Annotated in this window: 125 protein-coding genes, 3 tRNA genes, 1 pseudogene and 1 riboswitch (1 of these 130 cut by a window edge); of the genes and pseudogenes, 55 read left to right on the plus strand and 74 right to left on the minus strand. The window is 44.3% G+C overall.

From position 1 onward, the window contains the following. The 7 genes from IEY67_RS11640 to IEY67_RS25315 form a co-directional block, all read right to left on the minus strand. On the minus strand, positions 1-133 hold the start of the coding sequence (locus tag IEY67_RS11640) for a glycoside hydrolase family 95 protein (RefSeq protein ID WP_183671425.1). Its footprint begins 2,258 nt before the window's first position; the window shows 133 of its 2,391 coding nt (coding positions 1-133); the start codon lies at positions 131-133; its stop codon lies off the left edge, out of view. Between the two features lie 6 nt (positions 134-139). Further along, positions 140-2,419, minus strand: coding sequence for a glycosyl hydrolase family 95 catalytic domain-containing protein (locus IEY67_RS11645; protein ID WP_183671424.1), 2,280 nt, complete (start codon positions 2,417-2,419; stop codon positions 140-142). 20 nt (positions 2,420-2,439) lie between these two features. Further along, a complete protein-coding gene (locus IEY67_RS11650) occupies positions 2,440-5,823 on the minus strand; it encodes an endo-alpha-N-acetylgalactosaminidase family protein (protein ID WP_183671423.1) in 3,384 nt (1,127 codons plus the stop codon). A gap of 164 nt (positions 5,824-5,987) precedes the next feature. Beyond that, the gene (locus IEY67_RS11655; RefSeq protein ID WP_183671422.1) at positions 5,988-9,170 is read right to left on the minus strand and encodes a glycoside hydrolase family 2 protein; all 3,183 of its coding nucleotides are present in this window, start codon (positions 9,168-9,170) and stop codon (positions 5,988-5,990) included. Positions 9,171-9,207: 37 nt separating this feature from the next. Next, a complete protein-coding gene (locus IEY67_RS11660) occupies positions 9,208-11,349 on the minus strand; it encodes a TIM-barrel domain-containing protein (protein ID WP_183671421.1) in 2,142 nt (713 codons plus the stop codon). Between the two features lie 365 nt (positions 11,350-11,714). Next, the gene (locus IEY67_RS11665) at positions 11,715-15,134 is read right to left on the minus strand and encodes a glycoside hydrolase family 2 protein (protein WP_183671420.1); all 3,420 of its coding nucleotides are present in this window, start codon (positions 15,132-15,134) and stop codon (positions 11,715-11,717) included. A gap of 207 nt (positions 15,135-15,341) precedes the next feature. After that, entirely contained in the window at positions 15,342-15,473 is a 132-nt protein-coding gene (locus IEY67_RS25315; RefSeq protein ID WP_262893026.1) for a hypothetical protein, read from the minus strand. Positions 15,474-15,691: 218 nt separating this feature from the next. On the opposite strand from IEY67_RS25315, the gene IEY67_RS11670 reads away from it, so the two are divergent. Together IEY67_RS11670 and IEY67_RS11675 are read left to right on the plus strand one after the other, a co-directional pair. Further along, positions 15,692-16,768 (plus strand): helix-turn-helix domain-containing protein, encoded by a 1,077-nt coding sequence (locus tag IEY67_RS11670; RefSeq protein WP_229801040.1) that lies wholly within the window; start codon positions 15,692-15,694, stop codon positions 16,766-16,768. Between the two features lie 23 nt (positions 16,769-16,791). Continuing rightward, on the plus strand, positions 16,792-17,508 hold the full coding sequence (locus IEY67_RS11675) for a helix-turn-helix domain-containing protein (RefSeq protein WP_122374431.1): 717 nt from the start codon (positions 16,792-16,794) through the stop codon (positions 17,506-17,508). 3 nt (positions 17,509-17,511) lie between these two features. Here IEY67_RS11675 and IEY67_RS11680 read toward each other — a convergent pair whose 3' ends face one another. From IEY67_RS11680 to IEY67_RS11775, 20 genes are all read right to left on the minus strand, one after another. Next, positions 17,512-19,872, minus strand: coding sequence for an ABC transporter permease (locus IEY67_RS11680; RefSeq protein ID WP_122351543.1), 2,361 nt, complete (start codon positions 19,870-19,872; stop codon positions 17,512-17,514). A 176-nt stretch (positions 19,873-20,048) separates the two neighbouring features. Beyond that, the gene (locus IEY67_RS11685) at positions 20,049-22,406 is read right to left on the minus strand and encodes an ABC transporter permease (protein WP_183671418.1); all 2,358 of its coding nucleotides are present in this window, start codon (positions 22,404-22,406) and stop codon (positions 20,049-20,051) included. 156 nt (positions 22,407-22,562) lie between these two features. Continuing rightward, on the minus strand, positions 22,563-24,938 hold the full coding sequence (locus IEY67_RS11690; RefSeq protein ID WP_183671417.1) for an ABC transporter permease: 2,376 nt from the start codon (positions 24,936-24,938) through the stop codon (positions 22,563-22,565). A gap of 89 nt (positions 24,939-25,027) precedes the next feature. Then, positions 25,028-27,385: an ABC transporter permease gene (locus tag IEY67_RS11695; RefSeq protein WP_183671416.1), complete on the minus strand. Its 2,358-nt coding sequence runs from the start codon at positions 27,383-27,385 to the stop codon at positions 25,028-25,030. 209 nt (positions 27,386-27,594) lie between these two features. After that, positions 27,595-29,985: an ABC transporter permease gene (locus IEY67_RS11700; RefSeq protein ID WP_183671415.1), complete on the minus strand. Its 2,391-nt coding sequence runs from the start codon at positions 29,983-29,985 to the stop codon at positions 27,595-27,597. Between the two features lie 160 nt (positions 29,986-30,145). Beyond that, positions 30,146-32,533, minus strand: coding sequence for an ABC transporter permease (locus IEY67_RS11705; RefSeq protein WP_122351548.1), 2,388 nt, complete (start codon positions 32,531-32,533; stop codon positions 30,146-30,148). Positions 32,534-32,561: 28 nt separating this feature from the next. After that, positions 32,562-34,904: an ABC transporter permease gene (locus tag IEY67_RS11710; RefSeq protein WP_183671414.1), complete on the minus strand. Its 2,343-nt coding sequence runs from the start codon at positions 34,902-34,904 to the stop codon at positions 32,562-32,564. Between the two features lie 97 nt (positions 34,905-35,001). Next, entirely contained in the window at positions 35,002-37,350 is a 2,349-nt protein-coding gene (locus IEY67_RS11715; RefSeq protein WP_183671413.1) for an ABC transporter permease, read from the minus strand. A 19-nt stretch (positions 37,351-37,369) separates the two neighbouring features. Further along, positions 37,370-39,730 carry an ABC transporter permease gene (locus IEY67_RS11720; RefSeq protein ID WP_183671412.1) on the minus strand — a complete coding sequence of 787 codons (2,361 nt, stop codon included), beginning with the start codon at positions 39,728-39,730 and terminating at the stop codon, positions 37,370-37,372. 605 nt (positions 39,731-40,335) lie between these two features. Then, positions 40,336-42,678 carry an ABC transporter permease gene (locus IEY67_RS11725; RefSeq protein ID WP_183671411.1) on the minus strand — a complete coding sequence of 781 codons (2,343 nt, stop codon included), beginning with the start codon at positions 42,676-42,678 and terminating at the stop codon, positions 40,336-40,338. 39 nt (positions 42,679-42,717) lie between these two features. Next, the gene (locus IEY67_RS11730) at positions 42,718-45,045 is read right to left on the minus strand and encodes an ABC transporter permease (RefSeq protein ID WP_183671410.1); all 2,328 of its coding nucleotides are present in this window, start codon (positions 45,043-45,045) and stop codon (positions 42,718-42,720) included. Between the two features lie 119 nt (positions 45,046-45,164). Further along, a complete protein-coding gene (locus IEY67_RS11735; RefSeq protein ID WP_122351555.1) occupies positions 45,165-45,845 on the minus strand; it encodes an ABC transporter ATP-binding protein in 681 nt (226 codons plus the stop codon). 194 nt (positions 45,846-46,039) lie between these two features. After that, positions 46,040-48,370 (minus strand): ABC transporter permease, encoded by a 2,331-nt coding sequence (locus IEY67_RS11740; RefSeq protein ID WP_183671409.1) that lies wholly within the window; start codon positions 48,368-48,370, stop codon positions 46,040-46,042. A gap of 237 nt (positions 48,371-48,607) precedes the next feature. Next, on the minus strand, positions 48,608-49,117 hold the full coding sequence (locus tag IEY67_RS11745; RefSeq protein ID WP_183671408.1) for a DUF5024 domain-containing protein: 510 nt from the start codon (positions 49,115-49,117) through the stop codon (positions 48,608-48,610). 15 nt (positions 49,118-49,132) lie between these two features. After that, positions 49,133-49,720: a PG0215 family putative anti-sigma factor gene (locus tag IEY67_RS11750; RefSeq protein ID WP_183671407.1), complete on the minus strand. Its 588-nt coding sequence runs from the start codon at positions 49,718-49,720 to the stop codon at positions 49,133-49,135. Positions 49,721-49,724: 4 nt separating this feature from the next. Beyond that, complete coding sequence (locus IEY67_RS11755; RefSeq protein ID WP_183671406.1) at positions 49,725-50,219, minus strand: GFO_1088 family ECF-type sigma factor; 495 nt, start codon at positions 50,217-50,219, stop codon at positions 49,725-49,727. Between the two features lie 135 nt (positions 50,220-50,354). Then, positions 50,355-52,736: an ABC transporter permease gene (locus IEY67_RS11760; protein ID WP_183671405.1), complete on the minus strand. Its 2,382-nt coding sequence runs from the start codon at positions 52,734-52,736 to the stop codon at positions 50,355-50,357. Positions 52,737-52,747: 11 nt separating this feature from the next. Next, positions 52,748-55,123 carry an ABC transporter permease gene (locus IEY67_RS11765; RefSeq protein WP_183671404.1) on the minus strand — a complete coding sequence of 792 codons (2,376 nt, stop codon included), beginning with the start codon at positions 55,121-55,123 and terminating at the stop codon, positions 52,748-52,750. Positions 55,124-55,289: 166 nt separating this feature from the next. Next, entirely contained in the window at positions 55,290-56,540 is a 1,251-nt protein-coding gene (locus IEY67_RS11770) for an efflux RND transporter periplasmic adaptor subunit (RefSeq protein ID WP_122351560.1), read from the minus strand. 53 nt (positions 56,541-56,593) lie between these two features. Next, the gene (locus IEY67_RS11775; RefSeq protein ID WP_183671403.1) at positions 56,594-57,934 is read right to left on the minus strand and encodes a TolC family protein; all 1,341 of its coding nucleotides are present in this window, start codon (positions 57,932-57,934) and stop codon (positions 56,594-56,596) included. 249 nt (positions 57,935-58,183) lie between these two features. Between IEY67_RS11775 and IEY67_RS11780 the strand changes: the two genes are divergently transcribed. The 3 genes from IEY67_RS11780 (at position 58,184) to IEY67_RS11790 (ending at position 62,222) form a co-directional block, all read left to right on the plus strand. After that, positions 58,184-59,536, plus strand: coding sequence for a sigma-54-dependent transcriptional regulator (locus IEY67_RS11780; RefSeq protein ID WP_183671402.1), 1,353 nt, complete (start codon positions 58,184-58,186; stop codon positions 59,534-59,536). Positions 59,537-59,538: 2 nt separating this feature from the next. After that, on the plus strand, positions 59,539-60,855 hold the full coding sequence (locus IEY67_RS11785; RefSeq protein ID WP_122351563.1) for a sensor histidine kinase: 1,317 nt from the start codon (positions 59,539-59,541) through the stop codon (positions 60,853-60,855). A 113-nt stretch (positions 60,856-60,968) separates the two neighbouring features. Beyond that, complete coding sequence (locus IEY67_RS11790; RefSeq protein ID WP_122351564.1) at positions 60,969-62,222, plus strand: Nramp family divalent metal transporter; 1,254 nt, start codon at positions 60,969-60,971, stop codon at positions 62,220-62,222. Here IEY67_RS11790 and IEY67_RS11795 read toward each other — a convergent pair. Further along, complete coding sequence (locus tag IEY67_RS11795; RefSeq protein WP_183671401.1) at positions 62,209-62,862, minus strand: DedA family protein; 654 nt, start codon at positions 62,860-62,862, stop codon at positions 62,209-62,211. The two genes, IEY67_RS11790 and IEY67_RS11795, sit on opposite strands and share 14 nt — an antisense overlap. Before the next feature lie 130 nt (positions 62,863-62,992). Here IEY67_RS11795 and IEY67_RS11800 point away from each other — a divergent pair, with 130 nt between their 5' ends. Genes IEY67_RS11800 through IEY67_RS11810 form a run of 3 tightly spaced genes read left to right on the plus strand, consistent with a single transcriptional unit; the run spans position 62,993 to position 67,120 of the window. Further along, complete coding sequence (locus IEY67_RS11800) at positions 62,993-64,741, plus strand: glutamine--tRNA ligase/YqeY domain fusion protein (protein ID WP_122351566.1); 1,749 nt, start codon at positions 62,993-62,995, stop codon at positions 64,739-64,741. A 25-nt stretch (positions 64,742-64,766) separates the two neighbouring features. Then, complete coding sequence (locus tag IEY67_RS11805) at positions 64,767-66,209, plus strand: tetratricopeptide repeat protein (RefSeq protein WP_122351567.1); 1,443 nt, start codon at positions 64,767-64,769, stop codon at positions 66,207-66,209. Further along, a complete protein-coding gene (locus IEY67_RS11810; protein ID WP_183671400.1) occupies positions 66,209-67,120 on the plus strand; it encodes a DUF368 domain-containing protein in 912 nt (303 codons plus the stop codon). The genes IEY67_RS11805 and IEY67_RS11810 overlap by 1 nt, the downstream gene beginning before the upstream one ends. Positions 67,121-67,533: 413 nt before the next feature. On the opposite strand, the gene IEY67_RS11815 is transcribed toward IEY67_RS11810, so the two are convergent. The 5 genes from IEY67_RS11815 to IEY67_RS11835 form a co-directional block, all read right to left on the minus strand. Then, a complete protein-coding gene (locus tag IEY67_RS11815) occupies positions 67,534-68,928 on the minus strand; it encodes an ABC transporter permease (RefSeq protein ID WP_122351569.1) in 1,395 nt (464 codons plus the stop codon). A 15-nt stretch (positions 68,929-68,943) separates the two neighbouring features. Then, positions 68,944-70,479, minus strand: a complete 1,536-nt coding sequence (locus IEY67_RS11820) for a DUF2705 family protein (protein WP_183671399.1) — start codon at positions 70,477-70,479, stop codon at positions 68,944-68,946. Positions 70,480-70,509: 30 nt separating this feature from the next. Next, positions 70,510-71,229 (minus strand): ABC transporter ATP-binding protein, encoded by a 720-nt coding sequence (locus IEY67_RS11825; RefSeq protein WP_122351571.1) that lies wholly within the window; start codon positions 71,227-71,229, stop codon positions 70,510-70,512. A gap of 287 nt (positions 71,230-71,516) precedes the next feature. After that, the gene (locus tag IEY67_RS11830) at positions 71,517-72,932 is read right to left on the minus strand and encodes an NEW3 domain-containing protein (protein WP_229801042.1); all 1,416 of its coding nucleotides are present in this window, start codon (positions 72,930-72,932) and stop codon (positions 71,517-71,519) included. A 178-nt stretch (positions 72,933-73,110) separates the two neighbouring features. Then, positions 73,111-74,625, minus strand: a complete 1,515-nt coding sequence (locus IEY67_RS11835; RefSeq protein ID WP_122374454.1) for a TolC family protein — start codon at positions 74,623-74,625, stop codon at positions 73,111-73,113. A gap of 298 nt (positions 74,626-74,923) precedes the next feature. Here IEY67_RS11835 and IEY67_RS11840 point away from each other — a divergent pair, with 298 nt between their 5' ends. From IEY67_RS11840 to IEY67_RS11880, 9 genes are all read left to right on the plus strand, one after another. Then, positions 74,924-77,218, plus strand: coding sequence for a GH92 family glycosyl hydrolase (locus IEY67_RS11840; RefSeq protein WP_183671397.1), 2,295 nt, complete (start codon positions 74,924-74,926; stop codon positions 77,216-77,218). Positions 77,219-77,313: 95 nt separating this feature from the next. After that, a complete protein-coding gene (locus IEY67_RS11845; RefSeq protein ID WP_122351575.1) occupies positions 77,314-78,558 on the plus strand; it encodes a GAF domain-containing sensor histidine kinase in 1,245 nt (414 codons plus the stop codon). Further along, complete coding sequence (locus IEY67_RS11850; protein ID WP_183671396.1) at positions 78,555-79,928, plus strand: sigma-54-dependent transcriptional regulator; 1,374 nt, start codon at positions 78,555-78,557, stop codon at positions 79,926-79,928. The genes IEY67_RS11845 and IEY67_RS11850 overlap by 4 nt, the downstream gene beginning before the upstream one ends. 208 nt (positions 79,929-80,136) lie before the next feature. Next, the gene (locus tag IEY67_RS11855; RefSeq protein WP_007653280.1) at positions 80,137-80,364 is read left to right on the plus strand and encodes a 4Fe-4S dicluster domain-containing protein; all 228 of its coding nucleotides are present in this window, start codon (positions 80,137-80,139) and stop codon (positions 80,362-80,364) included. A gap of 7 nt (positions 80,365-80,371) precedes the next feature. Continuing rightward, positions 80,372-81,451, plus strand: a complete 1,080-nt coding sequence (locus IEY67_RS11860; RefSeq protein ID WP_122351577.1) for a 3-methyl-2-oxobutanoate dehydrogenase subunit VorB — start codon at positions 80,372-80,374, stop codon at positions 81,449-81,451. A 189-nt stretch (positions 81,452-81,640) separates the two neighbouring features. After that, a complete protein-coding gene (locus IEY67_RS11865) occupies positions 81,641-82,405 on the plus strand; it encodes a thiamine pyrophosphate-dependent enzyme (RefSeq protein WP_122351578.1) in 765 nt (254 codons plus the stop codon). Between the two features lie 17 nt (positions 82,406-82,422). Then, the gene (locus IEY67_RS11870; protein WP_122351579.1) at positions 82,423-82,965 is read left to right on the plus strand and encodes a 2-oxoacid:ferredoxin oxidoreductase subunit gamma family protein; all 543 of its coding nucleotides are present in this window, start codon (positions 82,423-82,425) and stop codon (positions 82,963-82,965) included. Positions 82,966-83,035: 70 nt separating this feature from the next. Further along, positions 83,036-85,171 carry a putative porin gene (locus IEY67_RS11875; protein WP_122351580.1) on the plus strand — a complete coding sequence of 712 codons (2,136 nt, stop codon included), beginning with the start codon at positions 83,036-83,038 and terminating at the stop codon, positions 85,169-85,171. 5 nt (positions 85,172-85,176) lie between these two features. After that, positions 85,177-86,001: a transporter substrate-binding domain-containing protein gene (locus tag IEY67_RS11880; RefSeq protein WP_183671395.1), complete on the plus strand. Its 825-nt coding sequence runs from the start codon at positions 85,177-85,179 to the stop codon at positions 85,999-86,001. A gap of 18 nt (positions 86,002-86,019) precedes the next feature. On the opposite strand, the gene IEY67_RS11885 is transcribed toward IEY67_RS11880, so the two are convergent. Beyond that, positions 86,020-87,162: a PAS domain-containing sensor histidine kinase gene (locus tag IEY67_RS11885; RefSeq protein ID WP_183671394.1), complete on the minus strand. Its 1,143-nt coding sequence runs from the start codon at positions 87,160-87,162 to the stop codon at positions 86,020-86,022. A gap of 182 nt (positions 87,163-87,344) precedes the next feature. Here IEY67_RS11885 and IEY67_RS11890 point away from each other — a divergent pair, with 182 nt between their 5' ends. Beyond that, positions 87,345-88,640 carry a DEAD/DEAH box helicase gene (locus tag IEY67_RS11890; RefSeq protein WP_122351582.1) on the plus strand — a complete coding sequence of 432 codons (1,296 nt, stop codon included), beginning with the start codon at positions 87,345-87,347 and terminating at the stop codon, positions 88,638-88,640. Positions 88,641-88,716: 76 nt separating this feature from the next. Here the strand turns inward: IEY67_RS11890 and rho are convergent, their stop codons facing one another. The 6 genes from rho to IEY67_RS11920 form a co-directional block, all read right to left on the minus strand. Next, complete coding sequence (gene rho, locus IEY67_RS11895) at positions 88,717-90,756, minus strand: transcription termination factor Rho (protein ID WP_183671393.1); 2,040 nt, start codon at positions 90,754-90,756, stop codon at positions 88,717-88,719. 187 nt (positions 90,757-90,943) lie between these two features. Then, positions 90,944-92,284, minus strand: a complete 1,341-nt coding sequence (tilS, locus tag IEY67_RS11900) for a tRNA lysidine(34) synthetase TilS (RefSeq protein ID WP_183671392.1) — start codon at positions 92,282-92,284, stop codon at positions 90,944-90,946. Between the two features lie 80 nt (positions 92,285-92,364). Next, positions 92,365-93,129 carry a zinc ribbon domain-containing protein gene (locus tag IEY67_RS11905; protein ID WP_122351584.1) on the minus strand — a complete coding sequence of 255 codons (765 nt, stop codon included), beginning with the start codon at positions 93,127-93,129 and terminating at the stop codon, positions 92,365-92,367. 1 nt (position 93,130) lies between these two features. Beyond that, complete coding sequence (locus tag IEY67_RS11910; protein WP_122351585.1) at positions 93,131-94,228, minus strand: Nif3-like dinuclear metal center hexameric protein; 1,098 nt, start codon at positions 94,226-94,228, stop codon at positions 93,131-93,133. Positions 94,229-94,238: 10 nt separating this feature from the next. Further along, positions 94,239-95,996: an aspartate--tRNA ligase gene (gene aspS / locus IEY67_RS11915; protein ID WP_122351586.1), complete on the minus strand. Its 1,758-nt coding sequence runs from the start codon at positions 95,994-95,996 to the stop codon at positions 94,239-94,241. A 710-nt stretch (positions 95,997-96,706) separates the two neighbouring features. Continuing rightward, positions 96,707-96,781, minus strand: a tRNA-Pro gene (locus IEY67_RS11920). A gap of 217 nt (positions 96,782-96,998) precedes the next feature. Here IEY67_RS11920 and IEY67_RS11925 point away from each other — a divergent pair. Continuing rightward, positions 96,999-97,637 (plus strand): recombinase family protein, encoded by a 639-nt coding sequence (locus tag IEY67_RS11925; RefSeq protein ID WP_122374460.1) that lies wholly within the window; start codon positions 96,999-97,001, stop codon positions 97,635-97,637. Positions 97,638-97,713: 76 nt separating this feature from the next. On the opposite strand, the gene IEY67_RS11930 is transcribed toward IEY67_RS11925, so the two are convergent. The 4 genes from IEY67_RS11930 to hypF form a co-directional block, all read right to left on the minus strand. Then, complete coding sequence (locus IEY67_RS11930; RefSeq protein ID WP_122351588.1) at positions 97,714-99,774, minus strand: acetate--CoA ligase family protein; 2,061 nt, start codon at positions 99,772-99,774, stop codon at positions 97,714-97,716. 79 nt (positions 99,775-99,853) lie between these two features. After that, positions 99,854-100,615 (minus strand): hydrogenase nickel incorporation protein HypB, encoded by a 762-nt coding sequence (gene hypB / locus IEY67_RS11935; protein WP_183671391.1) that lies wholly within the window; start codon positions 100,613-100,615, stop codon positions 99,854-99,856. Positions 100,616-100,631: 16 nt separating this feature from the next. Continuing rightward, positions 100,632-100,973 carry a hydrogenase maturation nickel metallochaperone HypA/HybF gene (locus tag IEY67_RS11940; protein WP_183671390.1) on the minus strand — a complete coding sequence of 114 codons (342 nt, stop codon included), beginning with the start codon at positions 100,971-100,973 and terminating at the stop codon, positions 100,632-100,634. Then, positions 100,966-103,242, minus strand: coding sequence for a carbamoyltransferase HypF (gene hypF, locus IEY67_RS11945; RefSeq protein ID WP_183671389.1), 2,277 nt, complete (start codon positions 103,240-103,242; stop codon positions 100,966-100,968). The genes IEY67_RS11940 and hypF overlap by 8 nt, the downstream gene beginning before the upstream one ends. Before the next feature lie 179 nt (positions 103,243-103,421). Between hypF and IEY67_RS11950 the strand changes: the two genes are divergently transcribed. From IEY67_RS11950 to IEY67_RS11980, 7 genes are all read left to right on the plus strand, one after another. Continuing rightward, positions 103,422-103,649 carry a HypC/HybG/HupF family hydrogenase formation chaperone gene (locus IEY67_RS11950; protein ID WP_183671388.1) on the plus strand — a complete coding sequence of 76 codons (228 nt, stop codon included), beginning with the start codon at positions 103,422-103,424 and terminating at the stop codon, positions 103,647-103,649. Beyond that, positions 103,646-104,725, plus strand: coding sequence for a hydrogenase formation protein HypD (gene hypD, locus IEY67_RS11955; RefSeq protein WP_183671387.1), 1,080 nt, complete (start codon positions 103,646-103,648; stop codon positions 104,723-104,725). Before IEY67_RS11950 ends, hypD begins: the two co-directional genes overlap by 4 nt. An 83-nt stretch (positions 104,726-104,808) precedes the next feature. Further along, entirely contained in the window at positions 104,809-105,855 is a 1,047-nt protein-coding gene (gene hypE / locus IEY67_RS11960; protein WP_183671386.1) for a hydrogenase expression/formation protein HypE, read from the plus strand. Positions 105,856-105,881: 26 nt separating this feature from the next. Next, entirely contained in the window at positions 105,882-106,979 is a 1,098-nt protein-coding gene (locus tag IEY67_RS11965) for a hydrogenase small subunit (RefSeq protein WP_122351594.1), read from the plus strand. 12 nt (positions 106,980-106,991) lie between these two features. Next, positions 106,992-108,713 carry a nickel-dependent hydrogenase large subunit gene (locus IEY67_RS11970; protein ID WP_183671385.1) on the plus strand — a complete coding sequence of 574 codons (1,722 nt, stop codon included), beginning with the start codon at positions 106,992-106,994 and terminating at the stop codon, positions 108,711-108,713. Positions 108,714-108,724: 11 nt separating this feature from the next. Continuing rightward, complete coding sequence (gene cybH / locus IEY67_RS11975; RefSeq protein WP_122351596.1) at positions 108,725-109,465, plus strand: Ni/Fe-hydrogenase, b-type cytochrome subunit; 741 nt, start codon at positions 108,725-108,727, stop codon at positions 109,463-109,465. An 89-nt stretch (positions 109,466-109,554) separates the two neighbouring features. Next, a complete protein-coding gene (locus IEY67_RS11980; protein WP_183671384.1) occupies positions 109,555-110,001 on the plus strand; it encodes a HyaD/HybD family hydrogenase maturation endopeptidase in 447 nt (148 codons plus the stop codon). A gap of 35 nt (positions 110,002-110,036) precedes the next feature. Here IEY67_RS11980 and IEY67_RS11985 read toward each other — a convergent pair whose 3' ends face one another. The 7 genes from IEY67_RS11985 to IEY67_RS12015 form a co-directional block, all read right to left on the minus strand. Beyond that, positions 110,037-110,936, minus strand: coding sequence for a substrate-binding domain-containing protein (locus IEY67_RS11985; RefSeq protein ID WP_229801043.1), 900 nt, complete (start codon positions 110,934-110,936; stop codon positions 110,037-110,039). A gap of 238 nt (positions 110,937-111,174) precedes the next feature. Then, positions 111,175-113,112 (minus strand): tetratricopeptide repeat protein, encoded by a 1,938-nt coding sequence (locus tag IEY67_RS11990; RefSeq protein ID WP_183671382.1) that lies wholly within the window; start codon positions 113,110-113,112, stop codon positions 111,175-111,177. A 97-nt stretch (positions 113,113-113,209) separates the two neighbouring features. Continuing rightward, the gene (locus IEY67_RS11995; RefSeq protein ID WP_122374469.1) at positions 113,210-113,947 is read right to left on the minus strand and encodes an MIP/aquaporin family protein; all 738 of its coding nucleotides are present in this window, start codon (positions 113,945-113,947) and stop codon (positions 113,210-113,212) included. 5 nt (positions 113,948-113,952) lie between these two features. Beyond that, positions 113,953-115,464 carry a glycerol kinase GlpK gene (gene glpK / locus IEY67_RS12000; RefSeq protein ID WP_183671381.1) on the minus strand — a complete coding sequence of 504 codons (1,512 nt, stop codon included), beginning with the start codon at positions 115,462-115,464 and terminating at the stop codon, positions 113,953-113,955. A 130-nt stretch (positions 115,465-115,594) separates the two neighbouring features. After that, on the minus strand, positions 115,595-117,943 hold the full coding sequence (locus tag IEY67_RS12005; protein WP_122351602.1) for a transglycosylase domain-containing protein: 2,349 nt from the start codon (positions 117,941-117,943) through the stop codon (positions 115,595-115,597). A 130-nt stretch (positions 117,944-118,073) separates the two neighbouring features. Next, positions 118,074-119,015, minus strand: a complete 942-nt coding sequence (locus IEY67_RS12010; RefSeq protein WP_122374472.1) for a YeiH family protein — start codon at positions 119,013-119,015, stop codon at positions 118,074-118,076. 127 nt (positions 119,016-119,142) lie between these two features. After that, entirely contained in the window at positions 119,143-120,429 is a 1,287-nt protein-coding gene (locus IEY67_RS12015; RefSeq protein WP_122374473.1) for an O-acetylhomoserine aminocarboxypropyltransferase/cysteine synthase family protein, read from the minus strand. 178 nt (positions 120,430-120,607) lie between these two features. Between IEY67_RS12015 and IEY67_RS12020 the strand changes: the two genes are divergently transcribed. Then, a complete protein-coding gene (locus IEY67_RS12020; RefSeq protein ID WP_122351605.1) occupies positions 120,608-121,069 on the plus strand; it encodes an Lrp/AsnC family transcriptional regulator in 462 nt (153 codons plus the stop codon). A 2-nt stretch (positions 121,070-121,071) separates the two neighbouring features. Here the strand turns inward: IEY67_RS12020 and IEY67_RS12025 are convergent, their stop codons facing one another. Continuing rightward, on the minus strand, positions 121,072-121,956 hold the full coding sequence (locus IEY67_RS12025) for a LysR family transcriptional regulator (protein ID WP_122351606.1): 885 nt from the start codon (positions 121,954-121,956) through the stop codon (positions 121,072-121,074). Positions 121,957-122,043: 87 nt separating this feature from the next. Here IEY67_RS12025 and IEY67_RS12030 point away from each other — a divergent pair, with 87 nt between their 5' ends. Continuing rightward, positions 122,044-125,343 carry an AsmA-like C-terminal region-containing protein gene (locus tag IEY67_RS12030; protein WP_183671380.1) on the plus strand — a complete coding sequence of 1,100 codons (3,300 nt, stop codon included), beginning with the start codon at positions 122,044-122,046 and terminating at the stop codon, positions 125,341-125,343. Here the strand turns inward: IEY67_RS12030 and rfbB are convergent. Continuing rightward, the gene (gene rfbB, locus IEY67_RS12035) at positions 125,338-126,483 is read right to left on the minus strand and encodes a dTDP-glucose 4,6-dehydratase (protein ID WP_183671379.1); all 1,146 of its coding nucleotides are present in this window, start codon (positions 126,481-126,483) and stop codon (positions 125,338-125,340) included. The genes IEY67_RS12030 and rfbB overlap by 6 nt on opposite strands. A gap of 8 nt (positions 126,484-126,491) precedes the next feature. Further along, entirely contained in the window at positions 126,492-127,052 is a 561-nt protein-coding gene (gene rfbC / locus IEY67_RS12040) for a dTDP-4-dehydrorhamnose 3,5-epimerase (RefSeq protein ID WP_183671378.1), read from the minus strand. A gap of 158 nt (positions 127,053-127,210) precedes the next feature. Between rfbC and IEY67_RS12045 the strand changes: the two genes are divergently transcribed. The 5 genes from IEY67_RS12045 (at position 127,211) to IEY67_RS12065 (ending at position 133,524) form a co-directional block, all read left to right on the plus strand. After that, a tRNA-Cys gene (locus IEY67_RS12045) sits at positions 127,211-127,282 on the plus strand. A 36-nt stretch (positions 127,283-127,318) separates the two neighbouring features. Further along, positions 127,319-127,390 (plus strand) — tRNA-Cys (locus IEY67_RS12050). A gap of 228 nt (positions 127,391-127,618) precedes the next feature. Further along, the gene (locus IEY67_RS12055; RefSeq protein WP_183671377.1) at positions 127,619-129,202 is read left to right on the plus strand and encodes an AGE family epimerase/isomerase; all 1,584 of its coding nucleotides are present in this window, start codon (positions 127,619-127,621) and stop codon (positions 129,200-129,202) included. Between the two features lie 454 nt (positions 129,203-129,656). Further along, a riboswitch (cobalamin riboswitch) is annotated at positions 129,657-129,874 on the plus strand. A 65-nt stretch (positions 129,875-129,939) separates the two neighbouring features. Then, entirely contained in the window at positions 129,940-132,459 is a 2,520-nt protein-coding gene (locus IEY67_RS12060; RefSeq protein WP_183671376.1) for a ribonucleoside-diphosphate reductase subunit alpha, read from the plus strand. 15 nt (positions 132,460-132,474) lie between these two features. After that, complete coding sequence (locus tag IEY67_RS12065; protein WP_183671375.1) at positions 132,475-133,524, plus strand: ribonucleotide-diphosphate reductase subunit beta; 1,050 nt, start codon at positions 132,475-132,477, stop codon at positions 133,522-133,524. Between the two features lie 76 nt (positions 133,525-133,600). Here the strand turns inward: IEY67_RS12065 and IEY67_RS12070 are convergent, their stop codons facing one another. Together IEY67_RS12070 and IEY67_RS12075 are read right to left on the minus strand one after the other, a co-directional pair. Beyond that, complete coding sequence (locus IEY67_RS12070; RefSeq protein WP_183671374.1) at positions 133,601-134,191, minus strand: N-acetylmuramoyl-L-alanine amidase; 591 nt, start codon at positions 134,189-134,191, stop codon at positions 133,601-133,603. Positions 134,192-134,406: 215 nt separating this feature from the next. Further along, positions 134,407-134,994 (minus strand): protease inhibitor I42 family protein, encoded by a 588-nt coding sequence (locus IEY67_RS12075; protein WP_183671373.1) that lies wholly within the window; start codon positions 134,992-134,994, stop codon positions 134,407-134,409. 258 nt (positions 134,995-135,252) lie between these two features. On the opposite strand from IEY67_RS12075, the gene IEY67_RS12080 reads away from it, so the two are divergent. Together IEY67_RS12080 and rimI are read left to right on the plus strand one after the other, a co-directional pair. Continuing rightward, complete coding sequence (locus tag IEY67_RS12080) at positions 135,253-136,725, plus strand: RimK family ATP-grasp domain-containing protein (RefSeq protein ID WP_183671372.1); 1,473 nt, start codon at positions 135,253-135,255, stop codon at positions 136,723-136,725. A 4-nt stretch (positions 136,726-136,729) separates the two neighbouring features. Next, complete coding sequence (gene rimI, locus IEY67_RS12085) at positions 136,730-137,188, plus strand: ribosomal protein S18-alanine N-acetyltransferase (RefSeq protein ID WP_122374481.1); 459 nt, start codon at positions 136,730-136,732, stop codon at positions 137,186-137,188. A gap of 14 nt (positions 137,189-137,202) precedes the next feature. Here the strand turns inward: rimI and IEY67_RS12090 are convergent, their stop codons facing one another. Together IEY67_RS12090 and IEY67_RS12095 are read right to left on the minus strand one after the other, a co-directional pair. Further along, complete coding sequence (locus tag IEY67_RS12090) at positions 137,203-139,803, minus strand: glycoside hydrolase family 2 protein (protein ID WP_229801044.1); 2,601 nt, start codon at positions 139,801-139,803, stop codon at positions 137,203-137,205. A 99-nt stretch (positions 139,804-139,902) separates the two neighbouring features. Then, complete coding sequence (locus tag IEY67_RS12095) at positions 139,903-141,894, minus strand: retaining alpha-galactosidase (RefSeq protein ID WP_122351630.1); 1,992 nt, start codon at positions 141,892-141,894, stop codon at positions 139,903-139,905. A 125-nt stretch (positions 141,895-142,019) separates the two neighbouring features. On the opposite strand from IEY67_RS12095, the gene IEY67_RS12100 reads away from it, so the two are divergent. Both IEY67_RS12100 and IEY67_RS12105 read left to right on the plus strand, forming a co-directional pair. After that, entirely contained in the window at positions 142,020-143,756 is a 1,737-nt protein-coding gene (locus tag IEY67_RS12100; protein WP_183671371.1) for an SGNH/GDSL hydrolase family protein, read from the plus strand. A 26-nt stretch (positions 143,757-143,782) separates the two neighbouring features. Further along, positions 143,783-144,640 carry a BRO-N domain-containing protein gene (locus tag IEY67_RS12105; RefSeq protein ID WP_122374485.1) on the plus strand — a complete coding sequence of 286 codons (858 nt, stop codon included), beginning with the start codon at positions 143,783-143,785 and terminating at the stop codon, positions 144,638-144,640. Between the two features lie 18 nt (positions 144,641-144,658). Here IEY67_RS12105 and IEY67_RS12110 read toward each other — a convergent pair whose 3' ends face one another. The 4 genes from IEY67_RS12110 to tsaD all read right to left on the minus strand — a co-directional run bounded on the left by IEY67_RS12110 (position 144,659) and on the right by tsaD (position 148,289). After that, positions 144,659-146,011: an MATE family efflux transporter gene (locus IEY67_RS12110; protein WP_183671370.1), complete on the minus strand. Its 1,353-nt coding sequence runs from the start codon at positions 146,009-146,011 to the stop codon at positions 144,659-144,661. Positions 146,012-146,098: 87 nt separating this feature from the next. Continuing rightward, the gene (locus IEY67_RS12115; RefSeq protein ID WP_075558094.1) at positions 146,099-146,653 is read right to left on the minus strand and encodes a Crp/Fnr family transcriptional regulator; all 555 of its coding nucleotides are present in this window, start codon (positions 146,651-146,653) and stop codon (positions 146,099-146,101) included. Continuing rightward, on the minus strand, positions 146,646-147,137 hold the full coding sequence (locus tag IEY67_RS12120) for a CinA family protein (RefSeq protein ID WP_183671369.1): 492 nt from the start codon (positions 147,135-147,137) through the stop codon (positions 146,646-146,648). The genes IEY67_RS12115 and IEY67_RS12120 overlap by 8 nt, the downstream gene beginning before the upstream one ends. Positions 147,138-147,269: 132 nt before the next feature. Then, complete coding sequence (gene tsaD / locus IEY67_RS12125; protein ID WP_122374487.1) at positions 147,270-148,289, minus strand: tRNA (adenosine(37)-N6)-threonylcarbamoyltransferase complex transferase subunit TsaD; 1,020 nt, start codon at positions 148,287-148,289, stop codon at positions 147,270-147,272. Positions 148,290-148,432: 143 nt separating this feature from the next. Between tsaD and IEY67_RS12130 the strand changes: the two genes are divergently transcribed. Further along, on the plus strand, positions 148,433-152,905 hold the full coding sequence (locus tag IEY67_RS12130; protein ID WP_183671543.1) for a translocation/assembly module TamB domain-containing protein: 4,473 nt from the start codon (positions 148,433-148,435) through the stop codon (positions 152,903-152,905). On the opposite strand, the gene IEY67_RS12135 is transcribed toward IEY67_RS12130, so the two are convergent. The 7 genes from IEY67_RS12135 to IEY67_RS12165 form a co-directional block, all read right to left on the minus strand. Next, the gene (locus IEY67_RS12135; protein ID WP_183671368.1) at positions 152,865-153,800 is read right to left on the minus strand and encodes a tRNA-dihydrouridine synthase family protein; all 936 of its coding nucleotides are present in this window, start codon (positions 153,798-153,800) and stop codon (positions 152,865-152,867) included. The two genes, IEY67_RS12130 and IEY67_RS12135, sit on opposite strands and share 41 nt — an antisense overlap. Continuing rightward, on the minus strand, positions 153,800-154,465 hold the full coding sequence (gene lipB / locus IEY67_RS12140) for a lipoyl(octanoyl) transferase LipB (protein ID WP_183671367.1): 666 nt from the start codon (positions 154,463-154,465) through the stop codon (positions 153,800-153,802). Before lipB ends, IEY67_RS12135 begins: the two co-directional genes overlap by 1 nt. Beyond that, on the minus strand, positions 154,411-155,205 hold the full coding sequence (mtgA, locus tag IEY67_RS12145) for a monofunctional biosynthetic peptidoglycan transglycosylase (protein ID WP_183671366.1): 795 nt from the start codon (positions 155,203-155,205) through the stop codon (positions 154,411-154,413). The genes lipB and mtgA overlap by 55 nt, the downstream gene beginning before the upstream one ends. Positions 155,206-155,334: 129 nt before the next feature. Then, on the minus strand, positions 155,335-156,882 hold the full coding sequence (xylE, locus tag IEY67_RS12150; RefSeq protein WP_122374491.1) for a D-xylose transporter XylE: 1,548 nt from the start codon (positions 156,880-156,882) through the stop codon (positions 155,335-155,337). A 141-nt stretch (positions 156,883-157,023) separates the two neighbouring features. Then, complete coding sequence (xylA, locus tag IEY67_RS12155; protein ID WP_122374492.1) at positions 157,024-158,352, minus strand: xylose isomerase; 1,329 nt, start codon at positions 158,350-158,352, stop codon at positions 157,024-157,026. A gap of 26 nt (positions 158,353-158,378) precedes the next feature. Next, positions 158,379-159,884, minus strand: coding sequence for a xylulokinase (locus IEY67_RS12160; RefSeq protein WP_183671365.1), 1,506 nt, complete (start codon positions 159,882-159,884; stop codon positions 158,379-158,381). 12 nt (positions 159,885-159,896) lie between these two features. After that, the gene (locus tag IEY67_RS12165; RefSeq protein WP_122374494.1) at positions 159,897-160,637 is read right to left on the minus strand and encodes an NUDIX hydrolase; all 741 of its coding nucleotides are present in this window, start codon (positions 160,635-160,637) and stop codon (positions 159,897-159,899) included. Between the two features lie 268 nt (positions 160,638-160,905). Between IEY67_RS12165 and IEY67_RS12170 the strand changes: the two genes are divergently transcribed. Then, positions 160,906-162,729 (plus strand): TrkH family potassium uptake protein, encoded by a 1,824-nt coding sequence (locus IEY67_RS12170; RefSeq protein WP_183671364.1) that lies wholly within the window; start codon positions 160,906-160,908, stop codon positions 162,727-162,729. 12 nt (positions 162,730-162,741) lie between these two features. Next, positions 162,742-163,428 carry a potassium channel family protein gene (locus tag IEY67_RS12175; RefSeq protein WP_122351643.1) on the plus strand — a complete coding sequence of 229 codons (687 nt, stop codon included), beginning with the start codon at positions 162,742-162,744 and terminating at the stop codon, positions 163,426-163,428. A 228-nt stretch (positions 163,429-163,656) separates the two neighbouring features. Here the strand turns inward: IEY67_RS12175 and IEY67_RS12180 are convergent, their stop codons facing one another. After that, entirely contained in the window at positions 163,657-164,925 is a 1,269-nt protein-coding gene (locus tag IEY67_RS12180; protein ID WP_122351644.1) for a hemolysin family protein, read from the minus strand. 96 nt (positions 164,926-165,021) lie between these two features. On the opposite strand from IEY67_RS12180, the gene IEY67_RS12185 reads away from it, so the two are divergent. Next, positions 165,022-166,143: a Card1-like endonuclease domain-containing protein gene (locus IEY67_RS12185; protein WP_122374496.1), complete on the plus strand. Its 1,122-nt coding sequence runs from the start codon at positions 165,022-165,024 to the stop codon at positions 166,141-166,143. Between the two features lie 402 nt (positions 166,144-166,545). Here the strand turns inward: IEY67_RS12185 and IEY67_RS12190 are convergent, their stop codons facing one another. Continuing rightward, entirely contained in the window at positions 166,546-167,481 is a 936-nt protein-coding gene (locus IEY67_RS12190; protein ID WP_122351646.1) for a TIM barrel protein, read from the minus strand. 99 nt (positions 167,482-167,580) lie between these two features. Here IEY67_RS12190 and IEY67_RS12195 point away from each other — a divergent pair, with 99 nt between their 5' ends. From IEY67_RS12195 to IEY67_RS12205, 3 genes are all read left to right on the plus strand, one after another. Further along, the gene (locus tag IEY67_RS12195) at positions 167,581-167,856 is read left to right on the plus strand and encodes a zinc ribbon domain-containing protein (RefSeq protein WP_122361681.1); all 276 of its coding nucleotides are present in this window, start codon (positions 167,581-167,583) and stop codon (positions 167,854-167,856) included. A 38-nt stretch (positions 167,857-167,894) separates the two neighbouring features. Beyond that, positions 167,895-168,701, plus strand: coding sequence for an AraC family transcriptional regulator (locus IEY67_RS12200; protein WP_183671363.1), 807 nt, complete (start codon positions 167,895-167,897; stop codon positions 168,699-168,701). Between the two features lie 77 nt (positions 168,702-168,778). After that, positions 168,779-169,186, plus strand: a complete 408-nt coding sequence (locus tag IEY67_RS12205; RefSeq protein WP_122374498.1) for a pyridoxamine 5'-phosphate oxidase family protein — start codon at positions 168,779-168,781, stop codon at positions 169,184-169,186. Positions 169,187-169,360: 174 nt separating this feature from the next. Here the strand turns inward: IEY67_RS12205 and IEY67_RS12210 are convergent, their stop codons facing one another. The 3 genes from IEY67_RS12210 to IEY67_RS12220 form a co-directional block, all read right to left on the minus strand. Then, complete coding sequence (locus tag IEY67_RS12210) at positions 169,361-169,915, minus strand: hypothetical protein (RefSeq protein WP_183671362.1); 555 nt, start codon at positions 169,913-169,915, stop codon at positions 169,361-169,363. Between the two features lie 49 nt (positions 169,916-169,964). After that, the gene (locus IEY67_RS12215; RefSeq protein ID WP_183671361.1) at positions 169,965-170,258 is read right to left on the minus strand and encodes a hypothetical protein; all 294 of its coding nucleotides are present in this window, start codon (positions 170,256-170,258) and stop codon (positions 169,965-169,967) included. A 499-nt stretch (positions 170,259-170,757) separates the two neighbouring features. Continuing rightward, positions 170,758-171,573 (minus strand): hypothetical protein, encoded by an 816-nt coding sequence (locus tag IEY67_RS12220; RefSeq protein WP_183671360.1) that lies wholly within the window; start codon positions 171,571-171,573, stop codon positions 170,758-170,760. Positions 171,574-172,474: 901 nt separating this feature from the next. On the opposite strand from IEY67_RS12220, the gene IEY67_RS12225 reads away from it, so the two are divergent. From IEY67_RS12225 to IEY67_RS12270, 11 genes and pseudogenes are all read left to right on the plus strand, one after another. After that, positions 172,475-172,933: a JAB domain-containing protein gene (locus IEY67_RS12225; RefSeq protein WP_183671359.1), complete on the plus strand. Its 459-nt coding sequence runs from the start codon at positions 172,475-172,477 to the stop codon at positions 172,931-172,933. Positions 172,934-173,200: 267 nt separating this feature from the next. Then, entirely contained in the window at positions 173,201-173,788 is a 588-nt protein-coding gene (locus tag IEY67_RS12230; protein ID WP_183671358.1) for a tyrosine-type recombinase/integrase, read from the plus strand. A 363-nt stretch (positions 173,789-174,151) separates the two neighbouring features. Continuing rightward, the gene (locus IEY67_RS12235; protein WP_183671357.1) at positions 174,152-174,637 is read left to right on the plus strand and encodes a hypothetical protein; all 486 of its coding nucleotides are present in this window, start codon (positions 174,152-174,154) and stop codon (positions 174,635-174,637) included. A 132-nt stretch (positions 174,638-174,769) separates the two neighbouring features. After that, positions 174,770-175,285 (plus strand): hypothetical protein, encoded by a 516-nt coding sequence (locus tag IEY67_RS12240; RefSeq protein ID WP_183671356.1) that lies wholly within the window; start codon positions 174,770-174,772, stop codon positions 175,283-175,285. Between the two features lie 10 nt (positions 175,286-175,295). Beyond that, positions 175,296-175,703 carry a hypothetical protein gene (locus tag IEY67_RS12245; protein ID WP_183671355.1) on the plus strand — a complete coding sequence of 136 codons (408 nt, stop codon included), beginning with the start codon at positions 175,296-175,298 and terminating at the stop codon, positions 175,701-175,703. Between the two features lie 27 nt (positions 175,704-175,730). After that, entirely contained in the window at positions 175,731-175,922 is a 192-nt protein-coding gene (locus IEY67_RS12250) for a hypothetical protein (RefSeq protein WP_183671354.1), read from the plus strand. Continuing rightward, a complete protein-coding gene (locus IEY67_RS12255; protein WP_183671353.1) occupies positions 175,915-176,847 on the plus strand; it encodes a penicillin-binding transpeptidase domain-containing protein in 933 nt (310 codons plus the stop codon). The genes IEY67_RS12250 and IEY67_RS12255 overlap by 8 nt, the downstream gene beginning before the upstream one ends. A gap of 5 nt (positions 176,848-176,852) precedes the next feature. Further along, positions 176,853-177,377: pseudogene (locus IEY67_RS25380) on the plus strand (opioid growth factor receptor-related protein); the annotation flags it as partial. A gap of 66 nt (positions 177,378-177,443) precedes the next feature. Beyond that, the gene (locus IEY67_RS25385; protein WP_308425755.1) at positions 177,444-178,247 is read left to right on the plus strand and encodes an ADP-ribosylglycohydrolase family protein; all 804 of its coding nucleotides are present in this window, start codon (positions 177,444-177,446) and stop codon (positions 178,245-178,247) included. Positions 178,248-178,504: 257 nt separating this feature from the next. Continuing rightward, positions 178,505-180,010 carry a hypothetical protein gene (locus IEY67_RS12265; protein ID WP_189086824.1) on the plus strand — a complete coding sequence of 502 codons (1,506 nt, stop codon included), beginning with the start codon at positions 178,505-178,507 and terminating at the stop codon, positions 180,008-180,010. Positions 180,011-180,021: 11 nt separating this feature from the next. Next, positions 180,022-180,960: a hypothetical protein gene (locus IEY67_RS12270; RefSeq protein WP_183671350.1), complete on the plus strand. Its 939-nt coding sequence runs from the start codon at positions 180,022-180,024 to the stop codon at positions 180,958-180,960. Positions 180,961-181,168 lie beyond the last annotated feature (208 nt).

Here is a 181,168-nt window from a genome sequence, read left to right on the forward strand (position 1 = left end):
ACCAGGATGCCGCCGGTTTATCCATATAAAGGATTGTCGAAGAAGTCTGCTTTGCCGGAGGAGGATCTCCGGCACAAGCCAATAGTGTTGTCGGCAGTAGCCACCAGACTATTTTTGCAAAAGTGTTTCTCATGAATAATTAATTATTTATCTCTATCCACTCTCCTTTGCGTGTATCAAAAGAAAGAATACCGTTCTCATTCGTAACTTCACCAGCATTTCCGGTGACAACCACTTCATCCGTCCCGAACGGTGAAGCGATCCGGATGATACCGCCCTGCTCCGGATAGATACGGAGTTTGGTAATCTTGCCGTTCTGCTTTTCTGCCGAGATAAGGAAAGCACCCATAGCACGTAAGTTATCGAACGAAACGTCCGACCAACCGGCAGGGATTGCCGGGAATATCCGGATAATACCTGTATGGCTCTGCAACAACATTTCCTGGATACCGGAAGCAAAAGCAAAATTTCCTTCCAACGTGAACGGGCGATAAGTGAATTTCGATTTGCCGGTCTTTGTCTGATCGCCGTTCGCATGGAATGTATTTCGGAGACAGAAACATTCGGCAAATGTACGCAGTTCCTGTGCGGCACCTTCGCCATCGAAAGCACGGGCTTTCATGTTACCACACCAACTGTATGAATAGCCAGTCCAGTAATCGGGACCATAATCCTCTAATTTCTTAATTGTAGCCCGGATGATCTTCTGCGATTTTTCTCCCTGGCTCCAATCCAGTAATCCCAGCGGATGAATAGCCATCGCATGAGAGAAATGACGGTGGGACTGATCGTATGAGAAACCTTTTGCAAAGGTCAGGGCACCCTCTTTATCCGTATCCAGTTCCGGTAATTGTTTATTCAGTTCCTGCCAGTGAACGGCCTCTTCCGGGATATTCAATTCACCTGCCAGCTCTGAAGCAGCGCTGAAAGCGAACTTCATTAAAGCCAGATCATAATTGGTCATATCTTTGAACCAGGCATTGATCGAATTATCGTATATCTCCGGACTGGAACTCATCGTCAGTTTACGGATACCCTGCGCATCCACTACAGATATCTGCTCCAAGAATGTAGCAACCTCTTTCAGGAAAGGATACGCACGATCTTTCAGAAATTCACGATCCATCGAATACTTCCAGTGAAGATAAAAATGTTGTGCCAGCCATGCTCCGGCAGTCTGCGACATAGAATACTGGATCCATCCTCCCATCGGCACGCCCTGCAAAGTACAGACACCGGGCACATTCATACCATCCGTTTCAAAATACTGGCGGGTATATTCTTTGTAGACATCCCTTTGATTCCATAACGTATTCAGATAACCCAGGCCTTCTTTCAGATGATTGCCCGTATAAGTCGGCCAGTAACTAAGCTGGGTATTCAGGTCATGGTGATAGTCTCCCTTCCAGGGTGGTAACTTACCATTATCCGCCGTCCATACCGCCTGCAAAGAGATCGGGTAAGAATCTTCACGGGTAGCAGAACCGTATTTATACATTTCATTGTCATATTGTTTCTGTAAAACAGGATCGGGAAGTGTTACGGAAGACTCTGCCCAGTAATTCTTCCAGAAATTCATATGAGACTGATAATCCTGATTTACACCGCGTGTCATCGCTTCCTGCGTTTTATCCGACGCCTTATCCTGTTCCAGCGAAGATGTCACGCTCCACACTCCGCAAAGAGTCTTTCCTTTTTGCTCCCAGCGTACATTTACATCATACGAAAAACCATTCCAGCCTTCCTGGTGATAGGAAATCTGGTTGGCTTCTTCATTTATCACTCCCTGGTTGTATCCGAGACGGCGTAAATCCTGTCCCTCTACAGAGTTACCCGCTTCCGATCCACCTGTACTATATTTAGGAGAGATCAATGTTGGAGTTATCGATGACGGTAAATTCTCAAAAACAAACCAGCCGACCGGCTCAGTAGCATGGACAAAGGTTTTCAATGTCGTTCCGTTCTCCCAGACCGCTTCACAAAGTGCATTATTCAGATACAAGCGAACATCGGACGGAGAACCCAATTCTTCCAGAGAGAACTCCAAAGCCGCCCCCGGTATCTTGGACGGAGCCGGTTGCTGGTCATAAGGCCAGTCATACTTCTTCTGTACCGGCAGGTAATCCCCTTTCATCACCTGCTCACGAACCCAGGCGAACCGGTTATTCGGTCCGGAAATGCTATCCATCGGACGAAGATCCCAAAGATCCGTCCTGTCCAGTGAAAAGCGTAACGCCGAATCCCGCTGCCACACCAGGGCACCGACTGTCGCATTTCCCAACGGCATTCCTTCATCCCAGGTCTTTGCCAGATCCAGGAACTGCAGATCGCTGTCCGATGGTACCACAGGCAGGTCTACAGAAACATTACAGGCTGTCAGCAGCCATACACTTCCTATCAGTAATAAGTTTTTCTTCATAATATAATACATCTAAAATTCTATTTTATCAACTCTCCTTTTATTCCGAAATCATCGATAACCAGCAATCCATTCCCCTCTTTTACTACGGCAATATAAAAATCCGTGCAGTCCGGAGTCGTGAAACGGACATTACATTTTCCGGGACGATTCAACTCATAGGAAAAGACCTCCTTACCGGTCGATAAGGATTTTCCGACCACCTTATAAACGTCCTTGGTATCTACCTTGTAATCAAATTCGACTTCATATTCCTGCCCCGGAGCAAAACGGATCATCGAAGGAGAAGTACGATATACCTCCCCGTTTCTTTCGCGCCAGGTAGCCAACGACCAATTCCCATGGATTGTATTATCCGTATAAACATCGTTTTTTTGGGACAGATGAGTGGTAAATGCACTGGGTTGACAAGCGATAAAAGGTCCCCATCCTTCATCGACATGTTCAAAATCTTCAAAATAAGCATAACCTGTTTTCTGTGCTTGGGGACATTCCACCAGACGAACGTCATCGAAACACACGGCAGCTGTATCCTCCGAAGCTATGCCTCCATTCAATGAAAGAACAATCTCTTTTTCGTCTGCCGGCATACGGAATGGTATCTTCAAGCGCTGCCAGGTTGTTCTGAAACGATCCGTATTATCCGTAAAATTCATTACACGGCTTTCCGAGATAGAGGTCTGTTCACTCAGCGTTTCCCCGCTTTGTATCGCCAGCACCGCCTCTTTCCGGCCGATGACATTTACCCAAACAGAAGCGACATATTCCTTACCCGGTATCAATCCGTTTACTACCTGGCTGACACCGGCTGCATCCATTCCTTTTATTTCCAGGTAATCCTGCCCGTAGGCTGTTTCCCTGACAGCCAAAGCATCCGTAGCTCCCTGTTTCTTCCAATAGTCGAATGACTGACTATCGAAGCCGGTATCTTTCACCGGACTACCCTCGCTCCAGATCATTTCCGGTAAAGGAGCCATCTCCTGCTTATAAACAACATATCCTTTGTCCGGAAGAGCATCTATCTCTATCTGACCGTTACGGACAGGAAGAGTCCCCGCCAACTTACGCCCCAGATCGCTCAACTCATACAAATAAACCGTTTCCTGTTGCTTCCAGGATGCCGGCAACTGCCAGGTCGTTTTCCCTCCCCGCACATTATAATGGTAGATCTTTTCTTCTGTTTCCGGATTCCAGGGAATGAATACACAGTCTCCCGTCATTAATATCTGTCCTTCCCTTTTAATTAGCGTACCGTTCTTCCCGTCACCAACTGCAAGCAAGCCCCCCTGTAATACTGCACGTGCCGTATCCAATTGTAACACCGGATAATGCATCAAATATCTGTAAGGTAACTGTTTGGTAAAAAAGTTACGAATCACACCTTTAAAATCACGTCCTTTCTGCCAACCCATAAAACCGATCTCCGCTCCCCGGTTATATCCTCCGAGTAAAGCCGGATGAACCGCGTACCCATCCCGATACTGATGGTGAACAAACCGGTGTATCAAACTTTTAGCCTCCGGATTATAATGAATCCACACAGCCTCTTTATCAAACACATCTGCATCTTCCGTCCATACAGCCCAGCCATTCCGGTTAAATAATCCGGCAGTCCGATGAGCCAGCCAACGGTATTCCCGGTACGTATCGAGATAAACAAAAGACAGGTCGGGCACATCTGTTTTCAGCCGGTTCAAACGCTCCTCAAAAGTTCCTGCCAACATATCCGCCTCTTTATTCAGGAAATAAGACTGGTCCAGCCAGCTCCATGCAGGCATATCCGTCACAATCCGGTCATTGAAAGCTCTCGCTTCCGGGTAAGATTCACTATGATTGATATGAACTCCGATATGAGCATTGTATTTCCGGGCTTCTTTTGCCAGGAACGCCAGATCGTCCTTTCCTCCGGCCCGTTCATTATAATTACCGGAGTAGTCCGGATGAGCACTGTCATGCCCTTCGCTCTGATATCCTTTCAATTCGAGCATCTGTCCGAAACCATCGGTCGCCAGGTAAAATTTCTTGATGTTATCCAGCTGGCGAAGAAACGGGTATTGAGCACAACTGGCAAAGTTCATGGTGATCGTAGCATACGAATTCTGTATCCTATCCACACCGAAAGGAGCCGGATAGACTCTCTGCAAGGCGATTGCCCCGTCCTGCCAGTCAACTTTATTATCCTGGTTACAATCATCGGAGAGGATTACTTTTATATAAGGCAGATCGACCGCTTCGCCGTCATGCCCCCGGTAAATCCACTCGTTTCCCCAGATACCGGTAACTACCGGACCGGGTGTCTGCACCGATTGGTATAAAAACTGACGGGTAGTGTACATGGAATTACTTTCAAGAGTCGCCACCAACTTATCCGAGTTCAGCAACAGGATGGAGCCGTATTGACAAGTGTTATCGACGGATTTCTCTTTTAACGGATAGAATCTGTCCTTATGCACATTATCGGCTATGGATAAACAACTTCCCGGAACAGTCTCCGGAACAGATACCAGATTATGATCCGGAAAAGCCAGCGTCTTTACTTTGAAATCATCTCTTTCTTCTATTCCGGTTACGGATAGCTGAAATACGTTATCGGTCACCTGACAGCAGACCTTTATCGTAATCCCTATTTCTTTCACTTTTAACGTATACAATACCCGGTCGGCCTCCGTTTTGCTTGTCACCTGAGGCAGATAATGATCACCATTGATCATGATAGCTTTTACATCAAAAGGTTGTCCGTCCAGCCGGGACTGATTTTCTTTCCAAAGATAAGACTGAACGGATGGAAAATCTTTATTCAACAGTACCTCCATCCGGGATGAAGATAAAATATAACTGCTTTTCTTCTTGGCAATCTCCTTCTTAGGCTCTTTCACCTCCCGGCAAACGACATTGGATATTTGTACATTTCCCTTATCATGCACACGGAACCCTGTCCGACCGGATGAGAGAGGAAGATTTGGTATGTATTTATGAGCAATCTGCTCCCCGTCTACATATACTGTCAGCGTGCGTCCGATACAATTCACTTTGATACGGCGCAAATGCCGGGCATACAATTTTGCGATATCACGGGCAATCTCTGTCTTACCGTCCGGCGTTTCCACATACCAGAAGGCAAATCCAAGATGATCCGTTGCCTTATCACATCCCACATATATCCAGTCGTTTTCATTTACATAACGGAGCAACACACCCACCTGTGCCGACGAGTTCTGCGGCAACAGGTCGAACTCGACCGTACTATTGACAGCCGAAAAGCCATCTACCCATGCCAGGCTATCCTGTCCGCTTTTCAAATACCAGGTATACGAAGAATCGTTTACTCCTTTCTCCGGTTGCAGAGAAGCATAAGAAGTGACTGAGATCAAACAAAAAGCCCCTATGGTTAGGATTTTATTCATCTATTTCAAAATTTATAGTGCTTACATGATACATTACCTGAATATACAAAGATAAAGAGTGAAAATATATAAGAGAAACATATTTCCACTCTCTTTTCCCAAATCTCGTATTTTGCAAAATATATCACCTATTTTGCAAACATCAGGTACGGATCACCCCTTTTTCATTCTTCCATAATAGCCACCTTCGAGATGACCAGATCCGGTCCGTTCTTGACTTTCGCCTTGAAACGGAGGATACCGTCGTTGGAGTCCTCGCGCATAATATGCAGTTTCACCCACGACTCTTCCCGATCTTGTTTGCCGGATTCATAATCACGACCTTCAAAAACCAGATGTCCCGTACGTCCTTTCTTATCCTTGTCGGCAAAACAGACATATAGGGAACCGATAATTCCCGGCGGACACTCGATGGTCAGTTCCATCTCCTTACCCTGCCAGTCCGGAGATACTTTCCAGGTCGTTTTCTTGTTGGCAAATGTCTTGTCCGGATCTGTGCAATCGATATACAACAAAGCATTACTGAACTCGCCCGTCACCGTACTTTTCAGCGGTTCGACAAAAGTAAACATCTTCTGCAGCGAAGGAATATCTTTCTCCTGTGAAGGGTTGAAATCCTCTGAATTCATATAATGCAATATGCTCTTCTTCAACTGCCGGGCTGCCGGGTTCTTTTCATCTTTCAGATCGAAGCCGCAAACAAGCAATTTACCCTTGCCCACTTTCAGTTCAAAGATAGCGGCCAGCTTGTTATTCCGATGAAAATCATCCACCGGCTGTGCGATCGGCTTATAATCTTCCGGATAATCATTTATATAAAACGCCCTCGCATCCTTATAGACAGACTGCCATTGCCAGTCGCTATGAGAGTCGGTAGGGAACTGCGCAAACAACGGATGTTTATCGCGGACCACCATCCCGATCGTATTCTTTCCCTGGCCGGGGAAGAAAGTCAACGACCAATATAAAGGATAGTAACTGATCTTATCGCATGTTTCCTCCGTACCCAATGCTGCCGCCTGCAAAAGCACTTTCTCTCCTTTTTCGAGACGTTTGATACATTCCGCATCCATCCGGTCCGTTATATAAACGGTTCCTGCCGGCTCTTTCCGGAGATCCGCAGACGAGTTTACCGACGGATATACCCAGATATTCCAGCGATTGGCTATCGCCCGTCCCTGCAAACCGACTTCGATCGTCAGCTTTTGAGCAGTAGTAACCTGTGACAAGTCACAACTGATTTTTCCTCCCAATTCCGAACTTCCGGTAGGCCAACGTTGTGGAGCCGTCTCCCCGGAAGCGATCAGGTTACTGTTCGCATCCTTTATTTTCCAGTAAAGGCCATCCTGCAAATCTTCCGTTCCGTAATGCGCCAGTTGCATCCCGGCAGTAAACGGTTCCTTGTTCTCCCAGACATATTTCGGCAGACGCAACAGGGCGACGGTCGTATCATGGTGTGCCCGGAATTGTTCGGGTGTGGTAATTCCTTTGCTATCATAAAAAACATCCAGCCATCCGATCAGCGCTTCCCCTTGCCCCTGATAATCCTGCATGCTGAGTAACTGGATTCCGGCACAGGAAGGGGTACGCAGGAAAGATTCTATCTCATATTTATACATGATCTGGTTGAGGGCACCCGAAGCTGCGACAAACTCTTCGTTCTGCTCTTCGATCCCGTTCTTACGTGCCTGCTCACGAAACTCTTCAAAATTTCTAGCTTTCAGGACACCGGTGTATTTCTTTATCTCCTCCCATTTTGGATAGACCGGCCATTGTCCGATCTCATGGGAAAGGATAGGTATATCCGATTTGGAATAAACATCTTCAAAGTCCCAGGCAGTGGAAGCTCCTCCGCGCAAACCGCGTGTACTACCCAAGCCATCGATATAATGGGTAGCCATATATTGGTCGACCGGCATGACTTTACGGGCGGTCGATACAGCATACAAACGGCGGGAGTCTTTTTCCCGTAAAGGCTTCATCCACGATTCCATTACTTCAAAATCGGAATTGCCTAACTCATTACCGATACATTGCATCACAAAAGAGGGATGATTTCCGTAGGCATCGATCATACGGACCAGTTCCTGTTGTACATAACGGTCTGCCGACGGATTTTTCCCCAATCCCTGCGGATGACCTTTCGTATCCATTTCTTTCCGTTCCTTTTGCTCGACAGACATCCACCAGTCTATCCAGATCGTTTCAGCCTGGATATAGATACCGATCCGGTCGGCAGCTATAAAAGCGGCTTCGGGCGGACACCAGGAATGGAAACGGACATGATTCAGTCCGTAGTCTTTATAGATACGGAAGATACGCTCCCAGTCCTCAACCTTACAGGAAGGATAACCGGTCAGCGGGAAATGGACACAATCGAGGTTTCCACGCAGGAATACAGGTTTTCCGTTGATCAGTATCTTCGATTTGGAAGAAGTTACTTCACGGAAACCGAATTCTATCTCACGGGTATCGTATATTTTCTTTTTATCCTGTACGGTAACTTTCAATTGATACAAATGCGGGGTAACATCACTCCATAGCTTGATGTCAGTTGGCATCGTAGCCTGGAAGTCCAGCACATTCGCACCTTTCTGTAAAAGCTGTTCGGTTGTCCGGGTGAAAACGACTGCTCCACTCTCCCGCTCCGACAGTTGCCAGGAGATACGGGCATCCACTTTTTTGGCAGATGTGTTCATGATGGTATCCGTTACCTGCAAAGTACAAGGAGAAACCTTTGTGAATAACTGCGGATTAGAGAAATGGACGGCTTCGACTGCTTTTAACTGCAAGCGACCCACCGCACCGTTCCAGATACTTTGTGTATATTCAGTATAGACATGGCCTTTATCGCCGATGTTATAAATCAGGTCATTATCGATACGGATCGTCAAACGGTGTTTCCCGGGAGACAAATAACCGAGGTCATGGTAATGGGGAGTAGAGAGCGCATCCTGCACGGATACTTCTTTCCCATCTACAAAAACACGCGACTCCCATAAGACACGTTCCAGTTCCATCCGGATATGTTTTCCGTTCCATTCGGATGGGATTTCAATTTCTTTCGAATACCAGGCAGGGCCATAATATTTATAGGCACGTGTCAGGATGCCGAAATCAGAACCGGAAGTTTTTTCGCCATACTGTGCTTCGTCGGTTGTACCCGGCAAAGTTATATGATCAGTGAAAGAGGTCCCCTGCCAGTTTTCTTTCAATCCTTTGTCTTCAGGATCGAGCCTGAACTGCCAGGTTCCGCTTAGAGATTGAGAGTTTTGTATCTGTGCAAAGACCGATACATACAAATTTGCTAATAAAAAAAAGATTACTTTAGAGAGTTTTTTGTTCATATATATCTTGTTATTGCTAAAGGTAAATGTTTTCATTTTATTCAGTCATAAACTTGAAATTATATTCGCTGAACGACCACACCTGCTTCCCTTTCAGGAGAATTGCTTTACCTTTCTTTCTGCCTTTTTTGTCGACAGTAACAGTCAGGTCGATGCGGGTGTATTCACCTTTTTCAAAATTATAGGATGAACCGTCATCATCGTAAAGAGAATACGTGGCCGGTTTATTGCCGTAATGACGTACTTCCAACGGATATTTACGGTCTTCAAACTTCGACATGGCAGGCCATAAAGGGATTATACCGCCATCCTTCACATATACAGGGATATGACGACCGGGAGCCACTGTGATCACCTCTCCTTCACCGGCAAACTTCCCGGTATAGAAATCGAACCATTTTCCCTGAGGCAAAACCACTTTACGTTCTTTCTCTCCGGCAAACAACGGAGCTACCAATATATTTTCACCCACCATAAACTGGTCTTTCACTTCCCGGCGGATAGCCATTGCATAGGGATTATCTGTTGCATCCAGCCGGCCTTCCACAGTCTGCGCTTCGGCAGCATACCCCTCTTCCAGATTCATCGCACGGACCGGAGGTGTCCCGTAGAAAGCATAATCGGCAAACGCGGTATATAAATAAGGAATCAATTGGATACGTAACAACGCTATCTCACGAATATCGTCCTCCACATCCGTAAATGTCCATGGCTTGGTCCCGTCCGCCCAGGCATTCAACTGCGCTATCGGCGAGAAACAAACTGTCTGCATCCGTCGAAGCCACTCTTCCGACGTTTTGGAAGAACGAACTTCAGGCGTCCATAACACACCGATGAAAGAACTGTTTATCAATGCTGTGATAAAACCACGATGATCATAATAATCGTTATACAGCACATACGGATAAGCATTCGTTCCGGCATTACCGGCACGTACCTGTCCGTAAGTACGTAAATTCTTTTCACGATACATCTTCACCGTCGCCTGCTGCATCAGCGAACCATACAGGTTACGGAGCTGTTCCGCCGGAATACCGGAAGGGAACGTCGCCACATCAGGCCAGAGCCAGGAATCGTATCCGTCGTTCTCATCCATCTTATAACCGCTCACTCCCAGATCGAGCTGGTGTTTACGGAAATGATCGGTCATGATCTTGCAGGCTTCCGGCATGGAATAATCAGGAACCTCTCCCAACCAGACCGTATGTGAACCCGTATACGGCTTTATCTTGTCATAAACCTCACTATGCTTAGATACATACGGATTCATCCACAGATTCAACCGGATATTCTCGTCGAGCATATCTTTTACAAAACCGGACGCATCCGGGAACCGGCTCTTGTCCCACTCGTAGGTACACGGATAAGCTTTACTATGCCATCCCGGTTCGAGGCCGATCACAGAAAGAGGGAATCCCCGTTTTTCAAACTCGTCGACTTCCGCTTTCACATCTTTGTCGGTAAACAAGGTCGGCGTACGATGCCAGAATCCCAATCCCCAGCGCGGAGGCAAAGCGCCTCCCCCATTGTACAGGTTGTAACGGCGTACAACGTCCAACATAGTCGGACCGGCAAAGAATACCATTTCCACACCTTCGGCTGGAACCAATACTTCTATATTATCTGAATAGGGTTGTGCAGGCCAGGTACGATCGGTGTTACGGTCTTGTTCCTCCGGGGCATCCGGACCTTTACGAACGGCTGTTCCGACCCAAAGATCTATGTAACGCGCCGAATTGATCAATACGCCGTAACCACGGGAAGAGATAAAGAAAGGAACCGGCGCATGAGTCCGCCCGTTATCGCTACCGGTATAATGGTCCATATGCAAACGCATGATTCTTCCGCGTTGTTCCACCGTCTTGAAATTAAGACCGAGACCGAAAATTTTCTCCTCTTTTTCCAGAGGGAAACTGATATAGGTTTTACCGTCCCTCAATTCAATCTTCACGTCGGCCGGAGATATCGGCAAAGCTCCATCCGGCATCTCCTGAAGGGCTTCTCTTTTCGGCGTAATGTCGAGTTCGCTTAACAAGTTGATTTTCTCCGGTTTTCCGACAGATAATTTCCAGACTCCGGCGTACTCACCAGTGCCCCAATCTTTCGAAGCAACATTCGATTGAGCAAAAGAAACAGCCACGTAACCGATAGCTGCAAACAATAAGGTAAGTTTTCTCATGGTATTGTATTCTACATATTTAGATGCAAAATAAAACTATTTAATCAGAATAACAAATGGATGGAAGATATTAAAAGATGGATAATATTGTGATCGGTTTAATCTTTATACGAAAGGCTTATTTCTTCCTTATCTTCTGCATTTTGTATCCTTTAATTTTGTACCTTGGTTCCTGTTTCTTTTAGCAGCTGATAATTGTCGGCCATACGGTTGATAATTGTCAGCCAATCGGTCGATGAATATCAGCCATACGGCCGACAGTTATCAACCGCTGATTAGTCGCTAGGGTAAATTGAATTAGTATGGGGTCTTTTTCTATTTAGCATGTATATAAATAGAAAAAGACTCCCTTTCTATAATTGAATTTATTCTACATACAACATCACTGTTCCGCCAATCGTATCTCCCTTCTTTAACGGCTTCCTGAACGGGGCATAATAACTACCCAGGAACATTTCATTTCCTGCCGTTACGAAATCTGCAACCAGGAAACGGATACGATCCTTCTCTAACCACGAACGCCAGTGTTGCTTTCCATCGGAAACAGCTGTCACCTTATTCCCTGCATGGTCTGTAAGACCCGCATACCAGATGTTCCGACGCGTAGAACGGAAATCGTTACTTCCCAGCTCATTATAATCCAAACTCCATGACCAGCTCGGTTCTACACGGGGATTCAGATGAGAAGGCAAACCGGAGTAGAACAGCTCCGCCTCACCTACCGGACGGCTGATATGATCGTCGGGATAAACGCTCCACAAACCGTCACGACGCCAAAACGTTTTATCGAACGTAGCCGGAGCCTCAAAAACCAGTCCCCACTGACGGGGATTCACGTCTGCCAGCGCATCGAAAGAATAGCTCACGGACAGTTTTCCTCCTGCATTGATAATCAGCTTATAACTTCCTTCAAACTCTTTATAGCTTCCTTTTACGCTAACGATCACATCGTCTCCGTCTTTGATTGCATCGATCTCCGCCGGTTTCCATTCGGTACAGATATCATTAAACAACGGTGTGTTCGCATTATGATTCGGATAACAGCCACCGCCGTTCAAAGGCAATGCCATCAGCCACGGACCGCCGTTCAGGACTTCCTGTTTTCCCTGCTTCAATGACAGGATCTGTCCGGTCGTACGGCTCACCTCACAGGAAAAGTGTTTACCTGTAATACGATAAACGTCATTTGTTTTCTTCAGCTGAGTAGCTACCGGTTGCAGTTCAGGTAATTCGTTCTGGACCTGTTTGCCGACCGGAATGATATATTCGTCGGCTACAAAACCGCGCGGATCGGTGAATGACAGATAAAGTTCGTTCGCCTTATCCGGATTTTCGATCGGGATACGTATCTGACCGTTCTCTCCCGGCCGGATCGAAGCAAAAGAGATACCCTGCTCCTCCCCGTATTTCCAATGGATCTGCAACTCACTGAAATCCGTATAAGTATATCTGTTTTCTAATGCTACAGTCAGTTCCTTTGCCGGAGACAACTGAGCAGTATGTACCCGGACAGGACTGTATATCTTCTTCATATCCCAATATTCCGGCTTCGGGCGACGCCATCCGTCGATCGGCCCCCAAGGACCATAACCGACCGCATCTCCGTTCGGCATCTGGAAAATATCGTCGATACCCGACCAGATAGAGCCACCCAGCACACCGTCCGTCTTATACATATTATCCCATGTAGGAGACAAAGCCAGCGCCCAGTCGCTGCGTACACCCGGATCCGTTACCAATTCACTCCGGTTATATACATTCAGGTGGCAATACTCGCCATACACCATCGGACGTTCGCTTTTGGCAGCAACTTTATATCCGTCCGGTCCCGGATAATGGATATTTGCGATCGGAGCCGTGCTTCCCTGGTTGTTGAAACCGCCGTATGCCTGATCATGGAACGTATGCGGACGTGTCGGATCGGCTTTTTTCACATAGACTTCCACCTGGGCAAATTCCTTGTTCCAGTAAGATTCATTCGCAATCGACCAGAAGATCACAGAAGGATGATTCCGGTAAAAATGGATTGTCTCCATATTTGCCTGTAAGACATACGGATAGTATTTGCTATCCTGATAATCGAGTGTTTTCCAGTTCTCGTTGGCATGATGGCCGATCCAGCAGACAGGCGCCTCCACCTCGACGAACATACCCAGTTCGTCACAGGCCTGAAGCAATTCTTCACAGGGAGGGTAATGCGATGTACGGATAAAGTTACAGTTTGCCGCCCGGTATAATTCGACATCTTTCCATTCCAGTTCGGGTGTCATGACACGGCCTATAAGCGGATGTGCTTCATGGCGGCAGACACCTCTCAGTTTCACCGGTTTTCCGTTTACCAGCAGACGGTTTCCCTCTATCTGTACTTCGCGGAAACCGAAGCGTTTCTCGATCTGTTCTGCCGTATGGTCGCCATTTTCCAATTCTATCTTCATCGTATATAAATAAGGATGTTCGTTATCCCATTTTTGCGGATCACGCACTGTTCCGGTCAGCCATCCGTTCCATGTCTCGCCGGGAGCCAATGAAGGAATCTGCCGGTCCAGCACAACCGGCAGTCCGGCAATAGAGAGACGGGCAGCGATATTCTTTTCTGTTTCTTTCCCGGAGTTCGTTACTGCCAGGTAGACTTTTAAGTCGGCATCTTTATATTTTTCGTCCAGGTCCGTCACAATGCGTATATCCGAGATATGCACATCGGGAACGGCAAAAAGCGTTACTTTACGGGTGATACCTCCGAGCTGGTGAGCGGCATACTGCGTCAGGCTACCCAGCATATCGGCCAGCGATTCGCTACGGACTTTCAGTGCTAATCTGTTCACGCCCGGTTGCAATGCCGGGGTAGCATCCAGTTCAAACGCAGTCATACCTCCCATATGGGCCCCAATCTCTTTTCCGTTCAGCCAAACGGTACATTCGCTGGATACACCGTCGAAACGTAATTTAACCTGTTTACCTTTCCAGTCAGCCGGTAAAGTAAATGTAGTCAGGTATCCGCCGAACCCGGCAGAATCGACCTTAAATCCTTGCATCGACCACTGGCCCGGTACGATGATCGGATGCCATCCGCCAGCCTCTGCCTCCCGGTTCTGAAAACCGGCTTCCGGTGAAGGATTGAATTGCCAGGTACCGTTCAGCGAGAGAACCGGATCATATACGCCCGGCACACTGTAAGGGATAGCTGTATAAACCGGCAAATGTTCTTCCGCATTCACCGTCGTATCGACCTGATAACTCTGCGTATGTGACAATGCCAGTTTCTGGTCGCCCTCGAACGGAACCGGTTTCTTCGGGTTAGAAGAATACAGGTTCAGTTCCGAGACCAATGCATTCGGTCCTTTCAATACTTCAAAGACCAATACTAGCTGCCCGTAAGCAAATGCCTTTTTCGGCAGGTCGATACGGTAACGTTGTTCTTTCCCTTTTTCCAACACGACAGGAGACTGTACCTCATTTCCATCGGCAACGATCCGCTGTCGGCGCTCACTGTCAGAGAGGTAAACGACCTCCAATTGATAATCGGCCTGAATATCCATCCGGTCGAAAGCATAAATAACAGTTCCGCCGAAATTACATGTCCGGGCAGTCATGCTCCCGCCTATCTCATCGGGCATCGTATAATTATCTCCTTTCACCAGAAACGGCTGTTTGCCGTCCACGCCGCAATCGTTGGAAGCAACCGGGTGCAAGGTGGTTGTCTGTGCACTTACCGTCAGCACAGAGAGCCACAAAATCAAAGTACTTAGAACAGGCTTTCTGTGCCTGGATTTTTCAAGGTTATTCATTCCGCTTTTGTTTAGTATTTTCCACTGCAATATTACGAATATCTATCCGCTCCGCCTCTATGACCGGACGACAGAAAAAATGGGAAGAGGGAACAAATTCCCAATAAAAATGTACAAAACGGAACTACCTTTAATAATGCTCATGATTATGTTAATGATTTGTATATCTGAACAAAGACTATTTTCTTTGTAACCAATCCCAGATATCTATCCGACCATATCCGGCAGAAAAACAGGATTTGAACCAACACCATATCGGAACAACTTAGAAACCGGCCGTCCGCTGGATATGTTGCGGACAGCCGTGAAGGTTACAGGCGGTACGACGGTCGCATCCATAGTCGATAAATGACAAAATAAAGGAGGTATATCTGAAAATATCCCTCAAAAACGTCCCATTTCATCGAGGTTCGCCAGAATGGGACATGTTTGAAACAAGCTTAAACAGCCTTTTCTTTATGGATAAATTATCTTTGCCCACTTAAGACAAAAGAACGAAAATGGTTAATATTCATGTATTATGCACCGAATTATCTCTTGATGCAATAGGGCTTGTCATGGGCACAATTGTCCTGATACGTTCTTCCGACAACAAGCTACAAAGAGCATGGGGATTTCTCGCCATCACTTTGTCTATACTCTTGTTGCTGGACAATACTGAATGGGTCTATTTATATGGGAAAGGAGGTAAAGGATTGCCGGACCGTGCAATCCTTTTACTTGATCATCTATCTTTATGGCATATTGTGCGTACAGTTATATTCTTCCAGTTCTTCTCCCTGTTCCCCCTGGCCTCGCTGAAACCCGGATGGCTGACATTGTCCCGTATCACGAACTTTTGTATTCCGATCATACTCATTACATGTATCGCCTGTTGTTATGAGCTTTTCAACGGTCAATATACGAAACTAAGGTCTTTTTCGGATATTATAAAACATATTGATAAACAGGATGTAATCCTGAGAATATTCCTTTTTATTGTCAGTGTCATTACTCCTTCCGTAAACTTTCTGTTCCTGTTCTTTAAACGTTGGATACCCTACCGCCGTAAACAAAATCATTCTACGGTTATTTATATGAGCTGCTTCGGACTCATTATGTCAGGATATATATGGTTGATGCTAGGAACTTCCGGTCTGAGTTTCAACATATTCGGTTATCTGGTCATCGTACCGATGATCTATCTGAACAGGCTTTACCTGCGCAATGAGAACCCGTTGTCGCTCCCTCCTAACCCGGCGGAACAACTGAAATCAGAAAATGCCGAAGTTGTCCGGGAAATGGAAGCCTCTGTCACTGTACTGGAGTTGAACAATCAGCTACTGAGCCTGATGAAAGAACAAAAGCCGTTTATAAATCCGGAATACTCTTTGTCCGATTTACTGGGAGAGATGAACACCAACGAGCACAGACTTACAAATGTACTGCGTTACAACGGTTTCTCCGGATTCAGGGAATATATCAACTTTATCCGCCTCCAGTATTTCAAGGAACAGGCGGCATTGCATAAAGATAGTACCGTAAAGGAACTGATGTTTAAAAGTGGTTTCACCTCACGTTCAAGCTTTTACCGTTACTTTTCAAGCATCGAAAAAATGTCTCCTACCGAATATATAGAAAAATTGAAAGAATAATCTATTTTCAATTCGTATACATCATGCGCATACTACAATATTTCATATTGCTGTTACCTTTCTCTGCCAGCCTTTTCTGGGCATTGACTTTATTCTGCGGCAGAAAAGGGAATGTATATTCATGCAAAATATGGATACTGTATGCATTGCTGATCATATTGAATGCGTTCATAGCCACAGCAGGTGAACGTATCATTTTCGTAGGCAATCCTATCACAGAAGCTATATTATTGCTTATCTGGGCGGGGTTTCTCTATTATACAGGTTATAAAATACATCATAAAAAGCAGACTGTTTCGTTTTATGATGCAGAACAGTCCTGTAACGAAAAGACAGATGAAACAGATAAAAGGGAAATCACCACGAAAGCTCATTATAAACTTCTTCCCCATTTCAACAGACTGATCGATGAAGAGCAGATATTTCTGCAAAATAATCTGCATATAGAAAAGATTGCCCGGATGCTCAGTACAAACCGTACCTATATTTCCAGACTGATCAATCAGGAATATCAGTGCAGCTTCTCTGATTATATCAACCTGAAACGGATAGAATATGCAAAAATACTGGCTCACTCCCACCCGGAACTGACACAGGAACAGATTGCAGAAAAAGTAGGTTTTACACACGCCTCCAGTTTCAGCCGCACATTCAAACAACTATCCGGACAAACCTTCAGGGAATGGAGCAGGAACAACCAGGAAAATAAAAACCCTATCCGGGAAAGGATAGGGTCATAATCATTATTCCGATTTCAAACTATCTACCGGATTGGCATTAGATGCCCTCCAACTCTGGAAAGTGACGGTACCGATAGTAATAACCAGTACGATCAGCAAGGCCAACAAATATACCCACCAATACATCGGTGTTTTATAGGCAAAGCTTTCCAACCACTTTTTAATGCCATAATATCCTACCGGGGCAGCCAGTGCAAAACAGATCAGGACAATATAAACATACGAACGGTTCAGCATCTCCAATATTTCCATATTCGTCGCACCATGCACTTTGCGGACACCGATCTCTTTCCGGCGGTATTGGGTTTCAAATACAACCAACCCAAAGACACCTACAAGCGATATAATAATAGCCAGTATACTGAACACCGTAATCAGGCTACGCAAGTTCTCTTCCTTATGATACAGTTGGTTAAATATCTCGTCATAAAACTCGATATCATACGGATAAGACGGGTCTATATCTGCCATCGTATTACGGATATGGGAAACAGCACCGCGTATATCTGTTCCGGCTTTCAGGCGGATATAGGAAACAGTCATAGGGAAAGGTATATTACCTGTCACAAAAGCAATATTATTCTCTCCGCTGCGGAGTGAAGTAAACTTCACATCACCGGTCAGACCTACAATACGACCTGTTTTCCACGATGTTACCTGATCACCGGCTTCCATGTTCATTTCCATCTTAGCCGCATGGTTAAAGATATACACAAAATCTTCCGACAGTTTGTCTGCTGGCGAGAAATCACGCCCTTCCTCTACCGGAATACCCATGACACGCAGGAAATTCTGTGATACGGCTATCATAAAGAACTGAAACTCCTTTTCCTTTATATAACCGCCATTGGTGCTGTAACCATCCTTCGAACCTACTTTTTCCATGGCGAAAGCCACATCTTCGATACCCGAATATTCTTTCAGGCGGTTCACATACGTCTCATGCGATTTATTGTATATCTCCCCGCTCAAACGGACAATAGCGACCTGATCCTTATCGAATCCCAAAGAATATCCACGCATATAATTGTTTTGAAGGCGAACAAAGCTGGCACCGATAATCAGCAGGATAGAGACGACAAACTGAATACCTATCAGCACAGTACGCAATTTACGCCCGGAAGGTGAAAGTCCGAAACTACCTTTCAGTACCAATGCCGGAGGGAAAGAGGTCACATACCATGACGGATACAATCCGGCAACGATACCGGTAACCAAGGCTACAACTCCGGTCAGTAATATAACAGGCAGGTTACTTACTATTGCCAGGTTTGCATCTACGAAAGGCAAAGCTTCCGTACGTCCCAATATCCAGACAACGAACAAACTCAACAGCCAGGCAACCATGCTGATGATAGCCGCTTCCACCAGCAAGGCACGTCGCAATACGGCATCCGGGCTACCCAATACTTTCTGGGTATTGATACTCTTGATACGCATCGGCGTCAGAGATGTACTGAAGTTCGTAAAGTTGATAGCAGCCACAATGATAATCAATAAAGCGATGAAGAACAGTAACATGGTCACTTCCTTATTTCCACTTCGGAAGATCGTTCCGTCCTGGCTCTCATTCATATAATAGATACTTGTCAACGGAGTCAGTTTGATACGTGTATCCTCCCCTTTATCTATCTTGGAGAAGTCAAAGTTGGCATTGAAATTATCTACTACGGTCTGTGCTGATTCAGGATTATCCAGTAACAGATAGCAAACATAATTACTAGCTCCGAAATTATCTCGTTGATAGGTTTCACCGATAGCTGTATAGATCAGGTTACGCATCTGGGTATTACCGGGAAAATCCTTATAAACTGCTCCTACCGTATACTCGCGGTTATCTTTCGATTGTACACTTTCTTCCGCATGAAGTGCTTTTCCCACAGCCGGCTGGTCACCGAACATCTTGCGGGCTACACTCTCAGGCAGGATTACTTTTTCCGGATCATTCAGGCAATCGCGGTCCCCTTCAATGATCGGGAAATCGAAAACTTTGGCTATATCCGGATGACAAGTTTGTACCAACTCCCGGTAACCGATCTTCTGCCCGTTCTTCACAACAGAAAAATAGACAGCAGGATTGTAGGGATAGATCAGGCTACCCGCTTCGATATGGGGTGACGACTGGATGACCGACTCTACAAAAGCACGGGGCAGAATCAATCCAAAAGTACCTGTCTGAGTTAATTCAAGACGATATACCCGATCGGCAGTCGGGTGGCAACGATCAAAACTACGTTCATAGTTCACCTGTATTAAAATAACGATAAAGGCAGCAAAAGCAACAGCCAACCCAGCTACGTTCAAAAGGGTCGCCATCTTGAAACGCCGCAATACACTCAGAAAGTTTCTTAATATTGTTTTCATATTATTTGTATTTACTTTTCACCATCCAAAATGCATGCCAAAACATTAAACAATTATATACCAACACATTACCTCGCAACCATCAAAAAACAATGTCTAATAATTAGACACTATTGTCAAATTATTAGACATTGAAACGGGGTATGGTAAAATATCAGCTATTCAGCCTTCTATTTTTATTCCGATTTCAAACTATTCACGGGATTGGTACTGGCAGTTCTCCAGCTTTGGAAAGTCACCGTACCAATGGTTATTACCAATACAATCGCCAGTGCCAGCAGAAAAACCCACCAATATATCGGAGTTTTATAGGCAAAACTTTCCAGCCATTTTTTAATGCCGTAATAAGCGAGAGGCACAGACAACGCAAAACATAGCAGGACAATATAGATATACGAACGGTTCAACATCTCCAATATCTCACGAATAGTTGCACCATGTACCTTGCGGATACCGATCTCTTTCCGGCGGTATTGGGTGTCGAACACAACCAGTCCAAAAACTCCTACCAGCGATATAATGATAGCCAGTAGACTGAAAACGGTAATCAGACTGCGCAGATTTTCTTCCTTATGATACAATTCGTTGAATACCGCATCATAGAATTCTATATCGACCGGATAAGCAGGATCTATATCTGCCATTGTTTTCCGAATATGGGATACGGCGTCATTGATGTTTGTACCGGCTTTCAGACGAATATAGGAAACAGTCAACGGGTATGGCATCCCGGTCACGAAACCGATATTATTCTCTCCTTTTCGAAGGGACGTAAACTTCACATCACCCACCAGCCCTACAATAGTACCAGAAGCCCACGATTCCAGCTTATCGCCTGCTTCTATATTTACTGCCTGTTTCGCATTACGGTTAAAGATATACGAAGGAGTCTCCGATAATTCATCTGCCGGAAAAAAATCACGTCCTTCCTCCATCGGGATTCCCATGACACGAAGGAAGTTTTCCGAAACGAAGATCATGAAAAACCGCAGGTCATTATTCTTTATAGAACAACTATTCGTGCTATATCCGTCCTGCGAACCCACCTTTTCCAAAGAGAACGCCACATCTTCGATACCGGAAAACTCTTTCAGACGGTTGACATATGTTTCGTGCGACTTCACATATATATCGCTGCTCAGACTGACAATAGCAATCTGGTCCTTATCGAACCCCAATGAATAGTCACGCATATAACTATTTTGTAAACGGACAAAACAAGCCCCGATGATCAACAGTATGGAAACGATATATTGAACTCCGATCAATACTGTCCGTAATTTTCTCCCGGACGGAGAAAGACCGAAACTTCCTTTTAAGACTAAAGCAGGAGGGAAAGAGGTTACATACCACGAAGGATATAGACCTGCGATAATCCCCGTAACAAGCGCGACTACTCCCGTCAGTAACACGATCGGTAGATTATCCGGTATATTCAGATTTGCTTCGATAAACGGCAGTGTCCCGGCAGAACCGAGCAAATAAACGATGAACAGGCTGACAAGCCATGCAAACAGGCTGATTATAGCCGCTTCGATCAGCAGTGCCCTGCGTAATACATTATCCGGACTTCCCAGTACTTTCTGAGTATTGATACTTTTAATACGCATCGGCGTTAGCGATGTATTGAAATTCGTGAAATTAATGCCAGCCACAACGATGATCAACAAGGCAATAAAGAACAATAATATAGAGACCTCTTTATTTCCGCTACGAAAAATCGTGCCATCCTGACTCTCATTCATATAATAAACGCTTGTCAACGGAGTCAGCCTGATGTGTACATCCTCTTTTTTGTTTATTTTGGAGAAGTCAAAATTTGCATTGAAATTATCAACTACGGTCTGTACCGATCCGGGATTATCCAACAACAGATAACAAACATAATTACTAGCTTTAAAATTATCCCGCTGGTAGGTTTCACCAATAGCCGTATAGATCAGATTACGCATCTGGGTATTACCGGGAAAATCCTTATAGACCGCTCCAACCGTATACTCGCGGTTATCTTTCGACTCCACATCTTCTTCTGCATGAATCGCCTTTCCTACAGCCGGTTGGTCACCAAACATCTTACGTGCTATGCTTTCCGGCAGAATCACTTTCTCAGGATCATTCAGGCAATCACGGTCTCCTTCAATGATCGGAAAATCGAAAACCTTGGTTATATCCGGATGGCAGGTTTGTACCAGTTCCCGGTAACCGACTTTCTTTCCGTCCTCCACTACTGAAAAATAAATAGCCGGGTTATAGGGATAAATCAGGGTGCCTGCTTCAATATGGGGTGATGACTGGATAACCGACTCTACAAAAGCCCGGGGCATGATCAGACCAAAAGTCCCTGCCTCCGTCAGTTCCATACGAAAGACCCGATCAGCTGTCGGATGGCACCGGTCAAAGCTACGTTCGTAATTCACCTGTATCAGAATGACGATAAAAGCTGCAAAAGCTACAGCCAGTCCGGCCACATTCAAAAAGGTTGCCATCCTGAACCGGCGTAATACACTCAGAAAGTTTCTTAGTATTGTTTTCATTATTGTTGATGTTTTACTTCCATCACTCAAATTACATGCCAAAACTAAAACCGACTGTGTATAAGAAGATTGCATATCACCCCTTAAAAAACAATGTCTAATAATTAGACACTTATGTATAATTATTAGACATTGAAACGAATAAAAGAAGCAGTGTTATTCAGACTTTATGCTCTCAACCGGATTGGAGTTCGCTACATGCCAGTTCTGGAAAGTGACCGTAACGAAAGTAATAACAGAGATAATAACAAAAGCCAGCAGGAATACCCACCAATACATCGGTGTACGGTAAGCGAAGTTTTCCAGCCAACGGTACATACCATAGAAAGCGACCGGAGTAGCCAGCACAAAACAAGCGGCAAGGATGATCAGGTAGCTTCTGTTGAACATGACCAGTATCTGGGAAGTAGACGATCCCAACACTTTACGGACAGCCACCTCTTTCCGGCGGTACTCGCTCTCGAATACAACCAGGCCAAATACCCCGACAATGGAGATAAAGATCGCAATAACGCTGAACAGAGTGATCAGGTTGCTGATCTTCAATTCCCTTTCGTATGTCTGCTGCAGGATCTCGTCATAGAATGTAGTTTTGAAAGGATAAATCGGATCTATCTTTGTTAAACAGGCTCGCACATGTTTCATAGCCGCCCGCAAGTCACTGCCTGCCTTTACTTTTACATAGGCAGCTGCGTAATATTTACTGTCGACCTCCCGTCCCCAATAGTGCTTTCCCCATACATAAAAAGTCATCGGCGACACTTCATTACGGAAAGAGGCGAACTTGACATTCGAAATGAAACCGATGATCTCATCGCCATCGATCTTCTCTCCCAGTTCCAGATTATACATCTCCCGGGCTTTCTCATTAAAAATATAGCTCCCGTTTTCTTTCAAATCATCTTCGGGGCGGAAATCACGACCGTCTGTTATCTCGATTCCCATGACACGCAGGAAAGAGGGAGAAACAGGGATACACTGGAAATTGATATCCTGGTCTTTGTACATACGTCCCCATCCCATATAAAAGTCACGGCTGGACAGAACCTGTTCCGCATAAGTGATATCTTCTATTCCCGAGAATGACTTCACCTCGCTGGTCAGGACTTCCTGGTTTTTATTGACTTTACTGTTCAATTCAACCACGATCAGTTCGTCTTTATCATATCCCAAGGGGGTATTTTGCATATACCGGTTCTGTAAATACATGAACAGAGAACTGATGATCAGGATAAATGAAGCGACAAACTGGATACTTATCAGTGCACTTCGAAGTACCCGCCCTTTCGGAGACAAACCAAAACTGCCTTTCAACACCAACGCCGGAGGGAAAGAAGTGATATAACAAGCCGGATAAATACCCGCTAATACACCTACCGCCACAGCTATGGCAGCTGTAGTCATAATGATACCCGACTGTGCCGAAAAAGACATGTCAGCATCTACCAGAGATGCGACAAAAGTCTGCCCGGCAATAAATAACAAACCCAGCGAAATAAGATAAGCCACGATACTCACAATGACAGCTTCTCCCAACAAACTCGTCCGGAGCACGCTATCGGGACTACCCAACACTTTCTGCGTATTGATACTCTTGATACGCATCGGGGTCAGAGCGGTACTGAAATTAGTAAAGTTAATACCGGCTATCAATAGGATGACAAAAGCGATCGCAAACAGTACATGCATCGTCTGCCGGCTGGCTTTCGGCATGGAATCGAAAGAGACATTCGTCAGGAAATGTAACTTAGGCAGCGGTGTCATCATCAGCTCGATGCCGTCTTTCTCCCACTTGAAATCTTTTCCGAATTGCTGGGAGGCATCGAAATTCTTTTTGAAGTTTTCTTTGACAACTTCTAAGTTGGACGGATCGTCCAGACGAAAGAAAAAGAAATAATTCTGGTTGCCATACTCATTGTAATTTTCTTTATCGGACATTTGCCGGTAAATTATATTCCGGACAGACGAGTTACGGGGGAAGTCTTTAAAGACACCGCTGATCGTAGCCAGTGTATTTTCGGATTCCACACTCATCAGACGTTTACCTATGGCCGATTCATTTCCGAAGAGGCGGCGTGCCATACTCTCAGGGATCATAACTGTTTCCGGCTGATCCAGGGCAGTCTCGTTCCCTTCCACCATATCAAAATGAAAAACACGGGTAATCCCGGATGTTGCATTTACAACGGGATCCTTGAAGTTCTGTCTTTCTCCTCCCCGATCTACGCTATAAAACAGCTCGGAATTCCAGGAAGACATAATCATTCCGGCTTTTACATGCGGGGATGATTCTGTAAATCCTCTTGCAAAAGGACGGCTAATAACAGCACTCATGCTACCTTGAAAATCCATATCCATCCGATAGATCGAATTGGCTTCCGGCTGGCAGGAGTCGAAATTGTTGTCGTAATTTACCTGCATCATGATCACCATAAAAGCGGTAAAAGCGATGCTTAATCCTAACACATTCAGAAGTGTCGCCATTTTAAAACGGCGAAGCACGCTGACAAAATTTCTAAAAAGAGTTTTCATATCGATTAATTATTACTTCGATTTAAGGTCGTTCCCACAAACAACTTTATTATAAAATACGTAATAATTTTACAGAGGTTGCATGATTCTCATTCTGTTTTTATACTTTCTACCGGATTTTCGCTGGCTGTACTCCAATTTTGGAACGAAACAATCAGGATCGTGATAGCTGAAACAAAAATAAAGGCAATTGCATACACCCACCAATACAAAGGTATCTTATAGGCAAAATATGACAGCCACCGGTTCATTGCATAATAAGCAACAGGTATCGACAGGATGAAACAAATTACCAAAATACGCGCATATACTTTATTGAACATAATCAATATCTGTGAGGTAGTTGCACCATGTACTTTTCGGAGACCTATTTCTTTTCTCTTATACTCACTTTCGAAGATCACTAAGCCCAAAACCCCTACTATCGAAATAAAAACAGCTACCAGACTGAACAGGGAGATCAGCCAACCGATACTCAATTCACGTTTATAAAGATTATTCAGGATCGTATCATAAAACGATACCTCGACCGGAAAATCCTTGTCTACCGAAGTAAACACTTTTCCAATGGAGGCAATGGCTTCGCGGATATTGGCTCCGGCTTTTATCTTTATATAGGCATATCTCGGATGAAAATCCTTCTCAGCCGGTACATAAAAAGCCATCGGTTCGATAGTGGTACGGAAAGAAGCATACTTTACATCATCTATAAAACCGGCGATCACGGCAGGAGGTACTTCAACATAAGCATTTCCTGTAATATATTCACCTGCCACCAGGTCATACTGCAACCTGGCTGTTTCATTAAAGATATAAGCTCCTCCTGCCGATGCTGCATCTTCCTGGTAAAAAGCACGACCGGATATAACCGGAATATTCATTACCTGAAGGAAATTAGGATCAACTGTGAATAATTTGAATGTTAGATCATTGCTTCTGTAGCCCCGTCCAAAAGTAGAATATTGATCCCCTCCTGACAATAAATCTTCGGCAAAAGCCACCTCTTGTATAGACGACTCATTCTTTAACTGGCTTTCCAATGTTCCTGTATTCTTTATCAACTTCCCGTTCAACTCAACAATAGCAACCTGATCTTTATCAAAACCTAAGGAGGAAGCAACCATGTAACGATTCTGCAAATAAATAAACAAAGCGGCTATGATCAATGCAAAAGAGATGACAAACTGGAAAGAAATAAGAAGACTTCTTAATTTTCTTCCGGCAGGAGTCAACCCGTATGAGCCTTTCAACACCAATGCCGGAGAAAAAGAAGTGATACGCCAGGCAGGATATACCCCCGCTAAAACTCCCACTGTTATGGTCAATATCCCCGTCAATGCCAACAAAGGAATATTGGAAGCCAACGACATATCTCCACTTATCATATCTGCAAGCCAGGTATTCCCCATTCCCCTTACAATAAACAGCGATATGATAAAAGAGACCAGACAGATTAGTACCGCCTCTACCAGCATAGCACAACGTAATACTTTATCAGAACCTCCCAGTATTTTCTGCGTATTAATACTACGGACACGTATCGGGACCAACGCATTACTGAAATTTGTAAAATTGATACCGGCAATGAACAATATCAATATAGCGACTGTAAATAAAACCAATACCAACGTACGATTACCCTTATCTTTCAGCGAATCAAATTGCGAATCCGCTTCGTAATAAATATCAGTTAATCGGGTTAGTCTTACATCACGTGTTTTCCAGTCGTACTCTTGTCTGTTTAAATGTTCTTTAAAATTTGCTATTATCTCATCTTTTTTATCGGGATTGTCCAATAAAACATATAACTGATAACCATTCGCATTCCAGTTATCCTGATCTACTTTTCCATTGATTCTCCAATATACAGCATTCTGTATCACGGAATTTGCCGGAAAATCTTTATATACGCCACCGACTGTAAAAGATAAATTATTATCCTTCAAAATTTTACCCACAGCCTGGTCGTTCCCAAATATTTTTTGCGCATAACTCATCGGTATCAGAACAGTACCCGGATTATTTATGCTCTCTACATTACCTTCCAACATCCGGAAATCAAAAATAGTCGCATATTCAGGTGTCATGGCATTTACCATACACCAAAAACCGACATCATCATTCTTTCCGGTTTCCGCCTTTAGCGTTAAGCGGCTTCCACTGGAAAAAAGCAATGCTCCTTTCTCTATATGAGGAGACGATTGAATAAAAGCATTGGCAAAAGGAGGAGATACGATTACCTGATTTCCCCAGTCCGGCGTATAAAGTCCTACCCTGAAAATCCGTTCCGCATTTTTCTGATACCTGTCGAATCCCCAGTCATATTGCAGCTGGATCATTAAAATTATAAAAGCTGCAAAGGCAACACTAAGCCCCAATACATTCAACAGGGTTGCCACCTTAAACCGACGAACTACTCCCAACAGATTTCTAATAATTGTTTTCATAATCGTATCGAATTAACGTTATAATCTGAATGATATATCCTCTTATGCTGCGCTATCCGTTATATCATTTTGGCTAAATCCATTCAAATAATGTGCCAAAGACATAAATATGTAGAAAACAAGGCGTTGCTTATGCAACGCCTTGTCGGAGGTGTCCAATATTTAGACACAGGTGTATAATTATTAGACAAAACAAACCATGAATCTGTCTAATTATCTTTTATGCTATATACCGGATTCTCATTTGCTGTCCGCCAGTTCTGAAAAGTCACTGTCAGGATCGTGATAAAGAAAATCAGAGCGAAAGACAAGGCGAATACCCACCAGTAAACCGGAGTTTTATAAGCAAAGTTTTCCAGCCATTTATTGACAGCATAATAGGCTGCCGGAGCTGCCAGTACAAAACAAACTGCCAGAATACGTATGTATGTTTTATTGAACATGATCAGGATTTGAGAAGTAGTCGAACCCAATACTTTACGGACACCTATTTCCTTCCGACGATACTGGCTGTCGAACACGACCAGACCGAAAACCCCGACCATCGAGATAAAGACAGCGATCAGGCTGAACAGGGTAATCAATGCACCCAGGTTTGTCTCCTTCTCATACAAATTATTCAGTACATCATCGAAGAAGCGGACATCGAAAGGATAATCCGATTGGATTTCACTCAACACCTTTTTTACATGCTCCATAGCAGCCAACTTGTCCGTTCCGGCTCCCACACGGATGTAGCCGAAGGTGGATTGTTCGTTACGGCTGGTTCCGGGTACGTAAAAGGCCATCGGCGTAACCTCCATACGGAAAGAGGCCGCTTTAATATCGGGGCAGAAACCGACAATTTCCGCTCCGTAGATTTTGTCACCCAACTGAATATCGTAGGCTTTCCGGGCTGATTCGTTGAAAACGTAGACACCCTCTGCCGTCAAGGCATCTTCGGGACGGAAGTCACGTCCTTCATTGACCGGGATACCTAATACCTGAAGGAAAGAGGGATCGACCGGCAGACATTGATACTGGATGTGCTTACCATTCAACTCACGTCCCCAGGTCGAATACTGGTCCTGTCCCGACAACTGAAATCCTGCTGCAGTCACATCCTCGATACCGGAGAAAGACTTCAGACGATTCTTGAAAGAATCCTTATTTTTCATAACTTTAGCAGTCAGGTCGGTCACGATAATTTCATCTTTGTCATATCCCAAGGAACTTGTCCGCATGTAGTTGTTTTGCATATACATAAACATGGCCCCGATGATCAAAGCAAACGAAGCGATGAACTGTACGCTGATCAGTACATTCCGCAGCAACCGTCCTTTAGGAGAAAGTCCGAAACTACCCTTCAACACCAGGGCTGGTGAGAAAGAGGTAATATAGTAAGCCGGATAAAGTCCTGCCAACACACCAAGCAGGATGGCAAGCACGCCGGTTACGCTAATCAATACCGGATGAGCCGTCAACGAGAGATCAGCTCCGACCAATGCCTTGAGTGGAGTATCAGCAGCCAGATAGACAGCCACCAGTGCCAATATAAATGCGATGAAACTGATACCGACCGCTTCCATCAATAGAGAGAAACGCAAGGTACTATCGGAACTTCCCAATACTTTCTGTGTATTGATGCTCCTGATACGCATCGGCGTGAGTGCCGTACTGAAATTGGTGAAATTGATTCCTGCAATAAGTATAATCACACAGGCAATAGCGATAAGCACCAACAGCGTCTGCCGACTCGTTTTAGGAGCCATATCGAAGGCTACATCCGTTACGTAATGCAGTTCCGGCAATGGGGTCAACTGGAAATTCGCAGTTTTGTTTCCCCACATATTTTTCTCCAGATCGTTTTTCTTGTAATAATCCAGAAACTCGCTAACCAGATTTTCAGCCGATGCAGGACTGTCCAGAAGTAGATAGGCATTGTAACTGGAGTTTCCCCAGTCATGCAATCCTTCTTTATCATCTATTTTCAGATAGACAGCATTCTGAAGGATACCGTTCACGGGAAAATCGCGGTAAACCCCTCCTACCGTATAATCGATCTCGGCAATGGTAAACATTCCCGAAAAGCGTCCTTGTGTATCTGCCGCTTTCATATGACGACCGACGGCAAACTCCGTACCGAATATCTTCTGTGCCATGCTGGCCGGAATCAATATCTTCTCGGGATCTTCCAGAGCCTTTGCCGAACCATCCAGCATATCGAAAGTAAACACATCGGCAAATGAAGAATAGACCGGCAAATTCGGTTCCATATAGCTGACCCGCTCTCCTGTGCCCACATCGGCCAGAAAAACCGTTTGGCTGTACATCGGATAAGTCAGCGCACCGGCAACAATATGCGGTGAGAAATTGAAAAACGCATCCGCCAACGGCCTGGAGAGAACTGCTTGTAAACCATCATCATCGCCCCACTTCATTTCCAGCCGGTAAATCCGGTTGGCCTCTTTATGGAATTTATCGAAATTCCTGTCATAATCGACCTGCATCATGATTACCATAAAGGCTGCAAAAGCAATGCTCAGTCCCAATACATTCAACAGTGTCGCCATTTTAAACCGGCGCAATACACTTAACAAGTTTCTAATAATAGTCTTCATATCTATAGTTCATTTCTTTCTGGTCAATATAATTCAAATACTGTGCCAAAAGAGATAAGCCAATAATAAACAAGGCGTTATAAATATAACGCCTTGCCGGATGTGTCTAATATTTGGACACTGATGTATAATAATTAGACAAAACAAACCATGAATATGCCTAATTATCTTTTATGCTGTACACCGGATTTTCATTGGCTACCCGCCAGTTCTGGAAAGTCACCGTCAGAATGGTGAGGCAGAAAACCAATAAGAAAGCAAGCATAAATACCCACCAATAAACCGGTGTTTTGAGGGCAAAGTTTTCCAGCCATTTATGGATAGCATAGTAGGCAACCGGAGCCGCCAAGGCAAAACAGATACACAATATATATATGTAAGTCTTATTAAACATGATCAGGATCTCGGAAGTAGTCGAGCCCATTATTTTTCGTATACCGATTTCTTTTTTGCGGTATTGGCTATCGAATACCACCAGTCCGAATACTCCGACCATCGAAATGAACACGGCAATCAAACTGAATAGGGTTATCAGCGAACTCAGGTTCTCTTCCTTCTCATACAAAGTATTTAATACCTGATCGAAGAACTTAACGTTAAACGGATAATCCGGATGTATCTCATTTAGTACACTTTTCACATGAGCCATTGCTGCTTGCAGGTTCGAATCACCCTTTACCTTTATATAAGCATAATCCGCTCCACCGCCATACCCCTTACCACGCACATAGAAAGCCATAGGAGTAACTTCTGTACGGAAGGACGCAAATTTTATATCCGGAATAAATCCGACTATGTTGGCTCCATCGATCTTATCCCCCAAACTAATATCGTATAGATTTCTCGCCCGTTCATTAAATATGAAAGCCCCTTCGGCTGTCAAAGCATCTTCCTCCCGGAAATCCCGGCCCTCAGTCACAGGAATATTCATGACCTTAAGAAACGACGGATCTATCGGCATGCACTGGAACTGTATATTCTCGCCTTTCAATTCACGCCCCCACTCCATATATTGATCCTGGCTCGATAGCATGAACTCACCATAAGTGACATCCTCTATACCTGAAAAAGTCTTCAGGCTACTCCTGAAAGCGTCCGAACTCTTCAATACAGGTGCAGTCAGGTTCGTCACAATTATTTGATCCTTATCATACCCTAACGGACTATTTTGCATAAAACGATTCTGCAAAGACATAAACATCGAACCGATAATCAAAGTAAAAGAAACTATAAACTGTATGCATATAAGCACATTACGCAATCTTCGTCCTGCTGGAGACAGACCGAAACTCCCTTTCAAAACCAATGCCGGAGAAAAAGAAGTCATATAATAGGAAGGATACAAACCTGCTAGCAGTCCGGTCAGCAATGCGATCAAAGCCGTTGCGGAAAGTAACAACGGATGGGCAAACAAAGACATATCCGCATCTACCAACTTCGCTATCGTACTGTTGCCAGCCATATGGACCATCCACAAAGCCAGTAAATAAGCCACCGTACTGATACAAACAGCCTCCATCAATAGCGAGAAGCGCAATACGCCATCGGAACTGCCCAACACCTTTTGTGTATTAATACTTTTCACACGCATCGGCGTCAGTGCCGTACTGAAATTAGTAAAATTTATACCTGCAATAATCAGTATGACCAATGAAATAGCGATAAGAACCAATACCGTTTGCCGACTAGACTTGGGAGTCATATCGAAAGTTACATCCGTTGCATAATGTACATCCGGTAAACGAGTCAAGCGAAAATTAGGCTCACCTGAATACCACGACATATTCTTTCCCAGTTCATTCTTTTTATAATAGACTAAAAAATCGCTCACCAGATCCTTTGCTGACTCAGGATGGTCAAGACGGACATAAAAGTTATAGCTTGAATTTCCCCAATTATGCAAATCTGCTTTCTCATCCATCTTCAAAAAAATAGCATTTCGGATAATACTATTAAGGGGAAGATCCTTATAAATGCCACCTATCGTGTAATTTCCTTCCGGTGTAGTGAAAAAACCGACCAACAGTCCTTTACTCTCCTTTGCTGTAATCTGTTTACCAACAGCCGACTCTTCTCCGAATATTTTACGCGCCAAACTTTCCGGAACCAGCACCTTACCCGGTTCTTTCAGAGCATCTACCGAACCATCCAATATATCGAAGTCAAAGACATCCGTAAAAGAAGGATCAACAATCATGGTCGGTTCCATATAGGTACTTTTTTCTACTCCTTTATCGACCGAATAAAATGTTTCATTATAAAACGGAGAGGTAACCGCCCCTGCCACAATATGCGGAGAGAAATTCATAAAAACATTAGCCATCGGACGTGACAGGACAGCCTGTGTCGACTCCTTATCCCACTGAAACTCCACTCGGTAGATATTATCTGCATTCTTATGGAACGTATCGAAGTTCTTATCATAGTCCACTTGCATCATTATCACCATAAAAGCGGCAAAAGCCACAGATAATCCAAGGATGTTAAGAATAGTTGCCATCTTAAAACGGCGCAATACACTGATAAAATTTCGAATAATTGTTTTCATTTCTTTGTGTTGTTTATATATGGCTAACTTAATTATCTTTTATATTATTCACCGGATTGGAAGTCGCCGCCTGGTAACTCTGCACCAATACGGTAAAGAACGAGATGAACAGGCAGAACAAACCGGCTGCCGCATAAATCCAGGGAGACAGCTCGATTCGATACGAATAATCCGAAAGCCACCCATTCATAAAATACCAGATTATCGGTATGGCGATGATAAAGGCGATTGCCACATAGGTAAGGAACGCTTTTACCAGCCGGACAAGTACCTGCGCATTTGTCGAACCGAAGACTTTACGTACTGCTATCTCGGAAGAACGCTGCTGGATAAAGTAGGTTGACATCGCCAACAGCCCCAGTAAAGAGATCAGGATTGCAATCATGGCAAAGATCGATACGATCTTCAGGGTCCGTTGCTGGGCGGCAAACGACCGCTCTACCTGCTCGTTAATGAACATTCCTGTAAATTCCATTCCCGTATATTTCTCGTAAACAGCCTCTATCTCTTTACGGGCTGCATACGGATCCCCCTTCACCTCTACAATGATATTGCGCGGATTCATATCTTCCCGGTTCGAACAAAGTATCACAAGTCCCGGAAGTTTTTGCATCAGGATATTATTCATCTGGAAATCCTGAACGATACCGGCCAATGGCGTATCGAACGCAGCCCTGTGCTTGAACGAGGCAGCATCTTCCGGCAGTTCCAGGGCTTTCATAAACTCTTCAGAGAGATAGTATTTGACCGATCCGGCGACATGATTATCACGCAGTATCTTAAAGCCCAGAATATCGAAATAGGTCTGATCGCCCCGAAACTCCTGTGAACTGATACTCTTATTATCGTAACGGCCACTGAAGTTCATACCCATAGTGAAAGGAGTTCCTTCCGCCAGTCCGACCCGGCTGACACACGCCAGTTGTTCCAGTTCGTTTGCCAGGGTATAGCTGCTTTTCTGATCAGGCAGTTCTCTTGCATAGATATCGAGCACATTCACCGTATTGTATCCTAACGGAGCATTTATCAGATACCTGATTTGTAAAAACATCGTGAGTGAAGCAGCCACTAGGCAGATCGTTATCAGATTCTGGAAAATGATAAAGAACTTACTGAACACCATTTTCGTCTGTTTACGGAACGTACCCCGTACCACTTCGATCGGCTTCGCATTCGATATCACGATGGCAGGCAGCAACCCGGCAATAAATCCGACCAGGACGATCAGACAAATGACGATAATACCATTCACCGGCGTGATCATCTCGGTGATCTCTATCTTTTTCTGCAACAGGTCGCCGGCATAAGAAGCAAAGAAAAAGGCAAGGAATAAACCGACTACAAAAGAAATAGCCGTCAGCAAGGTCGACTCCATGATCAGGCGGGTAAATAGCTCCTTTCGCGAAGAGCCCAGCAAGCGCCGGGTAGCCATCTCTTTTGCCCGGAATCCCGTCTGTGCCACCGTCAGGTTGATATAATTGATAACGGCAAACAGCAGGATCAGCAAGCCGACCGAAAGCAGAATGACCACAAACTTCCAGTCCCCCTTTTCTATTGTGACAGCTCCGAATGATCCCTCCGGTTCCCAGAAATACAACTTATTCAGCGGTATAAATACAACTTCTGTAGAAAAACCTCTTTCATATATCCAGAAAAAAGTATTGAACCAGTCTCTTACCTCTTCTGATTTGGAAGCAATATCAGTACCTTTACGTTCCATCACAAAGATGTTAACAACACCGGCACTATTATAATCGTCAAACATATTCTGTCCTACCGCTTTGATATTCTCGACCCGGAACAGAATATCCTGATCAGGAATGACCGAATGACGAATATTTTCCATCACTCCATTGACCACCAGTGTCAACTCATCATTGATACGAATCGTTTTGCCCATCGGGTCTTCTTTACCAAAGAACTTATTGGCAAAAGACTCGGAGATCACCGCATAGTTTCTGGCGGCCAATGCCTGTTCCCGGTTCCCCTGTATCAACGGAATATTGAAAAAGTCGAAGAATGTCGTATCGGCCAGCATCAGATTGGCTGTCAGCGTTTCATTTCCCCGCTGGATCAGGGTATTGTCGAATATCCGGCATAAAACATGACAGACTTTCTCTATCTCCGGATAACGTTCTTCCAGACGGTATCCGATCTGGTAAGCCGATCCGATATCCTGACCATTACTTACGGCATAGATACGGTCAGCATTTTCATTGTTGCGGTCGGTCGACAACTCGCCGACTACATAGGTTGCAATCAGGATCACAAACATCAGCGAGACGGACAGACCGAACAGGTCGATCGCCGTATACCCTTTGTTTCGTCCCAGGAAATTAAAGAAGGACTTAAAATTCAATACATTGTTCATTGTGGTGTTACTCTATATGTTACTACTAATTCATTAGCTATATATAATATGTAAAAAGGTTTTGGTTGTTTCGGTTAAAAGATAATCAGGCAAAAGCCTAATTATCTTTTATATTTTCTACCGGATTGGCTATTGCCGCCTGATAACTCTGTATGAACACAGTTACAAACGAGACGATCAGACAGAACATTCCGGCAACGACATAAATCCAGGGAGAAAGCTCGATCCGATACGAATAATCGGTCAGCCATCCGTTCACAAAATGCCAAATCAGCGGTATAGCGATGATAAAGGCTACCGCCACATAGGTCAGGAAGGCTTTCACCAACCGGATCAGTACCTGTGCATTGGTCGAACCGAACACCTTGCGCACGGCTATTTCAGACGAACGCTGCTGGATAAAGTAAGTCGACATAGCCAACAAGCCCAACAACGAGATCAGGATCGCGATACCGGCAAAGGTCATAACGATTGTCAAAGTTCTTTTCTGAACCGTAAACGATTCTTCGATCTGTTCATCCATGAACTTACCTGTAAAGTCCAGACCAGTCAATTTTTTATAAGTGGCAGCCACTTCCCGGCGGGCAGTAAACGGATCGCCATTCACTTCTACGATGATATTATGAGGACGATCGAGTTCCTCTTTGCTTTCAGTGAGAATCAGAACGACCGGAGAGTTCTTTTGTATTATATTACGTAACTGGAAATCCTTTACAATACCGGCAACAGGATGTTTTCCCCAGGCGCTGAAATCAAAATCCGTAGCGTCTTCTTTCAATTCCAGAGCTTTCACCGAGCTTTCGGCAAGAAAATATTTATCCGGATCGGCTACATGGTTATCACGCAGGAATTCAAACCCCAGAATATCGCTATATTCTTTATTACAACGAATGATCTGGAAAGGAATCGTCTTATCATCGTAACGGGCATTATAATTCATTCCCATATTGAAAGGAGTACCTTGTCCTAATCCTACCCGGTTAACGCTACCCAACTGTTTCAACTCACTCACCAGAGTATTACAGGATTGATTCTCCGGCAATTCATCTCCTTTTATATCGATAATATTGACTGAATTATATCCTAACGGAGCATTGATCAGATGCTTCACCTGCAAAAACATGGTAACAGAAGCTGCAATCAGACAAATCGTGATCGTATTTTGAAAAACAATAAAGAACTTACTGAATACCATCTTCGTCTGTTTACGGAACGTACCCCGCACCACTTCGATCGGTTTCGCATTCGAGATAACGATTGCCGGTAACAATCCGGCTATAAATCCGATCAGGGCGATCAGCAATATCACAACCATACCATTCAACGGAGTGATCATTTCAACCAGATCTACTTTCTTCTGTAACAGATCACTTACAAAAGGAGCAAAGAAGAAAGCAAGCAACAAACCAACTAAGAAAGAAATAGTTGTCAACAATGTCGATTCCATGATCAAGCGGGAAAACAATTCTTTCCTCGAAGAACCCAGCAAACGACGGGTGGCCATTTCTTTCGCCCTGAAACCGGTCTGTGCCACTGTCAGGTTGATGTAATTAATGACGGCAAACAACAAAATAAGCAAACCGACTGATAACAAGATCATCACAAACTGCCAGTTGCCTCTTTCTATCGCATAAAATCCATACGGATTGGTCTGTTCCCAAAAATATAACTCTGTCAGCGGAATGAAGCTAAGTCCCTTTACAGCTCCATTCATATATGCCGGTACAAAGGTATTGAACCAATCCATTATATCCTTCGACCGGGAAGTAATATCTGCACCTTCCTGTTCCATCACAAAGACATTGGTCATTCCATAACTGTTGTAGTTAGCAATCCAACCTTCAGGAATTAAGGTATTGATATTTTCGATCCTGAACAGGATATCCTGATCCGGGATAACAGAGTTCCGGATATCCTTCATCACACCATTCACCATCAGCGACAGTTTATCATTGATACGGATCGTTTTCCCCATCGGGTCTTCATTTCCAAAAAACTTATTCGCAAAAGATTCGGAGATCACGGCGTAGTTCTTTGCCGCCAATGCCTGCTCTTTACTCCCCTGCACTAACGGGAAATCAAAAAAATCAAAAAAAGTCGCATCAGCAAGCATCATATTTGCCGTTACATTATTCTCCCCGTTTTGGATCGGAGTATTTTCAAAGACACGGGTCATTGTATGACAGACTTTTTCAACCTCCGGATAATGTTCCTCCAGACGAGTACCCAACGGATAAGCCGAACCGCTCATTTGACCATCCGTCAAAACGTAGATACGGTCGGCATGCTCATGGTAACGGTCGGTCGACAACTCACCGACCACATAGGTTGCGATCAAAATCACAAACATCAGCGAGACAGACAAACCGAACAGGTCGATAGCAGTATACCCCTTGTTGCGTCCCAGGAACTTAAAGAATGATTTGAAATTTAAAATATTACTCATAATATCGATACTAGATTAGTTATTCACTTTTAACACTATTCACCGGATTCTCATTCGCCGCTTTCCAGTTTTGGAAAGTAACCGTCAGCATCGTGATTGCTGCCACAACGGCAAAGGCCAAAACAAACACCCACCAGAAGATCGGTGTCTTGTCGGAAAAGTTTTCCAGCCATTTATGCACTCCGTAATAAGCAAACGGGGCTGCTATGATGAAACATATACTGACAACCTTCAGGTAAATTTTATTGAACATATTCAATATCTCCTGTACCGTCGCACCGAACACTTTCCGAACGCCGATCTCTTTCCGTCTGTACTGTGTTTCAAAGACTACCAAACCGAATACGCCCACGATCGACAGAACGATAGCCAACAGGCTGAACAAGGTGATCATCTTTTTCAGATATTGTTCTTTATGATAGAGATTATTGAATACCGTATCGTAAAACTCGACTTCGAAAGGATAAGCCGGATCGATATCAGCAATCACCCGGTGGATATGGGCTACCGCTTCTTCTACGTTTGTTCCGACTTTCAGGCGGATATAGGAAACAGGTAAGACATCGAATCTTGCACTCAACCTGAATAGCAACGGTCTGTTAGACGAACGCAGGGAAGAAACCTTTATATTGTCGATAAAGCCGACTATATTACCTGTACCCATCCAGCTCTTTTCCAATGGATGTCCCGGTTCCATATCCGGAACGACATCCAGAACCCGCTTGGTAAAGATACAAGCAAAAGTAGAATCATTTTGTGCATCCGAACGGCTAAAATCACGTCCGCTGGTAACGGGAATACCCATCACATTCAGAAAGTTCCATGAAACATCGATAATTTCGCTATTAAATTCTTTATTATTATAACGGAAATCATTGGCTGAATAGACATCCGAAGCTCCTACTATGGTATTGGCAAATCCTACATCCTCGATACCGGCATACTCTTTGAACCGGTTTACCAACAAATCACCGGACTTCTTGACTATATCCTGACTCAACGTCACCATCGCTACCTGGTCTTTATCGAATCCCAACTTGTAAGAACGCATATAGTTATTCTGGATCTGTATAAAAGAAGAACCGATAATCAAACCGATGGAAACAACATACTGGAAACCGATCAAGGCCGTACGCAACTTCCGTCCTGAAGTAGACAGGCCGAAACTACCCTTCAATACCAGTGCCGGTTGGAAAGAGGTCATATACCATGCCGGATACAGACCGGCTACCAACCCCAATAATACAGAAATACCCAACACCATAAATAACAGCGGTATATAATGCAGTAAATTCGTATCCGCTTCGACGAACGATAAAACTTCCGTCCTGTTCAATATCCAGGTCAATAAAAAGGCCAACAGGCAGGCAAATACACAAATAGATACCGCTTCGGCTACCAAACTTGCTGTCGAACTGCCCAATACCTTTTGGGTATTGATACTTTTTATCCGCATCGGAGCCAGCGAAGTACTGAAATTCGTAAAATTGATCCCGGCAATGACGATAACCAGTAAAGCGATCAATACCAATAACCGCATCGTATCGACATTTCCGGTCTTAATAAAATCATCCAACTGACCAGGCATATAATAAATGTCAGTGATAGGTATCAGTTGCAAGCGGGTTTCTTTATTGACATTATATTTAGCAAAATCGAATGTACTATTGAAATTATCCTCTACTACCTGACGTGATTCAGGTGAATCGAGCAATAAATATCCCATAAAGTTCTGAGAAAGCCAATCATCTTCAAAGTGTTTATTCATTCGGGCATAAATTCCATTTTCCATCTGCGAGTTCTCCGGAAAATCTTTATAGACAGCTCCGACGGTAAAGTTCATTCCATCTACATAAAACACTCTATCTTTCGAACGAATACTTTTGCCTATAGCCGATTCCTTGCCAAACATCCGTTTAGCCATACTTTCAGATATCATTACCTTTTCCGGGTCTTCCAGGCAAGTTGCAATTCCTTCTACCAAAGTCGGTTCGAATACTTTGGGAAAATCCGGATAGCAAGGGATAAATAGTTCTTTAAAACCTCTCTCATCATTTCCCTCTCCTACGTTCACATAGGTTTTACTACTAAAAGAATTCAGCAATGTATAGGCTTCAATATGAGGAGACGAAGTAAAAGCAGCATTCGCTAACGCCTGGGGAATCACTGATGCATAAATATCCTCGTCACCGTGATTCATATCTACCCGGCAAATACGGGATGCGGTCGGATAACACCGGTCGAAAGTCCGTTCATATTGAACCTGCATCATAATCACCAGAAAAGCTGTGAAGGCAACGGTCAACCCTATCACATTCAGAAAAGACGCCATCTTGAAACGGCGCAGTACGTTCATAAAGTTTCGTAATATTGTTTTCATCTATACTAATGTTTTGTCTTCTATTCTTATTACACCTATCAATATTCAAATTACGTGCCAAAAACAATAAACGGCTATCTATCAAACATATAAAGAAATACAGATATTCAGGACATGTCAAATTATTGGACAGTCCTGTCTAGTTTTTTTACATCGTAAAGCATTCCTCTCCAAGATATTCATTATTCACGTTTCAGGTTTCAGTCCATTCGGACGTTTGTTTTTCAAGACAATAAACTGAAAGGAGATAAATTGCTTATCCGGAAAGGTCCTATCTTTTGATTTCAAAATAAGGGACTTTTGATCTCAAAACATATATGTTTTGCCAACGAAACATATATGCTTTTTTTAACGGGTAACGACTGCTCCCTCCACAGGTAGGCATCCGTAAAAAATAATACGGGACCGAAAAAAAACGGGACGGCATCCGTTTCAGAAAAACCTTTAGTATATAACTCAAAAGCCTTGCAGCTTTCCGAAAAAAACTGCAAGGCTTTTGGAACCTGATGACGTTTCAGCATAATCAAATCATATACAGATATTTAAAAACAACTGAAACCTGAAACGTTATTTTGTTTTTCCTATGGGGAAAAGTCATTCGTTCTCTATTTATTCGCTACGCTATCTACCGGATTGGCATTCGCCGCCTGGAAACTTTGTACAACGACCGCGGCAAATGAGATAAGCAGACAGAACAGACCGGCCGCAATGAAATAAAGCGGATTGAGGCTGATGCGGTATGAATAGCCCGACAGCCATTCTTTCATGGCATACCAGACAAGCGGCGTTGCGATAACAAAAGCAATCACCACATAGATCAGGAACGTACCTACCAGCCGGAACAGGATACTCTTATTATCCGACCCGAAAACTTTACGGACCGCTACTTCCTGTGCACGCTGCTGGATGAAATAGGTCGACATAGCCAGCAAACCTAGCAGAGAAATCAGGATCGCGATCAGGGCAAAGATCACTACAATCTTTACCAGGCGTATCTGCGAGTCGAACGATTCCTGTATCTCACTATCCAGATATTTAGCCTCGAACTCTACCTTGGTCACATCTTCCACGATCCTGGCAATCTCTTTATAAGCGGTGAACGGATCGCCCTCCACCTCTATCAGGATATTCCAGGGCCAACTGTTCGGTTGGTTGAAATCGCGGAAGCGTAACATGACCGGCGAACTTTCGTCCGTGATCCTCCGTAACTGGAAATCTTTCAGCACACCGAGGATAGGCGCCGGATCATTCCCTTCCAGGTTGAACGACTGGGCATTCAGTGGTAATTCCATATCGCGGAGAGCTCTTTCGGAGAGATACCAGCTCCAGTTATTACCCGATGCAACCTGGTTATCCTGCACAATCTCAAGCCCCAGCATCTTAAATGCAGCACTGTCGAGCACCATCTGCTGGAAACTGAGCGATTTCCCTTCATATACTCCTGTCAGGTTGTTAGTGCCGCTGAACGGCGTACCGTTACTGAACCCGATGGACTTGACACAGGTCAACTGACGCAGACCGTCCATAGCCGCCGTTTTCTCGCTGTCCGAACGGAACTGGTTTTCGGCAACCAGGATATTCCTTGTATTATATCCCAGTGGGGCCGTTATCATATGATGAATCTGGACACCCATGATCAGGGCTGCCGCCAGGGTAGCAATCGTGATCGTATTCTGGAAAGTGATAAAACATTTACTGAATACCATTTTAGTCTGACGACGGAATGTACCGCGCACCACTTCGATCGGCTTGGAGGCCGAAATCAACAAGGCCGGCAACAAACCGGAAAGCGTTCCGATCAACAGGATTATCCCCGCAGCCACAGCAAACCATACCGGTGTACAGGCTTCTGTCAGGGAAATACGTGTATCCAGCAGTTCATTGGCATACGGCACTGCGGCAATAGCCAGCAGGACGCCGAACAGGAACGAAACCAGGGTAAGCAGTAAAGATTCCATCATCAACCGCAGGAACAATTCCATACGGGAAGAACCCAGCAGACGGCGGGTTGCCATCTCTTTTGCCCGTTGGCTTGCCTGGGCTACCGTCAGGTTGATATAGTTGAATATGGCAAAGATCAGGATCAGGATACCGACCGACATCAATACGAGCACGAAGTTGCGGTCGCCACGTTCAAGCGTAGACCATTGGAAATCTTTAAAATAAAGTTCATTCAGCGGTGTAACCGTCACTCCTTTCCATACATCTATCTTATAAGGCCAGAAGATCTCTTTAAAATAGGTATGGATATCGTCGGCCCTGTTACTCAGGTCAGCCCCTTCATGCAACATCAGGAAACCGACGGTTGCACCGGCATTGTTATCGGTTGTCTTAGTCAGACCACCGTTAAACTCACCCATACGTTCGATGCGTATCAGCATATCGGTGTAAGGCAAAACGGATTTACGGATATCTTCCATCACACCGGTAACGATCACCGAGGTGGAATCGCTGATGCGGATACTTTTCCCTACAGCGTCTGCCTCTTGTCCGAACATTTTACGGGCAAATGTTTCGGAGATCACCGCATTATAACGGTCCTGCAAGGCTCTGTCAGGATCGCCTTCCAATAATTTGAATGAGAAAAAGTCGAAGAAGGTCGAATCGGCACACATCAGCGATGCCTTCAGTTTCTTATCGCCATAAAAAACCTGATGGTTATCCAGGTTATTCGGGATGACGGGACAAACCTTCTCTATCTCCGGATACCTTTCCTGCAAACGGTAAGGGATGGGAACGGCAGTAGCCGGTCCGTCCTCATTGCCGATCACACAGATACGGTCACGGTTCACATGGAATTTATCCACAGATAATTCCTGCACGGTATAAACAGCGATCAGGATAACGAACATCAGTGAAATAGATAATCCGAATACATCGATCGCAGTATATGCTTTATTCCTGCTAAGAAACTTCAGGAACGATTTCATGTTCAACAAATTATTCATCATTCAATTTATTTGATATTGACTCATTTCTATTTCATACTACCTGCCGCTCACGCTTTCTATCGGGTTGGCATTAGCAGCTTTGTAACTCTGGAAAAATACCGTTACAAGTGCAATTACAAGACAGAATATACCGGAGACAATAAAGATTAGCGGATTCAGGGAGATCCGGTATGAATAATCGGACAGCCACTGGTTCATGAAATACCAGATAATCGGTGTTGCTATAATAAAGGCCACACCCACATAAACCAAAAATGAACCGATCAGACGGATCAAAATAGCCTGATTATCCGATCCGAACACTTTGCGAATAGCCACCTCCTGCGAACGCTGATGGATGAAATAGGTCGACATGGCCAGTAAACCCAACATAGAGATAATAACTGCAATCGAAGCAAAGAGCGAAACAATCTTTGTCATCCGGACTTCAGACTCGAACGATTTCTGAACCTGTTCATTCAGATAGGTGGCATTGAAATCCAACCCACCGGAAGCCTCCTTATAGATCTCTTGTATTTTGTTATAAGCTGTATAAGGGTTACCTTCCACTTCGATAAGAATACTCCAGGGGAACATCTCACTCCGTTTGTCGATGCGAAGCATGGCGGGACGCATGTCATTCGTAATATTCCCCAGCTGAAAATCCTGCACAATACCGGCAATCGGCGTTGCATTTTTATTCCATAGGAAACTGGGGGCGTCCTGTGGCAACTCCATATCCCGCATGGCTTTTTCGGTGACATACCAGCTCTTTTCTGCTAATTGGTTATCACGGACAATCTTATATCCCAACATATTGAACGCTGTGCTATCCATGATGAACTGCTGGAAACCTAGAAATTTACCTTCATATTCGCTGGACATATTATTACTTCCACTCAAAGGCATCCCGGCTGCCAGCCCCACTCGTTTAACGAATGGCTGACGACCAAACTCATCGATAGCTGCATTACGGTCGGAGTTGTTTGCAAAACCATTCGCAACCTCCAGTATACTATTCGTATTATAGCCCAACGGTGCATTGATCAAGTGACGCGATTGCAGGATCATGACGATCGAAGCAGCGATCATGGCAATGGTGATTCCATTCTGGAAAGTGATAAACACCTTACTGAACACCATTTTCGTCTGCCTACGGAACGTTCCGCGCACGATATCGATCGGCTTCACGGAAGAAATCAATACAGCCGGCAACAGTCCGGCAACAACGCCAATCAGAAGAATCAAGACAATACCGGCAAGACACCAGCCAGGAGTGAAAGTCGCCATCAGATCGATCTGCGTCTGCAAAAGATCATTCACAAAAGGAACCGCCGCATGTGCCAGCAACCAGCCTATTCCGAAAGAAATTACGGTCAGCAAAGTCGATTCTATCATCATACGTATGAATAAATCTCCACGTGACGATCCTAACAAACGTCTTGTAGCCATCTCCTTCGCCCGCTGACCTGCCTGTGCGACCGTCAGATTAATATAATTGAATATGGCAAAGACCAGGATCAGGATACCTACAGACAAGAGAACGATGACCAAACGCTTGTTCCCTGTTTGAACAGATCCGAAATCGTTCAATTCAGAGAAATAAAGTTCACTCATCGGTATCAAGTTCACAACTTTGGACATATCACGCTGGTAAATCCAGAACGATTCCTTGAAATATGCCAGGATATCCGGTATCTTCGGACGCAGGTCGGCACCCGGCTTCATCTTTAAGAAAGCGACTGTCGAGCCGGCATTTCCGGGATGATCCATACTGATCGACCAGTTGTACTCATGAGCCCGCTCCACACGAAACATAATATCAGCGTACGGGATCGTCGAGTGTTTGATATCTTCCATAATGCCGCTCACCAGGAAAGAAAGCGAATCGCCGATAATAACGCTTTGTCCGATCGGGTCTTCCGTGCCGAACAGTTTATTGGCAAAAGTCTTTGAGAGAACGACATTGCTTCTGTTTTCCAATACCCGGTTCTTATCTCCTGCCAGGAGTTTAAAAGAGAAAAAGTTAAAGAAGCAAGAATCGACGGGGACTGTTCTGGCAGTTAATTTTTTATCATTGTTTTTTACGATCTGGTTACCCACATTGGTTGTAATAACCGGGCAGACCTGCTCGATCTCAGGATAGCGTTCCTGCAAGCGGTAAGCAATCGGCAAGGCCGTGCTCGGTCCTTTGTCGTTAGCCAACACATAAATGCGGTCTACATCCTTATGGAACTTGTCGACCGACAATTCCTGTACGGTATAAACGGCAATCAGTATAACGAACATTAAGGAAACAGACAATCCGAATACGTCGATTGCCGTATAGGCTTTATTCCTGCTTAAGAATTTGAGGAATGATTTTATATTTAATAGGTTATTCATATTCTTACTGATTTCATTTAGGCGAGAGAATAAACATATCCCACCTTCACAGGTAGGATATGCCGGTTTATCTTAATTTATAAATTTAGCTATATGCTTTGTTATGTATCGAAATATGATCAAATAAATTCACTGACAGAAGATACGATGCTACCGTCGAACAGGTTGACGATGCGGTGTGCAAAGCTGGCATCATGTTTGGAGTGAGTTACCATGACGATGGTAGTTCCTTCCTTGTTCAGTTCGGTCAGCAGCTGCATCACTTCGGCACCATTCTTAGAGTCCAGGTTACCGGTCGGCTCATCCGCCAGGATGATCTTCGGGTTGGAAACGACTGCACGGGCAATGGCCACACGTTGTTGCTGACCACCGGATAACTGCTGTGGGAAGTGAGTGGCACGATGGCTGATATTCATTCGTTTCAGGATATCGGTTACCATCTGTTTACGTTCGGCAGCTTTTACCTTCAGGTAAGTCAAAGGCAATTCCACATTTTCATACACATTCAGTTCGTCGATCAGGTTGAAGCTCTGGAATACGAAACCGATATTCCCTTTACGCACCTGGGTACGTTCTTTTTCTTTCAGGTGACCCACTTCTTTATCGATCAGATAGTAGTCGCCGGAAGTCGGGTTATCCAGCAATCCCAGAATATTCAACAATGTTGATTTACCGCAACCGGAAGGTCCCATGATAGCAACAAACTCACCGTCTTTCACTTCCATTGAAATATTGTTCAATGCAATAGTTTCAACCTCCTCTGTACGGAAATGCTTACTTAATCCTTCAATCTTAATCATAATGTTATTTTTTAATTCTACGTTATATACTTTGTAATATCTAAAAAACGCTCTGTTTTCTCTATATAATTCAAAATACGTGCCAAACTTAATAATTTACTGATATTCAAACCTATAGATTTTATTCTTTTTTCGAAGAGTGTCTAATATTTAGACACTCATGTCTAGTTTTTTTACACTCGGCAGCAAATCGGTCATTTATTCTTTATACTTTCCACCGGATTGAGATTGGCAGCCTGGTAACTCTGGATAAATATCGTAACGAACGATACGAATAAACAAAACAGACCGGCTGCTATAAAAATAAGCGGGCTCAATTCGATCCGGTAAGAATAATCGGACAACCATTGCTGCATGAATCGCCAGATGATCGGTGTAGCGATCACAAAAGCAATCAATACATAGACAAGGAAAGTACGGATCAGCCGGTATAATATCTGGGAATTGGTCGAGCCGAATACTTTACGCACCGCCACTTCCGATGAACGCTGCTGGATAAAGTAGGTCGACATAGCCAACAATCCCAGCAACGAGATCAGGATAGCGACGAAAGCAAAGATCGAAACGATCCGGGAAGTCCTTTCCTGTGCGGCAAATGATTCCTGTATCTGTGTATCTATATATTTCCCTTCAAAGCCGACATGGCCGATACGTTCATATATTTCCTGTATATCTTTATAGGATTCCACAGGATCGCCTTCTACTTCCAGCAGTACATTATACGGGGTCCATTCTTTTATATCATTCCTAATCTGAAGGCTGACCGGCTTCTTCTGATACATGATATTCGATAACTGAAAATCTTTCACAACACCGGCAATAGGATATTCCTGCCCCCACACTTTGATGGAAGGAGAATCTTCCGGCAATTCCATTTCACGCATAGCCTGCTGGTTCAGATAGGTCTTTTTAGGACCGGCCAGATGATTATCACGTATTATCTCAATACCTAATATACTCAGAAAAGCCGTATCGGCCCTGAATACCTGGAAACTGACCTGCTTGCCATTGATCTCTTCCGTAGAATTATTCCCCCGGTTAAAAGGAGTGCCCTGTGAAAAAGCGATCCGCTTAACAGAAGCCAGTTGGCTCACCTCATTAGCGAATGTCTCTATATCTTTCTTACTTTTATAAGATTCGACCGGAACATCCATCACATTCGTCGTTTTATATCCCAACGGAGCATGTATGAGATGATTCACCTGTGCTACCATCGTGATCGAAGCTGCCACCAGGGCGATCGTGATCCCGTTCTGAAAAGTAATAAAAAACTTACTGAACACCATCTTGGTCTGCCGACGGAAAGTACCCCGCACCACTTCAATCGGCTTGGCATTGGAAATCACAATGGCAGGCAACAATCCTGCAAGTATACCGATCAGCAGAATGACAGCTACAGCCAGCAATACATAACCAGGGGTAACAAAGTCCGACAGATTTATACGGGCATTCAACAACTGAGAGGCATAAGGAGAGAAAAATATTGCCAGAAAGATACCCAACAGAAAAGAAATGAAAGTCATCAGGGTAGACTCCATGATCAGTCGCAGGAACAGGTCTCCTCTCGACGAGCCCAATAATCTGCGGGTAGCCATCTCTTTTGCCCGGAAAGCCGTCTGCGCCACAGTCAGATTAATATAGTTGATGATGGCAAACAGCAGGATAAGTATCCCCACCGAAAGCAGGATCATTACAAATTGCCAGTCCCCTTTAGCCAGTGTATAGGTACCCATATCCGAGAAATAAAAATCCTCCAGAGGATTCAGAAGCACCTTGCTGTAAATTCCTCTTTGATACATCCAGAATACTTCTTTGAAATAAGCAACGATATCATCCGTTTTGGCAAGCAGGTCTGCTCCTTCCTTTACCATAATGAAATTGTTGACGGCTCCGGTATTATAGAACTGGTCGCTGTCCATTTCCTCTTCCATATATTTGAGCTGTTTGATTCCCATCAGGATATCGCAATACGGAATCGTAGAGTTTTGAATGTCTTTCATGATCCCGTTCACCTGGATACGGATGGAATCGTTCACCTGAACGACCTGCCCTATCGGATCACTGTCGCTAAATACTTTGCGGGCAAAACTTTCGGAGATCACGCCATAGCCATCGGCATCCATCACATGATTGCGGTCGCCAACCAACAGCGGGAAAGAGAAGAAATCGAAGAAAGTCGTATCGGCGAACATTAATTCGGCATTGAAGTTTTTATCGGCTACCGTTACAGATGTATGATAGAATCCCCAGGGAGCGACCGGACATACTTTTTCTATTTCCGGATACCGTTCCTGCAAACGGTAGGCCAGCTTATAGGCCGATCCGGTATTGGCTTCGCTGCTTAACACGTAGATACGGTCGCCTTTCTCATGGTATTTGTCGGTAGACAATTCCTGTACCGAATAAACAGCTATCAATATAACGAACATCAACGATACGGATAATCCGAAGATATCGATTGCCGTATAGGTTTTGTTCCGGCTTAGAAATTTGAAAAATGACTTAAAGTTTACCAGGTTATTCATTTGATTCGTGTTTTTAATATTTTATACCAGTGTATGCTAAATGCATATAGCCTGTAAAGAACCAAATAGTGTGCCAAAACGAACAATCATCTGATATACAAGAAAAAGAGTCAGACAGAATTCAAAGAAAATGTCAAATTATTAGACAGTGGTGTAAATTAATTAGACAGTTAAGAGCATAAAAATAAAGGCATTCCGCCTTCACAGGTGGAATACCTTCCCTTATAGTACATTTTATTAGTTACCGCCCATTGTTGTTATGGACATGGAGGCACTCTCTACATCATATTCATAATTCATAGTAGAACCAAAGTCAAAATCGAAATTCCCTGACTTTTTAGGATCATAATCAAAGCGTTCGATCTTGCTGACCGTTATTTTACCGGATTTGGAAACCGACAGGGAATAAGAGATATCGTTTTTCCCGCTTCCGAACCGGTAGAATGAAGGCAACAGTTTTCCGCTCTTCTTGTCATCGATGATCTTATACGCCGCATCTTTGTCTTTCTCAAAGGCAGCTACAAATTCATCCAGCAGTTTCTGATTGTTTGAGAAAGTAACCGTTTTGATGATCTTCTCCGTTTTCTTCGTCTCCCGGTTCTTGTTATAGATCACGTTCATATCGATCGTATCCATATTCTCACACTTTTTCATAAGAGCGTTCAGGTGTTCCTGCGCCTTCAGACCTTCGGCCATACATCCCATTAAAAGGGCCACACACAATAAAATAGTTTTCTTCGCTTTCATACCATTATTTATTAATTATTTATATTCGCTATACAATATAGTTTTCATCTCCTGCCGGAAATATTTATTCGGATTATCCTCCAGTATTTTCCGGTAAGGGTTGGTTGCATTTATTTCCTGTTCCCGCAATTGCTTCTCTTTACGGCTCAGATAACCGGCAATCTGTTCGGCCTGCTCCTGCCTGTCTTCCACTTCACGGACCGTATATTCCAGTTCCGGCAAGATCTCATCCATATTAGTAATGCGAACGCCATTACGGACTATATAACTTCCTTCGTAAGGATTGAACGGGTCCGGCTGCTCAGTCCGGAAAGTATAGACAAGAAACAATAATATGGAAGCTGCTACACTGATGCCGACCCATAACCACTTTTTTACAGATTTCCAGGGGAAAGACCGTTCGTTTTCTACTATCTTTTCATGGAACTCTTCCTTAATACCCGTTTCAAAATAACCGAATACGGATCTGTAGGATTCCAACGCTTCAGGCACTTCGGGACTGTTGAAAAACGAATACAATTCCTGTTCTTCCGTATTGGAGGTTTCTCCATCAAAGAAACGTTCCAGTAATTCTTCTATATGTTTCTGTTTTTCTGTTTGCATACTTTTACATCTTAAAAAATAATTCTTTTACACGTCTTCTGGCACGTGAGAGATTCATCCGGACTGCTTCGGGAGTACTTCCGGTCAATGTCGCTATCTCTTCCACCTCATAACCGTCGACATGTTTCATACGGAGAATGATCTGCTGAAGTCCGGGTAGCCGGTCGATGATACGCATCACCTGGTTCACGCTATCTTTCTGTTCCAGTTGAGAATAAGGAGTAACCTCGTCACTGATACTAACCGATTCGGTCAGTTGCTCCTTCTGCCGGAACTGGAACGATTTCAGGCGGTTCAGGCATAAATGCTTTGTCGTCTGCATCGCCAGCGCCTCTACACTATTATAATTGGAAAGTTCTTCACGAATATACCAGAGTTTAAGAAAAACTTCCTGTACCACGTCTTCGACCTCTTCCGGATCATCCAGCAGACGACGGGCACAACCGGCCAGTTTATCCCGTAAGGGCACTATTTCTATTTTGAACTGTTCTTTCTCCATTCTATTATAAAGACAATCGTGAAAAGAAAACATAACATGATCAGAAAGAAAAAATGCAATTTAAATAAAAAAAGCATCCGTACCTCCTACGAGGCGGATGCTTTCCGGTTAAAAAGTAAATGATATAAATATATGTTATTCTGCTTTCAGGCTGTCGATCGGATTATCGTTCGCTGTTGCCCAGGCACGATACAATACGCAGCCGATAATAACGACATAAACAAATAATGCCGCGATTATAAAGATGAAAAAGTTCAGATGGATGCGTTCCGAGAATTTCTCCAGCCAGTCGGAGGCACTGATATAGGCAATCACTACACCGATCGTAAGAGCAGGAACGGCTATATAGGAGATGTCGCGCGAGATCATCCGGAGGATGCTGGCGGCAGTCGCACCGTTGACCTTGCGGATCGCTATCTCACGTCCGCGGCGGTTGGTTTCGTCGGCAGTATATCCCAGCAGGCCGATCAGCGCAATGATCAGGCAGACGATGCCGCTGATGAAGATGGAGTCGCGGAACTCACGGTCGCCCTGGTATTGCTGAGCCAGACTCATTTTATAGACAGAAGCTTCCACCACTTTATTCGGCATTGCATCTGTCAGGATCTGGTTAACCTGTGCGATATTGTCCGATGTCATATCGTGCATCTTTATCAGGATATTTTCCGTAGGGGCAATACCACCCGGCTTCATGTCGTAGAAGAAAACCGAGGCACGGGTATCGGGACCTTTGATGGAGCCGATACGGAAGTCATCATAGACACCGCAAATGGTGTATACCTGATTTCCATTACTATGTTCGGATATCATCACACCTTTACCAATAGCACTTCCTGTCCAGCCCGCCACCTTCTCCATCTGTTCGACAAAACGACGGCTAACCATTATTTTATCGCCGTTAGCCTCACCCTGGCGGAAAGCGTGGCCCTCCAGAATAGGTATCTCCATCAGTTCAAAATAATTATCACCGACGCTGTACATATCGGCAATGTTAAACAGTTCGCGGTTATCACCCGGCAGACCGACATTATTACCCGAAGGATATTTGAAAGGCAACTCGCAACTGGCCGACACCAGGTTGACCTGTGGCAGACGGCGCAGTTCGTCCATCGCCCGCTCACGCTCCTGGGCACTCACCCCGCGGGTATTACAAAAGATCAGATTCTCGTAAGCGTAGCCGGGATCACTCGATATCATAGCACCATACTGGCGGTTGATCGTGATCAATAATGCCACCAGATAGGCCGTAGCGACAAACTGTACAAAAAGCAGGCACAGTTTCCAGTAACGCTTCGATTCTTTTACGCTGCGGAAAGCCGATGCCACCGGAATACGCAGGAAGAGCCAGGTCGGCACCAGGCAGGTAACGGCGAATACAACGATACAGATACCCGACAGAATCGTCAAAGTAGGTACCGTAAACAGGGCAGACAACGAAGCTGACAACAATTCCTCTACCTTCCCTTTACAAAGGATCAGCAGGAAAGCTCCCAGCAAGAGTGCCAACAACAGATGTAGCAAGGATTCGGAAAAGATCATTCCGAATATATTTTTACCCGAAGCTCCGTAACATTTATGTACCGCCACTTCCTTCGTACGTCCGATCAGTGTGGAGATAACGACTAGCACATAATTGAGCACGGCTATAAGAATCAGGATCGTAGCCAGGAAGAGAAGCATGGCATTCATGTCTTTCACCTCCTTATCATTATTATGGATATCCTGCAACGGCGAGATGGTATAGAACAGATCGACACCGGCCTGTTTCAGCCCTTCCATGTCCTGGTTGCGCTCCTGCATACGGCGGATGGAGGGGGCAAGCCCTTCCGGATCAGTGCCCGGAACCAGTTTCACGTAGGCGATGTAACGGTCGTTGCCCAGCCAGTTGGTCGTACTCCATTCCGGCATGCTTGCCAACGCTCCCAACACATCATAACGCAAATGGCTGTTTTCAGGTATATCTTCAAATACACCGCCGATGGTTTGCGGAGAGTTACGGTTTGCTTCACGAACGAAGGTCTTACCGACCACACTCCCTACTCCCCCCATTTTCTCGGCAAGAGAGCGTGAGATCATCACATAACCGGGACGGGCCAGGACATCTTTCGGATCGCCCACCAGAATCGGACGGGGGAATATATCGAAAAAGCTAGTATCGGCAAGCAGGATGGTCGCTTTATAAAATTGTTTCTCCGGCGACATGATCAGTTCATTGGCCGGTCCTATGCGGGTATAGCGCGTTGCGACTTCCACCTCCGGAACCTCCGCTTTCAAACCCGGAGCGATAGCACCGCTCACCTGTCCCCAGGTATCTTTCTTCCCGTCTTTGTTTAAGCCGGACTTGACCAGATAAATGCGGTCGTTGTCGGGATAAAAGTTATCGTACGAACGTTCGAAACATACTTTTGCAACCAACACCAGCCCCATTGCCAGCCCGACGGCAAGCGCCAGTATCTTAATCCCATTGTTCCTTCCCTTCTTAAACAGGGAACGGATTGCCATACTAAAATTCCTCATATTTATATCATTTATTCAGATTTCAAACTTTCCACCGGATTGGATACGGCAACCATCCAGCTACGATAGACAACGGTACCCAAAATAAGTAAAAGTACCCCTGCTACACTCAACGTGAACACACCTGCATTCATCGATATCTTTTCGGCAAATTGCTGCAACCACTTCTCGCCTGCATAATAAGAGGCACCGGCTCCCAGCAACAAAGCGGGGAAAGCCATCCAGGTTACATCGGAAGCTATCAGCGAAAGGATATCCTTTTCCGTTGCCCCGTTGATCTTGCGAACAGCTATTTCTTTTCCGCGCCGGTTGGTTTCATCATTGATATACCCGATCAGCCCGATCAGAGTGATGATCAGCGTTACGATACCGCCCAGCATCACCGCGTTGCGGAAAAGGCGCGAAGAGTTATACATATTTGCCATGCTGACACTGTAGGAAGATACAGGCATCTCCTTATCCGGCAAAGTGGCCTTGATGGTTTCGTCCAGCCGTGCCATATTCTCCTGCGACATTTTATTCAGTTTAATGACCAGCGTATTCTGCGGACGACCGCTATAAAACAGCGCCGAAGGTCCCATCAATTCGCTTCCGATAGCCCCGACACGGACATCGTCGTACACGCCTGCTATCTCGAAATCGTTAGGTGTACCATGACCACTCACATATATTTTCTTTCCTACCACGCCGTCTTTCCAGTCGAGTGCCAAGGCCAGTTTGTCGGCCATCATCCGGCTGATCATTACCACGCGGGAAGAATCGGAATAAGAATGATCGAATGCTTTTCCCTGGATAACGGACATTTCCATCAGAGAGGTATAATTGGCATTCGCCCCGTAAAGGTCGGCGAAATGAATAATGGTTTCCTTTGTTCCCGGACGATAGACCATATCCCCTGAACCGCTAAAAGCAGGTAAGCTACTGCAAGTAGATACATCCTCCACCTCCGGAAGTTTTTTAAGCTCATCTATCAAGGCGCGGCGGGAAGAACTCGGTACACCTTCCATCCAACAATAAGCCAGCCGTTCGTATTTATATCCCGGATTATCGTTTACCATCTTATTATATTGCAAACCGATCACTACCAGCAGACATACTAGGAAACCAACGGCCATAAACTGGATAAATAACAACGCCTTCTTCCATGAACGGCGTGATTCTTTATAGGAGCGAAATACCGATGCTACCGGTATTTTCGAAAACAGTTGCGAAGGCAGTAATCCCGCCACTAAAAATACAATTACACAAACAGCCACCAGCATCAGAACGGTATCGACCGTAAACAGTGATAACAACGACGCACTGAGCAATTCTTCCACCATCTCACGCAAAGCCAGTATCAACAAAGCCGATATCCCCAGCGAGACAAGCAGGTTGAGAAAGGTTTCCGAAAAGATCATGTCCGAGATATTCCATCCGGATGCACCGTAACATTTATGTACGGCAATATCTTTCGAACGGGTTACCAGTGACGAGATCACCAGTAAGACGTAATTCATCAGGGCTGCAAAAAGGATAGCAAATGCAATAGCCACAAGCATGACAGCCATCCGTTTCGTGGCCGGCGACTTGGCGTAAAGCTCCTCCAGCGGACACAATGCCAGGGCGTAATCGATTCCCTGCTCTTTCAATTGAGCAGAGTCGACATGGCGGTCGAGCATCTCAGCCATCGGCTGCAACAGGTTTTCGGCACGAACACCGGATTGCAGACGAACATACCCATTATAACTATCACCACCAAACCATTGATCGAGGTTCGTCCATCCCATAACCGTCTCGAAAGAGACCAGCGAAACCAACATGTTATATTTCAGATGGGTATTATCCGGTACTTCTTCAAACACTCCGCCGATCGTAAAAAGATGTCCGGGGAAAGAGGCGATTTCAAAAGTCTGTCCTACCACATCTTTTCCACCGCCTATCTTAGCAGCTATCTTTTCGGATACAAGGGCATACAATGGACGCGAAAGAGTCTCCTTCGCATTACCGGCCAACACTTTACGGGGAAGGACATCAAAGAAGTACTGGTCTGCCATTACAAAGTTACCGGTATATTTTTTCTTATCGGAAGTAGTAAAAAGATACTCCCCTATTACATTGGCACAGGTAGCCGATTCCACACCGGGTATTTCTGCTTTCATCCCCGGCGGAACACCTCCACTTACATGCGGATATCCTTCTATTTTCTTCTCTCCTACAGATACATTTTCCTGTATGGCAAAAACACGATCCGACTCGGGATAGAAATTATCATAAGACAGTTCGAAACATACTTTAGCAATCAACACCAAGCCCATGGCCAAGCCAACACCTAATGAAACTATTTTAATTCCATTATGTCTTCCTTTCTTAAAAAGGGAACGAAAAGCAATATGTACATTCTTCATTGTGGTCATCTTTTATAGGTTGTTTATTTCAGTAAAATAATGCGCTAAAGTTGCTAGTTGACAGTTGACAAGTGACAGTTGACAGTTATTTCGGCTTTCAGCCGATTTATTTACCGAGCGCGAAGCCTAACTGTCACTTGTCAACTGTCACCTGTCACCTGAAATATTATTCCAACACCAGGACTTCATTATCCTTATAGCTTTCGTAACTTGATACGATCACTTTTTCACCGGCTTCCAGACCTTCGGTCACTTCATAATACTGCGGGTTCTGGCGACCGATCTTGATCTTGCGACGATAAGCTTTTTTACCATCTTTATCCAAGACGAATATCCAGCTACCTCCCGTGCTCTGGAAGAATGTACCGCGCGGAATAATGATACTTTCTGTCGGCTGTCCTAATTCCAGATTGATGTAATATGTTTGTCCGCTACGGATATTGTCTGGACGTTCGCCGGTAAAGACAAAGTCGGTACGAAACTTACCTTCACGAACTTCCGGATATACTTTACGTACAGCCAGTGCGAAACTTGTTCCCTGACGGTCGAAGGCTGCACCTAATCCCGGTTTAACGCGGTCGATATAATGTTCGTCGATCATAGCTTCTATCTTATAATCGGAAAGGTCGTTGATCTGACCGATTTTCATACCGGCTGATACATTCTGTCCGAGGACTACATCCAACAAACCCAGTTCACCGTTGATCTGTGAACGGACATTCAGATGTTCTTTCCGTTCGTGTACCAATTGGATGTTACGACGCATATTAGCCAAACTCGTTTCCATTTCATCCATCTGGATCGTACGGGAAATTGAATCCTGACGCAAACGTTCAACGACAAGAGCATATTTCTTGGTTGCCAGTTCATAATCTTCCTTCGCTTTCAGAAATTCTTCCTTGGCGATCAGGTTTTCATCATAGAGCTTCTTTTGTTGCGTATAAGCACGGCGTGAACGGGCGATGTCGACATCGAGCTGAGCTTTCTCCAACTGGTTATTCAGCTTGTCCTGTTCCATCGCTACCTGGGTATTACGCAGGAAGTTCTGTTTTTCAGCCAACTGGGCTTCCGCATCCAGTATCTGCAAATCGAGGCCGGAGTTGGAAAGGCGGACAATGATATCGCCTTTTTTCACCTGGGCTCCTTCCTCAACAACCTTTTCCTGTACGATACCACCTTCTTCAGGACTTAACTGTACCACTGTGATAGGCTGAACCTGTCCGTCCACACGAACAAAATCGTTGAACTGCTCCTTGGTCACATTGCCGATACTTATTCCACGGGCATCTACTTTCAATGTCGATGCATGATCGCCGAAAATGATCCATCCCACCAGTACCAGGAATAAAACACCACCACCTACATAAGGTAAATGTTTCTTTTGAATGCCTTTTTTCTTTTCTAACTGTATATCCATTGTTGTATGTTTTTATTTCTTTATTGTTTGTTTCCTAGTTATTCGCGTTATTCTCAATGAATGCCTTCAATCAAAGGTTTCCCTTTATAATAATCGACCAGCTTGCATTTCATCAGATACATCAGCTTCCGCTGCAGCAGATCGGCTTTTGACAGAAGTAATGTATTTGCACTGGTTTGCAGATCGATCGGGCTCATCAGACCTTCTTCAAATTTACGTAAAGTTACCTGATAAGCAATTTCATCCGCTTTTGCTTTTTTATCCATCTGAATAGTTTCTTTGGCATAGCCCTCACGGTCGAGAATAGCTTGTTCGATGGCTGTCTCCAACTGACGGAGCACTTCTGTCTGCTGTTCCTGGGCAATACGCATATTATTGCGTGCCTTGCGCAGGTTGGTCAAACGGCTCAATCCGTCAAATAATGGGAAACTCAGGTTGAAAGAGATATATTCACCACGATTATTTTTAAACTGATTGCTAAAAGAAGCAGGTGCCTGTACAGCCTTCAGGTTCTCATAATAATTCGTAGAAACCCCGGCTGAGAAAGAAATAGAAGGCAACAAACGTCCTTTCGCCATCAGATACTGCATTTTATAGGATTTCAACTGAAGTTTTGCCTGCAAAGCTGTCGGATTATTTTCAGATGCGTAATCATATATTTCATCGATCGACTCCAACATGGTTGCATACGATTTATCCAAAAGCATGGTATCGACATCCAGCTCCATGTCAGAGGGGTAATTCATATTTTGCTTCAAAGTTAGCATCGCTGTATTAAGTAAATTCTGTTGATGGGTCAGATTGTAATCGTTGGCTGCTACCTGGGCTTCGATCTGTGCCACATCCGCTTTACCCTTCAATCCTAGTTCCTCCTGACGGCGGGTTTTATACAGGATACGGCTATTTTCTTCCAGCTGTTCGGCAGCCAGCTTAACGGTTCCCTGATAATACACTACATCCATAAAAGCCTGCATCGTATTAATAGCCAGATCATCTTTCGCCTTTTGGATATCGTTCATACCTAACTGACGGTTTGCTTTTGCCATACGCCATTGGTTGACCAATTGTCCCCCGTTAAATATAGGAATGGAGACTCCCAGGCTATATCCGTTATTGAAAGTAGATGTATTATTATAAACGTTAGTCTCCGGGTCGATCGAACGTCCAAAACTATATTGTGCACCAACACTGGCACTCATAGACGGAAAGAACGAAGCTACAGCAGAATTCAACTCTGCCTTATAAGAATCACTCGTATAAGCTTGTTTCTTGACTTTCGGACTGTTTTCAACGGCATAATGCATGCATTCATCCATTGTCCAGAGCTTTTCCTGGGCCATGGCGGCTGTTGCCAGGCTAAACGAAAGAATCGATGTGAATATTATCTGTTTCATTTTTGTGTTATTTTCTGCCTATAGAAGGGCAAAGACTGTGCCAAACCATTTAAAGAATTATTTATCAACACATTGACAAAACAAGTATTTTCTCAAAGTGTAAAAAAATTAGACAATGGTGTATAAATATTAGACAACAGATATTTATTCGTTTCATCCTCCTATTTTATATGTCTAAATATTAGACAGTGGTTAGGAAGTATAAAACCGAACCTGTATCTTTGCACTATAATATAGATATTATCATATATGGCTAAACAAGGCACCATACTGGTCGTGGACGACAATAAGGGGATTCTTACCGCAGTACAGATGCTGTTAGGCACCTGCTTTGAGAAAGTGATAACCATCTCTACCCCGAATAAAATAAAGACAACCCTGCACAATGAAGACGTGGACGTTGTTTTACTCGATATGAACTTCAGTGCCGGGATCAATACCGGCAATGAAGGACTTTTCTGGCTTTCTGAAATAAAGAAGGAAGACCCGTCGGTACAGGTAGTTCTTTTTACCGCTTATGCCGACATAGACCTGGCAGTAAGGGGGATCAAGGAGGGGGCTACCGACTTCGTTGTCAAACCCTGGAATAATGCCAAACTGCTGGAAACACTGAAAACGGCTTATGATATCCGGACAGCGAATAGGAAAGGGATTCCTCATGAAAGTAACAAGCAGGTTGTCTCCAAAGAAAGCGGTATGTTCTGGGGCGAAAGCAATGCAATGCAACAACTCCGCAACCTGATCGAAAAAGTAGCTAAAACAGATGCCAATATCCTGATCACCGGAGAGAACGGAACCGGTAAAGAAATGCTGGCCAGGGAAATACATATGTTGTCGAACCGTAAAAAGGAGGCAATGATCCCCGTAGATATGGGTGCCATTACCGAAACATTGTTCGAAAGCGAACTGTTCGGTCATATGAAAGGAGCCTTTACCGATGCACGTGCCGACCGACCGGGTAAATTCGAGGCTGCCAACAACGGAACACTTTTTCTGGATGAGATAGGAAACCTCTCCTACCATTTGCAGGCAAAACTACTGACCGCCCTACAACGCCGCAGCGTAGTGCGAGTGGGGAGCAACACGCCTATCCCGGTAAATATCCGTCTGATTTGTGCAACGAACCGCGATTTACAGGATATGGTGCAAAAAGAACTGTTCCGCGAAGACCTTCTATATCGTATCAATACGATACACGTAGAAATCCCCTCCCTCCGCGACAGACCCGAAGATATTGTACCGTTAACAGAGATATTCCTATCTAAATATTGTAATATCTACGGAAAATCTTCCATGCGCCTGAGTGCGGATGCAAAGGAAAAGTTGAAACAACAGCCCTGGTTCGGTAATATCCGCGAATTGGAGCATACGATCGAAAAGTCGGTAATCATATCGGAAGGGGAAACGCTAGACAGTTCGGATTTCGATTTTCCCCGGAAGAAAGAATCTCCGTTGAAAGAGGCTACCACACTGGAAGAAATGGAATACAACATGATCAAAAATGCCATGGATAAATACAATGGCAATCTTTCGCTCGTTGCCAGCCAGCTGGGTATTTCACGTCAGACGCTATACAATAAAATCAAACGTTACGAATTGTAATAATGTTAAAAGGCATATATCATAGTCTGACTTTCCGGCTGGGTCTGTTCGGAATATTTACCGTCTGCGGAACCTACTTCGCTATGACCCGCCAATGGGAATGGTTCATTCTCATTCTTATCGGTTGGATCTATTCCATTCGGATGATGAGTGAACTATACAAACGCAATGCCCAAAAGGTAGCCTTCATGTTCGATGCCATCGATAACAGCGACTATGCCTTCCAATATGCGACCCGAGGTCGTTCTTCCAATGACAAACTGGTCAGCGAATCGCTGAACCGTATCACCCAGATACTTTTCCAGGCAAAAGCTGATGCTGTCCAAAAAGAGAAGTATTATGAACTGATCATGAACTCGGTCAATACCGGCATCATCGTATTGGATGATATCGGAAATATCTACCAGAGCAACAACGAGGCACTCCGTTTACTGGGGCTTTCCGTCTTTACCCATGTCAAACAGTTGGCTCGCATCGATGATAAACTACAGGCTACGATCGCTAATATCCTCCCGGGGGATAAACATCAGATATCATTCGTAAATGAACGCGGTACGGTCAATTTGTCTATCCGTGTATCCGAAATGACCCTCCAGGAAAAACATGTACGTATCCTGGCAATCAACGACATCAACAGCGAACTGGATGACAAGGAAATCGATTCATGGATACGCCTGACCCGTGTACTGACACATGAGATTATGAACTCCGTCACCCCTATCACATCACTGAGCGACACCCTGTTATCCATCCATGAAGATGCCGACAGCGAGATTCGGAACGGACTGGAAGTGATCAGTACAACCGGCAAGAGCCTGATCTCATTCGTCGAATCCTACCGCAAGTTCACTCATATCCCGACGCCTGAACCGTCGTTATTTTATGTACAGAAATTTGCCGAACGGATGATAAATCTGGCCCGTTACCACAACAATTTCCCTAATATAACGATTAATATACATATAGAGCCGACCGACCTGATCGTTTATGCAGATGAAAAACTGATTACGCAGGTTGTACTGAACCTGCTGAAAAATGCCATGCAGGCCATCGGCAGCGAACAGCCGGACGGACAAATAGAACTGAATGCATCTTGTAACCCGGATGAATCCGTGATCATCGAGGTTAGTAACAACGGTCCCTGCATCCCGCCGGAAGAAGCGGAACATATTTTTGTCCCGTTCTTCACCACCAAAGAAGGCGGTAGCGGTATCGGGTTATCTATCTCACGGCAGATCATGCGGCTTTCAGGCGGTAGTATCGCGTTGAAGAGCAATCCGGCAATAAACAAAACGTCATTTATTCTAACGTTCCCGTAAGAAACCGGAGAATGTCCTTTACAAGATTTTACCAGAGGCAGTTTGCCCAAAAAGACATCAGGAAAGAACAGAAAGAAAGTAACTAATATTTGGAAATACAAGCAATAAAAAATATGAAACTACTAGACAAACTCAAAATTAATCACAAACCTCGTTCCGGAGGATTAGACCTTTTGAAATATATCGGTCCCGGATTATTAGTCACTGTCGGATTCATCGACCCGGGAAACTGGGCTACCAACTTAGCCGCCGGATCCGAATTCGGTTATGCCTTACTATGGGTCGTAACCTTTTCATCCATCATGCTGATTATCATTCAACACAACGTAGCCCACCTGGGGATCGTCACAGGACTTTGTTTATCCGAAGCAACCAACAAATATATGCCCCGCACACTCAGCCGGCCTATTCTCGGTTCGGCCATGCTTGCCAGCATATCCACCTCGCTAGCAGAGATATTGGGTGGAGCCATTGCGTTACGGATGTTGTTCAGTATACCTATAAAGATCGGTGCCGTGATCGTTACAGTGGCCTGTCTGATCATGTTGCTCAGTAACACATACAGTAAAATAGAACGCTGGATCATCATGTTTGTCTCCATCATCGGATTGTCTTTCTTATACGAACTGGCTTTGGTCGATGTCAACTGGGGACAAGCCGTGCAGGGATGGGTAAAGCCTTCTTTCCCTGAAAATTCTATGCTGATCATTATGAGTGTACTCGGAGCCGTGGTAATGCCGCACAACTTGTTCCTACATTCGGAAGTAATACAAAGCCGTGAATGGAACCTGGAAGACGAATCCGTCATCAAGAAACAATTGAAATACGAATTTTACGATACGCTCCTGTCGATGGTTATCGGATGGGCAATCAATTCGGCGATGATCATCCTGGCTGCGGCTACTTTCTTCAAGGAAAAGATAGCCGTAGACGAACTGGACCAGGCACAACAATTGCTGGTTCCGCTGGTCGGAAACAATGCAGGCGTTATCTTTGCCGCCGCCTTATTGCTTGCCGGTATTTCCTCGACGATCACATCCGGAATTGCCGGAGCATCCATCTTTGCCGGTTTTTACGGAGAGGCATACAACCACAAAGACTTACACTCCAAACTGGGGGTTATTCTTTCATTCGTTCCGGCTCTGCTTATCATCTTCCTAATCGGCGACCCGTTCAAAGGATTGATCCTTTCGCAGATGTTGCTCAGCGTGCAGCTTCCCATCACCGTCTTTTCGCAGGTATATCTTACTTCCAGTAAAAAAGTGATGGGTCAATATGTCAATTCACGTTCGACCACCATCCTGTTGCTGTTGTTGGGAACGATGGTGACCGTCCTGAATATCGCCCTGTTAATCAGTTTGTTTTAACAAAATATTTATTCCGGACTATTTCTATTATACCCGGCAGGATGGAGATAAAAATGATGAGGACAATCAGAAGTTCCAGATTCTTTTGAACGATCTCCATTCCGCCGAAGAAATAGCCAGCATATGAAAACAAAACCACCCAAACAATCCCTCCTACGATATTATACGAAGCAAAATGGCGGTAATTCATATGTCCCATCCCTGCTACGAACGGAGCGAACGTACGCACAATGGGAACAAAGCGAGCAAGGATAATAGTTTTTCCTCCGTGCTTTTCATAAAATTTATGTGTTTTCTCCAGATAACTCTGTTTGAATATTTTCGAATTTGGATTGCTAAACAGTCTTTCGCCGAAGAACCGGCCTATTATATAGTTAGAAGCATCTCCCAGTACGGCAGCAGCAATCAGCACCAATACAATCAAATGCACATTCATCGGATTACCCGGCAAAGCTGCCAAAGCTCCCGCCACAAATAACAACGAGTCGCCCGGAAGAAAGGGAGTAACCACCAACCCCGTTTCACAAAAAATGATTAGAAACAAAATGGCATATATCCAGATGCCATAAGTCGACACAAGTGCTGCCAGATGGGCGTCGATATGCAGCACAAAATCAATCAGGAGATTGAAGTATTCCATATAAATGTATTATAATCTGTTCGATAAAATTAAGGCACAAATATAGGAAAAAACTTGTATTGCTATGCAGCGAATAAAGAAATCGCTACCTTTGTTCCGTTAATAAAGAAATAACATATTTATAACAGATATGAGCGATATCAAAACGAACGAAGAAGAAGGCAAAAAGAGCCTGAATTTTATTGAAGCAAATGTTGAAAAAGACCTGGCAGAAGGAAAGAATGGCGGACGCATACAAACTCGTTTTCCACCTGAACCAAACGGTTATTTGCATATAGGACACGCCAAAGCAATCTGTCTGGATTTCGGTATTGCAGAACGTTATAACGGAGTTTGTAACCTTCGTTTCGACGACACGAACCCTGTAAAAGAAGATACAGAATATGTCGATGCAATCAAGGAAGATATAGAATGGCTTGGATTCCATTGGGGTAACATCTATTACGCATCCGACTATTTCCAGCAATTGTGGGATTTTGCCATCCGTCTGATCGAGGAAGGAAAAGCCTATATCGACGAGCAAAGTTCGGAAGTTATCGCCCAGCAGAAAGGAACTCCTACCCAGCCGGGTATCGATAGTCCGTATCGTAACCGTCCTATCGAGGAAAACCTGACTTTGTTTCAGAAAATGACTGACGGAGAGGTAGAAGACGGAGCCATGGTGTTGCGTGCCAAAATTGACATGGCTAATCCGAATATGCACTTCCGCGATCCGATTATTTATCGCGTATTGAGGACCGCACATCACCATCGCACAGGTGACAAATGGAAAGTCTATCCGATGTACGACTTTGCACACGGACAAAGCGACTTCTTCGAAGGTGTTACGCATTCACTCTGTACCTTGGAATTTGTGGTACACCGCCCGTTATACGACCTGTTCATCGACTGGTTGAAAGAAGGTAAAGATTTGGACGACAACCGTCCCCGTCAGACCGAGTTCAACAAGTTGAATCTGAGCTATACATTAATGAGTAAGCGTAACCTGCTTACGTTGGTAAAAGAGAAGTTGGTCGACGGTTGGGACGATCCCCGTATGCCGACTATCTGTGCATTCCGTCGTCGTGGTTATTCCCCCGAATCTATCCGCAAATTCGTCGATAAGATCGGATATACCACCTACGATGCCCTGAATGAATTTGCCTTGCTGGAAAGTGCCGTTCGTGAAGACCTGAACGCCCGTGCCACACGTGTATCCGCTGTGCTCGATCCGGTGAAGCTGATTATTACCAACTATCCGGAAGGACAAGTAGAAGAGATGGAAGCCATCAACAATCCGGAAGATCCGGAAGCAGGCAGCCATATCATCGAATTCAGCCGCGAATTATGGATAGAAAAAGAGGACTTCATGGAAGATGCTCCGAAGAAATTCTTCCGTATGACTCCCGGACAGGAAGTACGTCTGAAGAATGCATACATCGTAAAATGTACAGGCTGTAAGAAAAACGATGCAGGTGAAGTGGTAGAAGTTTATTGCGAATACGACCCGAACACCAAGAGCGGTATGCCGGACAGCAATCGTAAGGTGAAAGGTACTTTACACTGGTTGAGCTGTGCACATAGTTTGCCGGCAGAAGTCCGTCTGTACGACCGTCTGTGGAAAGTCGAGAATCCCCGCGATGAACTGGCTGCTATCCGCGAAGCAAAAGATTGCTCCGTACTGGACGCCATGAAAGAGATCATCAATCCGGACTCTCTGAAAATATTGACAAACTGCTACGTTGAAAAGTATCTGGCAAATGCCAAACCATTAGATTATTTACAATTCCAGCGTATCGGTTATTTTAATGTAGACAAAGACTCTACGCCGGAAAAGCTCGTCTTCAACCGTACCGTATCTCTGAAAGATACCTGGAGCAAGGTTAAGGACAAGGCTTAACAATGTGCCAATTAAATTATTCCCTATGAAAAAAGATGATATCTCACGCTTGTTACAACGTTATCTGTCTGCCCGCGAAATGGGAAAAGAGCCCTATTTCGATGCAGATGAAATCGATGAACTGTTGGGCAGCTTTGAAGAATCGGATAATTATGAATATTTCGATGAAGTTTTAACCTTAGGGTTAAAGCTTCATCCCGGTAATACAGATTTACAGTTCAGACAATGCAAGCTGTACGTCTATAATGAAGACTATGAGAGTGCATTGGCTTTGATCGATTCAATCGCTGAAACAGACAACCAGGACCTCGACTTATTGCGATTGGAATGTTACTGCATGCTCGACCGGTATGATAAACTGATCGAATATACGGAAAGGCTGATCGAATCTGATTGCGAATATCTGGAGACTATATTCGAATACACCGCTCCCCTTCTGAGTGATATGGAAATGACGAACGAAGCGCACGATTTCATACGACGCGGCATCGATCTGTTCCCTGACAACCTCACTCTGAAAGATGAGCTATGCTATAACATGGAGATGAAAGGAGATATCGACGGGGCGATCAGTATGTGTAACGAACTGATCGATAAAGAACCCTACTCCTACGAATCCTGGTTCACGCTCGGACGCCTGTATTCGATCAAATCGGAATTTGAGAAAGCAATCGAAGCATTCGACTTCGCACTAACCTGCGATGACTCGGACCCGGAGCTGAAAATACTGAAAGCATACTGCCTCTACATGAATGAGAATTATGAAAAGGCATTGGAGGTTTATCAGGAGATCGATGCCACTACCGAAATAGCAGAACGTATCAAACCGCTTATGGCTGAATGCTATATCAAACTTGAGGATTTCGAAGGAGCATATAATTTACTGAAAGACATTATCGGTAAAAAGGCAACCTCCAACGAACCGGCTGCCTACATCAACTTTATCCGGTGTTGTGCTGAGACAGAACGCGACAAAGAAGCGTCCAAGACGCTCAACAAAGCAATCGAACTGTTTCCCAACAACGTCAGGATACTCTCTTTACTGGCTCTGACCTATGTGGAAAACGGAGAAGACAAGCTGGCTATAGAGACCACCGAACGTCTGTTCAATGTCCTGGATAAAGGAGAGAACTATCAGCCCGAAGATTACGAAAGTCTTTTCCATGCAGGTCAGTACCTGTATATGAAAGGAGATATCGACAAGGCACTCAAATATTATAATAAAGTATACGCCGTCAATCCGGAGTTACCTTATATGCACCTTCATATGGCTATGGCTTACCTGGCAAAGGGCGACATGAAGCATTTCGGTGAACACTTCAGCCAGACATCTCCGAAAGAACTGGTAAAATACCTGGAAGAATCCGGTATCGATTTCAGTGATGTAGAGCAGCAACTGATGGGAAAACATATCCCACCGGAAGATCTGACGAAGGAATTCCTCAATAACAAAGACAATAACAACTAATGGACAGAAATCTAAAAGACTACGGTCTCCTACTTTTGAAAGGCATGGGAATGGGCGCAGCCGATGTTGTACCCGGTGTATCAGGCGGTACGATTGCCTTTATTGTTGGTATTTATGAAGAACTGATCGATTCGATCAAGAGTATCAACGGAGCAAGCCTGAAGTTACTTTTCACCGGTAAGATCGCCTCATTCTGGAAAGCGATAAATGCGAATTTCCTGTTGGCTATCGTTGCCGGCATTGCTATCAGTATCTTTTCGCTGGCAAAGATCATTACCTGGTTGCTGGTTACGCATCCGATCCTCGTATGGGCATTCTTCTTCGGTTTAGTACTGGCTTCTACCTGGTTCGTTTCAAAAGATATCAAGCAATGGAACTGGAAAACAATACTGAGTTTTATTATCGGAGCCGTCATTGCGTACTATATAACTGTTGCCACACCGGCAGAGACTCCGACTAATTTATTTTTCATATTCCTTTGCGGGGCCATAGCGATCTGTGCCATGATCCTTCCCGGTATTTCCGGTAGTTTTATCCTGGTCTTATTAGGGAAGTACTTCTATATTATGGAAGCGGTAAAGACTTTCAATATACCGGTCATGCTCGTATTTATCTGTGGAGCAGCCATAGGTATTACCTCTTTCTCCCGTGTACTTTCTTTTGCCTTGCGCCGGTTTCATGATACGACCATTGCGGTACTGGCCGGTTTTATGCTGGGTTCGCTGAATAAAGTATGGCCGTGGAAAGAGACGATTGAGACATATACCGACAGCCATGGAGTAATCAAACCGTTGGTGGAAGCAAATATCTTGCCCAACCAACTGGTATGGGAAGCAGTCGGATTAATGATCTTCGGATTCGCTATCGTCTATTTTCTTGAAAAATTATCCATGAAAGGAGCTAAAGCTTAAAAAAATCTCTTCCCTATGCTCACGCACAAGGAAGAGTTTGTTCTCTCGCCAAAGAGAACCTCATCAATTATGTTAACCTTATTCAAGGTCATAGAAGGGAGCAGTTCGCCAGAGTTGCTCCCTTCATGTTGAAAACACACATATTCTTAGTATTGTTTATCTTTTCACCTTATTTATTAGCAAATAACATGCCAGAATCGTATCTATCTGATAATTAGAAACATTGAATAAACCAGACATATCCGATAGTGGACAGTTGCCCGGTTTTGCTTATTGTATATCCGGCAACGCCATTTATATTGCAAATGGCGTGCCAAAATATACAAACACCTATTTATCAAACATATAAACATTATACACAAATCCTAATATGTCCAATTATTAGACACTGATGTACAAAATTTAGACAGTTATTACCTTACATCATATCTTGTAAAGAAATAAAAACAGGCCATAAACAGGACAGCAATTGTTATTATCATAGCAATCAGGTATCCGCTGATAAATTCGATACGCTGGCCGAACGATGCAATCTGTTCCTGATATTGCGGAATCTGGTCTACAGCGACGGACTTTTTACTGGTTGAATAATCTTCATAAGGATTATACCAGTGCGGACTACCTGAATCATTCGCATCTATATCTTTAAACCATTGCAGGAACCGTTCCTGAAAAGCATGCAGGTCATTCCAGTTCTTCTGAAAACGCAGGTAACCGCCTCCCAAGAAAGCTTCATTCATATAATCGAACTGGGCAATCGGCGAAAGCAACGTAAAATTACGGGTCTGCTCGAACTGACGGAACTGCTGCAAATAATAGGCATCATTAAACTTTTTATCGTTATTCATCAGGTTTGTCTGGTTCTTTGCACGTAACTCATGGCGAGGGAAAAACGCATCGCCACCATTGGACGACCAACTGCCCGGAGGCGCATTACGATTAATGTCGTCACTCGCTTCCCGGCGCTTACGGTCTACCTCTTCTGAAGCCGGTATGCCGAATAGCTTTTTTGCCCAGAACACAGATGTATTAGGAATAATTACCGCAGCAAACAACCAAAAGCAAAGAGATATGAGCAGACTGATATTGGAATAACGCGTTACGACCGACGATAACAGACCGAATACTGCGAAAGTAGTGATAAACAACAGACTGATCAACACAAATCCGCCCGTCTCCATCAAAAAGCTTCCGTTCAGCTGCACCTGTCCCGAAACAGCCAGAATAAGCAAACTGATTATTATACCGACCAACTCCATCATTCCCACGATCGTAACGATACTGAGCAATTTACTGCACAGGAAAGTACGCCGCGGCACAGCATTGGAAAAGACCAGTGCCAGCGTCCTCTCCTCCTTCTCGCCCGATATCGCATCAAAAGCAAAAAGCAACGTGATAAAACTCAGAAACATAGAGACTATGAACGACCAGCTCAGGCTGTCCCCACGGCTTAACAACGGATTGTTGCTATCGTGACGCACCGAATAACCGAACACATTGTAAGCACTATATTCGATACGGTTAGGCAAATAGCTCTCTTTACAATCTGCAATTACACTGTTTTCACGCGGAGAAGTCACAAAACTACTCGGTTGAGTCGCTACCTTCGACACATTCTCGGCACGTTTAGCCAATGACTCCTGTTGAGCCTGGTTGTATTTGGCGTAATTATCGTGCATACCTTTAAAAGAAGAAACAAATGAAACACTTCCCAAACTAAAGACAAGCACAACAATTACAAAAGAAACCTGAAAGCGCAGACTATATAAGTAGTTCTGCAATTCCCGTATATATAAAGTTGTAAACATAACTGTAATTATTTATTATCTGACATCATATTTCATAAACGACACGATTGTTCCGACCAACAATACGATCGCCAACCCCAGCAAGGCACATAAGCGTCCCAATGCATCGCCCAAAGCAGCAGAAAGTGCTACCGGCTGAGGGACATAACGAGGTACACCGCTGGTATCCAGATATGGAAATTCACTGTTTCCTCTTTCATATCTCCTATGGGCATCTTGATCTCCTGCATCCAATTCGGCACGGGTAGGAAAATCCTCCAGTTTCTGTCCCGTAAAGTAAGAGATAGATTCAAACAACTTATGATCCTTGAAATAAGTAATAAGGCTCTCCCGGTAATTGCGAAGACTCTCCATATATTTCAGGAAACAATTCGCATTGGTATGACACAAAGCATCTGTTGCCTGGCCAAACAATTCGGAAGGAGACAACCAGGCAATAACCTGTTGCAAATGTTGCTGCCGCATCAGTCCATCCAGGTAATCGCGTTGCAAAGCCCACTTCTTATCCGCATTATTCAACATGACAGGGGTTGACCAAATCTGCATCTGCTGATGGAATAAGGGAGTTTCGCGCGGTCCTCCTGCCAGTTCCAGATATTCCACACCATCTCCATTACAATTATTATAACTCAACCCACGCATATTGACCCGTTGGGCTGCACGCGGCCATTCTTCCCCATATTCTTTATAATACGTGTCATCATAATTATTCATCGCTGCCTGTACATTATCATACAGAGGTGCTTTAGAGATACTCTGAGAAAGATAAGTGGCAATATTAGGCATGAGGAAAAGAAACCAGATCCAGCACAGCAAGCTAATGATGATGGATGATGACGAATGCGTGACCCTGCTGGAGATAAACATACCCAACAAAAGAAATACCATCATATAAATAACAGATGTCAGGAAAAGCAATGCCACTCCGCCCCAATCGGATGCAGAAAAGGATATTCCCGGATTGACCACGATAATCAGGCAGGCCAACAGATAACAGAACAACAATATAGGAAGCAATATCAGCAACAGTCCCAACAACTTACCCATCAGGAAGGAAATACGGCTCACCTGTCCGGTAAATGTCAGTTTCATAGTTCCGTCTTCCCGTTCACGGGTGATGGCATCATACGAAAAGACAAGTGCCAACAACGAAATGAGGATAGCGATCACCTTTGAAAAGTCTATCGAGAAGAAGGCATTCAACGACGGATTATCACGGGTAATTGTATGGCCCGAAGGAAACAACGGATATTCCCAGAAGGCGATCTTTACCTTGTTTCCCACATTCGTCATTATACCCGTACTAAAAATACTCAGAGGTTCAGGCTCCTGTACGATGGTAGGACGTACCGCCGACCACACCCGGCTCTCTTTCAATTCCCGATCCGCCTGCGCCTGTTCGATCTTATAGACGCGAACCTGGTTCTCGTAATTGTCCACACTGACGATGATCGTAAACGGGATCACCAGGAGGCAGAGCACAAACCCTATAATAAACCTGACTGACAACAAGTTCAGCAGGAAATCTTTCTTTGCTATTAACCAAATCATATTATTTATCGTATTAGACAGTTTGTACTCTTATTCTAAAATAGCTTCCTGCATATAATCCAGATAGATCCGTTCCAGGTCGTCCTGAAGGAACTCTTCCCGGCTACGGAGCATGACAAGACGCCCTTCCTTCATAATACCGACACGGTCGGCCACCGCTTTGGCACGGAAGAGGTCGTGGGTGCACATCAGGATACTTTTACCGGCATTGCGCAGATTGATCAATATCTGCATCAGCTCGGCAGCACTCTTGGGATCGAGTCCGGTAGTCGGTTCGTCCATGACGATGTTGTTGGCATCTTTGATGATAGCGATGGCAAGACCTACTTTCTGGCGCATACCTTTGGAGAAGGTTTTCAACTTGCGTTCGAAGGCTTCTTCCTGAAGGCCGACACGGCGCATGACGTTATAATAATCGTCTTTTGTCAGATTCGTCTTCCCTCCCAGGCGGGCAAAGAAATCGAGATTCTGACGGGCGGTGAAGTTACCGTACAGCATGACGTTTTCAGAAACGAAAGCGACATGATTCTTGGTTTCCAACGGGTTCTCCATCACGTCGATACCGTCGATCAGGGCATGGCCCGAAGTCGGCTCGATAAAGTTCAGGAAGATATTGATGGAGGTGGTCTTTCCGGCACCGTTAGCTCCCAACAGGAAGAATATTTCTCCCGGTTTAATTTCCAGATTCAAGGCATCCAAAGCCAGGTTGCCGTCTTCGTATCTCTTTGTTAAATCGATTGCTTGTAACATAGTGTTCTTATTTATATTGTTATTATTATTTTATTTCTACTTAAGTGACTTAACCATTACAGGTTCATTTGCCGACGGTTTTAACCGACGGTTTTCAAATTGTTTCTCTTCTTCGGCTTTAGCCACATTCCTCTTAAATAGAGAGACTGTTTAAAATAGGACTAAAGTCCAAGAGATAGATCATTTACCAGTCCGTCTGCTAAAGCAGACGGCAAATAAACCTGTAACCAAGCATGTCCCATTTATAATTGATGCCCTATGCCCGGATAGGCTCAAATCTTCATAACTTACCGTTTACTAAGCTTCATCCCGAACCAGACAATTCCACCTACAAAGCCAATTAGCAACAGGATTAAGAAGATTGTTCCGAAGATAGATGTGGCGGCGTTTACCTGGATGCGGACTGTCTTATCCTCTGTATCCACCTTGCGGTTATCCGCCATGGCTTCCGTCTTGATCTTTACTTCCTGGGCACCTACTCCACCGTCTTTCGGCGGGATGATGGTTACCTGTACGGTCATTTCCTTTTCCGGTTCCAGACTGCTGATCACATCCGGTTCGATGCGGGTATCCCAACCCAAAGGCCTCTCAGCAGTCAGCTTGATGTTATCCAGGCGACGGCTACCACCGTTACGTACGGTCACATCCATTGTCACTTCTTTTCCTACGGTTGTTTCGTGGTAGAGGTTGTTTGCACGCACTTCGATCTTTCCTTTTCCGCGAGGGATGATCTCCAGATTTTCGTTACCGGCCTTCTCGCCGTTAGAGGCAGAAACAGTCTGAACCTGGAACTTGATCGGTTTGTCAATCACTACTTGCTGGTCGTCGCGGTCAGGTAAATATACCTGCAAAGATAACTTCTTTATGTTTACGCCCTGCGCAAATTTGATCTGGGTCACTTTACTTTCTCCGTCCATAAAGTCGTAAGTGATCTGACGCGGCAGGTCGAGTACTTCCAAACGATATACATCGTCCGAAGTAGAGAAGCGTTCGAGTGTCAGATCATACGTGGCCTTACTGCTCAGGTCCGCTTCCTGGCTGAACTGCATGGAGGAAATATCGATCACATTCACACTGGCATCTTTCTTCAGATAGATGTTCTTCTCATCCTTGTGGTTATTGTAGTTCAACGACACCGTAAGGTTCTCCGCATCTTTCAGCAATTCAAAATCGGCAGTCGCCACCTTTCCCAGTTCGATAAACGGCACACGGTACTCGTACGGCGAACCGATAATCGTCTTCGATTCGTTATCGACCAGCGATACATATATATTATATATTTTACCGGAACGCATCTCGGGCGTAAAAACATCGAAATGTTCTTTGAACTGGCTCAGATACTCTTCATTCCCTTCCAGCGCACTTTTCAGGGTGATCTTTACCTTGCGTTCGCCACGCTGGTCTTGATATTTCACGGCACGTTCCACCGTGATGTAACTCTGTTGCGAGATCAGCTTCAGGATCAGCTTCTGATAATCCACTTCCTTACTCAGCAACTCATTCTTCGAACGGTTGAAATCATTAGCGGAGATGGCTTTCTCATTATACAACTTCGTGTCGTTCTGAAACTTCTGTTTCGCTACTTCATAGTCGGCACGTGTCTTCTTCAGGTCGAGTAACAAGGCTGCTTCGCTGTCACCTTCCGCCCGGACGGTAAAGGGCATCAGTAAAATGACCAGCAGTACCGTGATAAAACTTTTCATGTGTTCGTTCATTTGTTCTTCTTATTATTAGTTATTTCAATTTCGTTCCTAAGTTTCTTTTAATTTCCTGCAATGGAAACTGGAGTTTCTTTGGCAGGAAACTGGAGTTTCCAAAGCAGGCAACTACGAGGAAACTGTAATCAATTATATATAAAACTACTAACTAAAAACAGCTTTCCTACGATTCAGGCAGGAAACTGCGGTTATGTTCAAAGTCATACATCGTCTTACGGTTTAGGTCAGCTACCGACAAGCGGTAAGTGATATAACTGTCGATGTAAGCCAACTGCACCTGCGAAAGACGCTCCTGTTCGATGGAAAGTTCCTGGCTCGTCATATCGCCGTTTTCAAAACGCATTTGGCTGATCCGGTAACTCTGTATGGCAACCTCCTGGTTCCGGCGGTTGATGCGGTAACGCTTCTCGGCCTCATACACGCTACGGACGATCTCACGTATCTCCTGTTCGATAGTACGTTCGGTATTGTCGAGATCCAGTTTGCGTTGTTTCAGGCGGACTTGTTCGCGGCGGACCTGATTCCTGGCACGTCCCCAGTCCAGAAGCGGATAAGAGACAGTCAGGGCAATCCCACGGTTTGCAGGACGGTCGCGCATATTGTCAAACGAAGAACCGACCAGCTGACCGACCGTACCGTCGCTGCGCGTACTTAATCCGGTAAAATCATAGTAAGCGGATATATTCCCCTTAAACTCCCGTTCCCGTTTGGCACGTTTCACTTCGATGGCCTGTAACTCGATATCGAGATTGTTTTCCTTGATCTCCATACGGTTGCGCAATGCCTCGTCGATGGCCTGCTGCATATCGACAATAAAAGCCTCGAACTCCATCTCTGCTTTCAAATCGATCTCCTCCCCGAGAGGTAAACCGATCAATAGCTTAAATTGGTCTTTAGCAGTAGATAGCTTTCCTTCGCTCTCCATTACACGGGCCTCGTCCTGCGCTACGGTAATCTCGGCAATCAACATTTCCCCTTCGGGAAGATTACCCGTTTCCTGTTTCAGCTTGGTGATGCGATAAGCCTCACGGGAATTGACCAAACGGTCCTGGTTGATCTTATGTTCGTACGCCAGTTTATATACAGTATAAAAGCTCTCTGTTACATTATATACTATATTCATCTGCACACGGGTGAAATAACAGGTACTTTTCTTATAATCCAGTTCCGCCACCTTCATATTCTCTTTCAGCTTATTGGCTGTAAAGATGGGCTGGTTGAAAGAGAGGGCGAAACGGCTGTACACCTGGTCGCGTTCCAGTTCCTCATAATCCTGTTGTGAAAGCGTAGTCCGGTAATTCTCCCAATACATTTTAGAGCTGAGGGCAAAATTACCTCCGGTGGGTAATACATAGGTAAAGTTCAGATTCCCTCCCACCTGCAGGGAACCGGTGGAGTTATAAACCGGCAGACCGTTGGCTTGCGAGATTTCCGTCAGCCCTTCCGTCCATGAAGGCGTAAAGAAATCGAAATTAAGCAACGGCTTGAACTGTGCCTTTGTGTAAAGATAAGAATAGCGGGTGGCATCCATGTCTTCCTTATAATATTTCACCGTATAACTCTCACCCAATGCGATACGAATCGCTTCATCGTAAGTAATCATCCGGGGCGTTTCCGTTTCAGCATGCCCTGCCAAAGCAAATCCCATTAACAGAGATACCAGTAATTTTCTTTTCATACTATATCGAATTAAGTCTTTCCGGGTAATAGATTACCCAATTATCTTCTTTTATTTATATATTCACATATAGTAAGGCAAACGGCGTGCCAAAATCATAACAGACTGATTATACGCGCCTCGCTGAAATGGGTAAGATTTTACTCATGGGTAACCGCCTTTATCTTTACCCAAATTGGGTAATTATTTACCCATTTGCTATACATCAGAAGATAATACAACCTATTCATCAGAAAGTTATAATCCTAAATAAGAGAAAACTCATACCTTTGCCTATCTGAAATAAATAAGTAATGCCATGAATATAAGAAAAGTAGCACGTAACATATTCTTATCTCTCACGTTCCTTACCACGCTGGCTTCTGCAACAGCCAAAGAACCTGTCGACTACGTGGATATGTTTATCGGAACATCCAACTCCCGGTGGATGCTGGGGCCTTATGCCCAGGAGCCGTTCGGGATGGTACAACTCGGACCGGACAACCAGGGAAATGTCTGGATGGGCGGATACGAATACGCCATCAACAGCGTTTCCGGTTTCAGCCATCTGCATGCCTGGACAATGGGCGGACTGATGATTATGCCGACAACAGCCGATCTAGCCCTGTCGAATCCGTCTTCCGACTCTCCCTACAAGGGAGCAAACGCAGGGTATCATTCCCGTATCCTGAAAGAAACGGAAAAGGCTTCGCCGGGATATTATTCCGTTTATTTATACGACCATGAAGTGAAAGCCGAACTTTCCGCCACTACTCGTTGCGGTATCCACCGGTACACCTTTCCCGAAAGAAAGGAGTCAAGGATATTGATAGACCTTCTGTTCCCTACCGAATGGGATTACGGATTCAGCGTAAAAGATGCCTGCATCACCCGGGTAAGCGACACGGAGTTGGAAGGTTATGCCGACTGCCAATCCGGATCATGGAGCAGGTGGAATGATTATAAGCTGCATTTCATCATTCGCTTCAGTAAACCGTTTTCCCGGCTGAACGGCTGGAATGAGGGGAAAGAAGTCGATGATATACAATCCATCTCCGGCAAAAACGACATCGGAGTCTATGCCCTTTACACTACGAAAGAAGGAGAAAGCATCACCGTCTCTACCGGCCTGTCGCTGGTCAGCATCGAGCAAGCCCGTTTAAATATGGAAGCGGAACTGGCTCCCCTAGAATATGACTTCGACCGTGTAGCAGCGCAAACCCGTACCAAATGGAACAAACTGCTTGGGAAAATAGAGATAGAAGGACAGAACGAAGTGGATAAAACAAAGTTCTATACCAACCTCTACCGCGCTTATGCCGGAAAACAAACCTGGAACGATGTGAACGGCCAATACCGCGATGCCTGCGAAAACGTACAGCAACTGGATCACGGCAATATGTACGGCGGCGATGCTTTCTGGAACAGTTTCTGGAACCTGAACGGCCTTTGGTCGATCATCTCCCCTCGTATCGTCGACGATTGGGTAACCACCCAGCTCGAAATGTTCAAACACACGGGATGGACAAGCAAAGGTCCGGCAGGCTTGGAATATTCGGGGATCATGGAAGGTTCGCACGAAACTGCGCTGATGGTAGCGGCTTACCAGAAAGGGATACGCAAAGACGGAGAAGACATTTACAAAGCCGTCATAAAAAATGTAACGGAGACGGGTATCAACCATCCCTGCGGCGGTAGTTGTGGTAATCCTTTACTGGATGTTTACATTAAGTATGGTTATATGCCGATGGAAATGGGAGTGGTATCCAAAACACTCGATTATGCTTACGACGACTGGTGCGTCGCCCAGCTTGCCTTTGCCCTCGGAAAGAAAAAAGAGGGAAAAGCATTGCTGGCACGTTCCATGAACTATAAGAATGTATTTCATCCGGAGAAGAAGTTTGTCATGCAGCGGGACAGTCTCGGCAATTGGGATCCCGACTTCAACGTATTCTCCAACAAAGGGTTTATCGAAGGGAACAGCTGGCAATACTCCTGGTATGTACCGCATGATATTCCGGGATTGGTCGATCTGCTGGGGAAAGATCTTTTCAACAGCCGCCTGGAAGAAGGTTTTATCAAATCGGAAAAGCATAAGTTCGCTGCTCACGTCTTCGACCGTACGATGGGGCAGGCAGCCGAATTTTATATCAATCAGGGGAATGAGGTCAATATGTGTACGCCGTTCCTGTTCAACTACTCCGGCAAACCGTGGCTGGCACAGAAATGGTCGCGTGCCATCCTGGATAGTTTCTACGGTTCGACTCCCTATCATGGCTGGGAAGGTGATGAAGACGAAGGACAGATGGGCGGCTGGTATGTGATGAGTGCCCTCGGCCTGTTCGAAATGAACGGAGGTGCTTCCCTACGGCCGGAACTGGAACTGACCAGTCCGCTCTTCAACAAAGTAACCATCCATCTGGATCCGGATTATTATAAAGGGAAGACTTTCACGATCGAAGCCCGTAACAACTCAAAAGAAAATATCTATATCCAGAAAGCATACCTGAACGGCAAAGAATTGAAACAGCCGCGAATCCCCTTTACCGCAATAACTGCCGGCGGGGTACTTTTACTCGAAATGGGCGATAAACCGGGGTATACATGCTTCTGAAACAGCTCCATGTTGCCGGACGAAATCATTATTCTATGTAACCGTCCGGCAAATTCATCTGTTTTTTATACTTTTGTACAAAGATCAGAAACAACATGCCACTATTCAGAAAGAACGAACGACCCGCGCAACCCAATCTGGAACAATTGCTTTCAGAGTTCAACCAGTCACTTACGTTGATTGTCGACAAACAATTGCTTATCGGCAACATTGCCGCCAAAGTGAAACAAATATGCCCTGTCGAGAGTATCTATATTTTCCTGCTGGATGAGAACACCGGGAAATACAAACAACAGAACGAAGCAAAGAACAAACCGGTGACCCTGACCAAACGAAGCCGCCTGACCAGCTGGCTATCGGTAAACGAAAAACATCTGACCGTATCCGAACATCCGGATATCATCGCTTACTTCCCTCCGGAAGAACAGGAAATAGTACGTCAACTGGGCGCAGAACTGATCTTCCCGCTAAAGGTGATGAACCAGATAAACGGAACGATCTTTATCGGAAAGAAAACCGACGGAACCGTTTTCACCCCACAGGAACTGAAGCTGCTCTCCATCCTGATCAACCAGGCGACTTTTGCCATCGAACATGCTTCGCTCTACGAGATACAGACCGAACGCCTGAAAAAGATGTACCGCACAGATCGTCTGGCAACTTTGGGAGAACTGGCTGCCGGTGCCGCCCATGAGATACGAAACCCGCTGACAGCCATCCGCAGTACGATCCAGTATCTGAGTAAGGATTTCAATGCCGACCCGACCAAAAAAGAGATGATGGATGAACTGATCTCGGAAGTGGAACGTATCAATAAGATCGTACAAGGCTTGCTGTCGTTCGCCCGTCCGTCGGAGTTGAACACATCGGAGGTAAACATCGAGCAACTGATCAACCAGACGCTTTTGCTGGTGACAAACACTTTACGTAAACAGGATATCGAAGTAGAGTTCGAATACTTCACCGACAATACGACCCTGCAGGCCGACACGGAACAACTGAAACAGGTCTTCCTGAACATTATTCTAAATGCAGTCGAGGCCATGAGCAAAAATTCTTCCGGCCACTCGCGTACATTAATAATAAGTATAGAAAAGGGAGCACCGATCAATACGCATTCCCGTTATCTGATCGTCTCGTTCGAGGATACCGGAAAAGGGATCGAACAGAAAGACATCGAGAATGTATTCAACCCGTTCTTCACGACAAAAGAAGAAGGGACCGGATTAGGATTAGCCATTTGCTACGGCATCGTGAAACGCCATGAAGGCGAGATCGAGGTAAAAAGTACGCCGGGCAAAGGCACTTGCATAAACATAAAACTACCGCAACGTATATGAAAGCAAAAATAGTAGTAGCCGACGATGAGCCGCGCATCCGTAAGATGATTGCCCGCCTGCTGACAGACGAGGGATACGAAGTCATGCCCGTCGAAAACGGACGGGAAGCGGTAGAGGCACTCCTCTCCTTCCACCCCGATGTGATCTTGCTGGACCAGCAGATGCCGGTACTGACAGGTGTGGAAGCATTGGAAGAGATCAAACGTATTTCCCCCAATCAGGTCGTCCTGTTCGTTACGGCCTTCGGTTCCATCTCCTTGGCCGTCGATGCCGTTAAGAAAGGAGCTTACGATTTTATCGAAAAGCCGTTCGATAACGACAAGCTGGTGCTCACTGTGAGCCGTGCCGTTGAACACAGCCGGATGAAAGGTGAACTATCGACGCTGAAGAAGACACTGGGAGAGAAACAAAGCTCCGTTATCGGAGAAAATACCGGACTCAGGCAAACCATGATACAGGTCCGCCGGGTAGCTGAAACGAATGCCACCGTCCTGATCCACGGAGAAAGCGGTACAGGTAAAGAACTGATCGCCCGTGCCATCCATACTAATAGCCTGCGTGCTAACGGCCCGTTCGTTGCCATCAACTGCGGAGCTATTCCGCTTACATTGATGGAAAGTGAACTGTTCGGACATGAACGGGGTGCTTTTACGGATGCCAAAGAGGCCAAGGCTGGAACTTTCGAGCAGGCAGACGGCGGAACTCTTTTCCTGGATGAAATAGGCGAACTGCCTTTGGATGCCCAGGTGAAACTACTCCGCGTATTGGAAGAACGGAAAATCACCCGTATCGGAGGGAAGAAGGCAATCCCCGTAGATGTCCGTATCGTAGCAGCTACCAACCGCAACCTGGACGATGAAGTGAAAGACGGCCGTTTCCGTCTCGACCTTCTCTACCGCCTGAACGTTTTTACCCTTATCCTCCCGCCACTTCGCGAACGGAAAGAGGACATTCCGCTGCTGACCAATTTCTTTATCCGCAAATATAACCGGACATTGAGCCTCGACGTACAATCCATTACACCGGAAGCCGTGAAGTTGCTCGGCTCTTACGGCTGGCCCGGCAATGTCCGCGACCTCGAGAATGCCGTACAAAGTGCCATGATACTGTGTACCGACGGTACGATCCGTCCCGAACACCTGCCCGACCGGGTGAAAGGATACGAACTGGCAGAGGAACAATCCGTAGCAGGAAGCGGCGGAAACAGTATCCGGGAGATTAATGCGCAAATAGAAAAAGAACTGATACTCGAAACGCTCCGGAAACATAGTTTCAACCGGACACTGACAGCCGAAGCACTCAATATCAGCCGGAAAACACTGTTCAACAAAATGAAACGGTACGGACTGGATTCAGCGATTGATAAATAGCAGACGACAGTTGACAAGTGACAGTTGACAGATGATAACTCAATAATTTACACATTGATTTTTAAACCGTCAACTGTCACTTGACAACCATCAACTATCAACTGTCACTTGTCAACTGTCAACTAAAAAATGAAGCAACCCTTGTTTTTATAACATTAGTTCTTAACTTTGTAGGTCTTACACGACATAAAACATAATTAGTTATACTATGGCAAAGATAAAAGGAGCGGTCGTTGTTAACCAGGAACGCTGCAAAGGGTGCAACTTATGTGTAGTTGCCTGCCCCAGCGATGTACTGGAATTACACCCGCGTGAAGTGAACAACAAAGGGTACCATTATGTGTACATGAAAAACCCTGATGCTTGCATCGGTTGCGCCAGTTGCGGATTGGTTTGTCCCGACGGCTGTTTAACCATCTACAAAGTAAAAATATAAAACAAATATGGCAGAAGAGATAAAATTAATGAAGGGAAACGAAGTCGTCGCCCATGCAGCTATACGCTACGGTGTAGACGGATACTTCGGATATCCTATCACTCCGCAGTCGGAGATCCTGGAAACCCTGATGGCCGAAATGCCGTGGGAAACAACCGGAATGGTAGTACTGCAAGCCGAAAGTGAAGTAGCAGCTATCAACATGGTGTATGGTGGTGCCGGTACAGGCAAACGTGTAATGACTTCATCTTCCAGTCCTGGTGTCAGCCTGAAACAGGAAGGTATTTCTTATATCGCAGGTGCCGAACTGCCTTGTTTAATTGTAAACGTAATGCGTGGCGGTCCCGGTCTGGGAACGATCCAGCCGAGCCAGGCAGACTATTTCCAGACAGTGAAAGGTGGCGGACACGGCGACTATCGCCTGATCACCCTCGCTCCTTCTTCCGTACAGGAGATGGCTGACTTTGTCGGATTAGGATTCGACCTCGCTTTCAAATATTGCAATCCGGCTATTATCCTTGCCGACGGTATCATCGGCCAGATGATGGAAAAAGTGGTTATGCCTCCTTTCCGTCCGCGTAAGACAGAAGAAGAGATCATCGCCGAATGTCCGTGGGCTGTACAAGGTAAAACGAAAAATCGTAAAGCCAATGTGATCACTTCACTGGAACTCGATCCGGCGAAGATGGAAGAAAACAACCTTCGTTTCCAGGCTAAATACCGCAAGATTGAAGAAAACGAAGTACGCTACGAAGAGTTCCAGTGCGACGACGCAGAATATCTGCTGGTTGCTTTCGGTTCTTCTGCCCGTATCTGCCAGAAAGTGGTAGAGATCGCACGTGGAGAAGGTATCAAACTCGGGTTGTTACGTCCGATCACGTTGTGGCCGTTCCCGACAAAAGCGATTGCCGCTTATGCCGATAAGGTAAAAGGTATGCTTTCTGTCGAATTGAATGCCGGCCAGATGGTGGAAGATATCCGCCTGGCTGTTAACGGAAAAGTAAAGGTTGAACACTTCGGCCGCCTGGGTGGTATCGTGTTTACTCCGGATGAAGTACTGAATGCGTTAAAAGAAAAGTTATTTTAATTTCTATGATACGCGGAAGTAAAACAGACAGCATATTGACAATCCTGTTCATGGTATTGGCAGCAGCAGCGATCGTTTGCTATTTTGCAGTCGACGATCGCCATGTATTCCTCTATTGCGGAGGGGCTGCCATATGCTTCAGACTTGTTCAATATCTACTGAGATTTATTAGTTAATTAAGCAACAATTATGGAACTCAACGAAATAATTAAACCGGAGAATCTGGTCTATACAAAGCCGGAATTGATGAACGACAATCCCATGCACTACTGTCCCGGTTGCAGCCACGGTGTGATACACAAGCTGATCGCTGAAGTGATCGCCGAAATGGGAATGGAAGAAAAAACAATCGGTGTCTCCCCGGTGGGTTGCGCCGTATTCGCATATAACTACCTGGATATCGACTGGGAAGAAGCTGCTCACGGACGTGCACCTGCCATCGCAACTGCGATCAAACGCCTGAATCCGGAAAAGATGGTCTTCACTTACCAGGGCGACGGCGACCTGGCCGCTATCGGTACAGCCGAAACCATCCATGCTGCCAACCGCGGCGAAAACATCGTGATCGTATTCGTGAACAATGCGATCTATGGTATGACCGGAGGTCAGATGGCTCCTACTACCCTCGAAGGGATGCCGACAGCGACTTGCCCTTACGGACGTAACATCGCCCTGAACGGCTATCCGCTGAAGATCGGCGATCTGCTGGCTCAGCTGGAAGGTACTTGCCTGGTTACCCGCCAGAGCGTACAGACCGCCGCCGCCGTTCGCAAAGCCAAAAAGATGCTTCGCAAAGCTTTTGAAAACTCAATGGCAGGCAAAGGGACTTCAGTTGTCGAATTCGTTTCCACCTGTTCATCCGGTTGGAAGATGACTCCTGAGAAATCAAATAAATGGATGGAAGAGAACATGTTCCCGTTCTATCCGCTGGGAGACTTAAAGAACAAAGAATAAGTAAATACAAAAACGACATGAAACAAGAAATAATTATAGCAGGCTTTGGTGGACAAGGTGTTCTGTCGATGGGTAAGATACTTGCTTATTCAGGCTTGATGGAAGGCAAGGAAGTTACCTGGATGCCTTCATACGGACCCGAACAACGCGGTGGTACAGCCAATGTAACAGTGATCCTGAGCGACGACCCGATCAGCTCCCCGATCCTGAACGAATATGACATCGCTATCATCCTGAACCAACCGTCTATGGATAAGTTCGAAAGCAAAGTGAAACCGGGTGGTATCCTGATCTACGACGGCTATGGTATCCATACACCGGTAAAACGTACCGATATCAGCGTTTATCGTGTGGACGCGATGGATGCAGCCACGGAAATGAAGAATGAAAAAGCATTCAACATGCTTATTCTCGGCGGTCTGCTGAAGATCGTTCCGATGGTACAACTTGAAAACGTGTTGCTGGGTCTGAAGAAGTCCTTGCCCGAACGTCACCACAAGCTGATCCCGATGAACGAAGCGGCCATAAAGAAAGGCATGGAGATCATACAGAAAATGTAATCTTGCAAAAAGAATATAAAGAGGGGCGTTTCTTTCGTAGAAATGCCCTTTTGTTTTATCTTTGCAACCCATGAAGCATTGCTTATACATATTATTGTTGCTGATAGTATCTGCCGTAACCGTTCAGGCACAACGCGAAGGAGGCCGGGCAGATCAGAGAGGTGGAGGAAGACGTGGCGGCTTCTCCCTGTCGAACCTGACATCATCGCAGAAAGATATACCGGACAGTCTGCTGGTTGCTGATAGTGCCGCTTTGAAATCCAAACGCATTACAGCCTATCGGCTCACTCCCTTTCTGGGTGAACCGTATGTAGCACCTATGGATACGAATAAACTGAATTTCAGTAATTCGACATTGGTGGAAAGTAAATCGCTTGCCGTCGGCTACCTGGCAAACCTGGGCTCTCCGGCACAAACCAAAATATTCACCGAACGACAGGAAGCACGTGATTTCATCTTTGCCGATGCATATGATTATTATATCACGACACCTGAAAACGCCTATTTCTACAACACAAAAATCCCTTACACCAACGTTATGTACACCACTGCCGGCGGTAGCACGAACAAGGAAGAACAGTTGAAAGGGACAATGACCATGAACTTCGGCAAGAAGATCAATGTGGGTGCCGATATCGACTATATCTATGGCCGCGGACATTATAAAAATAATGGTAACAAACTATTAAGCTATCGCTTCTTCGGCAGTTACCAAACCGACCGTTATGAATTGCATGCTTCGCTAAGCAACTTTAACTTTGTAAATTATGAGAACGGAGGGTTGGAAAACGATTCTACCATCAACCATCCGGACGAATATTTCCCGGAAGGACGTCCGTCCGATACCAAATCGTATGATATCCGTTATCTGACAAATGCATGGAACCGTGTACGTGGAAAACGCTATTTCCTGACGCAACGATACAATCTCGGTTTCACACGTGAACTGGAAGAAACGGATGAAGAAGGGAACCCGAAGGAAGTGTTTGTGCCGATATCCAGTATTATCCATACGATCGATTATGAAGATAACCGCCGCCGGTTCATCGCTGACAACACGGCACTGATGGATTCGTCCTATGTGGTCGATGATAACGGTTTGCGTTTCCCGCGTATCTATGGATTAGGGGCTGCACTCAACGATCAGACATCTGCATGGAATCTGAAAAATACGATCGGCCTTTCGTTACGGGAAGGTTTTCAGGACTGGGTGAAATTCGGTCTGACCGCTTTCGTCAGGTTGGAAAAACGCAGGTTCAAACTGGAGCCAAGGATAGAAGGACTCGACTACGGCGAATACGGCCGAGGCCCTTACTTCTCTGTAGACAATATCGACCTGAAGAATTTACCCACAGCAGAGATTTATGATGAGTTCTCCACCTATGTCGGAGCGGAACTTTCCAAACGCCAGGGTAGTATCCTGACTTATAATGCACGAGGTGAACTATGTATGGTTGGTAGTGATGTAGGTGAGTTTCGCGTGACCGGAGATTTGCAAACCCGTTTCAAGTTATTCAATAAAGATGCCGTTATCAAAGCAGACGCTTACATCAAGAATACAACACCGGCTTTCTACCTGCGCCATAATCATTCCCGGTACTTCTGGTGGGACAATCCCGGCTTTAACATGACCCAGCAAATCTATGCGGGAGGTGAAGTTTATCTGGAATCTTCAAAGACGACATTAAAAGCGGGTGTAGAAAGTATCCAGAATTATATTTATTTCAATAAGGAAGGATTCCCGGTACAGCATGGAAGCAACTTGCAGGTTGTCAGTGCACGTATCAAACAAGACTTCCGTTTCCGTGCTTTCGGATGGGAAAATGAAGTTTGCTGGCAATTAAGCAGTGATAAAAGTGTACTTCCTCTTCCATCGATAAGCGCTTACTCGAACATGTATCTGGCAGTTAAGCTGGCAAAAGTACTGACCGTTCAATTGGGAGCCAATGTGTATTATAACACGGCTTACTACGCTCCTTATTACGAACCGGCCACCCAACAGTTCCAGGTTCAGGATGAAGTAAAAGTAGGTAATTATCCTTTGGTCAATGCGTATGTGAATTTCCACCTGAAACAGGCCCGTTTCTTTGTGATGGCGTATAACCTGAGCAGCAAGTTTGCTGATCCTAACTATTTCTCTCTGGCCCATTATCCGTTGAATCCGATGGTACTGAAAATGGGTATTGCTGTTACATTCAATAACTAAGCCGTATGAAATCCCGGAAGTTACTGGTCGTTTATGTCATCCTGTTGGTATGTGTACTGATAGTCATGTTTCGTCTGTGGCCGTATAAGAAGGCGCCTGTCGCTCCCAGGGACTATCCGGAAATTAAGGCAGAGGGTATCCTTCGAATGGTTACCGAATATAATCAATCCGGTTATTATGTAGCCGGCGATACGATAGAGGGGTTCCAATATGAATTAAGCCAGGCAATCGCCGCCTTGTCCGGTCTGGAAGTTCAGACCCAGCTGGAAATGAGCCTTGCAGAAAGTTTCAAGGAATTATCGGACAACCAATGCGATGTCATAGCCCGCAATATTCCGATTAACAGTGAAATAAAAGAGAACTACCTGTTTACCGAACCGATCGTTTTTAACAAGCAGGTATTGGTACAACGCACGGAAGAATCCAACAACGGCATCAAACCGATCCGTAATCAGCTCGACCTGGCACAAAAGACATTGTATATCCCCAAAAACTCACCAGCTTTGCTGCGTCTGCAAAACCTGGCACATGAAATAGGCGACACCATCTATGTAAAAGAAGACGAACTTTATTCCAGCGAACAATTAGCCATCATGGTAGCCAAAGGGGATATCGACTATGCCGTATGCGATCAGCAAATAGCCCGTCTATCCAAAGACAATCTGCCCGAAATAGATATCGATACGGATATTAGTTTCACCCAGCTTCAATCGTGGGCCGTACGTAAAGACTCCCCTATCCTGCTCGACAGCCTGAACAGCTGGTTGTCACAAATTAAGCAGAGCGGTTTGTATGACCAGATTTACAAACGCTATTACGGAAAGAAATAATTACTTCAAAACAACTCTTTACCAGGCATGTGAAGGCAGAATGAACGAAAAAGTCGAACCTTCACCCAGCCGCGATTCAACCCGGATAGTACCTCCCATCTTCGTCACAAGTCCTTTACAAATAGCTAATCCCAAACCGATACCCTCCACATAGTCATTGACCTTGACAAAGCGGTTGAACAGGTTCTGCAATTGCGCCTCAGCGATTCCCTGTCCGGTATCTTTGACATAAAAGTTCAGTTTACCATCCCCCAGAGATTCATAGCCCATCGTAATGCTCCCCCTTTTGGTATTCTTGATCGCATTATTGACCAGGTTATTGATTAGCTGGAGCAAACGGATATAGTCGGCACCAAAAGTACATCTATCCAGTCCCTTTTCCAGGATCAGTTTCACATCTTTCGGCATACGGGGCCTTATGGAAGCATAAGTAGTATCCATCATCTCGTTCAGGTCGATCGGTGCATAGCTGATCTTTATCGCATCCGCCTCAATCTTCGACAAGTCGAGAATATCATTGATCAATTGCATGAGCAACTGATTATTGGCTTTTATTATCTCATAATAAGACATACGTTCTTCGTCCGAATCCGCAAAGGCCATCATTTCCGAAAAACCGGTTATTGCATTCAAAGGCGTACGGATCTCATGGCTCATATCTGCCAGATATTTAGATTTCAGCTTGTCTGCCATTTCCGCCTTATCACGCTCATCTTCCAGGCGTTTTTCTATTGCCCGTTTCACTGTAGCGTCACGCCACAATGCGAGTAACAGAGGTTTTCCGTTACTTAAAGAAATCGGATACTTAGCAACCTCAATATATTTAGTCTCTCCGGAAACAGTCTTGAGCCACCCATGAAATTCGGCCTCTTTTCCCGAACGGATCACCTGTCTATCAACCTCCAGGCGTTCCTCTGCCGACATTAAGGCATTAAAATTCACTTCAGAGTCATCGTGTCCTTCGATCTGGGATGTATCAATACCCGTTATCTCTTCCATAAATTTGTTCCAGTAAAGATAATTGAAATGATCTTCCGGATCTTTTACAAATACCCCCAGAGGCAAATGATCTAATATTGTATTAAGTAACTCATGAACTGTATCCGACCCATTTAAGGTTACTTTCTTTTGAAAGCCGTTAGAGCTATCATTTATTCCCATAATAACTTGCCATTTTTCCAATACGGGCATAAAGATATTAATTTTTATGGTACAGCACCATAGATAAATATGAATTTTCAAAGCTTACAGAAAAATACAAGACATTTATTACAAGAGCCAACATTAGTAGTATAGAATTTGACAAATATTATTTACCTTTACGGTGAATTTAATGATAGAAGATGAGATTTGACGAATTGGATTTGGAAGAGGCCGTATTAGACGGACTCGATGCTATGAATTTTCAGGAAACGACACCTGTACAGGAATTAACGATTCCGGTAATATTAGAAGGGAAGGATATTATCGCCTGTGCACAAACCGGCACAGGAAAGACGGCGGCATATGTACTGCCTCTGATCAATGAATTAAGTAAGGGAAATCATCCTGACAATGCCGTTAATGCCGTTATTATGGCACCAACCCGTGAGCTGGCCCAACAGATAGACCAGCAGATAGAAGGATTCACTTATTTCGTTCCGGTATCGGCTGTGGCCGTATACGGCGGAACTGACGGGGTAGCCTGGGAACAACAAAAACGAGGTATGGAAATGGGTGCCGATATTGTTATCGCCACTCCGGGACGTTTATTATCGCACCTGAAACTGGGGACTGTAGACCTTTCACAGGTTTCCTATTTCGTGCTCGATGAAGCCGACCGCATGTTGGATATGGGATTTTACGACGACATTATGCAGGTATATAAACAACTGCCTCCTACGTGTCAGACTATTATGTTCTCCGCCACCATGCCTCCCAAAATCAGAACATTAGCAAAAACAATTCTGAAAAACCCCGAAGAAGTTAAAATCGCCATCTCACGTCCACCGGAAACAATCATGCAAACGGCTTATATTTGCTACGATCCTCAAAAACTAAAGATACTTGAAGATCTGTTCCAGCAAAGCCGTCCGCAGCGTGTCATTATTTTCTCTTCCTCCAAAATGAAAGTGAAAGAGCTTGCCTCTACCCTGAAACGGATGAAGTTCAATGTAGCAGCCATGCATTCCGACCTGGAACAGTCTCAGCGCGAAGAGGTGATGAAAGAATTTAAAAACGGACACATCGACATACTGGTCGCTACCGACGTTGTTTCACGCGGTATCGATATCAATGACATCAAACTGGTAGTCAATTATGATATACCTCACGATCCGGAAGATTACGTACACCGCATTGGTCGTACTGCACGCGGTACCGGTGGCGAAGGATTAGCTATCACATTTATCAGTATAGAAGAACAGGCACAGTTCAAACGCATCGAAAACTTCCTGGAAAAAGAGGTTTACAAAATCCCTATTGATCCGAAGTTTGGCGAAACACCCTTGTACGAGCCTGAGAAATATGGAAATATGCGTCGCGGACGCGGACGTCCACGTAAAGAAGGTAACAACGGTGGAGGAAGAAATCAGGGAAACCGTCCGGGAGGAAAACCCAATAACGGAAACCGCCGCGGAAGACCTAAAAAAGAATCCTGAAAGAATATCAAAATACAGGTAAACAAAAAGGGATGCATTTAATATGCATCCCTTTTTTATATGTTTCTGTTTTGAATTATCCGTTCATGGAAGCCAGGAATTCCATATTATCATAAGTCTGTTCCATACGTTTCTTCACAAACTCCATCGCTTCGATCGAGTTCATATCCGACAGATATTTACGAAGTATCCACATACGGTTCAATGTACTTTCATCCTGCAACAGATCATCGCGGCGAGTACTTGAAGCTGTGATATCGACAGCCGGATAAATACGTTTGTTAGACAACTTACGATCCAACTGTAACTCCATATTACCTGTACCTTTAAACTCTTCAAAGATCACGTCGTCCATTTTTGAACCGGTTTCTGTCAATGCTGTTGCCAGGATCGTCAGGCTACCGCCATTCTCAATGTTACGGGCAGCACCGAAGAAACGTTTCGGCTTCTGCAGCGCGTTCGCATCCACACCTCCGGAAAGAACTTTACCGGAAGCAGGCTGAACTGTATTGTAAGCACGTGCCAGACGAGTGATAGAATCCAGAAGGATAACAACATCATGGCCGCATTCTACCATACGTTTAGCCTTGTTCAATACGATCTCGGCAATCTTCACATGACGTTCTGCCGGTTCATCGAAAGTAGAAGCGATCACTTCCGCATCTACACTACGAGCCATATCGGTTACTTCTTCCGGACGCTCATCGATCAACAGGATGATCATATATACCTCCGGATGGTTCGCTGCAATTGCATTGGCGATATCTTTCAGCAACATAGTCTTACCGGTCTTAGGCTGTGCCACGATCAGACCACGCTGACCTTTACCGATCGGAGAGAACAGATCGACTACACGAACTGCTATATTATCATATACTTTCGGAGCTTTACGAGCCGTCAGCATGAACTTTTCATCCGGGAAAAGCGGTGTCAGATGATCGAAAGGAACACGGTCGCGCACATCTTCCGGCGAACGGCCATTGATCTTATCGACTTTTACCAGCGGGAAATATTTTTCACCTTCCTTCGGAGGACGGATAGCACCTTCCACCACATCACCGGTCTTCAGACCAAACAATTTGATCTGCGATTGTGATACATATATATCATCCGGAGAAGTCAGGTAGTTATAATCCGAAGAACGCAGAAAACCATAACCATCCTGCATCATTTCCAAAACACCCGTACCGATCAGAATTCCATCGAACTCGTACTGTTTTTCCTGCGATGCGTTATTGTTGCGCTGATTATTGTGGTTATTCTGATTGTTCTGTCTGTTATTATTCTGACGAGGAGCGTTTTGCTGCGGCTGTGCTTGCTGCGGCTGCTGAGGAGCATTCTGCTGTTCAGGCTGTTGCGGAGCAGCTTTTTCCGGTTTGGCCGGCGAAGGAGAGAACGGGAAAAGTTGATCGAGCACCGACTTGGTGTCAGGATGTCTGAATACAACTCTCTTGGGTTCGTTTGCTGCCGGGGTTTCAACAGCCGGGACTTCAGTGGCTTCCTGTACCGGTACTGTCGGAACTTCAGGAGCGGCTTCTACTACCGGCAATTCCTCCGGAGCACCTTCAACCACAACCGGTGGTAATAAAGGCTTTTCCACAACTACTTCCGTAGAGACAGTTTGAGGAGTCTTAGTAACCTTCACCTCATCTGTCTGATTAGCCGGAACAGCTGCACCTGCCACTTTTTCTTTCTTTTCAATGCGTACTCTTTTCTTACGCTCGGGTTGTTCCTTCTTTTCCGCAACAACCGCTGCTTTCTTTTCTGCAACAACCGCTACTTTCTTTTCTGCAACCGGCTCTGTGGCTTCAGGAGCTACAACCGCAGCCGTTTCGGACTTTGCAGCTTTAGGTTTGCTTTCGGCTTTCGGAGCTTTTGCAGCAGCCGTTTTAGAAGGTTTCTTCGCTTTCGTCTGCTTTTCTGCTTTCTTAGCTTCTTTTTCTTTCTCCTTTTCTGCCTGTAAACCTGCATAAGAGATAGCCTGTTCATCAAGAATACGATAAACAAGTTCTTCTTTTTTCAAAGAACTTATCTTCTTAATTCCCAACTCTTCCGCTATACTCTGCAATTCAGGAAGGAGTTTTTCATTTAGTTCTAGAATGTTATATTTCTGCATATTGAGAAGTGAGTAATAAAAACGGCACACGATGAAAGATTGTACAACACGTGCTTACCGCTATCATTGTATCTTAATAGTTTTTGATAATAAAAATTTCAATGTAAAAACCGGATTGTCTAGCTAATTTGAATCATTAGTAACACATCTGCGGAGTAAATCAGTGCAAATGTAAAAACATTTTTAGTTATTCTGTCATTTTTGTCGAAAAAAAATTCACAATTAGCACACTCTTAGTCGTTTTGTCGAGACAAAAGCGGTTATCGGAGCGCTCTCCTACAATCCAGATAATGTTTTCGCCGCTACAAAGGAGCCACGTCCGCTCCTTATCCATACGGCTGAATTTATGATCGGAAAAATAATCACTCAGTTTCTTACGGCCTTTCATCCCAAAAGGAATGAACCAGTCTCCTTCTTTCCATTTACGTAATGTCAGGGGAAAAGAGAGTTTGTCGTAATCGAAATAAGCGATATGCTTATCTTTCCGGATACTGAAGTCAGTAGTAATAACAGATTTAAAGAAAGAAAGTTCAATCGGACCGTGCCAGATATCTTCCATAATATCTTCTGCCGTAAACGTATATTCCATAGTCTCCCCCTGATCTTTGGGCTCCAACAGCAAATACTCACGATCTTTCAATAAACAAAATCCGAGAGAATAAAACATTTTACCCGACTCTCTCTCCAATGAACGGAATACATCATCGGCTACCTGGCGGGAAAAACCATAAGGCTTCAACAACTCATATAAAATCGTTGCAGGAGAAGGATATCGGAGCAAGCGGGCAATCGGGATACGGTTCCCCTCTTTCATCAGTTCTTTACGGGCTTTTTCCACCTCATGCAGGTAGATGGTTTCGGTTTCTGCCAAATGGTCGGCAGTGCGCGCTATAGCCGATTTGACGGAAGGATTCAATTCTTCCAGCAAAGGAAGTACACGAAGACGAATAAAATTACGTGTATAAGCATCCGAGAGGTTTGTGCTGTCGGTAACATACGGCAATTGCTGTTCTTCCAGCCAGTCCAGTATCTCACTACGGCTGACCGTCAGCAGCGGACGCACCACATGGCCGTTTTTCGGACGAATACCACCCAGTCCCCGAATCCCTGTCCCCCGCACCAGGTTCATCAATACAGTTTCCACGCTATCGTCGCGATGATGGGCCACAGCGATAGCCTGTGCACCCAAACGTTGCCGCATCTCTTCAAACCAGCTGTAACGGAGTTCACGGGCTGCCATCTCGATAGAAAGATGGTGCTCTGCCGCATAAGCAACGGTATCAAAATCTATTTTATGAAAAGGCACCTGCAGGCTGCAGGCCATATCTTCGGCAAACTGTTCATCTCTGACAGACTCATCGCCACGCAAATGGAAATTACAATGCAGAGCCATACAGGGATAATCCAGCTGTACGAGCAAAGCAAGCAAAGCAACCGAATCAGCTCCTCCACTCAACCCGACCAGCACAGGCTTGTCCCCCGACAACAACTGCTGTTTTTCGATATATGCACGAACAATATTCCTCATCTGCCGTATAAAATTATGGCTTTAGCCAAACATATTATAATTCAGCTAAAGCCATAAGCTTTTATCTACTGTATCAGTTTTTATTCTTCCACACCTGCCAGTTCCGGGTCGATCATGATACGTCCGCAATATTCGCAAACAATCACTTTCTTACGCAACTTGATATCCATCTGTTTCTGGGGCGGGATCTTATTGAAGCAACCACCGCAGGCATCACGCTGGATATAAACAACAGCCAAACCATTGCGTGCACCCTTACGGATACGTTTGAAAGCAGTAAGCAAACGAGGCTCGATCGTTGTCTCCAACTTTTTAGCCTTTTCGCGTAATCTTTCTTCTTCCTGCTTGGTTTCGGAAATAATCTCTTCCAGTTCGCTCTTCTTCTGAACCAGGTCAGCTTTACGACCGTCCAGTCTTTCAGAAAGCTGGGCAATCTCTTCTTTCTTATGGTTAATCGACTCACCGAATTCACGTATCTTCTTTTCAGAAAATTCGATCTCAAGTCCCTGGAATTCGATTTCCTTCGACAAGTTATCAAATTCACGGTTATTGCGCACGTTATCCAGTTGCGATTTATATCTCTCGATCAGTCCGGTAGATTCTGTAATTCTGTGTTTCTGTTCAACAACAGCATTCTCATAATCCTGGATCTCCGACTGATAGTTCTGAAGACGGGTTTCCAATCCTGCAATCTCATCTTCCAGGTCCTGAACTTCCAGGGGAAGCTCTCCACGAAGCGTTTTGATCTTATCAATTTCAGTCATCATCGTCTGAAGTTGATAGAGCGTAGAAAGCTTTTCTTCAACTGTATACTCTTTTTCAGCTGATTGTTTATCTGTAGCCATTCTATAAATATTTTACCGGGTTTGAATTAACATTCGAAAAATGTACGGCAAAGGTAGGGAATTTTTTCGATATTATGTTATAAAAGATGTCTTTTGTACATACTTCGGATTCATAGTGGCCTATTACAGCCAGCAGAATACGATCCTCCACATCATAAAAGTCATTGTATTTAGCCTCTCCTGTAATGAACACGTCGGCACCGTACGCAATCGCATCTTTCACAAGGAACGCTCCGCTGCCACCACACAACGCCACTTCACGTATCGGCTTGCCAGTGAAGGCGGAGTGCTTTACGCAACCGACCTGAAACAGGTCTTTTATCCGTTGCAGAAAGGCCAGTTCATCCTCTTCTTCCGGCAACTCGCCCACTACGCCCGAACCGACCTGTTCCCACGTATTGTTTAAAGGGTAAAAATCGAATACCGGCTCCTCATACGGATGAACGGAAAGCAAAGCGCGTGTTATCGTAGGCTTACGGAAAGCAGGCAATATCGTTTCGATACGGATTTCGCGTTCAACATGCAACTCCCCTACTTCACCGCAAAACGGATTTGTACCTTCTCCTGCACGGAAAGTTCCGCTCCCTGTCAGGTTAAAACTGCACGAATCATAAGCCCCGACAGTTCCGGCACCTGCGTTGAACAATGTGGTTCGCACCAGTTCGGCATAAGCTTCAGGCACGAATGTAACCAGTTTCAACAGAGCGCCTTTCTGCGGACTCAACACACGCACGTTTTCCAAACCGATCAGTTCGGCCAGACGAAAATTCACACCGCCTGCAGCATTATCGAGATTGGTATGGGCAGCGTAGACCACCAGGTCATACTTGCATGCCTTCATCATACAACGCTCGATATAAGTCGAACCGGTCAACGATTTGAACGCTTTAAAGGCTAAAGGATGATGAGAAATAATCAGATTACACCCCAGTTCTATCGCCTCATCCACCACCTCTTCAGTGACATCGAGGCAAAGAAGCGCACCGGTGGCAAGCTGGTTTACATCTCCAACCTGTACACCTGCATTGTCAAAGCTTTCCTGCAATGGCAACGGAGCGTATTGCTCTAATTCTTTCAGTACATCCTTTATCCGTATCATAAGCAATAAATTATTCTTTTACGTCTACTTTCAGGCACAGTTCATCCAATTGCGAATCGTCGATAACCGACGGAGCATCGAGCATGACATCGCGGCCGGAGTTGTTCTTCGGGAAGGCGATGCAATCGCGAATCGAATCGAGACCGGCAAACAAAGACACCCAACGGTCGAGACCATAAGCCAGACCTCCGTGAGGGGGTGCACCATATTTGAAAGCATTCATCAGGAAGCCGAACTGAGACTGTGCTCTCTCTTCGGTGAATCCCAGCAACTGGAACATCTTATCCTGCAATTTGCTGTCATGGATACGGATAGAACCTCCACCCACTTCAACACCATTGATAACCATATCGTAAGCATTGGCACGTACAGCACCTGTATCACTATCCAACAGCGGAATATCCTCGGGCTTCGGAGAAGTAAACGGGTGGTGCATCGCATAAAAACGCTGATCTTCTTCACTCCACTCAAACAACGGAAAGTCTACAACCCACAGGCAGGCAAACTTATTCTTGTCGCGCAACCCTAACTGGCTTGCCACTTCAAGACGTAATTCGCAAAGTTGTTTGCGTGTTTTCATTGCATTATCACCGGAAAGAATCAGGATCAGATCGCCCGGTTTTGCACCGAAGGCATCTTTCATCTGCTGCAACGTTTCCTGTGTATAGAATTTGTCTACACTCGATTTTACGTTACCGTCGGCTTCCACACGGGCATACACCATGCCCTTTGCTCCCACCTGCGGACGTTTTACAAACTCGGTCAGCGCATCCAATTGCTTACGTGTATAAGTAGCTGCCCCTTCGGCGCAGATACCGCCGATATAAGCTGCATCGTCGAATACCGAGAAACCATGACCTTTCATGATATCCATCAGTTCGACAAACTTCATTCCGAAACGCAAATCGGGTTTATCGCTTCCGTAATATTTCATTGCATCGTGCCAGGTCATACGCTGGAACGGTTCTTTAATCTCAACACCACGAATTACGTTGAACAGATGTTTCGCCATTCCTTCGAAGATATTCAAGACATCTTCCTGCTCAACGAAACTCATTTCACAGTCGATCTGTGTAAATTCCGGCTGACGGTCGGCACGCAGGTCTTCGTCACGGAAACATTTAACGATCTGGAAATAACGGTCGAAACCAGACACCATCAGCAACTGTTTCAAGGTCTGCGGAGACTGTGGCAATGCATAGAACTGTCCCGGATTCATACGTGAAGGAACCACAAAATCGCGTGCACCTTCGGGAGTAGAATTTACCAGAACCGGAGTTTCCACTTCAAGGAATCCCTGTTTATCCAGATAGTTACGAACCTCAAAAGCCATGCGGTGACGCAATTCGAGGTTCTTGCGAACAGCATTACGACGCAAATCCAGATAACGGTATTTCATACGCAGGTCATCGCCTCCGTCCGTTTCGTCTTCGATCGTGAAAGGAGGAGTAACAGCCGCATTCAATATATTCATTTCCGAAACGATCAACTCGATATCTCCTGTCGGGATATTTTTATTCTTGCTGGAGCGTTCTCTAACCGTACCTGTTACTTGAATAACATATTCACGTCCCAGTTTATTTGCCTTTTCGCAAAGATCTGCATCCACTTCCTGATTGAATACCAACTGGGTTATACCATAACGGTCGCGGAGATCGACAAATGTCATACCGCCCATCTTACGAGTTCTCTGCACCCATCCGGCTAAAGTAACCACCAGACCTTCGTCTGCCAGGCGCAAGTTTCCACATGTTCTTGTTCTATACATCTTAAATAAGATTTATTTGTTTTAATTCCATGAATCAAAAGTATACATACAATGCATCTGTAAAATACTATTGTACTCTACGCGCAGCCGGTTTGCAAAGATAATACTATATTCATTAACTGTAATAATTTCATTGAAATTAAAAGAAAAACAGGACAACCGGACCAAAGGTACTTACGATTATTTAATGCAAAACAACTGTCATACTATCATAAATACACCTGGATTTTATCACGTAGTATATTGTTTATTTTCAATAACATAACGACTTATTTCCGTTGAGACCCGGGTCTGTCAACCCTTTACACCCGGGTCTCGGCACCGTTCAAACCCGGATGTAAAAAGCATTCAAATGAGGGTCTCGGAGAAATAATCCGCTTACTCTTCGCAAAAAATCCTATTACATCACTAAAAAAAGAAACCTGTTTAATATAAAACAACCCACCGACTACACTTTCAGGTACCTTATTTTTTCGATAAACGGGAAGATATGACAGTTAAATGAGGATTATGATAGTTGCCATGATAGTTATTTCATGCAACTATCATAATCATATACATTGACTTTCAATCCACACAAAAGAAAAATGAGAGTATGATAGTTTATTTTCAAAAAACAAATCAGGGAAAGAGAACTTCCGGATAAGATATATTATAGAGATTTAAAAATAAAAAAGAGAACCAACTAAACCGTTGATTCTCTTTCTCTGTCGGGGTACCAGGATTCGAACCTGGGACCCCCTGCTCCCAAAGCAGGTGCGCTAACCGGACTGCGCTACACCCCGTTTTACAACCCCTTTATTGTTGATTGCGGTGCAAAGGTAAGCATTTATTTTTATCTTCCAAATATTTCGTGTTCTTTTTTAATTGATTATTTTCGCATCTGTTTATTTACATGATTTAAAGGAAAGGAGGAAAAAGCAGCAGAAAGAAGAAGAATCGAACATGAACATATTGCAAACCAATATGTTATAATATAAACGTATCAACATTGAAAACAGTATGATAATTGCCTATACACGAACATATTCAAACAAGCAACAAAGTGACAATCAAAAAAATGCGATTGAACAGTTTGCCGCGAACAATAACATAATTATCGACAAATGGCATAAAGATACCCGTACAACCTCCTCACGACACAAGAACAGGCTTGAAGATATAATCAAGAATATGAACGCTGGCGACACACTGATTGTAGCCGATGTTACACGCCTGAGCCGAAGGTTGATGGAAATTATGCATTTGATCTTATTATGTATTGAGAAAAAAGTAACCCTTCATTGTCTTAAGGAAGGCTATACTTTTGAAAATAATGTCGACAGCAAAACATTAGCATTTACTTTTGGGCTCGTTTCGGAAATAGAAAGTAAACTAATCTCGACCCGAACAAAAGAATCGTTAGAGATAACCAGAAGCCGGGGTAAAGTGCTCGGGCGGCCGAAAGGAACACCCAAAATGGATCACCTGCTCTCACAAAAAGAACAGATCGAAAAAGAACTCAACGAAGAGAATGCGACTTATGCCGAACTGGCCGAATTTTACCAGGTATCGCTGAGTAGCTTTAAAAAGTTTGTCAGAGACAATATTTCACCTTCACTTCCCGGACGGAAAAAAAGAGGAAGAAAACAGGCAGAATAGAGACTATATATTAAGGGGAATTGAAACAAATCGACAGGCTTATGTTTTCAATTCCCCTTTTTTTATTTGTCTGTTGTTATTTCTCTATCCTGATGCGGGCATCTACCGCAAACAATCCCCGGTCGGTTGCTACCAGCGGATTAATATCCATTTCTTTTATCTCGGATGCAAAACGGAGCAAAGTGGAAAGGCGGACGATGATATCAGCATATTGTTGTTCATCGATACCTTTTTGACCACGCGTTCCCTTAATGATCGGATAACCGCGCAAAGAGCGGATCATGGAATAGGTTTCATCATATGATAACGGAGACAAGCCATAAGAGACATCTTTCAATACTTCGACAAAAATTCCTCCCAGTCCACACAGGATGACATGGCCGAAACCTTCCTCATATTTAGCTCCCAGGAATAACTCCTGCCCTTTCAGCATGGGCTGCACCATAACGGCCGTCACATCCGGCAAACGCATCATACGTTCAAATTCGAACAACAGATGTTCTTCACTACGAATATTCAGGGCTACACCTCCAATATCACTTTTATGTACAGGACCTACGACTTTGGCTACTACAGGGAATTTTACCCGTTTGGCAAAAGCGATCAATTCGTCTTTGTCGGTCGATGTAAATTCATCCACAAGCGGAATATTGGCAGCACCCAGTAAAGTACGAACCTGCTCGGGAGCCAAATATCCGTTTGAAGGAAGCTGGTCGATGATGCGGCGTACCTCAGGCACATTGACCCCATACAGTTGTATATCGGTACTCATCGGCTTCGGCGTATTGATCACACGTGAAAGGGCTGTTCCCAACGTCACTTCATCTGAGAAATTCACATGGCCTTTTTTAACAAAACTGCGAACCTCCGGTCCGGCTGTCACAATAGAAGGGAGCACCGGGAAGATCGGTTTTTTACATTCTTCCATCTTCTTATGAAGCACTTCATAAGCGTCATACAATTTCACCAGTCCCGGACTTCCGAAGATGACCATCATCAGATCGATTTCCTCAAAATGATTTTCGCAATAATCGATCGCGGTAGCCAGATGTTCCGGTGTTCCCGTTCCGATAATATCGATCGGGTTGCCCACTGCAGCCCCCGGATATAATTTAGATTTCAGTTCGGTAGCGACAGGCCCTTCCAGGTTCGGAACATTCAGACGGCCTTTGGAAAGCGCATCGGCCAACATAACTGCCGGACCTCCGGCATGTGTGATGATAGCACAGTTCTTTCCTTTTACATCCTTCAGGGTAAAGATACTGGCAACAGTCGTCAGTTCTTCACGGCTGAAACAACGTACGATGCCCGCCTTGCGGAACAAAGCCTCAACTGCCGAATCAGAGCTGGCAATCGCACCGGTATGCGAAGAGGCCGCACGTTTTCCGGACTCTGTACTTCCTGCCTTGATCGCTGCAATATGGCATCCTTTACGAATCAATGAAGAAGCATGATAAAGCAGTTTATCGGGATTCTTGATCTGCTCGATATACAGCATTTTTATTTTTGAGTCGAGTACAGGATCAAAATGACGGTCCATATATTCGATCACCTCCTCCACTCCGATCTGTTTGGAGTTGCCGACAGACCAGACAGACGAGAAGCGCAAGCCTTTAGTCAGCGCCGATTCGATAATGAAAAGCGCCGTACCGCCTGAACTGGAGATAAAATCCACTCCGTCCGGATGAAATTCGGGTATAGGTTGCGTAAATACGCCATGGAAATTCATATTCATCAGTCCGATACAGTTCGGACCGATCATGGATGCTCCCGCTTCATTCACACTTTCGAGCATCTGATTTTCCAGAATGGCCCCTTCGTGAGTCTCCTCTCCAAATCCGGCAGAGACTACAATAAAGGCTTTTACATTCTTCTGTTTTGCCAATACATCGACAGCTTCAGGACATGAAGGACCGGGAATTGATATAATAGCCATTTCCGTATCCGGTATATCGTGTACGGAATGATACGATTTCAGACCTTGCACGTCGTCTTCCTTGGCATTCACGACATACAACTCTCCTTTATATTTACCATCGAGGAGGTTTCGTACCAAACGCCCACCCGGCTTGTGTACATTATTTGAGCCGCCTACAACGACTATGCTCTTCGGGTCGATTAATTCTCGGTTAATCATAACATTTTGATTATTTAATTCAATGAACCGGAACAAATATAGCTTTTTTCATCTATTTATCCATCGGATTCCGGGTTATTTATTTACATTTTGCACATTCCAGACACAACCAGTCACACCAGGCATCCATACCGTCGCCTTTCATAGCCGATACTTCAAAAACCGTTAAATGGTGATTCACCTTTAAAGCATTATTTTTCAATGTCTCTATATCTGTATTGAGATAGGGTGCAAGGTCTGTCTTGTTAATCACACAGACATCTGCTTCTGCAAAGATATGCGGGTATTTCAAAGGTTTGTCATCTCCTTCGGTCGTACTTACAATAACCACTTTCTTCGCTTCACCGAGATCGAACATGGCAGGGCAAACCAGATTGCCGACATTCTCAATAAACAAGATCGAGCCGTTTGCCGGAGAAAGATGTTTCACCGCATGATTTACCATATCAGCCTCCAGATGGCAACCCGTTCCGGTATTTACCTGGAAGACAGGGATATTCAGAGCGGCAATACGATCTGCATCATTGGAGGTCTGCTGGTCACCTTCGATAACATACAACGGAAGTTTACCATTCAAACGGCGGACGGTCTCTTCCAGCAATGTCGTCTTTCCGGAACCGGGCGAACTCATCAGGTTCAGGCAGAATATTTCTTTTGCTTCAAAATAACCGCGGTTACGTTCTGCCAGCAGATTGTTTCGCTGGAGAATATCCTGTTCGAGTGTTATTACCTTATCCCCATCGTGGTGGTGATGATGATGTTCATGGCCATGATCATGATGATGATCGTGATGGTCATGTTCGTGATGATGGTGTTCTCCACACCCGCAAGTTCCACACATAAGCGTTTTGTATTTATTATTTAATAACAATCGATTTCACACGAAGTTCTTTTCCTTTAATGATTTTAACACAATAAGAACCGCATGCCGGACAAGGCGTGAATAAAGCCTCCATTGGAAAGAACTGTCCGCAATCCGTACAGGTTCCCTCACCGTCAATAATATGACGAACGATCGAAGCATGTTCGAGCATGGAACCTTTCACCGCACTTTCAAGGGCGAAGTCAAGCGTATGTAATTCCACACCGGCCAGACGCCCGATTTCCAGTTCCAGTTCTTCGACTGCTTCCGAATGACGACTGCGCGCCTGCTCTTCCGCCAGTTCGACTATACTTTGAGCAATAGACATTTCATGCATAATCAGTACTATTTTTCCGGGAAGCGGCAATGGCCAGCTGACCGACTGCGACTCCCCCATCATTACAAGGTATACGGCCCGGGACATACAATGAAATATCCTCATCCGCAAATAAGCGTTGCAACTGTTCCGTCAACCGTTTGTTTTGAAAACAGCCGCCGGAGATAACCACCCGGGTCGCCCCGGTCTGCTGCAGATAACGTTTAGCTTCTGCCAGCAGAAGAAACGCTATTGCATTATGGAATTTTGCCGCTATATCAGCGACAGAGACTCCGGAAGCCAGATCGTTCAGCAATCCTTCAAACATAGGGCGGAAAGAGACAACCCCTTCTTTTATTATAACCGGATACTGCGCCGACTGTTCACTCCCTGCTGCTTGTTCCAACCGCACGGGAGCCTCAGCCTGATGCGTCGACACGTCACAAAGCCCAAGCAAAGAGGCGACAGCGTCAAATAACCGGCCGGCACCCGATGTATAAGGCGTATTGATACCCTTTTCCATCATGGTTACCAGCAACCGGATCTTATCCGCACCTATCCGTTCAGTAAACCCTTCCGGAAAACGGGCGGCATCTCCCCAGTAATGCCATAAATAAGCAACAGCCATCCGCCAGGGTTCTACAGCTGCTTTATCGCCACCGGGCAAAGGGACATATTCGAAATGTGACAGGCGGTGATACACCTTCCGGTCACAGAGGAAAAACTCACCTCCCCACACTTTCCCGTCATCCCCCAGACCAGTCCCATCCAAGACGATAGCAACGACTTTTTCATGTAAGCCATATTCCAGCATACAAGCCGCAGCATGGGCATGATGGTGCTGTACTTTCAGCAACGGCAAGCCGGAACATGCAGCTACACGCTCCGCCTCCCGGGATGATAAATAATCAGGATGCATGTCACATACAAGCACAGAGGGGGTAAAGCGAAAAAGATGCCGGAAACGTTCCAGCGATTCTGTATAAAAACTGAATGTTTCCCAGTTCTTCAAATCACCGATATATTGGCTTTGCAAAACCGTATCCCCTTTCCCCAAAGCAAATGTGTTTACCTTTTCCGCACCAAAAGCCCATATTCCTTCTACCGGAACATCTGCAAAGAAAGGCTCCGGCACATAACCCCGCGAACGACGGATCAGACAAGGCTGGTCACCGCAAACCTGAAGAACCGAGTCGTCCACCCGGTTATGAATATCCCTGTTGTGATGAAGTAACAGGGCGACTTTACCGGATAGTTGTTCCTCTGCCTCAGCAGGCGTTATGGCAATCGGTCGATCACTCAGGTTTCCACTGGTCATCACCAAAGCCGGAGTGCCGAGGGCAGCAAACCAATCGTAATGCAGGGGCATATAAGGCAGCATGCAGCCTAACGTTTGCATATCGGGGTTTATATCAGCGGCAAGCCTTCTCTTTTGTTTCAGCAATACGATCGGACGCCGCCAGGAAAGCAGGCAATCTTCTTCGACCGGATTTACTTCTACATATTGTTTCAACTGTTCCATATCACGGAACATAACGGCAAAAGGTTTACCGTCACGCTGTTTTATCATCCGTAAACGGGTTACGGCCCGGTCGTTCAGGGCATCACATATCAAATGGTAACCACCGATACCTTTTGCTGCGATCACTTCTCCTTCACTAAGCAGGCGAACGGACAGATCGAGCAACTCATTATAGTCTTCCGTCTTTACATTATTATATATAGCATAATAAAAAGGCCCGCAATGATTACAGGCCACAGGTTGTGCATGAAAACGACGGTCGCTGACTGTCGTATATTCCTTCCGGCAATCCGGACACATGGCAAAGGCAGACATAGTTGTCTGCTGCCGGTCGTAAGGAAGATCACGAATGATGGAAAAACGCGGACCGCAATGCGTACAGTTAATAAAAGGGTACCGCAGACGATGCGGTTGTATCTTTCTGTCGCGAAGACATTCGGGACAAACGGCAATATCAGGTGCCACCTGTGTTACTTCTTCCGAATCGGAACGGCTGGGAATAATGGTAAAACCGGCCTGTCCGATATCTTCATGCTCCGTTTCCGAGATTTGTATGCTATGGATAAAAGCTACCGGAGGATGCTCTTCTCTGATCCGGGAAATAAACGTCTCCTGTTGCTCCGGTGTCAGAACAGCATGAATGCAAACACCGTTATTCCGGTTGTCTACTTCCCCTCTTATCCCCATCTCGTTTGCAATACGATAGATAAACGGACGAAAGCCAACCCCTTGCACCAATCCACGGATTATCAATTTCGATATCTTCACCCTTCTTTGTTTTACGATCCGAACAAATATAGAAGGTTTAACCAGAATAAACAAACCATACCCTCGACAAAGCTGATAATTTTTATTTATCACTTAATAGATAATATGTATCATTTAACACATCTTTTCCCGAACATATTGGCTACTTTTGGAGTTGTTAATAAAAAACAAAGAAGCTTATGTGTCTTGCTGTTCCTGGTAAAATAATAAGTATAGACCGGTCTGTGCCCGACCTGGCAATGGCTAAGGTCGATTTCAGCGGCGTCACGAAGGATATTTGTATCCAATGGGTGGATGCAGCGGAAGGCGATTATATACTGGCGCATGCCGGGATGGCAATCTCTGTCGTCAATGCCCGGGAAGCTGAAGAGACGCTGGAAGACCTCAGAAAACTGGAGCGTATATGAAATACGTTGACGAATATCGCAACAACGAGCAGGTGCAGGCGCTTGTCCGGGCCATCCGTAAGGCGACAACCCAGACGTGGCATATCATGGAAATATGCGGCGGACAGACGCATGCCATCGCCCGTTACCGTTTGGAAGAGATGTTGCCGGAACAGGTCCGCCTGCTTCATGGCCCCGGTTGTCCGGTCTGTGTCACACCGGTTACTCTGATAGACCAGGCTCTGGAATTAGCCAAACGCCCCGATGTCATACTGGCTTCGTTCGGAGACATGATGCGTGTACCGGGAACCCGTGAAGATCTGTTGCAGGTAAAAGCACACGGAGCAGATGTTCGTATGCTTTACTCACCACTCGATGCGGTCAGGCTGGCGGAGACTAATCCGGGAAAGGAAGTCGTTTTCTTCGCTATAGGCTTTGAAACGACAGCGCCGGTACATATGATGGCATTGAAGGAAGCGCAACGGAAGAAATTATCCAACTTCTCTTTACTGACTTCGCTATTCACCGTTCCGCCCGCAATAGATGCGATCCTTTCCGATCCGGAAAGTAAAGTAGACGGATTCCTGACAGCCGGTCATGTTTGTGCTATCACCGGAAATTCAGCCTATCATCAATTAGCAGAAAAATATAAGACACCGATGGTTGTCACCGGTTTTGAGCCGGTCGACCTACTGCTGGGGATTTACCGTTGCCTGCTGCAACTGGAGAACGGAAGCTATTTTGTTGAAAATGCTTACCGCCGTGCCGTGCCGGAAGAGGGTAATCCGGCTGCTCGCGCATTGATGGACGAGACACTTGAACCATGCGATCAGGAATGGCGCGGAATCGGCATAATTCCCGGTAGCGGTTTACAATTGAAGAAAACGTATGCAATCTATTCCTCCCGGGAGAAATTTCCATTCCTTCCGAGAGAAACTGAAATTTCATCCGAATGTATTGCCGGAAACATCATGAGGGGCGTGAGCCAACCTTCCGACTGTCCTTTCTTCGGAAAAGCCTGTTCGCCGGAACGCCCGATGGGGGCACCGATGGTTTCTTCGGAAGGGGTTTGCGCGGCATACTATAAATATAGTTGACAGTTGACAAGTGACAGTTGACAGGTTTCAGACGCGAAGCCTAAACTGTCACTTGTCAACTGTCAACTGTCAACTATAAAGATATGAAGAACGAAGATTTTAATTGTCCGGTTCCATTTAATGACTCCGACTGTGTATTAATGGCACATGGCGGAGGCGGACGGATGACACATCGGTTGATAAGCGATATTTTCTATCCGGCATTCCGCAATCCGTTACTGGAACAGGATCATGACGGTTGCGTGTTCCCCGTTCAGGAAGGACGCATGGCCTACTCGACCGACTCATTTGTTGTCGATCCGATATTCTTTCCCGGCGGCGATATCGGCGACCTGGCAGTGAACGGTACGGTAAACGATCTGGCATGTTGCGGTGCCCGGCCGCTTTACCTGACAGCCGGGTTTATACTGGAAGAAGGTTTGCCATTATCCGACCTGCAACGCATCGTCCGCTCCATGCGGAAAGCTGCCGATAAAGCCGGAGTACAGATCGTTGCCGGCGATACCAAAGTGGTGGAACGCGGCAAATGCGACAAACTGTTCATCAATACCAGCGGTATCGGAGTCGTGCCGGAAGGCATCCGTATCGCTCCCGACCGTGTACGACCCGGAGATGTCGTCATCTGTAGCGGTCCGATCGGAGCGCACGGTATCACGATCCTTTCTGCCCGCGAAAGCCTCGGTTTTGAAACAAATCTGAAAAGTGATACAGTTTCGTTAAACAATATGCTTTCTCAGTTGTTAAAAAATATAGAGGAAGTACATGTGCTTCGTGACCCGACACGCGGCGGAGTAAGCGGAACACTGAACGAGATAGCGAAAGCAGCCCGTGTTGAAATTGTTTTGGATGAAGCATCCCTCCCCATCCCCGATGCCGTGAAAGGTGCTTCGGAAATACTGGGACTCGACCCGCTTTATATTGCCAACGAAGGATTGGTGCTGGTTATCCTGCCGGAAACCCGGTCACAAGAGGCTCTCGCTGTGATGAAAAGCTTTCCGGAAGGAAAGAATGCAACGATCATCGGCCGTATAACCGGAGAGGATAATGCAATCGTAAAAATGAAAACACCGTACGGCAACTACCGGATCGTCGATATGCTGAGCGGTGAACAGCTACCACGTATTTGCTGAAAAGAAAACCAATAAATTGCGAAAATATGGAAAATAAAAGACCTACCGTCTACGAAGAATGCCGGCAAAAAGGCATCTCTCGAAGGGATTTCCTGAAATTCTGTACCACCATGGCGGCCCTTATGGGACTGGAATCCTCCGGTGTGGCCCAGGTTGTCAACGCACTGGAAACCAAACCGCGCCTGCCGGTTATCTGGCTTCACCTCCAGGAATGTACCTGCTGTACTGAATCGTTCATCCGTGCTGCGCATCCGATCGTGGCAACACTTCTACTCGACAAGATTTCACTCGACTATACGGAAACGTTGATGGCTGCAGCCGGTGAACAGGCTGAAGCAGCTAAGGAAGAGACGATGAAAAAGTATTACGGTGAATACTTGCTTATGATCGAAGGATCGATCCCGACAAAAGACGAAGGTTATTGCTGCGTAGGCGGCAAAAGTGCTTTGCAGATCACCGAAGAGGCTGCCAAAGGTGCAAAAGCGATCATCGCCTGGGGTAACTGTGCATGCGCCGGTTGCGTACAGGCAGCCAACCCGAACCCGACAGGGGCCAAAGCGATCCATAAAGTAATCAAAGGTAAACCTATTATTAATGTACAAGGCTGTCCTCCTATCGCAGACGTGATGGCCGGTGTCATCATCTATATGCTGACATTCGAACGTATGCCGCAACTCGACGGCCTAGGACGTCCCAAGATGTTTTATTCCCGCCGTGTACATGACTCCTGTTACCGCCGTGCCAACTTCGATGCCGGTCTTTTCGTGGAAAGCTTCGACGATGAAAATGCCAAACATGGATACTGCCTCTACAAAGTCGGCTGCAAAGGACCCAGCACTTACAATTCGTGCGGGATCATCAAATGGAATGAAGGAACCAGCTACCCGATCCAGAGCGGTCACCCCTGCCTGGGTTGCAGCGAGGAAAACTTTTGGGACAACAGTCCGTTCTATAAACGAATGCCCGACGTCCACGGTTTCGGAATTGAAGCGACAGCCGACCAGATCGGCCTCGCCCTGGGAACAGCCACAGCTGCCGGTATAGCCGTCCACGCCGTAGCAACCAATATCCGTAAAAAGAAACTCATCGATAATGAGGAACCGGAAAGTACATCTAACATCTAAATTTGCAATACCATGTCAGAAAGAATCGTTATAGACCCTATCACCCGTATCGAAGGCCATCTCCGGGTAGAAGCAGCCATAGAAGGCGGCAAAATCAAAGATGCATATAGTTCCGGAACAATGGTTCGGGGAATTGAAAATATAGTCCGTAACCGCGATCCCCGCGATGCCTGGGTATTCGTCGGACGCGTCTGTGGCGTATGTACCTCCATTCATTCGCTCTGTTCTGTCCGAGCGGTGGAACAGGCGTTGGATATCACCATCCCTCCTAACGCGGAAATGGTTCGCAATATTATGGAAGCAGTGCTTTACATGCACGATCATACGGTCCACTTCTACCAGTTGCATGCACTGGATTGGGTAGATATCGTATCGGCCCTGAAAGCTGATCCGAAAGCTGCCGCCCTCCTCGCCCAGCAATTATCGCCGTGGGCTAAAAACACGGAAGGCTATTTCAGAAACACTCAGGAACGCCTGAAGAAATTCGTAGCCAGCGGACAGCTCGGTATCTTTGCCAACGGCTATTGGGGCCATCCTGCCTATAAACTGACGCCGGAACAGAACCTTATCGCAACCGTCCATTACCTGGATGCACTGGAATGGCAAAAGGAAATCGTCAAAGTACATGCCGTATTCGGTGGTAAAAACCCGCACCCGAACTTCCTGGTGGGCGGTATGCCGTGCAGCATCGACCTCAACGAAGCGAATGCAATCAACGCCGAACGTCTGGCGCTGGTTAAACAGAAACTTCAGGAAGGGAAAGACTTTATCGACCAGGTATATATCCCTGACCTGCTGATGATCGCCGAAGTCTATAAAGACGAATGGAGCAAAATCGGAGGCGGCGTTAGCAACTATCTGTCTTATGGAGATTTCCCATTGCACGGATATGCCGGTATAGAGGATTATCTGAGTCCGCGGGGTATCGTACTCGACCGTGACCTGAGCAAGGTCCATCCGGTAGACGCCAACTCTTCGGAAGAGATAAAAGAATATATCTACCATTCCTGGTATAAATATACAGAAGGCGACAAAGCCGGTTTGCATCCGTACGACGGAGAAACAAATCTGGAATACACCGGTCCGAAACCTCCCTATAAATATCTGGATGTAGAAGATAAATATAGCTGGATCAAAACGCCGCGTTGGAAAGGCCAGCCGATGGAAGTAGGTCCTCTTGCCCGTCTGATCGTAGCATACGCAGCAGGTAAAGAACCACAGAAAACAGCTGTCGACAATGTTTTGAGACAGCTTAATCTCCCGGCTGAAGCTCTCTTCTCCACACTGGGACGCACAGCCGCCCGTGGTATCGAGACGCAGCTTGTTGCCGGTTGGTCGCTCGAGTTCTTCGACCAGTTAATGAAGAACCTGGAGAACGGAGATTCTCGTATGGCTAATCCGGTGATGTGGGAAAACGAAAACTGGCCGAAGAAGGCGCAAGGCGTAGGACTGACAGAAGCTCCGCGCGGTGCTCTCGCCCATTTCATCGTGATAGAGAACAACCGGGTGAAAAACTACCAGATGGTAGTTCCTACCACCTGGAACGCCTCGCCCAGGGATGAAAACGGCAACCTTTCGCCCTATGAATCGGCCCTGATCGGCACACCGATACACGATGCCAACCAGCCGCTCGAAATCCTCCGGACAATCCATTCCTTCGACCCGTGCCTGGCTTGCGCCGTGCATCTGTATGACGAGGAAGGGAAGTATGTGCACCAAATGGATACGTTTTAAATAGTATTGCTATGAAAAGTCGTAAAAAACGTCTTACTGAAGTATACGTATGGGAACTTCCCGTACGTATCTACCATTGGGTGAATGCCTTGTGTATCGTCATACTGTGCATCACCGGGTTCATTATTGCCGATCCGCCTGCCATACTGAATGCTTCGGAAGCCTATTTCAGTTATTGGTTCGGCGTAGTCCGTTTCATCCATTTTGTAGCGGCATTCGTGTTCTTCTTCAACTTCGTGTTCCGCCTGTACTGGGGATTCGTGGGAAACCGCTTTGCCCGGTGGACAAACTTTATTCCGCTAAAGAAATCACAGTGGCAGGAAGTATTGGAAGTAATAAAGGTCGACATCCTGATGATAAAGAACAAACCGGTAGAAAGCATCGGCCATAATGCGCTGGCAAGCCTGATCTACTTCGGTACATTCTGGGCATTTCTGTTGCAAAGTATTACAGGTTTCGGATTGTATGCCAAAATGAGCCAGTCGGTCTTCCCCCAACTGTTTGCCTGGACCATCCCGTTGATGGGCGGCGATTTGATGGCACGCCAGATTCATCATTTCCTGATGTGGTTCTTTATTCTCTTTGCCATTGTCCATGTATATCTGGTATTCTACCACGATTACATCGAACAACGCGGTGAAACATCCTCGATCATCGGTGGCTGGAAGTTTATTGAAGAAGATATCGCCGATAAGGAAGAAATAACGGAGACTGCCGAAGCAATCACCAAGATAGCTAAAAAAAATGACTGATATTGCAGACGGACATACGGGCGTATGCTTGTTCCTCATACCCCCGTATCTCAGACTGTAATATATCCTACAAGGAAAAGAACTATAGAATGGAAAAGAAAACTCTTATATTAGGTGTCGGCAATTTATTGCTGAAAGACGAAGGAGTCGGTATCCACGTGATCCGTGCCCTGGAAAAAGAAACGCTTCCCACCCATGTCACCCTGATGGATGGCGGGACGGGAGGCTTGCATTTGATCAGCTGGCTGACGGGATATGACCATATCATCATGGTAGATGCCACCCTCGACACTCATCCGCCGGGAACGGTCCGCCTCATCCGTCCGAAATACGCCAGCGATTATCCACCCTTGATGAGTGCACATGAAATCGGTCTCCGCGACATGATCGAAACAATGATCCTGACCGGCGACCTGCCGGAGGTCCATCTTATCGTCGTATCGGCCGCCAATCTGAATGAAGTAAATATGGAACTGACTCCGAAAGTAGAAGCCTCTATTCCGGAGGTTATAAAAGTGATACGGGAACTGATTTAAAAATACTCCTGTGCACGAATCGACAACCATACAGGTCAGTAAGGCGAATTACTATCCTGATATTCCCGGACATTCTCTTTATTCACGACTGTTGCAGGCATCACGATTTGCTTTTCTTCCGGAGACTTACCTTTCAGTATATCATCCGCCAGATCTATACATTTGGTAATCATGGACGGAGAATAAAGCGTTGTCGCTACATCCGTGACCGTTGTTGAAAGGATCAGTGAAAAGAAAGTCTGCGATCCGCCGCAACCAACAACTACTTTGATATCGTTACGGCCAGATTCACCGATGGCTTCAATCACACCTGCCGCCACTTCATCGTCCTGAGCATAAAAGGCATCTACAGACGGATCACTGGCTAAAATACCGGCAGCCGCAGCCTTACCATCGGCACTTGTGTATAATGACAGGGATTGTGTTGTCACCTGAGTAGAAGGTGATTTGGCCCCCATCTCCTCCGTAAAAGCACCGACACGGGCATCACTCGATGCCGGATCTTGTGTTACTTCGAAAGCAACCACATGCACAGCTCCTTTCGATGCTATATAATCGGCAGCATTCTTTCCGGCTGCCCCGTTATCACCCTGCACCAGGGCAGCGTATCCGTCTGTGATTCCATCCTCAAACATTATAACCGGAATCCCTGCCGAAAGAGCGACATCGAGTACCTCTTTACCGATGCCTTCGGGAACCACCACCAATGCCCGGCAACCGGATTCCACAGCCATCTTGATCTGATGAGCTTGCTGTGCGGCATCTTTCGCCACGTAGGTAGAATAAGTCAGCCCCTTCGCTTCGAGCTGGTTTGTCGCATAGTAACTCAAAGCGGTACGCCAGCTATTTGTCTGGCTTTTCAAACAGACAGCCACCTCAGGATGCTGTGCCGGACACGGCTCGTCATCATCGCTGCAAGCTGTAAATAAGATCATCACTGAAAAGATAACACTGGTAATAGTAAACAATCGCCTTAATAAAGATAATCTGCTCAAATTTGAAAATGTAATAGTTTTCATGTTCGCTAATTTTAATTCATATTTAGTGGTAACTATGATTCAGGTTCATATACAGAAAACGAAACTTAAAGCCTATGCCATTTCCTAAAAACGGCTATAGACAATCCAATAGACAATTACGATAGCAAAGAATAAGGCCCTGATTTATAATTTTTCAGAGACTGTCTATATAATCTTCCAGCGATACCTCCTTTTCAAGTCCCAGCTTCTTCCGGAAACGGAAACGGGATGTATTCACACTTGCCCGGTTATTTCCTAAAGCGAACGCTATTTCATCGGAGGATAGATGCAGGCGGACAAGCATCGCCAACAGTTCCTCACTACGGGTCACTGTGGGACAAACCTTTCTCAGCCCCGACAGGAAAGACGGATAAAGAAAACAGAACTGACGCCGGAACTCCTGTTCTTCTTCGTTAGTCAGCAGACGGGGAGACAGACTGTTGATCACCTCCTGCATGGTATGTTGGGCATCTGCCTTTTCTATCTGCAAACGGAGTTCTTCGTTTTTACGGTTCATATTTTGCCACTCGGCTAACATCTGACGAAGATTCGACTCATGACGCAACCGCAAAGCACGATGGCGCAGGATCAACCAAAGCAGGAAAGCCGTACCCAGCAGAAAGGATACTATACCGATCAGTACATAATATTGCGTGGTACGTTTCTGTAGTTGCAGTTCAGAACGTAACAACCGGTTATCCTGTTCCTTTTCCCTCGTTTCATATCTGACCCGGAACTGCGACATCAGTCCGGCATTCCGTCGCTCTGTGAATACCAGTCCAGCCTGGTGAGCCATCAAAAGATAACGGGAAGATTCGTCCGGGCGCTTTGTTTCTGCGTACAATCTTCCCAACGCATAATAGACCAGACGTTGCTGATTGACCAATTGATTCTTTTGAATATAATCTGTACAAGCCAGATAAGCATCAATCGCCAATTCCCGCTCTCCTTCTTCTGCCAAAACATCACCCAACAAACGATAAGTCAGGACCGACAGGTTGTTCAACGGTTTATCTTTCAGCTGTCCGATCAATTCTCGTGCCCTGATAACCGCCTGAAGATCTTTCCCCTTCGTTTCACCTACAGCCAGGATACAGGCATAATTATCATAAAACTCATGATAAAACGAATTTTGCGAACGGTCCGGCATACGAACTTGCATGCTATCCAGTAAAACACGGGCTTTATCGTATTCCTCACTTTGAAGGGTATAATAAACCGACAAGTTATCTACCCGCAGGAAAGCATCGGGAACACCGCTCCGTTCGGCAGCCTCACGGGCCTTATCGAGATGAACCGTCACTTCTTCCTCCAATCCCCATTCGTCATAAAGATGAACTATGTTAGTCTCGGCAGCACATAGTCCGTAAGGGTTCTTTTCCCCCTCACCGGATGCCAATAAAGCATCATAAACAGCAAGAGCTTTTTCAAATTCGCCAACCTGCTGATATTGATAGATTAGATTACCCAGTACAAATACGATCTTTGACTGATCTTCCAAAGTCCTTATGATCTCCAGACTCCGTTCTCCACAACTAATCGCCTTACGTATTTCACCAGCCTGATTGTAAATGACGGAGGCAATTCCGTTGTCCACGTAAAGCTGTTCATTCTTTCTGCCTTCCTCCTCGCGGGATAAGGCACGGTCCACCAAAGCAACGGCTTCTTCCAGACGCGTAGCTTCATAGAGGGAATAAGCTGTACAGATTTCCACACTACGAGGATGATTCCGTACAAACCAAAATTTCTTTTCTTTATATATACGGTTGAAATAATCTGCTCCATCCTTCCGTTGCCCGGCAAAGATATAGCAATAGACCAATTGCAGAAATCCATCGTCCATCAAAGCGACGACCGGCTTCATGTCATTATCCGTCGGTTCCAGAGAAATGAGCTGTTGATAAGCTGATATGGCTGCGGAGTAATTTTCGCCTTGCTGTTGTTCACGGGCTTCATCGAACAGTAATTGCGCCCGATTATGAAATTCAGATAATGAATCCGGAGACAAAACGGCTTGGTCACCTGGGCTATTACGATTTCCACATCCGGATAGTATCAGACAAAGGGCTAAAATCAAAGTGGCTATTCTCATTTCAATATACTTAAGTTGAATCTGGTTATCATTCCTCTTTCGGAATAATATCACGAATATACCACTTTTATGTATAAAATAAAAGAGCTTCGATACTCTATTTCAGCACATAATAAAGCATCGCAGCCAGGGCAGATCCTACAAGCGGTGCAATTCCGGGGATCCAGGCATATTCCCAGTGGCTGCTTCCTTTTGCTTTGATCGGGAGAATCATGTGCATAAAACGGGGAGCCAGGTCACGTGCCGGATTAATGGCGTATCCCGTCGGGCCACCTAACGAAAGGCCGATCACCCAAACGGTAAAAGCAACCGGAATAGCTCCCACCGACCCCAGTCCTATAGGTAAAGTACTGTTACTGTCGTAGGTCAGCTCTCCATCCGTTATATAGAAAACGACAAACATCAGGACGAATGCTCCCACCATCTCCGTCAGGAAATTGATCAGCGGATTACTAATAGCCGGATTCGTACAGAAGACCCCCAGTTTTATTCCCTGATCATCCGTCGCATCAAAATGATCTTTATAAACGAGCCAGACAATCAAAGCTCCGGCCGCTGCCCCCAAAAACTGCGCAAGGATATAAACAGGCACTTCGCTCCACGGAAAAGTACCCCCGATCGCCAAACCGATCGAAACGGCAGGGTTCAGATGGGCACCGCTATAAGGTCCTGCCACAACGACCCCGATAAAGACACCTAACGCCCAGGCTGTAGTGATAGCCAGCCACCCGGCACCATACCCTTTGGTCTTCGCCAGGCAAACATTGGCAACCACGCCTCCTCCCATCAGGAGAAGCAACATCGTCCCTATAAATTCTGCAAAAAAAGGTGTCATCTCTTTTATATTTCGCTGTCCATCGCCCAATTCATCGTCCGGCCAACAGCCTTATGCCAGTCTGTCAGCAAAGCCAGAGCTGTTTCAGGCTTCATCTTGGCGGTAAATATAGTATCAAGCGACCATTGTTCTTTCAGTTCATCCATATCTTTCCAATAGTTCACAGCCAGTCCCGCGAGATAAGCGGCTCCTAAAGCCGTTGTTTCAATGATGCAGGGACGCACCACGGGACACCGGCTGATATCTGCCTGGAACTGCATCAGGAAATTATTCGCAATCGCACCGCCATCCACACGGATCTCCTTTGGTTTGGCATGAATATCATTCTCCATCGCGATCAGGACGTCGTACACCTGATAGCAAATACCTTCCAAAGCTGCACGTGTCAGATGCGCTGCCGTCGTACCCCGGGTTATGCCTATGATCGCACCACGTGCATACTGGTCCCAGTAAGGGGCTCCCAAACCGGTTAACGCCGGAACAAAATAGACACCGCCGTTGTCGGGAACCGATTTTGCCATCTGTTCCGTCACCGGGGCATTCGGGATCAACCCGATACCGTCACGAAGCCACTGGATAGCTGCACCACCGACAAACACGCTTCCTTCAAGTGCATACGTTACCTTATCGCCTAACTTCCAGGCAATCGTCGTCAACAGGTTATTCTGTGAAAGTACCGGCTTGTCTCCGATATTTACGATCATAAAACAACCGGTCCCGTAGGTCGTCTTCATCATTCCTTCTTCCAGGCATAACTGGCCGAACAAAGCCGCCTGCTGGTCGCCCGCCATTCCGGAAACCGGAATACCGGTCTTAAATATCGGTGTAGATGTCTCGCAATACACCTCGCTGCTGCTCTTAACCTCCGGCAGCATGGAAGACGGGATCGTGAACAGATCGAGCAACTCCTGATCCCACTGCAAGGTATTTATATTAAATAACATGGTCCGGGAAGCATTCGTAACATCGGTTATGAACTGCGATCCCCGCGTCAGTTTCCAGACCAGCCAGGAATCGACCGTTCCGAAACAAAGTTCTCCCCGCTCCGCCCGTTCACGAATACCTTTTACATGATCCAGTATCCACTTGACTTTGGTTGCCGAAAAGTAAGCATCTATCACCAATCCTGTCTTTTGCTGGATAAAATCGGAATAACCTTCCGCCTTCAGCTCCTCACAATAATCAGCCGTACGACGATCCTGCCACACGATCGCATTGTAGACAGGAAAACCCGTCTCACGATCCCAGACGATCGTTGTCTCTCGTTGGTTGGCAATGCCTATACAGGCAATATGGGTATCCGTTACGTCGGCTTTTGCCATCGCCTCCTTGATCGCAAGCGATTGTGTATACCAGATTTCGTTCGGATCGTGCTCCACCCAGCCCGGCTTAGGAAAGTACTGCTGGAATGTTTTCTGGGAGAGTGTGATGACCTGTCCCTGACGATTAAACAGGATGGCCCGGGAAGTTGTCGTTCCCTGATCGATTGCCAATACATATTTGTGTCTGAAATTCATGTTATATCACTTTATAATCAGTAAACCACTTTCCTTAGGAATAAGTTCAGTTTATCCTAAAAAAGGAACTCCCGCAAATCTAATAAATAATTTAGATTTGCGGGAGTTGTATTTCAAGTAATCCGGTCTGCTATTCAAACATTTTATCGATGCCACCGACATCTGTCGGAATACTCTTGCGTTCTTCCTCTGTCGCTGTTTTACAAGGATCGGCATATTGCTCAGGAACATCAAAATCTTCCTCTTCCGAATAACCTAGCGTTTTGTCGGCATAGACTTTCTGCATGAACAAACCATAGATAGGCAACGCCATACTCGCTCCCTGCCCTTCCGATAAACGATCGAAATGGATAGAACGTTCTTCGCCACCGACCCAACATCCCGAAACCAGGCTGGGTGTAAAAGCCATGAACCAACCGTCGGAGTTGTTTTGCGTCGTACCGGTCTTACCGCCCATAGGTGCCTTGATCCCATAACGGAAACGGATACGGCCGCCTGTCCCCCCATCGATCACATTCTTCAACATATGAAGCATTTTATAAGAAGCATCTTCCGTCAACACCTCGCTCATCTGAGAATTAAAGCTGGCGATCGTGTTTCCATAGGAGTCCTCGATACGGGTCACATAGATCGGCTCCGAACGAATACCTTTATTGGCAAAGACGGAATATCCGCTTACCATCTCACTGACCGAGACGTCCGGTGTACCGAGACAAATCGAAATCACGGGGTCCATCTGATTCTTTAAACCAAAAGAGTGAAGCAAGCGCACGAAGGTATAAGGAGACATCTGGCTCATCAACCATGCCGTCACCCAGTTATCCGAATTCTGTAAGCCCCATTGAATAGAGACCTGTTCACCAACCCGTTTAGCACTGGCATTACGTGGAGACCAGGGGATACCATTCTCATCAAAATAGGTATTTTGCACATGCAACATTTCATCACACGGGCTGAACCCCTCAATCATAGCCAGCGAATAAAGGAATGGCTTAATGGTCGAACCAATCTGACGACGTCCGCCATTCACCATATCATACTGAAAGTCATTATAATCGATACCACCTACATAGGCTTTTACATAACCGGTACGCGGGTCCATCGACATAAAACCAGTACGCAGGAAACTTTTATGGTAACGGATAGAATCCATCGGCGACATAATCGTATCGATCGGTCCGCTCCATGAAAACACACGCATATCAACAGGTGTATTGAACACTTTACGTATCTCATCCTCCTTCTCTCCTGCCTTTTTCATGGCCCGGTAACGATCGGTCTGATGCATAGCACGCATCATAATGGTATCAACTTCACCCGGACGAAGGTCTATGGAGAAAGGAGCCTGTTTCTTCTTTTTGTTAGCCTGGAAGAAAGCAGGTTGCAAATCTTTACTGAAATGTTCGCGAACGGCTTCTTCCGCATACTGCTGCATACGGGAATCGATCGTTGTATATATTTTCAAACCATCCGTATAGAGATTATAATACTTACCGTCCACAGCTTTCTTATTCTTGTTACACCAGCCATACAGCGGATTGGTTTCCCAAGCCAGAGAATCTTCATAAAATTGCTGTTTCTGCCATCCTCTATACTCACTACGATCCGGTTTATTGCGAGTCATCAGAATACGCAGATATTCACGGAAGTAAGGAGCCGGACCATCCTTGTGATCCATACGGCTGAAACGAAGAGTCAACGGCAATGCCTTTAACGAATCACATTCGGCACGTGATATATAACCAGCCTTTTCCATTTGTTCCAGCACTGTATTACGGCGTCCGCGTGTACGTTCATTCTGACGCTTCGGATTGAAATAAGAAGGGTTTTTACACATTCCAACCAGTGTCGCGGCTTCTTCTATTTTCAGATTCTTAGGAGTCGTTCCAAAATAGACACGTGCAGCCGATTGAATACCAACCGCATTATACAGGAAGTCAAATTTATTCAGATACATGCTGACGATCTCTTCCTTCGTATAATTACGTTCCAACTGAACGGCTATTACCCATTCGATCGGCTTCTGGAACAGACGTTCCATAAAATTGTCAGCACTTGGTGAAAAAAGCTGCTTAGCTAACTGCTGGGTGATGGTACTACCGCCTCCACCACTCTTCTGCATCAGGAGACCACGTTTCACAACAGCACGGAACAATCCCTGCGCATCGATACCGCTATGCTCTGCAAAACGGATATCTTCAGTAGCGATCAGGGCTTTCACCAGGTCGGGCGAAAGGTCTTTGTAATTTGCCATAATACGGTTATCCTGACTATGCGCATAACTACCCAACGTTTTTCCATCTGCAGAAATGATCTGGGAAGCGAACTTGTCGATAGGATTTTCCAGCTGTTCCACACGGGGCATATACCCGATCGAACCATTTGCAATAGCTGTAAACAACAGGAACACAGTCCCTACTACTGCAACGAACAGCACCCAAAACGAAATTATAATGCCTTTTGTTACTTTTGAAGCCATAATATTTAATCAGTTGACAACTGACAGTTGACAGTTGATAAATAACAGCCGGCAGGTCGTAACCATTTCTTACTGTCAATCATCAACTGTCAACTGTCAACTTTTGAGGGGCAAAGGTAATAAAAAACAATTAAACCAACATTATTACCCCTAAACTGATCAATCCGATAAATACCCAAAGAATAACTCCCTGAACCATCGGACGAACTCCGACCTGCTTAATTACTTTTCTCGATAGCCCCGCCCCGATCAGAAACAGAGTAACTGTCAACCCTTTCTTTGCCAACCAGACTAACGAACTCGTTATCGTTTCAGGAATTGTCAGGAAGGTATTTGCCACCATAGCCAAAATAAAGAAAAAGATAAACCAGGGGATACTGATCTTCGCACCTTTCTGTTTAAAAATAAACATAGTAGCAATTGTCACAGGAATGATCCATAACGCCCGCGTCAACTTAACCATCGTTGCTATTTCAAGCGCTTGTTCACCATAAGCGGCACCGGCTCCTACCACCGAGCTTGTATCATGTATGGCAATAGCCGCCCACATACCAAACTGTTCCTGGCTTAATCCCAGTAAATGACCGATAGGCGGAAAGATAAACAACGCAATCGCATTTAGAATAAAAATAGTCCCTAACGACATCGACATCTCGTTATCATTGGCTTTCACTACCGGTGCAACGGCTGCAATAGCACTTCCTCCGCAAATAGCAGTCCCGGCAGAGATCAGATAGGCCGTTTTACGATCCATCATCAACCTTTTACCCAGATACATACCTAACGCCAAAACTGCAACAACCGACACGACAGTGAAAAGCATCCCTTCTTTTCCCGTTCTCAGCGATTCATGCAGATTCATTCCGAATCCCAGACCAACGACAGAGAACTGCAATAAATATTTAGAAGTCTTCTTACTGAATTTCGGGAAAGGTTGTCCGGCTGTCATTCCCAGCGCAAGCCCCAGGAACAGGGCAACTGCAGGTGAAACAAAAGGCATCAGACAAAAAATAAAAAGAAGAATGAAAAGAGATTTGTTATACTTCGTAAGTACTTGTTCAATTGTATTCATTACTATAATATCTTAGTTATCCTTTATTTTTGATGGCGCAAAGGTAGACTTAAAAAAGATATCGCACCAATCACATTATGGAATAGCTGATAACTTGAAGTTATAACATTCCCCTCTTTCCAATTGTTCAGATTTTAGCAAGCGCTTCCTCCAGATCTGCAAGCAAATCATCTATATGCTCCGTTCCGATCGATAAACGAACTGTTCCCGGATAGATTTCCTGATCGGCAAGTTCTTCGGCACTAAGTTGCGAGTGTGTCGTACTTGCCGGATGAATAACAAGGGATTTAACATCGGCAACGTTTGCCAACAAAGAGAAAATCTCCAGGCTGTCGATGAAACGGTGCGCTTCCTCTTGTCCTCCCTTTATTTCAAAGGTAAAAATAGAACTGCCACCTTTCGGGAAATACCGCTTGTATAAAGCATGGTCGGGATGATCCGGCAATGACGGATGATTCACTTTTTTCACTCTCGGATGGTCTTTCAGAAAATTCACAACCTTCAGGGCATTTTCCACATGACGTTCCACACGTAATGAAAGCGTTTCCAGTCCTTGTAATAAAATGAATGCATTGAAAGGACTGATGCAAGCCCCTGTATCACGCAGTAAGATGGCGCGAATACGGGTCACATACGCCGCCGGACCTGCTGCATCGACGAAACGTACACCATGATAACTCGGATCCGGTTCCGTCAGTTGCGGGAACTTACCGGAGGCAACCCAGTCGAATTTACCGGAATCAACAATCACACCACCTAACGATGTTCCGTGACCACCTATAAACTTAGTTGCAGAATGTACCACAATATCAGCACCGTACTCGATCGGGCGGATCAGATAAGGAGTACCGAAAGTATTATCGACGATCAAAGGGATTTGATGACGATGAGCGATATCAGCAACAACTTCTATATCTATAATATTGGAATTCGGATTTCCGAGAGTCTCGATGAAAATAGCCTTCGTATTCGGTTGAATAGCTTTCTCGAAATTCGACAGATCGGCAGGATCGACAAAAGTTGCAGTTATTCCATAAGTAGGCAACGTATGTGCCAACAAATTATAACTTCCCCCATAAATAGTTTTAGCAGCGACAATATGGTCACCGGCACGGGCAATGTTTTCAAATGCATATGTAATAGCAGCCGCACCGGAAGCTACAGCCAACCCGGCCACCCCCCCTTCAAGAGCGGCTACACGTTGCTCGAAAACACCTTGTGTCGAATTGGTCAGACGTCCGTATATATTACCCGGATCCTGCAAACCGAAACGTGCAGCGGCATGTGCCGAGTTATGGAATACATAAGAAGTTGTCTGATAAATGGGCACTGCACGTGAATCTGTTGCCGGATCGGCCTGTTCCTGCCCTACATGAAGCTGTAATGTCTCGAAATGTAATTCTCTTTTTGCCATGATCTTATTCTTTTCAGTTTGATTTATTATCGAATTATTTTCCAGCAAAGTTATCATACACGGAAATATCAAACAAGAAATATCATAAATACAGAAAATAACCCTATTTTTGCAGTATCATACAGAATAAACGAACCAGACAACAGTTAAAAAAGATCAGATAAAAGAATTTTATTCTATGGAGACTTTAGATAAAAAGGATTTACAAATCCTCCGTACGCTACAAGAAAATGCACGACTAACGACCAAAGAGCTTGCCGCCCGGGTAAACCTTTCGTCGACACCCGTCTTCGAACGCCTCAGACGCCTGGAGAACGGAGGGTATATAAAGAAGTATATTGCCGTATTGGATGCAGAAAAACTGAATCTGGGTTTTGTCGTCTTTTGCCGGGTCAAACTCAGTAAGCTCAACAAAGAGATAGCGACCGATTTCACACGAGTCATACAAGATATTCCTGAGGTAACCGAATGTTACAACATATCGGGCAGTTACGATTACCTGCTAAAGATACATGCTCCCAATATGAAATACTATCAGGAGTTTATCCTGAACGTTCTGGGGACAATCGACAGTCTCGGATCGCTGGAAAGTACTTTTGTGATGGATGAAGTGAAACATGATTACGGCATCCATATCTGATATCATTTATATGCCTGCATATACCGGATAAAACTTTCTTCCAACCCTCCGCTTTGCCCCTGCAATTGTACAAAGGAGAACATACGTTCGGCAGAAAAATTCGTGATATCGATCACTTTCAAGGTACCTGACATCAACTCGCGGGTAACGGCACGCACCGATACGATAGCCAAAGCATCCGAGTTTTCAAGAAATAACTTGATACTTTCGGTACTCCCTAACTGCATCAGCACATTTAACTGCGATAATTTGATCTGATGTTCGGCAAGCGTTGATTCCAAAACCGCCAATGTTCCGGAACCATTTTCCCTGAGCACCAGCGGAAGTGTACAAAGCTGTTCCAGCGACAGTTCTTCAAAATGAGCCAGTTTACTACCGGTATGTGTAATAACAACCAATTCGTCTTTCATAAAAGGCGTATAATGAAGAGAACTTTGGCGGGCATTTCCTTCCACCAGCCCCAAAGTGATTTTACCCTCACACAAAGCCTTTTCAATATCATGGCTGTTACCGTTCAGTAAAGAAGCACGAATATCGGGGAACTTCCTGATAAAAGTAGATAATATAGGTGGTAAAACATATTGGGCGATCGTAGTACTGGCCCCCAGGCGCAGGTCGCCACATATATTATCGGTCAGCAGATTCATCTCGAAGTCCAGTTGCCGGTAAGCGGCAAGCAGCGTATTGGTATGCGACAACAACAGTTCTCCGGCCCGCGTCAACATGATACGGCTGCCTGTACGGTCGAACAGAGGCATCTTATATTGCATTTCCAACTCATGAATATGCTTACTTATAGCAGGTTGACTTATATACAACTCTTTTGACGCTTTCGTAAAGCTCAGGTTAGTCGCTACGCTGTAAAATACCTTCAGACGAAAATCCATATTCCTATATTCTTTTAAATAAACTTATCAGGTACAAAGATATGGGTTTATTTACATACTTTTGTATGACCAATACATGAAGACAATATGAAGATCAATAAAAAATTAGTTACAACCATTATCGTTATCGCCGTTACCCTGTTCTTTATCCTTCCGGGTATCGGGTTCAGCATTCTGAATTGGGGTGTCCTCCCACCGGAGAAACTGACCCCGCTTGTCATCGAACAGACTAATAAATTTCTCGATGCCCACCTGGATTGCGAACGGATCGAACTGACTTATTTCGAAACATACCCGCATCTGGGCATCCGGCTTACGAACGGTCATCTGATCTCACATGCAGCAGAAGACTCTACAGCACATAAAGAAAAACTGGCTATCTCCTCCGATTCGTTACTTGCATTCAAAACGGCTGTCATCTCCCTCCGACCGACCGACTACCTTTTCGGCGGCAAAATAACCATAGGCGAGATCAGCATTGATGAACCCCGCTTCTATGGATATGTCAATAAAAAAGGAGCGGCTAACTGGGATATTTATTCCAGCAAAACGGATTCTGCCGAGACCGACAAAAAACCGTTGCCTCCTATTGACCTGCAAAAAGTCCGTATCTCAAACGGCCGTTTCACTTACGACGACCATGAAGCAGATTTATTTGCCGAAATCAACGGCTTTTTCCTCAATCTCGACGGCTCGCTAACCAACGGAAAAAATAAACTGGATATTGAAACAGGTTCTACCTCCATCCTGTTCAGCAGCCCGACTTATACATTGGAAAACAAACTGGCATTAAAACTAAAAAGCCAGCTCTTACTTTCTGACAACTTCAATACAATCACATTGAACGATGCCGAACTGCTGGTAAACGACCTCCCTTTTACCGCTAACGGCTCTGTCAGCAGTGTACCTCCGCTAAAACAGACTAAAATAGACATGGAGGTAGGACTCAAAGTATCCGATATGAACGATTTGCTGAAATTCATTCCCGATGCTTATTTTCAGAACAGAGAAAAAACACTGGCAAAAGGGGCAATCGTTGTGGAAGGCAACATACATGGTTACCTGGGCGACAGCATTGTGCCCTCTGTAAACCTATGCTGCAAAATAGAGAATGGCTCCTATCACGTCAAAGGTCTCAAACAAGGGATCGACACCATACAGATGGATATGGATCTTCACCTGAACGGTATGTATCCCGACTCTTCTTTCATGTCATTGGAACAGCTGACATTAAAAGGTCTGACAACCTCCCTGGACATGAGCGGAAAAGTCACCAACCTGCTGACGTCCCCCAATATAGATGCGAATATAAAAGGGAAGATCGATTTTACACGACTGGCAAAAGAGTTTCTGAACCCGGACACATTGCTCCTTCAGGGAACTATGGATGCCGACCTTTCCGCCTCATTCAATGTCGACGATCTACTGAACAGCCAATACGGGAAGGTACATGCATCCGGTCGTTTGAATATTGATACGTTGAAAGCCTATAGCAAGCCGTTAGGAATGGATGTCTTTATTACTAATGCCGGTTTCTCGGTCGACTCGACACAGCTAAGCAGTTCTTATCTGGAAAATAAAGATTTGTTAAGCACGACTTTATCGGTCGATAGCCTGAACATCAAATACCAGGATGCAATCAGCACAAACATCAGCCGATTGACTATACAGGCAAAAACATCTCCTGTCATAGATACGACGGCTGTTATCCCGATGACTGCTCAACTGAAATTTGACTATCTGCGTACCCGCCTCCCCGATTCCGTATGGCTGGTTGCCGGACAAACAGTCATGAAAGGAGGGATCAAATCATCCGCATCCAACAAACGTATACCGACTGCCGGTGCTACCATCTCAGTCGATACCCTTCGTTATTTCATTCTACCGATGCGTACCGGAATGATCCTTTCCGGAAATACATTTAATATAGAAGCACTCCCCTACCGCGATGCAATGCGTCAACGCTGGCTGGCACGGACCGATACGACTACCCATACCACAACCGCAAGAGCGACACGTACGCGCCGTCCAAGAACACCTGACCAGACACAGACAGACACGACTGATGTAACGACACAGTTATTACGCCGTTGGGAAGTCCGTGGCAGTCTTTCTTTCAACAAAATGCGCGGATTCAGCCGTCTTTTACCCGTTCCCATGAAAATGGACCAAACCACCATGAAGTTCAATACCAACGATATTACCCTTACCAATGCTCACCTGCATCTGGGTAAAAGCGATTTCATGCTGAACGGAGAAATAAAACGTATTCGCCAGGCGATGTTACGCGGAGGGAAATTACAAGGAAACTTCTCCCTGACATCCGACTATATCGACTGCAACCAGCTAATGAAAGCGATGAACTCAGGCATGCAATATACAGAGCTACATTCCGCAACTACCGACCAGTCAGTTATTGACGAAGAAAATCTAGTCACAATGGATACCCATGCATTACAGGATTCCATTGCTACAGCAACGTTAGACACAACAGACCGCGTATTCGTTATCCCAGCCTATCTGGATATGACGCTTCACACAGATGCAAAAAAGATAGATTTCAAAGATGTCGAACTTAGTAACGTTCTCGGTGAAGTGATCATCCGTGATCAAAGCATCAACCTCAGTAACCTCAAGATGGATTCGAATATCGGTCGTGGACATATGACCATGTTCTACACAGCTAAAGATGAGAGCGGCGCTTCTGCCGGTTTCGATATTGATATGGAAAATGTGATGGTCGAGAAACTGATCGGGTTATATCCTGCCATCGATACCCTGGTCCCTATGTTACGTTCTTTTGAGGGGGTAGTCGACTGCCAGATAACAGCTACTTGTAAAATGGATTCGGTAATGTCACTCGATCTCCCTTCTTTAAATTCAGCCTGCTATCTGCATGGAGAAAATATGGTACTGCTCGATGGCGAGACTTTTACGGAAATATCCAAGACGCTTATGTTCAAAAATAAGAAACGGAATGTCATAGACAGTATCTCTGTCGACCTTGCCATCAAAGACAATAAAATCGAAGTATTCCCCTTTCTGGTCGAAATGGACAGATATAAAGTGGCAGTCGGAGGAACACATAACCTGGACATGACATTCAACTATCATTTATCCGTACTCAAGTCGCCCGTTCCTTTCAAACTGGGAATAGACATCACCGGCAACCTGGACGATTTTAAATACAAGATCGTAAAATGCCGTTACAAAGATTTATTCAAACCGGCTAAAGAAGCCGAACTGGATAGCACACGGACAAACATCCGGAAAGAGATACGGGAATCGATACGCAATCAAATAAAAGAGACTGCTCCCGAATTGGTGAGCAGCCTCTCCTCAAATCATTCAGCGACTCCTCCGGATGGAGAAGCCAGTGTTTTATAACTCACGGCCGGAGTACATCCGGTCGTAATATTTCATATAGTCACCACCGGTAATCTCTTCCACCCATTGCTGGTTTTCCAGATACCAGCGGATTGTTTTGACAATACCGACTTCAAAACTGGTTTCAGGTGTCCAGCCGAGTTCTTCCGAGATCTTTGTTGGATCGATAGCATAACGCTGGTCATGTCCGAGGCGGTCTTTCACAAAAGTGATCAGGCTTTCGTTGATCCAGTCGATCCTAATCTCTCCGTCAGGACCGATCTCTTTCTTCTTCAATACCTGACGATATTCGGGGTGTTCAGTCATCAACTGACGAATCGTCTGAATGGTCAGTTTAACAATCTCGATATTCTGCTTTTCGTTATGTCCGCCAACATTATATACTTCTCCTACCCGACCGCGATGAATAACCGCATCGATAGCTTTACAATGATCTTCCACATACAACCAGTCCCGAACATTGGTACCGTCACCATACACAGGCAAAGATTTTCCTTCCAGGATATTTTTGATAATAAGCGGAATCAGTTTTTCCGGGAAATGATAGGGACCATAGTTGTTGGAACAACGGGTAATACTTACCGGCATTTTATAAGTATCGGAATATGCCTTTACAAACAAATCGGCACTGGTCTTGGAAGCGCTATACGGACTTCTTGGATCCAGCGGAGTCGTTTCATGGAAATAACCTTCTGCACCAAGACTGCCATACACCTCATCCGTCGATACCTGATGGAAACGAACACCTTCACGCCACTGCGGATAACCGGTCTCCTCTTTTCCCGTCACCCAGGCTTTGCGCGCAGCGTCCAGCAGGTTTTGTGTTCCCAGAATATTCGTCACTAGGAACAACTGCGGATTTTCAATACTACGATCTACATGGCTTTCTGCAGCAAAATTGACTACATAATCGAAATTATACTTTGCAAAAAGTTCATCAACCAGCGTACGGTCACAGATATCCCCCTTTACAAACTCACAACGTTTGCCATCGATATCTCCTGCTATTGTACCCAGATTACCTGCATAAGTAAGCAAGTCGAGAACTACAATCTTTATATCCTGATGCTCTGCCAGCATATATTTGATAAAGTTGGCACCAATAAAACCAGCGGCACCCGTAACCAGATAAGTCTTCATCGTCCGTATTATTTATATGTAAAATTATATTCTGCCTCACTTAAGAGAGGCGCTTTTGTATCTTTCTCTGATAAAGTTAGAGATTCCGTGTCGGAAATCCTCCAATCGACCCCAATCGAAGGATCATCAAAATGAAGTCCCCTTTCATGACTCGGCATGTAAAGATTATCTACTTTATAAGTAAATACAGCTTCGTCGCTCAAGACATGAAATCCATGAGCAAATCCCTGGGGAATAAAGAATTGACGTTTATTCTCTGCTGAAAGTTCGACAGCTACATATTTTCCGAATGTCGGAGAACCGACACGGATATCCACCGCTACATCCAGAACACGTCCGGTGATCACCCGTACCAACTTCGACTGCGAATAAGGAGCCAACTGGTAATGTAATCCACGAAGTACTCCCCTTGAAGAACAGGATTCATTATCCTGAATAAAATTTATTTTACCGATATGTTGCTCGAACTCTTCTTTCTTCCAAGCTTCCATAAAATATCCCCGTGCATCATTAAAAACCTTAGGTTCAATAATCCATACACCCGGGATTTCTGTCTCAATATAATTCATCCTTTCATTTTTATAACTAACAGAAGACAAAGTAACTTCTTTTTCCTTAGTTCTGCAACTATCAACGCCTGCAAAAAGAATGAAAAAGATTTGCATAATCCAAACATAATCCTTTTCTTTGCACTCGCAAAACGATAAGACGTTATTTGAAACAAATTGGTTCCTTGGATGAGTGGCTTAGTCAGCGGTCTGCAAAACCGTGTACGGCGGTTCGAATCCGCCAGGAACCTCTAAAAAGAGTAACAGATTATCGATAAATAAATATTGGTTCCTTGGATGAGTGGCTTAGTCAGTGGTCTGCAAAACCATGTACGGCGGTTCGAATCCGCCAGGAACCTCTAAGAAAGCAGAAAGACTTCAATTAAGAATTGAAGTCTTTCTGCTTTCTTAGTATATACGTGGGTCTGTTTTTCAGGAAAGTTTCAACCTGTAATTTGTAAACCGAAGCTATCAAAAAACAAATTATGTCGTTCAAACAGGGTTTTATGCTGTCTGTGGAATATTTTTTGTCATCCGGTCGAAGTCCTCTACTTTTGCGGCGTGAAATAAAAATCAAGGAAACAAAAATGAAACAAAAAACATTTCTACTATTGGCTGCTGCTACTCTATTGGCAGCCTGTACCCCTTCTCCTAAACAGGTTTCGACCACTGAAATCGTGGAAATAACAAATACACTGCCACAAAAGAGGACAAATGTTTATAATGTAGATTCACTGGTAAAAGATCCCTGTAATAACCCGGAATTATGGATAGGACATCTGGAGAACGACCTGATGAAATTCTGGAACGGAAAGAATATACCAGAAGGAAAAAGTATCTTCTTCTCTACGTTCAGAAGCAACGACGGACAGGTCATTCCACAAGATACGGCACAATGGCCGACAGAATATAAGGAAGCGATGAAAGTTGCCGACCTGAAAGGGCTGGTGGAAGACGCAACCCAATATAACTATATCCGTGCCCATTCACGCCAGACTTTCGCATACGGCATTGCGTATAATATGACAGGAAATACCGATTATCTGCAAAAATGCCGCCAGGGAGCAATGGCGATCCTACAGGCAATGGACGAAAACAACGGCTTGTATAACAAACAAGATATCAATACCGGCGAATGGATGGACCCTGCCGACAAACGTAACAGTCAGGATCTGGCTTACGGAATAACCGGATTAGGCTATTATTACTACCTGACTCATGACGAAGCGGTTCTGAAACCATTACTTGCTGCGCGTAAATACATCTTCGATACTTATTTTGACGAAGGTAAAGATTTTCTGACCTGGCTACCCACATCAGTAACGGAAGGGAATGACAATGTAGAGATCGTCTCCCAGCTGGACCAGTTGTATGCTTATATGCTCTGGGTCACTCCCTCTCTGCCAGAACCTTACCAGACAGAATGGAAAGCCGACTTGAAAAAACTGGCGAATGTAATGATAAACCATTTCTACAGCGAACGTTACGGTACTTTCTGGGGAAGTGCCACAAATGACCTGTCTAAAGAGTTAGGTACAGATCATACCGACTTCGGTCACTCTGTAAAAGCGATGTGGGTCATTTATGAGATCGGCAAAATCACCGACGATATTGCTTATGTAAATTTTGCCCGCGAAAAGATCAAAGTCATTTTAAACCGTGCATATATCGATGGAGACGGTTCATGGGCACGTCGTTACAATGCAGACGGTACATTAGACAAAGACAAAGAATGGTGGGGATTAGCCGAGCTCGATCAGGCTGCAGCTATACTTTCCTTGAATGACCCTTCTTATCTGCGGTTTACAAACAATACGTATAAATACTGGTTCGAATACATGGTCGACAAGCAGAATGGCGAAATCTGGCACATGGTAGATGCCAAAACCAATCTACCGTCACCGGAATACCCTAAGATACATGCCTGGAAGACATCTTTACACAGTTTCGAGCACTGTTTCCTGGGTTACGTGATCTCAAGCTATCACCGCAATCAACCTGTGACACTCTATTACGCATTTACAGAAAAAGAACCGGTTTCTTCCAGAAACGTTAATCCTTATTTCTTACGTGGTCATATCAAAGAGCAGAAAAAAGGAAACGTAATCGCATTAGATAATAACGAAAAAGGACGTAACGTTGTAGAGATAACGTTCGATTATATACATTAAATTCACGACCCTAACCCGCATAAACAATAATACTTGCATGGAAGGTGTGTCTACTTATATAGGTGCACCTTCCTTTTTTTATCCATGCCTAGTCCTAAAAAGCGTTACACCTATCCGTACAGACAAGCGCAGCCCGACAATCATTTTTCCATCTTATTAGAAAACTTGTATCCAAAAAGATAATCCTTAACTTAACTTCTGTACAGTTCCGTATTTCACCGGCGAACCGGAACCGGATACTTATGAAGCAAAGATTCTGAAGGAAAAATAGCAGAATGACATTTCAACATCCAAAGCATAAAAATCAGGATGTTTGATTACATGAATAACATAATTTTTCTCATTCATATATTTTAAACCCGTTATAACATTATAGGATAGACGCTTACGAAAAATCGGTCATCATCTCTATTTCTTTTAACGTATTCCATGCTATTGGATTCCCAAATTCTGCTACCTTTGCTTTTGAACTGGTTCCGGATGGATTTCCTTCCATTCGGATTAAAAGGGAATCGGGTGAAAATCCCGAACAGTCCCGCTGCTGTAAAACTCCGCTCTACTTTCCGATAAAGACAATTGCCACTGGAGGTCATCCCCTTAAAGGGAGGACACCGGGAAGGTATCGGAAATTAAGGAGTCAGTCAGAAGACCTGCCGTTCATTAAAGGCTGTTTCTACTCGTGGGGATAGGGGAACAGTACGAAAGTATACTCTAATTTTATTTTTCAAAAGTATCTCATGGAAATAACCAAGAGAAATGGGGCATCCGAACCTTATAACAGGGAGAAAATAACCGTTGCCATCCGGAAAAGCTTTGCCAGTACCGGACAGGAAATAACGGACGAAAACATCCGCAGCATGGTGGATGAAGTGGAGCGTTTTGTAAACAGCAATGTAGCAAACCGCAGTGTAGAACGCATTCAGGACGAAGTGGAACGTAGCCTAATGGAACATGGTTTTTATGCCGAAGCTAAAAACTATATACTCTATCGCTGGCAACGGACGGAACGAAGGAAAGCCCTCAATCACATTACACATGAAGTGGGCGATACGACCATAATGGAGACACTCAAGGGTATACAGGATAAATTCACAGCCAACGAATATAGTCTGACTATACTGGCTGAGAAGTTTTTCAGTTTCTGCAAACCGGAAATGCCATCCAAAGAACGGCTGACAGCACTCATCAAAGCGGCTGTGGAACTAACTACGCAGGAAGCTCCCGACTGGGAGTTCATCGCTGCCCGCCTGCTCAACTTCCAATTGGCAAAGAAACTAAAAAAGCAGGAAGAAGCTGTCGGTTTCCATACATTCTATGATAAATTAAGCTATCTCACCAACGAAGGATTATATGGTAACTATATACTGGCTAATTACTCTCAGCAAGAGATAGAAGAAGCTGCCGGATTTATCTGTCCGGAAAGAAATGAACTGTTTAATTATTCAGGACTGGATTTACTGGCGAAACGCTACCTTATCCGTACCCGTTCCCATGAACCGGTTGAGTCCGTACAGGAGATGTTTCTGGGAATCGCCCTGCATCTTGCCATGCCCGAACAGCACGACCGGATGTTGTGGGTTAAAAAGTTCTATGACCTGTTGAGCAGCCTCCAAGTTACGATGGCCACTCCTACGCTTTCCAACGCACGCAAGCCTTATCACCAACTTTCCAGTTGCTTTATCGATACCGTACCCGATAGCCTGGAAGGTATCTACCGCAGTATCGACAACTTTGCGATGGTCAGCAAGTTTGGCGGAGGTATGGGGATGTACTTCGGGAAAGTACGCGCCACAGGTGGCAATATACGAGGATTTAAAGGTGTTGCCGGAGGTGTGATCCGTTGGATGAAACTGGTAAACGATACAGCTGTCGCCGTAGATCAGCTAGGTATGCGGCAGGGAGCCGTAGCAGTGTATCTCGACGTATGGCACAAAGATTTACCCGAATTTCTCCAACTCCGCACCAATAATGGCGACGACCGGATGAAGGCCCATGATATATTCCCGGCAGTATGTTATCCTGACCTGTTCTGGCGTATGGCAAAAGAAGACCTGAATCAAATATGGTATCTGTTTTGCCCGAATGAGATAATGACTATCAAAGGATATTGCCTAGAAGATTATTATGGCGAAGAATGGGAACAAAGATATCTGGACTGCGTGAACGATAACCGTCTTTCAAAACGTAGTATAAATATTAAAGATATTGTCAGGCTGGTATTACGCTCGGCTGTAGAAACCGGTACTCCTTTCACTTTCAACCGTGACACCGTAAACCGTGCCAACCCAAATCCCCACCGGGGTATTATTTACTGTTCGAACTTATGTACGGAAATAGCACAGAACATGTCATCCATCGAATCCGTATCTACTGAAATCCTCACAGAGAACGGTGATACGGTCGTGGTGAAAACAGTTCGCCCAGGCGATTTCGTGGTATGTAATCTAGCCAGTTTGTCACTTGGACATTTACCTCTGGAAGACGAACAACTAATGAAAGAAAAAGTAGCGACAGTAGTCCGGGCACTCGATAATGTGATCGACCTTAATTTCTATCCGGTACCTTTTGCACAGATAACGAATCATCGTTACCGCAGTATCGGTCTTGGAGTGAGCGGCTACCATCATGCACTTGCCGTGCGCGGCATCCGTTGGGAAAGCGAAGAACATCTGACTTTTATGGACAAAGTATTCGAACATATCAACTATGCGGCTATTGAAGCGAGTGCTGAATTGGCGAAAGAAAAAGGCCGGTACGAATATTTTGAAGGAAGCGACTGGCAAACCGGAGCTTATTTCATGAAACGTGGATATAAATCAGTAGAATGGAACCGGTTACAGGAAAAAGTCAGGATAAATGGCATGAGAAATGCCTATCTTCTTGCCATAGCTCCCACCAGCAGTACAAGCATTATCTCCGGGACAACAGCAGGAGTAGATCCGGCAATGAAACGTTTCTTCCTCGAAGAGAAAAAAGGTACCATGCTCCCACGCGTGGCTCCTGCCCTGTCGGACAAGACTTACTGGCTATATAAAAGCGCCTACCAGATAGACCAGCAATGGAGTATCCGTGCTGCGGGTGTCCGGCAACTACACATCGATCAGGCACAAAGTATGAACCTCTATATCACCAACGAGTTCACCATGAAGCAATTGTTCAACCTCTACCTGCTGGCTTGGGAATGCGGAGTGAAAACGGTATATTATGTTCGAAGTAAATCACTGGAAGTAGAAGAATGCGAAAGTTGTACATCATAAAAAACTAAAAGAACAATGGAAACAAAAATATTAAAAAAGAACGCCTTGTTCAATCCGGAAGGCGACACAGAAATCCGTCTCCGGAAAATGATCGGCGGAAATACCACCAATTTGAACGACTTCAATAATATGCGTTACAAATGGGTGAGCAGTTGGTATCGTCAGGCAATGAACAATTTCTGGATACCGGAAGAGATCAACTTGTCACAAGATACAAAGGATTATCCTCATCTGGAACCAGCTGAGCGGACAGCTTACAACAAAATCCTCAGTTTCCTGGTCTTCCTCGATTCTCTACAGAGTAACAACCTGCCGGCTATCAGTGAATACATCACCGCCAACGAAGTCAATCTTTGTCTTCATATCCAGGCTTTTCAGGAATGTGTACATAGCCAAAGCTATAGTTATATGCTCGATTCTATTTGCAGTCCCGAAGAACGCAATGATATCCTCTATCAATGGAAAACGGATGAGCACTTATTGAAAAGAAATACGTTCATCGGCAATTGTTACAACGAGTTTCAGGAGAGCCAGAACGGCTTTACATTGATGAAAACCCTGATAGCAAATTACATTCTGGAAGGTATTTATTTCTATAGCGGTTTCATGTTCTTTTACAACCTGAGCCGTAACGGAAAGATGTCCGGGTCCGCCCAGGAAATACGCTATATCAACCGGGATGAAAATACGCATCTATGGTTATTCCGTAACATCATTCTCGAACTGAAAAAAGAAGAACCCGAACTCTTTACACCCGATAAGGTTAAAGTGTACGAGGAAATGATGCGTGAAGGAGTGAGACAGGAAACGGAATGGGGACAATATGTGATAGGCAACAACATCCAGGGACTCAACCAGCAAATGGTGGCAGATTATATCCGCTATTTAGGTAATATCCGTTGGCTCAGTCTGGGTTACGAACCGCTGTTTGATGATAACCGCAAGGAGCCGGAAAGCATGCACTGGGTATCGCAATATTCAAATGCCAATATGGTGAAGACAGACTTCTTCGAAGCCAAAAGTACAGCCTATGCCAAAAGTACGGCATTGGAAGATGATTTGTAACAGATCCTCCTTTTAAATCGAATAACAAGGGACCGGATATATGAATAATGTGTATCCGGACTCTTATCTAAATTTATTATTCTTCTGGTATTAAAACTGTTTTGAGGTATTTTAAAATAGCCTGTACATGTATATCGGCAATTATCGCTCTTCCCTTTTCCGAACAAAGAAACAAAAAATCGTCCCAGGTATCCATAAATAGATTTTCAGTAAGAATAGCCGGACAATTGGTATGCTTTAGAATGAACAAAGGATCATATTTCAAACCTCTGTTCCTGAAAGGGAAATCCGTGTCATGCCGGGATGTTACTTCTTCTGAAAAGACCGAAGCGATTTTTTGAGAAGTCATGACATCACGGGTATAAAAGACTTCCCATCCTGTTCCACCTCCTGCATTAGCATGAATAGAAACAAGCATGCAGTTTGTCTTTCCAACCTGATTGGAAATAGTATTTACCCGGTTACAGCGTTCCTGGAGTGAGACATCATTAATTTCCTTTACTATCAGCTCACAATCTATATCTTTTTGAGTTAGCGTTTCATGTACCCGCCTTGCAATATCCCGATTAAATTCCCATTCAAACAAACGTCTGCTTTCATTCGGCCATTCCGGAGAACGTTTGCCCGGAGTTTCTATACCATGCCCATTATCGATCAATATCTTCATAAAATAAAAAGTTAAAAGGAGCTACTAAATATATTACCAGCTCCTTTTATGAATAAAATGATTAACCTTCCAATCCTATTTCAAAAAACAACGTTGTACCCTTGTACGGTAAGTAGCAACAGCATCCCAAATCACACGAAATTCCTGTATAAAACCTGCTGCATTTACACATGCAATTCTATTTACTTCCTGCATAATTGTCTTGGTTTTTATTATTAATCTCTCAAAAACGGAACAATTTTAGTGATCATCACTTCACCACCATTGCAAGGCAAAGCCTGATGAACATATACCATTGCATAGGATTCCCGAGGAGGATTCGTTTCAGTTACTGACTTACAGACATAACGATAATTTACACCTTCCACAATCTGAACAGCTACCGATACAGGTGTATATTGAACTCCGACAACTCCACGCATCGCTTCCTGAAAGACTGCCATCTCTTCCGGCAACAATTCATGATGATCTGTCCAACCTCCTGACTTCCGGTCGATATGGTCGTCCTCTATTTCAACAGGTTGAATCTGTTCGTAAAGAACACCAGCTTCCGACACATGTGTCTGAGCCAACTGATAAAGAGCTTTCCCGGGAGCTACAGCTTTAAAAACAAACACTTTTTTTCCCGGTGCACCGAGCAACTCTGCATCCGGTTCTATTGCATCTTCATCCAATAAGATCAAACCACCTTCCAAACGTGATAGAAAACAGTTCTCGCCTGTATTAAAATTAACTTCACGTTCTACTGTAAAGGTCTCATACAATTTCAAACTTCTACCTTGTGAATTTTCTTTTTCTTCCATGCTTATAAAATTTAAGATTCAAATTATAATAAGACAGCCCTTAAACCATCCTATCTTTACTGGCAAAGGAATGGTAAATTTTAATACGTACAAAGAAATTCAACCCTTAAGAAGTGACAACAGGAGCATTGTCATAAGACAAAAGAGATGTCACCCTCAAGACGTCGGATTGTCACATCAGCGAAACTCAATAATTAATGATTATTCATATCGCCGATTCATTTATTTAGCTACTTTTGCGCACTTATTATATTCGACATGAATAACGTGCTAATTTTATTAGACAGCCTGAATGATTGGAAACCGTATTATAAGACAAGCAGTATCTTAACCGTTTCCGATTATTTGAAGAACAAATCTCTCCAGAAAGAAAAGGGGAATAAGTTTGTCATCAACCTGAGTAACGATTACAGTTATAATTCCGAAGGATATTACTGTTCGCTACTAGCCCAAACCAGGGGACACAAAGTGATTCCCGGAGTAGATATCATTAACAAGGTGGAAGCCGGAGCCGGTGTCCGTATGGACCGGAACTTACAAAAGCTCTGTTATCAGTGGATACAGAAAAATGATATCACCGAAGACATCTGGAACCTGGATATCTATTTCGGTACATGCAAAGAGAAAGGGTTGGAAAAAATAGCCCGTTTTATCTTTGAGAACTACCCGGCCCCGCTACTAAGAGTCAGTTTGAATACCCGCCAAAAGAATCAAATCGAAACGATCCAGTTCCTTTCGCTGGAACAGTTGAACGACGACGAACAAAGTTTCTTTGCCGATGCGCTGGACCGTTTCAACAAAAAAGTATGGCGTGCTCCGCAGTCCGTCAAATCAGCACGGTATAGCCTGGCTGTATTATACGACCCGGAAGAAAAGTTTCCACCCAGCAACAAACAGGCTTTGAACAAATTGCTGGATGTTGCTAAAAAGATGGATATACATGCCGAACTGATCACGGAAGAAGATGCTACTCGGTTAATGGAGTTCGACGCTCTGTTTATCCGAACCACTACGTCGCTGAACCATTATACTTTCCGCCTGTCACAACTGGCGAAGCAAAACGGGATGGTGGTGATCGATGATCCATTATCTATCATCCGGTGTACCAACAAGGTCTACCTGAACGAATTATTTGAGAAAGAAAAGATACCGGCTCCGCTGTCTATGTTAATCTTTAAGTCGAATGAAAATACATTCGAACAGATCTGCGAGCAACTAGGTTCTCCTTTCATCCTGAAAATTCCGGACGGATCGTTCTCTTTCGGAATGAAGAAAGTAACCAATGAGACAGAACTGAAAGCGGCACTCAATCTGCTTTTCGATAAATCGTCGATCCTTCTGGCACAAGAATTTACACCGACTGAATTCGACTGGCGAATCGGTATCCTGAACGGAGAACCGTTGTTTGCCTGCAAATATTATATGGCAAAAGGACATTGGCAGATCTATTGCCATTACGATTCGGGAAGAAGCCGGTGCGGACTGGTCGATACCATTCCCATTTATCAGGTTCCCCGTAAAGTACTCGATACGGCGGTCAAGGCAGCTTCCCTGATCGGGAAAGGGCTTTATGGAGTAGATATGAAGATGGTTAACGACCGGGCTATGGTTATCGAGATCAACGATAATCCGAGTATCGATCACGGGATTGAAGATGCCGTACTGGGAGACGACTTGTATTACCGTATACTGAATCATTTCGGGCGGACACTGGATATGAAACATTTTTAACCGAATGGAAAAGGAGTTGGAAATCAGGCAGGCAGTCCGTTCGGATCTCGATTCGATACTGGAGATTGAAACCGTTTGCTTCGGTGCGGACAGTTTTTCAAGGAGACAGATCTTATACCTTATTACCCAGGCAAAAGGAATCTTTTATGTTGTTACGGATAAGGGAAAAGTGATTGCATACAGTTCGTTGATATCGAATGCCCGTACTCATAACCTACGTATTTATTCCATAGCCGTTCATCCGGATGCTAGAGGCAGGAAGTTAGGGCAGCAATTGATGGAAAAAGCGATCGGATTTGCCCGGTCGTATCAACTCAAAAAAATTACGTTGGAAGTAAATGTGACTAACGAAGCCGCCATCGGCCTTTACCTAAAAAACGGATTCGAACACATCCGCATAATCAATAATTATTACGCGGATGGTTCGAATGCTTATTATATGTATAAGCTTATTAACTCCTAAACGTTTGATTAAAACTACAAATTCGTCGGGTTTCCCCCTACCTTAACTTCGGACAATCCGGCATTTCCGGAGATAAAACTGATGCGGACAAAGCGAATATTCTTTCCGAGGTCACCATCTATACGCTGCTTCTTTTCTTTCTTATTGCTGGTGCGCTGGTTGGATACGGTTATCCATGATTGGTTATCGGAAGATACTTCAATGACGTATTGATGTATATCGACTGTTGGGAAGACCAGTTCGATCGCGTTCAGATCATAGGAGGCTTCCAGATCGAGTTTCCACCAGGCAGCCTTATCTGAGGGGTCGGCAAACCAGGCGGTCTGGTCGTCACCGTCATTTGATAAAGTGCGGGAAGAAAGTTCCGCTGTCGAACTGACAAAAGAAGGACGGTTAACCGCCAATAACAACTCATTTACAGGTTCTTCTTTCTTCGGGGCAATATAGCGTTTATAAGGACGGTCCGCCACTTTCGGACGACCGGCCGACTCCCAGGTTGGCTGTCCTAATGTCCGAATAGTGAGGGTAGATGCGGGTAGCCCTTCAGCAGACGCTTCAATAATGGTAGTTCCGGCATAGTAACTACGGAATTCGATTGCAGCCTTTCCGTCACGGATCGTAATATCGGAGGTTTCCTCTTCTGAAGGAGGCATAAACTGGATGGACGAACCTGTTGGAAATTCACCGGGGCCGGACAGGACGGATAGCTTAACGGGGATCTCATTACTAACCGGTTTGCCGCTTGCATCCAACAAAGAGATCAGGATATGAACATCATCTGTCCCGTCGGGAGCAGCTATCGTTGTCTTATCCGCAGACAAACCGATCTTTGCAGGAATACCCGATTCAGGCCATTGCGGTTCAACCGGGTTCCTGTTTCCTTTGGCATAAGCCTCCCGATACCAGTACCAGGAACGCTTCGGGATACGGAAATAATCCACCAATCCCATAATAGCCAGACCGGTTCCACCGACTGTCCCGTGATCGAAGCCACACCAGATCACTTGTCCTCCACGCCATTCCGGACGGTTAAAGCCATCTTTCAGGTCTGCCCATCCCGGTTCGAACGTACCCGGACGATGTGTCGTTACACTACCATATTCAGAAACCATACTAGGTACACCGGGATTCAGGAAACCCGCCCCGTCGCCATTATAAAAAGCGATCTGGTTCTTCCCTAGTTTATCTACGCCTTTACGCTGGCTACCGCCGATAGCGACCAGGCGCGTCGGATCCCAAACATGCGTACTGTCGGTTGCCTTGTTCAGCAATTGCTTCATCCGTTCATTGGTGGATGCATCCGTAAAGAAAGGTTCATTACTCATACTCCATGCCGTAATAGAAGGACTATTCCGGTTGATTCGGATCAGCTCTTTCAACTGGTACAACACACTCCGGTCGAAACGATCCTGGTCTTCCGGATTCGGAGGATAACAACCGGACGAAGGAGTCCCCCAACCGTCACGGTCACCCGAACCGCCTCCCATACCCCAGAAAGCATTCTCTGGGAAGAACAGTATGCCGATCTCATCACAAGCCTGTGCAAATGAAGGGTCGTGCGGATAATGTGATCCGCGGATCGTATTGAAACCACAATCCTTCATCATCTGTATATCCCGACGGAAACCGGCATTTGTTACGGCATCTCCCCAGCCGGCATGATCCTGATGGACGTTTGCCCCCAACAGGTAAAAATGTTCGCCGTTAAGGAAGAACCCTTTGTCTGCTGTCCATTCGAACCAACGGATACCGAAAACGGTTTCTTTCCGGTCGGTCACTTTATTCCCCTGCTGAATCGTTGTCACCGCTTTATAAAGGTTCGGACTATCCGGATGCCAGAGAGCCGGGTCGATGATACTTGCCGGATACTGAGTGAATATTCGGGAACTGCCGGCTTCAAGCGTTTCTTTTGTTTCTGCTTTTGAAACAATTTTACCCTTGGGTGAAACGATCTCTGTCCGGATCGTAAACTGTTGCGGACGGGCATGGTCATTTCTTATTTCTGTCTCTGCCCTAAAAGAGGCAGACGATTTCGACACTTCCGGTGTTGTGATGAACGTTCCGCACCAGGCGACATGCAAAGGATCCGTTATATGTAAATACACATCGCGGTAGATACCTCCGCTAAACTGGTGATCGCCGGCACGTGGCGCCACATCCGCCTTCCAGAGATTGTTGACACGGACCGCTAAGATATTTTTTCCGGGTTTAAGGAAAGGTGTCAGGTCATAGCAGAAACCGGTATATCCTCCGGTATGCTCTCCTACCCGCTGCCCGTTCAGGAAAACTTCGCTTTGAATAAATATGCCTTCAAATTCAACCGATACTTGTTTACCCTTCCATGCTGCCGGCATTTCAATCGTCTTCCGGTACCAGCCATACCCATTGTATACGCTCTTCCACATGAAGTAAGGAAGAGAAAATGAGTGAGGAAGATTCACTTGTTCCCAACTTTGATCGGAAAAGGAGGTTTGTTCTGCCTCTTCCACATCGCCTAAAGTAAAGAGCCAGCCACGGTTCAAATTGATCTGTTGGCGCACAGGGGCAGCATTCAGATTCCAGCAGATCATAATCTGCAAGAAGAAAATAATCGTTACGAGAGTTTTTTTATTCATAAGTACTTTAATATTAATGGCGAAAAAAAACAGAACAGAAGGAGAATAGCATTTACCTGCTGTTCCCCTTCTATTTATACTAAGATCTAACGGATACTATTATTTACAGATTTTGGCAGCATACCCTCCGCCCGGAGCCATCTTGATCTTCAGCTTACGATCAGCCGGGACAGGTATGATTTCTTTTTTGTAATCGCTGGCAGCACGGTCGGCATTGATACCGTCTTTAAACAGTTCCAGCTTGTAATCGCCGTCACCCAGGAAAGAAAGATCCAGCTCCAGCTCACGCGGTTCCCAGTTGGTGAGGGCACCCACGTACCAGTTGTCGCCATGTTTGCGAGCCATTGCTATATATTCGGACACTTTTGCATCGAGCACCTGGGTTTCTTCCCATACGGTGGGAATAGCTGCTATAAATTCCGTACATTCCTTTTCACGCATATAATTCGTCGGATTGTCACACAGCATATTCAGAGGCGATTCGAAGATCACATAAGTAGCCAACTGGCGGCAACGTGTCCCCTGGCTCATCGGTTCGGAATAAACCGGACGGTAGTTTTGGCGGATCGCATTACGCATAGCCCCTTGTGTATAATCTACCGGGCCGGCCACCATACGGATGAACGGGAAAGTCACATCGTAAGTAACCATATCGTATGATTCGGGCGACCACTTCAACTGTTCCAGGCCGTTCACACCCTCATAATTGATCACGTTCGGATACGTGCGCTGCAACCCTGTCGGTTTACAGATCCCGTGGAAGTCGACCAACATATTATAACGCGCACAAGTCTCCGCCGCACGATACAGGAAGTCTATTATTTCCTGATCGTCACGATCCATAAAGTCTACTTTGAAACCTTTCACACCCATATCGGCATATCGTTTCACCACATTTTCCATATCGCGGTCGAAAGCATAATAACCGGCCCAGAGGATAATATCCACATTCTTCGATTTAGCATACGATACAATTTCTTCCAAATTGATTTCCGGGATCACCTGCAATAAATCAGCTTTCAGGTTTACAGCCCATCCCTCATCGAGGATCACATATTCGATGCCATGATCGGCAGCGAAATCGATATAATATTTATAAGTTTCGTTATTGATACCGGCACGGAAATCGACTCCGGAAATATTCCAGTCGTTCCACCAATCCCAGGCAACCTTACCCGGTTTGATCCAGGAGATATCCTTTACACGAGACGGGGCAGCCAGGCGATATACCATATCGCAATCGGCCAACTGCTTGTCATTGTCCGAAACAACGAACACACGCCAGGGGAAAGAACGGTTTCCTTTTGTCTTGGCTATATAATTCTCGCGTTCCTTTACCAGCATCTGCAACTGATTATGTCCGCCTTGCTGTTTCACCTTCGGATACGGAGCATGGACAGATTTCAGAGAAGGCTTGTCCGTCGTGTTATTCAGGAACATACCCGGATAACTTTCAAGGTCGGCCTCTGTGATACAAACTTTCTTTCCATTTCCCAAATCGACCAGGAACGGCAGGATCATCAGACGCTTGTCGTTCAGCTTTGTGATCGGTTCGTTGTAATAAGGCTGTTCGAACGAATTGGAAAATTGCTCTTCAAACGTCGGCTTGGTGCTGTTCACATAAGCGGCGAAGGTCTTATGGTCGGTAGAGAAGTTGTAGGATGCCTCCTCATCTTTCACGATCATATCTCCTTTTTTCTTCGTCACGAAACGATACGCCATACCGTCGTTATACAGGCGGAACACGATACTGTAATCGCCGCGGAAAGCGATCGTCATCTCATTATATATATCGCTTACTTCCGATTTCTTATAGAATGGTGAGGGGATCGACTTATCGACGGAACCTTTCGTCACTTTCGAAACTTTTGGACTGTTGCCCCCCAGCACCTCTCCGGTCTGCAAGGTCATGGATATAGCAGAAGGAGCCAACACCTCCGTCCCGTCATGGTTCAACGAGAACTCTACATTATCTCCAACTGTCACTACTGTTTGCAGCTTCCTGTCGGGCGACTGCAACTGATAACTTTTCTGCGCCAATAAAGGCATGCTTCCCAACAACAGGAAAGTAAGCAGTACTTGTACTTTCATGGTATCTATGTTTTTTATTTTTAACAGGGGCAAATATACGTGAATAAACGAAAATAAAATTTCTAAAATTGTACTATCTTTGTCAATATTGTGTCAAAAAGTATGGTATATAAATAGATCGACCTATGAAAAGACTGTTGAATATCTTTATTCTATGTATGGTATGCCTCTCTGCCGGGGCAGAATGGAAATGGCAGAATCCGATGGACGCTGGTTTTCCCGTGATCCAGAACCAGGGCTGGCCCGATGAGATCGGACAGACCTATGTACGCCTACCCGACCGGGCAAAGGCCGAAGTCAGAGAACCGGTTTGGAACCTCTCCCGCAACTCAGCCGGACTGGCTATTCATTTTTATTGCAACTCCCCCCAGATAACCGTACGTTACCAGGTAAGCGGTGGGTATGCTATGCCGCACATGCAATCGACCGGCGTATCGGGGCTCGACCTGTACAGCATCGACAGCGAGGGCAAGTGGAGTTTCTGTTTCGGTAACTACTCATTCGGGGATACGATCCGATACAGCTATACAAACCTGGGACAAGACAAGTTCCATAACCGCGGGTTTGAATACAGACTCTACTTACCTTTATATAATAGTATCAAGTGGATGGAGATCGGCACACCGGAAGGAACCGAACTGACTTTCATTCCCCAATCGCCGGAGAAGCCGGTTGTCCTTTACGGTACTTCCATCGCACAGGGCGCTTGCTCTTCACGTCCGGCTATGGCGTGGGCGAACATCCTGCAACGTGCCCTGGGCTATCCGCTGATCAATCTGGGATTTTCCGGTAACGGGCAGTTGGAAAAAGGCGTATTGAATTACGTCATCGAACAGGATGCCCGCATCTATATCCTCGACTGCCTGCCTAACCTCACCCAAAAGACCGAGCAGGAAGTGACAGACCTGGTGATCGCCGCCGTAAAACAGATCCGGGAAAAACGGAACGCCCCGATCCTCCTGGTAGAACATGCCGGTTACAGCAACGCACCCAGCGACCAGCGACAATACGAATCGTACACCCGCCTGAACGCCGCTTCACGCAAAGGATACGAAGCCTTGTTGCAAGCAGGTGTCAAGGACCTGTATTACCTGACACACGAAGAATTGAACTATCCGCCCGATGCCTGGGTTGACTACGTACACCCATCCGACCTCGGAGCCACCTACCAGGCGACAGCCGTTGAAAAGAAAGTACGCGACATCCTCCGGCTGTCGGTAGGAGACCGCCCGACGACCCAGCCTGTTACCCAACGTCGCGAACCGAACAATTACGAATGGCAGACCCGTCACCGCGACATATTGAAGCATATCCAACAAAACCCGCCCAAAGCCATCATCCTCGGCAACTCGATCACTCATTTCTGGGGAGGAGAACCGGCAGGACCGAGAAGCAGCGGCGCGAAAAGCTGGAAGAAGATCATGGAACCGGCCGGATTCCAGAATCTGGGATACGGTTACGACCGTATAGAAAACGTACTTTGGCGCATCTACCACGGTGAGTTGGATGGATATGAAGCGGATAAAGTTGTCCTGATGATCGGAACGAACAATATGGGAATCAGCCCGGACAAAGATATTGTAGAAGGTCTGCGTTTCCTCATCACAGCTATCCGTAACCGCCAACCGAAAGCGACGGTTAAAGTGATCGGTATCCTTCCCCGCCGGGAACACGAGGATTGGGTGAAAAACATCAACCTGCAAATCCGCACAATGGCAAACGAGGAAAACTGCCTGTTCAGCGATGCCGGAACAACCTTGCTCCTGCCCACCGGCAAGATCGACGAATCGCTTTTCAACGACGGCCTGCATCCGAACGAGAAAGGGTATCAGTTAATAGCTAAAACAATAGCCGAGGATTAAAGCAACAGATATAAAGACAGTAAGTTATGACACAGCAAAATGCAATCAAAATCTTTGAAGAAAAAAAAGTACGCACCGTATGGGATAGCGAAACGGAAGAATGGTATTTTTCCATAGTGGATGTAATTGCCGTATTGACGGATAGTGATAACCCACGTCGTTATTGGAGCGACTTGAAACGTAAGTTATCAAAAGAAGGAAGTCAGTTGTACGCTAAAATCGTACAACTGAAAATGCCCTCTGGTGATGGCAAATACTACAAAACCGACGTAGCCACCACCGAGCAACTTTTCCGCCTGATCCAGTCTGTCCCTTCGCCTAAGGCAGAGCCTTTTAAACTCTGGATGGCTCAGGTAGCAAAAGAGCGCCTTGACCAGATGCAAGACCCGGAATTATCCATCGAACAGGCTATGACCGATTACAAACGTTTGGGCTATTCCGACAATTGGATCAACCAACGTCTTAAAAGTATCGAGATACGTAAAGACCTGACTGATGAATGGAAACGTCACGGCCTGGAAGAAGGCGTACAGTTCGCTACTCTTACAGATATTATTTATAAGACATGGGCGGGAAAAACGGCAAAAGAATACAAACAATTCAAGAACCTAAAGAAAGAGAACCTGCGTGATAACATGACTAACAAAGAATTAGTTCTAAACATGCTTGCAGAGCTTTCAACGAAAGAGATCTCGGAAGCCATAGGTCCGGACTCTTTCGATGAGCACTCTGAAGTAGCCCGACAAGGAGCTACAGTAGCACGCAACGCCAGGTTGGAGCTGGAGGAAAAGACAGGACAGCCAGTTGTCACCCCTCTTAATGCCAAAAATATTCAGTCTTTGCAACAAGACAAAAAAGAGAATGAAAAGACTGAAGAAGAGTAGGCTGCCAGTATGTCAACCTTATCTCTTTAACGACCTGCGCACCAGCCAGTAAGAGACTGACAACGTGCAAATCTCAGCGATCGGTATATCATACCAGATGGCGTCGATACCGAATACAGCGGGGAGGACAAGTATACCGATTCCTACGAATATGAGTCCTCTCAAAGCTGATATAATGATCGAAATCTTCGCATTCCCGATAGCCGTAAAATAGCTGGATGCCAGGATATTCAGACCACACAACAAAAAGGCAAAACAATAGATCGAGACACCTCGCGACGCAATAGCAAAGGCCTCGCTGCTGTGATCGTTGAAAAACAATCCGATAATCTGTTCGCCGAACAATAACAATACCAGGAACAAACCGATCCCGATCGCAGAATTAACCCGCACGGCAAGTCCCAGGATCGACTTGATACGTTCCTGCTTCTTCGCCCCGTAGTTATATCCTATAATAGGTATGATACCATCCGATATCCCCAGGAATATGGTGGTTCCGATAAACAGGATATAATTGATTGCCGTAAACGCCGCCACCCCACTTTCACCCAGATACTTCATCATCGTGATATTGAAGAGGAAAACGGTAATTGCCACCGACAGTTCAGACATACCCTCCGACGACCCGTTATAGAAAGCATTCCATACCAGCCGCCAATTGTAGCGTCCACGTTGGACGGCAACGACTTCGTGACGCGAAAACAACCGGGGCACATTCAGGCAAGCACCGATCGTAAAGGCAATACCGGTCGCCAGTCCGGCTCCCATCACGCCCCAACCCAATACGGCAACGAACACGAGGTCGAGAATAATATTCAGGATCACGGTCGTCCCCATGACCGAAGTCGCATACAAGGGATGCCCCATCGCCTTAATGATATAGTCGCCGAAGAACATCGTACACAAAAACGGGAAGAAAGGGACCAATGCCCGGATATATCCTACGGCATCCCCCTGCAACACGGCATTCGCCCCCAGGAAAGAAACGATCTCCCCCGCAAATAAATAGATCAACAGGCTCACCGCCAAAGACATGGCAATCAGGAACAGGAATACCGAACGCAACGCGTTGTTCGCTTCCTGCTTATCACCTTTTCCCAGACTGATACTGACAATCGTCTGTCCCCCGATGCCCATCACGATGGCAAACGCCGAGATCAAACTATAACACGGTAAGATCAGATTCACACTAGCCAGCGCATTAGCGCCCACAAACCGTCCGAGCACAATCCCGTCGATCACGGACTGGATACCCAGAAATAATAGTCCCGCCACGCCGGGAAGTGCATACTTTGTAAATAACCGGGGAATCTCACCTGTCAACAATAACCTCTCTCTTTCCTGGCGGAAGAGAGCTTTTTCCTTACTCATAAAACAACTTGCTTTTGGTTCCGGCTGCAAAGGTAAGGAGGTCTTTTCAGAGAAAAATTACCATAAGATAATTTCGGTTTGCTCTTTTTATTTAGAAGAGGAACGGATACGGCTCAACGATTGCGGCGTGATCTGCAGGTAGGAAGCGATATGTTTCAACGGCACTCGCTGGAACAGATCCGGGCGCGAGTGCATCAGACTCTCGTATTGTTCGCGGGCATCACTCCAACTGTCGTTGATAAAATAGTTCTCATATTCCCGCAGGTAATAGTCGAGCAGCTTCAATCCCCAGATAGCGATATCGTGCGACTGTTCGAAAAGTTTGTCCAGTTTCGTGGCAGGGATGCGGAACAGGACGGTATCCTCCACCATCTCCACGTTATAGACCGAGATGTCGCGGTAAACGAAATTGATCATTTCGCCGTCGCTGGCAAACCATAAGGTGATATCTTTCGTATCCAGTTCGACATATGCCCGGACCAATCCCTCTTTGACGAACCAGACAAACGGGTCGCGGTCGCCTTCCCTCGTCGAAAGTTCTCCTTTCGAGAAAGCCACCTCCTCCATCTCGTCGACCAGCAACCGGATCGCTTCGTCGGACATGGGATAAACCGCCCGCTGTTGTTCTATGAATTTATCCATGCTGTTTTTGTAACAAGTCCAATAACAGGGTCAACGCAGCATCCGCCGCCGCCTGTATATTTTCCGCCCTGACCGTTCCGAAATGAAAACAATGTGAGACGATTTCACCTTTCAGGGCTGCGGCGATCCAAACCGTGCCGACCGGTTTTTCCGGGGTTCCTCCGCCGGGTCCTGCAATACCGGAAGTCGCTACAGCACAGTCGCATCCGAGGGTACGGATCGCTCCCTGCGCCATCTGTTCCACCACTTCGCGGCTGACGGCCCCATGCTGGCGAAGACTTTCTTCCGAAACACCCAATACATGCTGTTTCACTTCGTTGCTGTAAGAGACAACTCCCCCGACAAAATAATCGGAGCTACCTGCCACCAGCGTGATCATATTGGCTATCCGGCCACCCGTGCAGCTTTCCGCCGTCCCCATCGTCAGTTTCCGTGAACGTAAGACGTCGCCTACCCGTTCACCTAAGACTTTATTCTCTGCCATAATTCGATGCTATCTTCTGAAAAATAGGATGCATCCTTTTCCAAAATAGCATGCACCCTTTTTGTAAATAGCATGCACCCTTTTAAAAAAGAGGATGCATGCTTTTTTCTATACCGTAATTACACCTGATAATCAGATAACTACCCGTGAGAACGGAACAGCGTCCATCGGACAAAAATCCTTATCGAGGAATTTATAATAACCAGTGATGGCAACCATCGCCGCGTTGTCTGTAGTAAACGCGAACTTCGGGATATGCACTTTCCAGCCATACCGCTTCGCATGGTCGAGGAAGGCATCGCGCAAACCGGAGTTTGCCGAAACACCGCCGGCCACCGCCACCTCTTTTATATTCAGGTCTTTCGCTGCCTTGCGCAACTTATCCATCAGGATATCGATCACGGTCGACTGAAGGGAGGCACAAAGGTCACGTTTATTCTTTTCGATGAAGTCCGGATCTTCCTGTAGTTTATCCCTCAAGGTGTAGAGAAAAGAAGTCTTCAGCCCGCTAAAGCTATAATCGTATCCCGGAATATGCGGTTTGCTGAAAGTAAAGGCTTTCGGATTTCCTTCGTTGGCCAAGCGGTTCACCACCGGACCACCCGGATAACCCAGTCCCATCACCTTCGCACATTTATCGAAGGCTTCGCCCGCTGCGTCGTCTATCGTCTGCCCTATCACCTCCATATCGTTATAAGCATTTACTTTGATGATCTGCGAGTTACCGCCCGACACCAGCAAACACAGGAACGGGAACGAGGGAGCATGATCGTCTTCCGGCGTTTCCTTGATAAAGTGAGCCAGTACATGCGCCTGCAAATGGTTGATCTCGATCATCGGGATGTCCAAAGAAGCCGCAAACCCTTTGGCAAAGGAGGTTCCGACCAGTAGGGATCCCATCAACCCCGGCCCGCGTGTGAAGGCAACGGCGCTCAGTTCCGACTTATCGATGCCTGCACGCTTGATAGCCTCTGCGACCACCGGGATGATATTCTGCTGGTGGGCACGCGAAGCCAGCTCGGGAACCACGCCACCATATGCTTCGTGAACCGCCTGACTGGCTATCACATTCGACAGCATCACGCCGTCGCGTATTACGGAAGAGGAAGTATCATCACAGGATGATTCTATCCCCAATATTGTTACACTCATACTCTTCTCTCGTTTTTTTGTGCAAATTTAATGAATTCTATCGCGATATTGTTGTAGATTTGCGTTTAAAATATAGTAAAGATATCAGAGGACTCAAATACATAATCATTACCCTACTTGTTTTGTTCTGGATATTCTATGCGATGCCCTTTATCTTGTTGAAGATACCCTACATCCAACATCAGGTTTCCGACATTGCATCGACCGAATTATCCGGCCATCTCGGTGTGCCCGTAAAGATAGGAAATGTTAATATCGAATGGTTCAACCGTTTGGTCCTCGACAACTTATACCTCGAAGATCAGGAAGGTCAGACATTATTCGAAGCCAATCATGTGGCGGCGGGCTTTGAAGTTCTTCCGTTGTTTAAAGGAAAATTCGTTTTCACTACCGTGCGGCTATTCGGTTTTTCCGTCAATCTCAAAAAGAAGACACCCGAAAGTCCGCTCAATCTCCAGTTCGTGCTGGATGCTTTTGCCAGCAGGGACACGATCAAGAAGAATCCGAATATCGACCTGCGTTTCAACTCGATCCTGATCCGCCGGGGAAACTTCCGGTACGACGTGCAAAGCGAGGCCGAAACGCCAGGAAAATTCAACGCCAGACATGTGGCTATCAAAAACCTGAGTGCGAAGATTTCCATGAAGGCCTTCAACAAGGACAGCCTGAACGCCAACATCAAAAAGATGAGCTTCGACGAGGCTTCCGGCCTTACGCTGAATAAACTGTCGATGAACGTTATCAGCAACCGCGACAGTGCTTTCATCAACAATTTCGAAATAAAACTACCGGAAACGGATTTGAAAATCAGCCGGGCAAAGATCGACATGCAGGAAGTGAAGAACGCTTCCGAGCTGCTGAACCATGCCCCGTTGGAATTGAATATTTCCCCGTCGCAAATCTGTCTGAAAGACCTCTCTCCTTTCGTCCCGGCTTTCAGCAACTTCACCGAGACCATCGAATTATCGGCAGAAGCGTCCGGCTCCGTCAACAATATCAACCTGCAACGGCTGACAATCCGTTACAGCGACAAGATGCTGTTTATCGGAAAAATGGACCTGAAAGGGATCAGCCATCCGGAAGATGCCTATATCTTCGGACAAGTAAACAAGATGTATATCACGACCGACGGACTGGCGGGCCTGGTAAACAATTTCAACAAGAAGCCGGTCGTGCTGCCCGATCCTGTCGTCAGGTTGGGTACGATCAATTTTACCGGAGAGATATCCGGCTTCTTCGATAACCTGGTGGCGTTCGGAAAGTTCTCTTCGGCGATCGGTTCGGTGCAGACCGACATGATATTCGGTACAGACAAAGAAAACAATGTTGCAGCATACCTGAAAGGACATATTTCTACCTCCGGCCTGCATCTGAACGAACTGTTCAACGATGGCAACCCTTACGGGAACACCCGCCTGAGCATCTCGCTGGATGCCAAACGCTACAACAACAGCAGTTTCTTCGGAAATATTAAAGCGAACATCAACGAGTTCGAGTTCAAAAAATACAAGTACGAGGATATCCAGCTGTCCGGAAATTTCAAAAAGAACAGCTTCGACGGCATGGTACAGGTGAACGACCCGAACGGGAAGTTGCATGCCCAGGGTATGTTCCGCCACGAGGGGAAGAACTCTATGTTCAACTTCACCGCCAATCTGGAACATTTTCGTCCCGACAGCCTCAACCTGATCGACAAATATGAATCGCCGGATATCTCGCTATCCCTGAATGCCGATTTTACGGGGAATAATATCGATAACCTGGAAGGTAATATCACAATAGACAGCCTTTCGTTCCTGACGGCTCCAAGCAGCTTCTTCCTGAAAAAATTCCAGGTAACGGCATCCGGACATTCACTGGACCGCCATCTGACTATCTCGTCCGATATCCTGAACGGAGAGGTTACCGGTGCATACTCCTTTACCACGATCGTACCGAGTTTTATGAACACTTTCAAAGGATACATCCCGGCACTGATCAATGCGACGCAGAAGAAAAAAGAAGTAGAAGAGAACAATTTCTCGCTGTTGCTGACAGTAGAGAATACGGAAAAGATATCCGAAACACTCAAACTGCCGGTGACGATGGTCAACCAGGCACGCATCACCGGACACTACAATAACTTGTATAATAAATTCCGCATCGAGGCTTTCCTCCCTAAATTCAAACTGGGAAACTCCCTGTTCGAATCCGGTTACCTGACTTGCGACAACCCGCAGGATAATATCAACCTGCAACTGAGGGCAACCAACTACAACCAGAAAGGACTTCGTAACTACCTCGACCTAAAAGCGGATGCCCGCGACAACCGGATCAATACGCTGATCGGCTGGGCGAACAATAAGGAAAAGGTGTTCCGTGCCGAGCTGTCGGCGTCTGCCCTCTTCACTGAAAAAGAACAGGAAAAGAGGCCTTCTACCCTGCGAACCGATATTTCCGTCAAGGAGAGCCAACTGGTGCTGAACGATTCTCTATGGACTATCCATCCTTCGAATATTGTAATTTCCGACGGGCAGATAGGTATCCGTAAATTCCTGGTAGGCAATGAGAAACAATCGTTGCTGCTGGATGGAAACATCTCCAAAAATCCGTCGGATACGCTTTTGATGGACCTGAAACAGGTCGAGCTCAAATACATTTTCGATATACTGAATATCCCGGTATTGCAGTTTGCCGGGAAAGCGACAGGTACATTTAATATAAGCGACCTGTACGGCAGTCGTATGCTGAACACCGATCTGGAGATAAAAGACTTCTCATTCAACCAGACACCGCTGGGCAGGCTGAACCTTTTCAGCGAATGGGACGATGAGCAAAAGGGTATCCTGATGCTCGGCAGTATCTATAAGAACGATACGACATGGACCGACGTAAGCGGTTACATCTTCCCGGTAGGACAGAATGCCGGGTTGTCCTTATTCTTCGGAGCCAACGATATCAATCTGGAATTCCTCCACCCCTTTGTGGAAAAGGTGGCTAAGAATATGAAAGGACGGGGCTTCGGAAACGTCCACCTGCACGGTCCGTTCAAGTCGTTGACCGTCGAGGGAGATGCGTATGTGCTGGACGGCGGCCTGGGTATCGAATATACGAATACATATTATACCTTCTCCGACTCCATCCATCTGGATGCCGGTTCCATCAATATGCGGAACCTGACCGTCCATGACGAGTTCGGTAATCCGGGTATCATCAACATGAGTGTCTATCACAATCACTTCAAAGATGTCAGTTTCGACGTAAATGTCAAGACAAACAATATGTTGGTGTTTAATGCGACACGCAGGCAGAACCCATTGATCTACGGAACAGTCTTCGGTAGCGGATCGGCGTCGATCAAAGGAAATGACAAGCTGATCAACTTTGACATCAATATGCGGAGCGATCCTAAGACGGCCATCACATTCGACTTTATAAACAATACGACGGCTGCCGACTACGACTTTATCACGTTCGTCGATAAGAAACAGTTGAACGAATCCATCGCAAACGGGACAATCTCGCCCGACTCTTTGAAAATGGCTGCCGCCAACGAAGAAGAAGGTGCCGAAATGCGCATGAATTTCCTGCTCGACATCACACCCGATGCCCGGATCGAGCTGATCATGGACCCGGTTGCCGGAGATAAGATAACCGGCAACTGTAGCGGAAGCATGCAAATAGAATACGGGACAAAAACGGATTTACGCATGTACGGAAACATGGGAATTGTCAGCGGCAACTACAATTTCAGCTTGCAACAGATCATCCATAAGGACTTTAAGATACGCGAAGGCAGCTCCATCGACTTCCGGGGTGACCCGTTCAATGCCACGATGCAAATAAATGCCATTTATAATGTAACTGCCAACCTGCGCGACCTGGATGAAAACCTGGCACTGGAAAGTCCGCGAACCAACATACCCGTCAACTGCGTGCTTAACCTCGACGGCATGTTACGCAGCCCTGCTATCTCGTTCGACCTGGAACTTCCCGGTTCAAACGAAGAAATAGAACGTCAGATGAAAGCGTTGGTCGATACGGAAGACATGATGACACGCCAGATTATCTACCTCCTGGTGCTGAACAAATTCTACACTCCCGAATACAGCCAGAATGCCTACCGTTCGAGCGAATTCAGCGCCGTGGCTTCTTCCGCCATCTCCTCCCAACTGTCGAGCATACTCAACAGCTTGACGGATAAGGTGCAGATCGGTACGAACATCCGCACCAGCGATGACGGCATACAGGATACGGAAGTGGAAATGTTGCTATCCAGCCAATTACTCGACAACCGTCTGTTATTCAACGGAAGTTTTGGATACAGGAATAATACGTACCAGGGGAAGAACGACTTCGTCGGTGAATTCGACCTGGAATATAAGCTGACCCCAAGCGGAGAGATCCGCCTGAAGGCTTACAACCATGCCAATGATATGTATAAGTATCTGAACCGGGCCTTAACGACCCAGGGGGTAGGTGTCATGTTCAGGAAAGACTTCAGTAACATTTCCGAGTTCTTCCGCCGACGGAAAAGACTGCTGCCGATCGTGCCGCTTGCTCCGGCTGATACTATCTCGCCGGCAAAGACGGATACTACGGCTGTAACAACTCCTTTACCGCCTGCTGATAAGTAGATAACTGGTTGCTTTTAAGTATTTTCTTCCGCAAACGTTTTTCTGCGTCCGGCAAGAGGTAATCCCAAAGAGTTTTCATTTTGGCAAGCACCTGGTGCTCTCCGCCTTCAAGTATGGCGCTGTATTTCTCAAATAAAAGTGTATGGAAACGGAACAGTCCGGCTTTCTTTTCCGTGTCCGGCAGCTCCTTTCCTGCCATATATTCCTTCGCCAGCCAGGGGGAAGACAATAAGCCGCGTCCCAACATCACCCCGCTCAACCGGGGATACAAGCGAATGATCCGGTCGATATCGGCCGGACAGTTCAGATCGCCGTTATAGAAAAGCGGGTGTGCACATGCTTCGTAGAAACGGGTAAAGCTGTCCATATCCACATGCCCTTTGTACTGTTGCCGCCCTATCCGAGGATGCAAAGTCACATGTGTAAGCGGCAACGAATCGATAAAGGGAAGCAAAGCAAAGACTTCGTCCGGTGAATCCCATCCTAACCGGAGCTTGACAGAGAAATTCATTTCCGGAAATTCACGGACTGTCTGCAACAGGGCGGCAGCATCTCCCGTATGAGGCAGGATACCTGCTCCCCGGTGAAGACGTGCCTGCATCGGGAAAGGGCACCCCATATTGATATCTGCCTGCTGGTATCCTTGTCCGAGAAATAAAGTTACCAGACGCCGGAATTCCTCAGGCGTGGCCGCTATCAACTGGGGAACGACCGGAGTAGCCACATTCCTGCCGGACGTTATATCCCGGAGATCCTTGTTCCGGAAACCGTCTTTCTCCACCCGCACAAAAGGGGTATAGTAGGCTTCGACTCCTCCGAATACCTGTGCATGCACTTCCCGGTACACGGCATCCGTATAGCCTTGCAAAGGGGCAAAATGTATCTTGTACTCCATCAGGGGAACAGTTCTGAAAATAATGAATGAAGCTGTGTTTTAGCTTGTTTGAAATCCTGCTTTTTCCCTAATTCTTTCTCCAGAGAGGTTACACCTTTATCCGTAAATCCACAAGGGTTAATCAGGGAAAAATAACTCAGGTCGGTATTGATATTCAGAGCAAAACCATGCATAGCAACGAACCGGCTGCTCTTTACTCCGATCGCACAGATCTTGCGGGCACGTCCTTTTACATCCGGATCGATCCATACGCCGGTAGCACCGTCGAGACGTTCTCCGCGTATCCCGTAAAGGGCGAGGAAACGGATAATGACTTCTTCCAGCCGATGGATATACTGTTTGAGTCCCAACTGCCAATATTCCAGGTCGAAGACCGGGTAACCGGTTATCTGCCCGGGGCCGTGATAGGTAATATCCCCTCCCCGGTTGATATGGTAGAAAGAGACGCCACGCTGCTGCAACAGTTGTTCCGGTATCAGGAGATTGGCATCTTTCCCGCTCTTTCCGATCGTCAGCACGGGTTGATGTTCGCAGAAGAACAACTTATTTTCTTCGCTGCCTCCCTCCTTCTTTGCCTGAAGCAAGGTTTCAAAAGCATCTGTCTGAACCTTTAGCGCATCTGCATAATCAATGCGTCCGAGGTCGTGAAAAGTGAAGCTCTCCATTTCTTTCTTTTTTTTATTTTTCCGTTCGTATTATCGATCTCACCGGCTCCGTAACCCATCTGTATCTTCAACAACTTACCCATCAGGGAAAGGATTTGTCCCTGTCGTTTCAACATATAGGGAGAAGGTTTACCGGAATTGAATTTCCTGGGATTCGGCAAAGATGCAGCGATCAACGCAGCCTCCTCGCGATTTAACCGGGAAGCCTGCTTCTTAAAATGGGCCTTGGCTACCGCTTCTGCTCCATAAATACCGTCGCCCATCTCGATGGAGTTCAGATAGACCTCCATGATTCTTTCTTTCCCCCATATCCACTCGATCAAGAGGGTGAAGTAGGCTTCGATCCCTTTCCTTATATAGCTTTTGGCAGGAAGAAGGAATACATTCTTGGCTGTCTGCTGGGAGATGGTACTGGCGCCGCGTACGCGTTTTCCCTTTTCCGCTTCATCGCGTGCTTTCTGTATCTGTTCAATATCAAAACCGTTATGATCGAGAAACAAATTATCCTCCGAAGCGACAACCGCCTGTACCAACGGTTGTGCTATCTGCGACAACGGGACCCATTTATGTTCCAGCTTGAAGGGTTTCCCCCCCTTGTACTGATCGTACAACCGCGTCAGCATCAACGGCGTATAATAAACAGGGATGAACTTATACGCCACCACCGCCAGGATGCTGGATATAAAAAGAAACAGAAAGATATTCCTGCATCCGGTCAGAATCCGTTTTATAATAGGCATATTCAATATCGTTTACTGCCGGCAAATGTACGAAATGTTACTTTCCTCCAAAAAGAAAAGTAACCAAAAATTCAGGCTGTATTTGCCTTGAACTTCCGGTTACTTCCTAACCAATCTAGTATATGGGAATTATCTTTTCCAGTATTGTTCCATCTGTTCCAACGTCTTTCCTTTGGTTTCGGGGACGAATTTCCAGATAAAGGCGGCAGCCAGGATACCCATCAGACCGTATATCCAGTAGGCCATACCATGATTAAATGTTTCAGTCAGGTACTGATTCTTGTCGAGCATCGGGAAAGTCCATGATACCAGGAAGTTGGCAATCCACTGTGCCGCAACGGCAATACTCATCACCGTAGAACGGATAGAGTTCGGGAATATTTCAGCCAGCAATACCCAGCAAACCGGTCCCCATGACATGGCAAAACCAGCCGTATAAACCAACATGCAAACCAGCGAACCGATGCCGACGGAATGGGTATAGAAAGTCGTACCCAGTATAGTCATCGAAACAGCCATAACCAAAGCTCCGATGATCATCAACGGACGGCGGCCGAACTTATCGACCGTAAAGATAGCCAGTACGGTAAACGACAGGTTCACGGCACCTACCACGATCTGCTGCAACAAAGCGGCATCGGTAGCGGCCCCCATCGTCTTGAATATCTCCGGTGCATAATATAATACTACGTTAATACCGACAAACTGCTGGAATGCTGACAACAACACACCCACCAGAATGATCAGAACGCCAAACGAACGGATCGGGAGTATCAAAGAGACAAAGAAGCTGCCAATCAAAGCGATCTCCAACGCACTCGTACTGCCAGCCAGTTCCAATCCTCCGTAAGAGATCAGAAACAGAACCAACCAGGTTCCCATAAACTGGAAGTAAGGACGCATAGATGGTGCTTTTTCCTTGAAACTTTCTTTAATATCTACCAATTCTTTCGATGCTTCTTCCTTATCCATCAAACGACTAAGAATAGAGAAGGCTTTTTCTGTTTTACCACGCATGACCAGATAACGGGGAGTTTCCGGTACGAACATCAGGAAAACAAGGAATAAGACTGCCGGGATGGTCTCAGAGGCAAACATCCAACGCCAGCCGGTGGCATGCAGCCACGCTGCATCTCCTTGTAAAGCAATAGTATAGTTCACGAAATAAACCACCAGCATACCGAAGATGATAGCAAACTGGTTCCAGGAAACCAGATTACCACGGCGGTCGGCAGGCGCCACTTCAGCAATATACATAGGAGAAACCATAGAAGCCAGTCCGACCCCTATTCCTCCCAATATTCTATAGGCAACGAACAAATACATATAAGTATGATCTCCGCTTCCGGGTAGTCCCAAGCCGAATTCCGGCCATGCGGAACCGATCGCAGAGAGCAGGAAAAGGATAGCCGCAACGACCAACGTCGGCTTACGACCATACCGCTGGCTCACCCATCCGGCAAAAGAAGCTCCGAGGATGCAACCGATCAGCGCACTGCTGACCACAAATCCTTCCAGCGAATTAGCCTGATCGAGAGGTAATCCGTAAGGTTCGATAAAAAATTTCCGTAGTGATTCTACTGTTCCGGAGATAACAGCCGTATCATATCCGAATAGTAACCCTCCAAGGGTAGCAACGAGGGTAAGGCCAAAAATGTAACTATTGTTGTTTTTCATATCTATCAGACTAAGAAACAAAAAGTAACTTCTCCACTCCGGAGAAAGGTTCGGAGATGTGCTATCATTTGGAAACACGTAATTATCACACGCCTCCTGCCTTTCTCCAAGAGAAGAGAAAGTTACTCTTTGTAACTAATTTTATATATATAAATTGAGAATCATTTCATATAATTCCTGCTTGCCACTGATCTGCTTCGGTTCGCCGTCACGAAGAGCGATCGTACGCAAGTCTTCCAAAGTCAGCTTGCCGTCTTCGAATGCTTTACCTTCGCCGTTGTCGAAGCTGGCATAACGCTCAGTACGCATTTTCTTGTAATCGGAGTTTTCAAGGATGGCAGCAGCCGTTATCAAAGCACGGGCAAAAACATCCATACCACCGATATGAGCCAGGAAGATATCGTCCAGGTCGGTCGAGTTACGACGGGTCTTCGCGTCGAAGTTCGTTCCTCCGGTAGTCAGACCGCCACCCTGAAGGATAACCAGCCATGCCTGGGTCAGCTCGTAGATATCCATCGGGAACTGGTCGGTATCCCAACCGTTCTGATAGTCACCACGGTTAGCATCGATACTGCATAACATACCAGCATCGACAGCAGCCTGCAGTTCATGTTCGAATGTATGTCCCGCCAATGTAGCATGGTTCACTTCGATGTTCAGGGCGAAGTCTTTATCCAGACCATAATGACGCAGGAAGCCGATCACCGTTTCAGAATCCACATCATACTGGTGTTTAGTCGGTTCCATCGGTTTCGGTTCGATCAGGAAAGTTCCTTTGAAACCATTCTTACGACCATAGTCACGTGCCATGGTAAGCATCATGGCCAGGTGATCTTTTTCACGTTTCATATCGGTGTTCAGCAGGCTCATATAACCTTCGCGACCACCCCAGAATACATAATTCTCACCGCCCAATGCGATACAAGCGTCGATAGCGTTCTTGATTTGCGTACCGGCACAAGCGACAGCCGGGAAATACGGATTGGTAGCTGCACCGTTCATATAACGTTTGTTACCGAATACGTTGGCTGTCGACCATAACAGTTTCTTGCCTGTTGCCTGCTGCAAACCTTTGGCATGTTCAACCATTGTCTGCAGGTCTTTTTCAAACTCAACCATTGTAGGAGCCTCGTCTACAACATCCACATCGTGGAAGCAATAGTAAGGAATGCTACATTTGGTCATAAATTCGAAAGCGGCATCCATTTTATATTTTGCACGGCTGATACGGTCAGCCTCCGTGTTCCAGGGGAATGTTTTTGTCCCGCCGCCAAACTGGTCACCACCTTCGGCACAAAGTGTATGCCAGTAAGCCATAGCAAAACGGAGATGGTCTTTCAATGTCTTACCCATTACCACCTTATTTTCATCATAATAATGAAATGCCATCGGATTCTTAGAATCGCTTCCTTCAAACTGAATCTTTCCTATTCCGGGAAAGAATTCTTTTTCACCTTTATAAAAGTCCATGAAATTAATTGTTTTAATGATTTATATTACATTGGTATATTATTATTTGCCATTAATGTATCCAGACGTTCTTTCCAGATACTGTATGCAGCGCAGTATTTGTCCGCTTTCAATCCGTCAGGCTCGATCACATCGATCTTCTTCAGAGAGGCGAATGCTTCTTCCGCCGACTGATAGATTCCGGCACCGATACCGGCTCCCTTAGCAGCACCGACGGCTCCGTTCGTATCGAACAGTTCGATTACCGTTCCTGTCACACCCGACAAGGTATCACGGAAGACCGGGCTCAGGAACATATTGGCATTACCGGCACGGATCACATCGATGTCGATACCCATTTCGTTCATAATATCCATACCGTATTTGAAAGAGAACACGATTCCCTCCTGGGCGGCACGAGCGATATGCGCTTTACTATGAATATTAAAATTCAGTCCGTGTATAGAGCAGTCGATCTGTTTGTTCTGTAACATACGTTCGGCACCGTTACCAAACGGCAGGATAGACAATCCTTCCGAGCCGACAGGGATATCGGCAGCCAGATCATTCAGTTCGGGATAGCTGATACCTTCCGGCGCTACGTTTTTCTTCACCCATGAGTTCAGGATGCCGACGCCGTTGATACATAGCAATACGCCTAAACGGGTCTGCTCGGATGAATGGTTCACATGAGCAAAAGTATTCACTCTCGATAATGTGTCGAAGTTTACTTTTCCATTCACGCCATACACCACCCCGGAGGTTCCTCCTGTTGCTGCGATCTCTCCCGGATTCAGTACGTTAAGCGATAAGGCATTATTGGGTTGGTCACCCGCACGGTAGGTAACAGGAGTACCTTTCTTCAAGCCCAGTTCCGTTGCGACAGAGCCCAGCAGTTCGCCCTGCAAGCCGAATGTCGGCCGGATTGCCGGTATCAGATCGTTGCTGAATCCGAAGAAGTTCATCAAGTCCTCAGATACCGTCTCGTTCTTGAAGTCCCAGAAGATGCCTTCCGACAAACCGGAAACCGTAGTAACGATATCTCCCGTCATACGCATGGCGATAAAGTCACCCGGCAACATAAACTTATGGACGGAACGGAACAGTTCGGGTTCAAATTCTTTTACCCAGGCCAGTTTGGCTGCGGTAAAGTTTCCCGGAGAGTTCAGCAGATGGGACAAGCACTTCTTCTCCCCTATATTCTTGAATGCCCGGTCGCCATAAGGAACGGCACGACTGTCACACCATATAATGGACGGACGCAATACTTCCATCTTCTTATCTACCAGTACAAGTCCGTGCATCTGATAAGAGATACCGATCGCTTTGATATCTGTTCCCTGGATATCGGCTTTAGCAATGGCTCCTTTTATAGCCTCTTTCAGATATTTCCACCAGTCATCCGGTTCCTGTTCTGCCCAACCGGGTTTCACAGCCTTAATAGGAGCTTCTTCCTTCGGATAAAAATCGGCACCGACCGTCAGTCCCGAATTGGCATCTACTATAGATGCCTTGACAGAAGAACTACCTATGTCACAACCTAATAAATACATATTCTTACGTGATTAATTCTTATTAAATTTTGAATGCATCTTATTATATTTCACTTTATCGAAACGATAATAGCGGGCGGCACGATGGGCAACTCCTGTTTCAACCTCGTCGGTCGGCACTATATATTCCAGCGAACTCATTTTCTTATGGAAGTTACGAACGTCCATTTCCTTATTATATATGATCTCATAAGTACGCCTCAACTGGTAAGCCGTAAACTTCAACGGCAAGTAATCGAAAATGATAGACGGTTCTTTCTCCACCCATTCCCGTATTTCTTCCACGGCAGCTCCGATAATCTCCCTGTGGTCGAAAGGCAAAGCCGGAAGAGAATCGACAGGGAACCAGGCAAGCGAGTTATATTTATTGGTCGGATTCGATTTCCGTCCGATCTTGCTTAACGCCAGGTAAGCTACAGTAACGATCCGTTCGATCTTCAGCTTCATGGCATTTTCCAGCCACTGCATATCGTCTGCATTTTTGGTACGTGACGGAGACCCGAAGCTACGGAACTGTTTCAAAGGAACGCGTTTCAAACCGGTGGCTTCATTAAATACCCGATAAGCAGCCGTATCCAGATCTTCATTCTCGTAAATAAGACTACCGGGTAATTTGTAATGTTTCTCATCACTATTATCTATCTTCCGTTCCACCAGCAGTACGCAAAGTTTGTCTTCATTGACTCCCAATAGCACGCAATCGACAGATACGTGCGAATAAAGCATTTTCTTGTTTTCCATATGTGTTTCCATGATATTACGTTAATCAGTTGCAAATATAATCATTTATCCAATATACAAAACACACAAAACTATTTTTTCAATATTTATAACAGCTTATTTATCTGCTATTTTACTATCTTACCTCATACAATAACATTTATCACCCATAATGTAAACAAAACAATATTATGGTAAAACGTTGATATTTTTCTTTTTAACATGCTTTATCAAAACTTTCTAAACTATTCCCACCCCGGAATACTTTTATTAATACATTTGCTACAGATTTTACTTGATCATGGACATAAAACATATACAGTTCACATGCCGGATGTATTGGGCCAACGCAAAAGGGCTGCTGAATATAGCGGCAGAAGGTATCATACTCCTGGCATCCATCGCCTCCCTGTTTGTTCTGGTTTATCAGTTCGGGTTTCAGCAGACCAGCGAAACTATACATCATTTATACCTGAGCCGTATCTATATTTTACTGGGGTTCTTTATCGGGATCACGCTGCGCTATATAGTCCGGTTCAATGAGATTATACAGGAGAAGTTGCTGTATTTGGATATCGGGATCTATTTTCTCCTGTTTGCCGTTCTATCGGCAAAGGTCTTTTTCAGGGACGTCATCGAGCGGTCATTGCCTTATCTCGACTTCCTTTCGAAGCCGTTGTTCGTATATACTTTACTATTGCTGCTGAGTGTTATCCATTTATCGCGGCAGACATTCACACTGATGCAGACCCGTATCAAACCATCGCTACTGTTCCTGCTCAGTTTTATTTTCGTAATCCTGATCGGCGCAGGATTATTGATGTTGCCGAATGCCACTACCCGGCCGATCCATTTTGTGGATGCCCTGTTTACGGCTACGACTTCGGTTTGCGTAACAGGACTTACGACGGTGGATGTAGCGACCACTTTCACTCATATCGGGCATGTAATCATTATGATCCTGATACAGATCGGAGGGATCGGCGTGATGACTTTCACCAGTTTCTTTGCGCTGTCTTTTATGGGGCATTCTTCTTTTACCAGCAAACTGATGCTGAAAGATATGTTGAATGAAGAGCGTACCGGAGGACTGTTCCGGGTGATCCTGAATATCCTGTTTGTTACTTTCTTCATCGAAGGGATCGGGGCTTATTTCATTTATATGGATATAAGAGGCACGTTACCGGGTGCCACGGTACAGGATGATATATTCTTTGCCATTTTTCATGCAGTATCGGCTTTCTGTAATGCCGGGATCTCTACGTTAAGCGGTAATATGTGCGATCCGTTAGTTGTACATAATTACAATCTGCATGTCTGGATTTCCCTGCTGATCATCTTCGGCGGACTGGGTTTCCCGATCGTATTCAACTATCTGAAACTGTTAAGGCATTTTATCGTAAATACGTTCATGGTCGCTACCAGGCTGCAAAAACGGTATATCCATACTCCCCGCATTATCAATATCCATACTTATATCGTAGTGATAAGTACGCTGGCGTTGATCATCGGCGGAATGATCCTCTATTTTATTTTTGAAACGGACAATACGCTGGCAGGGCTTCCGCTCAAAGGGAAACTGGCGGATTCTTTACTGGGAGCAGTCACCCCGCGAACAGCCGGATTTACGGTAGCCGATATGGGAACACTTCGTCCGGTAACCTTGATGCTTACGCTTATTCTGATGGTTATCGGTGCTGCACCGATGTCTACCGGGGGTGGGTTGAAGGTAACGACGGTTTTCGTGGCGATCGTCACGGCATTGAACGTTGCCCGTGAAAAAGAGAAGGTGGAAGTACGTAAACGGGAAATATCTCCCGCAACAATCCGCCGGGCGTTTGCGACCATTGTCCTTTATTTCATTTTCGCCTCGGTTGCAGTCTGGATGCTGTCTTACACAGAAGAAGGGACGCCGATCTTTACACTTACCTTCGAAGTTGTTTCTGCCTTGAGTACGGTAGGGTCGAGCCTGAATTTTAGTCCGCTGCTTTCCATGGCGGGAAAGCTGATCATCATCTGCACGATGTTGATCGGACGTATCGGGGTACTGACTTTTATGGTCAGCTTTATAAAAGAGTACAAAAAGAGGGATTATACATACCCTCAGGAAAATATATTAATGTAATAAGAATGCCTTATGAAATTTCTGGTTATAGGATTAGGTAATCTGGGACGTGCCATCGCGGAAAATTTAACCCGCATCGGCGACGAAGTGATCGGTGTCGATTTGAATCTGCATAAAGTAGAGGCTGTCAAGCAGACCATTTCCGGTTCTGTCAGCCTCGACACGACCGACAGGGATGCACTGAACACGCTTCCGCTAAGCGAGATGGATGCTATTTTTGTGACCTATGGGAAGAATTTCGGTACTTCGGTACAAACAGTCGCCTTATTAAAGAGCCTGGATGCCGGCAGGCTGATCGTCCGTTCCATCTCTCCCATCCATGAAACGGTGATCCGTTCTATCGGTGTGTCGGAAATCATTCGCCCGGAACAGGATTATGCCGCCACATATGCTTCCCAGAGCTTGCTGGGCGATCTGTTCCAGCGTTGGTATCAGGTGACGGAGACGCATCATCTGTACAAAATAAAGACACCGGGTGCTTTGGTCGGACAGACTTTAAGGACGATCGACTTCCAAACGAACTTCGGTATCCGCTTGGTCGGAGTAGAACGAGCCAAAGAAATACGAAACCTGATTGGATTGAAACAAACAGAATATTATGTGGTCGACCCTCTAACCGATGATCTGGTGCTGGAATCCAACGACAAGCTGATCCTCTTCGGAAAAATGGAGGTGCTTCATAAGATCAAAGAACTGTAAGAAGAGAGAAACTATACAGAAGGCTTTTCAAAGCATATATGTTTCGTCATTAAAACATATATGCTTTGAATACAAAAGTCCCTTATTTTGATTACAAAATAAGGGACTTTTCAAATCTACTCAGTGAATGTCACTATTAAGAAAGAGGATACGATACATTCCTCTTTCGAATTATGGCTTACAGTTTCAGGGAAATCCTTCCACTATTTAATCTTCGTACAAAGAATATCAATCTATCTTCTTCACCAACACCTTGTCGATACGTGCCCCATCCATATCCACGATCTCAAATTCGAAAGTTAACCAATTAAGTGTCTCACCGGTCTTCGGGACACGTTCCAATATTTCCAGGATCAAGCCGCTCAACGTATTATAATCATGTTCGGCATAGAGATCTTCCATATCGAAATACTCCAGAAAATCATAGAAGTTATACTGTCCGTCCACCAACCAGGAACCATCGGCACGCTGAGTAATCTCAGCCTCTTCTCCCAATTCCGGAACCTGGCCGATCAAACCTTCCATGATATCTTTCAAAGTAACGATACCTTGGATACCTCCGAACTCATCCGTCACGATACCATATTTAACACGTGCCTGTTTGAACTGCTCCAACGCATTATAAACACTTTGGTTTTCCGGCAGATACTGAGCCGGACGTATTACCTGTTCCAGCGAGAAATCAGGTTCATCGATCCGTCCGAACAGATCTTTCAGGTAAACGACACCTTTGATATTATCGAATTTTTCGGAAGCTACCGGATATATATTAAACAGGTTTTCCTGTACCTTTTCACGGATCTTTTCAATACTATCCGTTACATCCAGCCAAACCAAGTCACTCCGGTGTGTCATAATCGAACCGACATTACGGTCTCCCAGGTTGAACACACGTTCCACAATGTCCTGTTCAACTTCCTGCACTTCACCTCCGTCAAAGCCTTCTTTGACGATCGCCTTGATCTCTTCTTCCGTTACTTTATTTTCTTCATTTGCTTTAATTCCGGTAATTTTAATAACAAAGGAAGTACTTTTAGACAATAACCATACAAAGGGTAAAGCCAGCTTTGATAGCAGAAACATGGGTCTGGCAACCAGCATCGAAACCCGTTCGGCATATCCCATGCCGATACGTTTCGGCACAAGCTCACCCATGATCAAAGTAAGATAAGTAACGATTATAACGATTACAGTCTTTGACAATCCTAGCGCATAAGGCTCAAGTACGGGAACATGACGTACCACTTCTGACAGATTATAGGCGAAAGCCTCTCCTGAATACAAACCGGTCAGGATTCCGATCAGCGTGATACCGATCTGGATAGTAGATAAGAAACGATCGGGCTCACCAGCCAACTTCAGGGCTGTTTGCGCAGATTTATTACCTCTTTTTGCCTCTAGTTCCAACCGGGCCTTACGGGCAGACACTAAAGCGATCTCAGACATCGACAAAATACCATTCAACAAAATAAGGCCGACAATAATAAAAATTTCCATTTGCTATATATACAGCGATTGATTAGGGAGCGAAGATATGAATTATATCGAAATTAATACTACATTTAGAACCTTAATTAATATATGATATAAAACATGAAACATCAGATCATATTACTTGGCAAAGATATCACCTCTGTTTATCACGGGATCAAAGAGTTTGCACCCGACCATGTGCATCTTCTTTGCACAAACGAGACAAAAGATGTAGCTGCCCCTTTATTTCCGCTACTCCCCGCCAGTATCCGCCGGACCTTATACCGGACCGAACCGTACGACGGAGAAAACGTTCGCAACGTGTGCCGCAAGATACACCAGGCCTACCCTACCGACGAGTTTGCCTATAATCTTTCGGAAGGAACCAAGCTGATGGCATTCGCCGCATTTACAATAGCCAAAGAATATAACGCCCCGGCCTTCTACCTGACTCAACTGGGCGACCTGATCCGGTTGGAAAACTTTGAAAAGCATCCGATGCAAAGCCAGTTGGATAATAAAGAGATATTGGGCCTGAGCGGAAATATCCTGACAGAATACCAGGACGCCAAACAATTGAGCGATGCCGACATACAGGCTTCCGTCTCCATCAAGCAGTTTATCGAACAATACCCGAAAGAACATACCATGATCCAGAAGTTCTTCAATATATTCTGCAATAAGGAACTATCCCGCTTACCGTCATCACGGGTTTTCAAGAGCGGGTTGCGCTTCAAGCAAAGACAGGATACTTTCCTCATTGCACAGCAAAACCATGTATTGCTCAGGTTAACGACTCCCAACGCAGGTATGTTATTTTTCAAAGGACGCTGGTGGGAAACACTCGTTGCCCATAAAGTCAGGACATGGAGCCAGAGACATCCCAACCGTCCCGAGGTATGGCAGAGCGTTCTATTCAGGACAGAAAACAACAGTTCCAGGACAAAAAACGAAGTGGATGTCTTGTTGAACAACCAACAGAAACTAATATTCATCGAATGTAAATCAGGAAATGTAACGCAGAACGATATATATAAGGTAGATGCGGTACGTGAAACCTATGGCGGAGATATCTCGCTGGCCGTATTAGCCAGTTATTACCCGGTGGAAGACAGTTTACAGGAAAAATGCAAGGATCTGCAGATCAATTTATTTGCCCCTGCCTATATCGACGATCGTATCCATCATCTGGATACCCTTCCCGACTGGTTGGAAAAGCTGTCCAACTCCCTACAGTTATAAAAAAATGAAGCCGTTCTACCTTCTCAGGCGGAACGGCCTTTATCAATCGATAAGTTTTTGCTAATCTAATACATATTAGAAAACAATATCGGGAGATAGATACTTACACTTATTCTAAATTCTAAACTTCATCATCATATTCATAGAGGGGAACTCACTTATTCCCCAACACCTTTATTTATGCAAATGACGTGCCAAAAGAATATAAAGTCGAAATACACCTATCTAATACACTAACTATCAACAGATAAAAACATTTTATATCACATCTTGTATTTCCGTACATCTCACAACTGTGGTGTGGAATCGATGTGGAAGTGTGGATTTTTTCCACACCACACTAAAAAAGCCGGTCTATTCCTAGACCGGCTTTCACACGTACCTTTATATATTATACTTTACTTATTTTACAAACTTGGCTTTCAAAAGATAATCGGCACAACCTTTTATCCCGTCAAACTGGGTACGGCCATCCGGCATACCTTCCAGTTCTACATAATATTCCTTTACACCGATCTGATAGGCCTGTTTGAAGATCATCTCAAAGTTCATAAAGCCAGATTGTCCAAGGATTGCACGATCTTTGATATGCAACAGTTTAATACGATTCGGATATTTCTTCATGTATTCCACCGGATCATTCTGCCCGATCACCGTCCAATATACATCCATTTCAAAGAATACCAGATCAGGATCCGTATCTTTCAGGAAAAGATCATAGATTTTTTCGCCTTTGTTATGGCGGCCGAATATAGCTTCTTTACCTCCGGGAAGTACTTTGGCAAACTCAAAGTCATGGTTATGGTAGCCAAAAGGAATACCTGCCGCTTTTACAATTTTTCCGGCTTCGTTGAAAACATCGCAAACATAGCCTACCTCTTCCACACTGCGGGTACGGGGTTGTCCGGGCTGAACCAGATATTTCACACCTAACTTGGCATGATCGTCTGCCGTCTTTTTCCAATATTCCATAATCATATTGCGGGTATCCGGCGTGTACTCGCCTGTCGGAGGATTCACGTGAGAACTGGTGATCTTCAATCCGGCATCTTCTGCCATCTTCTTGAATTCCATCATATCGACACCATTGATCTTGCCGTTATTGTAACCCGCCAGTTCAAGAGTGGAATAACCCATCTTTTTAAGGTTCTTCATTCCACCGGGAACGTCCTTCATCAGTTCACCTCCCAAAGAATAAATCTGTAAACCGATACTTTTGGCAGCAGTCGTTTCCGATACGACGGGAGTGGCTGCATGTAATGATTCTGCCTTTCCGGCTACCAGCCCCCCTAAAGTCAGGACAGAGGCACTTTTTAGAAAATTTCGTCTATTTACCATGGTCTATTAAAATTTAAGTCTTCAAAGGTATTGTTTTTAATCTGAAAAATAATTCTATATTTGTTCTAAAATAAGAGGCTTATAAATAAATTTAAGAGTATGGAACCTATTTATTGTCAAAGTTGCGGTATGCCGCTGATATCCGATACGGATTATGGAACAAACCAGGACGGGAGTAAAAACAAAGAGTATTGCGCGTTCTGTTTTAAAGACGGGAAATTTGTACAGGATGTAACGATGGATGAAATGATCCAAATCTGTCTTCAGTATTCAGATTCTTTCAAACACGACAACGGCGAAAGCTACACAAAAGAAGAAGCGCTTGCCGGCATGCAGTATTATTTTCCTCAACTGAAACGCTGGAAAAAAGAGTGAACCTCTACGAATCCAATCAAACTGTGTAATACGCCATTATGTACCAGGAATATCCTCCATGCCCGTCACTGGCTCCCTATATCGACAAATATTGGGAGGTGAAAGGCGAGACTGAATACGACATGCGTTATAAGATATTGCCTGACGGATGTGCGGATTTCATCTTTTCCATCCAGGAACCGTCGCAACCTCTGAACGGTGAAATGCTGATGCAGCCTTACCGTTTTTATTTCGTCGGTCCCATGCGGGTTTATTCCGAACTGGTCACACGTTCGACCAACCTTCATATGATGGGTGTACGCTTCTCTCCTTGCGGACTGGCGGCATTCACAAAGGTTCCTTTGGGAGAATTTACCGACATGCGAATCGATGCTTCCGAATTGGATATGCTTTTCGACAATAGTTTTGCAGAAATGTTATGCGAAAGAGAATCTTTGCAGGAACGCATACAAATCATAGAAAGGTTCCTCCTTTCCCACTTGTCCGCTATCATTCCCATAGACCGGCAGATGTTGCAGGCAACCGATCTGATCATCCGGTCGAACGGGATGCTCCCCATCCGTCAACTGACCGATAAATTATATCTCGGCCAACGTCATTTCGAGCGCAAATTCAAACACGTCACCGGTTATACACCGAAAGAATTCAGCAGGATCACCAAATTCAGGAACGCAACCCGAGTTTTAAGGGGCATAAAAGATACAGACATGCAGCAGTTAGCCATCGACTGTGGCTACTACGACCAATCTCATTTTATCAAAGAGTTCAGAAGATTATCTGGAAGCAATCCATCCGCATTCATGTCTTTACCGATACCGGAAGACGATCCGCTTACCTATATATAATAGAAGAAAGTCGATTTTTTACAACAGCAACCGCGAAGTTTCCCTTATGTTTGCCTCCGAAACAAAAAAATAGTTTTATGGAAAAGATCAAACAAGAGGCAATCGAATTGCTGAATAACTGCGAGGTAACAACATTAGCCTCCATCGACGAACAGGGTTATCCCCGTCCCATAGTCATTTCGAAGATCAAGACAGACGGGATCGATACGATCTGGTTCTCAACGGGAACGAGTTCTGAAAAGACAAAGAATTTTATCGAAAACCCGAAAGCAGGCGTCGCTTTCTTCAAGGAAGGCGACAGTGTGACGCTGACAGGCACCATCGAAGTAGTCGAAGACGCTGCGGAGAAGAAAGCATTATGGGTAGACTGGTTTTATGAGCATTTCCCCAAAGGTGTGGAAGACCCGGAATATTGCATACTGAAGTTCAAAGCTGAACGGGCAACTTACTGGATCGGCCATAAGTTCGTGAAGGGGAAAGTGTAAACATCATATACGTTTTAAATAAACAATCGTTCGATAACTGTTCTTTATTAATTTAACGCTTACACATACTTGTAATTATATAATACTATATATCAGTATATTACATGTATTACAACCCACTTCTCTAAACAGAGAAGTGGGTATAAAGTGATTACTTCTGCTAGTATTTGTTACTTATTTGTTCTGATTAGAAAGGTCTTTATACGCATTGTACCAGAATTGACCTTGCTCTTTTGAAAGTAAATCCGAAGAAATAAAAGTATTACATCTAATAATAGTAGGACTAAGGAAAGTAACTGGTATTATACCATCTTCACATAAATAGAATGCCTGATTTTCAGTATTAAGAAAGCCTACAACATCTTCTCCTGGGATAGTTAAATATGCTTTTAGATTCCATAGAACATGAATAACACTTAATAGTTTATCCATAGGGTTACATCTAACATTAAGGTGATTATAAAATGGTCTTCTTTTTCTGTATCTGGAAAAGAAATGGTGAGTATATATGTTAACAAATCCAAAATTAAGTTCTACCCAGTCACAAGTATTAGGGTACTCAATACTAGTAAAGACCATACATTTACCACAGCCTTTAAGTATTGCTAGATCCTCATACATATAAGGTAATATATAACCCTCAACCTCTTTTAGGTCATTAATATAGTCCTGTACTTCTTTGCTAAGTACTAGCTGGTGCTTTTCTTCTATATACTCTATTACATTCATAATTACTAATAATAAAAAAGGCTATTACCGAGGTAATAGCCTTTAAAGTTTAATCCATTTTGTCCAAATAAGCCTTTAATTGCTCTTTGGATAAAGTAGAAAGTAACTTAGTAGCTCTCTCTCGATTAAGTTCCTCGTCAAGTTGTTCAGCAGTTATACTGTCTTTAAACTGTTTAAGGTTCTTCAATTGAGATTCTAACATCGCAACTTTGCTATCTATTGCAGCTTTCAGGCTTGCCCCGTCAGCAGATGCAGGAAACCAAGTTCCGAAGTTAGCTACTTGTTCTTTTCTTGAACTTTTAACAATTTGGATAAAACTCTGTGCATTAATAATTGTAATCATTTTAAAAAAAATTAAAACATTGGCAATATCACCAAATAAAGGGAGTGCCTTAATTAATGCGAGGGCAAATGTAATAATTGCAATTTATTTCGAAAAATATTTCATATATATTAACTACATGTACTAAAGAAATAGGTACTAACAATACTAATAGTACCTATTCTACTACTACTTTTTCTTTAAAAGCTGTCAGAGAAATATTCTACAAATATGAGTATTATAGTAGTTACTAGTTCTATTGTGGGTTGTTAGTCACTCAATAAATGCAGTAGAATACATTCTAACGACGTTTATTTCAAAGTTGGGATAAAATCCGAAGCTGGGTATATAAAAGGAAAAACTTCCAGAAAAATCCCATGACTGGAACAAATAAAGGTGAAGCATACATAAAGTATGATTTCTCACTTTACTTGTAACCACATAAAAAAATGGATACCTTCATTTTTGAAAGTACCCATTTAGAGATATAATAGTTATTCATGGCAAAATGAATATTGATTTATAATATAATTGTTGTTTCTTCTTTATTTGGAGATACTGGATAACGAAAATTCAGTATCCTAATAAAGTATTCCAGACTATGAATCCGTTTTTCAGTAAACATTCGGTTATCCATTTTACTAATGAAAAAGGATGGTTCGGGACAATTATTGAAAATGACATACATTAGATACTTATTATACTTAGGTGGGATTATTTGCCGTTTTTTACAAAAATCCGCTATCTGCTCATAGTATTCTAAATATTGACTGTCAGAAGGTATTTCTTCCTTCTTCATATCCTCATAGATAAAACGGTCAGTAATTTTATATCCAGTACTTTCTTTGCTAATAACATCTAAGGTGATAGCCTTCGCATTTAGTTTCTTGATAGTGGATAAGCCGATTGAAAGAAGTTTCTTTTTGCCTATAACATCTAAGCTGTATAGAACAGAATTACTGCCATTATAGCCAATGCACTTCAATAGAAGAAGATAACCCTTTATGTCAGATGGTATTTCTTCTAACAGAAAATCATACTCAATTCGAAAAAAGTTTATTGTCGGTTTTACTACATGGTAAGTATTCCGATTAAATATACCTTTTTCTCCTTTTATCTGTTCAGTTCTGATTGTGAGTAAGCCAATTGACTTAAATTCCTGAATATAAGTGGATATTGTCCTTTTTGAATATCCAGTCATTTCAGCTAATGTTTCTTCCTTTATATGGGAAATGTAAGTTTCTCTATCTGTATTCAGTAATATACAACAAAAAGTATATGCTTCCTTATTTGTTAGTTTCAATAGTAAGTCTTTGGAGATTATGCGATAATTCATTAGGTGTGACCATTTTAGAAAGTAAATAGGTAATCTGCGAGATTTCCTGTTTGACCTCTGGAAAGAGGTGCAAACCATTATTAAGTAATTTATAATTAAGTAATAAACAAGGTGGTGCAAAAAATAACCCGACCACATGCAAAAAGTAAACCGGCATTTATTTTTGATTTAGGTTAGTATTATCTTTATTAATTGGAATCAGAATGTTCAGTTCTATCAATTTTGCGTATTGAGGATTGTTTATTCTCAATACTTTCTTACATTCTAATCTATTACTGAAAATTCGGTTGGTAGGTGTGTATAATACCATATTTTAGAAATTGGATTTAGAGAAGGACAATTCAAGTTTTCACATTAAAACCAAACACTGTCCTCTGATTTTGGAAAAATAAGTAATCTGGATAATGATAAAAGGTAAAACCGGTATCTATTTTATTGATATACACAAAGATACTGAAATATAGAGAGCTAACAAAATAAACTGTCACTAATTGAAAAATAAGTCTTTAGACATATATACATTTAAAATATACCATCTTAATTTATCCCCCCTCCCCATAAGAGAAGGAAGTCTTTTTCTTCTTAGATGTTGTTGGCTGGAAATAAGTCTTACATAATAATATATGTATGCTATACACACATGACTTCACTACTTCTAAAGTCCCCATACGGTAGTTGAAGTGAAAGTGAATATTTTGCTTGTTTTCCTACTGGATAATTCAGACGGGATTCAGAGTTCAAACGGGTGTAACCTGTATTTGGCTGGAATAGAATATATTTAACAGAACGAATTTACAACCAGTTAGAACAGAAATTGGATTCAATCCTTTATCTGGAGATATTCCTTTCACTTCCCAAAATTCATAATTAACAATCAAACAACTTATTAAACAACAAACGTATGGAAGGGATATTGAAAGTATGTGATGTTAAATTAACGTACAATACAAAGGTTAAGAGTTCAGAAAGACCTGTTATAGTACAAGCAGCAGATGTATATAAACTTTTAATAGATTATGTATATGATAAGGACATAATCCAGTATAAGGAATGTTTAAAACTAATCCTACTGAATAATGCTGGTAAACTTTTGGGTGTTGCTCATATTTCAGAAGGTGGAACAAATGAAACATCTGCTGATATACGAATAATTATGCAAGCAGCGATATTAGGAAATGCTTCCAGTATAATTTTAGCACATAATCACCCTAGTGGAAGTTTAAAACCTAGTGCACAGGATGATTTAGTGACTACGAATCTTAGAAAAGCAGCCAAACTATTTAATATTACTTTACTGGATCATATAATAGTGACAGATAGCGGATATTATTCTTATTTGGATGAAGGGAGGGTATTATGAAAGCTATTTTATTTATTACCTTCTTGATCTTTATGTTTGTCTATCCAGAATTATTTTTAGGATTGATTGCTCTTTACATGCTATTATTCTTAATTGTGTTTTTCTTCTTTGAAGTAAAAAACAAATTGGGGAAATAATCTGAATTAGAAACATTCACTAATGCTAGAAGTGAATGTTTCTCTTATTATCAGCCAGTTACGTTTTAGCCATTTTTTCAGATGGCAGAAAACAATCACTTTTATACATAATCAATTAAAACTGAATATTATGAGTTTAAAATATAGTACGACTACAGCGGATTATATGCAATGGGATGAAATGACAAATCTGGTTAGGCGATTGAGTAAAGATGGAAATTATAAGATGTCTTTACTTATTGCCGTTGGTTGTTTCTGGGGATTAAGAATCTCTGATATTTTATCATTACGCTGGGATACGATCCTTTATGTGGATGAGTTTACCATATTAGAGAAGAAAACAGGTAAGATGAGAACCATTCGTATTAACCCTCAACTGAAGAAACACATTGCAGAATGTTACAAACAGATACAGCCTGTTAGTGTCAAGTCCCCTATTCTGGTAAGTCAGAAAGGAACAACCTTCTCTATACAGCGGATAAATGTACTGTTGAAAGAGATTAAAGCCAGATACAAGGTGAAAGTAAAGAATTTCAGTTGTCATTCTCTTAGAAAGACATTTGGAAGACAGGTTTATAATCAAAATTCAGAGAATGCAGAATTGGCATTAGTTAAATTGATGGAGTTATTTAATCATTCCAGTGTGTCAATCACTAAAAGGTATCTAGGACTAAGACAGGAAGAAATATTAGAAACTTACGATTCTCTCTCGTTTTAGATGGAGATATATTATTGACAATATAAACGCTTTTCGTAACTTTGTACCAATTCCTTATACTCATAGTGTTGAGCCTCTAGGGAAGGACATAATTCACGAAAGGTGTTATTGATATTATCTTCTATTATCAAATCTCGCAAATTTGTATAATTGGAATGAAGATGATAGCAATAGCACCCGCATCATTTGATATATATTTACCTGTGAAGGGGAAACTATATCCTATTGGTGTGGGTTGCTGTTGCTTTATCCATTCCAAAGGCAATGCGAGAGCCTGATAATAGGATAAAGTAAATAGTGTTCCCACACCTTTTTTATTATTTCACATTCCGTAGGGAAACAGGAATATAAAACATTTTTATTATGTCAAGTAGATGTAAAGGATATTTAATAGGTTCAATATCCATTTTATTATCAACAGTTTGCACACCTCTAAAGTCTCAGAATGATTTTTGTGGTTCAAATAATATTATTGCACAATCATCAACTCTCCAAAAATTAACTAGAGGAAAAGGTCAGTTATTTAGATATATCTATAAAGGAGAAGAAGGAGCACCATTATCAACATTCAAATTATTTAATAACGAAAGTGCTATTATACTTGTATGTGATAACTCTCTATACGAAGAATATTATATTGAATGTACATTTTTAGGACAAACAGATCGATATAATATAACTGACACACGAACAGTCTTGAAAGAAGGAGAAAGATTCATAATCTATGAAGCTATTAATGAAGCGAACCAACATGTAACCTTTTTTGGTGATCCAGAATTTAAAAAGGTAGTTGCAATGACTTTTCAAGGTGTTCAAGTTCTATTTACCAATAATCCTAAATTACAATAGTAATATTATTTACTTGAAAATCAACAACAAATACTATTAAAAGAAAATGCGCAACGCTTGTTGCCTGTTCCTGCATTTTCAGTTCTATTTTAATGCTTACCGTAGGGAAACAGGGATAGTTCTATTTTACATATGAAACTTATAAATTATACATTCTTTATTATTCTAATTGCAATTAGTATGTCGTGTTCTTCATTAAAAAGCACTTTTGGACTTACTCAACATGATCGTGTTTATCCACTATATCAAACTTGCCTTTTAAAAAATGGACTTTGGGGAGATTGGGAACGACATTTTTCATATTTCAGTGTACAAACAGAGTATAATAAAGTTGGACTAAACATATATCTCTATGCGAAGGGTGAACATCCTTCTAATTATATGATAAAGATAATGATAGACAAATATTCAAGAAGTAATGAAGGATATGGTTTATACTCTTCCTATCAAGGAGAGGTTATTGTCAGTGAAACAAATATTCTTGATTACACAGAAATTAATGATAAGGGTAGACACAAATGTACTATCTTATGTGATAAAGATATGGATAAAGCTATACAAAAAAATGGTTTAGTAGGAACTCTCAATATACTATATGGTAATGGATTTGGAAGAGGATTTAATTTTTGGGATGATAGTAATTATTAAATATTAAATTATGAAACAATTGATTTTATTATTTTTCTTTATTGTACAATCCATAAACGGATATGCACAATACACAGGTAGTGGAGCAGGGATTGAACCTATAGATCCCAATGAATGGGGCGATGAAAATTTCAGTTATTGTTATTTCATAGAAAGTAAAAATAGCTATGTCTTGTATGATACTGATATTACAATATCAGCTAATCAACACGAAATAAAAATGACTTTGAAAAAAAAGAATTACCATTTTAGAATAAAAGAAATAATAGACTGTGATGATTTCGCTCTAATACACACATCTAATAAAGAAATATGGCTGAAAGCATATAATTATACTGATGAAAATGGGAAATACAATGACGATGTAATATTTTTTATCAATGGAGTTACATATATAATAACTAATACAAAAAAATAATACATAGATTTCAAATTGTAGAATATTATGATAGTATATAATTCTAAAACAGGAAAAAGCAAAAGTGTTGTAAATTGGAAAGCAATTAAATTTATTTGGGTTTTCTTCCTCATTGTGGTTATAATCCCTAGTTTATTTCCAGAAGCGAGTAAAAAAATTGCAATGTTCTTTTTAAATATAATTGCTTCTATTTTAGGATTAGAGTTACAAAATGAATAATTTAATATATAGTATGAGAAAATACTTATTTTATGTAATAATTATTTGGATTTGTATTTCTTGTATAAGACATCATGACTTTCAAGCTGTATCTCAAGAAGCTCTATTAAATGAACTGATAGAAGTACAGGCAGATTCTGGGTTAATAATGATTATCAATCAGACAGGGGAAATTATAACACAAAGTTCCCTTGTCTTATCTGGTGATACATATAAAGATGGAGATACCAATGTGTTTAATCAACCTAGATATATTGGTGGATTGATTTATCCTTTTCCTATGATGATTGCTTTAAAGGACAAAGTACTTATTCCCTCTGACACTGTAGATGTTGGAAACGGTGCTTATATCTACAAAGGTGCAAGAATGACGGATCACAATTATAATAATGGTGGATATGGAGTATTGACAGCTAGACAGGTATTTGGATATGGTTCTAATATTGGTATGGCTAAATTGATATTGAAAGGATATGAGGATCAGCAAATGAAATTTGTTTCTTCCATGATTGACCTGGGATTTAAGATTGATACAACTAATTGGAGTACTACCTCTTTACCCTGGCTTACTATTGGATATGAAACTATGATTTCCCCTGTAGACCTAATTCACTTATATGGAGATATTGCCAATAATAGAATAAAGGGTTATGAGAATGTTATTCCAGATATTCAGAATATGATGAGATTCTGTGTCGAAGAAGGTACAGGAAAGAATGTTGATTCTGATTATATGGAGATTGCAGGTAAAACAAGTACCATAATTACAAGTAAAGAGCAAGAAGTATCTTTCTGTGGTTACTTTTCCATTGATAATTCTATATATACTTGCTTGGTCATTATATCTAATCCTAAAAATGGTTATCCGTCTGGTGGGATAATGGCTGGGAATGTGATTAAAGAGATTACCCAATATATATATTAATGATTATGCTAAATAGATTCAAACATTTATTTGGAAATAAAAAAAATAAGGAATTTGGAATAAACAATATTACTCCAATAGAAGAAAAACAGATTGTTCCCAAAGAACAGGTTGATTTGATCCGCTTTTTTAGAAATGAACTACCAGATAATAAAAATCGCTATCACAAAGATATTTTACAATTTAATCATGAACAGATAGAATATTATCACGATTTTATACAATGGATTCTACCTACTATCGACAAAAGCCAGTTTCACCCAGAAGCACCGACCATTGATGATCACTTTAAAGAACAATTGCAGCAAGACGATTTGGCTAAGTCAAACTATTGTAGAACCTGTCAATTATATTTGAATTATGTTGGATTCCATTGTAACAAAAGACAGATTCAATGTCAGATTACAGGACGACTTTACGAATTGCCATATCACAATCAATTAAGGATTACCCGTATGCTAAATTCTCTCAATCAAGTGGGAAATAATCAATGCTCAACCAAACTATACCATGCTATCATGAGTGAGATCAAGCCAGATTCTGACAAAATTGATAACAATACATTAGACTATTGGGCAAAAACGCAAAGGATAAATATAAACTGTAATATTCTTATAGGAGCGATTGCTGGGGATATAATAGGTTCAATTTATGAGTTTAACCCTATAAAATCAATAGACTTCCCTCTATTCAAGAAATATTCCAGATTTACAGATGATACTGTAATGACTGTTGCCAATGCTAATTGGTTATTGACTAACAATATCCTGTCTGATATTATGTTAGACTATGGTAATCGTTATCCAAATGCAGGATATGGAGGTTCTTTTTATAATTGGTTACAACAAGATATTCCAGAACCTTATAATAGTTTTGGAAATGGTTCTGCAATGCGTGTTAGTCCTGTTGGATGGGCGTTTGAAACATTGGAAGAAACTTTGAAAAAGGCTAAAGAAAGCGCAGAAGTTACCCATAACCACCCTGAGGGAATTAAAGGAGCGCAGGCTACAGCAGCATGTATCTATCTGGCACGTACAGGTAAATCAAAGCTGGAAATTAAGGAATATATTGAATCTACTTTTGGCTATAATCTTAATCGAACCTGTGATAAAATACGAATTGCTTATCAATTCGATGTCACCTGTCAAGGTTCTGTTCCTGAATCCATCATCGCTTTTTTGGAAAGTAAGGATTTTGAACATGCTATTCGTTTGGCTATTTCTTTAGGGGGAGATGCTGATACAATGGGTGCTATTACTGGAAGTATTGCAGAAGCCTATTACAAAGAAGTTCCAGAGGAAATAAAGAAAGAAGTGCTTAAGAGATTGCCAAAAGAGTTTATAGATGTGATGGAAAGGTTTTATAAGAAGTTTATAATGAAAAATAAGTCAATTGACTAACTTGGAGTAAAATTAAAAAGAGAATGAGTTATATGATTGAAATTTCCAGAGTGAGTACTTTTTTTGATAGATAACGTTTTTATAGTCCCTGTTCAAAAAAGGTACTATCAATGAAGTTAGAAAGATTAGGATTACTTGAAGTCTGAATATTAGTAGGGAGGAATAAGAAGATGAAGTATTTAATGATTCTATTAAGTTTTTGTTTGATGGCTTGCAATGGGCGATCTGTTAAACAAGAAGAAAAAACAGATTCCAATATGACGGAAGAAAGTATTGAAATTCCAAATGGCTCACTAACGAAGGGAGAACAAGATTCTTTGATAACGGTATTGTCTCCTTATCTGGAAGTCGATACAGCTTTTACTAAAAGAAGGATTGAAATATCTGGGTCTCTTTCTAAGATAATAGATGGAGCAATAGATATTGATGAGGATTATACATGGCAAATTATAGCTCACGTGGATTCAGTTATCAAGCAATGTATAAATCATGTTCAATCAAATGAGCCTAAGCAGCTATTTGATTTATTTGATAAGGAGAAAAAAAATATTTATGCACATCCATCAAACACATGGAAAAATGAACAAAATTTGAATAATATGATATTGTCTTTGTATGAGAAGTATGATCGTTCTTCAAATAAAAGATTGCTTGCAGAGAAAGTGATAGAGTTATATGAAATTTCTTTCATACACATAAAGTTATTAGAAACATTTGGAGGTTATTCTCATCCTAGTTTTATACCACTTGCAAAATCCTTGAGAGAATGGTATTTGGTAATATTGAAGAATTATGATAAAGCAATTGAGTTACAAAGACAAATTTGCGAACGAATCGAAAAAGAAGAGACAGAAGGAAGGGCAAGCGAGAATTACGGATTTGAGTTGATGAAGTTATCTGAATTATATTTAGCAAATAACGATACGATTCGTATGGATTCATGTCACCAGATATTACAAAAGAATCCTTATATAGAAAAAATCTTACAAGAATATAATGAATATAAGAAAACTACACAAGAAGATAAACAAAAGGTCGATATTTCACAAGAATTTGAAAGTCTAAATTGTCCTCGTGTATATATCAAATATAAACAACCTATAAACGGATATACAGTTAAAGTATTATGGTTACCTTTTACAGATAAAAGTGGATATACTGCTGAAACAGGAAATGCAGTTCTACATTTTGAGAGTGAAAACAATCACTTTTATATCCAAACCCAAAGTTATAGAGATACAGCTGTTTATTCACATACTCATTTAAAAGATGGGGATGTTCTATTTTGGAATTATACACCTAAGAAGAAAGGTGAAATTCTTTCTAAATATTCACCCTTCTTTTTTTCAGATGTAAACTTTGACGGAGAAAATGAACTTTTAATTAATTGCTATAATGGAGGTTCTAAAGGCTCTAATACTTATGAGGTTTATAAAATTCATCCTTATTATGCTGAGATTATAAAAGATGCACCTTTTGCCAGTTTAGAGAATGATATGACTGACTTTGACCTTACAAATAAAACAATTACATGTCATTACCCACTAAGTTCTTTTGAATCTATTACACATATTTATAAACAAGTCAAACAAGAAAGAATGAATTTTGGAGAACTTGAAACAGACTATAAATTTGAATTAGTCAAAGTGGATATTCATAATCAATATACAGATAGTAAAGAGCACAAAGTATATATAAAAGATGGATATAATTACAAATTAGTAAAGGATGACAAAGCATCTGTTAATCAGAAAGATAAATAAAATTATAGATAATGAAATACAATATTTATTTACTAGGTTTATTACTATTGAGTTGTAATAATACACCTTTACAAACATCTGTTACAACACATGTATCTGATGATGTTAAACAGGCTAAAACGGTATATGTTAATTACAAACAAACTATTAAAGGTTATAGATTCTATCTTGAATACGAACTTATGGATAGTGAACCTCTATGGGGTAATCTTATTATCGAATCTCCTAATAAAAGAATAGATACTTGCTCAGTACATTGTTATATGAGTGATTTTTATTTTGATACAGGTATAGAATGGGATTCTTTACAAGATAATGAAACGATAACGGTTGATTATTACAAAATTTATAACAGTATTTCTACAGAAAAAGAAGATTGTTTTCCAAACTATATAGAAGATCCATTTGAACACTCAAAATTATTTGGATTTTATGATGCTAATTTTGATGGTAAAGATGAGCTTTTTATAAGGTGGAACTCATGGTTAGGACAAAAAAGTCGAGCGTTATATTCTTTCTACACATGTTCAGAAATGAAACCTATATTGGAGGATTATCAAATAGATAGTGGTTGGCTGTTTGATAAATTGAACAAAAGGATAATCAGCGATTTAACTTGTGGAATAGGATGTCAGACTTATTCTATTTGGGAATGGAATGAAAACAAGGATAGTTTGATACATGTAAAAGATATGAAAGAGATAGGATTTCCAGATTCTGTACACATAGCCACTAAACATATCTTTTATAAAGATACTAATATAGTACTGATAGATACTGTAATAGTCGATTTATTAAAAGGTTCTTATTTTGACCAAAATATACTATATCATGGATTAAAAAACATTAAATCAAATAACAGTTTGTCTGAATCTACTCCTAAACTTAGTTTTGTAGATCGTATATTACAATGGTTTGAATGTCTTATTGATGATATAACAAGAGAATAAAAGCACCTAACAGTGCTTGATTTTCCCTAAAGTCCCTATATAGTAGAAAGTATGAATGAATTATTCTTGCAAACAAATCAGGGGGCGTAAAATAAACTGTGTCATGCGCTGTTTTTCTTTCAAGCTCATCGGTCGGGGATCGGCTAGCGCCAAGGGGGTGCACCAGCACTCCCGACGAGCGTAAAATTACAACAACTTAAATCTATCT

This window comes from Parabacteroides faecis (assembly GCF_014647375.1).
GTDB lineage: Bacteria > Bacteroidota > Bacteroidia > Bacteroidales > Tannerellaceae > Parabacteroides > Parabacteroides faecis.

Coding starts and splice junctions, on each gene's coding strand:
- IEY67_RS11645 (WP_183671424.1), bottom strand. CDS start 2,419: ATGAAGAAAAACTTATTACTGATAGGAAGTGTATGGCTGCTGACAGCC.
- IEY67_RS11650 (WP_183671423.1), bottom strand. CDS start 5,823: ATGAATAAAATCCTAACCATAGGGGCTTTTTGTTTGATCTCAGTCACT.
- IEY67_RS11655 (WP_183671422.1), bottom strand. CDS start 9,170: ATGAACAAAAAACTCTCTAAAGTAATCTTTTTTTTATTAGCAAATTTG.
- IEY67_RS11660 (WP_183671421.1), bottom strand. CDS start 11,349: ATGAGAAAACTTACCTTATTGTTTGCAGCTATCGGTTACGTGGCTGTT.
- IEY67_RS11665 (WP_183671420.1), bottom strand. CDS start 15,134: ATGAATAACCTTGAAAAATCCAGGCACAGAAAGCCTGTTCTAAGTACT.
- IEY67_RS25315 (WP_262893026.1), bottom strand. CDS start 15,473: ATGGATGCGACCGTCGTACCGCCTGTAACCTTCACGGCTGTCCGCAAC.
- IEY67_RS11670 (WP_229801040.1), top strand. CDS start 15,692: ATGGGCACAATTGTCCTGATACGTTCTTCCGACAACAAGCTACAAAGA.
- IEY67_RS11675 (WP_122374431.1), top strand. CDS start 16,792: ATGCGCATACTACAATATTTCATATTGCTGTTACCTTTCTCTGCCAGC.
- IEY67_RS11680 (WP_122351543.1), bottom strand. CDS start 19,872: ATGAAAACAATATTAAGAAACTTTCTGAGTGTATTGCGGCGTTTCAAG.
- IEY67_RS11685 (WP_183671418.1), bottom strand. CDS start 22,406: ATGAAAACAATACTAAGAAACTTTCTGAGTGTATTACGCCGGTTCAGG.
- IEY67_RS11690 (WP_183671417.1), bottom strand. CDS start 24,938: ATGAAAACTCTTTTTAGAAATTTTGTCAGCGTGCTTCGCCGTTTTAAA.
- IEY67_RS11695 (WP_183671416.1), bottom strand. CDS start 27,385: ATGAAAACAATTATTAGAAATCTGTTGGGAGTAGTTCGTCGGTTTAAG.
- IEY67_RS11700 (WP_183671415.1), bottom strand. CDS start 29,985: ATGAAGACTATTATTAGAAACTTGTTAAGTGTATTGCGCCGGTTTAAA.
- IEY67_RS11705 (WP_122351548.1), bottom strand. CDS start 32,533: ATGAAAACAATTATTCGAAATTTTATCAGTGTATTGCGCCGTTTTAAG.
- IEY67_RS11710 (WP_183671414.1), bottom strand. CDS start 34,904: ATGAACAATGTATTGAATTTTAAGTCCTTCTTTAATTTCCTGGGACGA.
- IEY67_RS11715 (WP_183671413.1), bottom strand. CDS start 37,350: ATGAGTAATATTTTAAATTTCAAATCATTCTTTAAGTTCCTGGGACGC.
- IEY67_RS11720 (WP_183671412.1), bottom strand. CDS start 39,730: ATGAAAACAATATTACGAAACTTTATGAACGTACTGCGCCGTTTCAAG.
- IEY67_RS11725 (WP_183671411.1), bottom strand. CDS start 42,678: ATGAATAATTTGTTGAACATGAAATCGTTCCTGAAGTTTCTTAGCAGG.
- IEY67_RS11730 (WP_183671410.1), bottom strand. CDS start 45,045: ATGAATAACCTATTAAATATAAAATCATTCCTCAAATTCTTAAGCAGG.
- IEY67_RS11735 (WP_122351555.1), bottom strand. CDS start 45,845: ATGATTAAGATTGAAGGATTAAGTAAGCATTTCCGTACAGAGGAGGTT.
- IEY67_RS11740 (WP_183671409.1), bottom strand. CDS start 48,370: ATGAATAACCTGGTAAACTTTAAGTCATTTTTCAAATTTCTAAGCCGG.
- IEY67_RS11745 (WP_183671408.1), bottom strand. CDS start 49,117: ATGAAAGCGAAGAAAACTATTTTATTGTGTGTGGCCCTTTTAATGGGA.
- IEY67_RS11750 (WP_183671407.1), bottom strand. CDS start 49,720: ATGCAAACAGAAAAACAGAAACATATAGAAGAATTACTGGAACGTTTC.
- IEY67_RS11755 (WP_183671406.1), bottom strand. CDS start 50,219: ATGGAGAAAGAACAGTTCAAAATAGAAATAGTGCCCTTACGGGATAAA.
- IEY67_RS11760 (WP_183671405.1), bottom strand. CDS start 52,736: ATGAGGAATTTTAGTATGGCAATCCGTTCCCTGTTTAAGAAGGGAAGG.
- IEY67_RS11765 (WP_183671404.1), bottom strand. CDS start 55,123: ATGAAGAATGTACATATTGCTTTTCGTTCCCTTTTTAAGAAAGGAAGA.
- IEY67_RS11770 (WP_122351560.1), bottom strand. CDS start 56,540: ATGGATATACAGTTAGAAAAGAAAAAAGGCATTCAAAAGAAACATTTA.
- IEY67_RS11775 (WP_183671403.1), bottom strand. CDS start 57,934: ATGAAACAGATAATATTCACATCGATTCTTTCGTTTAGCCTGGCAACA.
- IEY67_RS11780 (WP_183671402.1), top strand. CDS start 58,184: ATGGCTAAACAAGGCACCATACTGGTCGTGGACGACAATAAGGGGATT.
- IEY67_RS11785 (WP_122351563.1), top strand. CDS start 59,539: ATGTTAAAAGGCATATATCATAGTCTGACTTTCCGGCTGGGTCTGTTC.
- IEY67_RS11790 (WP_122351564.1), top strand. CDS start 60,969: ATGAAACTACTAGACAAACTCAAAATTAATCACAAACCTCGTTCCGGA.
- IEY67_RS11795 (WP_183671401.1), bottom strand. CDS start 62,862: ATGGAATACTTCAATCTCCTGATTGATTTTGTGCTGCATATCGACGCC.
- IEY67_RS11800 (WP_122351566.1), top strand. CDS start 62,993: ATGAGCGATATCAAAACGAACGAAGAAGAAGGCAAAAAGAGCCTGAAT.
- IEY67_RS11805 (WP_122351567.1), top strand. CDS start 64,767: ATGAAAAAAGATGATATCTCACGCTTGTTACAACGTTATCTGTCTGCC.
- IEY67_RS11810 (WP_183671400.1), top strand. CDS start 66,209: ATGGACAGAAATCTAAAAGACTACGGTCTCCTACTTTTGAAAGGCATG.
- IEY67_RS11815 (WP_122351569.1), bottom strand. CDS start 68,928: ATGTTTACAACTTTATATATACGGGAATTGCAGAACTACTTATATAGT.
- IEY67_RS11820 (WP_183671399.1), bottom strand. CDS start 70,479: ATGATTTGGTTAATAGCAAAGAAAGATTTCCTGCTGAACTTGTTGTCA.
- IEY67_RS11825 (WP_122351571.1), bottom strand. CDS start 71,229: ATGTTACAAGCAATCGATTTAACAAAGAGATACGAAGACGGCAACCTG.
- IEY67_RS11830 (WP_229801042.1), bottom strand. CDS start 72,932: ATGAAAAGTTTTATCACGGTACTGCTGGTCATTTTACTGATGCCCTTT.
- IEY67_RS11835 (WP_122374454.1), bottom strand. CDS start 74,625: ATGAAAAGAAAATTACTGGTATCTCTGTTAATGGGATTTGCTTTGGCA.
- IEY67_RS11840 (WP_183671397.1), top strand. CDS start 74,924: ATGAATATAAGAAAAGTAGCACGTAACATATTCTTATCTCTCACGTTC.
- IEY67_RS11845 (WP_122351575.1), top strand. CDS start 77,314: ATGCCACTATTCAGAAAGAACGAACGACCCGCGCAACCCAATCTGGAA.
- IEY67_RS11850 (WP_183671396.1), top strand. CDS start 78,555: ATGAAAGCAAAAATAGTAGTAGCCGACGATGAGCCGCGCATCCGTAAG.
- IEY67_RS11855 (WP_007653280.1), top strand. CDS start 80,137: ATGGCAAAGATAAAAGGAGCGGTCGTTGTTAACCAGGAACGCTGCAAA.
- IEY67_RS11860 (WP_122351577.1), top strand. CDS start 80,372: ATGGCAGAAGAGATAAAATTAATGAAGGGAAACGAAGTCGTCGCCCAT.
- IEY67_RS11865 (WP_122351578.1), top strand. CDS start 81,641: ATGGAACTCAACGAAATAATTAAACCGGAGAATCTGGTCTATACAAAG.
- IEY67_RS11870 (WP_122351579.1), top strand. CDS start 82,423: ATGAAACAAGAAATAATTATAGCAGGCTTTGGTGGACAAGGTGTTCTG.
- IEY67_RS11875 (WP_122351580.1), top strand. CDS start 83,036: ATGAAGCATTGCTTATACATATTATTGTTGCTGATAGTATCTGCCGTA.
- IEY67_RS11880 (WP_183671395.1), top strand. CDS start 85,177: ATGAAATCCCGGAAGTTACTGGTCGTTTATGTCATCCTGTTGGTATGT.
- IEY67_RS11885 (WP_183671394.1), bottom strand. CDS start 87,162: ATGGGAATAAATGATAGCTCTAACGGCTTTCAAAAGAAAGTAACCTTA.
- IEY67_RS11890 (WP_122351582.1), top strand. CDS start 87,345: ATGAGATTTGACGAATTGGATTTGGAAGAGGCCGTATTAGACGGACTC.
- rho (WP_183671393.1), bottom strand. CDS start 90,756: ATGCAGAAATATAACATTCTAGAACTAAATGAAAAACTCCTTCCTGAA.
- tilS (WP_183671392.1), bottom strand. CDS start 92,284: ATGAGGAATATTGTTCGTGCATATATCGAAAAACAGCAGTTGTTGTCG.
- IEY67_RS11905 (WP_122351584.1), bottom strand. CDS start 93,129: ATGGCTACAGATAAACAATCAGCTGAAAAAGAGTATACAGTTGAAGAA.
- IEY67_RS11910 (WP_122351585.1), bottom strand. CDS start 94,228: ATGATACGGATAAAGGATGTACTGAAAGAATTAGAGCAATACGCTCCG.
- aspS (WP_122351586.1), bottom strand. CDS start 95,996: ATGTATAGAACAAGAACATGTGGAAACTTGCGCCTGGCAGACGAAGGT.
- IEY67_RS11925 (WP_122374460.1), top strand. CDS start 96,999: ATGATAATTGCCTATACACGAACATATTCAAACAAGCAACAAAGTGAC.
- IEY67_RS11930 (WP_122351588.1), bottom strand. CDS start 99,774: ATGATTAACCGAGAATTAATCGACCCGAAGAGCATAGTCGTTGTAGGC.
- hypB (WP_183671391.1), bottom strand. CDS start 100,615: ATGTGTGGAACTTGCGGGTGTGGAGAACACCATCATCACGAACATGAC.
- IEY67_RS11940 (WP_183671390.1), bottom strand. CDS start 100,973: ATGCATGAAATGTCTATTGCTCAAAGTATAGTCGAACTGGCGGAAGAG.
- IEY67_RS11950 (WP_183671388.1), top strand. CDS start 103,422: ATGTGTCTTGCTGTTCCTGGTAAAATAATAAGTATAGACCGGTCTGTG.
- hypD (WP_183671387.1), top strand. CDS start 103,646: ATGAAATACGTTGACGAATATCGCAACAACGAGCAGGTGCAGGCGCTT.
- hypE (WP_183671386.1), top strand. CDS start 104,809: ATGAAGAACGAAGATTTTAATTGTCCGGTTCCATTTAATGACTCCGAC.
- IEY67_RS11965 (WP_122351594.1), top strand. CDS start 105,882: ATGGAAAATAAAAGACCTACCGTCTACGAAGAATGCCGGCAAAAAGGC.
- IEY67_RS11970 (WP_183671385.1), top strand. CDS start 106,992: ATGTCAGAAAGAATCGTTATAGACCCTATCACCCGTATCGAAGGCCAT.
- cybH (WP_122351596.1), top strand. CDS start 108,725: ATGAAAAGTCGTAAAAAACGTCTTACTGAAGTATACGTATGGGAACTT.
- IEY67_RS11980 (WP_183671384.1), top strand. CDS start 109,555: ATGGAAAAGAAAACTCTTATATTAGGTGTCGGCAATTTATTGCTGAAA.
- IEY67_RS11985 (WP_229801043.1), bottom strand. CDS start 110,936: ATGATCTTATTTACAGCTTGCAGCGATGATGACGAGCCGTGTCCGGCA.
- IEY67_RS11990 (WP_183671382.1), bottom strand. CDS start 113,112: ATGAGAATAGCCACTTTGATTTTAGCCCTTTGTCTGATACTATCCGGA.
- IEY67_RS11995 (WP_122374469.1), bottom strand. CDS start 113,947: ATGACACCTTTTTTTGCAGAATTTATAGGGACGATGTTGCTTCTCCTG.
- glpK (WP_183671381.1), bottom strand. CDS start 115,464: ATGAATTTCAGACACAAATATGTATTGGCAATCGATCAGGGAACGACA.
- IEY67_RS12005 (WP_122351602.1), bottom strand. CDS start 117,943: ATGGCTTCAAAAGTAACAAAAGGCATTATAATTTCGTTTTGGGTGCTG.
- IEY67_RS12010 (WP_122374472.1), bottom strand. CDS start 119,015: ATGAATACAATTGAACAAGTACTTACGAAGTATAACAAATCTCTTTTC.
- IEY67_RS12015 (WP_122374473.1), bottom strand. CDS start 120,429: ATGGCAAAAAGAGAATTACATTTCGAGACATTACAGCTTCATGTAGGG.
- IEY67_RS12020 (WP_122351605.1), top strand. CDS start 120,608: ATGGAGACTTTAGATAAAAAGGATTTACAAATCCTCCGTACGCTACAA.
- IEY67_RS12025 (WP_122351606.1), bottom strand. CDS start 121,956: ATGGATTTTCGTCTGAAGGTATTTTACAGCGTAGCGACTAACCTGAGC.
- IEY67_RS12030 (WP_183671380.1), top strand. CDS start 122,044: ATGAAGATCAATAAAAAATTAGTTACAACCATTATCGTTATCGCCGTT.
- rfbB (WP_183671379.1), bottom strand. CDS start 126,483: ATGAAGACTTATCTGGTTACGGGTGCCGCTGGTTTTATTGGTGCCAAC.
- rfbC (WP_183671378.1), bottom strand. CDS start 127,052: ATGAATTATATTGAGACAGAAATCCCGGGTGTATGGATTATTGAACCT.
- IEY67_RS12055 (WP_183671377.1), top strand. CDS start 127,619: ATGAAACAAAAAACATTTCTACTATTGGCTGCTGCTACTCTATTGGCA.
- IEY67_RS12060 (WP_183671376.1), top strand. CDS start 129,940: ATGGAAATAACCAAGAGAAATGGGGCATCCGAACCTTATAACAGGGAG.
- IEY67_RS12065 (WP_183671375.1), top strand. CDS start 132,475: ATGGAAACAAAAATATTAAAAAAGAACGCCTTGTTCAATCCGGAAGGC.
- IEY67_RS12070 (WP_183671374.1), bottom strand. CDS start 134,191: ATGAAGATATTGATCGATAATGGGCATGGTATAGAAACTCCGGGCAAA.
- IEY67_RS12075 (WP_183671373.1), bottom strand. CDS start 134,994: ATGGAAGAAAAAGAAAATTCACAAGGTAGAAGTTTGAAATTGTATGAG.
- IEY67_RS12080 (WP_183671372.1), top strand. CDS start 135,253: ATGAATAACGTGCTAATTTTATTAGACAGCCTGAATGATTGGAAACCG.
- rimI (WP_122374481.1), top strand. CDS start 136,730: ATGGAAAAGGAGTTGGAAATCAGGCAGGCAGTCCGTTCGGATCTCGAT.
- IEY67_RS12090 (WP_229801044.1), bottom strand. CDS start 139,803: ATGAATAAAAAAACTCTCGTAACGATTATTTTCTTCTTGCAGATTATG.
- IEY67_RS12095 (WP_122351630.1), bottom strand. CDS start 141,894: ATGAAAGTACAAGTACTGCTTACTTTCCTGTTGTTGGGAAGCATGCCT.
- IEY67_RS12100 (WP_183671371.1), top strand. CDS start 142,020: ATGAAAAGACTGTTGAATATCTTTATTCTATGTATGGTATGCCTCTCT.
- IEY67_RS12105 (WP_122374485.1), top strand. CDS start 143,783: ATGACACAGCAAAATGCAATCAAAATCTTTGAAGAAAAAAAAGTACGC.
- IEY67_RS12110 (WP_183671370.1), bottom strand. CDS start 146,011: ATGAGTAAGGAAAAAGCTCTCTTCCGCCAGGAAAGAGAGAGGTTATTG.
- IEY67_RS12115 (WP_075558094.1), bottom strand. CDS start 146,653: ATGGATAAATTCATAGAACAACAGCGGGCGGTTTATCCCATGTCCGAC.
- IEY67_RS12120 (WP_183671369.1), bottom strand. CDS start 147,137: ATGGCAGAGAATAAAGTCTTAGGTGAACGGGTAGGCGACGTCTTACGT.
- tsaD (WP_122374487.1), bottom strand. CDS start 148,289: ATGAGTGTAACAATATTGGGGATAGAATCATCCTGTGATGATACTTCC.
- IEY67_RS12130 (WP_183671543.1), top strand. CDS start 148,433: ATGCCCTTTATCTTGTTGAAGATACCCTACATCCAACATCAGGTTTCC.
- IEY67_RS12135 (WP_183671368.1), bottom strand. CDS start 153,800: ATGGAGTACAAGATACATTTTGCCCCTTTGCAAGGCTATACGGATGCC.
- lipB (WP_183671367.1), bottom strand. CDS start 154,465: ATGGAGAGCTTCACTTTTCACGACCTCGGACGCATTGATTATGCAGAT.
- mtgA (WP_183671366.1), bottom strand. CDS start 155,205: ATGCCTATTATAAAACGGATTCTGACCGGATGCAGGAATATCTTTCTG.
- xylE (WP_122374491.1), bottom strand. CDS start 156,882: ATGAAAAACAACAATAGTTACATTTTTGGCCTTACCCTCGTTGCTACC.
- xylA (WP_122374492.1), bottom strand. CDS start 158,352: ATGGACTTTTATAAAGGTGAAAAAGAATTCTTTCCCGGAATAGGAAAG.
- IEY67_RS12160 (WP_183671365.1), bottom strand. CDS start 159,884: ATGTATTTATTAGGTTGTGACATAGGTAGTTCTTCTGTCAAGGCATCT.
- IEY67_RS12165 (WP_122374494.1), bottom strand. CDS start 160,637: ATGGAAACACATATGGAAAACAAGAAAATGCTTTATTCGCACGTATCT.
- IEY67_RS12170 (WP_183671364.1), top strand. CDS start 160,906: ATGGACATAAAACATATACAGTTCACATGCCGGATGTATTGGGCCAAC.
- IEY67_RS12175 (WP_122351643.1), top strand. CDS start 162,742: ATGAAATTTCTGGTTATAGGATTAGGTAATCTGGGACGTGCCATCGCG.
- IEY67_RS12180 (WP_122351644.1), bottom strand. CDS start 164,925: ATGGAAATTTTTATTATTGTCGGCCTTATTTTGTTGAATGGTATTTTG.
- IEY67_RS12185 (WP_122374496.1), top strand. CDS start 165,022: ATGAAACATCAGATCATATTACTTGGCAAAGATATCACCTCTGTTTAT.
- IEY67_RS12190 (WP_122351646.1), bottom strand. CDS start 167,481: ATGGTAAATAGACGAAATTTTCTAAAAAGTGCCTCTGTCCTGACTTTA.
- IEY67_RS12195 (WP_122361681.1), top strand. CDS start 167,581: ATGGAACCTATTTATTGTCAAAGTTGCGGTATGCCGCTGATATCCGAT.
- IEY67_RS12200 (WP_183671363.1), top strand. CDS start 167,895: ATGTACCAGGAATATCCTCCATGCCCGTCACTGGCTCCCTATATCGAC.
- IEY67_RS12205 (WP_122374498.1), top strand. CDS start 168,779: ATGGAAAAGATCAAACAAGAGGCAATCGAATTGCTGAATAACTGCGAG.
- IEY67_RS12210 (WP_183671362.1), bottom strand. CDS start 169,915: ATGAATGTAATAGAGTATATAGAAGAAAAGCACCAGCTAGTACTTAGC.
- IEY67_RS12215 (WP_183671361.1), bottom strand. CDS start 170,258: ATGATTACAATTATTAATGCACAGAGTTTTATCCAAATTGTTAAAAGT.
- IEY67_RS12220 (WP_183671360.1), bottom strand. CDS start 171,573: ATGAATTATCGCATAATCTCCAAAGACTTACTATTGAAACTAACAAAT.
- IEY67_RS12225 (WP_183671359.1), top strand. CDS start 172,475: ATGGAAGGGATATTGAAAGTATGTGATGTTAAATTAACGTACAATACA.
- IEY67_RS12230 (WP_183671358.1), top strand. CDS start 173,201: ATGAGTTTAAAATATAGTACGACTACAGCGGATTATATGCAATGGGAT.
- IEY67_RS12235 (WP_183671357.1), top strand. CDS start 174,152: ATGTCAAGTAGATGTAAAGGATATTTAATAGGTTCAATATCCATTTTA.
- IEY67_RS12240 (WP_183671356.1), top strand. CDS start 174,770: ATGAAACTTATAAATTATACATTCTTTATTATTCTAATTGCAATTAGT.
- IEY67_RS12245 (WP_183671355.1), top strand. CDS start 175,296: ATGAAACAATTGATTTTATTATTTTTCTTTATTGTACAATCCATAAAC.
- IEY67_RS12250 (WP_183671354.1), top strand. CDS start 175,731: ATGATAGTATATAATTCTAAAACAGGAAAAAGCAAAAGTGTTGTAAAT.
- IEY67_RS12255 (WP_183671353.1), top strand. CDS start 175,915: ATGAATAATTTAATATATAGTATGAGAAAATACTTATTTTATGTAATA.
- IEY67_RS12265 (WP_189086824.1), top strand. CDS start 178,505: ATGACGGAAGAAAGTATTGAAATTCCAAATGGCTCACTAACGAAGGGA.
- IEY67_RS12270 (WP_183671350.1), top strand. CDS start 180,022: ATGAAATACAATATTTATTTACTAGGTTTATTACTATTGAGTTGTAAT.